Source organism: Streptomyces sp. NBC_00690, assembly GCF_036226685.1.
Classification (GTDB): Bacteria; Actinomycetota; Actinomycetes; order Streptomycetales; family Streptomycetaceae; genus Streptomyces.
Genome location: NZ_CP109009.1, coordinates 634,387 through 865,072, shown reverse-complemented (window position 1 = coordinate 865,072; position 230,686 = coordinate 634,387). Strand labels below are relative to the sequence as shown.

Here is a 230,686-nt window from a genome sequence, read left to right as displayed (position 1 = left end):
GTCCAGCCGCTCGGAGAGTGGTGCGTCCCGCTGTTCCTCCGCCATCGGCGCCCCTCATCAATCCATCGGATCCTACGGTCAGGTGAGCAGATTGGCTCCAGCTCGTCTACTGGTTGACTGATGCGCAGGCCAACTGTAACTATTTCCAGGGGAATTCACATAGACGTAGTACAGCCTCATATCTTCGGCCAGCTTTGGCTGAATCCGCATCTGCCGGCGACGGTCGGCGCACGCGATCCCAACGCCGGGCTCCCGGCGGGGTGTCCGCAACGGGGGCATGAGCGTTCCATCCTTTTGATCACAAAGGGAGACCTCATGGAGATCAAGATCTTGGGTCCCATATCGCTCACCTGTGAAAAGGAGACCATCAGGATAAGATCGTTCAAACAACGAACCATCCTTGCGCTCCTGGCATGTAGCAATGGCGCGGTGGTTTCGGTGGACCGACTCATGGACGCGTTGTGGCAAGGCGCCTCGCCGCCCAGTGCGGGGAAGAACCTACAGGTCTACATCTGGCACTTACGGAGGCTTCTTGAAAGCCACGGCGCCTTGGACCGAATCCGCTACGCGCCTCCGGGGTACCAGCTCATGCTGCGACCGGGCGAACTGGATCTCGTGCTGTTTCAGCAGCACGCCCAGGAGGCCCGGAGAGCAGGTGATCGCGGAGATCACCAGCAGGCCGCCGAGTACTTCCGCAAGGCCCTTTCCATCTGGCAGGGCGAGGCACTTGCCGACGTCCTGTCCATCCCCGCCCTCTATGCGGAATCCGTTCACTTGGATGAACTCCGGCTGACGGTGCTGGAGGAGTACCTTGCGGCCGAGCTGGCTCTGGGGGAGTACGCACGAGTGATCAGCGAGGTCACCGCCCCCATTCGCGCGCACCCATTCCGCGAGCAACTGCGGATGAAACAGATGCTTGCCCTCTATCTCTCGGGCCGGCAGAGCGACGCGCTCGCTGCCTACAACACCCTTCACCGCGAGCTCGGACAGGAACTCGGCCTAGAACCCTCCGCGCCCCTTCAAGAGCTCCAGCGGCTCGTCCTTCACCGGTCCCCGCTACTGAACTCTGCCCTCCTGTCGCATCTGCGGTGAGCGTTGTCAGGATCAACAGGCCGAGAGTGTGGCCCCGTTGCCCGACATCGCCCTGATGGGGGACTTCGATGTCGAGAGCGCGCCGAAGCGGCCGGGTGCGGGCATCGTCCAGTACGGCTGCAGCGGCGACCCCAACCAGGGAGGTTCGGCCTCCGCGAGAACTATGGGGCCGTCTTCGAAGATCACCTGGGCAGATCACGGTGGCGTGGTACGTCGATATGAACTCACCGATAGCGAGTGAGACGTACTCGCTCCGCTGATACCCCGGGCTGCAACGGCGGCCTTGCGCAGAGGCCGCGGGCTGCAGGCCGAGCGCATCGAAACCACCTTGGATGGAGATCACGTTGCAGTGGGTCCAGGGGCCGGTCGTCGACGACCATGGCGGTCGCTGACGTCGAACGGAGCTTCCCCCCCGCGATGGCTGTGAAGCCGAGGCCGGGGATGACGGTGGTGGCGCGGCCCTACCGCTCCGTGTTGAGATGGTCGGCGGCGCAGGGGCAGGCCCGTTCTGGGAGCAGCGGCCGAAGCGCAGCAGTGCGTGTGACTGGCCACGCTGCCCTTCTTGGCTGGTGGGTCAGTGGCCCGTGGTTGTACGGGTCGGCGTCCCTATCCCTGCGGTGTGGTCACCAGCCTCAATTCGTACGCCGTGATGACCAGTTGCACTCTGTCCCGGGCGTCCAGCTTCGTCAGCAGCCTGCTCACATGGGCCTTGGCCGTGGCCATGCTGATGTGTAGTTGCGAGGCGATCTCTGCGTTGGACAGTCCCCGGCCGACCAGGGTGAGCACCTCCCGCTCTCGGGGGGTGATGCCCTCCACCGGTCGCGGTGGCGGAGCAACTGCCGGGCGGGCTGCGAACTCCGCGATCAGGCGGCGTGTCACGCTCGGCGCGATGAGGGCGTCGCCCGCGGCGACGATCTCGATCGCGGTGAGGATCTGGTCCATGTCCATGTCTTTGACGAGGAAGCCGCTCGCCCCGGCTCGGAGCGCGCCATAGACGTACTCGTCGTCGTCGAACGTGGTGAGGATGAGGACCTTCGGTGGTGTGCCGGGGCTCGCGGTGATCCGCCGCGTGGCCTCGACACCGTCCATGCAGGGCATCCGAATGTCCATCATCACCACATCCGGCGCCAGCTGGTCCGCAAGCCGTACCGCCTCCTCGCCGTTCGCCGCCTCGCCCACCACCTCCAGCCCGAGGCGGTCGGCGATCAGCACCCGCAGCCCGTGCCGGACCAGCGGCTGGTCGTCGGTGAGCAGCACCCGGGTCATGTGACCGCCGCTGGCACCGGGAGCCGTGCTGCCACGCGGAAGCCGCCTTCGGGGCGCGGCCCGGCCGTGAAGTCGCCCTGCAGCAGCGCCGCTCGCTCCCGCATACCGGTCTGCCCGTAGCCTGCGGCGCCGGGCAGACCGGACAGGCCACAGCCCTCGTCGGTGATCTCGATGGACAGGTCGTCCTCCCGGCAGTCGACGGTCACCCGGCAGGCGTCGGCGCCCGAGTGGCGGACCACGTTGGTGATCGCCTCTTGGATGATGCGGTACGCGGACAGTTCGATCTCCGGCGGCAGCGGGCGCCGTTCGCCTCGCCAGTCGATGTCCACCCGCACGCCCGCGTCCTGGGTTCGCTGCACCAACGCACCGAGATCGGCGAGCGCCGGTACCGGGCCGAGCGGAGCGCCGTCTCCCGGGTCCGCCTCCCGCAACGCGCCGAGCATCCGACGCAGGCCCGCCAGGGTGTCGCGGCTGGTGTCCTCAATGGCAGCGAGGGCGTTGCGGGCCTCCGACGGCTGGGTGTCGATGACGCGCCGTCCCATCCCGGCCTGGATGGCGATGACACCGATGCTGTGCGCCACCATGTCGTGCAGCTCCCGAGCGATCCGCAGCCGCTCCGCGGTGACGGCCTGTTCGGCGACCCGGGCCCGCAGCGTAGCCGTGTGCTGGCGGCGTTCGCGGGCCGAGTAGCCGACCGTCCAGGCGGTGACCATCATCAGCGCCAGGAAGGCCGAGGCGGTGAGGAATGACGAGGTGCCCTCCCGGTGGTAGCTGGCGCCCCCGATCTGCATGCCGAGCGCCGCCAGTGCGGCGACCGTCGCCGTTAGCCGCGACCTGGTGGCGGCGATCCATCCGACGATGAGATCGGTGAGCACCGCCTGGAGATAGGCGATCTGCCATGCCTGCGTGTGCGCGGGCGGCACGATGCCCATGGCTCCCTGCCCTGCGGCCATGGCCGAGTCCGCCGACACGGTCGCGGCGAAGGAGGCGGTGAGCAGCAGCACCAGGGCGGGCAGCGGCCGACGCAGCACCAGAGGCAGCAGCAGTACGGAGGGCGACAGGGCCAGCAGCAGGCGCATTCCGGTCAGTTCGCGGCCGGTGTTCAGCACGACGACGTACAGCAAGACGACGTAGGCTATGCCTGAGCACCAGGTCAGGATCTCGACGAGGAGCGACCGCAGAGTATCCAGCGGGGCTTTCATGCGCCGATCATAGGCACCCCGTCCGCACCCCGGAATTGGCCCATGGGCGTACGCCTGGAGGCTACTTGGATGTTCCGATTGTGGTCGACGGTCCGACGCCCGAGCCGAATCCGCTCCGGCAGCGTGGAGACCATGATCGAAGCAACCGAACTCACCAAGCGATATGGCAAGACCACCGCCGTCGACCGCCTGTCGTTCACCGTGCGCCCGGGCGTGGTCACCGGGTTCCTCGGCCCGAACGGTGCCGGCAAGACCACCACGCTGCGGATGGTTCTCGGGCTGAACCAGCCCACTGACGGCACCGTCACCGTCGACGGGCAGCCGTTCGGCGACCATCCCCGTGGCCTGCGGCATGTCGGCGCTCTCCTCGACGCCCATGACGTCCACGGTGGTTCCACCGCCCGCGCCCATCTGACTGCACTGGCGGCCGGCAACGGGCTGTCACGCCGACGGGTCGCGGAGGTGCTGGCGGAGGTGGGCATGGCCGACGCGGCAGGCCGCAGGATCGGCGGCTTCTCATTGGGGATGAAACAGCGGCTCGGTATCGCCGCCGCTCTGCTCGGCGATCCACCCGTACTGCTCTTCGACGAGCCGCTCAACGGCCTCGACCCGGAAGGGGTGCGCTGGGTGCGGAACCTCTTCAGGCAATTGGCGGACGAAGGGCGCACCGTGCTCGTCTCCAGCCATCTGATGGGGGAGATGGAGCAGACCGCCGAGGACCTGATCGTCATCGGCCGCGGCAGGCTGATCGCAGCGGAGAGCCTGCGGGACTTCGCTGCCCGCAGTACGCAGCTCGGGGTGAGCGTCCGTACGCCCGACGCGGAGATCCTGTCCGGTGTGTTGGCTGACGCGGGGGCGATGGTACGGGTGGAGCTCGACGGGGTGTACACGGTGACCGGTCTGCCCGCTGAGCGCATCGGCGAGCTCGCTTTCGCGCATGGGGTACGGCTGCACGAGCTCAGCCCGCACTCGGCCTCTTTGGAGGAGGCGTTCATGGAACTCACCGCGGAGAGCGTCGAATACTCCGCAGGAGCTGCCCGATGACCCCCGTGCTCGGCGAGGCGCCTGCCCGTCTCCCGGTCCGGGGGGTACCCGCCCGGTTCCGTCATCTCCTCGCCGCAGAGTGGATCAAAATCTGGTCGCTGCACTCCACTTACTGGGTGCTCGGCGTCGGTGCGCTGGCCGTGGTCGGCATCAATGTGAACTCCGCCGCGTCCAACGCGGACCGGCTGGCCCACCAGACACTGCGGCCACCGGAGCGGCCTGGGTTTTCGGACCGTCTGTTCTTGTTCGATCCACTCGCCACGGCGTTCGTCGATCCCGCCTGGCAGCTGTTCATGATCATCGCTGCCACGGTGGGGGCGATCGCGGTCTTCGGTGAGTACTCCAGCGGGCTGATCCGTACGACCTTCGCCGCCGTCCCCGACCGGCAGGCGGTGATCGCCGCCAAGGTGACCGTGGTGTCGATGGTCATGTTGGCGCTCGGTGTGATCGTCGCCGGCACCTCCTTCGGCGTCACCCAGATGCTGCTGCGTGATCATGGCGGACTGTCACTGGGCGACCCGGGCGCACTGCGCGCCGTGGCCGCAGCCGCGCTGCTCGCACCGCTGTGTGCGCTGGTCGGTATGGCGGTGGGTGCGGCCGTCCGGCACGCCGCGGGCTCCGTCGTCACTGTCATTGCCCTGTTGCTGCTGGTACCGGCGCTCTTCCGGGGCGAGCGCTTCCGCTGGGTGAAGGAGATCGGGAACGCCATGCCACTCAGCGCCTGGGAGCGGCTGGTGATGAACCCGGCGAGGGTGCACGACTTGGGCAAGTATCCGCTGACCGTCACCGAGGCGTGGATCGTGTACGGCGCGTGGGTCACCGCGGCGATAGCCACCGCGGTACTCGTGGTACGACGCCGGGACGTGTGAGCGCGGGCCGTGCGTCCCCTGTGGGCCTACCTGTCGACCCCTCATCAGCCCCGATGCCGCCGTTCTGTCGCAGGGGTCGTGAGGGTGTTGGACGTGATGTGTCTACGACCCGCGGTGGCATCGCCGGTGCGTGTGCTGGCTAGCCAAGATCGATCTGAGCGGCGCTTTCTATGCCGCTACGACGGAGACCCCTGCCAGGTGGCGGTGTGGGGGTCGATGCGGTGGGTACGGGCGCTGGCGTCGATGATTTGACGGAGCCATGTGGCGAGGCCGGCGCGGATGCTGTCGTAGTGGGCGGCGAATCCCGGGTCGGCCTCATACATGCGGCCGAGACAGACCTGCATCTGTCGGGTGAGGGGAAAGTACGAAGCAAAGACTTCGCGGTGCCGCTCGACCAGTTGATTCGCTTCTGGGCTGCCAGGTGTGACGCCTGCATCCATCGCATCCCCGAGGGCGCGGTCGAGGCCGGCGATGTCGTCGGCTATGGCCTGCCATTCCTCTGGAGTGCGAGAGGCCGAGCGTTCGGCGTACTGCCGCCATTGCGTTGTGTCTCCGTAGCGCTGACGGGCTTGGGCCGGCCCGTTCGGGTTCCAGTGGGGGCCGAAGACCGCGGCCTGCTGCTCGACGCTCAGCAGCGGGCCGCGCTCGTGGGCGTCGATCATCCGGTCCAGTCCGGAGCTGAGTTGCTGGAGGCGGTCGATCCGTTCAGCGACCTGGGTGCGTTGCGCGCGCAATGCGCCGGGCACGTCTGTGGTCGAGTCGTCGAGGACGGCCCGGATCCTGTCCAGGCCGAGACCGAGCTCACGGTAGACGACGATGCGGTGCAGGCGTTCCAGATCACCAGGGGTGTAGAGCCGGTATCCGGCGGTTGTGCGCAGCGATGGTCGCGCCAGACCGATCTCGTCCCAGTGGTGCAGCGCGCGGACCGTCACGTCCAGACATGTCGAGACCTGACCGACGGTCAGGCCATCGGCGTCCATGGTGTCAGGCATGCTCCTCATGGTCGCCGTGACTGTCGACGGGTGGGGTGATCCCGATGGCTTCAAGGTTCCGCGCCTCCTGGCTGGTCGGATCGAAGGGCTTCGCCGCGGTGAAGACGACCCGTGCGTTCTCGGGGGTGATCACCTCCACATCGCGGGTGTTCCACGGAGTGTCCCGCGGGCCGTCGACCGAGTTCGGGCGCAACCGACGACATGCCTCGGCAAGGGGGTCGACCTGGCTGAGTACGCCCGAGAAGCTGAAGCTCATCGCCGGTGGCTGCTCGGGCATGCTCGCCGCCGAGACGAGCAGTACGTCCTGGAACGCCCACCGGCGCAGATGCACCATTGTGTCGGGGATGCTGAACAGCTCGAAGAACCCGAGCCCACGAATCCAGAAGTCCACCGATGCCGCCAGATCGCTCGTGGGGATCGTCACGAACGCGGGCATCCCGTAGATGCCGCGGAACGGCTCCGGCGGAACCGCATCCGGGCCGGGAGCAGGTACGGGACTCATCTCGAATGCGTTGTAGTAGTCACTCATGCACCCCACCCTCAAGCCTCACCCAACGTGAGGGTCAAGTCGGGACCGTGAATCTTGACCCATCCCAACGATCCGACCGGCGTTGTGACTGCGTACAGCTGAGCGGTAAGGCAGCTTCCGAAAACCGCTGTCCCGTCCAACCCCGCCCGCGACCAAGCCCATTTCAACTCGGCTGTCGAGCACGGTCCGTCCCTTGAGCCGACAAACGGATTTCCGTGGGAGGCTGGTTGGCATGGGCGGGGCGTCGGACGATGAGTTCTCCGGGGAGTTTCTGGCCGCGTTGCAGGTCGGTGAAGTCTGCAGCGGGACCGTGGCAGAGGTATCTCGACGAGGTATGGCGGTGACCCTGGACGCTTTCATCGCACGTCCGCTGGGGTTCGTGGGGTCGCTGGATCTGTCCTGGGTCCGGTTCTCGGCAGCGGCGGTGGAGGTCGGCGACCGGATCACCGCCGAGGTGACTGCCGTCGACCTGGAGCAAGGTCGAGCTTTGATGTCCACGGCCGCTACGGAGAACCCCGAGCTCTGGGCATTCCTGAAATCTCTCCGCGCTGGCGAAATACTGTCGGGCCGGATCGGGTCGATCGAACGGTTCGGAGTGTTCGTGGCGCTGGACGACGGCCCGGACCATCCGGTCTTCCCCGGCGTCGGATTCATCACGATCCCCGAGCTGTCCTGGCGACGCTTCGAGACAGCTTCGGACGTTGTTCAGGTGGGACAGCGCGTTTCGTGCGAGTTCCTCCAGTTCGACACCACGAACGGAGAGGCCAGGCTGTCCCTGCGAGCGACGCAGCCTGACCCGTTCCAGACCTTCGCCGAGATCACCACGGTGGGGGAGACACTGCAGGGACGGGTCACCAAGCTGGTCCCGTTCGGAGTGTTCGTGCAAGTCACCAAGGACATCGAGGGACTGGTCCATCTACAAGAGCTCAGCTGGACGCCTGTAGAGGCTCCCGGGTGGTGGTTCAAGTCGGCGACGAGATCACGGTCGTCGTCATAGAGATCGACCGAGAGCAACGCCGGCTGGTTCTCTCCCGACGACAGGCTTCTCCGGCTCTCTAGTGAGCTCCCTAGGTCTCGCCGCAACTTGAAGCAGGCGGCGTGTGTACCGGGTCTGCTGGCAGTTCAATTCCCCAGAACCCTCCGCCCGGCCAGAGTCGGATGCCGGTCCTGGCAGCTCCGACGGTCTCGACGGTGGCGGCGACGGCTTCCACGGCGAACCGGATCCGGTTGGCGACCGTGCCTCCGTAGCGGTCCGTGCGCAGGCTCGTCGGCGGGGGCGATCGGGAGGCCGCCGCGTAGGCGCTCGACCAGGTCAGGGTTGGCGCTGAAAGCGCGGCCGAAGCTGACGAGGTCGGCACCCAGGCCGAGCCAGTGGTCCTTTTTGTGGCGCGGAAGCTGACGGAGGGGAAGCGCACCGGACCAGCCCGCTCGCCTCAGACGAAGCGGCGGAGCCAACCCCCGGCCGCGCCCCATCTTCCTGCCGGACTGCCCGGCGCCCGGCTGCGCCACCCTGCGATCCACACCGACAGGGTCCCTCCACTGAAACTTAGGCTACCCTCACTCAAATGAGACAGCCTGTCTGTAAAGAGGTGGCGGCATGGCCATGACCGAAACAACGGCCCCCGATCGGGAGAGCGGTGCTCCCCAAGAGGCCCCGGTATCCCGCCCCGTGTCCGGCTCCGACGACCGGGCGCACACCGTCTTGAAGGATCTGCTCGCCCCGGTCCGCGCCCCGACCTTGATCGGGATGGGACTCCAGGTGATCGGCTCCGCCGCCGCCGTTGTTCCCTTCATCGCCATCGCCGAATTGGCCCGGGCCCTGCTGGCCGCCGGTCCCACCGACGAGAACGCGGTGCGCCGGGCCGTAGTGATCGCCCTGCTCGGTCTGACCGTCCGCGGAGTCTTCGGCCTCGCGGCCCTGGTCGTCACCCACTTCGCGGACGTCCGGCTCCAGGCGTCACTGCGGCGCCGGATCGTGGACCGGCTGGGCCGGGTCCCCCTCGGCTGGTTCGACGCCAACTCCTCGGCCGCAGTGCGCAAGGCGGCCCAGAACGACGTGCACGACCTCCACCATCTCGTCGCCCACAGCGCAGTCGAATCCGTGGGCGCGATCACCGTCCCGATCGCCGGATTCGGCTATCTCCTCTGGCTGGACTGGCGCCTCGCCCTGCTCGCCGTCATCACCCTGCCCGTGTACCTCGGCGTGTACGCGTACATGATGCGGGACTTCGCCCCACAGATGGCCGCTATGGACGCGGGTGTGGCAGCGGTCAACCGCAGCATCGTCGAATTCGTCCAGGGCATCGCCGTGGTCAAGACCTTCGGCCGTACCGGGCAGGCCCACGCCAGCTACCGGGAGGCAGCCACCCGCTTCGGCCGCAACTACAGCGACTGGGTGCGCCCGATGCTCAAACTGGAGGCCGTGGCCTCGATGGCGATCTCACCACCGGTCGTCCTGTTGGTCACCCTCGGCGGCGGCATCTGGTTCGTCTCCCTCGGCTGGGTGACACCCGTCGACGCGGTGACCACCTCCCTGGTCGCCATGATCCTGCCCAGCGCGCTGCTCACCCTCGGATTCAGCGCCCAGGCCAAACGTGAGGCGACCGCCGCCGCGCTGCGGATCGACGCCGTCCTCACCGTCCCCGTCCTGCCCGAGCCGGAGAATCCCCAACCCCTCCAGGGCCACGAAGTCGCCCTGGAGACCGTGTCGTTCAGCTACGACGGCACCCGGCAGGTCCTGGACGGAGTGAGCTTGCGGCTCGCTCCCGGCACCCTGACCGCGCTCGTCGGCCCATCCGGTGCCGGAAAATCCACCCTCGCCGCCCTGGTCACCCGCTTCCACGAAGTGACGGGCGGCCGTGTGACCGTGGGCGGGGTGGACGTCCGCGAACTGAGCACCAGGGACCTCTACCGCACCGTCGGCTTCGTCCTCCAGGACGTCCGGCTGGTACGCGGCACAATCCGCGACAACATCCGGCTGGGAAAGCCCGAGGCCGGCGACGCGGAGGTTCGGGCGGCGGCGGAGGCAGCCCGGGTGCACCAGCGCATCCTCGCCCTCCCGGACGGCTACGACACGGTCGTCGGCGAGGGACTGGCCCTCTCCGGCGGCGAGGCACAGCGCGTCTCCATCGCCCGCGCGCTCCTCGCGGACACCCCCGTCCTCGTCCTCGACGAGGCCACCGCCTTCGCAGACCCCTCGTCGGAGGCCGAGATCCAAGACGCCCTCGCCCCGCTGATCGCCGGACGGACCGTCCTGGTGATCGCGCACCGGCTCTCCACCGTCACGACCGCCGACACCATCGCCGTACTGGACGGCGGACGCCTAGTGGAGCGCGGCACCCACGCCGAACTGCTGGCCGCCGACGGCCGCTACGCCCGGCTGTGGGCGACCCACGAAGGGACCAACTCATGATCCGCGACCTGGCGACCGTCCTCGGCCCCGACCACCGCCCCGCCCTTGTCCGCTACCTGGGAACCCTCGCCCTCACCGGCGTCTCCCAGGGCGCCGCAGTCGCCTTCGTCGTCCCCGTACTGGGGCGGCTGCTGGCGGGGGACACGGACGGCGCCGCGCAGTGGCTCCCCTGGATGGGCGGGGCGGCGGCCCTCTCGCTCCTTGCCCACTACGCCCAAGCCATGCTGGGCTTCCGGCTCGCCCTGGTGATCCTGACCACGCTCCATCACCGACTGGGCGACCACGCGGTGACCCTGCCACTCGGCTGGTTCGACGGGACCACGGTCGGACGGCTCAGCCGGATCGGCACCAAATCCGTCTTCTCCATCGCAGGAAGCTGCGCCCATCTGCTCCAGCCACTGGTCACCGGCGTCCTCGCCCCGGCAACCGTGGTCGTGGTGATGCTCTGGCACGACTGGCGGCTCGGCCTCGCCGTCCTGGTCTGCTCACCACTGATCCTGCTCGCCGCCCGGCTCTCCATACGCCTGATGACACGATCGGACGAGGAGAACGACCGGGCCGGGGTGGAGGCGGCCAACCGAGTGCTGGAGTTCGCCCGCGATCAGACCGTTCTGCGGGCCTTCGGGCGCACCACCGAGGGCTACCGACCGCTGGAAGACGCCCTGGAAGAACAGCGGATCGCAGCACGCCGACAGGTCGTGCTCTCCATTCCCGGCATGCTGCTCAGCGGTTTTGCCGTACAGCTCTGCTTCTCCGCCCTGATCGGCTTGGGCGCCCTGCTCGCGTTGCGGGACAGCGTCGACCCGGTCGAACTCGTCGCCCTGCTCGCCCTGGTGGCGCGTTTCACCGGGCCGCTCGCGGAAGTGGGGGAACTGGCCGGGGTGCTACGGATGGCCGGAAGCGATCTACGCCGGGTGCGCGAGGTCCTGGACGAATCGCCACTGCCTGCACCCGAGCGCTCCACCCCGGTCCGCACCCCTGGTGAGATCGAGCTGACCGGGGTGCGCTTCGGGTACGCAGAGGGCCCGGACGTGCTCGACGGTGTCGGCTTCACCGTGCCGCCCCGGACCATGACCGCCCTGGTCGGTGCATCCGGGTCCGGGAAGACCACCGTGACCCGGCTGATCGCCCGCTTTTCCGACGTCCGCGGGGGCACCGTCCGGGTCGGTGGAACGGACGTTCGGGAACAGCGCACCGAGGACCTGATGGCCCAGTTGGCACTGGTCTTCCAGGACGTGCACCTCTTCGACGACACCCTGATCGGCAACATCCGCATCGGACGTCCGGACGCGACCGACGACGAGGTCCACCGCGCGGCCCGCCTCGCCGGGGTGGACGAGATCGTCGACCGGCTGCCGGACGGCTGGTCGGCCCGGGTCGGCGAGGGCGGTCGGGCCCTCTCCGGCGGTGAACGCCAGCGGGTCTCGGTCGCTCGCGCTCTGCTGAAGAACGCGCCAGTGGTCCTGCTGGACGAGGCCACTGCAGCGCTCGACCCGGAGAACGAGGCGGCGGTACAGCGCGCCCTGGAGGAACTGCGCGCGAACAGCACTCTCCTGGTCATCACCCATAGGCTGAGCACCGTGATGACAGCGGACCAGATCGTGGTACTCCACGAAGGACGGGTCGCCGAACGCGGCACCCACGCGGACCTCCTCGCCCTCGGTGGGCACTATGCGCGGTTCTGGCACGAGCGGAGCCGGGCGGCCGGGTGGCGGATCACCACGGCCCGCTCATGACGAACGCCGCCGACGGGGCCGACGGCGCTGGCACAGAGGAGCCGAGACCGGGTTCCACCGGTCCCCGGCGATCCGGAACGGACAGCAGGGGCGCCGGCCGGGTGACTTCGCCCGGCCGGCGCCCCGGCCCCTCCCGCTCGCTGACCACCAGGGCCGTCGCCGAGGCCGCCCTCGCCGAGGGCCTGGCGGACTTCAGCATGCCCAGCGTCGCTGCCCGTCTCGGGGTCAGCCACTCCACGCTCTACCGCTATGTACACGATCGCGACGACCTGGTCCGAACCGCGATCGGCCTGGCCGTGGAACGCTCCCGGTGGCCGGAGAGTGAGCTGCCCTGGCGCGAGCTGCTGAGGGAGTTCGCCGACCGGATCTGGGAGCTGTGCGACGCCCACCCGGGGTTCGCCCAGGCCGTGCTCACCACGCCGGGTACCCCCCCGGCCATCATCGAACGGCTGGTCCGGTACGCCCGCAGTCTGGTCGCGGCCGGCCTGACCGACCGCGAGGCCGTCGTCTCGGTGGACTTCGTCGCCGAACTCGTCCTCACCACCTGGGTCGCCATGCGCCATCTCGACCGCGAGATCAGCGCGGGGAACGGCCGGACGGTACGAGAGGAGTACCGCGACACCTGGTCGGAGACCATCCCGTTCGCAGCCGAGTTCACCGCCGACGCCACCTGGCACGGCCGCGGCTGGTTCACCGACAAACTCGACATCTATCTGGACGGCCTCGCCCTCCGCATCGGCGCCCGCTCCACCACCGCAGACCACTCGGACGGCAACGCGACCCAACCCTACGAATGACCTGATCAACCCGATGAAGACGTTAGAGCCGACTGACCCCAGGGGGATGCCTGGGCGGGGAGTGGGATCAGGGCTACTTGCGGGGACCGGGGGCGAATCCATAGCGGGCGAGGGGGCCGAGTAGCTCGCGTTCCTCGTAGGCGAAGTGGGAGAGGACGGCGTCGGTGAGGAGGTTGATCGCTTGGGTGACGGGGGCGTGGTCGCCGGGGTTGCGGGCGAGGTGGACCAGGGCCCGGTCCACATCCTTGAGGAGGGTGTGGATGGTGCGGTGTTCCTTGTCGAGCCGGTCGAGGACCGGTTGGAGGCTGCGCTCGCTGCGGCGCAGGTGGGGGAAGACGGTACGGTCCTCCAGCCGGTGGTGCTCGGCCAAGGAGCGGCAGGAGGCGCGGCAGATCTCGCTGAATCCGCCGTCGGCAGTGGCGAGGGCGAGGGTGTTGATCCGGCCGCGGGCCCGTTCAATGGAGGCACTGCCCTTCCTGACCTGACGCAGGATCTCCCGCACCTGTGTGAGTTCGCGGCGGTAGTGGTTGTGCACCTCGACCAGGCGGCGGGCCTCACCTCGGCCCTGACGGCTGCTACCGCTGTCCCGGGCGGTCTTCGCGGCGGCAGGTCGGCCAGCCTTGTGGGCCGCCTTTTTGGTGCCGTGACGTCTTTTCGGCGCGGTGGCCGGTACGGCTCCGCTTCGGCCACTCTCGGTGCGGTTCCCGCGCCGACGGTCGCCGGTCCTCCTGTTGCTCATTCTGGCTCCTTGGGGCTGGGATCGCGTAGCCGTTGCCGGACAGCCAGTCGTCACCGAGACGGTCGGTGGTCCGCAACGCCCTCGGCCCGTACGAGCAGACCGTCAGTGGGGCGGGCTGCTGCGGGGTGGAGCACACAGCCTCAGGTATTTAGTTGCGCAACGAACTATATAATGGTTCTGGAATCCGGTCAAACGGGATGGGTCGAATCAGGCGGGGAGGTCACTCCGGGCGGCTACCGGCACTTTGGCCACCGGCAGGCCGTCGAAGTGCCTCGTATCCAGGTGGCTACTGACTACTGACTACTGGCTTCGGCCGCGGGCGTCGCCGCGGCGCGAGCTTCCGGCCCTCGGTTCGTCGCCTGGCCGTGCATCAGGATTCGCATGGCGCGCCCCGAGGGGCCACGGTGGACGGAGGTGGCTACTCCGTCCTGATGGCCGTGAGTGTGTTGAACCGGGCGGCGCTGTGCGCGGGCCACATGGCGGCCAGGACACCCATCAGTGCGGCCAATGGGCGTGGCGAGCCGGCTGGTGGGGCCTCATACCGGGAGTGGCGTGCCGATTAGCATGGGGCGTCGCGGGAGCATCAAGCCCCCTGACCACCAAGCTACTTGGACGTACGGGATCGGTGGGAGCGTCTTCTCACTCGTCCCACCCGGGTCTGAACAAACCAGAGGAATCGGAAGAGATGAAGTCTAGGTTTTCCGTCATCGGTGCCATGGTGGCGGTAGTCACGTTGTTGTTATCCGCCCACCCCGCGGTAGCGGTCGGGCGGCCTCTGGAGGGCAACGGTTGGAAGCTTCTGTCCAAGGACCGTGTGACCAGCATCGAGCCCGGCACTGTCTTCACCGTCACGTTCACGTCAACGGCGCTCAAGACCAAGTACACGCCGTATCTCACTCGGTCGATCGCGCAGCTTCAGGCCGAAGGCGTGAACATATCCATCGGTGGCGTCACCAACGTCGATCCCGCAGTGTGCCCTCCCACCAAGGGAACGATCCAGTTCGCCGAGGTCTACCGGCCTCTGAACGGGCAGCCGGGCATGTCCCGCGCCCTGCCCTGCTGGACCGGCGACAACGCAGCATGGGGCGGACACGTCCAGATGAACTCGGAGTACTGGACCGGGTGGTATCTGCCCACATACATGCTGAACAACGTCTTCCCCCACGAGATGCTTCACGTCATCGGCCTGGACCACCCGAACAAGGACCTCAACGGCGACGGCACCGTGGCGGCGGGCGAGTGCGTAGCGACCTCGTCCGGTATCAAGCCCATCATGTGCAGCCCTAATGGCGGCTACAGCACGACCGCCGACCAGGGCAAGTTGGTCGGCTTCGATACGGCGGGCGTGAGACAGCTCATCGCCAACGGCACGATCCCGTCCATCTCCGCCAAGCGAGGGAATGGCCCCGCACGCGGGGAGATGGGTTCACCGATCGGCTGAGTCGGTGACCGGCTGAGCAGGGTGCCGCCGCTCATTACCTCGGTGGCGCCGCCCTGTTCCCCGGGCGGGCCAGCCCTTCCGTCCGGACCACCCGTCCGCGTAGTAGACGCCGAGCTCAGACTGTGGGCCGGAAGGGCGCGGTGGAGTACGGCGCGGGGGCGATGATGTGGTGGTGGCCGTCCTGGACCTGGTAGACGAGGTGGGCCTGCGCGATGGACGGGTCGGTCGTCTGATCCGGGTAGACCAGATTGGTCTGGTCGACGGAGCCGAGATGATAGGAGCCGTTGACTCCGCGGTGGATGATGCGGCGCAGGACACGGTTGACCTCTTCGGTGTCGTGCGGCGAATCACATTGCGACCATGCGGCGGCCAGCAGGTGGATCATGTCGTAGCGAATTCCCGCGCTGGACATTCCGGATGTGCTCCCGAAGCGCTGAAGGAACCGTCGCTCGAATTGATGACCGAAGTCGTCGCCGTACAGTCCGCTGACGGTCGCCCAGAGCATTCCCTCGGCGCGGCCGTCGACTTGGTCCAGAAATTGGGGAACCGAGGGCGAGTACAGGGCGTACAGCAGGGCATCGGACGGCTCTCGCCGGAATGTGCGTACGAAGGCGGCCAGTTGAGCGGCGGTGAAGTGGGCGACCATGACGGCGGCGGGGTCCAGCTCGCGGATTCGCTGAATGACGTTGGTCCAGTCCGGCGAGAAGGAACTGATGTGCTCGACGGTTGGCTGCCATCCGGCTCGCTCGGCCGCTTCCATCGCGGATGGGGTGAACGTCGTCATATCGGTGTCGTCGGTGTCGAAGACCTGAAGTCTGTTCGAGGTCGGGCGCCACGCGCCTGAGTCGCGCAGTGTGGTGAGCGTACGGACGAAGCCGATTCCGTACACGCTCTCTGGACCGCACACCTGGAAGACATTGCTGAACGTGTCGGACTCGTCGGCGATGAGATCGGCGGCGCTCGCCGACGTCGAATGGTGCAGGAGGGGAGAGCCCGCCGAGGCCGCGGGCAGGAACTGCGCACTGAGCGAATCGCGGGACCGCTGGAGCGTGTATCCGGTGGTGATCGCGTCGACGTCCTCGCCGACGAGTCGTTCGATTGCGTGCTGTATCGCCCGGCCGTTCTGGATGTTGACCCGGAGCGGGATGTGCTCGATCCTGCGGCCGGCTACACCGCCGCGTTCGTTGATCTCGTCCACGGCGAGCCTGGCGCCCTGCTCCATCTGGAGGCCGTCACCGCGCCAGTCCCCGGCGGAGGGATAGACGGCGCCGATCATCAGCGGCCTCGGTCGGGTGACGCGCCGTCGTGGAGCGTCGGCGGTGGACGGGCTCCCGGGGTTGTCGCGTACAGCCGCCTCCAGCCTGAGCGGGCCGAGCGACGGGAGGCCCGCCAGGTCGCCCTGTACCGGGAGGGTGAACAGGTCTCGGTCCAGCGCGATCGCCGTCGCCGCGGCACGGCTGGTGACGCCCAGCTTGTGCAGAAGCCGCTCGACGTGGGTCGCAGCTGTACGCCGGGAAACCCTCAGGCGGGTGGCGATATCGGGGTTCGTCAGTCCGCAGGCGACCAGGGTCAGCACCTGGAGTTCACGCCCGGTGAGTCCGGAACGTTCCTCCGGCGTGAACGGCCGGACCTCGACGTGACAGCCCCCGGACGTACGCCCGGCGGGTGCGACACGGACGCGCAGGATCTGGGGACGGCCCGGGTCGGGCTCGTCGGGGAGTGTGACCGATTCGGGGCTGGTGTCCCAGGCGAAACACACGGGGGCGGGCAGCTCGATGCGGGCCGCCGTGCGCAGATAGCGGGACAGGCCGGCGTGCACGGTGATTTCGCCGCGATGGCGTTCCCGGATCTCGCCCGTGCGGGACACCACGGCGATCATCTCGGACGAACGCGGCGGATACGTGCTCACCGGGGCATCGTAACCGCAGGTCGTGCTCTCTGCCTGTCGGTCATTTGACCGACGAATTCGGATTATTTCGCTGACAGCATGCGGGCATCGCCCGGACTCAAGGGAGAGCCCTGATGCCCAGAATCGCCAGCTGTACTTCAGCGTTCCGTGAAGTCGCGGATTTCGAGGAATTCGCCGCACATATTCGAGATCTGCTCGACCAGTCGGCCGGCGCCGACCTCGTCGTACTGCCCGAGCTGATCACCTTCGAACTCATGACGGCCGTACCCGGCTGGCGCGACGCCGTGGATCTGGAGCCTGCGGTCGAGACCGTACAGTTCACCGACCGCTACCGCGAGCTCATGGCCCGCGAGGCCGCGGAGCGCGGTCAGCACATCCTCGCCGGTTCGCATCTGGTCCGCACCGGGGACGGCAGCCTGCTCAACGTCGCTCCTCTTTTCGGGCCGGACGGAGCGCTGCTGCACGAGCACGCCAAGACCCATCTCTTCCCGCTCGAATCGTCCCTCGATATCGGCGAGGGAGACGATATGGAGGTCGTGGAACTTCCCTTTGGCGTCGTCGGCGTAAACATCTGCTACGAGGCCGAGATACCGGAATGCGCGGCGTCGCTCACCGAGCAGGGTGTACAGATCGTCCTCGTCCCCTCGCTCACCATCACCGAGGCCGGATTCTGGCGCGTCCGTCACTGCGCCGCCGCCCGCGCCATCGAGAACCAGATCTACACCGTGCACTCCGGCGTCGCCAGCCCTGCCCGCGGGCCCTGGCCAGGAGCCTGGGCGCGCAGCGCGGTCCTGGGCCCCTGCGACGCGGGCTGGCCCGACAACGGAGTCCTCGCCGAGACCGTCGCCAATGTCGACGCGGTCGCCGTGGCCGACGTGGATCTCCAGCGGCTCGCCGACAACCGGAAGACGGGCGCCGCGACGACCTTCGCGGACCGCCGCCGACGCGCGGAGCTCTACCGGGCCTGGCCCTCCCATTGAGTCCGAGTTCGGCCACCGACCATCCCGATCAAGGAGACAGCAGCCATGACCAAGCCGACCGTATGCCTGACCTTCGACTTCGACGCCATCTCCGTCTGGCTGGGCACCATGGGCCTGTCCACACCGACATATGTCTCGCGCGGCGAGTTCGCGGCGAACGTCGCGACCCCGCGCATCCTCGATCTGCTGGAGCGGGAAGGAGTCACGTCCACCTGGTACATCCCTGGCCTGGACGCCGACACCTACCCGGACGTGTGCAAGCGCATCCGCGACGCGGGCCATGAGATCGGCCACCACGGTTACGCACATGAGGGGCCTACCAGCCTGGACGAAGCCGCCGAGTCCGAGGTGCTGGAGCGTGGACTCGACGCTCTGGATCGGGTTCTCGGAGTCCGCCCAGCCGGATATCGGTCCCCTGCGTTTGATCTCTCCCCGAACTCCACACGGCTGTTGTCCGACTTCGGGTTCACCTATGACAGCAGCATGATGGGGCACGACTTCGAGCTGTACCGCTGCCGTACCGGTGACATCGTCCACAGCGACCGGGCCGTGGAGTTCGGGCGCGAGCTGGACCTAGTCGAGGTGCCCGTCTCCTGGACCCTCGACGACTTCCCCTTCATGGAATTCGCCCTCGCCCCGCCGATGCTGATGCCCGCCTCCACCGACGTCGAAGGGCTCGCCAACCGCTGGCTGGCGGATCTCGACTTTATGGTGGAGGAGGTTCCGCACGGGGTGTTCACCCAGACCTTCCACCCGCAGTCCATCGGCCGCGCCGGGCGCATCCGCATCCTGGAACGGATCATCCGCCGGGCCAAGGAGCACGGTGCACGGTTCTCCACCGTGCACCAGGCGGTCGGCGACTGGACCGCACAGTCCGGCACCGGCAGGGCCTGACACCACCGTGCCCGCCGGCCGTCCGTACCGATCACCCGGCGGCAAGTGTGTCCTCCCCTGAGGATTCTCAGGGGAGGACCACCTCACTTTCTGTGTTGTGTGGTTCGTTCGGTGTCGGACACCGAACGGATGAAGGCGATGGTGCGGGAGCGCATGCTTTCGCGGCGGGCGGCGATGATTTCGTCGACCGGGGGATCGAAGGCGTGGCGGATCGGTTTGGTGTGCATTTTCACCGCGCAGTCGAGATCGGTGCACAGGAGGAGGCCGACTGTGTTCAGACGTTCACGTTTGTCGCGTGATGGGCGTCGGGCGGTGAACAGTGAAACCTCGTTGAACCGCCGGGTGGACCGGCACAGGTCGCACATCACCGCGCGTGATCCGTGTACCGCGTGGTTCGGGGCCTGCCGTAGCAGCACTCCCAACGCCTGGCCGTCTGCCTCGGTGACGAGGTAGGCGCACTTCGCGGCGCGCAGATCCCGCCACCCGAGGTAGTCGATCCGGTGCCACGGGGTGTCGTCGAACCAGGCTGGCAGTCGAACTTTGCTCTCGGTCGGGTCCAGGTTCACGATCGCGCCGCGCACCTCTTCCCTGGTCATGGGGCGCATGACGGCTCCTATCGCCGGTGGCAGGCGAAAGTGCCGGTCAGGATGGTCTGTGGAGTGCGGGAGAGAGTCTTGTTGGGGTGGGACACCCGGGGTGCTCCTTGCTGGGAGGTGTGAGATGGCAGCAAGAGCAGGCCGAGCGGCCTCGACGAAGGCACCCACTCCAAGGGGCCGCGACATGTGCGCGGGTCAAGGCGTGGGCTGGTTCAGAGCACCGGAGAGTGGGTCACGTCCGGTCGCCGTCCGGCAAGGGACGGCGTCAAGAAGACGGACTACTGGCTAGACGGTGCCGCGAGGCGCGCGCGGCGCGAGCCGAAACATAGATCTCTCTCCTTGGGCACACAAGCCCCAGAGCGGGTCGAAGGAACTCCGCGACGGTAGCAACGGCTCCGGGATGAATGCCAACGAATTTGCGGGACCGACCCAACGCCGGGGGAGCCGAGCCACGGCCACAAGCGCCTCGGCGGATTGCAGGTGATCCCGGAGACCGAGAGGGCGGTGGTGAGAACGTGCCGCGGCTCATCAACGGTGATGGCGGCTCACAGTTCGTCGCCCACGCTGGCTGGTTCCGGAGGATGCGGCCCACCGCCGTCTTTGAGGTCCTGCTCGCAGGTTCGTCGGTCGTGGGACGACTGATCATTGGGGATCAGTAGCACTGCGGCAACCTGCTCAGGGTGCTCGACGGCGAGCCAGCCGTCGCCTAGGAGGTCACCCTCTCGCCCGAACGCCTCGGACCAGTAGACCGTCTTACACCCCAGCGCGACACGCTCCTTGTCGACCGCGCAGGCGTCCACCGCAGGGTCGGGTATCTGGTCGGCGCGGTCGAATCGGAAGTGGAAGTGGACCCGATCACCTTCGGATGGCACCTGTGGGTGGGGCTCAAGGCGCCAGTCAAAGACCTCGGCGGAGACGCCGAGAGGCCGCCCGTCCGTGTCCTCGACCTGCACCCTGACACCGGCCTCACCGCGTTCGGCCGTCGTGTCGGTGCAGCCCCAGGAAGAAGAGCAGCCGGATAGGGCGAGAAGCACCAGCGCCAACGGAGCACCCGCAAGTCGCCGTGCGGAGAACACTGAAATGACCTCCAGTCAGGACGGAGCGGAGCAATGTACCCCGGGGCCTGGTCCGCCCCCACCGGAGGCCATGAACCACCTTCCGCAGCTGACGCGGCAGCCCTCGCAGGGAGTGGCGGCCCGCTTGCTGTTCATGCGTCAAGTCCCTCTCTTCGTCGGACGGCTTCTGTGCTGGGCCACCTTGTGCTGTGAGATCACGGCTTGTTCCAAAACGCCTACGACGGTGACTCGGCCACCATCGCCCGGATCGGGATCGGGCACGATCGATTCCGGGTCGACGAGGTACACCTCGTGACCATCCAGCGTGAGCCGACGCACGGCCTCCAGCAGCATGCGCCGTGCCACGTCATTGATCGAATAGATCATTGTGAGGTCCAAAACCACCCTGACTTCTGCGGGGGCAGTGTTCAGAATTTCCCGGACAACTCTCTCGGCTCCGGCAAACCCGATCCCACCTTGCAGTTGGAGGACCCGGACCGCATGTGGTCCGTCGCCGAGGACGTGGTTGGACCGCACGATGGCACGCGCAGCGGCTGGGACCTCCATCACATGTAGACCCATATCGGAGGAAAACCGCTCGAATAGCGAAACTCCGCGAACGCTGTTCCCATGGGCGTCCAGCCGTGGTGAGAATGTGGCGATGCCGATCTGGCCGGGGAGCGCTCCGATCAGGCCCCCGGCCACGCCACTCTTCGCTGGAATGCCGACCTGGGTCGCCCAGTCACCGGCCGCGTCATACATTCCGCAGGTGGACATGACACTCAGCACCTGACGCACCACCGGTTCGCCTACCACTCGCTCACCTGAGAGAGGATTTACGCCGCGATTGGCCAACGTCGCGGCCATCATGGCCAGATCTCGCGCGGTGACGAGCACAGAGCACTGGCGGATGTAGCCCTCGACGATGGCCCTGGGGTCCTCGGTGAGGATGCCATAGCCGCGGAGCATGTACGCAATGGCGAGGTTGCGGTGCGCGTGCTCCATCTCCGACACGCACACCGCCTCATCAATCCTCAGCTCACGACCGGCAAACGCCGAAAGGCCGTGGACCACGCGCTCCACGCGCTCCGTCGGATTCATGCCCTCCGAACCGGCGAGCGAGTGGGCGGTGATCGCACCAGCATTGATCATGGGATTGAAAGGGCGCCCAGTATCACTTTCGAGGGAGATCTGGTTGAACGCCTCTCCCGATGGTTCGACACCGACTTTGGCGAGCACAGGGGCGAAGCTGCGATCAGCCAGTGCCAGCGCGTACATGAACGGCTTGGAGATCGACTGGATCGTAAACTCGGTATCGATGTCGCCGGCACCGTAGATCTCGCCGTCAACGGTGGCGAAGGCCGCACCGAGGCGCTTAGGGTCCGCTGCCGCAAGCTCGGGGATGTAGTCCGCCAGCTGTCCAGAAGTGTTCGACTCGACATCTCTGAGGACCTCGGCCAGATAGTCGGGAATGACCGACCGCATGCGTCCTCCTCCGTACCTTTCGGGCGATGAATGTGCTGTGGCGTCAGCGCTGAGGCCGCCGTGGTGCGTGTGCCTTCCTGACACTCGTCGGCGCCTCACCGAATCACCACGACGATGCGTGAACCGTAGCCGCAGTCCTCGTACTCGGCCCTTCTCCGTTCAGCCACGCGGCGTAGCTGCTTTGGATAGGACGAACCACGCCGAGCCGGTAGGCAAGGCTCGACGGGGGTTGAGTCGCGTAGCCCCTCGCGGGCATCGGGCATCGGATCGTCGGCTGCCAAGTCCGGCCGGGTGTCCGGTGTCCACGAGACCCCTGTCCAGGCACGCTGGACACTCAACACACCTTCACCAGCGCCGTGTTGAGTACTTCCCTACTTGACATGGACGGGCCCAGTGGGGGCACACGCCTCTTCACGGACCCCGCAGGACACGCCGGGGCCGCTCCCGCGAACACACCTCACCAGGAGAAGGTCATGACCACTTCCCCTTCCGGCGTATCCCGCCGCTCTCCTCGACAGGCACCGGCCAGCCTCTGCCCGAGCAAGCGCAAGGGGCCGGAGGCATGAGGGCGCGCTTCTCCCACCACACCCGCTTCACCCCCGGCCCGGAAGGCGAAACAGAGCGGGCGACCGTGCACCTCGCCGGAGAACTCAACCTCGAATCACATCGCGACGCCCAAGCAGTCCTTGAATTGTGTATCACCACCCGCCCCGCTCATATCGCCATCGACCTCACACGCCTGACCCTGCTCGACCGCACCGGAGTCACAGTCCTGAAGACCGCCCAACACCAGGCCAACGACGCGGGCGTCCCCCTCACCCTCACCGGACGACCACCCCTCATCGTCGCCCGCCTCCTCAACCTGACCGGCACACCCCGCCCACCACAGGGCGAAGCCAGGAACCGTACCGACCCTGCTCCGGGCTGCTCGCTGGAGGGCACGCCCGGTGTGGCCTCGCACCGGACCGCGGCCAACCGGATCGCCATGGTCACCCTCGCGGGCGTCACGGTCCTCGCCTCCCTTCTCACGGCCTTCGCCCAGACCCCCGGTTGAACAAGTTCGGTGCTCATCTGCACTTCACCCGGAAGAGTGATGCGGCCTGGTGTAAAGGCTTGGGCCGAGCGAAAGGCCGGTGCGCTGGGCAAGGTGGAGTCGACAGGATGCTCGGCGTGACTGAGATGCCGAGTAGCGCTGTCCCGCCACGTGCGGTCCTTGACGCCTTCGGTGTGAAGGGCCCTGCTGTCCCGCTTGTTGGCGGGCAGGGACGGAGCGTCGGGCCATCGATGTTGTGGTCAAGAGGCGGCGGCGCTTCAGGGTTAGCCACTGACTCTCGGATCGTGTTCTGAGCCCGAGGTAAGAACGACTCCGGCCGATCCCACTCCGCATGCGTCAGATCTCCATGGCCCGTACAGCCAGCCTGGCCCCCACGCACGTCAGGAGATCCAAAAACAGTGCCTAGATGAAGTTCTTGTTGATCAGGAGGTCCAGGATGTCGGTGCGGTAGTTGGGGAAGTCCATCGGCACGATGCCGAAGCGGGCTCGCTGATTCCTTCTGGGGTCCAGGTAGGTATAGACGCTCGGAAGGATCTTCTCGGCCCCGATGGAGGGATTGGGGATGGGGCCCTTGGCGGTGCTGGTGAAGTTGATGAACATCTTGGACGTGCTGTGGTCGTAAAAGGCTTTGTCGAAATGCGCGACGATCGCCCTCCTCTTCGCATCGTCCGAAACGTTGTACTGGTCCTGGATATCGCAGTTGTCGTGCCACCTGAGCGTCGCCCAATCGTGGGTGAAGTCGGTGAGGAGCACGACCTTTCCGCGGGCTTGTCCCAGGGTGGGCCATGAGGGGTTGGTCCAGAAGAGTGAGCGGAAGCCCATGGACGGGTCGTCCAGGTGCCAGTTGAAGCGGCGCTTGAATTCCTCCGCGTTGAGTTTGTTGCCGCCGCTCTGCTCGTTCTTGATTCGCATGACGACTACTTCGCCGGGGTTGCTGCGGAGGAAGCTTCTGCAGTCGCTGAGAACGTCCTGGTAGCGCTTGTACATGTAGACAGGGCCGTGGTAAAGGCCCATCTCGTGCGCAGTGCCCGCCAGGCCGTTGAGGCGGATGTCGAGGAATCGGATTCCGTTGCCGAGCTGCGTCGGCAGGTTCCAGTCCTGGCATTTGGGGATGGCTCCCCCAGTGATGGAACACGTGTTGTGGGTGCCGGGGATCGTCAGACTGGTGATGGGCAGGCTGCTGGACAGAGAGCTCATCCAGGACCGGTAGGCCCAACTTGCTGCAGTGGCTGCACTCGGAACGCCAAGCACCGCGGCGGTGGCGAGGCCGCCGGCACCGGCTCCCCACTTCAGAACGTCACGACGGGTAGGGGACATCTGCACACTCCAGTTCGACAAGGGAATTACCGCATTTACTGGGGCGTACTGTCGTCCGCCCCACCCGCGCGGGGGCATTGATCTCCTCCGCGAAAGGGGTTCTGCTCTACTCCGAAATTGGTCGGTGGCTGTCGCCGAAACGGATGAGGCGGCTGTACGCCCGGGTGAGAAGCTGCCTGTACGAGCACCGGGCCGGACTGAGCCCGGTCACACCAGCTCTCACTTCCACGCTTTGCCTCACCTCCCGGCATAGGTGATGCAGCCATCTGGCCACATCAGCACGGCCGTTGACCCGATGATCTTTCCAGCGAGAGAGAGGGACAACCGGCCCCGGAGGTTGCCTCAGTCCGTCATTTGGCTTGCCTGCCCAAGGAGACCGGCGGAAGCTGGGGCCGATACACCATCAGAGACCATGGACGGCTACCAGCAGGCTGGGTCCCCGGAGATTGAGCGACAGTTGACTATGCGCGCCAGTGGTCATCCACGCGAACTCGGAGGTACTCCCCGCTGCTTCTGCGCGCCGGGTACGTCCTTGGGCGCAATCGGCATTGTCCGACCCCGTACTGCTCGGCCTGCATGGCGGGCTTGAGTCAGTCGCCCGCCATCCCTTCGTTCCTGCTCAGCGTGTGGCCACCCGGAAGGTGCTGAGTAGGGCCTTGTGGTCGGTCGGCCAGGTCCAGGTGGGCTCCCAGAACCTGTCCCTGCCCGTCTCCTTCATCCGCTTGTTGCGCACGATGGTGCTCGACGGTCCGACGATGACGCTGTCGAGCAATCGGATCCGCCGGTCGGGATGGTAGAAGACGAAGTCGATCCGGTCCCGCTCGTCGGCTTTCGGTGCCCAGGTGAGCTGACCGACGTCGGCGCCCGGGTTGTCGCTCGGCCAGGTGAAGCCCGGCCTGTGGACGGGGTCCGGGTGGATCACCCGATAGCTGTCGCGGAAACCGGCGTCCTCGATCGCCTTCGTTGTCGACCAGTTGATGACGGTGCCGTTGTGGTCGAACAGGTTCCGGGTCCGGTGGGTCCAGTCCCGGTGGGAGGGCTCGTTGAAGTCACCGGCCAGCAGCGTCAGCCGGCCCTTGGCCCGCTCCTTCGCGGCGTCCGCGAGCACCGTCCGTGTCACCTTGGTGCGTCCCGAGGCTGCGTTGAGCCGCGTGATCAGCCTCGCATCGGTGATCGGACCGGTCGGGATCTCGCCCCAGCCGTACTCGGAGGTCTCCAGCGGTGACGGCGTGCCGCCGCCGTAGCCGCGCGGCAGATAGTTGACGTAGTAGCGGTATTCCAAATGCCCGGAGTACGCCGCGACCTCGGTGCCGTCCACCGAGACGACCGCTTTCGACCAGGAGGGGAATGACGCGTGTTCGATGATCGGGTAGCGCGAGATCACTGCAGGATCGACCGGGTTCTCGTTGTCGAAGTAGGTCAGCCCGCGCTCGGCGAGATCGGCCAGGAGATGGGCCACCCGCTCCGGGGTCGACTCGCTGAGCATCACCACATCCGGTTCGACAGCGGCGATGGTGTCCGCGATGCCCGCGCGCCCACCGGGCACCCGGCTGCCGCCGAGCCAGATATTGAACTGCAGGACCTTGAGCGTTCGGTGCGAAGGCTTGTGGTGCTTCTGCTCCTGCGGCGCGGCCTCAGACGTTCCCACGGCCAGTACTCCCGCTCCGAGGGACGCGCCGACCATCCCGAGCAGCTTGCGACGTCTGACCATGTGTGACCTCCATTGATTGCCTGCACCCATGGCCCGGTCGGTTCGAAGCGGGCCGTGACAAAGCGTCGAGGTCATTCGTGTATGAGACATGAACCTGGGTGCAACGCCAGATGTTCGGTGATCAACAACGTCGACCCGTCGTTCCCTGTCGTCCGGCACCATCTGGTCGGATATCGCCGCGGATCCCCGCGGCCCCGCGGACCGCACGCTTGAGCGGCTCGGGCGGGTGGATCGAGGGTCGTGCCATGACTCGGAACCCTGGGGGAATCGAGTCTCCGCTGCACCCGGGGTGGTTCGTGTCGCCGCACTCACTGCAGAGGCGTGTCTGATGTGAATCCCGGAGGCCCCGCGCCGTTCTCGTCGGGCCCCGCTCCAGGGGCCGATTCCGGCCGTCGGACAGCCGGGGTGACGGTTCGTCAATTCGCTGGCCCCGCAGATGTTCTCCCAGGAAGCGGCATGGGGCCCTGTCGAAATGACCATAAGGTGATCTCATGTCTCACACGCTGAGTTCCGCCAGATCCCGCGCCGCACTCCGTACATCGGCGCGGGTCTGCGGCGAACTGCTCGTGGTCCTGGTGATGGCCGCGGTGACCATATGGATACTTGGCCGGATGTGGTCGGTCATATGGCCGCTCATCATCGGCCTCCTGCTCACCACGCTGACCTGGCCCCCGACCCGCTTCTTGCGCCGTCACGGCTGGCCCTCCGCCTTGGCCGCCTCCACCGTGACCGTGCTGTTCCTCCTCTCCGCCGTGGGAGTTGTGGCGATGATCGCGGTTCCGGTGGCCTCACAGTCCGGGGAACTGACCACCGGAGTGGTCGAGGGAATCCACCAGGTGCGCGAATGGGCCGCCGGACCGCCGCTGAACATCGGTGATGATCAGATCACCGACGGCGTCGACGCCGCGGTCAGCCGTGTACAGGGCAGCGTCGACAGCATCCTCACCACCGTCTTCACCGGATTGAGCACGGTGGTGAACGGGGTGGTCACCACTGTTCTCGCGGTCTTCCTTATGTTCTTCTTCCTCAAGGACGGACCTCGTTTCCTGCCCTGGCTCACCCGTCAGCTTCCCGGCCGGCTCGCCACGGACGTTCCGACGCTGGCCGCGCGGGGGTGGGACACACTGGGCACCTTCGTCCGGTCCCAGGCACTCGTCGGTCTGCTCGACGCCGTCCTCATCGGCATCGGTCTGTGGGCGCTGGGGGTACCTCTGGTCCTCCCCCTGGTGGTCCTGACCTTCGTCTCGGCATTCGTACCGATCATTGGTGCCCTGTTCGCCGGCCTGGTCGCGGTACTCATCACGCTGGTGTCGAATGGTCCGGCAGACGCGATGATCGTGCTCGCGATCATCGTCGTGGTGCAGCAACTGGAGGGGAACGTCTTCCAGCCCATGATCCAGAGTCGTGGGCTTGGCCTGCATGCGGGCATGGTCCTGCTGGCGGTGACGCTCGGCGGCAGTCTGGCGGGGATCGTTGGCAGCCTGATCGCCGTACCCATCGCCGCGCTACTCGCTGTGACCTGGAACTATCTGCGTGAGCAGCTCAGCGATCCGCCGCAGGAGATCGACTCCCACCAGCCGCAGACCGCCGCTACTCCGCTCCCCTGAGGCGAGCGGAGTCGCGGCGAGACCGGGCGGCCGAGCGACAACACCGGATACCGCATGGTGGCTCCTCTCGGCTGGGCGTTTCCGTGAGGGCCCATCGGGGACGCCAGGGCGTGAACGGGTGTGTGTGCCACCCTCGGTATTCGGCCGCACGGTGGCAGTGGGGAGCACTCCACTGCACCCCAGCCCGAGGCGAGCGGCTGCGGCTCCTGCCACCTCAAGGCGCCAGGGTCCACCCGCGCACTTGCCCTCCGAGTCCAGGGGTAGCACAGGTCCCTGAGCTATCTGAGGGGTCAGGTCGCTGGGTTCTCCAGCAGGGTGACACGGTTGCCGTCGGGGTCTTCCAGGGCGGCGAACCGGGTGCGGGTACCACCGGCCTGCACCGGTCCCGCAGTCAGACCGCGTTCCTTGAGCTGTGCAAGAGCTTCGTCCAAGTCAGGAACCTCCAGATTGAGGAGCGCCGAACCACAACGCTCGGCGTCCTCGAAGACCGAGAGCCAGCCTCCTGTGGTGAGATGCCAGTCCGCCAGCGACGGCATCGGCCGGGTGTCCGCAGGGCGTCCCAGCAACTGTTCGTACCAGATCACCGCAGTCTCAACGTTCCCCACAGGCGCAACCATCAATACGCGAGCAATGTTCATGAATGCCACCTTTTCTCGAACCACAGTTTCGTGTCTCTTCTCCCCAGACTGCTTGAGCCGACAGAACTCACCGCCAAACAGGCAGGCAAGGCCAGGCAGGACCCGGTCGAATGTGCTCGCGGGCCAGTGCATCCAGGTTCTCTTCCGGCATTGCGCCAGATTCCCCGACGGCGTCCAGGAGTAGTCGAACCGCCCCCCGGCCAGGCCGGGTTCCCCTGATTACGTGGTTTGCCAGCCCTCAGGGCTGATGACGACCGATGCATCCAGGGAGGTACCCATGTCCCTCTCTCTGACGCTGCGCCTCGCCCGGGTGCACAGGTACGCGCTGCTGCTGCATATTGGCGGTCACACCAAGCCGGAATGGTGTGGGTGTCGGATGATAGGTGAACACCGCGCCTCCGAGGGGCAGCTTCCCCAAGCGCCGGATGCGCGTCCTGGCGAGCGACGGTTCCATTTGCCCCTCGTACCCAGCGTTTTCACTGTCGTGTGCGCACCCACCGCCGTTGCAATGGGGCGGATCAGCAGTTGACGGGGCTGGGGCTGTCACGGCTTGGAGACGATTTGGACTCTTTGCGGTGCCACGAGCGAGCTGAAGCGACGGAGAGGTGCACCTCACCACAGATATCGCCTGTCCGAAATGAACCCTCCGCTCTGACTTCTAGCGGCAACTGCCCCTGTCTGGGCGTTACTTCATCGAATCCACCGCAAGGGTGTCGGGAAGGTCTCCATGGCTCGGTAAGGGGCATTGGCTGAAATTGACAGTTAGGTAAGCCTCACCGTACTCCTATGTGGTCCCGCAGTAGTTCCCTTGTTCTGTCGGTGTGCCCTCGCATCCGACGCTGCTGCGGCCGTCCAGGAGGCTTCGATGTCACGCCCTTCCATCCGTCGCGGTACCGCGCTCGCACTTTCCGCGCTGCTCCTTCCCGTGCTCGCGGCCTGCGGCAGTACGGAAGACAAGAAGGATGAGAAGGGTGAGAAGGGTACGTCGGCAAAGAAGGTCTCCGATGAACTGGTCGTTTACTCGGGCCGCAACGAAGAACTGATCGCCCCGATCCTGGACAAGCTGGAGAAGGCCACCGGCACCAAGGTCGAGGTCCGCTACGGCGACAGCGCCGAACTCGCCGCCCAGATCCTGGAGGAGGGCGACCGCACCAAGGCCGGACTGTTCTTCTCCCAGGACGCCGGTGCCCTCGGCGCGCTCTCGCAGGCCAAGATGCTGGCCAAACTCCCCCAGAAGTCCCTGGACCAGGTGGATGCGGCCTTCCGCGGCGGTGAGGGCGACTGGGTCGGTGTCTCCGGACGTTCCCGTGTCATCGCGTACAACCCGAAGAGTGCGAAGAAGGCCCCGGACACCGTGCACGATCTGACGAAGCCCGAGTGGAAGGGCAAGGTCGGCTACGCGCCCACCAACGCCTCCTTCCAGGCATTCGTCACCGGAATGCGCGTCCTTGAAGGCGACGACGTCACTCTCAAGTGGCTCAAGGACTTCAAGGCCAACGGCGCCAAGCCGTACGCAAAGAACGGTGTGGTCCTGGACGCGGTGGACAAGGGCGAGGTCTCCCTCGGCCTGATCAACCACTACTACTGGTACGAGAAGGTCGCCGAGGTCGGCGCGGACAAGGTCAATGCCAAGATCCACTTCCTGCCGGGTGGTGACCCGGGTGCGCTGATCAACGCGGCCGGTGTTGGTGTTCTCAAGAACGGCGGGCAGAGCGCGGCGGCCGAGAAGGCCGTCGACTACCTGCTCTCCGCCGAGGCGCAGGACTACTTCGCCAAGGAGACCTCCGAGTACCCGCTGGCTTCCGGTGTCACCAGCACGGTCAAGGGCCTGCCCGCGCTCGCCTCGCTGGACGCGCCGAAGATCGACCTGGGCAAGCTGGAGTCCCTCCAGGAGACCCTGACCATGCTCAAGGAAGCCGGGATGGTCTGACCCGTCCCTATTCCGTCCGTATGAGCACTCATGGTTCACGGACCGCCCGCCGTCCGGCCAGCGCGTTTCTCGCGATGGCCGGACGGCGGCGTCCGCCCCTCGTCCTGCTGCTTCCGGCCACGGCTGCGGCGCTTCTCGCGCTGCTGCCGCTCGGCTATCTCGGTGTGCGCGCCCTGGAGCACGGCTGGGAGTACGCCTGGGACCTGGTCACCGAAGCGCGGACCCTGGAACTCCTCGGTCGCAGCCTCGCGCTGACCGCCATCGTCGTCACCGGCTGTCTGGTGCTGGGCGTCTCCCTGGCCTGGCTGGTCGTCCGCACCAGCCTTCCCGGGCGCTCGGCGTGGGCTGTTCTCGCCACCCTGCCGCTGGCCGTGCCCAGCTATGTGGCGGCCTTCACCTGGATCTCCGCGGCGCCCTCGCTCGCCGGGCTGCCCGGGGCGGCGATCACCCTGACCTGTGCCTGCTTCCCCTATGTGTTTCTGCCGGTGGCCGCCGCATTGCGCGGCATCGATCCCGCGCAGGAGGAGGCGGCGCACTCGCTGGGCAGTGGTTCACTGCGCACCTTCTGGCGCGTCACCGCGCCACAACTACGGCCCGCCGCAGCCGGTGGGTCGATTCTCGTCGCGCTCTATGTGCTCTCCGACTTCGGCTCGGTGTCCATCACTCGGTACGACACCTTCACCCGGGCGATCCACTCCTCGTACCAGGCCAGCTTCGACCGGACTCCGGCCGCCGTTCTCGGCTGTGTCCTGGTCGCCATGACCGTGCTGCTTGTGTTGGCCGAGAACCGCACCCGGGGACGCGCGGGCCATGCCCGCACCGGCCGAGGCAATGCCCGCCCACCCGCCCGGCTCCGGCTCGGGCGGTGGACGGTTCCCGCGCTGGCCTGGGTTGGCGCGGTGGCCGCCGCGACCGTGGCATTCCCCCTGGCGACCCTCGGCTACTGGCTCACCATCGGCAACTCCGCCGACTGGAACCCCGAACGGCTGTGGTCCGCGACGCTCTCGACAGTGACCGTCGCCGCCGCGGGGGCCGCCGTCACCACCCTGCTCGCCCTACCGGTGGGGGTGCTCTCCGCCCGTCACAAGGGTCGCGCCGCCCGGCTCCTCGAACAGTCCGTGTACGCCGGCCATGCCGTACCCGGGATCACCGTGGGTCTGGCCCTGGTGTTCTTCTCGGTCAGGTACGCCTATCCGCTCTACCAGGAGATGCCGCTGCTGATCGCCGCGTACGTGGTGCTGTTCCTGCCGGTCGCCGTAGCCTCCGCGCGAGCCGCTGTCCTACAGTCGCCACCCGTCCTGGAGGAGGTGGCCCGCTCCCTGGGCCGCTCCCCGCTGCGGGTGCTGCGTGAGATCACCGTGCCGCTCGCGGCCCCGGGGATCGGAGCCGGAGCCGCCCTCACCTTCGTTGTGATCATGAAAGAGCTGCCGGCGACCCTGCTGCTCCGTCCGACCGGTACCGACACCCTCGCCACCCGGCTGTGGACCGAGACCGGAGCAGGCGCGTTCGCTGGAGCCGCCCCCTACGCGGCGGCCATCGTCCTGCTCGCCGCGATCCCCTCCTACCTCCTCGGAAGGCGCTCATGACCGGACTGCGCGTGACCTCGGTGACGACTTCGTACGGGCGCGGTGTACGGGTGCTCGACGGGCTGGACCTGACCGTCCCGGAAGGTGAGCTGGCCGCCGTCCTCGGACCGTCCGGCTGCGGGAAAACGACCCTGCTGCGGGTTGTCGCCGGATTCCTCGCCCCCGACCAGGGAGAGGTCGCCGTCGGTGGGCGCACGGTCAGCGGAGCGGGTGTCCAAGTGCCGCCGGAACGGCGTGGCGTGGGGATCGTCGCCCAAGAAGGCGCACTCTTCCCGCATCTGAGCGTCGCCCGCAATGTGGCCTTCGGCCTGCGCTCTCAGAGCCGCGCCGAGCGCCGATCACGCACAGCCCAGCTACTGGAACTGGTGGACCTCGGGGAGTACGGCGAGCGGATGCCGCACGAACTGTCCGGCGGCCAGCAGCAGCGCGTCGCCCTGGCCCGTGCGCTGGCACCGCGTCCCGCGCTGGTGTTGCTCGACGAGCCGTTCAGCGCCCTCGACAGTGGTCTGCGCGCAGGTCTGCGCTCCGATGTCCGCAGCGTGTTGCGGGCGGCCGGAGCAACGGCACTCCTCGTCACCCACGACCAGGAGGAGGCGCTGTCAGTGGCCGATCGGGTCGCGGTCATCCGCCAGGGGAAAGTCGTTCAGTTCGGTACTCCGCAGGAGGTGTACGCCCACCCTGCCGACCCCTGGGTGGCCTCCTTCGTCGGCGACGCGGTCGTTCTGCCAGCCACCACCGACTCCGGCCACGCCGTGACCGCCCTCGGCCGGGTGCCCCTGTCTGGACCTCCAGTTACCGGCATCGCCCAGGGCACCGTGGCCCTGCGCCCCCAACAACTTCGCCTCTCCACCCCGGACGGGACCACTGTCGTCGGCCGGGTGAGCGAGATCCGCTACCACGGTCACGACGCCCTGATACTCCTCGACGTCCCGTCGGTGGACACCCCGGTCACCGTCCGCACCTCCGCCCTTCTCACTCTGACCCCCGGCGACGAATCCGGCATCCACATCACCGGCTCCACCCACTTCCACCCCACACCGAGCCCGCCCACTGCTTGAGACCCCACCCCCACTCAGGGAACACCCCCTGCACGAGCACACCCTCGAACTCGCCGGTGCTGCCCATGCTGCCGCGGGTCTCAGAGCGGCGGAGCTTCGACTACGTTCGACATGGCGCCTTCGATCCGTTCGCCCCCCTGAAAACGGCGGCGGGCAAGGTGGGACACGAACCTGTCCACGCAGCACCGGGGGTGCGGACTTCCGGGACTTCCTCGACGACATAGACCGCCAGACCGATCCTGGCCCAGCGGTCCACGGTGGTTCGCCGAGTTGGAGCGATGTTGCCTTGAACGCGGGGTGTTCTGCTCTCACTCGACGACCTCAAAGCCGCACTCGAAGACTGGATCAAGGTCGGGAACGACGGGGCCAGGCCCTTCACGTGGACCAAGACCCCCCGACCAGGCCCTCGACCGCATCTTGCCGCTACTGCTTACAGGATCTCCACACCACCGCACTATGAACCGCCCCGGGTTTGGTAGAGATCTCAGAGTTGGTTGTGGCCTGGGGTTTCGTGGATTCCATGGAGTGGTTGGCTTCGTGCTCGACGGGTGGGACGTGGTCTGTCTGACCGTGGAGTCTGCGGTGGTTGTACCAGTCGGTCCACTCGGCTGTGGCGAGCTCAAGGGCCGCTTCGGTCCGTCAGGGCGGCGAGCGGGGTGGTACGCCGATTTCAGTGGTCGCAGGGCGCCAGCAAGAGTGGTCGACGCGGCCTTCCGCTTGGGTCCTTGTTCCTGCCCGTGAAGTGCCTCTTTCGCAAGCTGAATGTGTTCCCGTCAGGTCAACTAGCTCACTTTCAGGATGCGTTGGCGCTGCGCGACGCCAGGAGAGCCGTTTGACATACAAGGTGGTCTAGTCCATTTTTGGGTGCACCCGTGCTGTAGGGGACCACCCAAAGAGACATCCGCGCTCTGTGTTCCGGAGCGCTCTGCGCCGGCCCTGTGCTCGCCCGAGCGCGTCGCCGCCAGCCACGAGCGTCGGCGAAAGCACCTCGCGCTGTCCACTCGTTCCCTGTGTCACGACTCCACCACTGAGTCTCGGAGCAACGCATGTTAACGGCTGATCCGTATCTCCACCGCGCCACCTCTGACCGCCCCTACTTCAGTGCGGACGGCGAGACCTATCTGGCGCAGACACCGCTGCGCGACATCAGGAAGAAGCGTCCGCTCCGCGTGCTGTCCGAAGAGGACTTCGCCTTCTGGCAGACCTACGGCTACGTCGTGGTGAAGCAGGCGATACCGGCGGATTCCGCCCGACGTCTGCTGGACTTCGCGTGGGACTTCCAGGGCCTGGATCCGGAACGTCCGGAGAGCTGGTATGACGAGCGGGAGTACCGCTCGGACCTCGATCAGGAACTACACATCTACGGATTCGTGGAGGCATACCACCACCAGCTTCTCTGGGAGAGCCGCCAGAGCCGCCGCGTCTACGAGGCATTCGTCGATGTGTGGGACTGCGAGGAACTCTGGGTCACGCTCGACCGGTTGAACCTCAATCCGCCCAACATCAAGAACCGTGACCGGTCTCTGATCGAATTCCGTGAGACCGGCTTCGACATCAACCTCCACTGGGACGTGGACTCCACACTGGGCGTCCCACCGCAGCGGGTCCAGGGCATTGTCGCCCTGAACGACACTGCTCCGGAACTCGGCGGCTTCCAGTGCTGCCCCGAACTCTTCCGCGACTTCGACCGGTGGAAAGCCCTCCAGCCGGCCGAGCGCGACCCGATCCGCCCCGCCATCGACAGGGCGGAACTGCCAGTGATCAGGCCCGAGTTAGGGGCCGGCGACCTGCTGATCTTCAATGGCTTCTTAGCCCACGGCGTGGCCCCCAACTACTCGCAGGACGCGGCACGCGCGGTGCAGTACCTCTCGATGATGCCCGCGCTGGACACCCATCACCTCCTGCGCCGTGAGCGGGTCGACTCCTGGCGCGACGTCTCCACGCCCACCTGGAACGGGACACTGCTGGGCGACGCGAAGCGCGCTGAGTCCCAGCGGTACGGCCGGGCCACGCTGAACGAACTCGGCAGCAAGCTCCTGGGCCTCAAGGGCTGGCGCGGAGAGCACCTCGACGAGTGCGACGGGGAGCAGATATGCACAGAATCTGCCTGACACTGCCGACCAACAGATCCTGCCCTGCGACCATCGAGGCCATCGGCGCGGAGGCGATCCACGCCGCCGACAACTTCGACGTCGAGGTGCATCTGCTGATCCTGGACTCCTGCGACACCTCCGTGTACGAGGAGCACGCCGCTGCCGTACGACGTCTTCCCGAGCACCCACGCGTTGTGCCCCACCATCTGAGCGAGGCCGACCAGAAGGACTTCCTGGAGCGGGCGATCGATCGGGCCGAGGCGCCGGAGCCCGAGTTGCTGCTCAGACTCATGCTGCCGGAGTCCCTCTCCTACGGTGCCTGCACCAACCGTGCCTTTCTGATCAGCTTCGCCCTCGGCTGCGAGTCGGTGCACCGCAGGGATTCCGACAGCCGATACCAAGTGGTCGAAGGCATCACCGTCTTCCCCATCCATCATGAACTCGCCTCGCTCGGTCGGCCGGCTGCGGATGCCGTCCGGTCCGCCTCGCTGACGAAGCTCGCCCCTGAGCTCGGAACCCGGCCGGTGAGCATGGTCGGTGGCTCGTTCATCGGCCCGCCGTCGGTGGACATCGCCGAGATCGAGGCGCTCGACCATGACGTCTACCACGACGTTGTCAGTCTGTGGGCCCCCCTCGACTGGTCACCCGCGCAGAAGCGGGAGCTGGTCGACGAGTCCTTCAAAGGGGCCGGCACCGCCACGTTCGACCGGGATCACACGACACTTTCCCTGGTCGATCCTATGCGGGTCGACATGTGCAATATCGCCTTCCACGGCGTGCACGGGCGCGTCCCCCTGCCGCCGGCCACTGACACCATCGGCAGCGACTACTTCCTGATCCACCTCGTACACGACGCCGGACTACCAGGCGTCCTACACAACCGCCACATCGTCAACTTCCACACTGCGGAGCGCCGGACCGAACTGGGCTTCCTCGCATACCAGACGCGCTTCGCCAAATTCCTCCTGTCGATGCTCTACTTCAACGTCGTCTATGACGCACTGGCCCGCGCCGGAGACACACTCCTCGATGACCAGGGGCAGGTGCGTACGGCCGCCGTCGTTGAACTGGTCCGGGGGAGTGTTGGGCTCGACCCGGCCGACAACCATGAACGCCTGCGCCGACTCGACACGGCCTACCGCAAGCTAGGCGGCCGGTACGCAGTCTTCGCCGACCACCTGTGTCCGCTTCGTGCTCGTCTCCTTGCCGAGGCGAAGCGCGACATGGAGGACTTTGCCCTCCTTACGGAGGAGTGGGAGCGGCTGGTGGGCGCGGCCCGGCGCACACCTGTGCACCGACCCGGTGGAGGAGGACCGGCGATGAGGGGGCTGTCGCCACGACTGGCGCAAGCGCTGGCGTCCGCCGACCACGATCGGATCGTGCTCGACTTGGACGGGATCGGACAGCAGTATGCGACGCTCCTCGACGAACTACCCAGCATCGACGTTCGTTTCGCCATGAAGGCATGCCCGGTGGACGAGGTCATCGCGCACCTGGCCGCCCAAGGCTGCGGAGTGGACGCGGCGAGCCTCCCGGAACTTGCCCAGGCACTACGGGCCGGAGTGCCGGTCGAGCGGGTGCACTACGGCAACACCATCAAGTCCGACCAGGACATCGCGGCGGCCCACCGCATGGGTATCACCGACTTTGCCACCGACAGCATCGCCGATGTGACAGCCGTCGCGGCTCATGCGCCCGGGGCACGGGTCTTCTGCCGGGTGGCGACGGCCGGCGGCGGAGCCCTGTGGGGGCTCAAGGATAAGTTCGGCTGCTCGCCCGAAGACGCCGTACGCCTGCTGGAGACCGCCCGGACGCTCGGCCTCACCCAGGCCGGCCTTTCGGCCCATGTCGGCTCACAACAGATGGACCCGGATGCCTGGCACTCCGCCATCGAGCGGATCGGCGATGTCTTGGGCGCCCTCGGCCGGCGCGGAATCGTGCTCGACTACGTCAATCTCGGTGGAGGGCTTCCCGCACTGGGCTACACCGACCGGCGCGGGGTACCGCTGGACCCTCCGATCGACAAGATCTTCACCGTACTGCGCGAGGGCATGGCCCAACTGCGGCGGACCCATGGCGAGCATCTGCGCTTCATCATGGAACCGGGGCGCTTCCTCGTCGCCGACCAGGGAGCCGTCCGCGGCCGGGTAGTCCGTCTGTCGGAGCGGGAGATGCCGTCTGGCGGCCGTTGGCACTGGCTCTTTCTGAGCTGCGGCAAGTTCAACGGGTTGTACGAGATGGACGCGCTCCAGTACCGCCTTGTCTTCCCCACCCATCGCGACGACGCACCCACCGTCCCCGTCGTGGTCGCCGGCCCCACCTGCGACAGCGACGATTCCTACGCGGCGGAGCACCGGCTGGTGCGGGTGCCCCGCGAACTGGCCTCCGGGGACCCGGTCTGGGTCCTGTCCACCGGGGCGTACGGGATCAGCTACATGACCAAGGGGTTCAACGGCGTTGCCCCACTGCCCTGCACGACGACGGGCGGCAGCCGACCGGAGAGGAGCGGAACCATGCGGATTCGACCCATCGCGGAGGACGACTGGGAGACCATCGTCGCCCTGGAGGCCGACGCCTATTCCGGACTCGGGCTCTGTGAGGGCCGCACCGCTCTGCGGTCACGGGCCGACGCCTCACCCGGAACCTGCTTCGTCCTGGAAGTGGATGGCGAACCGGCCGGCTACCTGCTCGCGCTCCCCTACCCGGCTGGTCGCTACCCTGACCTTGAGCAGCCGGAGGAGAGCAGCTTCAGCTCGCGCAACCTCCATCTGCACGACATCGTGATCGCTCCCGCGCACCGCCGACTGGGTCGGGCCAGCCACCTCGTGGCGCATCTGTACCGGACCGCCCGGTCCCATGGCTACGAGCAGATATCCCTTGTAGCGGTCGGCGGGAGCGAACCGTTCTGGTCGGCGCGCGGCTTCACCGTGGATCCCAGCACGGTGGCTTGCGGTACCTACCAGGCGGGCGCCGTCTATATGTCCCGGTCCATCCCGGCCGCCGAGACCCCAGCCTCCGAGCAGGCCGCCACCCCGGCACCTGCCGTTCCGTTCCCACTCCCCGAAGCGAGCTGAAGCCAAGGTGCTCCGAATCCACGATCCCTTCCTCCGCGGACAGTTGGCGACAGCCGCCCTCTTCTCCTCGCTGGGCTTCCAGTACGCCACCTGGGCCTCACGCATTCCTGCCTTGAAGTCCGACCTCGACCTGACGTCGGCGGAGGTCGGATTCCTGTTGATGGCGGCCGGCGTGGGCGCCGCCGCTTCGTTCCCCCTGGTGGCGGTCCTGATGCGCCGGCTGGGCTCCCGCCGACTGTCACTCCTGTCCACCCTCGGCCTCACCCTGATACTGCTGGCACTCGCGGTGGCGCCGAACTACGCGATCGCCCTCCTCGTGATGTGCGTGGACGGTGTTCTCGTGGGGTGTCTGAACACCGCCATGAACGCGCAGGGGGCTGCGCTGGAGACCACCTTCGAGCGCACCACCATGGCCAAGCTGCACGCCACGTTCAGCGGCGGGTCCCTGGCGGCGGCACTCCTCGCTTCCGGCATGAACGCAGCCAACTCATCGGTCATCGCACACTTCAGCGTCGCGGCACTCCTGCTCGTACTCCTCGCCGCGAGCGCGCGCACCGGACTGCTGCCCGACGAAGCCCCCGTCGAGACGGAGGGAAAGCAGGCTCGCACCGGCACCCGCTGGACACTGCCCACCGGTGTCACCCTCTGGATGTGCTGCGCGATGGCCTTCGGCACCGTGGCCGAGGGCGCCATGAACGACTGGTCCACGCTCTATATGGAGGATGTGGCACTGGCCTCGGAGCAGGTCGCGCCGTTGGGCATTGCGGTCGTCTCCGGAGCGATGGTGGTGGCCCGCCTCTTCGCCGACGGCTGGCGCAGCCGATGGGGCGACGGCAGAGTGGTTGTGTTGGGCAGTGTGGTCGCGGGCGCGGGCCTTGGCTTGGCCCTGCTGGCCGGCGGTGTGGTGCCGGCCCTGCTCGGATTCGGTGCCGTCGGCCTGGGCGTCGCCGCAGTGACCCCGTGCGTATACGTCGCTGCGGCGAAGCGCGGTTCGGACACCCTGACCCTGGTGGCCGCCATGGGCACTACGGGCCTGCTGGCCGGTCCACCGCTCATCGGCTTCGTGGCGAGCGCCAGCGATCTGGCGTGGGGCTTCGGCCTGGTCAGTGTCTGCGTCTTCGTCGTCGCGCTGTGCGGCACCCGGATCCCCTGGGAGGCTTCGGCTCCCAGGACCGCGCCGCAGAGAGCCGAGTAGGAAGCGGCCGGATGTCTTCGAGGCTGCTCTTCCAGGACATCCGGCCCACACGAGCATGGGGCCGAACCTCTGGCCCGGTGGTCATGTACGACACGTCGGCGGAGCCCTAAGAAGTGTGATCTTCGCGGGCCTTCGACCGCGAAGATCACTACCGAAACGTCAACCACTCCGCGTAGGTGATGACGACACAACGCCTTCTGGGCGCGGGTCGCACACCGAGTCGTGGGTTGTCAGCCCGCACGGCGGTCGGTGAGCAACCCGGGGCCTGATGGGTCATCACCTACGACTGACGGTCCGCCAGCCGTAGGGACGGTGTGTAGGGGGTGGGCATGGGCGGCCCGTCTCCAGGTCGGGGATGTGCTTGGCCCGCTCGCCAGGGTGCAGATGAGGGCGGGTGCCGGAGTTGCTCCCGGGGTGGGGGAGTTCTCGCGTCAGGTCGTCCGCAGCGAACCGGTGTGCCGGTGGGCGGCGTCCTGTGGGTGTGCTCCGGGGGTGCGTGGGTCGGCCCCTGGTCTTCTTCCGGACGGTTCTGCCCTGGTGCGGCGGTTTCGGCGCGTTCGCTGTTGCTCGGGACTTCCGTGCTGCGTGTGCCCGTGGTTGGTTCGACGCCGGACACTCCGCTGAGGACGGGCGTCAGATCCAGCCGTGTCGTACCGCCTCCGCACCGGTCTGGAAGCGGCTGCGGGCGGCCAGCCTCCCCGTCAGGTCGGCGTTCATTCGGCGTACCGTGCGCAGCGACACGCCGAGGCGACGCCCGACGGTGGCATCTGTGTGGCCCTTGGCGAGTAGGCGCAGGAGTTCTTTCTCCTGCGGGCTGAGGTCATGGTGGTCGCGAGGTGGGGTGGGGCCGATCGGGTTGGCCCGTCTCCAGTACTCCTCGAAGAGCAGTCGGGCGACAGTCACGGTGCCGAAGCTGCGTAACTCCAGGGCCCCGGCCCAGATGTCCCCGGGGTTGAGGGGGACTAGCGCCACCTCGCGGTCGAACAGCACCATCGGTGCCTCAAGCGATGGCAGGGTGCGGACTTCGCCACCGAGGTTGCCCAGCCAGTTGACGTAGCGCATCGTCTCAGGGGCGTTGCGGAAACTGTCCTGGTAGATGCTGCGGATTCGGACGCCACGTGCCAGTGCCCGCTGGTCGATCGCCCGGTGGGCGTCCATGTCGTCGGTGGCCTGGCCGCATCCGGGGAGCAGCGAGAGGCACTCGATGCGGGCGAGTTCGGCGAGTTCGGCGAGGCGCTCGCCCATTTCGTGGCGGCCCTCCAACCGCTTGACGACGTCGTAGCCGCGTGGCGCGTGGGCGGTGCGGTATGCGGTGAGGGTGGAGACGGCGGTCCTTGCCGCCTCTAACCCCCTTTGCTGCTTGGCCAGTTCGGCCTCCCTGCGGGAGAGGAGATAGGAGAGGCCGGCTCCAGGGTCGGTTGCTCGGAAGAGCAACTGTCCGGCCGCGTGGACCTCTGCCTGATCGAGCAGGGAGAGGTCGGCAAGGCGATCGAGGGCGTCCCGTACCTCCTGCTCGCTCAGGCCGACCCTGGCGACGATCTGGTCGAGCCTCAACTCGGGCTCGTCCAGAAAGAGCCGGTAAACCATCTCGGTCTTCGGGTCCAGCCCGAGTGCGTGAAACATCACTTGCCCAAACCTCCGGGTACGCACGTCATTTCGGTCAAGGGCGCAGGTGCGGGCGCGGGCGCAGGGTGTCGGCCGGGTCGGTCGGCCGGACCGAGCGGTTGCTGCCGGTGAACATCCTCAGGTTTGCCCATGGTATAGACCTAGAAAAGAGCGGTGGCCGGAATGGGCCGGGCAACTCGCTGCCACCCCGACGTCCGCCCAGCTCGGCGCCGACACACGTACCTGGACGACGGCGGCAGCCGAGTGCCGCGCCACTGCCTGCCACCCGTCGGGGCTAGTCGGACCCCGACGGGCCGGCCAGTATCGGCGCAAGGGCCGGTTCCGATCCGGGTCCACAGCCGAGGGGAGCAGCCACATGACGAGTTCACAGCGCGAACCGGCGGGTTGTCGGGTCCCGGTGAGAGGGCTCTCCGGGGGTGTGGGGAGCGTGCTGTTCGGGCCGTTCGCTGCGGCTTCGGGCGGGCCCCCAGTCGGGTTCTTCCGGGGCTGAGCCCCGAGCCCGCTGCCTCATGTACCTCGTAACTGCTCTGCTGACGCGTATCGGGAGCAGGGCCGAATGCTCCCCCGGGCCCTGCAAATTGGCCGAGATCATCCGATCGCACCGGCGGCCGGATGACGCCGGCCACACCGCGGCTCCCGCGCATCTGCACACCGTCGCGGGACTGGACCGCGTCCATGTTGCGCTCTTCATGGAGGCGGCCGATCCGGCCGACGCCGAAACCGCTGCTCTCGGCTTCCTCGCCGGCGTGCTCGCCGATCGTCGGAGCTCCGATGGATGGGTGCTGGCTGCGTTCGGCCGGGTGGAGTCGTCCGGTACCACCGAACCGAGAGGACAGGGAACGAAATGCCCAGGGGCCGTCCCACCGTTTCCGTGATCATCCCCAACTACAACTACGCAAAGACCCTGCCCACCGTGTTGGAGTCGGTCTACGCACAGACCCTCGCCCCGCTGGAGGTTGTGGTCGTTGACGACTGCAGTACCGACAACTCCCGTGACATCGTGCGGCAGTTCCCCTGCCTTCTGGTCGAGGCGCCGGTCAACCGGGGGGTCTCGGCGGCCAGGAACCTCGGTGTGCGGAGCAGCCGGGGCGAGATCCTGTTCTTCTTGGACTCCGACATCGCGCTTGCCCCCGATGCCCTCGCCAACGCCGTCGACCTGCTGCTGAGTGACTCGGCCACGGGTTGTGTGCACGGTATCCCCGACCCCGAACCGCTCTTCGACGACGGGCCGGTGGAGCGTTACCGCACGATGCACCAGCACTTCTGGCGGCGACGCAGTGTGGGTGTGGTCGGCACGGCGGTGTTCGAGCTGGCCGCGATGCCCCGCGCGGTGTTCGAGGAGGTCGGTCCCTTCGACGAGAACCTGCGCGACTCGGAGGATGTGGAGTACAGCGACCGGCTCGGTGCGTCGTACCAGATACGGCTGACCGAGACGGTGAGGGCCCGGCACGACGACGAGGACCGTCTGGTGTCGATGCTCTCCGAGCAGTTCCGGCGTTCACAACTGCTGGTGCCGGTGGCGGCGGTGGAGAGCAGGCGCGGCAGTGGGCTGAGAGCCAACCGGCCAACCGGGGTACTGGCCGCCGCCCTGGTGCCCGCCACACTGCCGCTCGGCTTGGCGGCGCCCTGGCTGCTCGCGGTGCCCGCGATCTTCCTGCTCCTGTTCGCGCTGTCCGACCCGCCGCTCGTCCGGTTCGTCGTCCGGCGTCGGGGTGCCGGATTCCTGCTGTGGTTTCTGCTGGCCCACTTCCTGGTGCATCTGGCGCTGGTGTCCGGTGCCCTGGTGGGGGCGGTGCGATGGTTGGTCGAACCGGGCTTCGGCCCCTCGGTCCGTCGACGTGCGGACCGTACGGGGGCCGGTGGGCCCACCGGTCGAGACCGTAGCGGCGGCGGAGACGAAAACCGGGCGGTGGCCGGCCGGTGAACGATCCCGCCCCGGCGCCGCCCCGCGCGAGCACCGACCCGGCCGGCCCGGGAGCGGGGCCCTCCGCAGCCTTACCCGCGGCCCTGCCCGACCCCGTCACCGAACAGCGCCCTTCGGTTCTCCAGCGGGTCCTCGGCTCCCGCATCCTGCGCCCGGTCGCCGTCCTGGTCCTGCTCACCGCGACAGGCTTCGCGGTCGGTGGTTCGCTCCAGGCGGCTGGCGCCGAGATCTCGGCCGCAGCGCGCCGCCCCGGAGGTGCCTTGCTCCTGCTCGCCGCCGTGTTGGCGAACACGGTGGGACTGGCGTTGTCGATGCTCTCCTGGCGGGTCCTGGTGGTGGATGGAAAGACCCAGTTGCCGATGCCAGCGGCCGCCCGGATCTTCTTCATCGGGATGATCAGCAAGTTCGTTCCCGGCCGCATCTGGGGAGTGCTGGCCCATCTCCATCTGGGCCGGGACGCCGGTGTGCCTCCCGAGCGGATGCTCTCCGGCTTCGGGCTCGGCCTGGTGATCGGTGTGGCCACCGGAGCCGGCGCCGGAATCCTGATGGCACCGGTCGTCCTCGGCGCGTACGCCTGGCTGTTCGCGCCGCTGGTGTTGCTGGCCGTCGCCGCGTTCGCCCGGCCCGGCTGGGTGAACCGGCTGGTGGCGGTGGTCCTGAGGCTGGCCAGGCGCCCGGCCGTCGAACCGGGATCACCGCAGGCCGTGCGCCGATCGATCCTGCTGGCGCTGGCCTCCTGGGCGGTGTCCGGTCTGCACCTGTGGGCTCTGGTGGTGCTGTTCGGCGCACCGGCCTGGGGCTCGCTGGCCCTGGCGGTCGGCGGGTTCTCGCTGGCCACCGTCGCGGGCAGCCTGGCGTTCGTGCTGCCCGACGGGGTCGGTGCTCGGGAGCTGGTTCTGCTGGCACCGCTGGCCGTGGTGATGCCACTGCCCGCCGCGACCGCGGCTGTGATCGCCAGCCGTCTGGTCTGTGTCTTCAGCGAGGTCGCCGCCACCGCCGCCGCTCTGCTCTGGGCCCGGCTCGCCCGTCCCGCTCCGAGCGCTTTGTCCCGTACCACCGTTCCGGAAGGGGTCCGATGACCGACGTTGCCGCATCGCTGATGAGCCTCGACGAAGCAGAGGAGTTGACCGTCCGTCAAGTCCATGAGCTGTACCGCTCCCACGTCAACCGAAGCCAGGTCGCGCTGATGACCTCTTTCGGCTTCGGCAGGGAGTTGGTCGACCATGCCGAGGGCGCCTGGATACACACCCGCGACGGCCGGCGCATCCTGGACTTCACCGGTGGTGTCGGCGTGTTGCACCACGGCCACAACCATCCGCGCATCCTGGCTGCCCGCCGCCGCTTCCAAGAGCGGCAGCGCATGGAGGTGCACAAGACCTACTTCTCGCCGTACATCGCCGCGCTGGGCCACAACCTCGCGCAACTGCTCCCCGGCGACCTCGGGATGTCCTTCTTCCCCAACTCCGGTGCGGAGGCGGTGGAAGGAGCGGTGAAACTCGCGTACAAGTACCACGCCGGGCGCCGCACCCAGATCCTGCACGCCGACATCAGCTTCCACGGCAAGCTGCTCGGCTCCGGAAGCCTGACGGGCAGCGCCCAGTCGGCCCCCTTCAAATTCCCCGGCATCCCCGGAGTCTCCACCTTCACCTACGGCGACCTGGACTCGGTGCGCGAAGCCGTAGCCCGCGCCCGCGGCGCCAAGGGCCGTTGCGATGTCTACGCGATCCTGATCGAACCCTTCTCGGCCTCCACCATGACCGAGTGCTCCGAGGCGTTCCTCCGCGGTCTGCGGGAGTTGTGCACCGCCGAGGACATCGTGTTGATCTTCGATGAGATCTACACCGGCTGGGGCAAGACCGGCAGCCTGTTCCACTTCATGCGCTACCCGGGCCTGGTGCCCGATGTGGTCACCACCTCCAAGGCGTTCGGCGGCGGAAAGTCCTCCATCTCCGCTTTCGTCGCCCGTGAGCCCGTCTTCAAACAGGCATACGACAACCTCGGCGACGCCCTGCTCCAATCCACCAGTACCACCTACTACGGCTTCGGAGAGGAGACCGCCACCGCCATCGAGGCCGTCAACATCGCGGTGGAGGACGACTATCCGGCCCGCGCCCGCGACATCGAACGGGTGCTCCTCCCGGGCCTGGAGCGGCTGCGCAAGCAGTTCCCCGACATCATCGCCGACACCCGGGGCGCCGGGGCACTGCACGGAGTGTTCCTCGACGGCGGTCCACGCATCCTCGACCTCGCCGCCAAACTCGCCCCCGGCGGACTCGCCCGCGACCCACTGCTGCGCACCAAGCTGATCACCTGCGCGGTCATCAACACGATGTACCAGGAACACGACGTGTTCCTCTACTACACACTCAACGGCCGCAGCCCGCTGGTCGTCGCCCCACCACTGGTCGCAGGACCGGCCGAGGTGGACATCTTCCTGGACGCCTTCGAACAGACCCTCGCCAAGGGCCTCACCCGACTGCTCACCTCCTTCGTCAAGGACAAGGCGGTGTCCAGATGGGCCTGAGGATCGCCGTCACCGGAGCCGCCGGCATGCTCGGCTCCCACCTGGTCGCCCGACTGGCCGCCGACGGGCACGAGGTGACCGGGCTCGATCTGCGCCCCGCCGAGAGCACACCGAAGGGCGCCCGCCACCTGCTCGCCGACATCCGCGACGGTGCCGCGCTGGCCCGCGCCTTCGACAGCGCCGACGCGTTAGTGCACTGCGCCGCCGCACTGCCCAGCTACCCCGTCGACCAGATCCGATCCATCACCGTGGACGGCACCCGTAGTGTCCTCACCGCCGCCGAACAGGCCCGGATCCCGCGCGTGGTGCACATCTCATCCACCGCCGTCTACGGGTTACCCAAGCGGGTACCCACGCCAGAGGAGCATCCGCGCGAGCCCGTCGACGCGTACAGCAGCGCCAAGGCCGAGGCCGAGACGGTCTGCGAGGAGTTCCGCGCCCGAGGGATGTGCCTGCCGGTGCTGCGGCCGAAGACCTTTGTCGGACCCGGCCGGATGGGCCTCTTCTCGATGCTCTTCGAATGGGCCGACGAGCGGCGGAACTTCCCCGTGCTCGGGCGCGGTGATGTCCGCATCCAGATGTTCGGCATGGCCGACCTGGTGGACGCGGTGGTGCTCGCACTGGAGGCACCACCCCACATCGCCAACGACGTATTCAACGTCGGCGCAGCCGAGTTCGGCACCATCCGCGAGGACTTCCAAGCTGTCCTGGACGCCGCAGGCCACGGCAAGCGGATCATCTCGCTGCCCGCAGGCCCGGCCCTCGCCGTACTGCGGGGCCTGGAGCGCACCCGGCTCTCACCGGTGTACGGCCGGCTGCTCTACAAACTGCTCGACGACAGCTACGTGGACATCAGCCGTGCCCGCGAGCGGCTCGGCTTCCAGCCGCAGCAGTCCAACCGCGACGCCATCTTGCGCACCTACGAGTGGTGGCGCACCCTGCCGCCCACCCGCGCCGCCACCGCTGCCAACGGCCGGACCAGCCGCGACCCCTGGCGACAGGGAGCGCTCGGACTGGCCAAGGTCTTCTTCTAAGCCCCCTGGAGCCCCAGCCGTGGAGAGACCTGCCGTGGACATCCCGCAGACCTCCGCCGCGCCCCTGCGCGTGGCGGCCCCACCCACCCTCGTCACCCCTCCCACGCCCCAGACAGCACCCGCCCGACCGCGCCGGCGACGGCTCGCAGACCTGCTGGCCCTGGTCCGCCCCGGACAGTGGGTGAAGAACCTGGCCGTCGTGCCCCTCGCACTGCTCGACCCCCGCCACTGGACGCTCGGTAGTGCCGGCCGGATTCTCTGGGCGCTCGCCGTCTTCACCCTCGCCTCCGCGATCGTCTACGTGGTCAATGACCTCGCCGACCGCGACCGCGACCGTCTGCACCCCACCAAACGGCACCGTCCGCTCGCGGCCGGCCGGATCGGTACCCGCGGAGCGCTCGCCCTGGCCGCCGTACTGGCCGGCGCTCTGGCCGCAGCCGTGTTGGTGCGCCCCTTCGCCGAATGGTGGCCGGTCGCCGTCTACCTGCTGATCAGCCTCGGCTACAGCCAGGGGCTCAAACACGTGCCCCTGCTGGACGCGTTCATCGTGGCCACCGGTTTCGTCCTACGTCTCGCCCAGGGCTGCGTCGCCCTCGGCAGGCCGGTGCCCGACTGGCTTGCCATCTGCGTCTTCTCGTTCTGCCTCCTGCTCTCGTTGGGCAAGCGGCGGCACGAACTCACCGCAGCCGGGCTGGGCCACCGCCCCGCGCTGCGCGGCTACACGGTCGCCTTCGTCGACCACCTGATCGTCCTGATCGCCGGGCTGACCGCCATCTCCTATCTGCTCTTCCTCCGCGAGGACCCGGTATTCGCCGGGGCATCCCACACCACGGCCCTGCTCTCCGCCCTCTGCGCGATCTTCGGTCTGGCCCGCTACCTCCAGGTCCTGCTGGTCGAGCAGGGCGGCGGCAACCCCGTCCGCATCCTGCTGCGCGATCGAGCCACCCTGCTCAACTCCGCGCTGTGGGCCGCACTCATCGGCACCGCGCTGCTCCTGGAGGCATCCCCGGCCTGAGTGCCGGCCGCCTGCCGTACGCCCATGCCCGCCCGCCCGAAAGGCACGGCCCGACATGACCCGCCCCACCACAAACCCCCTGGTCTCGGTCGTCATCCCAAACTACAACTACGGCCGTGCCCTGGAACTCTGTCTGCGCGCCGCCCAGGCCCAGACCTACCGGCCGCTGGAGATCCTCCTCGTGGACGACTGCAGTACCGACGACTCGGTGGCCGTCGCGCAGTCCCTCGGCGTACGGGTCGTCAGTACCGGGGTCAACAGCGGAGTCGCCGTAACCCGCAACACCGGCGCTGCCCACGCCGCCGGCGAGATCGTGGTTTTCGTCGACTCCGACGTCGCCATGGAACCGGACGCCGTTGCCAATGCCGTGGCCATGCTCCGGGCCAACCCGCGCATCGGTGCGGTCTGCGGGACCTACGACGCAGAACCACTGATCCGCGACAGCCTCATTGAGGAGTACCGCTGTCTGCACCAGTACTACTGGCTCGCCGAGCACGAAGGCAGGATCGGCACCCTGCACACCGCCATCTGCGCGATGCCAGCCGCAGTCTTCGCCGAGATCGGACCGTTCAACCCCAAGCTGCGCCACACCGAGGACGGCGACTACGCCGCCCGGATCTGCTGCCGCTACGAGGTACACAGCTCCACCACCGTGCGCGGACGCCACGACCACGACGACACCTGGCGGGTGGTGCTGCGCAAGGTCTTCCACCGCACTCGGCTGCACATCCCGCTCTACGTCCGCCGACGAGACCTACCCGGTGGCATCGCCACCGGACCGCGCGCCGGAGCCAGCGTCGCAGCGCTGCTGGCCCTGGCCACCGTGCCCATCGGACTCCTCGGCACCACCTGGCTCCTGCTGCCGGCCGGGCTGGCCCTGGGCTCGGCTCTCGCCGACAGCCATCTCTACGCCTTCGTACTGCGGCGCCGAGGCTACGGATTCACCGCCTACTTCGCCCTGGCGCACTTCATCGTCAACGCCGCCATCGCACTCGGCGCCGGCATTGGTGTGGTGCAGTGGCTCACCTCCGGGCGTTTTCGGCGACTGTACGAGCCGCCGCTACCGAAGGGTGCCGCGCGGCCTGCCGGGGCGCCGTCGTGAGTGCACCAGCCGATGTCGGCAGACCGGCGCCCGAACCCGGCCCGTTGTCCGCACCGGCCATCGCACCGCTCACCGCACACCCCGCCGCCCCGTCACGCCGGACCCGGGTCGCCACCACCCTCCTGTTCGCACTCGCCGCACTCTGGGCGCTGAACACCGTGCTGCGTACCGTGTTCAGCGGTCGGTGGTGGCTCTGGAACGGCATCGACCTCGCACCGCCGCTCGCCTACCTCGCCCTACCCCTCATCCTCCTGATACCCGCCGCCCTGCTCCGCAGGCGCCGCCGCCCTACCCTGCTGCTGCTCGTCCTCGCCTTGGTACTGGGCGCCGGACAGGCAGGCATCCACCCCGGCGCCCTCCTGCGCGACCGACCCCCGGTGCCCACCGACGCGCTGCGCGTGGTCAGTTGGAACACCTTCTTCTGGCACCAGGACAGCGACCCCGAACGCTTCTACACCTACCTCCGCGGATACGAAGCCGACGTCTACCTGCTCCAGGAGTACCAGAACGCGCGCGGCGACCGTCCCGTCCCGATCAACGACCTCGCCCGGATCAAGGCCGCCTTCCCCGGCTACCGGATCGCGACCGAGGGAGGGTTCATCACCCTCTCCCGCCATCCCGTCACACTGACCCGTGCGCTGCGCCCGGCCGGGCTGCCCGCCCCCGACACCGACTGGCCCGACTACTGGGACGTCCGAGCGCTGCGCACCGATGTCCGCATCGGCGGACGCACCCTGTCCCTCTACAACACCCATCTGCCCGACCTGCTCAACGTCGACCGCAACCCGCTGACCCCTGCCTACTACCACGCGGTCGGCGAGCACGCCCATCGCCGCCTGCTCCACCTGCGCGAACTCCGTGCTGATCTGGATGCCAACACTCACCCGGTGGTGCTCGGCGGCGATCTCAACGTGCTGCCGGGCAGCGAAGACCTGCGCTGGTTCCGGGGCCTGCGTGACACCGCCGAATCCGGCACCGACCCCTACCCGGCGACCTTCCCCGCCGGTCCCGCCGCCCTGTGGCGGCTCGACTGGACCTTCGCCTCCCCGGGCATCGATATCCACCGCCAATCGCTGGACGACCCGCCAGCGGGGCTCTCCACCCACCGTCTGATCCAGCTCCGACTCTCCCTGCCGCCACCGTCCGCCCAGGCGGACAACGGCCGCCCGGCACCGGAAGACCCGAAGGCCCAGCCATGATCACTGTTCGGACTTCGCGCCCCTACCGCTACGACCTGACCGTTGTCCTCACCTACTACCTGCCGTACACCAGCGGGCTGACCGAGGTCGCCCGGACGGTCGCGGATGGGCTGGCGGCACGTGGCCGGCGCGTCGCGGTCGTCGCATCCCAACACGACCCGTCCTCGCCCGTACGGGAGTGCGTCAACGGGGTGGACGTGTTCCGTGCTCCCGTCGCCGCCCGGATCGGGCGAGGGGTGCTCAGCCCCGGCTTCCTCCCTCTGGCCGCCCGGCTGGCCCGCGCCTCCCGGGTGGTCAACATCCACCTGCCGATGCTGGAGGCGGGCCCGCTGGCCCTCCTGACGGGGCGTACCCCGGTGGTCGCCACCCACCACGACGACGTCTGGTTGCCACCAGGTCGCTTCGCCGGACTCCAAGTCCCGGTCGTGGACGCCTCGGTGGCCACCGCGCTGCGTCGCTCCGCGGCCGTCGTGGTCAACAACGTCGACCACGCCGAGCACTCCCGCCACTGGCCGCTCATGCGCGATCGGCTCGCGGTGATCGCCCCGCCCTGCCGGGAGCGGGGGCCGGCCATCGCCTCCTTCCGGGAAGGGCCGGGCCCGCACTTCGGGTTCCTCGGACGGATCGCCCCCGAAAAGGGCCTGCACCACCTAGTCGACGCCTTCCGCACCATCGAGGACCCCGACGCCCGGCTGTTGATCGCGGGGGACTACTCCAAGGTCGCCGGCGGCAGCGTGGTCGGTGCGTTGCGCGCGCGCTCCGCGGACGATCCACGGATTCGCTTCACCGGATTTCTCGCCGAGCACCGCATAGCCGAGTTCTACGCATCGTTGGACGTCTTCGCGCTGCCGTCGGTGGCCGAGGAGTCCTTCGGCATCTCGCAGACCGAGGCGATGATGATGGGCGTCCCCTCGGTCGCCAGCGACGCTCCCGGCATGCGGGTACCGATCACCAGCACCGGCTTCGGTCGGCTCTTCCCGCCCGGTGACCCCGGCGCCCTCGCCGCAGCCCTGCTGGAGGCCGCCGCCCTGTCACCGCAGCAGCGGACCGAGGGCGGTCGGGCCACCCGGGCCCGGTACGGCACCGACGGCTGCCTGGACAGCTACGACGCGCTCCTGAGGAAGCTTGGTGTCACCGGCCGGGTGACTGCATGACGATCGGCCCGCTCGCCCTCGGGGCAGCCGCCCTGTGGACCGGCTACCTCCTGGCCGACCAGCTGCTCAGCGGGCGGTGGTGGGGCTGGCTACTGCCCTCGCTGGCCCCGCCGCCACTCTTCGTGGCCGTGCCCGTCCTCCTCGGCGCGCTCGGCCTCGGAGCCGGTGGGCCAGCGGGCCTGGCCGCCGCCGCACTGGCCGCCGGAGCCCTGATCACGGGTGCGGGCCGCAGCGGGCTACAACGGCCCCGGCTGCGGCGAGGGCCCGCCCCGCCCGAGGGCGCGCTGAGACTGGTCTCCTGGAACACCCAGCACTGGTGCCAGCGAACCGACCCGGAGCTGTTCTACCCCTACCTGCGGCAACTCGACGCCGATGTCTATCTGTTGCAGGAGTACCACCACGACCAATTCGACGGCACCTACACGCTCATCGACGAGGAGGACCTGCTCCGCGCCACCTTCCCCGAGTACGGGATCGTCACCGCCCGGGGGCTGGTCACCATGTCCCGGCTGCCGGTGGTCGACGTCGTGGAGACCGCCGCCCGACGCACCCTACGAGTCGACCTGCGGCTGCCGGACGGGGGAGTGTTCACCACCTTCAACGTGCACATCCCCGTTCAGTTGTGGCTGATCAGCCCGCTGCGGGTCGAGTTCTACCGGGCGGTGCGCACCCGGGCCGCCGACCGTGAGCGCGAGTACCGGGGACTGACAACGGATGTCGCCGACTGTCCGCACCCGGCCCTGATCGCCGGCGACTTCAACACGACTCCGGCCATGGGGGAAGCCCGCAAGATCGCTCAACTCGGCCGGGACACCGTGCATATGACAGGCCAGCTGTATCCTGCATCGTGGCGGCTGCGCCCCGGCGTGCAGTGGTGGCGGCTGGACTGGGTACTGACCACACCTGGTGCGCGGGTACACACCTACCGGTTCCGCGACCCTGGGGACCTGTCCGACCACCGTGTGCAGGAGGTGACCGTCACCCTGGACGGTGCATTCCGGCCGTCTCGCTGATCCGGCCCCGTCCGCGAGGGCCTTTGGGTGCCGCCGACCAGCATTGCACCGCAGCAACGAACTACCGAGAGGACTGACGATGCGTCACCGCTTCCTGGGATCGACCGGCCTGGCGGTCAGCGAACTCTGCCTGGGCACCATGACGTTCGGGCGCGAGAGCGCCGAACCGGAGTCCCACGCCATCCTGGACCGCTTCACCGAGGCGGGCGGCAACTTCATCGACACCGCCGACATCTACTCGGCAGGCGCCTCTGAGGAGATCCTCGGCCGGTGGCTCAAGCAGCGCCGCCGTGATGACCTGGTGATAGCCACCAAGGTCCGGTACGGCACCGGAGACAGCCCCAACGATCGGGGCCTGGGCCGCAACCACCTGATCGCCGGGGTGGAGGCCAGCCTCCGCAGGCTCGGCACCGACCACATCGACCTGTACCAGGTGCACGCGTGGGACCCCGCCACTCCGTTGGAGGAGACGCTCTCCACCCTGGACACCCTGGTGAAGTCCGGCAAGGTCCGCTACCTGGGGGCCAGCAACTTCACCGGTTGGCAACTCCAGAAGGCCCTGGACCTCAGCCGCCAGCACGGCTGGGAGCGATTCGTCGCCCTCCAGCCGCTGTACAACCTGCTGGACCGTTCCACCGAGTGGGAACTGATCGAGGTCGCCCGCCACGAAGGTCTCGGAGTCATCCCGTGGAGCCCGCTGCGGGGCGGCTGGCTCAGCGGCTCGATCCGGCGCGGCGCCACCGCCCCGCCCGTCGGCAGCCGAGTGGAGACCGCCGAACGGCTCGGCTGGGGTGAGTCCTGGAGCGCCTACCAGGACGAGCGCACCTGGCGCGTCCTGGATGCCCTGTTCGATGTGTCCGACCGCGTCGGGCTGACCCCCGCACAGGTCGCCGTCGCCTGGCTCGGCGGCCGCCCCACCGTCACCGCCCCCATCGTCGGAGCCCGCACCCTCGACCAACTCGACAACCTGCTCGGGGCAGCAGGTGTCGACCTCGACCCGGCCGATGCTGCCCTCCTCACCGAGGCCGGCGACCAGACCCTCCCGTACCCGTACAGCGTCATTGCCACCAACCCGGCCGAGCGCTGACGGGGCCCGCTTCTCTGACGGTCGGCAGGTACCGTGCCCACACCCGGGACGGCGCCACGATCAAGGGCCTTCATCTACGCCCGTTCGCCCAGTACGGCGCGGTTGTGCGCGGTCTCGCCGCCATCGAGCGCGAGACCGCAGCCTGGAGCGCGGGCCGGGTCGGCCACCGTCACCTCGGCGAGCGGCAAGTGGGGACTCATCGAACGATGCAGATGCCTGGCAGCGGTGACGCCTCTTCGCCTTCCGCGGTGAGGGCTTCTCGCGCCGACTGCCGGGCGCGTCCCCACCCGGCGTCGGTGCACAATGCCTCCCTCGTCCACCGATCCACGTCGGTGTCCTGGGACATCTCGCTGAAGACCTCGTCGATCATCTGCAGCATGGGCAGCACATGACGACTGAGCTGCTCCTCATCGACCAGTCGCCCAACGAGGCGGAAGGCATCATCGAAACCCAAGGCGATCTCGTCCGGCGGCACGTCGTACTTGTCCAGCCAAGCCAACTGATCCGAAGCAGGCGCCGCGACCACGAGAACCGCTTCGATCAGCATGCGACGACGCGCTGAAAGACCGGGACTCTCCACAAAGGCATCGTTCCACGACTCCGGTCGAGCCGAGCGACCAGCCTGATGCGCCGTGGACCTCCCGTGCGCTGCCAGAAGATGGCACACGGCAGCTTGATCTCGTGCTGCTGCACCACTCGCTCCCGTTCGCACCCTCACGCTGGAAGGAAATACGAGGATGGCTCGGCCCAGGGCGTCCGCAGACTGTGACGCTGCCCGGCCCAGGACACACCGACGAAGCCATGATTGATCACGAGTCACGGCACTACCAGGAGAACCGGGATCTTTTCCACGAGCAACTCCACGCCGAGACCCTGTCCATGACCGGCAGCGCCGCGGTTCGCAATGGCTGAGGCATTCGGGACAGTTCCAATACCCGACTCCACCATTGCACCGCCCCGACGGGGCCCAGGCCAAGTTCCTTCTGCGGCGGGTGCCCGTGGCGCGGACGAGACGTTGCCGCGCTTGGGGTCGGTGTCGACGATGCGGTGGGCCTGTGTTGCGCATCCGATGGCCTGACCTGCCGGTAGGGGCCTTGGAAGGCCCCTACGCGACGTCCCAGTGGTCGTTCGTGCCCCATCGCCAGGAGACCCACACCGCGGCACCGAGGCAGATGGCTTCGAACAGGACGGGGACTGCTCTTGGGTTCACGCTTGCTGCTGGGCGCGAGTGGTTTCACGGCCCGGGCTGGTCGCCATGGTCGCCGACGGGGTGGTGCTGGGCCAGGTCCAGGCGTACCGCAGGATGAGGGCGAGAACGACCACTTCCAGCGCGACGCCAAGGCCGTAGAAGTACGTCCAGGACTCGCCCACCGCGTTGAATGCCGCGAAGGGGATCTGTATCGAGGCCACGATGAGGTTCGTGATGCGGTTCGCCCGGGCGGGCAGCGTCATCGACAGGACGACCATGAGGATCGGGATCGCCATGAGCGCGAGGAAGGTGGTCAACAACGTCTGGCTGATGTCGAACTCCCAGACGACGCCGACCAGGATGTCATCGATGACGCCGGGCTTGAACAAGGCGAGAATGTCCACGTAGACGTACAGGAACATGAAGCTTGTCCACGCTGCGGCGAGCTTGGCTCTCACCGAGATCCGCTGGTCGTCCAGTGTGGTGGGTTGATGTGTCCTCATGATGGGCTCCGTTGTTGTAGTGAGGGTCGGTAGGTCCACGATCGCTGGGCCCCGCGGGCGGGCACATCGGCGTCGAGGCCGGACCCGGCTCGGCCGTTGGGAGGAGCGGCATCTCGTTCTTTCGGTCGGTCCCCGACGCCTCGGCGGTCCCTAAGCTAGGTGTGTGACTACCAACGCACTGTGGGCCGAGCCCCGCGCCACGGACGCTCCCGAACGGGTGGCGCGCGACTGGGTGCTGGTCGGGGTGCTGATGGTGACGGCGCTGCTTGAGGGAGTCCTCCGGGACGACGTCGCCTGGCGGCCGTTCGCGACGATCGTGGCGGTCGGACTTGCGCCGGTGCTGCTGTGGCGGCGTACCCACCCGTTGGTCTGCGTTGTGGTGGGCTTCGGCACCGGCATGGCGTTGGGACTGGCGAGCCTGCTGGGCGGGATCCCGGGCGTGGGCCTGAACACGATGATCTACCTCCTGGTGCTCGTCTACGCGCTGGTCCGCTGGGGCTCAGGGCGCGAGATCGTGATCGGGCTGGCGGTGGTCGCGGTCGCTGCGGTGTTCAGCAGTGCGACCGACTACACCGGGCCGGCCGAGCTCTTCGGCGGGTTCGCCGTCTTGGCGGCGGCGGCAGCAGGCGGAGCGGCGTTCCGCTACCGCGCCGAGAGTTGGCGCCGGGCGTTGGACCAGATCCGCAGCCAGGAGCGGATCGGCCTCGCGCGCGAGCTGCACGACATGGTCGCCCACCACATCTCGGCGATCGCTGTGCAGGCGCAGGCGGGCCGGGCGATGGCCGGGCAGCGACCTGAAGCGGCGCTCGATGCGCTGGCGGTCATCGAAGGGGAAGCGTCGCGGACGCTCGCGGAGATGCGGGCGATGGTCCGGGTGCTGCGCGCCGGCGCGCCGGCGGAGTACGCCCCCCAGCCCGGCGTTGCCGACCTGGTGTCCCTCGCTCGCCGCGACCCGGTCCCGGTCGTCGATGTAGAGTTGCCAGATGACCTGGGCGAGCTTCCGCTCCAGGTCGACACGGCGGTCTACCGGCTGGCGCAAGAGGCGCTGACCAACGCCCTGCGGCACGCCCGCAACGCCTCGCGTGTGGAGATCCGGGTCGTAGAGGGCGCGGGAAGGTTGCGACTACGCGTGACCGACGACGGACAGATCGACCCGGCACGGTCGGTGAACCACGGCTTCGGGCTGCTGGGGATGACCGAACGCGTGCAACTGCTCGGCGGCACACTGCGGGCCGGGCCTGCGCCTGAAGGCGGGTGGACGGTCGACGCCGAACTGCCGACGAAGGTGCGCCGATGACGGTGCGCGTTCTGGTGGCCGACGACCAAGATCTGGTGCGCACCGGCCTGTCGATGATCCTTGACGCGCAGCCCGACATCGAGGTCGTCGGCCAGGCCGCCGACGGCCACGCCACCGTCGAGCTGGCGCATCGGCTCCGCCCCGACGTGTGCCTGGTCGACATCCAGATGCCCGGGCTCAACGGCATCGAGGTGACCGAGCTCCTCGCAGGGCGGGGCGTCCCAGACCCGATCGCGGTAGTGGTGATCACGACATTCGACCTCGACGAGTACGTCCACGGCGCGCTCCGGGCCGGCGCCCGAGGCTTTCTGCTGAAGGACGCCGGGCCACAGCTGCTCGTCCAGGCCGTCCATGCCGCCGCCGTCGGCGATGCCCTGATCGCGCCGAACATCACCCGGCGGCTGCTAGCCACCCTCGCCGCCAGGGAACCGTCGAGCCGACGGACCCAACCGATCGAGCCGCTCACCGAACGCGAGGAGGAGGTACTGACGCTGGTCGCCCGTGGCCGCACGAACGCCGAGATCGCCGCCGAGCTCTTCATCGGCTTGACGACCGCCAAAACCCACGTCGCCAGCCTGCTGACCAAAATCGGCGCCCGAAACAGGGTCGAGATCGCGATGTGGGCGTACGACACCGGCCGAGTGGGGGACTGAACCGAACCTGACGTGCATGCTAGCCCGTTCGGGTGAACGGCGCGTCGCCCCGAAACGCCACCCATCTCAACAACGCCCGCACGCTCGACCCCCACGCCGTGAGCCACCGCGACGCCCACGACCTCATCCGCCAACTCGCCAATGGAGCCGCTCGGCAGTTCGAGCCCCGACCTCCTGCCGCGCCCGACCCGTCACCACGCCAGGGCACACCCGCCCACCCCTCGCCCGCTCCCCTCTGCCGCTGATCCGATACGTCACGCCGGCCTCGCCGCGTACCCGTCCGACAACGAGTGGACCGAGGTTCGTGCTGGCCTTTGCGGACCTTAGCCTGAGCCGGTGGCGTTCCAGGCGGCAGTGACACAACCTTCCTCCCAGTGCCACCATCCCTGGCCCTCGCTGTGTTCCAGAAGCTTTCGGATCCGACGGTGTTTTCTGAGCTGGTGAGACGGTCCAGCCGTCTCAGAACTGCACGATCCGGCTGATCGTGCTGAAGGACGAAGGCTCAGCCGCCGCCCGGCAAAGCAGCTGAACGTCGTGTCCTGGAGCAGCGCCGGACATCTCCGCGATCGCAGCGGGGGCGGCAGTGCCTGGACGACGGGTGGGAAGCGACCGAGTATCTCCATCAGCTTCGGCAGCCCGTCCGGTCGAGGAAGCCGGACGTGGATGAACACCTGCTGCCTCACGCTCGCCGTCCCGCTCCTGCGACCATCCCTGCCAGCGCCGATAGGCGCGGCGATGGTTCTGCTCCTGCTGGTCTACCAGACCATGGCGGGTCAGGATCCGCTGAACGGTCGAGCGGCTGGGCGCAGGCCCAGCCCGCGCTGTCCGAGCTCGTGGGCGATGCGACGGGCGCCCCATCGCGGATACGAACGGCGCAGTTCGCAGACCAGGGCTTCGGCCTCGGTGGGTACCTAGTGCGGTGAGACATGAGGCCACCGGGGTCTGTCCACAAGCGCGTCCAGCCCGCCGCCGTGATACCGATCGACCCGGGAGTACATGGACTGCCGAGAGGTACCGGCCTGGCGGGCCAGCTGCGCGACCGGTGCCCCATCCAGCACCTGGAGCACCGCGCGATACCGGTGCTTGGGCATCCATCGCCGGTCGTCCACCGGCCCTTCCTCGTGCTCGTCAGCCACACCGAATTCAATGAGCAGCGACCGTCCAGGTGTGCCGGAACCGTCAAGCATCAACCGGGACAGAACTGTCCAACAACCCGTGGGACTTCACGTGGTCAGTTCGGGACAGGCGATCGCTTCCTTTCGTTGTCTGCCACTGGCCGGGAGGTTGGCTTTGTGCACAGGAGCGCTCGACGCGTGCGGTCAGGACGTACGGCCCGGGCTCGCCGAGTAGGGGCGCGAACCTCTACCTGGCCGCCCGGCCCGTACGTACAACGCACGCACGGGTCTTGGGACAACGGCGACTCCCGCCGCGGTCCGCAAGGCCCGTCTGTGCTCGCAGAGTGAGGACGTGCCGGTCGCCGTCGTTCTCACAGGTAGTGGGCACTGCGCCGACGTTCTGGTTTCGCAGCTCGGCGGTTTGGTCACCGAGGGAACGGTGATCCTCGAAGCTCTGTCGTAGCACGGTCTCTCATGGCCTGGATCCGACGCTCGTCTCCCCTCTACTGGGAGGAGATCTGTTCGCGGAGTATTGACGGTGAAGATTCCTTGTACGTGAGACCTCCGGTGTGGTGATGCTGTCCGGGGACGCAGGTCGCCCGGCTCACCGGGCAGCCGGGGCTGCGGGGGAGCGGGTGCTCTGTTTCGGTTGCGACACGCGTGCTACCAAGAACAGGGAGAGCCCACAGGCGGCGACCAGGATCCAGCCTGGGCGGGCTGCGTCCGGCAGGCCATCGGGGCCAGTACCGGCGACCAGGCCGCCGGCGATGGCGATACCGAGCGCTGAGCCGAACTGGCGGGCAGTGGAGGTGACCGCCCCGGCCACACCTGCCCGATCGGGAGGCAGCCCGCCCACAGCAGTGTTCGTCAGCGGTGTGTTCGCGAAGCCGAAGCCGATACCGATCAGCAGATAGGCCGCCGCGAGCCAGAACATGCTCGTGGTCTCGTCGACACCGACCAGAAAGAGTCCACCAGCCGTGGTGAAGCCACCTGCCCACAGCAGCGGTGGCTGCGGGCCGAGCCGTCCGGTCAGACGGCCCGACCATGGCGCGCAGACGGTTGCCCCGAAAGCCATCGGAAGGGTCGCCACACCGGCGTGAAGGGGATCGAACCCGCGCGTCTGCTGAAGGTAGAAGGTACTGAGCAGCAACGTGGTGTTCAGGGCGGTGAAGACCGCCGCGGCGCCCAGGACGGCGCCACTGAAGGCGGGGCGCCGGAAGAGGGCTAGGTCGATGAGCGGCTCGCTCCGGCGGGATTCGACCCAGACGAAGCCAGCCGCAGACGCGGCGACGAGTGCGTAGGCGACCAGTACAGGGGGCGAGGCCCAGCCCCTGTGTGGTCCTTCGATGAGAACACCGACCGAGACCCCGATGACCACAGTCAACAGAGCTTGTCCCGGTAGGTCGAGCCGCCGTGCCCGTGGCGCCCTCGACTCCGGTACGAACACGGCGGTGAGCACCAGGGCGGCCACGATGATCGGTCCGTTGATCCAGAACACCGACCGCCACCCCCATCCGGCGATCAGCGCACCACCCACGACAGGTCCCACTGCCATGCTCAACCCGAAAACAGATGCCCAGACACCGATCGCCCGCGCCCGCTCCCGCGGGTCGGGCATCGCGTTGACCACGATCGCCAGCGCTACGGGACTGAGCATCGACGCGCCGATCCCCTGCATCGCACGGGCCGCGACCAGCACGCCCACGGACGGCGCGATCGCGCAGAGCAGCGACGCCGCACCGAAGACGGCCAACCCGACTCGGAACACCCGGCGACGGCCGAACCGATCCGCCAACGCACCCGACGTGATCAGAAGACTTGCCAACACAAGCGTGTAGGCGTCCACGGTCCATTCGAGGCCACGCGTCCCGACGTCCAGCCCGCTCCCAATAGCCGGCAGGCTCACGTTGACAATGGTGGTGTCCAGGCCCACCAGGAACATGCTCATGCAGCAGACCGCCAGCACCATCCAACGTCTGCCCACACTCAAGACGGAACCAACAGACTGCGTTGATGCGATCACGGCGTACCTTCCCCCTAGGAGTTCACCAGCCCGGCAAGACTCAGTCCTCACCGCAGGTGCACGCCAATCGCGTTGCGAACTCAGCAACAACCGGCACTGAGGGTGAAGCCGGGGACGCGGCGCGACTCCTGAACGCCCTATGGCCAACGAAGTCGAGAGGACGATCAACGCCTTGAGAACTTCCGGCCTGTGGCCACGAGGTTCGATAAGCGCGCCTACGTCTTCCACGGAGCCGATCCGCCGCCGGCTGAATGCCCCGACGCGCACGCGGTTGATCGGCCCGTTCTACGACCCCCTGGATGATGCGGCCCACCACATGTCGGGCGGGTCACTCGCGAGCTGGTTCGACGTCGTCGTCCACATGCAAGAGGTGACACCGTCCCGGCCCTTGCTCTGAAGGCTGCCCGGTGAAGCATTCCGCAGACGCCGGCTCCGCCACGCAGATATGCACTGATCCGCCGGACAGCGACTGAAGGGCATCACTTCTCGGGTATTCCCGGCGGTGGGTGGGCGTGGTTGAGTTGCTCCTGGACTTGAGCGTTCACCGAGGGGTGCGCGTCATCGCTGTCCACGCCCAGGCTCGCGAGCAGGCGCAGCCCGTCCTCGGCGGGGCTGCCGGGGGCCGCGGACAGTACCACCAGCTCCATGCTTGATTCGTCCGGTAGTGCGAAGTTCTCCTGGTGCAGTTCCAGCAGTCCCACCAGCGGGTGCCGGTACGCCTTGCGTCCATGGGTGCGGGCGCGCACGTCCGCGCGGGCCCAGAGATGGCGAAAGCGTTCACTGGCCATCGCCAGCTCGCCGATGAGCGAGGCCAGGCGGGGGTCCTCGGGGTATTTGCCGGCGGCCAGGCGCAGGTGCCCGACCACGTCGAGAGTGCATTTCCCCCAGTCCGCGTAGAGGCCACGCTCGGCCTCCTCAAGGAAGATGTGCCGGGCGGTGTTCAGGCCCGGCATCGGCCGGCCGAAGAGGAGCCCGGCTAGGCGGTTCCCGGCGAGTACGTCCAGGCGGTGGTCCATGATCAGCGCAGGTGCGTCGGCGATCAGGTCGAGAATGCGCAACAGCTCCGGCCGGACCCGCCCGCCCGGCGCCTTCGCGCGGCGGCGGCGCTGCCGCGCGAGCCGGTAGAGGTGCCCGCGTTCGGTCTCGTCGAGACCGAGGACGCGGGCAAGCGCGTCGAGGATCTGCTCGGAAGGCTGGGTCGCGCGGCCCTGCTCCAGGCGTATGTAGTAGTCGACGCTGACTCCGGACAGGTGCGCGACCTCCTCGCGGCGCAGCCCTTCGACCCGGCGGCGGCTGTCGGTAGGGATGCCGATAGCCGCCGGGTCGACTCGGGAACGCCGCGTTCGCAGGAAGCTCGCAAGATCGTCCATGCGCCCAGTATGAGCGCGTTGAGGCACTTGAGGGTGGTCCTGCCGATACCAGGAAGTCCCGTCCGATGGAAGAGGCGCCCCTGTACGACGCGGCCTCGGGGGCCGAACATCCATGGCACCACACCTCGTTGAAGGGAACACCCATGAAGACGCTCATCGTCTACGCCCACCCCGAGCCACGTTCGCTGAACGGCTCACTGAAGGACCTCGCCGTGTCCACTCTCCAAGCAGCCGGGCACGAGGTGCGGGTCAGCGACCTGTACGCCATGAACTGGAAGGCCGTGGTGGACGCGGCGGACTTCGGCGACCACGCCACCAGCCCACTGCGGGTGATACCGAGTTCGGCCGGGGCGTACGACGCAGTCGCGCTCACGCCCGACGTGGTGGCCGAGCAGGAGAAGCTGCTGTGGGCCGACACGGTGGTCTTCCAGTTTCCGATGTGGTGGTACACGATGCCGGCGATCCTCAAAGGCTGGGTGGACCGGGTGTTCTCCTTCCACTTCGCGTACGGCGTCGGAGTACACGACGAGACCCGGTACGGCGAGCGATTCGGTGAGGGGACGCTGCAGGGGCGGCGGGCAATTCTGTCGGTGACCGTCGGGGGCCCGGAGTCCCACTACACCGATCGCGGAATCAACGGCCCGATCGAGGACCTGCTGTTCCCGATCCACCACGGAATCCTGTACTACCCGGGGGTCGAGGTGCTGCCACCGTTCGTGCTGTACGGCACCGACCGGATGACCGACGCGGACTACCCGGACGTCGCCAAGGCGTGGGAGCAGCGCCTGCTCACCTTGGAGTCGACCGAGCCGATCGCGTTCCGACGTCAGAACTTCGGTGACTACGAGATCCCGTCGTTGCGGTTGAAAGAGGGCCTGGAAGCGCCGGGTCGCAAGGGTTTCGGCCTGCACGTGCGCGGCTAGCGGGTGTCCATGAACGTTCGCCGGGTTCGGGGGACCGGGTGGTCGGTGTTCGCAGTGTTGGTTCTGTCAGCCTCACTCTCGATGGCAACGTGATCGCTGTTGAGGGTGAGGGTGTGGATGGCAGAGCCGGTCAGGGCACGGCGGTTGACCGATGAAGAGGGGCAGAAGCTGCAGCGGTCGTCCGGCGCGGCGGGCACGAGTCGGTGCCCGCCCACCTGCCGGGCCGGACGCTAGTGGAGGCGACAGCGATGACGCAGATGATCCACGCGCCCACCGCCCCGTCGTGGCCGCTTCGGCTTGCCGCCATCACCGCCCTTGCAATCGCGCTCACGGTCCGAGTCCTGCCCGGCCCGGGTCGAGGGGGTGCGTGTCACCGACGTCCGCGTGCTGGGGCGTGGTGGTGGGGGGAACACCGGATCGTGCGGGTCTGGTAGTTGCCGAGGCCGCCGGGGGTGATGCTGCGGACGGTCTGGCCGAAGCCGTCCATGAGGGGTCAGTCCCCTGAAGTTGCCCTGGCCGGCGCGGACGGGCAGAAACTGGGGGGCGCTGGCGATCGGTACTACCAACTCCACGGGGGTCCAGGTCCAGTCCGTAGAAATGGGCCTGGGGTTCGGCCTGGAGTTCGAAGGATATGAGGGCATGAACCTCACCGAGAGCGGTGTCTGGTTCACCGGCCGCTGACCTGACCAGTGCAGCACAAGGAGTGTCATTCGTGATTCCAGTCGCGATCGGTACTGTCGCAGCAACCGTAGGATTTCTCCTTCTCGCCGACCTCAAAGGCGCAGCGACGAAGGTGTACACGTTCTACGCCGACTTCATGCCCGTCGGAAGGTCCACGGTCAACTCCATCCCCTGCTGCAGGCGAATGAGCTAAAACTTAGAACGATCTATTACCTCGGCAAGTGGGAGTTACTTGAACCCACATCGCCATTCGGAAGGTTCTTTATGTGGACCGCTATGCTCGCTGTTGAGGGCGGGGGTGCATCTTTCGGACGCCAACCCCTATTCGATTGTCTTCTCTCTTCTCTTCGGTGGCATCGGGTTTTTCCTTGCGTTCAACATTAGAGGGTTGTGGTCGCTGTCGGTGGTGATCCAGTGCTCGTACAGCGCGTGGTCCGGCCGGAGGTTCGCGGCGACGATTTCCCACATCATTTCGTCGCTGCCGCCGCCGAGGCGGGTGACTTTGGTGTCGCGCCAGAGTCGTTCTATCGGTGAGTGGTCTGCGGTGTATCCGCGGCCTCCGAAGATGTGGGCGCATTCGCTGGTGGTGTGTTCCGCGAGGCGGCTCGCTGTGGCTTTGAGTGCGGCGATGTCGGCTGCTGACAGTGGGCCTCCGGCGGAGATCTCGCTGACAGTCGCGTACAGGGCTCGTTGGGTGAGGTGTACCTGGGAGTGGAGTTCCGCGATGCGGAGGCGCAGTGCCTGGTGCCGGTAGAGGGAGGTGCCGAACTGCTTGCGTCGTTTCATGTGGGTGAGGGTGAGTCGTATGGCGAGTTCTGCGGTTCCGAGGGCTTGGGCTGCGAGGGCGAGTCTTTCGTAGCGGAGGCCCTGAGCGATTGCGCCAAGTCCGTGGCCTGGGCGAACCAAGACGGCTTCGTCAGGGATGAGGGCGTCGACGGTGAGCTGGACGGTTTCCAGGCTTCGCATTCCGGAGGTTTTCCAGCGTGTGCGAAGGGTGAGGTCCTGGTGGGGGACGATGGCGATGGCTGGGCCTTGTTCTGCGCGGCATAGGACGAGGGCGTAGTCCGCGCTGGCTCCGGGGGAGACGATCCATTTGGTGCCGTGTACGCGCCATCGGTTGCCTTCGGCGGTGAGTTCAGTGGTGACTGCGGCCAGGTTTGATCCGACCAGTTCCTCTGAGGTGGCGACACAGAAGAGGCTTGTTCCCTCCAGTGCTTGGGTGAGGACGTTCTTGGTGTAGGCGGTGGTGCTGTGTTTGCGGAGGAGGGAGGTGGCTGCTTCGAGATGGAGGCCGATGCCGACGCCGATGCCTCCGAGTCCGGCTCGCCCCATTTCCTCGGACAGGGGAACGGAGCGTCCCAGGTCGCCGTGGGGGCCGCCGGCCCAGCGTTCGTTGGAGATCCCTTCGCTGCCGAGTGAGGTGATGGCTGGGCGGGGGAAGCGCCGGTTGGATTCGCTGGCGGGGAGGAGGGGGGCGACTTGGCGGTCGAGGAGGGTGCGGACGCGCTGGCGGAACGCGGCGATGTTCGGGGTTTGTGGTGCTGAATGCCATGTGGGCGCCGAGGTCGGTGGGTGGGGGGTTCGCTGGGTTGCGGGACATGGCGATCGCGGTCGCTCTCGGTTGGCGGGGTAGCGGTCGGCGCTGGGGCTTGTTGGGCTGTGGGCGGGGTGTGGTCATGTGCCAAGGGTGGGCGCGTTGTCGGCCAACGTCAGGAGTTGGGCCAACGTCAACTCTGGCGGTGTGTCGATGTCTTCGAGGTCGATGCCCCAGTCGTCTTGGAGGGCCATGGTTAGTTCGACGATCGCCAGGGAGTCCAGTTCGAGGTCGGCCAGGGTCGCGTCGGGTGGATGGTGGCGGGTGCGACGCTGAGCTTCTGAGAGGAGCTAACACAATGCCTGGACTCGTCTGTAGGTGATCACGCAGCAGGCGAGTTTCAGGAACGCTTCGTGGATGTCGTCGCGGATGTCCCAGCGGATCCGTAGCCGTCGGAAGCCATGAATCCAAGCGTTCGTGCGCTCGACGACCCACCGAACAGTGCCTAGGCCGGAGCCGTGGGGCACGCCCCGGCGAGCGATGACTGGTTTGATGCCGCGCTTCCACAGCAGTCGGCGGTACTTGTCGTAGTCGTAGCCTCGGTCGGCGAACAGCTGCCGGGGACGGTGGCGTGGCCGGCCGGTGGTCCCGCGGATGCGGGGGATCGCGTCGAGTAGGGGCAGTAGCTGGGTGACGTCGTGGCGGTTTCCGCCGGTCAGGGTGATGGCAAGCGGTGTGCCGACGGCATCGGTGATGATGTGGTGCTTCGAGCCGGGCCGGGCGCGGTCGACCGGGCTCGGCCCGGTTTTGGGCCGCCCCGACGGGCTTGGCGGTGCGAGCCGTCGATCACCGCCCGGGACCAGTCCAGCTTCCCCGCGCGATGCAGTTCGGTGAGAAGCAGCTGGTGCAGCCGGTCCCAGACACCGGCCTCGTGCCAGTCCCGCAGCCTCCGCCAGCACGTCATTCCGGAGCCGAACCCGAGCTCCTGCGGCAGCCACTCCCACTGGATCCCGGTGTGCAGCACGAACAAGATGCCCTGCAGGCAACCGCGGTCATCAAGCGGCAGCCGCCCCGGGTTGCACGACCGGCGCTGCCTGACCGGCAGCAGCGGCTCGACCCGCATCCACAGGTCGTCCGACACCACCCACGGCGGACCATTCCCCTTCCCCATACCCCGCCCAACGATCCGCCAGGGGAAGAGGACATGGCTTCCACCACAGCTTTCTGTTAGCTCCTCTGAGTGAGCAGGGTTGTCAGGTGTGTGTAGCGGGCGGTCACGGGGTGTCCTCGTGGTGGGTGCGGGGTGGTTGGGAGTGTGGTCGGGCGTCGGGGAAGAGCATGGTGTGGGCGCCCCACGCGAGGCCGGCGCCGAAGCCGGTGAGCAGTGTGCGCGCTCCGGGTTTGACGGATCGGGTATCGGCGGCGTCGGCGATGGCCAGGGGGATGGAGGCTGCGGCGGTGTTGCCCAGTTGGCGTAGGTTGCCGTGGCGTCTGGGTTGGGGAATCTGGAGGCGGTCGGCGACGGCGTTGATGATGCGTTGGTTGGCCTGGTGGCTGATGTATGCCTCGACGTCGTTGGTGGTCCAGCCGGTTTGGGCGAGGGTGTGGAGGGCTGAGGCGGTCATGCGTCGGACGGCCTGGGTGAAGACCGCGCTGCCGTTCATGCGCAGGTAGTGGTCCCGTGGAGCGGCTGTTGGGGCGGGGAAGGGGAGGCGTGAGCCTCCTGCGGGCACGTGGGCGAATTCCGCGCGTGCGCCGTCGCTGCCCAGGGTGGAGGTGAGAAGTGCGCCTGGTTCGTCGTCTGTTCCGGGGCGCAGGAGGGCGGCTGCAGCGCCGTCGCCGAAGAGGATGGCGGTGTCGCGGTCGTGTGGGTCGATGAGGGTGGTGGTGTAGGTTTCGGCGCCGATGATCAGGGGGTGGGTGTAGATGCCTGCGGTGATCAGTGCTTTTGCGCAGGTCAGTGCGTAGACGAATCCGGCGCAGGCGGCGGAGAGGTCGAGGGCCGGTACGCCGCCGAGGCCGATGCGGTGGGCGACTGCGGGTGCGGTGGCGGGGCAGCGGTGGTCCGGGGTGGTGGTGGCGAGGAGGACGATGTCGGGGGTGATCGTGGGGCCTGCTTGTTCCGCGGCGGAGTGGAGGGCCGCTGTTCCGGCCGCGCTCGCCAGGTCGCCGGTGCTGGTGTGTGTGTCGGCCATGCGTCGGGCTTGGATTCCGGTGCGTTCGAGTATCCATCGCGGGTCGGAGTCCAGGTTGTTGTCGTGGATGAGTTGGTCGTTCGTGACGCTTCGGTCGGGAAGGCTGGTGCCTAGCCCGCACAGGACGGCGGTCGGTGTGGGCATGGGTGTTCTCCTCCAGGGACGGGAGTGTGGTGGGGGAGGGGTGGCCAGGTGAGTGTGGTGGCGGCCCAGGTGAGTCCTGCGCCGAATGCGGTGAGAAGGGCGCGGTCGCCGGGTTTGATGAGCCCGTGAGCCGCGTCTTGTGCCAGCAGGATGGGGATGGAAGCGGCGGAGGTGTTACCGATGTGCCGGAGGTTGGTCGCCATGCGGTAGGGCGGGACGCCGAGTTTGCGTGTGACGGCGGTGAGGATGTGTGCGTTGGCTTGGTGGGCGAAGACGCGGTCCACATCGCCGAGTTGCCATCCGGCCGCGGTGAGCGCTTGGTGGGTCACGGCGGCCATGTGTTTGACCGCCTGTCTGAATACCTCGGGACCGGATACCGACAGGAAGCGTGATCCGGGCCCGCTTCCGGGCGTCGTGGCCGAGGGTTGTCGAGATCCTCCCGCGGCCACGGCGATCAGGTCCCCGCCGGTGCCGTCGCTCCCGAGGATGACCGGGCCGATCGCGCCGAGTTCGTCGGCAGTGCCTGCCCTGAGGACCATCGCCCCTGCGCCGTCGGCGAAGATCGCCGAGGTCGCTCTGTCCTGAGGATCCAGGATGGAGGTCAGTGTCTCGGCACCGATGACCAGGACCTTTCCGGCTTGGCCGATGGCGATCAGGCCCTGAGCTATGGCAAGGGAGTAGAGGAATCCGCTGCATGCTGCACCGACGTCGAATGCGGCGATCTGCGCCTGGTCGAGGCGGGTGGCGACCTCGGGTGCGGTGGCCGGGCAGATACGGTTGGGGGTGGCGGTGGCGACGATGACGGCGTCGACACGACGGGTGCCGGCTGACATGAGGGCTTTGCGCCCTGCTTCGACCGCGAGGTCGGCGGTGGCCATGCCTGGCGGCGTCACATGTCGTTCGATGATCCCGGTGCGGCTGTGCAGCCACTCGGCGGTGGCGCCGACTCGGTGGCCGAGTTCCTCGTTGGTGAGAACCGGGGGCGGCAGCCAGTATCCCGCTCCCGCGATCACCGCGGCCCGCGCCGCCTGTGGTGTCATCGGTCCCCCGGTTGGCGGGAGTAGTGCCAGTAGTCGCTGGCGGAGGGGTCCCATCTGCGGTGCAGCGGGTCGGTGACCATGCGTACCAGCAGGCTGAACGGTGTGAACAGCAGGAAGTAGACGGGCCGTAGGACCAGACCCCACATGTGCTGGACCTCGTTGTGTCTGTGACAGCAGGCGCTCTTGGTGGGTGGGTCCGGTCAGTCCAGTGGGATCTCCTCGCGCCAGTCCCGCGATTCCCGCCACTTCGGTTGACGGTCCTTGCGTAGGAGGTACGGACCGAGCGCGAGTAGGTCGATGTCGGTGCGCATGAAGCAGGCGTAGGCGTCTTGCGGGGAAAGGACGATCGGCTCCCCACGCACGTTGAAGGAGGTGTTGACCAGCACCGGACATCCCGTGAGCCGCTTGAAGGCAGTTAGCAGGCGGTGGAAGTCCGGATGGATGTGCTCGTCGACGGTCTGCACCCGGGCCGACAGGTCCACGTGGGTGACTGCGGGAATGGTTGACCGGGGCACCTGGAGCAGATCCAGCCCCTTCGCCTCGGTGACGGCGCCCCCGGCCAACTGCTGGGCCTGTGCGACGTCGGCGACCATGAGCATGTACGGGCTCTGCTGGTCGAGGTCGAAGTAGTCCCCGGCGTCCTCGGCCAGCACCGCCGGCGCGAACGGTCGGAACGACTCCCGGAATTTGATCTTGAGGGCCACCCCCATCGCCCCCTGGCGCGGTCACCGGAGCCGAACTCACCCTGCCGCGCCTCCCCTACGCCCTCGACAGCCGCGTCGCCCGTCTGCTTGAGCGCCCATTGAGCAGCATCCTGAACCACTGGCTGGTCCGCGACGGCAAACGCGATCTGCCGGTCTTCCACCACAAACAGCACGTACGCCACCCAAAGCTCAACAGCGCGGACGGCGGCATAGGCGCGTTCCGCCGATGGGCCCAGTAGTTCTACCCAACCCCCGCCACACCCACCGACCCCGCCGATAGCGAGAGCGAGGTGCACAACTACCAGCGATGAGCCGCAGCTCAGTCAGGTCAGGGGTGGCTGGCCTGGGGCAGCTTTCGGTGTCACCTACCCGACAGGTGGAAGTACGTTCTCCGCCATGGCCCTCCGGCGCACACCACGGCTCGTCAGCCGGGACGGCACCGTCCTGCACCATGCAGTCGACGGCCACCCGCATGAGGGCCGCTGTCTCCACCGGCACGTCCCGCACCCCGAACACCGCCTCCAGCGGCGCCATGCCCGCCCGCTTCGCCTCGCCTCGCCCAGGGACGCGACATCCACCCTCTCCAGCAGGGCCAAAGCCTTGTCGCCCAGCCCCGTGTACTGCCACCACACCACCGACCCCAACTCCTCGTCCAACTCCTTGAGGATCGCCGGGTCGTCCTGCCCCGCCCTGGCGTTGTGCGAGAGCTGAAGTGCGATCTGCCACTGCCGGGGCAACGGCCCGTCCAACTGCATCCACCACATGAGGGAGTGCGCGTCCAGTAGCGGGTCGCGTTGACGGGGGTAGGAGGGCGGTGGTGTGGGGCGAGGTGCCGTCGATGAGGCTCAGGAGGAATGCGGCCATGCCTGCGTCGAGTGGACCCCGGCCGGGCGGCCCTCATGCTGCATGTGTTCAAGGTGGCCGAGACCTTCCCGCCCGTGATCTTGCCCTTCGGGTGACTGCTGCTCACGTGGCTGGTGACCTGTGCCGGTGACGGGGCACCCGCCTCTGGAGTATGTGAGGGCCACGCCGCCGCCGGTCAGATCGAACCGGATACTACGGTCGATCGCGCTCTTCAACTCCTCGACGGAGTCGGTGATCTCGCGGAATAGTTCGTCGATCTCGCTTGGGGGTTGGCGCGGAACCCCCTTCGCCCGGCTAGGGCACCCGGAGAGGAAGAGAGCCCGAGAGCCTCGGGCAGGCCCCTCACCACCCACCTGTAGAGCAACTACCACCCAGGAGGTTGGTCAGTCGGTGGAGAGGGCTTCGAGGAGTTCGCCGACTTGTGGGTCGGGGAGGGCGCGGGCGACGTCGGCTTGGGCGACCATGCCGACGAGGCGGCGGCCGTCGATGACCGGCAGCCTGCGCACCTTGTGGGAGATCATGGTGCGCAGGATCTCGTCCGCGTCGTCGGCGGCGCTGATGGTTCCCGTTTCACCCTGCGCCAGCTCACCTGCGGTGGCCTGGGCGGGGTCTTTGCCCTGGGCGAGGATCTTGGTGACGATGTCCCGATCGGTCAGAACCCCTTTCAGGCGGTCTCTTTGTTGGCGCAAGCCTCTGCCTCTGCCAGGTACCGCGCCACCGGTCCCAGGGTCAGCATCCCGCTCGCACCGCCCGCGTGTTCGGTGCGGGCGGCGCGCAGGGCCGTTGCCGCGCGGGCAGCGACCGGGCGCTCGTCGAGGCGGGCGGCGGCGTGGGCGGTCAGGCACCAGAGTGCCTCCTGCATGTGGTCAAGGGGCGGGTCTGGCGTCATGGTCAGGGCGTTACGGGCCTCTTCGTCCTGATGGCGGGCGAGCAGCACCAGGGGGCGCGTCCAGGGGAGATACGGGCCCCAGTCGAGGGCGGGATCGGTGGGCGCGGGGCGGTCGTGCAGGAGGCGTAGGCCCATGAGGGCGAGCGCGAACAGGCCGCGGTGCAGTCCGGGCATGCCCGCTGTCTCGGCGAGGGCGTGCTCGGCGGCGCGATACTGCACCGCGGCCGTGGCGGCGGTCGGCCCGCCCGGTTCGGTGCTGCGGGCGGCGGTGACACGGGCTCGAAACCAGCCGGTGAGCACGGGGACGAGAGGTGCCTCGGCGCTGATGGCGAGTTGCTCGGCGGCCTCGGCGTGTGCGGCCGCGGTGTCGAGGTCGCCGAGAGCTGAGGCGGACTGCAAGCGGATGAGACGGCCGAGCACGCTGAAGTCCGGCAGCTCATGGAGGGCGGCTAGGTCGAGGACCTCGGCTCCGATCATGTCCCGTTGCGCCGCGAGCCCGGGTCGGGTGAAGGACTGGAGGAACACGCCGTTGAGGGCGAACACCAGGAGGGCTGGATCGCCTAGCTCCCGGGCCAGGGCCTCGGCCTCGCGCGCTGCTTGCCCGGCGCGCCTTTGCTCGATTGTGGACAGATCGGCGCTGCGGCTCTCAACCGCGACGGTGGCCAGCAGGCGGGCGCGCAGTTCGGCGGGGCCGTCGGCACCCAGCGCGGTGAGTGTACGTTCGGCCGCCGCGACGACGGCGCGGGACTGCTCGGGGTCGTCGGCCCGGCTCCAAAGGGCGGGCACGTCGTAGGCGCCGATGACGCGGGCGGTCAGGTTGATGTCTCCGGAGCGCTCCGCCGCCCGGACGGCGGCGAGGCGGTCGCGCCGCGAGTGGATGAGGGCGTCACCACCCGCCAGGGCCAGAGTGCGGGCCAGTTCGACGGTGGTGCGCGGGCCGAGTCGTACGCCTGCGGTCCACACGGTGTGTGAGGGCTGGAGGGTCGCAGCTCCGCGGAGAATGTCCGTCTCCAGGTGCCGGAGGTCGGCACCTGGGTCGAGCCCGAGTTGGTCCGCGAGCATTGTGCGGGCGCGGCGGAGGGTGGCCAGTGCGTCCGCCTGACGGCCCGCCCGGTGCAGTGCGCGGGCCAGCAGTCCCCAGGCCGGCTCACGCCAGGGGTGTTCGGTGACGTGGGCGCCCAGTTCGGCGACCAGGGCGGCTCCTGAACCGGAGTCGAGGAGGAGGCGGGCGCGCAGTTCCACCCCCTCCAGCCTCAGCTCCTCCAGCCGGGCCCGTTCGCGCTGCACCCACGCGGAGCCGGTCACGTCGGCGTAGGCGGGGCCGCGCCAGGCCGCGAGGGCCGCGTCGAGGCCGGTCAGCGCACCGGGAGTATGCCGGGCGCGGGCCAGGGCGTCCTCGAACCGGTGGACGTCTACGGTGTCGCGCGGCAGGCGCAGAGCGTAGCCGGGTCCTTCCGTGACGAGGACGCGCGGCGTGGTGCGGGGCGGCCGGCCGGGTTCGATGGCGCGGCGCAGCGCGGCGACGAACGTATGCAACGCACCCAGGGCGCGCGCCGGTGGTTCGGCCCACAGGTCGTCCACGAGGGTGTTGGTGGGGACCATCCGTCCCTCGGCGGCGACAAGCCGGGCGAGTACCTCGCGGTGGCGGGGTCCGCCCAGGTCGACCGGGGTTCCGTCGTCGTGGAGGGCACGCACGGCACCGAGTACGTCGATTCGCATGCCCTCCATCTTGCGTGCCGCAGGTCTGCGGCGTCGCAGCGTACTGATCGGCTGCTGATCGCCGTCACCCACGCTGATTCCGTCACCCCTCGGACCACAGCGTTCGCCGGTCCCTCGACCCCAGAAAGGGGCCCTTCATGACTCTCACCATCCCCGGTTTCGACCACGTCCGTCTGCCCGGCGCTGACGGAGTGGAGCTGGCCGCAGCTGTCGGCGGCCATGGCAGCCCGGTCGTGCTGCTGCACGGCTTTCCCCAGACCCACCTGATGTGGCGGCACGTCGCCGAGCGGCTCGCCGGCGAGCACACGGTGGTCTGTCCCGACCTGCGCGGCTATGGCGCCAGTGACAAGCCGGTGGCCACCGGCCCTGATGTCTACTCCAAGCGCACCATGGCCGCCGATGTCGTCGCCTTGGCGGCGGCGCTCGGCCATGAGCGCTTCGCCATGGTCGGCCACGACCGAGGCGCTCTGGTTGCCTTCCGGGCGGGGCTGGACCATCCCGAGGTCCTCTCGCACCTGGGCATCCTCGACGTCGTACCGACCCTGGACATGTGGAACGTCTTGCACGGTCTCCCAGCGGCGGTCGGCTACCACCTGTTCCTCATGGCGCAGCCACCGGGCCTGCCGGAGACGATGATCGCCAACAGCGCCGATGCCTTCTTCGGCTCCTTCCTCGACGCCTGGGCCAGTAACCCGGCGGCCATGCGGGAACCGGTCCGGTCCGCGTACCTGCGGGCGAGCGCCGCGGCCGTGCCGTCGATCGTCGCGGACTTCCGGGCCTCGGCGGGCATCGACGTCACACACGACCAGGCGGACCAGGACGCCGGTTCCCAGCTGGCCATGCCCGTGACGGTCGTCCAGCAGGACTGGGGCGTGCGACTGGGCTACGACGCCGCCGCGGTCTGGCACGCGTGGGCACCGGACCTCGACCACCGGCTGACCGGCGCGGGGCACTTCATGGCCGAGGAAGCACCCGACGAGATCACCGAGGCGATCCGCGACCTGCTGCTCCGCTGAGCCCTTCATCCGGGCCACGGGAGCGGCGGGCGAGCCCCAGGTTCCGGGTGGCCGGTGAACCGGCCGCCCGTCTGCCTGCGGTCGTGGGCGCTGCCCGGGAAAACGCGGCGCCGTTCACCCCACCGGACACCGAAGCCCCGCGGTTGGACCCGTCGGTCCACCGAGGGTTCCCTGGATCGGTGGGGTTAGGCACTGTTTCTCGGATCTCCTGACGTGCGTCGGGTGTTGGGGTCAGGCTGTTTGTATGGGCCGTGGTGATCTGACGAATGCGGAGTGGGACCAGTTGGAGTCGTTCTTGCCTCCTGGTGGTGCCCGCGGGGGCCGGTGGAGTGACCACCGTCGGGGTGATCAACGGGGTCCTCTACCGGGTCCGGACGGGCGTGCAGTGGAGGGATCTGCCGGAGCGGTTCGGGCCGTGGGAGACCGTCTATAAACGTCATCGCCGCTGGTCAGCGGACGGAACGTGGACGATGCTTTTGTCTCGGATCCAGGCGGCCGAGGACGCCGCGGGCCAGATCGACTGGGATGTGTCCGTCGACTCGACAGCCGTGCGGGCCCACCAGCATGCCGCCGGCGCGAGGAAGACACCGGCGGCCGCAGATCCTCAAAGGGGGAACGTTCGGGGGACGAACCAGGTCGATCCGGTGTTGAGGAAACTGGCGGTCCGGCTCCAGGAGGTGGTCAGATCGGCGAGTGTCTGGGACGTTCCCGCGGCGGATTCACCACCAAAATCCACCTTGCCGCCGACGGGCGATGCCGGCCCCTCGCCCTCGTCCTGACACCCGGACACTACGGTGACGGCCCCCAGTTCGAGCGAGTGCTGGAGCAGGTCTCCGTGCCCCGTCTCGGAGTCGGCAGGCCCCGGAGCCGGCCCGGCCATGTTCTGGCGGACAATGCCTACACCTCTCGGAAGAACCGGCGCTACCTGCGACGACGCGGAATCCGGCACACCATCCCCGAGCGCCTCGACCAGCAGAGACACCGCAAGAGTCGCGGTTCCCGAGGCGGCCGTCCCACCGGCTTCGACCGCGAGCGCTACAAGAAACGCAACACCGTCGAACGAGCCATCAACCGCCTCAAGAGCTTCCGCGCCGTCTCCACACGCTACGAGAAACGCGCCTACATCTACCTCGGCACCATCACCCTCGCAGCCCTCATCATCTGGCTCCGCACATGATCCGAGAAACAGTCCCTAGCGGTCTGCGGCCGGCGCGATGTCACTGGGGCAGGTGGTGGGCACAGGGCTTTGGGATGGCTGGTGAACGTGGAACGCGCACGCAACCAGGCCGGTGCAGATGGTGCCCCGCACCTGTGCGGGGCACCGTGTTGTAGCTGGTCAGGCAGGGGTGATGTTCTCCGCCTGGGGGCCCTTCTGCCCCTGGGTGATGTCGAACTTCACCTTCTGTCCCTCGCTGAGCTCGCGGAAGCCGGAGCTGGCGATGTTCGAGTAGTGAGCGAAGACATCCGGGCCCCCGCCGTCCTGCTCGATGAAGCCGAAGCCCTTTTCCGCGTTGAACCACTTCACAGTGCCGGTAGCCATATGTCCTCCAGGGGACTCGAAGATCGGGACCCGCGTGCTACGGATCCCGGAGGTGATCGCCCTGGCCCTCAGAGACACTGAACAGCAAACACCCCGCGAACTCGCGTACACGGGGACGGTACTTCGGAACCATGACAGCTCCCCCAAACGCTACACGGACAGTCCCCTACCCACCAGCAACCCACACCCCACAACCTCCCGCGAAGGAAGCCCCACCACAGCGCTCCCCTGGCGGTCGCGAAACCCGCCGCAAGCCCACCACACACCCCGGCACACAGCGCCCTTCACAGCGTCGCCCCCGCACCGGGCATCAGCCCGGATCGCGCTGGGTGGGGAAGGCAACAGTGAGGGCGCAGTGCGGTTTCGCGAATGCGGGGCGGCGTTGCTCCCACTGCCGCCACCGCTGATTCTTCGCTTCCCCGCCGCCCGCGTGAGAAGACGGGTTGGTGCCGTGGGTGGGTATCAGCGGATGGGGAATCCGGGCGCCTGGTCACGGGCGTTGTGGCGGGTCGGTTTGGCTGTCCATTTTCTGGCCTGTCGACTAGATGCGATAGGCCCCAGTCCTCGGTTTGCCGTGCTCCCGTGCGTAGGGGGTGAGGGCAATCGTCCCCGTGCCGCGGACCTGGGTATGCGGGCCCAGGTTGAAAGGGCTCACCCCCAGCGCCTGGGCCAACTCAGGAGCCAGGTACGCGGCCCAGTCCTCCCATTGTTCAGCAGGGTCGTCGTCGGCCGACTCCACGCCCGGAGATGAGGCCAGCCCCATCTCCGTTCGCCATGCGGTCTCCTGGAGCAGGGGGTCCCCCAGGGCGAAGCGGGCCTCGTCATCTCCCCAGCAGGCGAAGAAACGGCGCACCACCTGCCCGGCTTCTGCGACAAGCCAACCCGAACCGCCGCCCTGCTCGCCGAAGTAGTACGCCTGCGCTTGGCCATAGCGCCTGCTCAGCTCCACCACCAAGCGCAGGACGTCCCCGGCACGCTCAGAGTCGACGGGGCTGCACCACGGACCGAGCACCAGCGTCCAGCCGTCCACCTGGGGTGTCACGTACACCCGCCCATAGGCAGGGACATCGACGCTGTCGTGGGCGACGACGCTATGCCCCAGCGCGAAGGTGCACTGCCGCTGATCCCAAAGGCTCAGCACCTCCATGATCCCCATCCGATCACCGCCGGGCACGGCTACCCAGGAGAGGGAACAGGTATCCAAGGGGATCGCCTGCTCTCCCAGCACCTTGATCCGGATGAGCCGTTCCACGGCAGCCAGGTCATGCCCGGACAGGGCCTGCTCACCGCCTACCGAAGCCAGCACGGTGAGCGCCCTCGCCCGCAGTACGCCCGGCCCGTCGCGGCGGATCCTCCGCAACGGCTCGATGACGCCCGGCCCGAGCATCGTCAAGACCCACTCCACCCGTTGGGCCACCTCTGGGTGCGGATCAGCCAGGACGGGAATCAGCGCCTCGATCACGGAGTCGAGGTCCTGCCCGGGCTGAGGGGAGCGGCCAAGCGGGACAGCGCGGGCGAACTGGATCCCCACAGCGGCGTAGTTGCGCACATGAGCCGAGGGGTGAGACAGGGCTTCGACGTAGCGTTCGACCGCCCCGAACCCGGTGAACACCCCGCCTATCCGACGTCGTGACTCCTGGTCCATCGCCTGGGCGAGCGCAGTCAGCACCTCGTTGTATGCCGCCAGCCCGATCTTCGTGGTCACAACGAACTCGATCTCCCACGGGCGCACCGGCGACGACTCGCGGAGCAGCTCCCGCAGGAGAGGCTGAACGGCGGCCTGCCCCATAGCTGCCAGGACGTCTCGCGCTGCTTCCCGCATCCCTCGATCCGCAAGATCCTCAATCGCCTTCACATCATCCACCCCTGCGCGGAACAGCAGTTTGGTGATCAAGTCTGAGATTGTCCATCCGACAACGATCCGGCTGCACAGCATCTCTCGGACGCGCCTCCTACCACCGTGCCTACGCTGCGCCCCGGGTCGGCACGAAGCTGCGCTGGGACCTGGCCGCCGACGAGCTGAGCAGCAGGGGCCCTTCAGCGGGGGTGTCCGGCGCGTGGTCTTTCGCTAGGTGCGCTCGGGAATCCGTGAACGTGCGCCGCTTGCCAGGACGGCGGGTTTGGCGAGGGTGGGTCCGAAGCGGGCGCGCACGCGGTCTACGGCGGCTTCGAGGTGCAGTGCGCGGTCGTCGGCTGGGTCGAGGGACAGTTGCAGGGGTGTTGTGGTGGGGAGGGTGAGGGTGCGGACGCGGGCGCGTTGCAGGCCGAGGGTGGCGAGGAGGCCCAGGCCGTTGGTGATCAGCGTCGGGCCGTGGTGGGAGGGCTGGGGCAGGGTTCGGGAGCGGGTGGTGGTGTTCTGGTCGGCGTAGCGGGCGGTGATCGTCAGGGTGCTGGCCGTCTCGTCGTTTCTGCGGAGGCGGTGGGTGATCTGGTCGGCGAGTGCGGTGAGCGCGCGGTGGTATGCGCGCGGGTCGAGTTCGTCGGTGGGGAAGCGGTGGCCGGCCCTCAGGCGAGGAGGGCGGTGAGGGCTGCGGTCATGGCGGCGGCGAGGGTGAGGACGCCGGCGAAGGCGACACCGGCACGGGTGAGGGCGGCGGGGTAGGTGGCGCCGTCCATGCGGGCGAGCTTGCCCGCGCCGGCGGCGGCCAGGACCGCGACGACGGTCACGATGGCGATGGTGAGAAGGACGACGGCGACGGTCACGGCTGACTCCCGGCAGCGGTAGGGGTACTGATGTGGTCGAAGCTCGCGGAAGGGGTGCCGCCGGGGTTCGCCGGGCCGAAGATGGACACCGGCGAACACACGGCACCCGGGGGCGGAAACAGATGTACGACGAGCCAGGCGGCGGCGAGGCGCACACCGAACTGCGGAGGAGGCTCAACGGCGGGCTGGCCCGTATGCGTCTGAACAAGACCGAGTTGGCCCGGCGGGCGGGCTGGGGCGTACCACGGTCTCGGAAGCGTTCCGAGATGGCGGGCTCGTGCCCTCTGCAAAGACGGTGCAGGCCCTTGCCACGGCCCTTCGGCTGCCCGCCGACGAACTGCTGGAGCTGCGGTGGACTGCGGACGCGGCCAGGACTGAAGAGGGGCCGGGGCGCCCGGTCAAGGAGTGGGAGCCGCACGATCTGGAGGTCCACCCCGCCGGGTACAGCACGCTGGCCCCCGACTCCACCGGGGCCGGTATGCGGGTCCTGCCCGGTTATGTGCGGCGGGCGCACGGCCAAGTGCTGGAGAGCGCCGCACGGGACGCCGCAGCCGGCCGCAGCGGGATCGTGGTCCTGGTGGGGAGTTCGTCGACGGGGGAGACGAGGGCGTGCTGGGAGGCCGTGCAGCCCCTCGCGGGGCACGGGTGGCAGCTTTGGCACCCCTTCGACCCGACCCGGCCGAGGCCGCCTTGGACGAACTGCACCGGGTCCGGCCGCGAACGGTCGTGTGGCTGAACGAAGCCCAGCCCGACCCACAGGTGGGAGAGCGGATCGCAGCCGCCGTCCACAGCATCCTGACCACGGCAGAGCGGAGTCCGGTACTGATACTGGGCACCCTGTGGCCGGAGTACGCCACCCGGTACACCGCCCTGCCCTTACCAGGTCAGGCAGATTCCCACAGCCGGGTCCGGGAACTCCTCGCCGGCCGCATCCTGGCTGTCCCCGAAGCCTTCGACCCTGCGGCCCTCGCCGCCGCCGAATCCCTCGCGCACAAGGGCGACGGACTGCTGGCCGAAGCCCTGTAACGGGGCCGGGCCGACGGGCGGGTCGCCCAAGACCTCGCCGGAGCACCCGAACTCCTCAACCGCTACCACCACGGCACCCCGCCAACCCGCGCCCTGCTCGAAGCCGCAATGGACGCCCGCCGCCTCGGAGCCGGTCTCCACCTCCCGCAGACCTTCCTCACCGACGCGGCCACCGACTACCTCACTGACACCGACTGAAGCCGAATCACGGAGGACTGGGCGGAACGGGCCTTCGCCGAACTCGCTGAACCGGTCCACGGCAAGGAAGCCCCCTTGCACCGGGCGAACTTGTGCCCCCAGCGATGCCCACCCGGCGCGCCGAAACCCCCCGCCACCACGCCTCCACAGCATGGGGGCCAGTGTTCCGCCTCGCCGACTACCTCGAACAACACGGCCGCGCCACCCGCGGTCGCCTATGCCTCACCCGCCTCCTTCTGGCACGCTGCCCACACCCACATCACCCACCCCGACGACCTCGAACGTCTCGCCGAAGCGGCCGAGCACCGACACCGCCTCCAATGGGCCCACCACCTCAACCAATACGCCGCCAAACAGGGCAGCGCCCAAGCACTCACCCATGTGGCCTGGAAGCGGGGGAGGGCTGGGGATCGGGAAGGAGCCGAAGCGCTGGCTCGACAGGCAGCGGAGCTAGGCGACATCGAGGCATTGGTCAGCCTCGCTTGGATGCGGGAGGAGGCTGGTGATCGGGAGGGGGCTGAGGCGCTCTATCGGCAGGCCGTGGAGCAAGGCGACACCAATGCCTTCATCAGACTGGCTCGGATGCGGAAGGAGGTTGGGGATCAGGCATGGGCCGAGGCGTATTTGCGAGAGGCCGTCGATCTAGGCGACGTCGAGCGGCACTTTCCAGGGGCGGCCAGGCCGGGTCACCAGGGCCGGGGCACGGGACTAGCGTTGTGCTACGACGGTCCCGTGCCTCCCTTCCGACAAGGTCAACCGACCGACCGGTCCGGCCCGGCACACCGCGCGAGGCATGATGGGGATGAATGACGGAACGCGAGGTCAGGAGCTTCCATGGCGAACCGGGTTCACCGACCCCGTGAGGACGCGGAGTTCAATTTCATCCTTGGGATGAGCGGATTTCCGGTCCTTGCATACTTCACCGGGACATGGGCCAAGGCGATCGAGCCCTGCCGGGTGATGGACCTCGTCGTGGGTGCCATCGCCGACGAGTACACGGGCCGCCTGACGGCCGTCCGCGTCGACATCACGCGTTGTCCGGCCGCAACCGAGCGATACGGAATCACCGGAGCCCCGTCCTGCGTCCTGCTGAAGGAGGGAGAAGCGGTGTCGCACGGCACGGGGCCCATGACCATCACCGAGGTACGGATGTTCCTGGACGGCCACCTCTGAGCGGCCGCTGCGGCTACAGGAGCTGCGCCTCCTGAGACACCTTGGGGGTAGTTCTCCAGCAGGAGCGGTGTGGAAGCGGACATCCGCCGGGCGATCAAGGCGAACAAGCACGTGAACCTCACGATCCCCCGAGCAGAGCGCCTCCGGCCTCCTGGCCCGTGCACCCTCCGCCCGCGCCGAGGTACTGCTGGGCCGTCAGAGGGCGGTTCGTGGGCACTGGACCGTGTCTTGTCTTGAAGGGCGCTCATCAGCGGATACTTCGAAAGGCGCTGTTCGGTGGGGCCACAGGCGATACTCGTCTTGTGGACTGGTCGGAGCGAGCTCGGGCGGCGGAAGCGCTTCAAGATTGGGACGAGGCGATCGCGCTGGTAAGGGCCCACGCCGAATGCTTCTCCGACGATCCAGACATGCACGACAACCATCTGTGGCACATGGATCTGCTGGCCCGAGCGGAACGGATTTCGGAACTTACGGAGCGCGCCCTCACGGATAGCCACGCACGACGAAGACTCAACAGATCGCTTCGAGAGCGGGGTATGGAGGCGGCGCTGTGTGACCGCGCCGAAGACGGCGACCGTGGCGCCCTCTACATCCTTGTTCGACTGATGTGCGAGACGGGTCGGGTGCGAGAAGCGCAGAAGGTAGTTGCGGACATCGCCCCGGAGGACCAGTACGCACGCCAGATTGTGGCCAGCGATTGCTGGACATAGGTGTCCGGCTACGGCTTTCTCGCGAAGTTTCCGGTGCCGGCCTCGGTGAGGATGCCGAGTTTGACCAGGCGTTTCATCTTGGCGCGGGTGCCTTCTACGTTCTTCGGCAACAGTTCGTGGCCAAGGGCTTCGCAGACGTCCTTGGCCCGTAGCGGCCCGGTCGCGTGGTTGAAGGCGTCGAGGATGCGGGGGTAGTCCGGGTGCTCTGGCAGGTCCGGCGCGACAGCCGGAAGCCGGTCGGCGAGGCCGGTGACGGTCTTGCGGGTGATCGCGAGGTGCTCCAGGTGGGTCTCGGCCTCCCGCAACCGGCTCTGCACGTCGTCGATCTGTGCACGGAGGCCGTCGGCCACGGCCCGGGCGGCGTCTTCCTGAAGGTCCAGAGCGTCGAGCAAGGGCTGGATGTTCACGCTGTTACCGCCCGTTCTTCGCGCCAGGTGGGGGTGTTCGTGCCGGTGAGGCGTCGGATCATAACGTGGGTCATCGCCCAGTAGACGCGGGAGGCGGAGGAAGAGGGGCGGTGCTCGTAGTCGCGGACCTGGCGCCGGTGCAGTGTCAGGATCCCGTAGGCCTGCTCGACCCTCCACCGCATCGGCTGCGGCACGAACCCCTTGATCTGCGGGTCGCGTGCGACGATCTCGACATCGACCCCCAGGCCGGCACCGTGCATGACGACCTGGTTCTTGAAGCCTGGTCAACCAGGGCTTTGTGGACGGTGTCGCCGGCGTGCTCGACGACCCGGTCCAGCAGGACGATGCCCGCGGCGTTGTCGTGGGTGTTCGCGGCGAGGACGACGACCGCAATGACCAGGCCGAGGGACATCCACGGCCAAGCCGCGCTTGCGGCCGGACACCCCGCTTGGCCGGATCATGGCCGGTCGTGGAAGCGGGGACCCCAGCGGCCACATGAACACTCTGGGTGTCCAGGACCACCAGGGTCGGGTCCTCTAATGCCGCTGCGAGTTGTCCGTTCCCTCCAGGTTGCAGGCGATCCAGTGGAGCCCTTTCGTCATTCGCTCAGGGCAGACGGATAAAGCTCCGGAAGGGCTTGAAGATCTCTCCCGGGCAAGTCGACCTTTGACACCCCGAAGAACACCTGGTGGCAGCAGACTTGCGTGTTCCCGACCCTGTCACTGAAGGATGAAGAGTTCATGATGAACCGGTCCGATCCTCCCTGTCAGATCCCTTCGCGATGCGTAGATTGGCGCCTTTTTACGTAGGGACTCTGGCCGTTGGCCGGATTCTCTGGCCAGTTGCACGATGGGGCGAGAATGAGCAGGGCGAGTGGGACCGCATCACCCACGGCGCGACACCTGACGCATGAGTCGGGTTTTGGTCCGTGACTGGTCCGGAACAGCTGGTCAGAGGTGGGACGGGTGCGGGAGGAACTGGGAGCTACGACGTAAAACGGGCTCATCCGTGGGAGGGTGGAACGAAAGGCGCCTGACGAGGGAAAGCCCAGGTCAGGCGCCTTCTCGTAGGCTCCTAGAAGAAGCCCAACTTCCTGGGTGAGTACGACACGAGAAGATTTTTCGTCTGCTGGTGGTACAGGATGTTCACCTGGCTGACCAGCAGGAATGCTGGTTCCGTCCGTCATCGACCGGAACTTGGCCCGCGTATGGTCCGGATCTTGGTTCTGTGGCGAAGCGACGGTTGGGCGGAGGCGTCGCCTCGGTCGATTGGGCGCGTGACAGGACCACGCGCTCCACGTGATGCGTCATCGAGGAGACGTCGGCTTGGGTCTGGTTGAAGGTAAGTGCAGGTCAGAGGCCGTCTGACGGGCGCGATTGCGGCGATTTCCGGGGCCCGAGCGTCATATGGGCATCAAGAGAAGGAGGGCTCGGGCGAGCGTCAGGGTTCGGTGTTGGTCGTCGGCCGAGCAGGGGCCTCCACTCCGCGTGAAGGGTGGATGTAGCCGTCATCCGGCAGGGCTGCATGTGTAGCGCCGCCCCTTCTTAAGGCGATGGGGCGACAATGAGTGATGCACCGAGCCTGGTGGTTCCGATCAGATGTCCCGGAAGAGACCAGGCGGCCCCGTGACCTGCTGTGTTTGCTGGTGCCGAGCTGCTGACCTGTGTAAATACTCTTTCGATTGTTTTGGTCATGCTCGTTGATGCAGCCGGAAGTCTCAGAAAAGTCCCAGAGTTCCCGCGGCATCGCGAGGGTCTCGCGAAGGTAGGCGGTGGTGGCCTCGTACTGCTCGCTGAGCAGGCGCTGCTCGCCCAGGTTCCCGACCATGTGGGCTTCGCCCGCGCGGTTGCCGACCGAGCCAGCAGCGCCCGGGCCGTGGGCAGTTCGCCTAGGGCGGGTTCGTACCGGCCCTGCACGCTCAGGGTGGTGGCCAGATTGTTGCGGGTGTGGCCCTCGCCGCTGCGGTCGCCGGTCCGGCGTGCCGTCGCGACCGCCGACCGGTCCGCCTCCACTCGGTCCGCAGGGTACGGGTCAGCCTGGAAGTGGCTCCAGGGCACCACGGGCAGCTGCCCGGCGTGGCCGTCGAGGCCGTGCTCGGCGGCGTACCGGACGATCTCCAGCAGGTGGGAGTGCTCGATCTCGCACCACCGCCGCGCCTCGGCCGGGGTGGTGAAATTCGCCGGCTCGTACCAGGGGCCCACGGCGGTGAGCGGCAGGCGCTGGCACTGCGGGGTGAGCAGGCGTGCCGCCGCCTCCGCGTGGTGCAGGTACCAGGAACAGAGGCGTTCCCGGGCGGCGGCGCGTTCGGCGGGGCCGGTTTCGGCGGTGGCGCGTTCGGCGGCGTAGCAGCGCAGCAGGTCGTGCAGGCGGTAGCGGTCCGGTCCGGCGGGGTTGACCAGGTGGGCGGCGGCGAGATGTTCGAGTACCGGCCTGGTCCCGGCGGTGGCCGAGCCGGAGAGCGCGGCGGCCGCGGCCGTGCTGATGCAGCTGTCGGGGGCCAGGCCGAGTAGTCGGAAGAGCCGTTGGGGGGCGGGTTGCAGGGCGCGGTAGGAGAGGTCGAAGGCCACCCGGAGGGCGGAGGTGGCGTCGCCGTCGATCTGAAGAGCCGTCAGGCGACTTTCTGAGTTGTGCAGTTCGGCTGCGTGTTCCGCCAGGGTGCGGTGGGGTCGTTCCGCGAGGCGGCCCGCGGCGATGCCGAGGGCGAGCGGCAGGTGGCCGCAGGCGGCGGCGAGTTCGGCGGCGGCGCGGGGTTCGGCGCGGGTGCGGTCGGCTCCGGTGATCCGGGCGAGCAGTTCGACGGCCTCGGGCTGGGGGAGTACATCGAGCACCAGCCGCCGGGCGCCGTCGCAGGCGGTGAGCCCGGCCAGCCCGTTCCGACTGGTCACCAGGGCCAGCGAGCCCGCGGAGCCGGGCAGTAGCGGCCGGACCTGCTCGGCGTTGTGGGCATTGTCGAGCAGTACCAGAACCCTGCGGTCGGCGAGCAGCGACCGGTACAGTGCGGCGCTCTCGTCGATGGTGCCAGGTATCCGCTCGGGGTCGGTGTTGAGGGCCCGCAGGAAGCGGGCCAGCGCCTCGTACGGGGCCAGCGGCGGGCCGAAGGCGTACCCGCGCAGGTTGACGTAGAGCTGGCCGTCAGGGAAGTGCTCGCGGACCTGGTGGGCCCAGTGAACGGCGAGGACGGTCTTGCCCGTCCCGGCGCCGCCGGTCACCACGTCGATGCCGGCGGCGACGGCCGGGCCGGCGAGGCCGCCGTCCAGGGCGCCGAGTTCCGCTCTCCGTCCGACGAAGGTGGCCAGTGCGGGCGGCAGTTGGGCGGGCCTGGGGGCCTGCTGCCGGGGGCGGGTCGAGGGGGCGGCCGGGACGGGGCCGCCCTTCAGTAACTCCCTTTGCAGGAGCTGGAGTTCAGGGCCGGGGTCGAGGCCCAGTTCGTCGGCCAGCCGTCGGGCGAACCGGCCGTAGGCGGCGAGCCCGTCGGCCTGTCGGCCCGCCCGGTGCAGGGCCCGGACGAGCTGTGACACGAAGCGGTCCCGGAGCGGGTGTTCGGCGACCAGTGCGGTCAGTTCCGGGACGATCTGGCGGTGCCGGCCCAGTTCGGCCTCCAGGTCGAGGCAGTTCTCCCAAGCGGTGAGTCGAAGCTCGTTCAGTGCCACCGAACCGGCGGCCAGCAGGCTGCCGGACAGCCCGTCCAGCACCGGGCCGCGCCACAGGCCCAGCGCAGAGCGGAACTCCTTTACGGCGGCGACGGGTTCACCGTGCTCGGCCAGTTGGCGCGCCACCGACACCCGGTGGGCGAAGGTCCGGGCGTCCACCTGGTGACCGTCCGGTGCGATCCGGTAGCCGGGTCCGTCGGTGAGCAGCGCCGGCGGCCCGTCCTGGGCGGTGGCGAGCTTGCGCCGCAGCAGCCCTGCCAGGTTCCGCACCTGGCGGTGCGCCGTGGCCGGCGGTTCGTCGTCCCAGACCGCGTCGACCAGTCGGGCCACCGGGACGACGGCGCCGGCGTTCAGCAGCAGGACGGCGAGCATCCGCTCCTGCTTGGCCCCTTCCGTCCGGGCCCGCCTTCCGTCGTCGGTCCACACTTCCAGTGGCCCCAGAATCCTGAACTCCATGTGTCCCTCTCGTAGTTGGCCGACATCGAGCCGACTCGGTGCTTTCGAACCCCGTGACCACTCGGTGACGGAATCGTGTCAACTTCGTGCAGCTGCTTGGGAGTCTTCTTCCACTGGCCCCGCAAGGGCCGGCTCCCTCACACTCAAGGAGCAGTCGTATGAAGCGTATGAAGCGGGCCGCAGCCCTGGCCGTCGCCCTCGGCCTGGCCCTGGTTCCCCTCTCGGTGAGCACCGCGCAGGCCGCCGGGCCGGCGACCCACAAGGGGATGACCTGGCAGACGCTGGGCACAGGCCCCGACGGGACCGTCCGGGTCGGCGGTCCGGCGCACCTGACGCCGAGCGACCCGTACAACGGCGACACCCTTCCGTCCGTCTCGCTGCCGGTCCTCTGCATCAACGTGGACGGCAGCCCGGCGCCGGAGGGCATCAGCCTGGGCTTCTACAACGGTTGGGCCGGCGGCACCGTCGCGCTCAGCCCGTCGGTGAAGGGCTCCCGGCTGAACAGCCAGGCCGCGGCCAACAGCGTCTGCTCGGCGGCCTTCGGCATCGGCTGGCGCCAGGCCGAGTTCCACGACGGCCGCTACGGTGCGGACCTGGAGAACGTCGGCGGGTGGAGCTTCTGGGCATACGGCAACATTGCCCCCAACGCCCGCTTCTGGACCGCCATCAACGACCAGCAGGCCAACCCCTGGAACTGACGGCGGCACAGTAGCGTGACCGGCCGGGCGGGCAGTGAGTAGTCCGCATGGCCGTACCGCCTTCGATTCTGGTTTCGGTCCGGAGCCCTTGGGGCACGGCGCGAGGGCTCCCGTACGAGTGGCCCGGTCACCCTCGGGTGGCCGGGCCCCGTCGGCGGTGCGGCAGGACGGGCGGGGGTCTGGCCGGTCGGCGGGGACTCCGGGGTGAGGGGCACGTGGCATGGGGCGGGAACTCCTCTGCCGGGGAGGTGTCATGGGTGCGGGGCGGCGGACCCCGTTGCAGGGGTGGTGGCACCGGGACAGACTTTCCCATTCGGCGGCGACCGGTGACATCCCAGGTTTGCGGGGGGTGCCCCTATCTGTTTCGTCAACCCCGGTGGGGTGGATTCGTCGGGGTTCCCGGCGGGTCGGGTGCGGTGCGCTGGAGCAGGCAGGGTGGGCGGGTTGTCAGGCCGCGAGGGCGAGGGTGCGGGGTTCGTAGTAACTGCCGGTGCGGATCATCGCGTGGATGACGTTGACCCGTTGCCGGGCGAGGCGGAGCACGGCCTGGGTGTGGGTCTTGCCGCGGGCGCGCTGGTGGTCGTAGTAGATCCGGGAAGACGGGTCGCTCTTGCAGCCGATCGCGGCGAACGCGGCTTGGAACAGGGCCCGTTTGATGAGCCGGTTGCCCCGGTGGGGTGCGTGCTCACCGCGGATCGAGGTGCCCGAGGACTTGGTGGCCGGAGCCAGCCCGGAGTAGGAGGCCAGGTGTCCGGCGGTGGGGAAGGTGGTGCCGTCTCCGATCGCCACGATCACGGCGGCGGAAGTCCTGACGCCCATGCCGGGCGGCGACGTCAGGAGGCGGAAGAGAGGGAGGGTCTCTCCAGCAGGGCGGCGATCTCCTGCTCGGCCTGCCGGCGCTGGGCATGGGCGGCGCCGAGCTGGGCGGCCAGCCCCGGAATGATCAGCGCGGAGGTTTCGGTGGCCGGGACGACGAGGGTCTGCTCGTCCAGCGCCTCGAAGATCTCGCTGGTGAGGTGATGGGCCTTGCGCGAGCCGTGCGCCTTGAGTAGGGCCTCGCCCTGGCCCGCCCCAGCTTCCTGATCTTCGCGGGAGAGCCGTGCCGGGTCAGGAGTGCCTGGATGTAGGGGTAGGCCAGGCGCTTGCCCAGAACACGTTCCAGGGAGGGGTGGATCTGGGAGAGCAGGCCGCGCAGCCGGTCGGCGGTGCGGTTGACCTCCCCTGTGAGGTCGTTGTCGTAGCCGGTGGGCATGGTCAGCGCGGCCAGTATCTCCTCGTCCCGGTCGATGCATGCAAGGTGTGCGGCATCGTGCGGGCCGTCTCGGCGATCACGAAGGCGTCGCGGGCATCGGTCTCGGCCTCGCCAGGGTAGAGGTCGGCGGCCCGCCGCATCGACAGTCCGGGCAGACAGGCGACCCGGCAGCCCGCCGCACGGGCCACCGTCAGTGGCAGAGCGCCGATGTTGGCGACCTGGTCCACGACCACCAGCAGGGTGCCGAACTTCTCCACCGGCCTGTTGAACAGTTCCAGCAGTTTCCGCTCGGTGTTCGGTAGCCGTTTGTCGTGCACGGTTCTGCCGTCCCCGGTGCGGCCATGGGCGTGGTGGAACTCCTTGCCCAGGTCCAGGCCGAGGAAGAGATCTATCGCGGTGGTGTCGACCATGTGCGCGTGCCTCTCGCCTCTCGCTCTGCTCAACTCCTGGCCGTCCCCGCGGCACCACACGCCGGCAACCACGTTACGCGGACATCCCCACCCGTTGAACAGATCCGGCGTTGTGCCGGGCCAGGTGGTCGTCAGGCCCCTCATCAGCGGTCAAGCGGTGCCTCGAAGCCCGGCGGCAACACCCCCGAGGTCATCCACTTCGACAGGGGGCACACAGCCATACCGGGTTCGGAGGCCAGGCGCCCCATTGCAGGGCCACGAAAAAGGTAACGGGGGAGGGATCGACGACCTCTTCCCTGCTGTACGGAGACAACCTGTTGTAGACCGTTCCTCGGCACAGCCCCAGTTCAACGGCCCGGGGCTTTCGTGCTGTCCGGGCTCGTGCCGGGTTTCGGGGTGAGGTGGGTAGAGCTGGGGCGGGGATGGTCGGGCGGGGCGTCAGGCCGGGGGGCGGCCGAGTCCGGCGTTGTACGGGGCCGCGAGGAGTGCGACGAGTTCGCGGCGGCTGCGTACGCCGGTCTTGGTGAAGGCCGACTTCAGGTGGTCCTGGACGGTGGCCGGGCTCAGGAAGAGCCGCTGGGCTATGTCCCTGGTGCTCAAACCCCGTACTGCCTGAAGGACCACATCCTGCTCGCGGGGGGAGAACCGGTGGGCCAGCAGGGACAGCGGGATGACCTCGACCGGGCTCGCGGGCTGGGCGACCAGGGCGACGCTGCCCCGCGGGCACTCGTCGAGCAGCGAGGCATGGACGGAGAGCCACTGACCGTTGGGGCGGCGCAGCCGGGTCCAGGCGTGGGAACCCGCCTTCCCGGAGGTCGCGTGGGTGCGGGCTCGCTCGGAGAGGTAGACCAGTGCGGTCGGTACTCCGGCGGGGCGGTACTGCGTCTCGGAGAGCTCCTCGAACAGTTGCCGGGCCCCGGAGTCCGCGGAGGTGAGCCGACCGGTGGGGCCGATGACGGCGACCCCGATCCAGTACGGTCCGTGCTGCGGGTCCGCTCGGAGGTCCTGCCCGTCAGGGATGCCCGCGGTGGGCCGCGCATAGTCGCGCAGGGCGGCGGCCACAGCCCGGGCGGCCCGTTCGGCCAGTCTCTGCTCGCTCGCGCCGAAGGGCGCCGATCCGGCCTCGCGCATCATTGCGGCGGCTCCCCATAACCCGCCGCCGACATCGAAGTTCATCCGCAGCTCGTCGCCGTGCCCGTATTCGGCGAGCAACTCCCGGTAGCGCACGCTGCGTTCAGGGCGGCCACCGGTGGCGCGGTGGACGGTCTCCACGATGCGGCCGGCGGCCCGGATGTCGACGAACCGAGTGGTGTCTTCGGACCACATCTCCAACCAGATGGCGTGCTCGAAGGCGGTCGGCTGCAGGCCCTCGGCAACGGTGGAGGTCAGGAAGCCGGTGACCGGATCGGCCCCGTGCAGGCAGCCCGCTTCACACCCGAGAGCGGGCCTGAGGACGGTGAGGAGCTGCCGGAAGAACTGTTCCAGAGGGAACTTCGCTGCCGCCAGATCGTCGATCTCTCCCAGCATGCGGCGGCCCCTGTCACGGAATGAGGTCATCTCCTAACCATAGAACTGAGGTTGGCGTGCCCTCCCCCCGTAATCCTGGGATGTCGCCGGTCGCCACCGGCTGAGAAGGTCGGTCCTGACGCTGGCTGGCAAACAAATTGCTTGATCGGTCATCACCCTTGGCTACGACCAGCGGAGTTGCTGAACATCGGGTAGCCGGGCATCCGCAAACGGGGTCTCGGTCGGTCGCCAGCGCGGCCACTCCGACCGAAGCGCTCGCGGGCGAGCCGCGACCGCTACCCTCCCCGATCACATTGACCGCGCTTGACCACATTGACCACCGGCTGACCCACGGCTCGACCGGGAACGGCTGCAACTGCACCCCACGGCGGCTGCAGCACTCCCGGGGCCGCAGCCGCGCCGGCGGAGGGCTGGGACTCGGGGGTGCGGCGAGGGTGGTCAGAATGTCGTCGACGACTCCGTGGTCCATCAGTCGGCCCACCAGCGCGTGGCCGTTGAGGGCGGGGCTGTCCGGCCGGTCGGCGGGGTCGGGTTGGAAGGCGGCGAAGGATGCGGCGTGGTCGGGTCCCGCTGAAACCCCATGCGCCTTCGGTACACGCCCTCCACCGCATCAAGCCCCATCAACGCCCAATTCCCCAGCATGAACACCGCACAACCCGCGCCTTCCACACCAGCGCGCGCCCGCCACAGCGCCCTCAACCCAGCAGACACACAAACGCCGATGGCATCTTCCAACGCGGCAGTCTTCTCCTCAGACGCTCCGGCCCTCAGCGAAGCGAAAGAAGCCGGAGCGTGCTCGGCCAGCCACGACTCGATCCGTCGCCACGCATCAGCCACCTGCCGCGCCTCGATCTGTCCCCAATCCGCTTGCCGTCTCGGCCGGACATGCTTCCAGGCCGGTCGCGACGACGAGCACGCCACGCCCGCCCGCCAGGTGTGGGAGGCGGCGGACGGCGATGGCGAGGCCGTGTCATCCAGCAGCTACCCGCTGCTGGATGGACAGAACTCCTGGGATGTGCGCTCCATGCTGGAGTTGGAATTGCCCGGGATTAACCACCGCATGGGACAAGGCGACGGTGGCGGGTGGACGATGCGGATGGCGCACCCAGACGGCTCCTGGGCCCGGGCCGAGGCGGCCACACGCCGCGAACCGCCGACCGTCCACCAGGACGGACCCCGGCGCCTGTGGGATGCGCTGGAGGACACCCGAGACCGCCTCAACACGTGGGGCGAACTGCCCGTCTACGGCTCCCAGGTCACCATCACCCCCGACGGCAAGACCACCCTGTCCCGCGGCAGATGGTGCAAAACCACCCTGCAGCCTCCCGGGCCGAGGACTCCGAGACCACGAGGACCGTCACCGCCAACGCTGCCCGTCCAGCGTGACTCTCGACGGCAGCCGCTTCCAAGACCCCCGGGGCGAAGCCTCGTCATCCGAGAAATCCAGCCTCCTCTCGCACACCTGAGGAGGGGGCAGCTCACTATGAGCCCGGCCAGTGCCCCGTGAGCTCATACCACCGATGGCGTGCCTCCTCCAAATCACTCTGGGCATCCGCCAACTCTGGGTCGTGCCTGTTGGCTTTGGCCACCTCGTCGACCTGCCGCTCAGCCTCGTCCACCGCCGCGGTGTCCGCGCGAGTTTGTACCAGGTCGGCCCAGACCCGCGTGCTTCGTTCGTGCCGGCCCGCGAGGTCCTGGGCATGGGTCGCACCGGCCGTGGTCACCCGCTCGGCGAACGCCCGTACCGCGCCCTCCGCGTACTCATCCCGGGAAAAGGAGATGTGCCGAGTCCCACCGCCCCGTGGCATCACACAGATGCGGTATCTGCCCGTCGGCGACCACTCGTAATCGGCACGGAGACCCTCCAGCGGGAACTCCTCGTTCCCGATCAGGAGAGCCCTCTCACACAGGGCCATCTCACCGAGCTCCTCCACCAGCCCGCCTCGCACCGGTGACAAGAGGTCCCGCAGGCGCTCTTCGCCGAATGCGAGGCGCTGCTCGTGCGCGCTCCGGGCGAGGAAGGCACCTTCCTGCGCTTCCTGTAGACGCGACTCCCGATCTTGTTTCAGTTTGCGGAACCGGTCACGGGCCTGGGCCAGGACCCGCCGCTCTGGTCCGTACTGCGGGCTGAAGGCATAGTCCCAGCCTCCCGGGTAGCGAAACCGCTGTACGGCCACCGAGCCCGCACCTACCAACGCGATCGACACCACCGCGCGCACACCTTCGGAACGCATCGCCCTGCCCTTCCTGGGATCGGCTCCCACTTCTAGCACCTGAGCACCGTCCCCGTCAGGAGACCAAGGACGAGTACACCTGGAACGGGACACTACTGCTCGAACCGCGCTGTGGCCGCGACTGCATTCGCCGCTCCCGTGAAAGGTCCCTGCGGTGATGTGGCGTGATCGCGAAACCTGGGAGGTCGACCGAGTTGGAGGGCGCCGCTGCAGTTGCCGAGCGGTATGGAGTGCCCCTTCCTGCCCGGTGTCCGCTCGGTCGGTTCGAAGCCGCACCCCGCGGGAGCCGCGTGCAGCGTTGTGCGAGACAAACCGGTGAGCCGTCCGACTTCACGCCCGTTCTCGGTGCCGACCCGCCACAGCTCGGCCGCCTGCTTCTTCCGCTCCGAAGTGACCGGGGAGCCCGCCCGCCGCACGGCCTGAAAGTCTTGGTACGCCGGGCCGGGGGAAGCGTCAACGGTTCCGGGTCTGCCCAAGATGTGAAGGCAAAACAGCTAAGGGACTTTCAAACGGTTCGGAGGACGGCGACAACCTTGCCGAGGATCGTCGCGTTCTCGCCGGGGATTGGTTCATAGGCTGGGGTGTGGGGTGTGAGCCACACTCGGCACTCGGCCGTTGTCGCGGCGTAGGCGCTTGAGGGTGGCTTCGCCATCCACGAGCGCCGCGACGATATCCCCGTGGTCAGCACTGTGTTGACGCCTCACGGCGACAGTGTCCCCTCACAGATCGCGGCATCGATCATGCTGTCGCCAACAGCTTTGAGCGGGAACACATCACCTAGGCCGACAAGGCTGCGTGGCAGGGGGAGGATGTCCTCGATGTGTTCCTCAGCGAGGATGGGTGCACCCGCGGTGATCCGGCCAACCAGGGGGACGAGGGCCAACTCCGGAGTGCTGGCTGTCGGCGCCTCAGGGAAGTCGTCGGCCCATCCGTGACGCACACGGTAGGCACGGGGCCGGTGCCGGTCACGGTAGAGAACACCCTTGCGCTCCAAAGCCAGCAGCTGATGCGCCACCGATGACGTGCTCTTGAGATCAACCCCCAAGCCAATCTCCCGCATGGACGGCGGATAACCCTGCCGGGCTGCCTCCCGCTCGATGAACTCGACGATCGACACCTGGCGCGCACTGAGTTCATGGGAATCAGCGCTCACACCCGGCGGCCGCCCCGGCCGGCACCAGTATCAACGGCACTCATACGCTGCTCCCCCTCTGGCAGGGTTCTACCTGAGGTGGACGGTATCCCGCCAACTATGACAAAGGGAACATCCGTACCGTACTGGCCATAAGAGGCGCATCCTGTGGTTGAGGACCGTTGCCCCGGCATCGACCGGCGCTGTCCGGTCCACCACCACGCCGGCCTGGCCGCCGTGGACAGGACAGCGGTCGGGCCTCACTTGTCGCGGATGCGCTCGTTGCCGTTCCCCAGGAGGCGCTGGACCTGCCCCTTCTCCGCACCGCGCTGAGCCGGACGGTGCACCGGCGGACGGCAGCAGTTGACCGTACCGCGCCTACGATTCCCTCGGGCCAAGGCTCCGCTTCCCCACCAGGAGGGCGAGGTCTCCTACGTGAAGGGTGACCTGCACGGTTCCCGAACGTCGGCCGTGGAAGCCGAAGCCATGAGTGCGATCGTCCAGGCATGTAAGGAGATCCGGCCCGAGGTCACCGTTGTGGCGGCAGGCTACGCCGACTACGCGCGCTTCGGCGGTCTCTCCCCCCTCCCGCCGCGGACCTGGCCACCGCGGTGGCCATCCGCCCCACGGGGGTGCGGACCGGTGTGCGGATCACCACGTCGTCGAAGAGGGTCGTCAGAGTGCACCTGTCAGGAGTTGCTTGAGGTCGGCGCGGCCGACCGGGCGGGGGTTGGAGTATGGGTTGGCCAGGACTGCCTCCACGATCGGGGGTAGATCGGTCGCGGTCACGCCGAGCTGTGAGAGCTGGCGCGGTGCGCCTACGGCGTCCGCGAGGGCTGCGAGCGCGCCTGCCGGGTCGTCGGTGTCCAGGGCCCGGGACAGCGCCGCCTCCGCCTGCGGCGCGGCTGGCAGGTTGAAGGCGGCCACGTGCGGCAGCACAACGGCGTGGGTCTGGGCGTGGGGCAGGTTCAAGGTGCCGCCCAGTGCGTGGCAGAGCTTGTGGTGCAGGCCCATCGTGGTGGCCCCCAGGCAGGCCCCGCACAGCCAGGCGCCCTGGAGCGCGGCGGCGCGGGCGCCCCGGTCCCGGGGGTCGGCGACGAGCTTCGGCAGCGCGGCCGCCAGGTCGCGCACGCCCTGCTCGGCCATCGCCGCGATGACCGGCGACCCGTCCGGTGCGTAGAGCGCCTCGACGGCGTGCGCGAGGGCGTTCAGCCCACTGGTGGCCGAGACCGCCGGCGGGAGCGTCAGGGTGAGATCGGGGTCGTAGACGACGCTGCGCGGCAGCACTGCTGGGTCCCGACCGGTCCGCTTCTGCGCGTTCTCGGTCAGGCCCCAGATCGGCGTCATCTCCGAGCCCGCGTACGTGGTGGGGACCGCGACCACGGGAGCCCCGGACTCCAGCGCCAGCGCCTTGCCCAGGCCGATCGTGGATCCGCCGCCGACAGCGAGATAGCCGTCCGCGTCGAGACGCCCGGCCTCGGCTGCGGCGGCGGCCACCGTCTCGACGGGCACGTGCATTCGGGCCTGCGCGAAGGTGCCCGCCGCCCGCTCGCCGACGAGTTCGGCCACTTGTCCGGCGAGGTCCTGCTGCTCGGGTGTGCACAGGACCAGCACCCGGCGCAGGCCGAGGCGGTCGATCTCCTCAGGCAGCCTGCTGAGGCTGCCGTTGCCGAAGACGACGCGCATCGGCAGGGCGTCGTACACGAAGGCGGGGAGGGACACGGGGACGGCTCCGTTCACGAGGTGGGGTTCTCCGGACAGAGCCGGATGTCGAAGTGGGCGTGGTGGAACGGGACCTCGACGCCGTGGCGCGCGGCGAGGGCTGCGTCGGTGGATGGTGCGAAGTCGGCCACGAGGCTCGCCTTGACCGCGAAGACGGCGTCGCTGTCCAGGTAGGGGCTGTCCGCGACGAACATGTGCGTGACCAGCTCTTCGTGCTCGGGGGCCGAGGCCAGCACGTGCACGTGGGCCGGCCGGTACGGATGTCGGCGCGTCGCGGTCAGCAGTGCGCCGACCGGTCCGTCGGTGGGGATCGGGTAGTGGCTCGGCACCACGGTGCGGAACCAGAACCGGCCCTCGTCGTCCGTCCGGAACAGGCCGCGACCGTTGCCGGCCGGCTGCGTGTCGGGCTGCTGGACGTCGTAGAAGCCGTTCTCGTCGCACTGCCACACGTCGATGGCTGCGCCGGGCAGCGCGGCGCCGTCGGCGCCGCTCACCGTGCCGGTGATGACACAGGGGGTCCCGGTGCCGACCAGGTCGATGGAGTCACCGAGTTCCCGCGCGGGCGACTCGGTCATGTGGAAGGGGCCGAGGACCGTGCTCTCGGTGCACTCAACTCCTCCGTTGATCGTCTCCACGAGCATGGAGACTCCGAAGACGTCGGAGAGCAGCACGAACTCCTGCCGTGTGTCGTCGCACTTCTGGCCGACGGCGGTGAGGAAGCCGATCGCCCGCTCCCACTCCTCTTGGGTCAGCGCGAGCTCTCGGACGGCATCGTGCACGTGCCGTGTGACGGTGCCCAGGATCTCCTTGAGTCGCGGATCCGGGGTGTCGGCGAAGCTGTCGACCACGGCCTGGGTGGCGGTGGCGGCGTTGAAGTCCATCATTCTCAGCTCCACTGCTCGCAGAACCAGTCCGCGACGACGGCGTTGCGTTCCTCGGCGTGGTTGGTGATCACGTGCTCGCCGTCGTCCCAGACCCGTAGGGTCGCGCGGCCGGGATCGGCGGCGTCGAGGAAGGGCTGCTGGTCTGCCAGGGAGACGATCGGGTCGGCGCCTCCGTGCAGGACCAGCAGCGATGCCTTGATCCGCTCACCTGGCCGCAGTGCGATCCGGTCGAAGTTGCGCTGCACCGCGTCCGGGTCGTTGGTGCCGAGCATCGCGGCGGCCTGCTCGTCGAAGGTCCGCATGCCGAGCAGCCGCGGCCGCGCCGGGGCGCCGTTGATGCACACCGCCGTCACGCGCTGGTCCGAGGCGGCGGTGGTCCCCGCGTAGAGACCTCCCATGCTGTTGCCCCACATCCCGACCGGACCGGCCAGGTCCGGCTGCGCCAGCACGTGGTCGACGAACGCCGAGTAGGCACTGCGGACGTCCCCGTCGAGCATGAGCCCGCTCGCCATCCGCGGCTCGCCCTGCCCGGGCCCCTCCACCAGGAAGGTGGCCAGGCCGCGGGCGGTCAGCGCGTCGGCGAATCGCAGGTACGCCGCGCCCCAGCCGCTCTGACCGCCGAAGACGATCACGGTGCCTCGGACCGGGCCGGTCGGGCGGACGATCCAGCCGGCCAGGTAGCCGTTCTCGAAGGGCAGCTGGACCCGCTCCCAGCCCGCCAGCGCACCGGCGCGGGCGACCGTCGCGCTGAACCGGGCATACAGCTCGCGCTTGCGCCCGGAGTCGAAGTTGAACGCCATCTGCGCGAAGAGCAGGTCGGCGGCGGCCGCGCGCAGGGCCTCGAGGGTGGTGACCCGGTATCCGCGTTCGCCGGCCTTGGCTGCGCGGGCGAGCTGCGCGTCAGCAAGGGTCTCGCACGCGTCGTCCCAGCGCGCCCCGCCGGCCGTGTGCGCCTGAAGTGCGGTCACGTCACTAGGCACCACTCCGCAGTCGAGGAGCCGGGATGGGCCCATCGCCCGCCACAGCACCTCGGCGGGGGCGACCGTAGAGTCGGCTGGCACGGTCATGCCGGGGGCTGCCGCGGACGTCGGAGCGGCAGCCCAGGCAAGCCGCGCCCGAAGCTCGTCGACCACGGCAGGGAGCTCCTTGACCTGGCCGGCCCAGAACAGGTGGTAGTCGGGACGGCTGATGAACGCCTGCACGCCCTTGGTCTTCCAGAATTCGGTGTAGGTGCCGTCGACGTCCTCGACGGAGTCGTTGGCGCCCGCGGCCACGGTCGCCGTGGTGGCACCGAGGTCGGCCAGGAAGGCCAGTTGGGCGGCGTCGAGGACGGAGCGGACGTCCTGGCTGCTGACCAGCGCGAAGCCGCGGCCCACCACATCGTCGAACAACCCTTCGCCACCGTCCTTGCGCACCACGCCCTGGGGGGCGAGCGTGCCGGCGAGGGGCGCGCCCCGGCCGTCGACGTTGTGGTGGACAACGCCCGCCACGATCGTGGGGAACGCGGGTGGGGGCGGGACGTTCCCGGTGCGGAATGCCTCGTCACGGGCGGCCGCCTCCACGGGGTCGTGGGTGTTGGCGACCTTGCCGAGCGCCGTGGAGATGTCGGTGATCGCGGTGGCGTGCGGGCGGCGTTCCGCCTCGTAGGTGTCGAGCAGGGAGTTGTCCGCCTTGCCGCTGAGCACCAGATCGAGCTTCCAGCCCAGGGTGATGCCGTCCCGCATGCCGGAGCAGGCGCCCTGACCGATGTACGGGGGCGTGGTGTGGGCCGCGTCCCCGACGAGGAACACCCGGCCCTCGCGCCACTGCTCGGCGATGCGGCCCTGGAAGGTGTAGACCACCTGGCGCAGGATCTTCACGTCCTCGGGGCCGAGGCCGTGCGTCTCGTCGAGCCACTTCCAGGCGAAGGCCTCCGCCTCGTACGGGGTCTGGTCCTCCCCCTTGAGCACGGCAAGCTCGAACCGTTGCCTGCTGCGGCCGATCGGCATGTACATGTGACCACGGCGCGGATCGCAGAACTGGGTCACCTTCATGAACTGCTCAGGCAGCTCCCGCAGTCGCTCGGTGTCGATGTTGAGCCAGCGGTCGTCTACGCCGTTGTCGCTGCGCTCGATGCCGAGTGTCGCCCGGACGAAGCTTCCAGCGCCGTCCGCACCGACCAGGTACTTCGCCGTGACCGTGCGCTCCTCGTCGGCGTGGGACCACTGCCCGGTGCGGTCCTTGGACCACGGGCGGGCGGTCACCTGCACGCCGTTCTCGTCCTGGCGGATGCTGACTGCGGCCCAGCCCTGGTTCACCTCGACGTTGCCGGTCGCCCGCACGTGCTTGTCCACGGCGTCCTCGATGTCGGGCTGGAACATGGAGATGTGCGCGGGGTGGCCGCTGGACCTGCCGCGCCAGTCCAGCTCGATGAGCAACTCGTTGTCGCCGTTGAGGTAGCGGTAGTTCGGGATCGGGTAGGCGTCTCGCAGCGCGTGCTCGATGTCGCCGGCGCCCTGGATGATCCGTGCCGTCTCGCCGTCGATGTGCGTCAGCCGCGGCAGGCCGTACAGCCCGGGCCAGCGCTCGAACACGACGACTTTGTGGCCGGCCTTGCCCAGGGTGGCGGCGAGGATCAGACCTGAGGGGCCGTACCCGACGATCGCGACGTCGTAGTCGTGGTTCATGCGTATCTCCCATCGGACCAGAGCGCCTCGGCTCGGTGATGGCGATGACGCTAGGTACGACGAAGCGCTTCGCCGATCCGCTTCGCGACGTCAGGATCCGTCGCGCGACAGCGATGTGCCAGCGGTCACAACGCGTTCAGTGTGACCGACGGCAGCTCGCCGTACCGCCGGCGGTACGCCGCGGCGAAGCGGGGCATGTGGCTGAAGCCCCAGCGCAGGGCCACGTCCGCCACGGTGACCGTTCCGGGGCGCACGATCCGCAGGTTGTCGTGGGCCCTGGCCAGCCGGACCTGGAGCACGTACTCGCGGGGGGCGACGCCGACGTACTCGCGGAACTGTCGCTGCAGCGAGCGCGGGCTCGTGCCGGCAGCGAGGGCGAGCCGCTCCACCGAGAGGTCCCCCTCGGGCGCCTCCTCGATGAGGTCCATCGCCCGCCGCAGCCCGCCGGGACGCGGTGCCGCGCGACGCTGGGTGAGTTGCTCGGTGTAGTTGTGCGGCTGGCTGAGCAGTAGCCCCGTCATCAGGAACGATGTCCACGGGGTCTCGCCCGCTGGCTGCGCCGCGAGCCCGTCGGGGGTCTCGAGGTCGTCGACGAGAAGGCGGACCGAGCGCGCCCACGTGGCCGCCGCCGGGGCCCGCAGATCCATCGTCTGGTGGAACCTGATCGGGGCCACGACCGGACGGCCGAGCAGCTCCTCGAGATGGCGCTCCAGAGCGTAGCGCTCGATCCGCACGTGCAGCTGACGGTAGGAGTCGCTGAGCCGCATGGTCACCTGCATTCGCGGGGAGATGATCCCGGCGGTCTCCGAGTCCACGATGACCTCGTCGGCACCGCAGGTGATCCTGTTGTGACCCTCCCAGGACAGGTTCACGTCGTAGTAGTCCACCTGCTCGGTGAGGGCGACATCGAGCTCGGTGCCGCTGTGTGAGCCGTAGACCAGCGACAGCGGGCCCAATGGGGCGACGGCGACGTGGCCCCGCAGGTGGGCACCCTCGTGCCCCGTGGGCACGAGCCGGTGGGGGGTCAGGAAACGGGCCACCGTGGCACGGAACTCCTCGAGCCCGGCCGACTCGAGCACGTCGTACCGCTGCAGCACGTCCTCGCTGGTCATTGGGCGAACTCCAGGGTCCCGGGGTGGCCGGTGGCCGACCCAGCCGTTCGGCGCGCCGCCGCTGTGGCGCTCGTCATCATCGTACGGCTCACCGGCCCGATGAGGCCGGGGTAGGGCATGGCCATGCAAGCGCGTGCAACCCTGCACGTACTCGGGGAGGTGGTTCTCGACGTCGGCGATGATGCCGGCACGGGATCACGAGGGCAAAGGCGAAGGTTCAGCGAAGGAGGCGTGACACCGACCAAGGGGGCAGGGTTGAGGACGTCAACGAGGTCCGTCTCCGCATCGAGCGAGCCGGTGCGCATCCGGGCACGGCGCGCGGCATCCCTGCCGGCCACCTCACCGACGCCGGGCCTGGCCGATGCCCCCGGTAGTAGCGACGAGGAGAACCACTAACCGAGCCGCTCATTGGTCGTGATCTGTCAGCGCTCGGCGATCGACGCCGAGGCCGGGCACGGCTCGGCGGGGGCGCCTCCACCCGCAGCTCTTCCACCCTCGACGGCTTCCGCGACAAGCTCGTCCCCCTACCGCGACACCCCGCCCGCGACTTCCGCGCCTCCCTCGCCCACACCCTGCTGGTGTCCGCACCCGTTCGTACGCCTCGTCGTCCTCCAACTCTCAGGCCGCGGCCGGCGCTTCCGCCGCCGCCTCGAACTCGACGTCCAGGTGCGGGTCGAACGCGTCCGGACGCGCGGTCAGCTCCGTGGTGGCGTGGGTGCCGAACCGCATGGTGTGGTCGGTCCGGTAGGGGCTAGTGGCGGCCAGATCCTCCCCGGTGATCTGCCACCCCTCCGCCTGAAGCTCCCGCACGATGTTCATCAGGCAGGGTCGTATCAAAGATCACGCAGTTGGTGAGTAGAGAGGTCAGCTTCACGGCCTCCTCCTGCTGGGCCGGGTCGTTCTCGGCGATCACCCCGCCGTTGCAGAACGCCGGCCAGTCGGTGAAGTTGTTGAAGGACTCGACCTTGTCGGTGGCCGCCGTCACCCGCCGCCGCAGCGGCGGGTCTGAGATGAACCGCAGCAGTTGCACGGTGGCGACCGCCCGGCCTACCGGGATGGTCACGGCGGCGTCCGTCACCGACCGCGACGCGGGACAGACACCGCTGGCCCGACTGCGCGAGCGACACTGGCGCGTCACGCTGGTCTGGGCCGACGGCGGCTACACCGGCCAACTCTTCTTGCCGCCGTCGAAACCCCGGGTCGCGGTCGGCACCGATGCGGCGCCTTTCACCGACCGGGCGTCGATGACGCCCGCCGTCGGCTCCGGGTCGCGGCCGGCCGCTTCACGGATCCGGTCGCGCAGCCGGCCGTGGAACTCGGCCGTCCAGCCCTTGTCCCGCCAACGTCGGAAGAAGGCGTAGACACGGTCCCACGCGGGGAAGTCCGCAGGCATCGACCGCCACGTGATGCCGCCCGCGACCAGGTAGCGGACCGCGTCCGCCATCTGACGGTGGCAGCTCTCCGGCTGCCCACCCCGGCCCTCCAGCCAGCCCGGCACCGGCAGCGCGGCACGGACCCCGGCCCATTCCGCGTCCGTCATATCCGACGGATACCTGGGCTCCCGGCCCGGGCGATCGCTCGCGTTCCCCGCACACGTGGGCGAGGCAGTCACACGACCGGGAAGGGGAGTTGGACGACGGGATGGACAGCACGGAAGACTGCGGCACCAGTGCCCTGACGCTCGGATGGATTCGACACCCAGGAGCTGTTCAGGAGGCCCTGCCTTCATGCCCCGACCACCAGAAGATCACCCGGCTGGGCAACCACACTCGAACTCACACCCAACCTGCCCGATAGAGCAGGCGACTTACGAAACCGGCGTACCGGGTCTGGGCGAGAGGGCATCGCTATCTGCGGTGCGGTGGTATGGCTTTGGCTTCTCTGCTCGCTGATCTGGGTTGGTGGGGGTCGGTCTTGCGCTTGTCGGCTCCGGGATGTCTTGGTCGGGGGAGCAGGCGAGCCTTGCCCCCCACCGCGACCGGGCACCGGTCCAAGCGCTCCTCCACCAAGCCGCCCAGCGGATCGCGACCCCGACAAACTGACCGCGGCCCCGGCAATCGTCACCCGCACCCCCGGAACCGGGAGATTCACCCCAGGCCGAAGCGGTGGACGCTGGAGCGGACGCACGCGTGGCCGGTGCTCCACCGCCTCCTACGTCGACTACGAGACGGTGCCCAGTGAGTGGTGTGAGTCCCCGCCCCAGCCGGCACCGTCATCTTCTACAGCCCCCACCTCATCCAGCAACTCCCCGGCCAACACCACAACCCGGATGGCTTCAACCCCGACCGCTGGACCCAAAGCCCCTCCGCACACGGCGCTCCCCGGCCCACGGACGCCTGGCAGCCCTTCGGCATGGGCGCCCGAAGCTGCAACGGCGGCACCTTCGCCATGACCCTGGCCACCCTCACCACCGCCTTCATCACCTCCCGCTGGCACCTCGAACCCGCACCCGGCACCGACACCCACCCCTCGATCAAGTTCATCGCCCTCCCGGGCGGACCTTGTGGCATGCCGGAGTCGGTCTGTGCCCGGACATGCTGGTGGGTGACTCTGTGGTCGGCGCTGAGGGGCCGACATCCAGTGACCTGATATCGCTGGATGTACGCATTGGTGAGGTGAAGTGGCGGCGGCGGGGATCGATACTGGCCCCGTCGAGCGCAATCGCGGTGGTCGGCGGTGTGCTGTGGTTCGGCGCCCCGATCGGCAATCGGCTGGTCGGGTTCCATGCGGATACCGGACGTTCAGTTGGCACGGTCTTGCTGCCTCGCGAGTCACGGCTGACGGGCACCCTTTGACCAGGCTGGGCACCTCCATATCGGCGACGAGCACGGTTGGCTCATCGTGGACTTGGCCCAGACCCGAGTGCGGGTCGATGTGCGATTCGAGGCGTCGGATATGGGAGGAGTGTGCGCAATCCGGACCCGACGCAGCTGTGATGGCCGGCTGGTACTCGCCGACGACCGGGGACAAGTTTTCGTGGTGCGCCCCGATCATCCGCGCAGGCCCGTTGTGTGGCGACGTTTCCGTCGATCAAGGGAGTAGGGATCGCGGCGGGCCAGCTGATCGTCCTGTCCCACGACGGCACACTGAGCGGCCTTGGCGGGCGCTCAACAGGACACCATGCCGGCGTGCCCGTTCTTGGTGCGCCGGGCGGTCGACCTACCGACATGGACAACGAGTTTCGACCGCAGCTGGACACAGCCACTTGCAGGTTCCGGCCTCCCCGCGAGGTAGCGGTGGCACTGGCCCACGGTTCGGCCGTGCTGACGCTCTACACCAGCCCCTTGGGCGCGTCTCCACCACTGGGAGTTCCCGAACGACGCAGAGCGGAGAGGGGGGAGCCCCACGGCTAGAGCGAGCGGGAGCGCCTGACCGTTACCCTCAGCGCGGGAAGTATCCCTGGAACTCGCCCGGAGAGAAGCAGACGGGCCGCAGGCATTGCGTGGCGCCGGATGCGGACAGCCCATCGTGGGGCTGGGGCCGTACTGGCCTGGCATGTCGCCTGAGACGCCCTGGGTGCAGCACTCTTGGCTGGGGATCTCATGTCAAACACCATGGAGAGCGAGTGACGAATGCCCAATCAATCGGATGACAGCGCTGTCGATGTGAGAGAGCGGTACGCGGTCCAGATCAGGGCCGATCTGGACCAGAACCGGGCTGAACAGGGCCGGATCCGTGATGAGATGGCAGAGCTGACCGAGCGCCTGAACCTGCTGCAGGGGGAAGAGTCCCTGCTCGCGGACCTGAGCGATCGGGTGTCGCCATCGCCTGCTTCCGCGGAAGAGCAGAAGACGTCCGAGGAGCCAGGAGCTTCTGAGGCAACCGGCGCTGACGCGGACACTATTTCCGAGCCGTCGTCCGACACCGCGGTCCCCCGGCCCCGCAAGAAGCGCTCGTCCAAGAGCGGCGCGGTCCGTGCCGGGACGGAAGCGAAGTTCAGTGCGGACTCCGCGAGCGGCGCGCCCGCGGGTGGCGAGGCGGTGGCAGATGGTCAGGCCGACAAGCCCAACCTGCGAACAGCGGTGCTTCATCTGCTGCGTGAGCATCGCGAGCCTCGGACGGTGAAGGAAGTGGGGGAGGAGGTGACGCGGGCCTACTCGCACCTCACTCCGACCGGTGGTGTCGTCCGGGACGCACTGGGCGCGCTGGTGGCCAAGGGCGCGGTGGAGCGGGACAAGAGGCAGGGAGCCGTCTGGTACTCAATCGTCGAGCCCGCTCCCGTAACCGACAACGGTGTCAGCACGGAAACGGCCACAGCCGACGCCTGAGCAGGGGACTCGAAGCCACACCGATCGCCTCGGCCCTGCGAACCCCCGACGGGGATGTGATGTGGGCCGGGCCGGGCCCGGCCCGGTCCGGAGCGGCAACCCGCTGGCGGTCGGGAGCATTCCCCCGCGCCCGACCCGAACGACGCCACACTGGCACTCTCGCTCGAACTGTCAGGCAAGCCCGCGGCGGTTCCTCTTCACGGTCCGGACAGATCCTGCACCGTCATATCCCCGCGAAGCCGCAGGTAGCACGCCGGGTGCCGGTACCGCCCGCGATCCAATGCGGTGTTGGCCGCGAACTCAGCCACCAACTCAGGCACCACAACCTGAAGGTCGAGAGGCTCGCGACTGCCCCACGCCGCAGCGAATCGGCGTTGGGACCAGGGGTGCTCAGCTCCCGCCGGACGCAACACGGCACCCAACTCGACCACCGCAGACGACGAAAGCGGCGTCGAGCGGGCGATCAGACGCAGACCACCGCCGGCATCGAAGCGTCCCAGCAAGACCGTACGCGCATCGCCCACCCCGCCGGTCACCCCACCAACGACACCCTCCGCACTCATCCGAGCACACTGGTGAAGTGTCGGTATTCCAAGGTTGCGGAGTTGGCCCGCAGGGCGAGCTGGTGCGGTGCCGAGACGATGGTGGTGCGTCGGTCACCAAGTGTGCCTGAGCACGGTAGTTGACGGCCATGGACATCTACCGTGCTCAGTCTCCGCTCAGGGGGCCAGTTGGCGCTTTTTGCCAGGGGGCACGGCCAGGCACGTCTGGTCCCCGATTCGCATGTGGCTAACACGCGCCCCCCGAGCGCTGGCACCGTTTCGACGCAGCGGCGGGGGCAGATCCGGACTTCGCCCCCCGTTTGAATGAATCCGCAGGAGGGAGGAGATCTCGAAGGAGCAGGTACTTCTGTGGGCCGACACGAGCCCACCTTCTCGGCCCGCCTCGGTCGCATGCCCATGCTGCATTGTTCTCGGGGTCACCGGGTCCTGAAGCGGCGGTGGAGATTGCGGGCGACGTGTACGCCCGGGCCGCCGAAGCCGACGATGTCGACGCGTCCGTCGCCGGTGATGTCGGTGAGGAACCGGGGGTGGCGGTAGACCCGCCAGGCGCCTGCGTTGTCGTTGTATCCGAACCCGCGGCATACGAGCTCGGCCTGCGCGAAGGTGCCGTCGCCGTTGTTGTGCGATACCCAGACGCCCTCGTTGCCGAAGCCGACGATGTCCGGGGTCCCGTCGCCGGTGACGTCGGCCAGGAGCCGGGGGTGCTTCACGCCTGTCCATCCCTGGGCCTGCCCGTAGTCGTTCAGGACGAGTTGGGAAGGCTCGAACGTGCCATCGCCGCGTCCGCGTGCGACGACCACGCCCTGCGGGCCGAAGCCGACGATGTCCGGTACCCCGTCGCTGGTGGTTGCGGCCACGAACCGGGGGTGCTCCCTGACCGAGCTCCATCCCTGGTCGACCCCGAAGTCGTCGAGGACGTACAGAGGTTCGGCGAACGCCCCTTCCTCGTCCTGGAGCGATACCCAGAGGCCGTCGTCGTGGCAACCGACAATGTCGAGCTTGCCGTCGCCGGTGGTGTCGGCGAGGAAGCGCGGATGCTTGTCGACCAGCCAGCCACCGGCCTGCTTGCCATGGCCGAACGCCTTGAGGACGGGTTCGTCGGCGAGCGGTGCGAACTTTCCTTCTTCGTCCTGGAGGGAGACCCGCAGACCGTCGTCGTGGCAGCCGATGATGTCGAGCTTGCCGTCGCCGGTGGTGTCGGCGAGGAAGCGCGGATGCTTGTCGACCAGCCAACCGCCGGCCTGCTTGCCATGGCCGAACGCCTTGAGGACCAGTTCGCCGCCTTCGGGTGTGAACGCCCCGTCCTCGTCCTGTGCTGACACCCGGACTCCGCCGGCACACAGGGCGACCACGTCGGGCTTGCCGTCGCCCGTCAGATCCACGACGGACCACAGATCCGCCGAGTTCGGAGTGGCCACCCCCTGGTGCAGCGGGCGCTCGTCATCGAACGTCCCGTCGCCTCGGCTGGACGAGGTCACGGCTCCCTTCGTGGCCCTGATCCCCACGATGTCGGCCCGCCCTGTTCCCTCCGTGTCGGCGAGGAACCGCGCACCGACCCCGGCCCAGCGGCTCGGTTCCCCGCTGGGAGAAGGGGTGAGCGCATCGTTCTTCCACCCGGCGGTGTCTTGGTCGCTCCCGAACTTCTCCAGAACCAGCAGTACGTTGCTGAAGGAGGGCGTCGCGTCGGGTGCCGGTCGCAGCGAGGGCTTGTTGTGGGTCAGCCTCCAGGACTGGCGGCTGTTCCAGTGGCTCAGCGGTGCCCAATCCAGTACGAGGTCGCTGGTGCGTTCCGGCTCGGCCGGGACGAATCGCCACCGCTGGCTCTCCGCGAGGTCGTCGTACTCGCGAAGGATGATGCGGGTGTCGTCCTTCCCGGGTTCGTCGAGGTCGAGCACTGTGCCGTCGGCCGCGCCCTCGATGAGGTAGAGGCCCGCTTCGCCCGCGACGGGGACGAGGTGCCACTGCTGGCCCTTCTTGCCCGAGGCATCCGACTGGCGGATGCCCTGGCCCACGGCGGCTGGGGTGTCGAGCACTTTGCTGCCGGCCGTGTTGCGGATGACGTACGCCGGGTCGTCCTGCGAGCCCGGTACGGGGAGGAACTGCCACAGGTCCGGGCGTGGGCCGTCCTCGGGATGGTCGCGGACGACGAGGCCCCCGCCCGCGGCCGCCGAGGCTTTGGCGCCGAGGGGCTGGCCTGTGGCGGCGTTGACGATCTCCAGCTTCAGTTCTTGCGTGGGCACGGGCATCGTGGTGCCTCTTCCAGGCGGTTGGTGCGACTACTTGGGACGGGTGCGGGGCGAAGGTGACCGCGGCTCAGGTGAAGACGTGGTGGTAGGGAACGTCCCACTCGTTGGGCAGCCGCGGGTAGAAGGTGTTGATGACCGTCCCGGTGAAGTCCCCGCCCCAGTTGTAGGTGAGCCGCGCCTCGCTGTCCTTCGCCACCGCGTGGTCCTTGAACCCGAGGATGGCGTCGGGGTGGGTAATCGGCACGAAGGTGATCCCGCCCCACGGCGTCACCGTGACTACCCACAGCTGGGTGTCCTCCGTCGCACCGTTCTTCCCGCGCCACTTGTCGGCCACCTTGCCGGGCAGGCCCACCTGCAGGGTGTCGGCCGTGCTCTGCGGGGCATCCTGGTGAACGGTGACGCGTCGGCGCTGCGGCTTCGGAGCTCCGTCGTCGCCGCGACCGGCATCCGCGTCGGCCGTGCCGGCGGCGGGGGGCGTCACCTGGCCCGCGGCGCTCTCGATGAAGTACAGCGGACGCTGGCCGAAGAAGCCGCCGGGGGTGATGTGCCAGAGGTGGCCCTGCGCGTCCTTGGTGGCCGGGTCGAGCGCGGTGGCCAGCTTCACGCCCTTGTCGTGGCTGCTCGCCGCCAGTTCGGCGGGTCGCAGGTAGCCGCCGTTGAAGGCGTGGACGAGCATGACGGGGCGGTTCTCGACGAGTGCGGCCACGATGGCGTTGTCGTAGCTGTTCACCGCCACCGGGCCGCCGACCACCAAATTCGCCATTGCCGTGCGTTCTTGGGTGTACATCGCGGAAACCTCACCTGTTCTTGATGTGGAGAACAACGCCTCAGGCGCTCAGTGAAGTGGTTTATCACGTGCCATTACCGGACGGTCAATCACTCGCGATCGATTCGACTTCATAAGCGAATGTACGATCGGAGTAAATGCACCCGAAGTGGCAACTTTCGAGGTCAGGACGCTAAGGGGAGATGCCGGAAAATCCTCGATCGGGTGATCAAAGCTGCCGCAGATTCTTGATCACCCGTTTGAGTGCGATATCCGCAGGCGCCTCCTCGGGTTGCTGGGGCCTTGCTAGTTTCGCTTGCCGGAGCGTGTGCAGATTCTCTTTTGCCATTTCACCGATTGCGGTTTCGGCCAGATCAGTCGAGGACAGAAATTGCCTTCCAACGCGTACAACCTGGAACGGGCCAAGCGTCAGCCGCTGACGAAGAAGAACCTGCGGGAACTCAACATCGAGCAGACCTGGCAGTCCATCCTGGATCACCCCAACCTGGCCTACGTCGACGACTACGGGGTGCGGCACAAACCCGTCGGGTTCTCCGTGAACAAGTCGAGCTTCGGCGCCTTCTCCGGCACCGCGTACCAGCTGGGCTGGCTCGCTTACATGAACCTCGGGGAGCCGCTGATCGAGGAGCGGCGCAACATCACCCAGCCCCCGCCCGACACGTTCTCCTCGCGCACCTACGTCAACCGCAGCGGCTCCGATATGAACTTCACCGACTCGGTCGACTTCACCGTGTCGAACGGCGCCACCTGGTCGCTCTCGGGAGACACCAAGCTCACCTTCGGCGGCAACGTCAGCGCCCAGCTCCAGCTGCAACTGCAGAACAAGCTCGGCCTGAACCTCCAGGGGCAGCTGGGGACGCAGCTGAAGAACGAGATGTCCAACAAGAACGCCAATACGATGACCAACAAGAACAGCAAGGACAGCGTGGGCGTGGACAACGCCAACACCGTCGACACGTCGGTGAGTAACGGGATGACAAATTCCGCATCGGCCTCGATGACCGGCTCGGTGGATTTCACCACCACGGGCAGCGCCTCCGGCACAGCGGGCCTCAACGCCGCCCTGGCCCAGGGCATCGCGGCCTCCGTCGGCGGTTCCCTGTCCACCGGCTGGGCCTCGAAATCGCAAATCTCCGGCACAGTCCCGCCGAACTCCCGCGTGGAGACGATCGTCACGCAGCGCCGCGCCCTCAAGCAGTACACCTACGAGATTCCGGTGACCTTCTCCGGGCTCCTCGCGGTGAAGTACGACGTACCGGTGGCCGTCCTGTCTCCCCCGCAACCGGACGACTACCCCCGGCTCAACCAGCTGGTAGCCCGCGACATCAGCGACCTCGACCTGGCCGGCGGCGGCTTCCGCATGAAGGGGCTGGCCGAGGTCGTATCCGCTCTGGAGGTCCACCACACGATGTTCGACGGGGAGAGCCTCACGGACAGCGAACGAGACCTGTACAAGCAGCCGTGACCGGCGGGCGGCGCCGCCCCAACGACCAGAGGTGACGACCATGGTGTTCAAGAACGTTTTCGACTCCGCCGGAACGGGCGCGGGGCTTTTCTCGGTGATCACCGACCGCGACAAGTCGCGACCGGGAGCGGGTGTCGATTTCGAGGACGCGGATGACGACACGTACGATGACACGACCACGAGCCTGTTCGCGAGCGGGATCCACGGTGCTTCCCACCGGGCGAAGATCGTGCAGGAACAGGCGCCAGAGGCCCGGGTCATTCTGGGCTTCCTCGCCTCCTTCATCCAGACCACCCAGGCATCCGCCGGCGCCCAGGCCGCCTACGCCCAGGACCCCGGTTCGGTGTCGACGGCCGCGGCAGCCGGCATGGACAAGTCCAGCGAGACGGTGACGCAGCGCGGCGACCTGCAGAAGGACGAGGGCCTGCAAGCACCGAAGAGGGATGACTTCAAGGCACCCGACGCACCTGCGTCGCCCTCGGCCGAGGAGCCCCCCAAGGCGCCCAAGGCCACCGCCGACAAGCCGTCCGACCCCAAATAGGGTTCACAGGCAGGTCCGAGTGGTCAGGGGCGTCGCCGCCCCTGACCACTCGTGCGTTCACGCCGGGAGCAACTGCCACTGCCGGTCGCGGTGGTCGCCCTGCGCCCCGTACTGCTTGATCACCGCGGGGGCGTTGGTGTCGACGCGCAGCAGCAGACCGCTGTTGCGGTTCGCGATCTCGTACACCCGCGGGGTGTCGGTCACCGACCCCACCGGGATCAGCCGCCACTGCTGGTGCTCGGCGTCACTTCCCTCGTAGGCGCGCTGCGCGACCACCGCCCCGTCTGCGGTGCCTCCTCCGACGACCTCCAGGACCTTGCCGCTGCGCAGGTTCTCGATCCGGTACAGAACCTCGCCGGCGTCCTGACCGGACGCGATCAGCCGCCACCGCTGGTGCGTCCGGGGGGAGGCGAGGGACTGGTGGATCTCGGCCCCGTCCCTGGTGGACTCACGCAGGACACCCATCCGCAGCCTGCTGCGCACGTTGGCCCAGGACGCCACCGTGCCCGACTCGGGCAGCCCGGCCATCCTCTCCGACGCGATCTTCCGAACCCGGTGGTTCAAGTGATCGGCGATGTAGAGGGTGTCGACGCAGTCCACAGCGAGCCCGAACGGCTGGTTCAGCTTGGCGGCAGTCGCCGGACCGTCGTCACCGCCGAAGCCTGCGACTCCGGTTCCCGCGACTGTGCTGATCGTCCCATCGGACACGACCTTCCGGACCCGGCTGTTGTTGTAATCCGAGATGAAGAGAGCGCCCGTGCTGTCCACCACCACACCCAAAGGGAAGTTCAGCTTGGCGGCAGTCGCCGGACCGTCGTCACCGCCGAAGCCTGCGACTCCGGTTCCCGCGACTGTGCTGATCGTCCCATCGGCTGCGACCTTCCGGACCCGGTGGTTGGCGGTATCAGTGATGTAGAGGTTGCCCGCACCGTCCACGGCCACCGCGTACGCCCGGTCCAGCTTGGCGGCAGTCGCCGGACCGTCGTCACCGCCGAAGCCTGCGACTCCGGTTCCCACGACCGTGCTGATCGTCCCGTCAGCGGTGACCTTCCGGACCCGGCTGTTCTTGTGGTCGGAAATGTAGAGGGTGCCGGTGTTGTCCACCGTCACCCCCAACGGGTAGTTCAACTTCGCGGCGGTGGCGGGTCCGTCGTCACCGCTGAACCCCGCCGTACCGGTGCCGGCAACCGTGCTGATCGTCCCGTCAGCGGTGATCTTCCGGACCCGGTGGTTGTTGGCATCGGTGATGTACACGGTGCCCGCGCTGTCCACCGCGACCTCGCGCGGACCGTTCAGCAGTGCCGAGGCGGCAGGGCCGTTGTCGCCCCGGTAGCCTGCCGTGGCTCCGGCGGCCGTGCTGATCTTCCCGTCGGTCGTGATCTTCCGGATCCGGTGGTTGTTGAAGTCGGCAATGTAGAGGGTCCCGTTGCCGTCCACCGCGCTTCCGAAGGGACGGTTCAACTCAGCCGAAACAGCCGCTTCGTTGTCCCCTTTGAACCCCGCAACTCCGGTCCCCGCGACCGTGCTGATCCGAGGTGCCGACTCCTCGCTGCCGATGGCTTCCGCCTGTGGAGTGCTCACTGTCATCCTTTCACCGATTGCCGACCGCCCACTACAGCCGGTTGTAGATCGATTCCAACAAGACATGCGGGCATCCGGGCGAAGAAGTCACTGATGGGTGACTCCTCGTATGCCCTTGACGCCGCCTACCCGGCTCGGCGATCGTCCCCCGGGAGGAGGCGAACGGGCGCGGCGAGCCATGCGGTCGGCCATCTGCGGCGGACAATCGGCCCGTGCCTGAGATGCTGCGTATCTGGATGAGAGACGAATCCCGGCAGGTCGAACGGCGTGCCGCTCTCGTGCCCGAGGATGCCCGCAAGCTGATCGCGAGAGGGGTGCGCCTGACGGTCGAGGAATCGTCGCAGCGCGTCTTTCCCGCCCGTGCGTACGCCGATGCCGGTTGCGTGATCGCGCCGCCGGGCAGCTGGACGAGTCAATGCCCCGAGACGGACGTCGTCCTGGGCCTCAAGGAACTCCCCGACGAACCTGCGGACCTGATTCATCGGCACGTTTTCTTCGGTCACGCCTACAAGGGGCAGCCGGAGGGGCCGCGGGTGCTGCGGCGCTTCGAGGCCGGCGGCGGCACCCTGCTCGACCTCGAACATCTCCTCGACGCCGAAGGCTGCCGGATCGCGGCCTTCGGTTACTGGGCGGGTTACGCGGGCGCCTCACTCGCCGTTCTCCAGCACTGGGGCGAGCTGACGGTGCCGCTCGCTCCCTCATCCAGTGAGAAACTGCGCAGACGGCTGAGCGTCGGCCGACGTGGAGGTGGCGTCACCGCCGTGGTGATCGGAGCGGACGGGCGCTCGGGGCGCGGGGCCTGTGATGCACTGCGGACGGCCGGCATCCAGCCGACCCGTTGGGGATCCGACGACACCCGGGACCTGGACCGGGACGCGCTGCTCGCGCACGACATCCTCGTGAACGCCGTCGGATGCGATCGGCCCGTACCTCCGTTCCTGACGAAGGCCGACCTCGACGACGAGCGGCGGCTTTCGGTGATTGCCGACGTGACCTGCGACGTGGGATCTCAACTGAACGCCCTCCCCGTCTACGATCACGTCACCGACTGGGACACCCCCGTGGAGCGGCTGCGCGAAGGCCCCAGGCCACTGGACGTCATCGCCATCGACAACCTTCCATCCCTCGTTCCGGCCGAGGCCAGCCGGGCCTTCTCCGCCGACCTGTGGCCCCTTCTGCTGTCGCTGCGGGAAGGCTCGGAAGTCTGGGACCGCTGCCTGGCGGCATTTCGTCACGCCACGGCCTCACTCGGCGGGCGGGGCTGAACGGCCCAGAGCCCGTTCTGGATCGACGCCGGGAAGCTCGGCGAGCCACAGCGCGTGGAGGACGGCCTCCTCCTCGGCGTCACCCATCGCAGTGCCGGCAGGGCCCTCTGCCGTCAATACACCCGTCAGGACGTCCTTCGCCCCGGCACCGGGGCCGAACTGGAGTTTCCCGCGCCGCAGGATCTCGTCCGGCAGCCAGCCGGCGAAGGCGTCCCGTAGGAGCTGCTTCTCCTCGATGCCGGGACCGGTCATCTTGGGCTCCGGCGGAATCGACAGGGCCAGCTCGATGACGTCCCGGTCCAGGAAAGAGGCGGTAGGCCGGTGCGGGTACGGCTGGCAAAGTGGGGCGTGACCCTGACTGACCCATCAGCGCCCTGCGAGACTCGACCGCTGTCCATGAGATGCCAACCCCGATGGCTGGGTCTCCAGGCACCACACGGCCGACTCGGCTGGACCCGCTCTCTCGCGCTCGGCCCCGGCCCGTCCCTCAAAGAACCACTCTCGTTCGCCACATGGCGTAGCCGACTCGACGGTGCGGCCGAGGTTCCGAGGTGCGGCGGCGGATGGACGATGCCGCATACACCCGGTAGGGGCCGTCGGCTCGCGCCGTAGGCCCCGTATCCTCTCCCACTGGAGCACGCGGGTGGGCTGTCGCTGCCGTCAGGCAAGTGCCGCTGGTCCGATGACGTGTGATCCGAACCTGGCCCGGGGTCGGTCTGCGGCGGCTTCGACACGTCGCCTCGCCTCGTCAGCGGGGTCGAAGGTGAGCTGGTGGACCATGTCGGAGGCTGCTAGCAGGTCTTGGGCACGCATGGCGATGCCTCGTACTCGTGCTCTTTGGAGTGCTAGTGATTCGTACAGTTCGTATCCGGCCTGGGTCAGAGCGGTGCTGTGGCTGGTGGGCTCGGCGAGGGTACGGCTCTTCGTCGTGTTCGTGCGGTCGGCGTAGTGGACCGTGAGGGTCAGTCGTCGGGTGATCTGGGCCTCTGTCCGCAACCGCCACCCGAGCCGTTCGGTGAGGGAGAGCACCGCGCGTCGGTGCCGGTCTGGGGCAAGCTCGTCCAGAGGACCCGGGCGGTGGCCGGTTCTCTGAACTAGCTCCTTGAACGTTGGAGGTCGGTCGTTTGGCTTCTGGAGTGCTGCATCGCGGGGCCCCGGGCATCGGGACGAGGACCCTCACTGGTGAGAATCACTCAACCCGATTACCTGGCTGTGCCGCTCCGGTAGGAGTGCTGTTGGCCGGACCGTCTCCGTCCGTCGGTGGTGGCGATCGAGACTGTCGTTCCCCGCGCGGGCCAGCGGGCCCAGGTGTCCGGCCTGGCGTGCGGGCCGGACACCGGGGCGCTGTTCTTGCTCTGGTCGGCTAGTCGTTCACGCCGTAGTAGTCGGCGAGGAATTGGGCGATGGTGGCGGCGTGGGGGAGGAGTTGGGGGAGGTGGGTGGCGAGGGCGGTGCGGGTGGCGTCGGCGAGTTCGGCGCGGGAGGCGGTGGCGGTGGAGACGTAGGGGTCGAGGCGGCGGATGAGTTCGTAGTTGCTGGCGATGTCGACGGAGCGCAGGGCTCCTTCGACGGGGGGTGCTCCGGTGGGTGGGACGGGGGGCAGGATGCGGGAGATGAAGGTGACGCGGTGCAGGACGCGCCAGCAGGGGGGTTTGCGGGTGCTGTGGCGGGCCTGGCGCAGGGCGGTGGCGCCGGGGTCGTTGCTGTCGGTGAGCCAGGCGGGGTCGGCGACCTTGTTGTAGAAGTCGTCGAAGTGGTTGGTGTCCTGGCCGAGGTAGAAGGTCATGAAGCGGTAGGCGTCGACCTTGCCGGGGACCTTGACGGGTTTGCCGGCGGTGTCGTACTTGGGCTGGCCGTTCTCGTATTTCTGGAGGTCGCGGGTGGGGTTGCAGGTCACGTCGAGGCTGTGGGAGCGGGTGGCTTCCTTGCCGCGTTGGCGGGTGACGGTCATCCCGCCGCCGACGGAGGCGTCGAACTGGAAGGCCGCGCCGACGCCGAAGACCCCGAAGGCGAATTCCAGTGAGCCGGTGACCGAGCCGGAGACGCTGTAGGAGCCTCCGGTGGTCTGGGTGACCACGTCGGTGGTGCCGGTGGTTTCGGCGAAGAATCCGCCGTCGGCGGTCCAGACGTAGGTGTTGGCGATGTTGCGGTTGGCGAACGCCGCCGTGGACTGGGTGGGCGGGTTCTTCTCCGGCGCGCTCGGCGGGGTGCCGACGAAGGACTCCAGGACCTTGGCGGCACGGCCCGCGGTGGGGTCGGGGTCGTGGGTCTCGGTGGAGACGGTGTTGTAGTAGTTCTCCAGTTCCTGGCGTTCGCGCAGGATGCGGCGCTTGATGGCGTACGCCTCGCGGGGTTTGAAGTAGCTGTACTCGCCGCGCCCGCTCGCGTTGGGATAGGAGGGGTCGAGGACCTTGCCCTGGTCGTTGAACCCGACCGCCCCGTCGAGAGTGCCCTGCTTGGTGTAGCGGGGGTTGATGGGGAAGGTGATGATGTTCCAGTCCTTGGGGATGTCCGGGTTGGGCATCATCCGGTAGGCGACCAGCGCCCCGGAGTGGGCCAGGCGCAGGGCGTAGACGTCGGCTGTTTCGGACTGGACCAGGGCGTAGCCGTTGTTGACGGGGAGGTAGCGCCGGCCCACGGAGCTGTTGAGGATCCGGGCGGGGTCCTCCCAGGTGCCGGTGAGGGTGGCGGTGGTGTCGCGGTCGGTGCTGGTGCCCTGGGAGACGGAGGTCTCGTCGGTCCAGCCGTTGGAGTATTCGAGGCTGCCGCCGACCCGGGCGCTGAGGGTGATGTCCCCTGCGGGGAAGGCGGTGCCGAAGCCGAGAGGGGCGAGGATCGTGAGGATCTCCTCGTCCACCTCCACTCCTGCGGACATGCTGAAGGCCATGTCGACGCTGCGTTCGCGGGCGGCGGCGAGGGTGGAGGTGACCTCGTCGGCCTGTTTGAAGGTCACCTCCGAGCAGCCGGTGGGGTCGGCGCCGCCGGTCAGGTTTTCCGAGGGGACGGGGGGTGCGCCCTCGATGAATCCGATGAGCTGGGGGTCGAACTGGACCTGGCTCACCCATTCGCTGATCAGGTCGCCGACTTTGTAGCCGGTGGTCAGGTGCCAGGATCCGTTGTCGATGTGGGCGTAGGCCCGCTTGAGAACCCCGTATGCCTCGCCGCTGCGCGTGTACTGGAGATCGGCGTACTCGGTCGCCGCGGGCGGTGCGGAGATCAGGCTGTGGAAGGGGGTGAGGACTCCGGCGACGGCCGAGCGGACGGCGGCGGTGTCGGTGGAGACCGGGGCGGTGGAGAGGACGACCCGGGGCCGGGTGGCGTCCGCGCCCAGCGCGAGGTGGTTGCCGCGCAGGGAGTGGTCCCGGACCGATTCGGCGGTGGCGGTGGTCGACTCGCCGTCGAACGGCCAGTACGCGACCAAGTCCTGCTTGTCGCCCTTGAGGCGGGTGAACAGGCTGTCGAGGAGCTGCTCGGGGGTGCGGGCGGTACGCCACAGGCGCACCTCTTCGAGGGTGCCGTCGAGGAACTCGGCGAAGGTTCCGGACCGGCTGACCGCGCCGAGGGTGAGCTGGTCGTCCCCCCAGTACGCCGGCGGGTTGGCCGCCGGGACATCGCAGGCCACGGGGTGTCCGTTGCGGTGGACGAGGAACTCGCTCGCCAGCGGGTCGGGGTCGGCTGCCCAGCGGGCCCTGCGCAGCTTGAGGTGGTTGCCGCCGACGGGGTCGGCGGTGGTGTTGCCGTCGTTCTCCTCGAACGTCCACCGGGCGAGCAGACCCTCGTCCCTCGGCTGGAGCGCCGTGCCCAGCTTCGCACTCTCGCGCGCCCTGCCCCAGATCCGCACCTCGCCGACCGTGCCCTTCAGCCCGTGGACGGCCGCCCCTTCACGGGCGCGGCCGATCTCCAGCAGCCCGTCGTTGCCCCGGGGCCCGGGACCGGTGTAGCGGCTGGTCCCGGCGCTGGTGCCGTCCACGGTGAAGGAGATGTCCTGCCACTCCTCCACATCGACCCGCTCCACCACATCCACACTCCGGTTCGTGGTGGCGCCGGAGGCGTCGGTGACGGGGAAGTTGCGGGTGCCCTTCACATCCGTGGTCGTGCGCCCGGCTTTGCGGACGACGGCGAGGCGGTGGAAGCCCGCGGCGACTGCGGTGGAGGACACGAACCGCTTGATGACCGGGCCGGGCTCCTCGAAGACGAACTCCAGTTTCCCGTCCGCCCGGACCGCGAACTGATACGGCACGCTGCCGCCCGCCCCGTCGCCGAGCGCGCCTTTGGAGACCAGGCCCTGCCGGGCGCCGATGGCGTCGATGTGGGCGAACACCTCGATCGTCAGGTCTCCGGAAACATCGAGCTGGTCGGCGTCGGGTGCCTCCGCCCACGCCGTGCCGTCGAACCGCAGGGCCCAGGACTGCTCGTACACGGCCGCCAAGTGCGCCCACTGGCTGTAGGGGAAGCTGTCGCGGCTCTGGCGCACCTTGTTCCCCGCCGCCGCCACGATCCGGTACTCGGACAGGGCGGAGTCGCAGGCGGTCGGGCTCTCCCAGGCCGTGCCGTGCAGGCCGAGCCCGCTGACGTCCTGGAGCCTGCGCTCGGCCGGCTGGGAGGCGTCCCAGATCCAGGAGCCCACGAGTCCCGGCTCGGCGGTGGTGATCCGGCGGTTCCGGTCGGCGCCGATCTCCGCGGCAGTCCGGGCCGTGGTCCAGCCCCGCAGCTCCGCCATGCTCCCCGAGAAGAACCTGTACCCCGTGTCCGCGTCGCGGCCCACGACCACGTTGACCCTTTGACGCGGCAGAGAGGCCGCTGTCCGGCGGGCTACCTCCACCCCGTCCCGCACGATGGTCTGCACCCGCGTCGTGCGGTTGAAGCTGATGGCCCAGTGGTGCCACTCACTGTCCGTATAGCTGCTGGCCGTGGTGAGGACATCCGCAGCGCCGACCTCCGGTTTCAGGGTGAACTCGAACTTGCCGTCGGCGGTGAAACCCATCACCAGCACGTTGTACTCGATGGCGACGATCGGGTCGGCGACGGTGCGCCCGGGGGTGCGCTTGAGCCAGCACTCGATGGTGAAGTCCCCCGAGAGAGGGTTCCAGGGATTGATCAACAGTGCGTGACTGGTGCCGTTGAACGTGACACCGCCGCCGAGCACTTTGCGGGACAGGGCCAGCGCCGCCTTGGTGCCGCCGCGGTTGACATGCAGGATCCGCGAGCCCGCGGCGGGCACCGAAAGAGGTTTGACCCATGCCTCGGCCGTCAGGTCCCCGGCGGGCACCGTGACCTGGTCGAGCTGGGCTGTGGGCAGGGACAGGCGGTGGGAGGCGGTGCTGTCGAAGGTGAAAGCGCGGCCGGGGGAGTCGCCCCGCCAGCGGCTGCCGTGCCCGGTGACCCGAAGAGTCGCCGTGCCGTCGGGCACGGTGCGCTCCGCTTGGTCCGCACTGACCGTGATCCATCGCGACCCCAGGCCCAGGAACGCGCCCGGGCTGGAGGAGGCGGCCTGGTCGCTGTCGTAGCGGACCAGCGACACCTTCGTACCGGCCGTCAGCCCCGCCCCCGGCGCCGGGACGACACGCAGGGTGGTGGAGCCGACCGGGGTGTCGGTGTTCACCAGATAGGAGTCCGTGCCGATCTGCACATAGGACGGTGCGGGCACGGCGAGGGTACTGGCCGCTGTCAGCCGCACTTGGTCCCCCGAGACACTGGCGACCGTGCCGATCTGGACCGGCTCATCGGAAACACCGTTGACGGCCGCCGCCAGATCCCGGACCTTACGGGGCAGCCGAGTGAAGGTCTCCGTCTCCGTCCCCCGGGTGATCGTCAGATCGCACAGCCCCGCCACCACCGTCCCGTTGACGGTGCACGGGGCGACCCTGATCTGCGTACCGCTGAGGTCGACCCCGGGATCCCGGGCGGTGAACAAAGTGGTCAGCCCGCCCCCGGCAAGCTGCTGCACCCCCGCACCGCCGCCGTGTCGAGATAGGCGGCGAAGAACTGACCGTTCGCACCACGGAAGTAGAGCACCAGCCGGCCCGCCGCACTGTCCATCAGGTATGGCGTCGACGCCGTCCTCGCGAAGCCCAGCAGAGCGCCCGCACTGCTCAGCCCGGCCGTGTCGATCGCCAGATGCGGCATCGGGAGCACCAGATCCGCCGCGCCCAGCAGACCGTTGGTGAGCCGCGCCAGCTCGTCCCGGGCCAGCACGATCTGGGCCTGCTTCGCCGTGAGATCCAGGGTGCGCTGCTCGATGAGACCGGGGAGAGCGGCGAGCCGGGCGATCTTGGTCAGGTCGATGGCCAGCCCGGCCTTCACCAGGGCGGAGGTCTCAGCCCGGTCCTCGGTCCGATTTGTATGAAGGCCGTCGAACCAGAGGTCGTTGCTCACGTTCTGCAAAGAGAACTTCCCGGTCAGACTGCCCTTGACGTACCACTTGGCCGAGGCAGGCAGATTGTTCAGGTTGTGCGGCCAGAGATAGACGACTGTGGGCCAGACGTCCGGGTGCCCGGTGTCGAGAACCTCGTAGTTCGAGTCGAGGTCGACAAACGCCACCATTGGATTGCCGTGACGGCTGGCAGCTCCGGGAATCCGCCACAGAGCGAGACGGACATCGGTGCCGTTCCCGATGGTGAACCAGTATGCGCGCTCGCTGGCGGAGGGGTCGAGGAGTGACTGGCGAAAATAGCCAGAGGCATGGTCGCCCTGTATCCAGAACGCCCACCGGTACGGGTCGGTGGAGTCACCGGCCCGCACGCTTCCGGTGGCGACCTCCGTCGTCAGGGACGCCTTCTCCTGGTTGAGGGCGGCGATCTCCTGGACGATCGTCGTCGCCTCCTGCTCCAGCGCGGTGACCCTGCGTTCCTGGGCGGTGACCTGGTCGACGTTCTGCTCCACCGGACGGCCGATCTCCGTGAGCGCCAGCACGTCCGGGACGGCGGCCAGCCGCCCGTCGACACCCACCCCGAAATCGACGGTCGCGATCTGCGCCTCGGCCGCCGTATTGCCGCTCGGCCGGGTCGCGCACGCCAGCAGCACCCGCGCCTGCCGCTTCGCCGGCTTCGCCACCTCCTGATAGCCGGCGGTGGCCTCTTCCTGCTGGTAGTAGAGGGAGGCGGCCAGCCCGGAGACCACCTCGCGCCCGTCCAGGGTGAAGCTGTCCCGCCGCACCCCGGGGTGATCGCTCACCGAAGCCTGCGAGGTCACCCAGCTCGCCCCGGTCCCGCTCAGCGTGCCGTGCACAGCACTGTCGCTCTGGTCGTACACGCGGGTGCCCGAGCCCTCGTCCAGCCGGTAGTAGGCGATCAGCCCGGGCTCGTTCCCGACCAGCCGGTATCCCCGCTCTTCGGCGAGCTCCTTCTGGGTACGGGCCCGGTTCCAGATCCGCACCTCGTCGATGACCCCGTTGAAGACGCTGCCGCCGCTCTGCGCCGAACCGATCCGTAGCGAGGCCGTGCCGTCCGCCGTGTAGCCGAGCGCGGCGCTGATACTGAGAATGCCGTTGATGTGAAGGGTGGCGACCGAGCCGTTGAACGAGGCGGCGATATGAGCGTACGTGCCTGCCGGTATGGCCTGGACCGAGGTCAGAGCGGTGCCGGTGCTGTGCTCCAGGATGACCCTGCCGGCATTGCTGATCTTCAACTGGAAGCCGCCCTGCCCGCTCCCGGCCCAGCGGGAGACCACGGTGCCGCCCGCCGCGGCGGGCTTCACCCATGCCTCCACTGTGTACGCGCGGCCCTGGAACTTCAGCTTCTCCGCCACTCCGAGATCGACAAAGCCGGCGGTGCCGTTGAACTGCAGCGCGGTCTCGGCCAGCGGGTTCTCCGGCGCGGCCGGCACCAGATCCTTGCCGGTGAACGGGCACGTCCCCGGCTCCCGTTCGAACACCGAACCCCGGTAGACCGGGTCCGGGCTCGTCCAGTACCGCGTGCCCTGGGTGTTGAAGAGGCCGTCCTCGCCCTGCTCGACATTGAACGAGTCGACACGCTTGGTGACCCCGTTGTAAGCGAACACCTGCCACCGCTGCCGGCCCTCCACGGAGGTCGGCGTCAGCACGGCGGTGAACCGGCCCTCGGTCAGATTCCGGACGAACGCCAGCTCCCGCGTGGGCTCGTGGAACGGCTTGCCGTCCATGTCGCTCGCGCCCAGACTGTCCTTCGCCGACTCCGGCTCCGTCCGATGCCGGCTGCGCCGGAAACGGACTTCCGTCACCGGCTTCAGTAACCCGCCCACCAGCAGGAACCGGTCGCACAGCAGCGTGTCCGCGGCCACCGGCACCCGCACCCCCGCCAAGTCCACGGTGAGGTCGCCCCGGGAGGTGTCACCGGAAGAGCCCCCGCCGGAGAGGGAGAACACCGCGTCCGGATGCGCCGCGCCGATGGCCTGCCGCAGCACCACCAGATGGGTGCCGTCCGAGAGCACCTGGAACGGAGCGGCGGCACTCAGCCGGGCCGTCGTGGAGAGGAAACGGTCCTCCTCCGCCGTCCCCAGTTCCTCCTCCGCCCCTGCCTCGACCCGTCCGCCCTTCTTGACCCGGGGCATCGCCGTCGCCGGTGCCACGGCATAGCCGACCTTCACGATCTCGTCGGGAAACGCAAGCTCAGCGGGGTTCTCCGACCAGTACGCCGCGTCCAGCTCCCCCCGCTTCTCGTCGTACGAGGAAAGATCCAGGACCGCATACACGATCCGCCGCTGGTCATCCATCGCGAACGCCAGCGCCGTGCCCTGATGGCGCACCATCGTCGTATGGACATACGTCCGGCCGCTGTAGATCTTCAGCACACTCTGGTCAGCTGTCATGAACCATCCGTTCGATCGAACCCCAAAGCGGGGGCGGAGACTGACGGGGGCTTGCGCAAGGCATGACAAGGACGGCTGTCACACGACAGCCCGGACATTGAGGAACAGGACGGCAAACAGTCCAACATGCCGCCCTAGGCACCGCATATCGAACACAACGTCAATGGCGCGTATGCACACGCCAAGCAGCACACTCCACGCGATCCACGGGGCGAGACCCCGCCCGCCAGAACGGTGAACAGGCGCAAAAGGGAGGTGGCGTTCGACTGCGGGCCCGACGGGGCCCGGGCCCCCGCGTCGGCCCCTCAGCGGACTGACCATGCTGGCCACCGGCCGCATCGACCACCGCCCGATCGAGATGCCCGGCCCGGACGGCACGCTCCACACGGCCATCGTCCGAGCCGACATCGCCGACGATCCCCACTAACTCGAAGTCATCCGCGCGAAACTCCACACCTGGTGGACACAACGCGCCGCCGAGGACGCCGTACTCGACGGCGTCGCCCGCGCCAGCGGCCTGACATCCCATGACCGGGCAACACTCATCACAACACCGTGGCGCGCATCGGACCAACGTGCAGGAGAGTCGCTACCGTCGGATCGTCGCGGTGCTGAGGCCCGGGGACGACAGGCGCATCGCCTGGTTCTTCACGGACAGCCAGCACGTGCTACGACCTGAGGGTCGACGAGGCAGTGGGCGGCTCCAGGACGGTCCAAGATGCCGGACCTTTCAACCGCGGTATCAACGCGGCATCCCCGCACACTGCCGAAACGCGCCTCGTCGAGCTGGCGACACGGGAATCCGGCCGGTTCCGCCCGGCGGAAGGGCAACCACCCGGTCGGCGTCGGGGTCGAATCCACGCCTTCGTCGGCGATGCAGGCTCAGTAGCCTCACGCCATGAACGGTTACGCAATCCAGCTGATGTGGGGAGTCGTCACTCTCATCGGCGGCGGGCTCCTGGCGGCCAACGTCCGTGGGGCGGCCGATTGGTTCCAGGCGATGTCCTACGCCTACCGATCATGGCCCACCAGTGCCATCACCTGCAGAGTCATGGGCGGCGTCCTCGCCCTTATCGGGGCGGGAACGCTTCTTTCCGCCGGACGGTGAACCGGTCCGCGACCTGGCTGCGTCTTCGTCTCTGGCCCTACCTCCTGAGCGTTCACCACCGAGCTGGATGCTGCGCGGTTGCACCGGGACGGTGAGGAGTCCTGTCGACACCGGCGTTCCGTTCGACGTCGTGATGTCCCGCTCGCCCCGACGCACTGCACACGTACCTCCCACCTGGTGTCTGTGCGCGGGCGGACTTCGTGGACTGGTGCTTGGGACGTAGCCGCACGGCGCGTCGGCCAGTGCTGGGTGATCGAGCGGGCCGTACTCCGGACGGCCGTCGAATTCTGCCGCCTCGGTTGTGCGCACATCTGAACGGCCTTGCGGTCGGCGGTGTGGACGCCGGACTCGGCTGGTGTGTCAGGTCGCTGACGGCTATCGCAGTTCGGGCAGGGCCGTTGCGATCCAGAAGAGACCTACGAGGATCGCGATTCCTCCAATGAGGCGAAGCATTCCCGGTGTCGTGCTTCCGGTCGGGAGGGTGGGGGAGTCGAAGATTCGGTCCGCGAGGTTCCACATGTTCGTGGCGAGGCAGACCCCGAAGCCCGCGGCGAGGACGCCCACGGCGACAGCGAGCATCGACACTCTCCTTGCTCGTGTGTTCAAGGTGCGAGGACTCTATCTTCGTTCCCTCTTCTGCCGATCCGCCCCGGCCGGTGAATCGCGATCGGAGAATGCGAACTGTCCAGGGTGCCTCCGTGCCTCGGGTGGGATCCTCTGCGACGGCCGTCCGTTGGTGTCGGGCCGTGCGTGCCCTCTACCGGTCCCGTGGCCGAGGAAGGCATGGAGCCGCAGGTGCCTGCGCATCAAGGCCGACGAACCACGTTCCGCGTGCGGCGGTTCGGACCACCGGCCGTGCCGGCAAAGGCAGTCATCGGGCGCGCCCCTATTGCCGCCGTGGCGTTCACCGTGATGCTTCGTACGCCTCGCGGATGGAGGCGGGAATGCGCCCGTGGTTGTTGACGAGGCAGCCGTTGGTCTGAGCCCAGACGCGTATCGCCTCATCCTCGGGACGGCGATCCCGTACATGATTTGCGGCAGTCTCTCTCGCGTTGCCCGAGGAGGCGCCTTCCAGGTGGTCCGCTACTTCCTGAAGGAAGGCGAACAGCGAGCTGTGCTTTCCCTCTTCAGGGGCGGAGCCCTCGGTCCACGACCCGATGCTTCCCGTGTGCGTGTTCACGAACCAACCGGAGAAGCCGTCCCTCTCCGCGGCGATTGGCACCCACTTGCGGCGCCAGGACGGATAGTCCGGGTCTGTGGAGGGTTCCCTCTGCTCCATGCCCACTTTGTGGAGGTGGACACGCGCGATGTCCGTGAGCCCCAGAAGGAGGCCACCGCTGGGGATCACTCCCGCACACCCCAGTGCCACCAGGCACGAGTCGACGGCAGGTTGCCGTCCGGCATCGATGTCGTTCGTCAAAAGCCACCGCCGCATCTGGCTCGGCAACGTCAAGCCCATGCGCTCTTCAGCATCGCTGATGGCAATCGGGCTGCCGGGACTGCCAAGACCAGCGAAGACCCCGGGATCGTTCTGTTCGAGCCAACGGCGGACCCGGCCCCACGGTTGGTCGACGTCCTCCGCCTCGCGCACCGCTACGTCGCTCATGCGCGATCACCACCAGAAAGAGCACGTCCGCTCGCGAGACATGCCTCCGGAAACCGGGGAGCGGGCTCCAAGCCTTTGACGTCGTCCATAGGCAGACTGTACGTAGGCGCACTGACATTGAACCGATCGGAGCCGGTTGTCGGGGCGCGGTTCCCGCTCGCTCTCCTCGGCGAGCGTCGCGACTGCTTCTGACCGCCTCGAAGGGAACGCTGCTCCGGTGGCGTGATAAGTGGAATCAAGCCGAAACCGCGCACGCCCAAAGGGCGCGGTGGCAACGCCCCACCCGCGACCGTGCCAACTAGACCATCACCACCGAGGGCGCCCAGAGACGGCTCGACACAAAAGACCACCCCATCGCCTCGGCCACGCCACGACCCTCACTGCGCCTTCCGCGCGCAAGGAGTCAGGGTCTCGCGCTCAAGCGTCCTCTTCGGCCGATGGGAAGATGGCGGGGGAGCGGCTGGCCCGCCGCCACTGCGTGTGAAAAGGCCGCGCGGCCCCCTTTCACGGCCCGGCTACCGGCTTGTGGACCTCTGATCGTCAGATGACTGCAGCAAAGAAGGCCAGGAGTGTGACCGGGGGCGCGGCCATGCTCACCAGGTGGCTCAGGACAGCACGGGGCAGCCGGCACGAGGCGAACAACAGCAGTCCGCCCACCAGCCAGCCGACGTATATGCGCTTGACCAGCTCACTGGTGGCTGCCGCTTCTGCTTCCTGGGTTGAACCCGGCGGTCCGAAGTTGATCCCCGAGGTGATCATCATCAGGAGAAGCGCCCCGCACAGGAGGGTGTTTCCCGCCGCGACGAGTCCCGCCACCGGCGTATCGACGCGGCTCACACGTTCGTACCAGGTCGCACCGTCTGACATCGTGTCCGTCTCGCCCATGGGTTGCACTCTGCCTCACCCGTGACGGCCAGTCATGAGTACGGGTACCCATCGCCGACATCACCGCATGGACCGGCCGAGTCATCACCCCTTGTAGGCCGCGGGCAGGGCGCTGCGAACGCGACGTACCACTTGGTGCAACTCCATGTGCCGACCCGACCGGCAAGAGGAGACCGGCGTGGGAGGGCTCCATCGACGATCTGATGCAGGAAGAGAAGCACTGCATCAGATCGTCGTATTCCCGCTTGGCAGAGGGAACACATCATGCCGGGCCCGGAGGCCAGCTTGCTAGGCCACGGAAGCAACGAGGGAACGTTCGCCCGTGCGTTGAGCGCCATCTGCGGCCTCGCGCGTCTTGGTAGGCGGCTCAGCTGCGCGGGAAGCGCCGGGAGCCGTGCCCGTTCTCGTGAGAGAAGGGCACGACGTCCGTCCGATGCCGGGTGGTCGAGGCGTGTGCTGCCCGGGGGCTCAGGTGGTCGCGGGGATGCGGGGGCGTGCGGTGCAGGCATTGCGTGACGGCAAGGGGGCGGAACTCCGAGCGTTGGAGGATGTGGGTTGGGTGGCTGCTGTGGTCAGGGCGTGGATGCGGTCGGTGAAGTCCGGGTCCGGTAGGGGCAGGTCGAGATCGTCGTCGATGAAGCGGACGGCGGCTGGAACGTAGTGGAGGACTGCGGTGACCGGCTCCGGCACTGTCGGGGTGCCGGTTTTCGGCGCGCGCAGGATCCGCAGGGCGGTGGTGGGCTCGATCTCCTCGAACTCGGTATCACCGGCCGTGGGAGCGAGGACCGCACCGGTCTGCGCCTGCCACCAGTCCGCTTCGCCGCTCTCGCCCAACGCCCGGTGGTGGAGCGCGAGACAGTAGGCGGCGGGATCGCCCGCACCGGCCGCGTACTGCCACAGGAATCGAGCGGAGTCCTCCCGCCCGGACAGCTCCAGCATGCAACCCAGGACCCGCGCCCCCGTCGGATCGGGTACCCGGGCGAAGAACCCGTCCAGGTCGGCAAGGGCCGCCGCGTGACCGATGACCGCCTCACACAGGACGGTCAGATCCCGCCCGGCCGAGATGTTCCCCGCATCGCTGGCAGACCGGCCGAATGCCGCCCGCGGCTCGGCGGACGAGAGCACCATGCCCTCGTCGGACAAGGGCACACGGCCCGCGATCCGGGCGGCGGCGGCGTCGATCTCCTCCTGCCCACAAGGCCGGTGCTCCACCCGAGCGCGGGTGAGCAGGTCGTCAATGGACGACATCATCTGAGGGTCCCTCCTGGTGATCGGGCAGGCCCAGCGTCTCGCGCAGCCGACGCTTGGCATGACGGGCGTTCGAACGGACCCCGGCCGGTGTGATGCCCAACTCGGCTGCCACCTGCTCGACACTCAGGTCGTGCACGTGGAGAAGAACAACAACATCCATCTGACGCGGAGGAAGCTGCCGATCGCGTGGAAGAGCCCCAGACTCTCCTCCAGCTGACCGATCGGATCCACCGCATCCCGCAACGCGGTCGTCTCGAACGCCACAGCATCGAGTAAGGCGTGCCGCCGACCGCGCGAGCCTGGGCGATATCGATCGTCCGCGACCGCAACACCGTCCACGCGAACCCCGCAGGGCTCTCCTTCGACAGCGCAGCGGGCCACATGGTCAGCAACTGCTCGAAAGCAGCGTAAACCGCCTCCTCAGCATCCGCGCGATGACTGAAATACGTCTCGGCCCACCGGAGATAGGCCGGACGACGAGCCTGATGAAAGGCACTGAAATCGACCGGAAGCTTCTTCTTCGTCATCGGCTCGATGCCCGAGACAGGCGGGAAATCCTGCGTCACTCCCCTCCCTCCCCACGCCACGAATGGCCCTCACGACCCAACTCGCTCATCCCCGCCCGCACCCCAGCAACAACCAACCGCCGCACCACCCAGACCACATCAGGCCCCACCCCCCTCGCGACAAGAACTGCCATGACCACATCACTCACATGATCGATCGTCACAAGACCTCGGATCCCTCCCTCATGGCCAGGACCAAACCCTCTCCCCAAGGCGGCCCCGGAAATGCGCCGTGGTGCGCCCTTCGCAATCAATGACGGCCCTCACGACCCGAACGTGCAACGCCGAACCCCACAATTCTCACGCAACGCACAGGAGTAACTACGCACAGGCGTTCTTGTGTGGATGGTGCCCCCGTCGCGCGCCCCTGCGTCCGCACTCCTGAGCTGGGCGGTCGAAGTCCAGTTCAGCGCTCAACCAGTGGCGCGCGCCCCTCCCGCAGCCCCCTGGAGTGACGCACATCACAGCATTGTCCCGGTCGCCCGCCTCCGGCAAAGACACAACTCGGCGCTCGCGTCGACAGCGACATCAAGCAACTCGCCGAAGCCCAGGCCAAGGACCGCGGCCTGAGCTTCGGCGACTACATCGCAGTCCTCGTGCAAGAAGACACCGAAGGACTACGGCAACGAGGCATGGGCGCCGCAGAGCGGTTCCTCACCGAGCACCAGGACATCTTCGACGAAGCCGAAGACACCGACCGCCGTACCCCCGGAGCGCACGCCGCCCAATACACCTGCGCATCGACGTCCCCTGGATCCTCCAGGTCGCCGAGCTCGCGGGCGCGGGAGATCCCGCACCCGACGACTACGGCGTACCGGTAGCCGCAGTAGCCGCCCACCGCGCAGGCCCACCTCGCCCAGCCGGGGGGTGGCGGTGTTCACGAGCACCGCTGACCAGGCTTGAAGCCGAGGCTTGGAGATCGTTCCCGACCCTGGCCACGGCTGTGGAAGATGATGCCGTGACGGATATCAGGGACGACCATGTGAAGGTCCATTTTCGGCTGGAGGTGGACGAGGCCGGCTGGCCGCCGGCGAGTGTGGAGAGCCTGTGGGCGGTGGATCTCGGCGGCGGGACCGTGCGTGTGGACAACACCCCCTGGTTCGTGCGGGGGGTTGCCAGTGACGACATCATCCGTATCGACGTCGACGAGGACGGGGTGCGATGGGCTGGTGAAACGGTGCGGGCGTCGGAGAACTGCACCATCCGTCTGATCGTCCTGAGGGACGGTGGCTCGGCCGCCGCCCGGCGAACCGTGCTGGAGACCTTCCATCGGCTCGGCACGACCGGCGAGGGGATCGAGCAGTTTCGGATGGTCGCTCTCGACGTTCCCCCGGATGCGGACCTGCCTCGGATACGGAAGCTCTTGGAGCACGGAGAGGCCAAGGGGTGGTGGCACTGGGAGGAAGGGTGTGTCACTGCCGCCTGGAAGTCCATTGCCTCGGGAGAAACGTTCCCCAGGGGGCGTTGCCCGGGCAGGTGATCCTCATAGGGGCTCACCTGGCTCGCAAGGGCCGGATACGGGCTGATGAGGTTCCCGGGTGGCCCCGCCCCCTTGGGCACAGGTCTCAGCGTCCGCAGCGCCGAGGCCCAGCATCCTTGAGGGCCCTGGGCCTCCTGACATCCAGACCCTCATCTGCCTCGACGTCGTCCTGGGCACCCTGCTCTGATCCCACACCCTCGGGGGCCATCGCAGGGGTGATCGGGCTGACCCGTGCCCTGGGCGGTCGCGGCAGTCCATCGGTCGCACCCACCTCCGAAAGCCCCTCGCCGTTGCCAGCGTGCGCGCCGGTACCCGCCTGGTGTGTCAGGTCGTGGATGGCTGCAGCGCTTCGGACAGGGCGGTTCCAATCCAGAAGAGCCCGACGATGATCACGATGCCGCCCACGAGGCGAATGGTTCTCGGTGTAGCACTTCCCGTCGGGACGGTGGGGGAGTCGAAGATCCGATCCGCAAGATTCCACCCGTTCGTGGCGAGGCACATTCCGAAGCCCGCGACGAGCGCGCCGATGGCGACAGCAAGCATCAACTGCTCCTTTCTCTGCACGTGCGTCCCACGGACGAGTGCATCAAGGACATCTTCGTTCCTGTTGCCCCCGAGCGGTAGCGGCCGGTGCCTCGGACAAGAACCTGGGCGATGGCCGTTCGTCGGTGTCCGCCCGTGCAAGCCCTCTTACCGGTCCCGTGCCCGACGAGGGCATAGAGCCCCAGGTAGCCCGCGCATCAACGCCGACAAACCTCCGTTCCGCGTGCCCGTGCGCAATCGATCGGACCACGGGCCCTGCCACAGAACGGAAGCCCACCGTGGGGCGAAAACACGCAGGCAAGGCCGACGCCCGACGCCGCACCCGTGCCGGCGAAGGCAGCCACCGACCCACCGTCTGCTCCCCCTGCCGGCTCCTTACCAGTGGGACGGCGCCTGTTCGGGGCTCCACACCGAGGGGACCGCGGGGGCTGGGCAGAACGCTCCCGCCCCAAGACGGACGCGGTCGGTGATCCCCAGCGAACCCCAGGTGCGGACTGCCGTGGTTGGATGTCGAGCCATCACGGTCCGAACGCTCTGGGGATCGTGTGGCTGGCGCCCCCGAGGCCGGCTGCTTGGCACCCGTGGGCGCTGCCGGGCCCTGGATCAGGGCAAGTTCGGCCCCGCCCGACCTCCTTCCTTCAGCCGCCGGACTGGCCGTCCCCGAGGTGGTGGCCAGAGATCCGCACACCCGGCAGGCCCGCAGCTCGGTCGCGACGCCTCGTCCCACCGGGCTCTGTACACAGCCCGAATCCGCAGGAATCTGGTGCATAACCCTGGACTTGCGGAGGAAGCGGATCGACACTCGCCAGATGAACGAGGAGAACGGAAGTAAGCGCTCCGCCTTCGTCGGCCTCTACCTGGAAACCCTCCGCGCCCGCATGGCGCCCGACCAATACACGGCGCTCACCGAAGCGGTACACCGGTTCTGCCGCCTGATCGCCGACGGAGGCCAAGGATCCTTCGAAATCGACGAAACCGCCTTCACCCCGGCCCTGCACCGAGAACTCGTCACCATCATGACCATGCTGGCCACCGGCCGCACCGACCACCGCCTCGTCGACATCCCAAGCCCAGACGGAACCCCCGGCTACGCCATGGCCGAAGCCCACATCGCCGAGGATTCCACTCAACTGGCGGCCGTCCGGACGAAACTCAACGCCTGGTGGGCGCAGCGGGAAGCGGAGGACGCCGTGCTCGATGGCATCGCCCGCGCGAGCGGACTGGAGACCCCCTGACCGGTCACCCTCTACGCAGCTCGTCGAAGCCGGCGGCTGTCCACGTCGGCACTCGACCGTGATCAGCGTAGAGAGGGATCGGCCACCGATGGACAGTTCCGTACAGCCAGAGTGTCAGGCCGGGGTCGGCTGGGTTCTCCTGTCGTGTGCGGTTAGCCGGTGAACGGTTGCCAGTGTTCTTCCTGTTGGGTGTCGAGCATGCTGCCCCAGACGAGGGTGTCGCCGATCAGGCCGGGCTTGTCCCGCACGGCCAGGTCCGGGGCTTCGAGCATGTCCGCGACCTCCTCCAGGTAGGTGACGAGCGTGTCGAGTTCGTCGTCGGGCGCCTCGCGGTAGCGGGACCAGCGGCCCAGGTAGCCGGTCGCGGTGTCCAGGTAGAGACCGGAGCTACGGTCGTCTGGGCCGAGGGACACCACCGGAATCCAGGTCGCCTTCCACAGAGTGAACCGGTCGTGTTCGGGACGGCGGGCGTTGAGGATGTCTTTGTTGGCCTGGGCATCCATCTTGAACCGGTAGACGGCAGATACCTCCTCCAGGGTCATCAGGGCTTGGTTTCCTGGCAGGCATCCCCGGCCGGAAACTCCGTTGTCTCCCGAGGTCAGAAGCCACAGCGCGCGGAGCGCGGGGGGTATCGGGACGTCCAGGTTCTGTTCAAGAGCGTCGATGGCCTTCTGCCTGGCACCGCTTCGTAGTGCGGCGTGGGAAGCGGGCGCGTTGTCGTGCAGCCAGCGGGCGATGCGCCCCCAGGCGTCGACGATCTCCCGTTCGGTGACAGAGTTGGTCGAAGGGATGGCGAGCTCCTCCTGCTCCTGTTCTTCCTCTGGTTGTTGGGTGTCTGCGGAGGGCTTGGTAGAAGGGGCCGGGGTCACGTACCGGATCTCGATGCGCTCGGGCTCGCGGATGTAGCCGACGGCCAGATCGGGGCAGTCCTCGAACGCGCCACCGTCGACCATGACCGTGAGGATGCCCGGTAAGCCCGAAGGGTCGCCCATATCTGGATCCTTTGTCAGCTGGCTGGCCAGAACTTTCAGGGCGCAGAGGACGCCGGACCCTAACCGGGGTGCTGTTTCGTGCATGTGCGCCGGAACCTCGACATCCACGGTCTGAATACTCCTCACGGGTGGGATGCACAGTGCTCTCGTACAGGGGGACGCCCCACATTCACCGGCGGTTGGGCAGCCGCATTCTCAGCGACACCGATTGCCGGGGCGTCCTGCCTACGAAGGACCCGGGGGCGGACTCCGCCTCACGGCATTCCCACAGTTCCAAGTTCAACCTGGTCTGTTTCTAGCGCGGTCGAGTTGTGGGCCGTGAGCAGCCACTGCGGGCGGTGCGGTGGCCGGGCCGACCCCGTGAGGGTGGCCACCGGGCGCGGACGCAGGAACCCGAGGGCGTCCTCGGGACCCAACAGTCCCCTTTGCGATCGTCCGGCGGCTTTGAACCGTTGTAGCCCCCGGTACGGCTGGGGGCCGCGGCAACCCCGATTCGAAGATCTGATGGTGGTCGCCGGTCCCGATCCCTACGGCCCGGGGTCCTGTTCGGCGTGGACCGCGGTACTCGTGTGGGGGACGGTGGCCGCCGACGCCACCCTGGTCCTCCAGGATGGTGCCGTCCTCTGGGCGTGCACGGCACCAGCCGGCCAGGGCTGATGCGGTCTGCCTTCACAGCGGGGTACGCAGGGAGGGCCCTGAGCTGTGGTGCATTCTCTATGCGGTTTCGTTGAGGAAGTTCTTCACGACTGGAATGGTGCGGTGCCGTTTGAGTTCGGAGCGTAGGCGCGTGAGGATTTCGGTGCCGCGTGCGGAGCTGACACCGCCCATCAAGTGGACGGACCGTTCCGCGGTTTCGACGGCTCCGTCGAGGTCGTCGAGGGCGAGGTGTGCTCTGGCCTGTCGGGCGAGGTAGATCGCTGTGCCGCGGGGTTCCTTCTGGGGGTCGTAGGGATCTTGGTGGGTCGCGGCCGCGGAGAAGTACGTCAGGGCCCGCTGCGGGTCGCCCAGGCTGAGCGCGGCCGATCCGGCGGCCTGGAACACCTCGCCCGCGTTGACCCAGTACATCGACTGCAGGTCATCGCCTGGGGGTATGCCCCGGTCGTACGCGGCGAGCGCGTCGTCGATCGCCCGGTAGGCGGCGGTGGGTTCTTGGGCGATCGAGTGGGCGCGGGCTTGGCGGATGTGGAGCATCGTCAGGACGCGGGGCGAGGCGATGTTCGCGCGGTGCGTCAAGGCTCCGTCGATGAGACCGAGGGCTCCGCGGGGGTCGGGTCGTTGGTATCGGACGTTGGCCCAGAAGGCGAGTGCGGTCGCTCCGGCGGTGCGGTCGCCGGACCCGGCGGCGGCTCGCAGGGAGGTCACGAAGTGCTTCTCCGCGGCGGCGCTCTGGCCGCTGTCGAATGCGCACCATCCGGCCAGTCGGCTGGCTTCGGCCGCGCAGGCGTGGAGGCGTCGGCCGGTCTCCTCGCTGTAGGTGTTGTCGCGCAGCAGTCGGGTGATGAGACGGCTTTCGGCGCGGGCGGCGTCGTAAACGTGGTCACTGCCGAGATCGTCATCGAGATGGCGGAGCTCGCCCAGTCGGTTGTCGAACCGATCGGCGACGGCTGCTCCGATCTGGCGGCTGCCCCTCGCGAGTGCGGGGGCGGGCGCAGCGGTGGCCCACTGGGCAAGGACCGCTGCGAGCGTGCACGAAGCCCCCTGGAATTCGCCGTGGCCGAGGGGCTGTGGCGGGGTGTTCGTGTGGAGGGCGTCGGTGGCGTTGGTTGGTCAGTGGTGTCGATGGTTGGTGTGGTCGGGCGCAGTATTCGCACGGCCGGGGTTAGGTCTCGTAGCGGGCGTTCATGATGTCCGCCCCGCTTCTGCCTGGTGATCGGGTCGGCGGTGTTGCAGGGGTCGCAGTGAGGGACGGTGTCAGTCTGTGTCGGGTAGTGCGACTGGGCTGACTGGACTGTGTTGGTGATCAGCAGTGTGAGGGGGCTCCGGCACAGCGGGCAGAGGTCTCCGTGGAGCAGTGGCTTGTTGCTCGGCGTGGATGAGGGCGGCGATCGACGGAGACAGGCCCGGGATCGTCGCCGGTTCCCACGCGGACCACCCCCGTGGCTCCTTCTGGGACAGTGGGGTTCCGAGCCAGGGGCCGTGTCACCGGGCCGGACTGCGGAAGTCCCGGCCCGCTGGTTCGCTCACCGCCGGGTGTCCAATCCGCTGGCGAGGGCGATGCCGTTGAGCGTCGCGTTCTCGGCTTCCCGCTGCGCCGGTCGCGGCGGTGTTCGGTCCGTTAGCCTTCCCCGGGAAGTCCGTCGCGATCACCCCCGGGGAGTGCCATGTTCCGTACGACGCTGGGCAGTTCAGGCCGCGCTCTGCTGGTGGCCGCGATGGCGGTGGCGCTGGTCGGTTGCGGCGGGGACGGCAAGGAGTCCGCGAAACCGAAGCCGAAGCCGACACCGAAGGCTGAACGTACCAACGGGCCCGGCAGCTATCAGCCGCCCAACCGTCTCTGTGATGTCATCGACTTCAGTGAGCTGGCGACCGCCGTCGGTCCCCTCCGTGGCAAGGCGGCATCCCGTGAGACCGGTGCCGATCCGGCGAAGGGCAGCGGCTCCGAGTGCAAGCAGTTCCTCGGCAATGGCACGGATCGGTACGCCCGTGCCGTCGTCCACTGCACCGCCTTGGCTCAGGTTGGCGAGGCCATCAGGATGCACGAATACGCCAAGGAGTCGGCGGTCGCCGACAAGAACGGTACCGTCGCCGTACCCGGGGTCGGACGCCAGGCGTTCCGTTTTGTCTCCGCTGAGAAGGGTGTCTGGAAGGACGACCTCCGGATGATCGTCCGGGACAGCAATCTCGACTGTGAGATCCATGTCCAGAGCGGACACCCCAGGGACGAGCGGACCATGGACGCCCGGGATATGGACATCGCCTTCGCCGCCATGGGTGACACTCTCAAGGATCTGCTGCCGAAGCTGGCCTAGCTAGGCACTGGCACATTGATCGATCCCGCAGGTGTGAGGTGCACCGTAGCGGAACTGGCAGAGGCCACTGGACTGGTGTGTGGAGGCGCTGTCGAAGGGCGGCCGGGTCGTGGCGCACTCGACCAACGGAGGCAAGCTCGTCCACCTCTTCCACCGCTTCGAGGACAGTGAGCTCCGTACGGCGTTCGAGGGGCCTTGGCGCGCTACGGCAGCACCCCTGATGTGGTTCCCCTGCTGCGGGAAGTCGGCTTCCCCTGACCTCTGAGGAAGAGCACGACGAGAGCGCCCCGGAGGTCGACCGGAAGGCGGCGGTCCTCGCTCTGGCCGAAAGACTCACCGGCATACGCGACACCGAATCCATCCTCCAGGACGCCCCGTACGAGCTGGGACTCGTCCCTGAACAGTCCGCCGAGGAGTGGACCAGCGTGGCCATCGACATCACCGATGCCCACGGGGAGCGCCTGTACAGGGAGTGGACGTACGAGGATCGCGACGGCGTCGGACCGCCTACGGGCGGAGGTAATCGCTCCCGGTCTTGATCACCTACAACGAGTCCACGACCACGGGTCGTTCGGAACACAACACAGGTAAGTAGCGAGCGCGCACGTCAGTGTGGCGCGTAGCTCACCTCAGCGATCGCCCTGCTGCAAGGGACGTACCCAACCCACATCGTTCCTCTCGAAACGATTGCTGAGAGCATCCTGGGGCGTGGTCGCGGGGCGTCTCGACTCCGCAACTGCCCCGGGAAACGGCAGCGATGGCGCCTACGGGCGGGGCCGGGCGATCAACCAGGTCGTGGCGATGAGGCAGATTGACCAGAAGGGCCAGAGTACCCACAGCGTGGCCGAGCCCAGTGTGTGCTCCGGGCGTACGGTCACCGCCGTCAACACGATCGCGTTGCCCACCAAGCCGAGCACTCCGATAGCCAAGTCCCAATTACTGCGCCTCTGCCTACTCTTCTTCATGGGCGGATCATTCCCACCCGGACCATGGCAGCGGACAAACTTGAGCAAGCTCAGAGGCAAGGGCCGTCACACAGCGACGTCATCGACGCAGGCTTTGCACCCAGCACCGGTTGGCCGAGACCAGGAGGGTCACTGCCACGCGGGGGCCCTCCAACGTCACAACCTCCCTTGTTCGCCACTGCTTCCCTCAATGGGAGGGCGCCCGGTGGTCGAGTGCCCCATCGAGCCGTGCGTCAGGGCCTTGAACATGTGGATGTCCTCGGCGCCACCTGGGATGCCCAAGGTCCGGCCGGTCTCGACATAGCCGTGACGCTGGTAGAACCCGGGGGCCTGAAAGGTGAAAGACGATACGCAGGCGCGATCGCAGCCGCGCCGACGCGCCTCCTCCTCCGCAGCGATGAGGATCTTCGTTCCCCATCCGTCCTTACGGCTCTTCTCACGGATCCAGAGCATTTCGATGCCGAGTAGCCCACCCCAAGTCCAAGCGGCCAGACCCCCGATGAGCCTGCCGGCATCGTCGAGAACCTTCACGGACAGCGAACTCTGATCGGCAGCAGTGGTTCCAGTGGCTGGGAAGTTGACCTCGTCCAAGCCCTGGGACAGGCGCTCGCTGAGTTCCGAGTCACGTTGACCGACACTCAACGTCCCATTGATGTGATCAGGTGTCATGCCACAGAGTGTGACACGCACGTCACTGTCGCTACTTCCACTGGACACTTGGTCCTCGGCCCCTGTTCAGTGCAGGGCACGGAGCGCGAGCGGTCGAGCAGGCAGGACTCGCGCGGTCTCGATCGGCGTCGCGAAGGCTGAGCGGAAGAGGCGCCTGGCCCCTCTGCTCCCCATGCGAAACTCTCCCCCCGATCTCTCCGCGCCCCCGGACGCCCCGGGAAGCGGCACCCCTTGCAGTGAGCTGACCGCTCCCCAGCTGGTATCCCGGTTGGGGAGCGTGCCGGCCTGCGGCCCTCCGGTCGACCGCTACAGCGGTTGGGGCCAGCTGACGTTCTACGCCAGGGGTCCTCGGGCCGCGTCCTGCGCCCGCTCCCTACTCGGCCACGTCTCCCGTCGAATCGCCGGGATGCCGACGCACGCGCATGGTCCGGCCACACTCAACTCAAGGACGGCAGGGCAAGGGGCCGCTTTGATGGTGCGCAGCTATTCGTTGTACTTATCACGCGTATCACGGTGGGCTGTTGAGCTCCTCGTGGCGAATCGGCATGATGGGTGGCTTGACCTGGGGGGAGGCGCCTCATGTGGTGCGAGAGCAAACGACCGCGAGCGATCGCACGACAGGGCGGGACCGCATCCCTCGCCGCAGATTCCCGCCAAAGGAGAAGGAACCCCATGAAGTTGAGATTCGCTGCCGCAGCCGTCGCAAGCTGCGCCGCCTTCGCCATGACGATATCTCCCGCACAGGCTGACAACGTTGCCTCCAGTCCCCGTGCGTCGGTCATCTACTGTCAGTGGCTGGATGACAACGGCGGGCCCGCGGTCGGCATGGGCTGCTTCGATCATGTCGGGGACGTGATCACTGCCGAGGACAGACGGAGTGATGGCCTGCGGGTGGTCGTGGAGACCAAGTACAACTACAACCGCGCCAATGACGAGTGCCACGCGGCCGGCGGCTCCGGAACAACCAAGGTCTGCAACTACAACATGAAGGAATCCGGCAAGGTCAGCTTCCGCGTCCTCACCCGAAACGGCGCCAACGGAGCGAACGTGCACACAGGCGCCTGGGGCCCGTGGAACAACATCTCCGGATGACATTCCCCCATTCCCCCGCCTGAAGTATGAAACTCGGCGACACCATGGCCTTGTCGCTTCACACGGGCGGGCAGGCTTCTCAGGTACTCGGTGCCCGCCGGGCGAGTTGGTCGCGTAGGTCCAGGGCGGCGTAGCTCTCGACGGCTGGCGTGGTGGGGCCCGCTGACCAGTTGGGCGTGGTCCGGCCCGGCAAGGAACTCAGGATTGGTCGCCGCGGTCTACCGGTCACGCAGCGACTACTTCTCCTCACTGACACGTGGGCCTGTAGCGGGCAAGGAGCCCGGCGTGGGCAGCCGTCCCTGGGTGCGCGAGCCCCCGGGGGCGGCCCCGGCTACCAGCGGCGTTCGAACCTCTGCAGTGGATCGCGCGTGGACCCCTCGGATGGCCTGCCCCGCCGCTCCCACGGTGGCCAGGCGCGCGCTGCTGGACCTACACGACGTCTGAGCGCATGCCGGGAACCGGCTGGGACCTGCACGGGTACCGCCGTTCCACACTCACCGATCTTGGGGAGCAAGGTGTCCCCTGTTGCTATTGGTGGCGAGGTCCCAGCAGAAGGCACCGGGGAACGTCCGCCGCTACTTCAAGCCCCCGGGGCGACCGGAACTGGCCGGCCTGCTCGCCTCCGGCGGTAGCGGGTGCTGAACCTACTTTCTGGCGAGACGCCGTAGCGAAATGGCTTCTGCGGCGCGGGCAGCGTGGAGAGGGTCACTGGTGTCTCTTGCTCGAGGAGCGGTCCGAGGCTGGATGCCGACCGAGTTCGCCCGCCGATTACAGGCGTTAGGCGCCCGGCGAGGGATTCCGGTGGGCACCGGGAAAGACGGAATCCACCGCTGGGAGAAGCGGAATCGACGGCCCGACCCCCCCACCCAGCGCCTCATCGCCGAACTGCTGGGCATCCCCCCGGACGTCGTGACCCAGTACCACTGGCCGCACTGGCTCGCCCTGGACCCCCTCCAGCAACCCACCCTCCACACATGGGACGCGTCCGGCGCCATCCAGGCGCTCGACGAGGTTTCCGCAAGGGAGATCATGACCATGGACAGAAGGCACTTCGCCCTGCTGACCGGCGGCACCCTGACCGCCTCGCTGTGGGCGTGGCTGACCGCCGACCCAGCCGCCGCCGGCCAGATCACCGACGCACGACGCCTCGGCGAGAGCGCCGTCGCCCGCATCGAAGAACGCGTACGCCAACTGCGATACGCCGACGACATCGACGGCGGCGGACAACTACTCACCGAAAGCTCCAGCAGCCTGAAACTCGTCGTACGACTCCTCAAAGACCGCAGCTACACCCAGAAACACGGCGCGAGACTCCACGCCGCCGCAGCCGACCTCGCCCGCATGCACGCCTGGTCCCTCTTCGACGTCCACCACCACGAGTGCCCCCAGGGCCATCGCGCCGGTCACCGATATCCATCGATTCACGAGAGTTGTCATGCTGCCCCTTTGGGCCGTTCGTACGAGACAGGCAGAGGCTAGCCGCGGCAACGGCGGACGGATCGGCCAGGGGGCCGAAGTCCCTGAGTGGGACTCGGCACGTCACATCGGCCTCCGGCGTGTGCCCACTCCCAGAGAACGGTCCGCCTGCCACATCACCGGAAAGCAAGCCGCAGCAAGCGCCGTGCAGGGCAGGTCCGTCAGCCCCATCCGGCTCTGGGTAACTGCGAAGGACCCTAACGAGTTGGTGCGTGATAGCGGGTGAGGCGTCGTTGCTGGTAGGTGGCATGATCCGGCTGTGGCGATCATGGTCAATCGGGCGGTCCTGGCGCATCGGCTGTTCACGGGAATCTCGCGGCGTCATCTGGTGCCCTGATCGAGGAGTTGGCCGTGCCGTGGCAAGCCGGTGTCGAAGGCCGCCGCCATGCTGCGCGAGGCGGGGCCAGGAAGCGGGCCGAGGGAGCCGGCGCCCGCCATCAACTGGTATTCGTTGACCGGTTGGTGGCCACGCTGATCCATCTGCGGCACGACCTCCCGCACTCGGTGCTGGGACTGCTGTTCGGAGTCGACCGCTCCACTGTCACGCGGGCCGTCCAAGAGGTACGCACCCTGCTGGCCGAACGGGGGTGCGCGGTCCCCGACCGCCCAGATCTGCGTCTTCGGACCCTGGCGGATGTGTTCGCCTACGCTCAGGCTGACGGCATCGAGCTGCGTCTGGACGCCACCGAGATCCAGGTCCGCAGGCCACCGGCCAGCCGCGGCGGACGGCGCTCGTTCGTCTCTGGCAAGAAGAAGCAGAACACGATGAAGGCCACCGTGATCGCCGACTACAAGGGCCGCACGCTATGGACCGATGCACTGCGGCCTGGACGCATGCATGACGCCACCGCCGCCCGCAACGAAGGCATCGCCGTCTGCTTCCAGCACTTCCCCGAGGTGGAGGTCCTCCTGGACGACGGCTACCTCGGGCTGAGGCGTGATCATCCAGCCCAGGCGATCACCCCGCCAAGAAAACCTCGGCCCGGAGCGCTGTCCGGCAGAGTCGAACAGTGGGAACGCGACCGCCATGGCCACTCGTCCGACCGCATCACGGTCGAACACGCCCTCACCGACCACAAACGCTGGAAGCAACTGACCCGCTGGACCCACCGCCGCGACCGCCTGCCCGACACCTACCGAGCCATCGCCGGCCTCCTCTCCGACCGCACCACCAACAACTGAAAACAGCCCCGAGCAGGCCAAACACGCCTCACCCGCTATCACGCACCAACTCGTAAGGTGAGTAGGCGGGCTATCTGTGGGTGGTGGTCTTCGGTTGGTCAGATGCCGAGGAGTCCGGCGAGCACGGTGGCGTCGGACATGTCGTCCAGCCCGTCCTGCCCATGGGCGACGCTCCACAGAGCAGACTGGACGGTACGGGCGAGGGCCCAGGCGATCAGCCGCTCGGCCGGCTCCTCCACTATGTCGGCGACGAGCGTGTACCGCTGTCGCAGCGCCGCCGCCGGATTCGACCGGGCGAAGGGATTGTCCACCTGGGCCACCAAGGGCTCGGGATCGATGCCCGGGTCCCCGACAGCTGGCTTGGCGTCGATGGCGAGCCACGGCTCACGGTTCGCCCGGACGATGTTGCCGGGGTTGAAATCTCCATGCACCACCACGTTCCGGGTGGTACTGAGGGGCAGCGATCGCAGCAGGCCCAGACCCTTGCCGACCAAGGCGCGGTCGAACGACGGCCGGAACTCCCGGTACCGCTCCTCGGCTTCCAGACACCACTTCTCGGCGACATCGGTGATGCTCTCCAGGCCGACATCCCCGTGAGGGACCGCGCTCCACAGCCGACGAAGCACCTGGGCGCCCTCCGCCAGGGCCTCTTCCGGGCGCAGCCCTGCGGTGGAGAGCGCGGTACCGGGTGAACAACGCTCCAAGAGCAGCGCGAAGTGTTCGGCGTCCGACGCGTACAGTTCGGCAGCGCCCCGGCCTGCCCAGTGGCGCAGGCCAGCTGCCTCGCCGGCGGCCTCGGGATGCGGCCATACGATCTTCAGAACGGCTTCGCGGCCGTCCTGGGTTACGCCCGGCGCCACCCAGGCGGAAGTCCCGGAGCGAAAAGGTTCCGACGTAGTGATGCCCCACCGCCGCTCGAACTTCGCGACAAGGCGGGGCAGGTCACGGAGCCAGGCCCGCTGACTCTTGGTCCGCACCATATGCGTGAAAACGGGGACGTGAGCGCTGAATGCCTCACTGTGGACCATGGTTCCTCCAGCAGGTCTGCCTGCCTTGTACCGGGACAACGGTTGCTTGGGTGACTGCTCCACGACCCTCTCGCGGGCTCCTATCGCATGGCGCTGAGATCCAGTGGGGGGCGGGTGAGTGTTGCGGTGATGCCTGCTGCGAGTGTGCCGAGCGCCAGTGTCAGCGCGGGAACGGAGTCTCCTGGGTGCAGGAGCCATGCCCATGGCTCTGGGTGCCCACCGGGCCCCCAGCCGACGGCTGCGCAGAGCAGGGGTACGACGGCGAGGGCGGCTCCTGCCGCTCGATGGCCGAGGAACGGGAGCAGTACGAGGGCGATGCCGATGTAGCCGGCGATGTTTCGACCGAGGACGACGGTGATGTCGGTTGGCCAGATGGCGCGGAAGAGGGTCGCTGTGAGGAGGCTTGCGGCGGCTGTTGTTACTGCGAGGCTGAGGTCCCAGCGCACTATGGGCCGGGCGCTGACGCTTTCTGCTGTGAGGTCGCCGCGCCCGGTGCCGAAGAGGATCAGGATCGCGGGTGCCAGTGTGATGAGGTGGCCGGCGAGGAATTGGCCTGCTTGGCCTGTCATGGCTGGGACGGGCAGTTGGGCGTTTCCGATGAGGAGGCCGAGTGCGATGGTTGTGGCGGTGCCTGCCACTAGGGTTGGCACTGCCCTGATCTTGAGCCACCAGGTCACCTGGCGCCTCCTGCGATGGTGAGCTGTGGTGGTGCCCCGCAGGAGCTCATGGCCTTCATGTTGCGCTGGTACCAGTCCAGTTGGACGGAGGAGGGTTGCTTTCTGATGTTCTGGGCGAGTGCTGCCTCCTGTTCGCCGAACCTGCCTGCGGTGACATCGGATCGTTCTCCTGCGGTGGCGTAGAGCCAGGCGGCCACGGGGGCTGCAGCGTTCCCTGCCGGGTACGGCTTGCCTTCGAGTGCGCAAGTGGGGATTTGTGGCAGTAGGCCGGACGCGACGCCTGCCGGGAGGTCCTCGGCGCGGGGATTGGTCGGAATGCCCAATACGTAGGTCTCTGGTCCCACTGCGTGCTGGGCCATGGTCAGGGTTTTGGGTACGCGGATTCCGGCGCTTTCCAGTCGGGCCACAGCTTCGCGGGCGTGGCGTTGCACCATGGCCTTGTCGTTCACCTCAGGCCACAGGCAGATCGTGGGCCGGCTGCCGTCGCAGACCAGGGCGTTGGTTGGGCGGGCTTGCACCGGCTCCGACGTGAGGTCGCGTGCGATGTAGGCCGCGGTTCCGAATCCGGTTGCTGACAGGACGACAGCGGTGATCAAGGCGGCCGCGCCGCCTCTGCGATGGATCAGAACGGCGCAGGCGAGGCTGAGAGCGGTGGTGGAGACGAGGGCGCTGAGCACCGCTGCCCTGTCCACGGTCACGTCGGCTGAGCAGCAGCTGTCGAGTCCGCCTCCTACGAGGTGGCGTAGCCAGTAGATGCTCCACGAGGAGGGGTAGGCGTTGCAGAAGAAGCTGGCGATGAGTGCGACGGGTGCGGCGAGGAGGCCGGACATGACGCGTCCGACGAGGTGTCCGGCGAGTGTGTTTGTCATCAGTACACCGGCTACCACGGCGATGATTCCCCAGTCGGGGAGTCCGGTGCCGACGTCGGCGGCGTCGACGGAGATGTAGAGCGCGGTCGCCATGGCGAGTAGCCCCATCAGGGCGACCGGGAGCAGCAGGGGGAGGGCGATCGCCCAGGACCCGCGTACGGGGGCTTGTTCGAAGACCCGGCCCCGTTTCAGGCGGGCGCCTTCCCATGCTGCTACGGCGGCGCAGGCCGCGCTGACGAAGGGGAGTGCGAATGTCGAGTTGCCTGTGGCCGACGGCCAGTAGTGGGGTGTGACCCAGGAGCTCAGGTCGTCGCCGAGGGCTGCGAAGACGAAGAGGATGAGGAAGGGCAGGGCGAGGGTTGCCGATGATGAGCGGATCACGGTGCGGATCAGCATGGTCAGGCCTCCCGGCTGACCAGGCGCGTGTACGCGGCTTCGGCCTGTTCTCGCGGTGAGACGACCGAGTCGGCGAGGGAGTGGAACTCTTCGGTGGTTCCTTGGAAGCGGATGATCCCGCGGTCGAGGACCACGACGTCTCTGTAGAGGTCGGCCAGGTCTTCGGTCTGATGGGTGGAGACGATGACCTGCACCGAGTCGCAGAGTTCCTCGATGAGGGAGCGGAACACCGCCCGCTGTTGCGGATCGAGTCCTGCCGTCGGTTCATCCATGAGGATGAGTTCGCTGCGATGAGTGAGCGCTCCGGCGATGCCCATGCGGCGTAGCTGCCCGCCGGAGACCTGGTGGCTCTTGCGCTGCGCGAGATCCGCGAGCCCGACCCTGCTGACGGCTTGACCGGATGCCTCCCAGGCCGCGGAGCGCGACATACCTTTCAGCCAGCCGGAGTAGGCAACCTGCTCTCGCACGTTCAAGCCCGGAATGGGCGTGATGTGCTGCGGAATCCAGGCAACCGCTTTCCGGTACCTCCTGCGGTCACGACGGCCCGTAGGGCTCAGATCGCGCCAGGAGACCGACCCCTGAGATGGAAACAGTTGAGAAGCCGCAAGGGCCATCAGTGTTGACTTGCCCGCCCCGTTGGGACCGAGTAAGACGGTGGACCCGCTGTCGACTCGAAGACCTAGACCACTGAAAACTTGTGTCTTCCGACCGTAGCGGAAGTCGAGATCCTTGAAAGCCAGAACCATGAGACGCGCGCAATCTGCTGCTCTCCCGTTGAAAACAGCCTGTCGTGGGTCAACGAGTTGAACGGGATGCCCCGGCAACACCAGGGCCGCAACAACACCACACTCCTCGGCTCCTCGTTCAACGCGGCACCGCGCAGGACCGAGCACTGGATACCGCCCCTACAGACGAAAGACGCCTCGCGCCCCGCAATGGTTCGCTATCAAAGCCCGTCCTGGGGCCGACGACGTCATCCGTCGGTGTCGGGCTGCTTGCGGCGGGAGGCGATGCCGAGGTCGACGGCCAGCAGTCCTGCTTTGGTGGCCTTCTCGGTGCCGGTGAAGAAGCGCAGGTCCACCGGCGCCATCATCGGCAGCCTGCTCCCGCTCGGCGTCATCGGAGCCGCACTCGCGACGACGACACCACCGAAACGAGCCAGAAGGAGGCCACCCCGACCGCAGAAGCACCCACGGAGCCGACGAAGAAGGCACCAGCGGCCGAGCCAGCGAAGGAAGCCGAGACAAAGAAGGCGGAGCCAGAGGTGAAGGTCACCGCAGTCAAGGCGCCCTTCGCACCCAGCATCTTGAACGACGACGGCGCTTTCACCAGCGCGAAGGCGACCATCACAAACAACAGCAGCAAAGATCAGCGTCAACCCGTTGTACTTCACGATCACCGACACCAACGGCACCAAGCACGAAGCCGAACTCGGCGAAGACGAAAACCAGATCGACACCATGGACCTCGCACCAGCGAAATCACCAGCGGCATCATCACCGGAGGGTGCGGCGGGTTCACGACCGCCGCCGACCAGCGCGCGGCCTACGAAAACGTCATAACTGGAGCGGGACGGATCGACTGGAAGTCGGTGTGGATGACGGACATAACGGAGATCGTGACCACCCGCTGGCTGATCCAATAGACGGTCACGGTTCCGGCGACCTCGGCGCGGCGCTTGTCGTTGATCCGGTCGACCGGATTGCCGTAGGCATACGGGTGCTCCGCGATCTCCTCCATCCGCTGCTGGAAGGCGCGAAGCCGAGCCGGGTTCGACTTCTCCAACGCCCGCAGTGTCTAACGGGGTTCGTTGCGGCGGATCGACTCACTCGGCCTAGACGAGAACGGTGCGCCGCCGGTGATCGTCGAGTACAAGCGGGCGACCGACGCTGACCTGTTGACTGAACTACAGGCGGAGTTTTCGCAGGTCAGTGACCTTGTGGCGGAGGCGTCGTTGAGTCGGCCATGGAGGCATCTCGAGACCTGGCGAACCTGTCCATCCCCTTGGTCGGGGAGCTGGTGGCCATGGATGATCCGTGGGAGCCCTACCGGCTCATCGACCTGGCAGAGAACCGGTCGAGGGAGTTCGCTCCTTTCTACGGGACCTGCAGGGAGCTGGCCGTTCGGCGGCGACGGCCCGTTCCTACGGGATGGACATGCTGCGCTGGTTCCGCTTCCTTTGGGCTGTCGAGGTGCCGTGGGACCGGGCGAGCCGGATCGAGGCGAGGGACTTCTCCCGCTGGCTTCAGGTCGCCGGGCAGCCGAGGCGTCCGCACTGGCGACGCCCGAGCGAAGCGGGCCGGTGGGCCGCAGGGGGCAAGCCGTACGCACCGTCGGGGCGCACAGCGAGACAGTGCTGCGGAGTTTTTACGACTTCCACCGCGACATCGGCACCGGGCCGGTCCTCAACCCGTTCCCGCTGGACCGAGCACGTCGCGGCCGGCGGGCTCACGCCCATCGCAACCCGATGGACCCGGCCCGTAAAGAACGCGCCTGGCTCTACCGGCCGAGAGTGCCCAACAGGGTGCCCCGCAGCGTCCCTGACGAGGAGTTCAACGAGATCTTCGCCCGGCTTCCCTCACACCGGGACCGAGCCCTGGTTGCCTTCTACGTCTCCACCGGTGCACGGGCCAGCGAACTACTCAGCACATGGCAGGCCGGAGTTGATCCGGGGCGCCAGCTGATCTCGGTGGTCCGCAAGGGCACCAGAGAGGTCCAGGAACTTCCCTCCTCGACCGATGGGTTCGTCTGGCTGCGGCTCTTCAGATGCTCGCTCCTCCGGCCTGATCCAGCCCAACGGTCACGGCTAACTGACATCCGTGACAACCTGATCGCCCGGATCGCTGAGGCAGAGCGGGAAGGATGGCTGGGCGAAGTCGAGGGCCTCCAGGTCAGCCTCACCGGCGCGCAAGGCAAGCTGGACCAGCTCGATGCCGAAGCAGCCCGCCGACCCTCCACAGTCGATCTCGGCATGCCGACCTTCGCCGACGTCGCCATCCGCACCACCACTACGTCGACGGACCAGCACCGTCCCTGAAATCCATGGTCGCCACGAAGCTGAACTGCCTACGCTCCAACCCATGCGAACTGTCTTCGTGTTTCCCGCAGGTGAGCGAGCTGCGACCGTCGCCTCGCTCAATCGGCGTCTGCCCGAGCAGCGCAATCCCTGGACTCTGGACGGCAACCTCTACATCGACATCGACGATGAGCAGACCGGCTACCTCTTCTCTGATTGGGATCCCGAGGATGTGGCGATCCTCGAAGCGGCCGTCGGACATCACCCCACTTGGGCGGTGCAGATCGACATCTCCGGACGGATCGACGGCACCGCAGAGGTTCACCGAATGATCGCTCTGCTGCTTGAGCATGGAGGCGTGGCAACGGACGACTACACCCCCCACCCTTGGACCCTGCCGGAAATCCTGTCTGGAGCGGTGATCGACGGCCTGCGGTTCTTCGACTTCCGCGGCTACCACGAGCTCAACCGCGAGCACGGGCGCTCTTGACTCTGTCCGCTGCTCCCTCCTGCGCCCCGACCCCGCTCAGCGCGGCCGCCTGGTGGAGATCCGCGACAACCTCCTCGACCGGATCGCCGAAGCCGAGAAAGAGGGCTGGCTCGGCGAAATCGAGGGCCTGCGCGTCAGCCTCGCCGGCGCCGAATCCAGAATCGACCAGATCGACTCCGCGCCCGGCAGCGTGGCGATCAACCTCGGCATGTCGCGCAAGGCCCCGGCTCACCCCGCCCAGAAGGAGGGAGCGGGGTCGCTGAGACAATCGCGGGATGATCAGCAATGAGATCCGGTTCGATTGCCAGCACTGTGGCGACAGGGGTCTGCTCGTGGTCGTCCCTCACATCGACGGAGCACCACTCACCGAGCTGATCGATGAGTACGAGATCGCGGCCGGAATGCAGCCTGCAGGTGATGCCTACGGTGGTCTGATTCCGGAGTTCTTCCGGTTCGGCCCGATGCAGGACCACTTCCTCGGACTTTCCACTAGCGCGATGGGGCCGAAGACCCCCGTCCTCGGTTGTGAATGCGGTGAGTGGGGGTGCTGGCCGCTCATGGCCCGCATCACCGCGACAGCGGATCTCGTAACCTGGGACGCCTTCGAGCAACCCCACCGCAAGACCCGCGACTACGTGGCATTCGGTCCGTTCCAGTTCGACCGCCACCAATACGATGACGCCTTGCAGGCCCTGAGCGCGGTGATCGACTCCACCGCCGACGACACGAGCGCATGAACACTGCCGTCAGTCCGTCTTGCCGCACATGGAGTCCAGGGGCGGAGGCCAGCGGCGGGGGACTCGTCCTCACCCGTCGGCGACGGGCAGGTTGTGCCACCAGTGACCGCATCCGCCGGAGCAGAAGCGTTCGCGGCGCCGTTCGTCTGCGACCGCGAGGACCTCGACCAGTAGCCGGAACGCCTTGCGTCGTTCGTCGACAGGGGTGAGGCCGGCGATCTTCCCCAGTTGCTGGTCGATCGGGCAGCAGGTGATCAAGACCGCCGGGGTGTGCGTCGGGCGCAGCCCGGCACGTCGGATGCTCTCCGGTCCGTCTTCGGTGAGGGCGCGCGCCTGCACGCAGTGGTGGCGCAGGAACAGGAGTATCTCGGCCTGCTCCTCCGGGCTGTGGGTGTCGAACCACTCGATGCCCTGTGACATCGGGCGCAGTCCTTGGGCAAGTTCGTTGAGGATGATGTCCCGCTCGGTCATGATCAGCTCCCGCAGGCCAGCGAGGCGAAGACCTCAGCGGTCTCGTCGACGAAAGCGCACAGTTGCTGCACGGCCTGCCGACAGTCATGCGGGTCGAGAGCCGCCACGGCCCGGACTTCGAGCCATCGGTCCCAGGGGCCGGCCGGGGCAAGGAACCGTGTCGTGTACTCGGAGCCGAGAATCTCATCGAGGTACAGAAGCGTCCCAAGGACGACTGCCTGGTCGTAGTCGAGGTCGGGACGCGACAAGTAGTGATCAAGGTATGCGCTGAGCAGTTCGGCATCCGCTGCAGTACCGAACTTCGCAAGGGCGACGCAGTATGCCGCGCCCGCATACGGCCCCTCGCTGGCCAGCAGGAGCCGACCTATGAGCTCGCGGAACTCGGACCTGTGGGCCACAGCAACCAGCCAGGCGGCAGTCTTGCGCTCGCGCCATCCACCCTCGAAGAGGACGCCGAGCTCCACCGGAGTGATTTCGTACGCAGCCTGAGCCAGATCCCGCACAAACGCGGAGCGCTCGACCGGGCTCAACCGGAAAACGCTCCCGCCCAACCGAAGGTATCGCCGACCAGGCGTGACGAACCGCCGAACCAGATCCTGCAACTCGGGATCGCTCTGGACATCACGCATAGCCGCATCCTGGCCCGGGACGGTACTCATGTGCCACAGGTTTGCCGACTGCCTCAACGGACCGTAGTTGCTGGTTCAGAGAAGCCTGTGTTCGCTGCCCGATGCTCTGGCCCGACCCCGCCCAGCGTGACCGGCTCGTCGAGATCCGCGACAACCTCCTCGCCCGCATCGCCGAGGCCGAACGCGAGGGATGGCTCGGCGAAGTGGAAGGGCTGCAGATGAGCCTTGCTGGAGCGGAGGAGAAGCTCACCCAAATCGACCGGCGCTCATCCGTCGTCGTCGATCTTGGCGTTCCCGTCAGGAGGACACCATCCTCATGATGACCGCCCGAGGCTCCAGCTCTTGGCGGCGCTATGCGGCAAGATGCACGCGAGGACATAGAGGGGGGTCTCATGGACGGCAAGATCTGCGATGGCTGGGTTCACTCGCTCAGCGGTCAGACGCTCTGTTTCACGGGCAAAGTGCTCATCGACGGCGAGTGGACGGTCCGAAAGGACTGCAGGGAGATAGCCGAGCAGCTTGGCGCAAGTTGGAAGCCGGACTTCTCCCGCAAGATCACAGTCTTCGTCCATGGCGATCTCGCCAGCCAGGTTGTGACGGACACGCACCGGGAGTACAGCCAGAAGTTGGTGAGCGCGGCGGAGTGGCGAGATCGCGGACACCACGTATGTGTCGTGGACGGGGACGGCTTCGCAGACCTGATCGGCGGACACGCCGCGCGCTGCCGAGAGCTGCAACGGGCACACAGCAGCGACGATCACGTCCTCGTCCTGCCACAGGCCGGAGACGGGATTCTGGGCGGTCCGCTTCAGCAACACAGAGTCGGCCGCCACGAGTCGGGTGCACTGGCGCTCGACCTTGCCCACCTCGACAAGGGCACGAAGGCACATGAGTCGATTATCGCGGCACTCATCGAACACCTGGCACGCCAGCGCATCGAACTCCGCAGACACGCTCGTAACGCTCCCCGCTTCGACGCAGGCTGGTCACGCGGCGAGGACGTTTTCATCGCCGAGGTCAAGAGTTTGACCGGTGCGAGCGAAGACCAGCAGATTCGACTGGGGATCGGGCAGGTCCTCGACTATGCCCATCAGCTCCGACTGGCGAGGACGTGCGGTCGAATGCGTCCTGTCTTGGTGCTGGAGAAACAGCCGACTGATCCCAGGTGGACCTCACTCGCGGAGGCCAGCGGGATCCTCCTCACATGGGCCCCCGACTTTGCTGGGTGCTGAAGTTCCGCGCGACAAACCTGTCCAAGGTCACCTGCACTGCCAAATCAGCTGCAACAGCAGGAGATCTGCAGCACGTGGACATGGATCGTTCTCCTACTGCATGAACGCCGCAAGCGGTACGTTCTATGCGCCAGATGCACATCACCGGGTATATCTGTGAGTGTTCACGTTTTTCCCTATCTCGGGTGGTTTGAGCGTCATGTAATTCCTCATCCCGACTTCTCCTAATTGGCCATGGGTACGACGGAGTTCGGGATCGAGGGACCTGGTCATCGCGGAGGCGTGTGGGCGGCCCTGGGCCTGTGGTTCGGAAGGCCGATGGTCAGCCCGGATGGCAAGGAGAACGTTCGTCGTGGTCGACATCACCGAGATCTACGTCCACTGGTACGCGGGCCGCTCGAAGAGCGAGCTGGCCGCGTCGCTGGGGGTGGATCGCAAGACGATCAGGAAGTACCTGGAGCCGGCGGAGGCGTCCGGGATCGCTCCGGGCGGGCCGCCGATGCGGGAGGCCGACTGGGCCAAGCTGATCAAGGGATGGTTTCCCGAGCTCGTTGACCGGCGGCTGCGGCAGATCACGTGGCCTGAGATCGACCAGCACCGCGGCTACATCAAGAATCTGCTGGGGACGGTGACCGTCTCCACGATCCACCAGCGGTTGCGGGACGAGCACAAGCTGGACGTGTCGATCTTCTCGTTCCGCCGGTGGGTGCACGCCACGCTGCCCGATGAGACGACAAGGTGGCAGGTCACGGTCTTGCGCGATGACGTCGAGCCGGGCTCGGAGGCCCAGATCGACTACGGCCACCTCGGCCAGTGGACCAATCCGAAGACCGGCAAGCGCCACCGGATCTGGGCCTTCGTGATGGTGCTGCCGTGCTCGCGGCACATGTTCGTCCGCCCGGTCCTCTACCTGCACCAGCACGCCTGGACCGAGGCCCACGTCGCCGCCTTCCGCTACTTCGGGGGCGTCCCGCGGCGGCTGGTGCCGGACAACCTGCGGACCGGGGTCGACAAGCCCGATCTCTACGATCCGAAGATCAACAAGGCGTATGCCGAGCTCGCCACCCACTACGGGGCATTGGTCGATCCGGCTCGCGCTGCCCGGCCCAAGGACAAGCCGCGGGTCGAGCGGCCGATGCCCTACATCCGGGACTCGTTCTGGCGCGGGCGGGAGTTCACCTCGATCGAGCACATGCAGGCCGAGGCTGTGACCTGGAGTCAGAAGGTGGCCGGCCGACGGCAGTGCCGACCGTTGCAGGGAGCCGCCCCGATGGCAGTGTTCGAGGCCATCGAAGCCGAGACCCTGCTGCCGCTGCCGCCCACTCCGTTCGTGCTGGCCCGCTGGTCAACCGCGGTGGTCGGGCCGGACATCCACGTCAAGGTCGGCCACACCCTCTACTCGGTGCCCTGGAAACTGATCGGCCGCCGGGTCGACGTCCGCTCGACCGCCACGATGGTGCAGGTCTTCCTCGACGGCGACCTGGTCAAGACTCACGTGGCACTTGAGCAGGGAAAACGCACCGACAGGAGCGACTACCCGCCGGAGAAGATCGCCTTCCAGATGCGCACGCCGATCTGGTGCCGGACCCAGGCATCCGAGGTCGGGGATGCCTGCCGGACCGTCGTCGACCAGCTGCTGGAGGTCAACGCGCTCTACCGGCTCCGCGCCGCCCAGGGCATCCTCGGGCTGAAGAAGAAGTACGGCGACGCGAGGCTGGAGGCCGCCTGCGCGAGGGCCATCACGATCGGAGACCCGTCCTACCGCACCATCAAGGGCATCCTGATCGCCGGCACCGAGACCGATCCGGAGCCCGAATCGAGCGGGGACGCGGGAGCCGCGGCCTTCCTCCACGGGCCCAAGCGGCTGTTCGCCTCCGTCGCCCCGTCCGAGACGGCGGATGAGATCCACGACGACCAGGTCCACGGCGAAGTTGAGGGAAGCATCTGATGAGCGTGATGGATTCTGCCCTGCGTGAGTCGCTGAAGTCGCTGCGGCTCTCGGGGATGCTGGAAACCCTCGATGCCCGTCTGGCCCAGGCCCACGGCGGCGAGCTCGGGCACCTGGACTTCCTGCAGGTCCTCTGCCAGGACGAGATCACCCGGCGCGAGACCGTCGCCTTCCAACGGCGCCTGACTCGGGCGAAGTTCGAGCAGCAGGTCACCCTGGAGGAGTTCGACTTCACCGCCTCCTCGAAGCTCCCGGCCGCCCAGATCCGCGATCTCGGGGCCCTGCACTGGCTCCATTCGGGCGAGTCGGTCATCCTCTTCGGCCCGGTCGGGGTCGGTAAGACACACGTCGCCCAGGCCCTCGGTCACCTCGCCGTCCGCCAGGTCGCGAACGTCCGCTTCGCCAAGACCAGCCGGATCCTCGCGGACCTCGCCGGCCGCCACGCGGACCGCACCTGGGACAAGCGGATCCGTGAACTGGTACGGCCCGACGTGCTCATCCTCGACGACTTCGCCATGCGCCAGCTCGGAGCGGCCCAGGCCGCTGACCTCTACGAACTGGTCAGCGAACGGCAGGGCAGGTCCCTGATCATCACCAGCAACCGGGCGCCCAGCGACTGGTATCCGCTCTTCCCCAACCCTGTCGTCGCCGAGTCGCTGCTGGACCGGCTGATCAACACCAGCCACCAGGTCATCATGAACGGCCCCAGCTACCGCCCGAACAAGCGACCCAAGAACCCCACCGACAGGCCGGCCAAGCCCACGATCACCTAGGACCGCGTCCCGGACCGCTGGCCGACGACGATGTCGGTCCGGGATGAGATCGTTTCCCGCATGGCCGACACAGACGAAGCAGAAACCGACGTTGAGCACGCCGTCATCGCCCGCTACCAACTGGCCGATGACGGCCTCGGCGAACCCAGCCAACGGGAGGCCGTCCGCCAGGCCCAGACCCTGCTGACCGAGGCGATCGAGCAAGCCGAGGTCGGCGAGTTCGACGGAAACGAATACGGAGGCGGCGAGGTGGTCCTCTACGCCTACGGACCGGACGCCGATGCACTCTTCGCGGCAATGGCCCCCATCCTGCACGACCTCCCGTTCCGCCCGGCCCACGTCATCTTGCGCTACGGATCGGTCGATGATCCATCGGCTGCCGAGCACCGCGTCGACCTCTGACAAGAAGAGTCACCAGCCCGGCCAGGCGGGCACCTGGGGAATTACGTGAACTTACCCCTGGCGAACTACGCGAACGTCCACAATATCTCGTCACATGCGGAGGTAGAGCACAGATCATGAGACTGATGGACGATCTCACCCTGGAGCGCGGCACATCCCTGGATGAGAAGCCGGGTACGACTTGCGCTGGGGCCTCGGCGACGGGCTCGGCCGTTGAGTGGGAACTACGCCTTCCCGGCAGCCCGTTGTTGACCGTGCACGACACCCGCTGGGACAACGGTGAACGTGATCTCGTGCTCTACAAGCCCACGGTCGTCCCCGAAATCCCCGCAGCGCTATCCAACCTGCACAACCGGCTGCGCGTCGGCATCGCGTGCGCGCCGGGAAACACAACCACCCTGCGCATCATGGCCTTCCCTGCCTGGGTGGACGGGGAACGCCCCCAGAATCAAGAAGTCCCTCACTACGGCGCAACTGGCAGGCAAGTATGGTCTCCAGCAGCTGCGTGACCTGACCGCGCGTCCGGGCGTTGCTCTGCACTCGGCCGGCGGCCGTGTCGAGGTTCCCGGGTGCGACGTGGATGATCCGCAGGACGATGTATGTCTGCAGCACGCCTTGCCCTTCCCGGTTGAGGACGATGAGACACCCGTGATCGCCTTCACCCACCTACGCGTGGTGCCCGTTCTCCGCCACGTTGGCTGGCTTTCCATGGTCGCCGTGTAATACACGGCGCTGGATGTCAGACGCGTACGTCGCCTGCCTGCGTAGCGACGATGAGACGCACAGCGCATGAAATTGAGGGTTTACCCGTGAGCGATCACCGACCGAGCCAGCGCGGCAGTCTGGAGAAGACGATCCGCGCGCTTCGCGGCCTATGGGACACTCAGCGCGCGCTTACCGCATTGCGCGACGCCGGTCATGAGCCAGAGGAAAAGCACACACGACGGATCCCCCGCGATCTCGCGGGCATCGGCCTGCTGGTCAAGGTGCAGGACCGGCCGGTCCTATACCGCACAGACCCCATGAACGAGTGAGGCAGGCCCTCACGCGGCACTGGGCCCGAAGGGCATGAGGTTGGTGAACTGGACCATCCTCCCCAGTTCAGAGAAGGTGGGATCCACCAGGGCCTGTTCTACCTGTCCTGGCTAATGGACCACCGGACGGAGCTCCAGCACCTGGTGCGCGACCGCCTGGGAGCCGAGGCCGCCGGGCGGATCCTGTGGAGCGACCCAAGGGTGATCCGCAGCCGCTGGTAGGCGCGGTACTGCTCGCGGTGCGCCGTGACCACATTGTCCTCCAGACCGAGCAGGACCTCGTTCACCGCCTCGGCCAGCTCCCGCAGCACACCCGCCGGTAGAGCTCCGGACCCCCGAACGGCACCCTGCCGCCGACGGGGCGCCGTGGCACGCCCAGCCACCGACGCAACCGTCTCATGTTCCTGTACTCATACGCGCCCGACACCCCGTGAGTTGGTGGTCCCCGCGCATGCGGGGTTTCTCGCCGGGGCGGTCACCGGGGAGTTGGTCTCGATATCGTCCTGTGCTGCTCGCTGTTCTGATGAGGACGTGGTGCGCCTTCCTCGGCCGTCGTTCAACCGTCCGCAGCTATCACTGCGTGGTCGGTCAACGTAATCAGGACGAGTTTCTCGCAACGACGGATTCTCTCTAGCTACGGAGACTGTCCGTGTGGAGAACACCCGGGGCGGGCGAAGTCCCGAGGTCCCGTGCTGGCCGGTACCGGGCTCACCGATTGTCGGTCGATGCCTGGTGACAGGGGGCAGATGAGGGCACCTTGGCGACTCAGCAGGAGCTTCGATGGCACATGCAGGTTTCTGCAGGTCAAGTGTGAACTAGGCGTTCGCGAAACACCGAGTGGCGTTGCAGGGCGCGAGCCGTGTTCCCCTGCCATTTCGGAGTTCTTCGTCGGAGAGAAATTGACGGCCCGTTGGGTGCAGATGATGCTGATACATATTGAAATCTCGTATGGGACTTGCTGTTGGGAATTTTAGGGGATATCGCCCTCTAGAAGGGCACAAAATAGCGCACCAGCGCCGCGGTGCTGCCTGCCGGGCTGAATCCTCGTGGGCAAGATCACGACTAGGCGCGCGGCCAGGGGTAATGAGCGCCCCTGGCCAGATCTTTTCCTTGCTCATCGGCGGTCGCCGTAGAAGCGTTCTCGATGCAATCAATCGGTCTACCGGCCTGCCTTGCGACCTGGGCGGGCGGAGGGGGAAGTTCTGTTTTGCCTGATTCTTCCAGAATAAAGCGGACATTGTCCATTGCTTTAGGTACGGTGCTGCTGACGACCGGCGGCACAGCCATAGCCGTTGTCCCACCGATGGAGACCATTCCGTCGGCGCCTGGCAAGACGGTTTCCAAGGCCCCACAGCCGAGTGCCGCGGACATCGCCAGGGCGGATCTCGCGTGGGCGGCCAAGCACAGTAAGGGCGGTATCCCCTGGGCCCTCGCGAAGGCGAAGAGGGCGGGGAAGAGGGTTCTCGTCCCCAACGAGACCACAGCCACCACTCTCACCCATGCCAACCCGGACGGGTCGCTCACCTCAGATGTGAACTCGGGCCCGATGCGGATGCAGCGCGGCGGTAAATGGGTGAACGTCGACGCCACGCTCACCACGAACGCGGACGGTCAGGTGGTCTCCCGGGCCCACCCAGCTGGTCTTAGGCTCGCACCCGGCGGCGGCACGCCCGCCCCGTCGCTGAAAGCGGCCAGGGCTGCGGCCGGCCAGGATCTGGTGACCCTGGGCAGCGGCGAGGAGCAGGTCACGCTGCAGTGGAAGGGCGGCCTGCCGAAACCACAACTTGAAGGCACCCGAGCGACATACCGGAACGCCGTGCCTGGGGCAGACGTGGTGGTGCAGGCGACCCGGACCGGGTTCGAGCAGTTTGTGAACATCAACCAGCGGCCCGCCGCCGGCGGCTACAGCTACACGCTGCCGCTGAGGACCGAGGGCCTGAAAGCCGAGCCCCAGAAAGACGGGTCAGTGACCTTCACCGACCCGAAGACCGGGGCGAAGCGGGCGGTGATGCCCGCGCCGGTGATGTGGGACGCCACGGTCGACAAGGTCTCCGGGAAGCACACCAACCGGCACCGGGTGGACATGAAGGTCGTGGACCAGGGTGGCGGTGCGTTCGACCTCGTCATCACGCCGGACGCTGGATTCCTGGCCGACCCGGACACGAAGTACCCGGTGACCGTCGACCCCTCGACGTCGAACCTGTCGAACGCCTTCGACACCTATGTCCAGCAGGGCGAGACCGTCGACCTGTCCACGGACGTCGAGCTGGACTTCGGGAACCCCGGCACCACTAACCCCGACGGGACGCTACGGAGCGCCAGGTCGTTCATCACCTGGAACACCGCACCGTTCAAGGACGCCCTGATCACGAACGCGGACCTCAGCCTGTGGAACTTCCACTCCGGCAACACCGACTGCACCCCGCAGCAGTGGACCGTCTGGGACACCACCGCTTCCTCCACCGCCTCGCGGTGGACGAATCAGCCGACATGGCAGCAGCAGTACCACTCCTCCACCCAGACCAAGGGGAATCCTTCCTGCACCACCGCCCCGGACGGGTGGATCAGCGCAGACGTCACCACCCTCGTGCAGAGCTGGTCTTCCGCCCTGGACGGCAGGGGCTACATGGGCCTGCGCGCGCTCACGGACGACGTCAAAGCGTGGAAACGCGTCAACTCCGCGAACGCCACGGCGAACCCGCCGAAGTTGACCGTCACCTGGAACTACCGGCCCGGTGACGGAACCGCGCAGCAGGCCGGCGCCCCGTTCAAGTCTTACGCGGGTGTCTGGGCGGTGAACACCACCACGCCGACACTGCGGGACAAGTTCACCGACGCCGACGGTGACACGGTCAATGGCACCTTCCAGGTTTACGACGCGGCCACGAACACGCCCATCACCACCCCTGCCGGCGACGGCGTGATCGTCTCCGGCTTCGTCACCCCCGGCTCCTGGGCCTCCGTGAAGGTACCCGCCGGGCAGCTGGTCAATGGCAAGACGTACAAGTTCCGCACCAACGCCTACGACGGCACCCACTACAACCTCAACTGGTCCCCCTGGCGCGAATTCGTCGTCGACACCACCGCCCCCGGAGAACCGAAGACCATCACATCAGCGACCTACCCGGAGAACTGGGGCGGCGGCGGAGCAGGCGTCTCCGGCACCTTCAACGTCAACACCGGCGTCTCCGACGCCCGTGAGGTGCAGTACCGGCTCGACCCGTACGAGGACGACGCGCCCGACGCCAACTGGACAGGCGTCGCCGCGACGGCCCCAGTGGCACGCGCCGTGGAGAACACCGCGTCCTACGCCCTCGCACCGGCCGCCGACGGCAACCACCTAGTACAGACCCGTAGCGTCGACCGCGCCGACAACGTCGGCCCGATCCGAGACTACGGCTTCACCGCAGGAAACCGGAACTACAACCGCCCGCCCAAGCTCGACATCACTCTTCCGCAACCGGACACGACCTCCCCCATTCCGGTCCAGACGGATGAGCCACAGCGGCATCCGCTGTACAAGCAGGGCTCGCAGTCCCGCGTCGTCCGCAACGGCACCAGCACGGTGACGATCACGCCGAGGGCCGAGCAGTCCGCCCTGGCGGCCTCCATGGCCGCCAAGGCTGTGCGGGCACCCACCCGCCCGGACCCCATTGTGAACAAACCCTGGTGCCAGCCGAGTCTGTTCGGCGAAGCCCAGAAGTCACTCTTCACTCGTACCGAAGCATGCCTGTTCATGGACCTGCGCTACGAGGCCCGGAGCAAGACCCTTCCCGGTGTCCCCGACATCGTGTACACGGCCGACTTCGAGACCCACTTCCAGGTCAAGACCGACCCGCACACCAGTGAGATCAAGACCTGGCTCCAGTTGGTCCCGATCCGCAACACCTTCCCCGCTGTGGATAAAGCGGTGATCTTCGGCTCCGACGCGCCGGGCGCATACATCGACATCATGTGCAACAGCGACGGCTGCAACAACGGGGCCGGAGGCAAACCCATCGACTTCCACGGCTCGCTGAACTGGAACGGGGGCATGAACGGCAACCAGCCCAATGACACCCACATCAGCACCGGCACGTCCAACCACACTTGGAATGGCAAGGTCAACGACGCCACCCTCGGGCGAGACACCCATGTGTCCAAGAACCTGCCGATGTACTTGATCACCCAGCCCATGCCCGGCGTGGATCCGCCGCCTGCTCCGGACGGTAGGAAGCGCGAGTGGGGAAACCACGTCCCCGCGATAGCACCCGAGCTCACGGTCCGCTGCGACAAGGTCGCGTCCTACGGCGCACCGGGCTGCATATTGTCGCAGTACATCCCGACGTTCAAGTTCAACACAGCCAAATATCCGGCCGCGGCGGCGCACGCCTGGGTGGTGCAGAACCGGTCCGCGTCGAAGGGACTGGGCGTCATCCTCACGAAGCCGCTGCTCTACCATCCTCCCCCCGCCCGGGCGGCCAGCGGCTGGGACACCGACACATCCCGTGACGTGATGTGCGCCAAGTACGGGGGCAAGCGTGTCGGCGGGTACGTACCGAAAAAGACCTTCGTCAAACACCCGTGGACGTTCCTGCACCCTGAGCTGACCAGCAACGGCAAGGACGAGGTGAACTGTGACGAGTTCCCGTTCGCTGCCACCTACCAGTCGGCCGGTCTGCCCTCCTCCCACGGTGGCTTGATGCCCGCAGGAAGAGACGGCGGCGGTGAGTGCCTTCAGACGGTCGCGGCCAAAGTCGACAACGGCAGCGAGCACCTTCTGGACGACACCCGGTACGACCCGCCGACCTGGAACGAGAAATGCGGCAGGTCGTCCATGTCGGGCGAAGTCAACCAGGGCTCAATGCGCCGGTTCGGCAGCGATTTCTCGTCGAAGTTCCGGCTGATCGACAAGGACGCGTATCTGCTCGACCCGGGCAACGCCTGGTTCAGGACGTGCAATACCACCACGGCTGACCTCGTCTGTGTGATGACCAAGCCCTGACCGACCGGGACACGGGCCCTTTCTCCCTCCTGCCCGAAGGAGGGAGAAAGGGCCCTCGGCTTCCGTGCCCGCTATCGGTGGTGGGAGTGGACCAGTTCCCACGGGGCATAGGACAGGCGCGGACGATCTGGGAGGAGCCAGACCAAGCAGCCCAGGCTGATCGCTGGCCTGTCCTGTTTGCCGTCGGGCAGAGAGCCGGTGCCCGAGATCAGAACCCCGGCGACCGCCTCAAGGTAGTCGGCGACAGACGGGTAGGATGGCGCCTCGAGTTCATAGCCCGTCAAGGTGGAAAACCGGCCCAGCGAGCCGCGGGCCGGACCGTATGAGGTGTCGACATACAGTCCCGCCGTCGGCCGGGGCCACTCAGTGGTGACACACGGCACGCTGTACGCCGGATGCCGGTGCCGCTCCGGCTTCCAGTTCCCCTCATCACCGACGCCCTGAAGGCCGACGCGGGCTTCAGCAGCGATCACGGGCGGCAGGAACATGCCGTGCGGCAGGACCAGCCCCGGCCACAGCTCCCCCTCCTCATCGCCAGGAATCTCCTCCTCGGGCTCCGCAGGCCCCCCGCACAGCCGCCACAGCGCCCGCAACTCCTCCGGAAACGTCGGTGGTTCACCGCCCTCCGGGAACCAGGCCCATGTAGCCAGCGTGGCCTCGGCCTCGCGTATTCCGGCGTCGGTGGCAGGTGGCAACAGCTGCGCATACGAGCGGGGAGCGCGCTCGGCAAGCCACTCAACTATTCGGCTCCAGGCGGCTTCGACCCGTGCGACTCCGCCGTCGGCTTCCGCGCGCCGACTGTTCTCATGATCCGACATGTGCGGCAGCCTACTGGGCTTCCGGGGCCCTGTTGTGGCCGCCCTCGGCACGCGGAGAACAGTCAAGTGAGCTGACAAAGCTGTGAGTTGGGGCCGGCTGACCCCGCCGATCCGGTGGCGGACTATGGTTGTTGCCTGGTCCGGGACGGCCCCGAACCGGCCGGGCAGAGGGGGTTACCGTGGGAACAGGCGGCGGCACCAGGAGGACGAGCGGGGCGGACTCGGCGGCCGTCGGCGCCGTGAACGGTTCGGTCGGGTGGTGAACGTCCGTGCCGGGATCGTCGTGCTGTGGGCGGTTGCTTGCCTCGGTGGGCTCGCCGCCACCGCCGCTGTCACCTCGTCAGGGGCCGGAGAACCATCCGGCACTGAGGAGTCCGGGCGGCGCGAGCCGATCACCGCCACGGTGCCGGCGGTGGACTGCGAGCGGATCGCTGAAGAGATCCGGCGGGCGAATGCCAGGGCCGGTGGTCCGACCCCCAGGCCCGGCCTGATGGTCGCCCGGGATTGGGCCGTGCCCGAGCAGTGCGTGGACGAGCTCCACGCACAAGGGCCGGGGTAGGCATACACCGCACCCGATCCGGGACGGGCCGACCGGCACGCCGACTCGGCCTGTGATGGGGCGGCCTGGAGGCTGCCGACTGTGGCCCGGCCAGCCAGCTCACCCCCGCCCGTGCAGGAGTCGTTCTCCGTGACGGGCGCCAGCCAAAGTGCCTGCCGAGTGTCGTCCCCGCCCGCGCGGGGTCGGCTCGGACTCCCAGCCGTGGCGAAGAACGTGTGCTCCGCCCCGACCGCGTCCGCCATCAGCTCCTGAGCCCGCTCCAGAACACGGTGGCTGCTCTTGCGGTCATCCAACCCCCGAGGACGCGAGCACGTCCGCGGCGTACACCGCCTCGCCCAGCACCTCCAGAACCCGCGGATCCGTGCCCCGGCCCTGCCGATGCCCCGGAGGGGTGAACGGCACCTGCCCAGTCGCATGGTACGCGGCCAGCGCCTTCAGCACCGGCGCCTGCGAATGATCCATATCCATCCCCACTTCCTCCCGACAGGATTCGTCCACCAGCACCCGTCGGTCGACAACGGGCGCGTCTACCTGCGCGAGATGGTCTTCGGCGACCCCACTGAACCCCACCACCACGAGGCCCTCACCATCACCGGGCAGACCGAGCAGGCCGTGGCCGCCGTGCTGCGCCGGGACGCACGGGTCGGCGAGGCGGACGCAGCGACAACGGCGCGCGTGGTGTCCGCCGTGATGTTCCTCGCGATGGCGGCCAGCGTGAACGTCGCCGCGAGCGCCGACGAGATCCTGCGCGACATCCGGGCGCAGATCGCAGTCCTGCTGACACGTTGACGTCGGCCGGGCAACCGACACCTCACGGACATGCGGCCCGGAGCCGACTCGCGCACGGTGGGGTCGGTGCGCCAGGCGCCGGCGGCCTTCCCCCAACGCCTCCGCCGACCGGGGACGCCTCGTCGCCCAGTGCCATCGTTGTGCACCCGCACCGTGTCCTTGGTTAGCCTTCTACGGTCAAGGCTGCGTGCGCGGCGGCGAGGATCTCTTCAGAGAGCGGGGAGCCGTTGGTGGCCCGGGACAGGACCAGCGCTCCGAACAGGGTGCAGAGGCGGACGATGCCGTCCTGGTCATCGGTGGCCAGGAAGCCGGCGAAGTCGGACACTCCCTCGGTGTAGACGCGACGGGCCTCACGCTCCCCGCCCTCGCGCGCGATGTCAGAGGCGAGCCCGGCGACCGGGCAGCCGCCAGCTGGGCCGTCACGGTGCTCGACGGAGAGGTAGGCGTCGATCAGCAACTGCTGGGCGGCTTCGCGCCGCCCCTCATACCGCTCAAGTCCCTCGGTGTAGCGCCGGGCGAGTTCGGCGAAGGCGTGGGCGGTGGCCTCGTCGACGAGTGCCTCCTTGGAGGCGAACTGCTTGTAGAACGCGCCGTGGGTCAGACCGGCCGCCTTCATCAGGTCGGCGACGCTGACCTGCGTGCCCTGCTCCCGGAACAGCCGGGATGCGGTGTCCACCACCCGCCTGCGATTTTCCTGCGCCTGCGCCTGCGATACGCGGCCCATGGCTACCTCCCGTTTGGATGTCGACTGGCATCTATCGTAACTCCATGTTTAGATTGAATACGTAATCTAATTTGTGTGGGTCGCCGTCGGCGCCCGCCAGGACAGGAGCAGGCATGGAACTCAAGAACGCGGTCGCGGTCGTTACCGGTGCCAATCGTGGGCTCGGGCGGCATCTCGCAGCCCAGCTCGTCGAACGCGGCGCGAAGGTGTACGGCGCTGCCCGGCGTCCCGAGACGGTCGACCTGCCGGGCGTCACCGCGCTGCGGCTGGACGTGACGGACGAGGCGTCGATACGGGAGGCCGCCCGCATCGCCTCCGACGCGACGTTGCTGATCAACAACGCGGGCATCTCCACCGGCGCGACGCTGGTCGGAGGCGACCTGGACGAGGTACGTCGCGAGATGGAGACCAACTTCTTCGGCCCGCTCGCCGCCACACGGGCCTTCGCCCCCGTCATCGAGGGAAACGGCGGCGGCGCCGTACTCAACGTCCTGTCCGCCCTGTCCTGGTTCCACCCGGCCGGCCTCGACTCCTACGCGGCTTCCAAGGCTGCCGCCTGGGCGCTGAGCGACGCGACGCGTGAGGAGCTGGCACCGCGCGGGATCACCGTATCGGCGCTGCACGTCGGCTACATGGACACCGACATGGCCGCCGGCGTGCCCGCCGACCAGAAGACCGCCGCCGACGTCGCGGCCCAGGCCCTGCACGGCATCGAGACCGGCCTGCCCGAGATCCTCGCCGACGAGACCAGCCGGTACGTCAAGCAGAGCCTCTCCGCGGCACCCCAGCCGAGCGCGGGCTGACGCTCGCCCCTCCCCCTCGGCGCGACCGCCTTCCCACCTCTCAGACAGGAACGTCTCATGCGTTACGCGACCTTCGGACAACGGACCGGGCTGCGCGTGTCCGAGTACGCGCTCGGCACCGCGAACTTCGGCACCGGCTGGGGCGCAGGCGCCGAGCCGGACGAGGCACTAGGGCGAGGAAGGTGCCGCCGGCCTCGGCGAACCGGTCGAAGATCCGGGACAGCGCGGACGGCTACCAGTTCGGCGAGTCGGAGGAACTGACCGGAAAGCTGATCTCGGCCGACCGCGACCACTTCGTCCTGGCCACGAAGTTCACCCTCGGCGCCGCTCCGCAGCCGGACATCTCCAAGACCGGCAACAGCCGCAAGAACATGGTCGCTTCGGTGGAAGCCAGCCTGAAGCGCCTGGGCACCGATTACATCGACCTGCTGTGGGTGCACTTCCCCGACGAGCTCACGCCGATGGAGGAGATCCTGCGCGGGCTCGACGACCTGGTGAGCGCCGGCAAGATCCACCACGCCGCACTGTCGAACTTCCCCGCCTGGCGCGTCTCGCGCGCGGTAACCCTCGCATACCTGAGGAACCAGGCGCCGATCGTGGGAATCCAGCACGAGTACAGCCTCGTCGAACGCACCGCCGACCGTGAGCTGCTGCCCATGGCCGAGAGCCTCGGGCTCGGCGCCGCCCTGTGGTCCCCGCTCGGCGGCGGGCTGCTCACCGGCAAGTACCGCAGCTCCGCCGAGGGGCGCCTGAGCGACCTGGGCATGGTCATCCACACCGAGAGCACCGGCCAGAAGACCGCCGTCGTCGACACCGTCCTGGCCATCGCCCAGGAGACGGGCCTGGCACCTGCCCAGGTGGCGGTGGCCTGGGTGCGTGAGCGCGCCGCCCGCTCGACGGCCACGTTCGTGCCGATCATCGGCCCGCGCAACCTCTCCCAGCTCGACATCTACCTCGGCGCCCTCGACATTCAGCTGACCGACGAGCAGTACACCCGCCTCACCGAGGTCAGCGCGGTGCCGCTCGGCGCACCCCACGAGGGGATCGCCGCTTCCCTGGACCGCCTGCAGGGAGGCGCCGCCGACCGCGTCACTGCCCCGGTCGTGCCGGCGGCCTGATGGTGAACGCGGCTCAGGACACAATGCGCCCGCGCCGCAGCCGGTAAACGACACAAACTGGTTCGAGAAGTACGGCGGCCATCCGGGATGCCCCGCCGCCGAGGTACCCGATCCCTCAGAACACTTTGCTAGGAGTGCCCCGTGAAAGCTTTCGTCGTCGAGAAGTACGGCTCCCCCTTGCGGGAGGTCGAGATGCCCGTACCGGTCCCCGCCCCCCCCATGAGGTGCTTGTGCGCATGGTCGCGTCGGGCGTCAACCACGCCGACGAGCGGGTCCGCTCCGGCGAGTTCAAGGCGATCTTCCCGTTCCGGCTGCCCAAGGTCATGGGCGGTGAGCTCTCCGGCGAGGTCGTCGAGGTTGGCTCCGCGGTACGCGACGTCGCCGTGGGCGACCACGTGTACGGCTATGTCGACTTGGCGGCCACCGGCACCTTGTCCGAGTTCGTCGCGGTCGACGCCGCCACGATGACACCCGCGCCCCGGTCGGTGAGCCTGGTCGAGGCCGCGGGGCTCCCCGTCGTCGCGCTCACGGCCTGGCAGGCCCTCGTCGAGATGGGCAAGGTGAAGAAGGGCCAGACCGTCCTCATCCACGGCGGGACCGGTGGCGTGGGATCGGTCGCGATCCAGCTCGCCAAGCACCTGGGCTGCACCGTCGCCACCACCGTCTCGACGGCGAACATCGCAGCCGCCCGAGAGCTCGGTGCCGACATCGTCATCGACTACCGCCACGACGACCTCGCGCAGAGCCTCGCCGGCACGCCCGTCGACCTCGTCCTCGACACCCAGGGCGGCGCCACGCTGCAGGCTTCCCTCGGTGTGCTGCGCCGCGGCGGCCACGTCATCGGCATCACCGGCCCGCCCGACCCGGCCTTCGCACGGCGCGTCGGCGTCAACCCGATCGTCCGGCTCGCCATCCGGGCCCTGAGTGCCCGCACCCGCCGCCGGGCACGCGCACTCGGGGTCACCTACCGCTTCCTGTTCATCACCCCCGACAGCGCCGCACTGCGCCAGGTCGCCGGGCTGGTCGACGACGGGGTGCTGCGGCCGGTCATCGACCGGGTGCTCCCCTTCGACCAGACCCCGCGGGCCCTGGACGAGGCGCTCGGCGGCGGCACACGCGGCAAGGTCCTGGTCACCACCGACCCGAAGGCGGTGACCAACCATGGCTGAGTCCAACGCCCTTCCCCGGCCGGCCACGTGGGTCACGGCGCCCAACCGCCGCATCGTCGTAGGTTCGGACACGCTCGTCTACCGCGACCTCGGCCCCGAGAACGGCGTCCCGCTGGTCCTGCTCACTCACCTGGGCGCCACACTCGACGAGTGGGATCCCCGATTCGTCGACGCGCTCGCCCGCGACCGCCGCATCGTCACGCTCGACCTCCCTGGGGTCGGCGGATCCACCGGTCGTACCCCGGGCACCATCGCCGCGATGGCGCGTGCGGCAGAGGGGTTCGTGGCCGCTCTCGGCCTGACCCAGATGGACCTGCTCGGATTCTCGCTCGGCGGCTTCGTCGCCCAGCAGGTGGCCCTCGACGCGCCGGGACTCGTACGCCGCCTCGTCCTGGCCGGAACCGGCCCCGCCGGGGGCACCGGCATCGACCGTCCGACAGGCGGAGCCTACGTCTACTGGGACATGGCCCGTGCCGCGATCGCCCGCACCGATGCCAAGGAGTTCCTGTTCTTTCCCCGCACCGCAGCGGGCAAGGCGGCAGCCAATGCCTACCTCGCGCGTCATGGACCGTGACACCCCCATCACACTGTCGTCCTTCCACCGCCAGATCACCACCATCCGGGGCTGGGGCCAGGCTGAGCCGCAGGACCTCTCCCGCATCAGTGCCCCGACGCTCATCGCCAACGGCGACCACGACCGCATGGTCCCCAGCGAGCTGTCCCACGACATGCACGCCCGCATTCCCGGCAGCACGCTGATCATCTACCCAGGGGCCGGGCACGGCGGCGTCTTCCAACACGGCGACGAGTTCGTCGACGCCGTGCGAACCCACCTCGACACCGACAGCTGACAAGCTGAGAGTCACGCTCGTCCCCCACCACACACCAGGACCCGGCCATGAGCACATCGTCCAGCTCCCCCACCCCACCCCGATCTCGTACAAGAACGCGCCGACCCGCTCCGTGTCCGTGCAGGGCGTCCACTTCGCCTACCGGCAGCTCGGCCCGGACAACGGCGTACCGCTGATCCTCCTCAACCACCTGTCCGCGGTCCTGGACAACTGGGATCCACGGGTCGTCGACGGACTGGCCGCCCAATGCCGCGTGATCACCTACGACCAACCGCGGCGTCGGCTTCATCCGTGCCCTCGGGTTCGACCGGGTCGACCTGCTCGGCCTGTCGATGGGCGGCTTCATCGCCCAGGTCATCGCGGCAGAGGAACCCGACCTCGTACGGAAACTCATCCTCGCGGGCACCGGCCCCGCCGGCGGACCCGGCATCGACAAGGTCACGTCCGTCACCATCCAGGACATGCTGAAGGCGACGTGCGGCTGAAGGAGCGCACAGACGACCGCGACAAGGCGATCTCGGTGCCGTCGTTCCATGCCCAGCTGAAGGCCATCAAACGCTGGGGCCGCACGGCACCGCAGGACCTGTCGCGCATCCAGCAGCCGGTCCTGGTGGCCAACGGCGAGAGCGACCGGATGGTCCCGAGCGTCAACACCATCGACCTGGCGGCCCGGCTGCCCCGAGGCGAACTCGCCCCTCTCTACCCCGACGCCGGACACGGCGGCATCTTTCAGCACCACGACAGATTCGTCCCGCGGGCCCTCGCATTCCTGGAACCGTAGCCATCAGTCAGTCAGTCAGTCAGACAGACAGGCCCAAGGCCCCTGCCTGGACTGAGCGCGACCGGCACCAGGAAACCCGTCCTCGCGCATCGCCACCATGAAGAGCGACCTCACCTTCGGTCAGCTGCGTTCGCCCCTGAACTACTGGGCAGAGCACGAACATTCGACGGCGTGGCCAAGACGTCGCGAAGCCGCTCGATCTCCATCCTTCGGGTGGCGATCTGTGACAGAGCCCGCTCCCTGAAGTCAGCGAGCCCATTGATCTGCGTCACGCGCGGCGAGGCGTTCCTTCAGTCTGGATACCTGTTCCTTGAGGGCCGGCAGCACTCGATGCGGTTCCTCTGCTGGTGGCTGGTATTCATGAAGCTGGGTGGCGCCGCGCGCTGCTTCGTCAGCGGATCGGGGGCAGTGCCTTGTCGGGGTGGGCGGTGTGGACGTAGCGGACAGCGGTTCCGGGATGGATGCCGAACAGGTGCACCAGGTGTACTGGGTCGGCGGTCTGCCGGGCCTCGTCCAGTACGCGGTCGCTCCACATCTGGCGCGGGGTGATTCCGGTGCGGTCGAACGCGCGGCGCAGTGCACAGTAGCTGACGGGCGGAAGGGCAGGGTGGTGCGCCGAGTGCGTCGTCACCAGCAGGTACGGGTTGGGGGATGCGGGCCACTGGTCGTGCCGTCGCAGGAGCCAGTCGTCCACAGGCAGCGGGTCAGCGAGTCGAGGTAGACCGTGTGCGGCTGGCCGCGCAGGTGGACTTTGAGGGTCCCGCGAGCAAGGTTGAGGGCGGTCAGGGGTAATTGAGCGACGTCGGTGACCTTGATGGCGTGGACGGCGACCAAGCCGACGGCCAGGCGCCCCATTGCACTGTCGACCAGGTCCAGCAGGCCGCGCAGCCGGTCGCTGGGCAGTGGTTCGGGGAGCCGTACGGGGGTGGTGAGGGAGAGCCCTGCGAGCGGGTTGGTGAAGACGGTGCGTTCCTGCCTGAGGGCGCGGAAGACGCTGAGCAGAACGTGGTGGACGCCGCGGGCCTGGTGTCCCTGACGGTCACCGAGGGCGGAGGTCACGTGCGCGGTGGTGATCTCCCGCAGGTCCAGTCCCTCCTTGCTCCAGAGACTCAGGACGGGGAGAACGACGTGCAGGTCGCGTCGGATGCGTGTGTAGTCGGCGGGCGGGTGGCGGCGACGGCCCTCTCCGCGGCGGACAGCGACCCAGGTCCGCACCTGATCAGCCATGGAGTCGGAAAGCTGGCGGAGCTTGGCCTCGACGGCCTGGCAGTGCCAGGCGTCTGTGCGGGCGGTGTCCAGGCGGGCCAGTGACGGGCTGGTGGGCGTGGTGCGGTCGTGGTCGGGGGTGAGCAGGCCGCGCTCGTGCAGGAAGAACACGATCCGGTGCAGGGAAACGTTCGGCTCCAGCACCGCGAGCGCGCGCACGTCCCGCTCGGAGACGGGATCCTCCACGCCGGTGTAGGCCAGGAGGCGGCGCAGCAACCGGATGGAGTGGGCGTGGTTCGCCTGCCCGCCGGCTGTTGCGGGAAGGCAGAGGGCGAACTGTTCCAGCAGTGCCCTTGCTTCGGTGCTGAGCGGGGGCAGCAGGTGGTCTGGCACAGAGTGAACGGCCGGCCAGTCACGCGGAACTGAAAGCAGAGCGGTCTGCCCCGGGACAGCCGGATCACAGGCAGCCAGTGGGACGGCGGTGTCGTGCTCCTGGGAAGGCACTGCGCGCGGCTGTTTCCCTTCGCCCACCACCCGGTGGGCCAGCACCCCGGCAAAAGTGAGCTGAGTGAACTCATCGGATGGCTGGTCCACGTTCCGCACGAACGTCAGACACCCCCGGCACAGGCCCGTCCTCGCCTGCAGGGGAAGACCGTCGCGTACGCAGCGGGTGCAGCGACCCGCAGGAAGGTTCTTCCGGTAGTGCCAGTTTTCCGTTGTGCGCCCAAACCGATCTCTCCTGCATCGGCATGCCCGCTGAAGGGGTATCGCCGAGATACGGGTCAAAGGGGCAATGAGTTAATCTTGAAGCCCATGATGGGCGGGCTCACTCTGCGACGTCGGCGTCCTCGGCGAGGATGCGGTAGACCGTGGCGACCGAAGGGCGCTGCCCCTTGTTCTTGCCCGAGGTGATGATGAGCTTGCGGGCGATCTCGGGTACGGGCACGCCGTTGGCCCGCAGGCTGCGGGCATAGTCGGCCATGTCGTCGTCGACGACCTTGGGGCGCCCGCCGTGACGGCCGCGCTCGCGGGCGGACGCCTGGCCCTCCAGGGACTTCTCCCGGATGTACTCGCGCTCGGACTCGGCCATGCCGGCGAAGAAACGCGAAGAGGGCGGCGCCGTGCCCGGACGGGTCGTAGACCCCTTGGAGGGGGCCGGTGAGGAGTTCGAGCTGGATGTCGTGGTGGCGCAACTCCTCGGCGATGGCCAGGAGCTCGGCTGCACCGCGGCCCAGGCGCTTCATCTCGTGCACCGTGAAGATCACCCGTTGGTGGGGGACGGCCTTCTTGATGGTGCGGGCGAAGTCCATCGCCTTGACGAACTCGGGCCGGACCTTGACGCGGGTGCTGATCTTCTCGGAGAAGACCGGGTCGCACCCGGCTTCCTGGAGGGCGTCGAGCTGGCTCTGGAGCTCTTGCTGGGCGGTACTGCAACGGGCATAGCCCACCCTCGTGGGCTTCGTCGTGGCCTCGTGCACGGCGGCGTCGACGGCCGGGCCCATCTCCCACGCGCGGCCGGGACCGCGGTCGGCGGGGGTGCGGACTTCGAGCTCGGCACGGAGCTGGGGGACGAGCATGAAGCGGGGGGTGTGGTACTTCGGGGCGACTTTGCCGCCGCGGGTGCGGCAGGTGCTTCCGGCGGGCACCTCACATGTGGGGCAGTCGAACTGTTCGACGGCGGCGGCCGGTTCGGCGAGCTCTGGCATGTCGCAGAACCTATCGCGAGGGGCTTTGTGCGAAAGCTGTTCTGCGAGAGGTTATGAGAACGAAGATCAAGGGCAAACCGGACACGGTTCGGCGGGAGTCCGTGATCTCTCAGAACTACTCATTTCTGCGAGCACGAAGTGCGACAATCGCCACCCACGTCTACCCGTCGGGGAATTGGCTTGCGAGGCTGCTCATCTCACTGTGGCCTTCCGCCCACCCCAGCGGTGTCGTTTCCTGGCTTGGGGAGGGTAATGGCTACCAACAGGGCCGAGCAGGCTGGACTCTCCGATCGTGAGAGGCAACTGCTCGACATTGCCGAAGCCTCTTCGAAACAGGCATACGTCACCGGCAGTGAGGTCGCTTGGTCCCAGGCCATCCGGGCGGCGGAGCTCATGCTGTTGGTCCCAGAATTCGACCAAGCGAACCGGGAGGTCCTGCGCCGTGCGGTGACGCGCGTGGTTTTTGGGCGCTATCGAGGCTGTGGACAGCAGCCTGTGCATCTGTCCGCTGCGATCGACGCGCTGAGGAAAGTGGTTGAGTCGAGTCGTGTCTGGGTGGATGTCTCCCATCATGCGTTCGTCCTCGCCACACTACTCAACGCCCGCTACGACCTCGCGCCGCAGGAGGACGGCGGCGATGATCCAGATGAACTGGACGAGGCAATCGCACTTCCGCTGTCGGAGGGGACGCAAGTTGCTCGGACGCTTCACGCCCGCCTTCTGCGTATCCGGTTCGAGCGGACAGGCAGCATGCTTGATCTCGACCAAGCCGTCCTCACCTTGCGAGCGGCCCGTGAGGCGCCACCCGAGGACCCGGAGCGGCGGGAGGCGGACCGGTTGTGGTTCTCCTCCCTGCTCGCCGACGCACTGCGGGCACGCGCGGATTTCACCGGTTCCATCGAGGACATCAACGAAGCCGTATACCTGTTCGATGCAGTGGCGCGGGCCGAACGAGAGGGCCAGCACGCCAGCGACCAGGCTGCTTTGGGAATCGCGTTGCTTGCCCGTGCCCAGTCGGATGGTGCACGGGATGCGGACGCGGAACGCGCTGTGCGGGAGTTGCGCGCGGCGATCGGCATGGGAGAGGAATCCCTCAGCCACCCTTGGTGGCTGTCGAACTGTGCGGACGCGCTGCGGACCTGGTGCCTTGCCCTTCCGCCCGGTGACCCCACCAAGGCGGACCGCCTTCGCGAGGCCATCGCCCTGCACGACAGGGTCCTCGACATGGTCGGCGAGGCAGCCCGGGAGCGCCCGATGTATCTGGCGGCGCGGGCCGGCACGCTCAGCGAACTGGCCCGTGGCACCGGTGAGCCAGGGCCGCGGAGTGCGGCAATTGAGGCGTGGCGTCGTGCCTGCGACGCGGCGCCGTCCGGTGACCCCGCGCGCCCTGGCTATCTTGGGAGTCTGTCCCTGGAGTTGTGGCGCAGGAACGATCCAGTTCTGGGTGATGCCGAGGCCGCCATCGAGAACTGGAAGGCCGTCGTCGACGACGTGGCGGCACCGGCTGGCTGGCGGGTGCTCGCCGCGCGTTACTGCGCGGACGCCCTGACCGCTGCTGGCAACGAGATCGGTGCGCTCGGCTCGATGACCAAAGCGGTCGAGCTACTGCCGCTGGTGGCGACTCCATCCCTCCAGCGCGGCGAGCAGGAGGAACTACTCACGCCGTGGCAGCGGGTACCGCAGGATGCCATGGGGTTGGCGCTGTCTCTGGGGTGTGAGCGACAAGCCGTCGAGTTGCTCGACGCGGGCCGAGGCGTGCTGTGGTCGCACCATTACGGCGTTGAGGCGGCGCTCGCCGACCTGGGCAGGGTGGACCGGGACCAAGCCGACCACCTCACTGCCCTGCGCACTGACATGTCCCGGGCGGTGCGCGGCCACTCCGGCCTGCGGCGGGCGGGCGCGGTCCGCCGATGGGCGGAGGCGACCGAGCGGGTGCGCGCTGAGGTACCTGGCTTCTCACGTTTCTTGCTGCCTGCGGAGTATGACGAGTTGCGCGCCGCCGCAAGTGACGGGCCGGTCGTCGTCATGGCGGCAGGCGCAGTCGGCGGTGTCGCCTTGGTGGTCACGGCGGACCGCCCGCAGCCGCAGAAGATCGAGTTGCCCAAGCTGACAACGGAGGCAGTCGACCGGCACACCGAGCGCCTGGTTGAGGCATGGGACGAAATCGCCCGGGACCCCTCAGGCCCAGTCGGCGCGATGGGCATAGCTGCTCTTGCCGACTGCCTGGATGACACGCTGCCGTGGCTGTGGGCATCGGCAGCGAAGCCGGTGCTCGACAAGCTTTCACTCCCGGCCTGCGCGGACGGTGTGCTGCCGAGGCTGTGGTGGTCTCCGGTCGGTCGCTTGGCCTTGCTGCCGTTGCACGCGGCCGGGATACCGGTCGTAGGGGAGTCGGTACTCGACCGTGTCGTGCCCTCCTACACGCCGAATCTCATCAGCCTGCTGCGCCTGCAGCGCCGCCGTGCTGCTTGGCGGGACACCGGCCCCGAGCCGATGCTGCTACCGGTTGCCGTGCCCGGGAATCCTCCACTGGTCCAAGCCGTTACCGAGGCCCGCGCGGTGGCGGAGCATCTGGGCCAGCACGCGGCGCCGGTGCTGCTCGGGAAGGAGGCGACAGCGGATGCCGTACTGCGGCAGCTCGCCGCGTACGACTGGGTCCACTTCGCCTGCCACGGAGTTCGCCCTGTGGGTTATCCGTCTTCCGGAGACGCCGGAGGGCTGGGACTGCATGACCGGATGCTGCGGGTACTGGAGCTGGCCGGCGCGCGGGAGCGGCGGGGCGGGCTGGCCTTTCTGTCGGTGTGCTGGGGCGCTGGGGGTAGCAGCAAGCTGCCGGGTGAGGCCATCCATCCGGCAGCCGCGCTCCAAGTGGCAGGGTACGAGCACGTCATCTCGGCGATGTGGACGCTCCAGGACGGTTCCGCGGTCAACGCGGTCAAGGCGTTCTACAACACCCTTGTCCCGGAGGGCGCCAACGGGCTTTCGGCCCAGGGCGCGGCTCGCGCCCTGCACAGCACCGTACGGGCGCTGCGGCGAAGTCACCCGGGCTCGCCCCACATCTGGGCGCCCTACGTGCACTTCGGACTGTGAACTCCCCGCACCATCACGGCGTGGATCCGCCCGGAGGCGGCGGACCGCCCGGCCAGGCAAGTGGGACCGTCGGGTGCTCGTAGCGCATCTGCCGGGCTCGTCCGACGGGCTGCCGCAGAAGTGTGCTCAGCGTCCGGTTCTGTGCGTACTCGGCATCCCGGTCGGCGGGCAACGGCAGGTGCAACGCGATGAGCAGGTCGAAGCGATGCAGGTCGAACGCGGCAGCGACGCACTCGCCATAGGCGACAGCGGCCTGGACAGCGGCGGAGTAGGCCAGCCATGCCACCAGCACAGGAGCCAGACAGAGCAACCGCCACCATTCGGATTGCCACAGCAGGACCAGCGCTGCTGGCGTCACCAGCAGACTGGTGGCGCTCAGCCGGGCCGAGGCGTCCAGCCACATCCTCCGGTCAGCGACGGCGGCCCGTACCGGCTCGGCCAGCAGTGGTTCGAGTCGCGGCCAGACGACTACTGCGTCCAGTCCATACTGCCGACCGGCCCGTCGCTCCGCCGCGGCCAAAGCATTGCCGAACGCCGTCGGACGCAACAGATAGTCCTGGTCCGGATAGCGGCTACGCTGCCAGGCCAGTCGCACCCAAGCCTCCTGACGTTCCGGCCGGCCAGCGGGAGCCGTCACATTAACCAACCCTCGGCGCCGCTTCTGGAACGCGATCCCCACCCGGGCCACCGGACGCACGGCCCAGCGGGCGAACCACCGTGGTCGGGTCGGCCAGTAGCCTTCCAGCAGACGTAGCAGCGGCAGTTGCAGCGGCATGGAGATTGTCCCAGCGAGGGCAGTCGCCAATACGAGGAGCACGACTTCTCCGATGCCCAGCTTCGCCGCTGTCTCCCACGCCCTGGAGAAGCGGACCGCATCCGGCGCGCCTGCCCAGATCAGCACCAGCAGAAACAGGCTAACGGCGGCCGTCGGAACCGTGGCCACCACGAAGAAACGCGGCCCGTAGGCTCTGTCGAGTGGCTTGGCCAGCGCATCCAGTTTCACGCGGTTCCCCCGCTGTCAGTTCGATTCCAGTTCCAAAGGACCATGCGCCGGATCCACCGCACACAGTGGCGGGTTCTCATCGTCGAACTCGAACAGATACTGCACATAGCGGCACCCAGAATCCCGGCAGCGGGCGGTCAACTGCTCCGGATACGTCGAGTAGCCGGGAAGGCCGAGCATGCCCGCTCCCGGATCGCTGCGCAGCCCTTCCGCGCCCTCGGCACGCTCGCGAGGGACGGTGCCCACCAGGGTGTGGCCAGCCTTGAGCCGCACTGCGGCAAGCCCAGGCTCGGCGGCGAAACGCTCACGCAGCACGCCCAAGAGTTCCTTGCGCGGCGGTCCGTCGGACACATCCACCGTCGGAAGGGCCACATCCTCGCCAGCGCCAGCATCCAGGAACATCTCATACTTCTTCCGCAAGTCGTCCGCGCCCACCGCACCCCCACATGTCAGGCAGTCTCGCCCGTGACCCTAATGATGCCCGGCTCAGGCGGCCCGGCTGAAGCCCCCGGCCGTCAGGTCCTGCTCACGCAGCGGCGTGAAGCCGACGTGGAGTACTCGCCGAACTGGTTGATGTTCCCGGTCAGGTAGGGCGAGATGTGGGCCAGGTCCCCGGGGCCGATCTCTCAACCCCCTTCCAGTAGCTGACGGACGATCTCGGAGCTGCCCAGAGCGTTTCATCACCTTCTCCTGCTCGACTGGGTCGTTGTCGGCGATGACGCCGCGGTTGCCGAAGCCGATCCACTGCGAGAAGCCGTTGAATGCTTCGGTCTTGATCGTCGCTGCCGTCACCCGCCGGCGAAGCGCTGGATCGGAGAGGTAGCGCAGCAGCTGGACGGTGCGGATCACGCGGCCGACCTCGCGGAACGCGGCGTAGGTGGCGTTCTTCTTTGAGCCCGAGCGCAGCCGCTTGAGTAGCGTGGACGAGGAGATCGCCCCCTCCCGTACGGAGAGGGCGACCTTCATCAGGTGCCGGAACTGGGACTCGATCAGGTCCCAGTCGATGACGTTCTTCCCGGCCTCACCGAACAGGGCGTCGATGTGCACGTACTCGGTGGTCTTGCTGGGCCGGTAGAAGGTCAGGCCCTTCCAGTTCCTGATCCTGGGCATGAGATCGAAGCCCAGTAGGTGCGCGAGCGCGAACACCGGCTGGGACTGGCCCTGGGTGTCCGCGTGCACGGTGGTGGGCTTGACCTCGGAGGAGTTCTTGAGCAGGCCCTCGATGATGTAGACGGCCTCCCACACGCCGCACGGGATGAAGTGCGTGAACAGCGCTACGTACGTGTCGGAGATGTGGTGGTAGGCGATGCCGCCCGGCTTGCCGTACCGCACGGAGGTCTCGGCGAGCAGGTTGTCGAGGTAGGTGTCCATGTGGGTGCCGTCGGCGGCGACCGTGGTGCCGTCGCCCCACGCCTGGGAGATGTCCAGGCGGGCGTGCGCGTTGACCAGGTCGGCGATCGCCTCGTTCAGCAGCACGATGGAGAAGTGCCGGTTCGCCACGTAGGCCAGCTCGTGCCCGCTCACGCCGGGGATGTGCCGGGCGGCTTCGTACGGGCCCATGTTGGTGCCCTTGACGAAGGTCGTGATGACGTAGCGGCCGAAGGGATCGTCCAGCTGCCGGCGAAAGGAGACCGCGTCGAATCCGTCGGTCTCGCCCTCCTCGCACAGGCCGACCTCGACCAGGTAGGTGCCCAGCTTCTCCTGCACGACCTCCCAGTCCAGCAGCTGCTTGGACCAGTCCGCGTACTCCTCCGAGCCGACCACCGCGACGTCGCCGGTGCGCAGTTCCTCGGCGAGCGCGGTGAAGACCATCGCCTCGAAGTGCTTGCGCACGAACTGCCCTGTGCGGGTCTTGTCGAGTACGGCCTTGCGCCAGTTCTGCGTGGCGAAGGAGATGTCCACCTTCTTGCCCTCCTCGTCGAAGGCGGTGATGTACTCGCCGCGGGCGCCCTGGTGCCGCATCGCGTGCGCGAGCGCGTCCGAGACCCGCCGGTCCTCGGAGGTCTCGGTGAACTCCAGCTTCTCGGCCAGGTCGAACATCACCGCGCGGTCCCGGCCGATCTGCCCGTACAGCAGCACCTCCCAGAAGTTGCCGTGATGGGCGGAGACCTTCTCGATTTGCTCGTACTGCTGGTCGAACCCGCCGAGCTCCTCCACCGCCTTCGTCACGGCGCCGAGCGCGCCGGCCTGTACCAGCAGGGCCTTGGCCATCGCCAGGACCGCCGGGGAGACCTTGCCGCCCAGGCGCTGGGCGACCTCGTCCACCGGCGCCTCGTCGTCCAAGCCCTCCAGAGCCTCACGGACCTAGGCGGTCATGGCCGTGGCCTTCTGAACCGCCTGATGGGCGGGGCCACCGTCGTCGATGTTCTTGAGCACGGTGCGGTAGTTCCCGATCAGCGCCTCAACGATCTCCCGCTCGGCGAGCCGGATCTCCTCCAGCTCCTCCTTGGCTTTCTTGATCTTCGTCGCGACCCGCTTGCAGAACATCGTCGCCAGGTCGTCGCGGACCCGCATCCTCGCCTTGTGCGTCAGGCACGCGATCAGCGCGATCTGCTTGATGGGGGCGTAGTCCCGCAGCTCCGAGGCGTCCGTCGCGTCCGCTTCCCCGGCGAAGTCGGTGATCTTCCCCGTGGCCACCGAATCCATCCACACCGACGTATCGCCGAGCTCGTCCAGCCACTCCCGGCGCTTGGCCAGGTTCTTGAAATGCGACCAGGTCGGCCCCTTGGCAGGCTTCTTCAACCGGTTGAACAGCGTCGTGCCGTCCGCGTCGCGCTCCTCCAGCAGCCGCAGCAGCCCGGCCCGCTGAACGGGACTCATCCGGTCGTGGATGCCCTCGCGGATCGAGGCGTTCACCTCGGTGCGGATCTTCGAGGCCATCTTGTCGAAGGTAGAGAACCCGGGCAGTTCCAGCCCGGCCTCCACGACCTTCTCCAGCGCGATGTTGATGAGATCCCCGGGCCGGTTCTTCGCCGCGGCCTCCCTGCGGATCGACCGCTCGACAATCCGTCGGGCCTCGCCCTGGTCGTACTTCACGCCGACCTTCTTTCGGACCAGGCCCCGGTGGTGCTTGGCGGTCCGCTCCGCCCGGTACACCGGCAGCGTGCCCTCCGGCAGCTCCACCTGACGCCGTACGAACTCCACCACCTGCGCCGGCACGTCCTCCAGCGCGGGGAAGCAGCCCATGCGTTGGTACGACTTCAGCACCAGCAGCAGGGCCAGCAGATGCTCGTCACCATCCGTGGCATCGGCCGCCCACTGAAGCTCATCGCGCGTCGGCGAGAAGAACAGATGCAGCTCATGCGCGGTGATCAGCCGCTTGAACCGCGGGTACGCGGTCCGCTCGATCGAGGTCACAATCCCGCCCCGGGCCCAGACGACAACAACATCAACACCAACGACACTGAGCCGAACGGGTGACGGGCCGAGAGGCGCTCAGGGCTCCAAGATCAACTCATTGCCCCTTTGACCCGTATCTCGGCGATACCCCGGCAGCGGCTGCACCCGCTGCCGCGCGAGCCGTTCACCGCGACCTTCGGCTCCACCCGCCGGGTCACCTGGGAATCGACGATCTCGGTCGAAGCGGTCCGCTACTCGGTCCCGAACGAGCTGATCGACACCCGTGTCTGGGCCCGTTTCCACGGCGACGAACTGATCGTGACCGCCGTCGACGAGGACGGCTCCGCCGACGAGGTCGCCCGCCACCTGCGCGGCGAGCCCGGCTCGCCGGTCCTGGCCGATGACCACTACCCGCCGCGCGAGGACAAGGAAGGCGACCGGACCCCGAAGGCGGCCACACCGCACGACGAGCCCGGGCGAGGGAGGGGAGCTACGCGGTGATTCTGTCCCTGGCAGCGGTGTCGTCGTCGAAGGTCATCTCCGGCGCGGGCCGGCGGAGGCCCTTGGTCAGGACGGCCAGGTAGACGACGCCGATCGCCAGCCAGACGCCGCCGATCTGGAGCGCGACGTCACCGAGCTTCGTGAGCAGGTAGAGGGACGCGCCAGCGCCGATGGCCGGCATCACCAGGTACGAGAAGAGGTTGGGGGTGCGGCCGTGTCTGCGCTCTCGGACCAGGTGGGCGATCACGCAGACGTTCACCACGGCGAAGCCGAGGAAAGCGCCGAAGTTGATGAAGGAGGTGGCTGTGGTCAGGTCGAGTTTCATGGCGATGACACCGGCGGCCGCGGTCAGCAGCAGGTTCGGCACAGGCATGCCGGTCTTCTTCGACAGGTTGCCGAAGACGGCCTTAGGCAGTGCGCCGTCGCGTCCCATGACGTACATGAGGCGGGCAGCGGAGGCTTGCAGGGCTATACAGGAGGCGATGGATCCGGCGATGGTGACGAAGTTGATGATCTCCGCGTACGTCTCGCCGCCGACTTGGACCTTCAGGTGGTAGGCGGCCGCGTCGACGTCGGCGAACTTCGCGCCGGGATGGACCAGTTGCATCACGAAGGACAGCACGATGAAGATCGCACCGGCGGCGATGACGCAGCCGATAATGCCTCGGCCGATCGTTTTCGCCCCGCCCCTGGCCTCCTCGCCGAGGGTGGAGACAGCGTCGAAGCCGAGGAAGGAGTAGGCGGCGATGGCGGCGGCAGCGGTGATGGCGCCGATCGAAGTGCCGGAGTTCCAGAGGGAGTCGGTGACCGGGGCGGAGGAGCCTTGCTTGCCGAGGAAGACGACGCACAGGGTGGCGAAGAGGACCAGCGAGCCCAACGCGACAAACATCAGGACCTTGTTGACGCGGTCCGCGAGCTTCATGCCGAAGGCGTTGATGCCGGTGGTGATGCCCACCGAGACGATCAGCCAGGCCCACTTGGGCACGTCGGGGAACTGGGCGTTGAAGTAGATCGCGGTAATGAGCCAGCCGACCATCGGGATGAAGAAGTAGTCGAGCAGCATCGTCCAGCCGGACAGGAAGCCGATGCGGCTGTCGAGCATTCTGCGGGCGTAGGTGTACACGGAGCCAGAGCCCGGTACGGCGCGTGCCATCTTCGCGTAACTCAGCCCCGTGAGCAGCATCGCGAGGGTGGCGACGGCGAACGCGGTCGGGGCTACGCCGCCGCTGGTGGCGGCGACCACGCCGAAGATGGTGACGACGATGCCGGGGGAGATGTAGGCCAGGCCGAAGAGGACGACGGAGACGAGGCTCAGGTCGCCCTTCAGTCTCATGGTGTTCCCAGTTGTCTCGCTCTTCATTGTGGTGGCTCCTCGGTGGTGTGGGCGGGGTTCCAGGTGGCGGGGTCGATGCGGCCCCCGTACAGCGGGAGCTCGAGGGCTGGGTCGCCGGGGCGGAATTGGTCCCAGATCCGGTTGAGACCGGCGGTGCCGTAGCGGCGGACGTTGCTGACCTCGTCGAGGTCGATCACGTCGGTGAGGGTGGAGTCGCCGGCGTCGACGGCTTCGGCGCGCACCGTGCCCTGTGGATCGATGACGAGGCTGCGGCCAATCCCGGATGGGGCGGCGGAGTTGACGCTGGCGACGAAGACCTGATTGGAGATGGCGTTGGCGCGGCTGAGGACGACTTCCTGCGCGCGGTCGCTCGTCGGCGTGCGGACCACGTTGACGATCAGCTCTGCGCCCATCCAGGCCAGATGGCGGGAGATCTCTGGGAACCAGGTGTCGTAGCAGATGGACAGTCCGATGCGGCCGACCCCGGCGAGGTCGACGACCTCGAACCGGTTGCCGGGTGTGGTCGTCTCGTAGGGGCGCCACGGGCAGATCTTGCGGTACGCGGCGAGGCGCTCGCCCTGCGGCGAGTAGACGGGCGCCGTGTTGTGGATGCGGTCGTCGGTGCCTCGCTCGTAGACGCTGCCGGGTACCAGCCAGATGCCCAGGTCCCCCGCGAGCTTGGCGAAGGCCGCATCGCGTTTGCCGTCGAGCGGCTCGGCGGCATCCTCTGGGGCGGCGAGGTCGCCGGGGGCGCTCTCGCCGAGGTGCAGTTCGGGGTAGACGACGAGGGCGCCGGGTGGGCGCATATTGACGCGCCGCTCCACGTCGGCGGCAAAGCCTGCGAGGTCGTCGGCCGGGCGGCCGGGCGCCTGGGCGAGGATCAGGGGCAGGGGGCGGGCCATGCGGGAACACCAGCCAATCGAAGGGAGGGTTGAGAAGAAGTCGACGGAGATTCGGGCGCCGGTAGCCAAAGATTCCGGTGCGGTAAGAATGCGACCAGTCAGCCATAGCCTCAAATACTTGTGAGGGTTGATAATCATGCCTTTGAGGCATGAAGACGTCATGCCACCTCCGTCTCCCGAGGGACCACCGCTATGGAAATCCGAGTGCTGCGCTACTTCCTGACCATCGTGGAGACCGGTTCCGTCACCAAGGCTGCCGAAGTGGTCCGCGTCGCCCAGCCCTCGCTGTCGCGCCAACTGCGCAGTCTGGAAGGGACCGTGGGGATGACGCTCTTCGACCGCGGCGGCAACCGGCTGGTCCTGACGGCGGCCGGCCGGCGCTTCCTTCCCCTGGCCCGCGACCTGGTCGCCCGCGCGGACGCCGCCGCGGCCGCGGTCGGTGCGCTGGCTGCCGGTCGTACCATGCGGATCACTGTGGCGGCGCCGCCCACCACCATCACCGACGTGATCGCGCCGTTCCTGGCCACCTGGGGGCCGGAGGATCCGCTCGTCACCGTGCAGGCGGAGAGTCCCGCACTTGCGTACCAGGCCCTTGCGAGGGGCGCTGATGTAGCCATTTCCTCGGCATCTCTGCGGCGCCGTTTCGCCGGAATCCCGGTTGCCCGCCTGCCGCTGTGGGCCTACGTCCGTGCCGACCATGCCTGGGCGGACCGGGACCGCGTCACTATTGGGGAACTCGCCGCGGAGCCCCTCATCGTCCTCACCCCGGTGCACGGCACCCGACGCATCCTGGACCATGCCGTGCAGTGCGCGGACGCCTCGTACGACATCGTGCTCGAATGCGACACCCCGCACGTCGCACAGGCCATGGCGGCTTCGGGCCATGGTGTCGCGGTGGTCTCCGACGATCCCCGCTTCGACCTGCACCCGCTGCTGATCCTCGACAGCACGGGCGAACCGCTTCAGATCCACCTGCACGCGGCGTGGGACGCCAGCCACTACGCGCTGCACAGCATCGAGGCATTCGCGGTCGGGTTGTCACGCTACTGCGTCGAGCGGTACGGGCCACAAGTCGCCGCCCGACTGTGAACTGCAGCGACGACTCCAGACCAGGGCCCTCACCACGACGCCAAGCGCGACCGCACGCAGACCCGACGGCCGACAGGGCCAAGGAGAGCTGGAGGTATGCCTGGCAAGCAGCCTGGCCAGACCGGGCAGGCATTGGACGACGGCCCCGGCGCGCCCCACCATTCGGCGATATCCCGCACCAGCCGCCAGCCCGAGAGGACCTCGGACCATGCCAAGACCGTTCCACACTCGACGGCTACGCCGTGCCGTCGCCACTGCCGCCGTGCTCGCGGGGCTGTTCGCCGTCCCGCTGCCGACGATGGCGGCGCCCGCCGCAACCGCACCCGTACCGGGTGATCCGCTGACCGGAAGCGGTGCGGTGAACCGGACCGAACTCACCGCCGGCCAACTCACCGGGGGCAGCGCCGAGGACACCGTGCCCGACAGCGCCTTCGCCCTGCCCGCGCAAGCGGCACCACCCACCCACAGCTTCGAAGGCACCCTCACCCTCGCAGGCCTCTCCACCGCCGGCGGTTTCCGCGCGCTGAAGGACCCGCACGGATATGGAGACACGGCGGCAACCCGGCACCTGCCACCGGTCGACATCGCACTCGTGCAGAACGGCAGCCACCTCGTCCCGGCGAAGCGCGGGTTGCAGTACACGGGGAACCAGGCGTGGAACCTGGCGGTGGGACCCGGCCGCGCGTGGAGCGAGGACGGCGACGGCGAACGCACCCGTGCCTCCCTGCCGTTCGCGCTCGTCGAGCGCAACGCCAACTGCGTGCACAACGGCGCCCTGATGTTCCTCTTCGACGCCACATCGATCTCCGAAGTCCGCTACCAGATCACCACGGAGACCTGCGAGTACTTCCAGTTCGACATGTGGGGCCAGGTACCGGCCGACTACCGGCCCGGCCCCGTCGACAGCGCCGGGAACCTGCGCGACGCGTACGCCTCCGAGGCCAAGGACCGGCTCCCGGCCAAGCCCCTCTCGGCGCTGGCCACCGACTACCCGGACAGTGGGGTGGACGTGGCGAAGTTCGGCTCCGGCATCACGCCGTCCGCGCTGAGCACCTTCGGCGTCTACTTCGGCGGAGTCCACTATGTGGGCAACTGCCGGACCCGGCGCGGGGAGTACCCGTTCTGCGGCCAGATGCTGCTGCCTTCGTACTCGACGGCGAAGTCGGCGTTTGCGGGAACCGCCATGCTGCGTCTGGCGCAGCGATACGGCCCGGCCGTGGCCAAGCAGAAGCTCTCCGACCGAATCCCCGAGACCACCTGCAACACTGCCTGGAGGGGCGTCACCCTCGACCACACCCTCGACATGGCCACCGGGAACTACACTTCGCGCGGCTACGAGGCCGACGAATCGGGCCGCACCATGGCGGACTTCTTCGCAGCCGAGTCCTACGCCGACAGGATGCGTCTCGCCCTGTCCTTCCCGCGTAAGGCCAACCCCGGCAGCAAGTGGGTCTATCACACCTCGGACACCTTCCTCGCCGCCCGCGCGATGGACAACTACCTCCAGGACAAGACCGATTCGGACGCCGACATCTTCGACATGCTCCGTGACGACGTGCTCGAACCCATCGGAGTCGGGCCCGACTCCCTCGTCTCCTCCCGCACCGACAACAGCCCCAGCGGGGCACCCTTCGGCGGCTACGGCATGTTCTGGACGCAGGACTCCGTCGCCCGGTTCGCGAAATTCCTCAACAACGACCACGGCACCGTCAACGGCACGCAGATACTCGACCCGAAACTGCTCGCGGCCACCATGCAACGCACACCGCAGGACCGGGGCATGACCACCACCGGCACCAAGCCCATGAAGTACCAGAACGGCTTCTGGGGAAAGAAGTTCACCTCCGCCGACAATCCCGCCTACACCAGCCCCTTCTACGTACCGTTCATGTCGGGATACGGCGGCATCACCGTCGCGATGATGCCGAACGGCGCCACCTACTACTACTTCAGCGACAACAACGAGTTCAGTTGGAGCGCCGTCGTCGCCGAAGCCCACAAGCTAGCGCCCATGCCCAGCAAGGCAGTTACTGCGAGGTAGCCCCCGTCGAGCGCTCCCTTTCGGGTGGGGGCTCGCGTCTCGAGCAGTCGCCGGTTCTTCAGGAGGATGCGGTGCATGGGGGTGCGGCTGGTGCCGAAAAGTACCGCGAGAGGTTCTGAGGCCAGGGCAGCCCGTAGGTGGAGCACAGTGGCCAGAACCTGATCGGGGAAGGCCAGCCGGGGCGGGCGGCCTCGGTCTCGAGCGCGACAGCAGGTGCGACTTGCCGGTTCCCGAGTCGCCGATCAGGCAGAGCGGCAGGCCCTTCCTGACCCCTTCGCAGGTGGCGAGGGAGTGGATGACGGCGGGGTCGATGTGGGGGTTGGCCTCGAAATCGAAGGCTCGCAGTTACTTCTCCCTCGGGAAGCCGCGGCCTTGATCCGTCGCTCGGAGCGTCGGCGGGCCCGGTCGTCGCATTCGACCATCAGCAGTTCGGCGAGGAACCCGCGGTAGGACATCTGGTCGCGGGCGGCTGCCTCGGCAAGCGCGGGGAACTGGGCCCGGATGGTGGGCAGCCTGAGCATCCGGCAGGCTTGGTCCACGGCGGCGTCGGCTGCCTGTTCGGTCAGGCCGCGGTGGCGTGTGAACGTCACGGCATCTCTCCCTGGGTGGCGGTGCGGTTCGGCCGGCTGCCTCTGTCGTAGCAGCTGGTCGTAGGCCGCAACCGAGGGCAGCGGCCGGGTGTCGGGCGGCAGTTGGGTCAGCCGCCGTTCGGTCGGGAAGGTCACATTGGCCCGTTCCGGCTCCGCCGGAGCGAGAGGGGCAACGACCTCGTCGGCTTCAGCCGCTTTCCGCGCTTCCAGGGCGACCGCGTCCGCGGTCAGGGCGCCGGCTCGTAAGGCTGCGGCGAGCCCGGCGACCAGATGCTCGTGGGCGATGTGGCGGCCAAGCAGGAGTACTTCGATCAGGGCCCGCGTGCCGTCCCGGTCTCCGTGAGCCTTGCAGGCCGCCGCCCACCACGCGTCGTGGACAGGGGTGAACTTTCCTGCCGACCGGGCCTGTTCGAGCGCCGTCGCTCCGGGAAACGCGCCGGGCTTTCTGGCCAGGGCTTCCAGGTAGCGGTCCAGATTCAGTCGGACCTGGCCTTTGGCAATCAGCCGTTCGTGGCGGGCGGCTTCCTTCTGGCCGTGGTAGACCACCAGCTCGGATGCGTGCAGCTCCGAGGTGGCCGTCATCAGCCACAGCCCGGCCGGTTCCTGGCCGGGAGGCCGAGGTTCAGAGAACGGCGCGGTGGGTTACGAGGCGGCTGCTTCCTCAATCGTCTGTCGCATCTCCAAGAAGCGGTCGACGCCAGTGATCTCGCAGAGGCGTCGTACCTGCGCGGAGGGTGCGACCACCCGCAGCGTTCCCATCTGGTGGGTGAGGATCAGCAGGTTCAGGAACGTCGAGTCGGCGAAAGTGACAGCGGAGGCGTCGAGGACGACCTTCGGATAGCGCCTCGCCGCGGTGTGCAGCGCCTGGCGCAGCGGTGCGATCGAGTCCAAGTCGTAGTCGCCGGCGGCGGCGATCACCCAGGCCCCGCGGTACTCGTACTGCCGCACCACGGGTGGGTGCGAGGCGTGCACAGTGATCTCCTCCAGGGTTAGCGTCCCGCTGGTGCTGCTCGTGCACGTCGACAAGGCGGCCTCGTTCCAGGACACCTCAAGCTCCTTTTGTGACTCTCCCCTGCGGGAGCACGCCGTCGATTACCGGAAAAGTATGTCATGCAACCTGCGTCGCCTAGAGTGCTGGCTATGGCCGCAGTACCTGACTCCCACACCGGATGGACGTTCATCACCAGCCACGCACGCGTGCTGGCAGCCATCGCCGACAATCCCAACATCCGTATCCGTGACATCGCCGCCCACTGCCGACTCACCGAGCGTGCCGTATCACGGATCATCTCCGACCTGGAGCAGAACGGGTACCTCTCACACACCCGCGAAGGACGCCAGAACACCTACCGCATCGATCCCGCCAAGGTGCTGCGCCATCCCGCCGAAGCCGGCTTGCCCGTGGCCTCACTGCTCTCCCTCCTCGTACAGGACGAAACCGAACGCACCCGCCCACCAGCCGCACACACGCAACCTCCGACCGACGCCACCGCCGCGAAGTAGACAAACCACCCCGGGCTCGTTCTGGCTTTTTCCGTCAGCTATGGAGTGGCCGGGGCAGGTCCGATGAGGCAGTCCAGCCGGGTGTAGAGGACGCGGGCGAGGTGGGCACGGTTCTGAACGCAGTGAGCGGTGCCCTTGAGCGGGACGGGCAGGCGGCTGTTGGCTTCGCGGAAGACGATGTCGGCGAGGACGCCGCGGCCGTCGTCCCAGGGCAGGGCAGCGGCCTGGCGCCGGACGTCGGCGGCGAGCGCGGGCGTGGCCGGTCAGTTGGAGGCCGCTCTGCTCGTAGTCGCGTGTCGCGAGCATATCCTTGCCGGTCCAGGCCAGGACGGCGCTGACGAGACGCTCGTACGGTTCGCGGTCGAGTGGAAGCCCTGCTTCGATCAATCCGGTGGGGTCGTACAGGACGCTGTGGCCGCTGGTGTGCATGGCGAGCCTCGATGCTGGGAGCGGTGCGGGCCACTGTCAGCGCCAAATTGTCCTTGCTACGCCCCCATTCGTCCTGCCACTCGCCGTGCTGACGAGGAAACGAGCCACGACCGGTCCGCGCGGGCCAGCAGCACCGGGGGAACACGTAGGCGGCCGGACCGGGGCCCAACCATGGTGCCGGCCCGGCAGCCCGGAGCCGCGGGCGCCCGCGGCTCCTTGGGGGTGCGGTGCGGGGGTGGTGGGGGCCGTCCCCGCACCGCGCGGTCAGCGTGAGGGCCAGGAACGCCCACTCCTCATCCGCCTGGCCGGGAACGGCCCGTCCGTCGATCTCCCATCGTGCGGCAAGCTCGGTGAAGATCGGCTCCGAGGCGCGGAAGGGGGCCGTTTCACTACCGCTTCGCTGCAGGCCGCTGACCGGCGTGAGCTGCATCGTCGTGGTCCCACCGGGTTCAACGCCGCCTTGGCCGTCCGGGTCACCCACGGGCCCGCACCACTTCGCGGAGGGCATCGCGGGCCTGGTCGGCGTTGAGGAGCAGAGCGAACTCTTCGAACGCCACCGCCATCACCGCGTCGGCCCTCACCGCCTGCCGCCGCATCATCAAACCCGACGGCACCCTCATGCTCGTCGAACCCAACGCCGAAGCCGACCCCACCACCAACACCCACCCCGTCGGACGACTCTTCATGGCCCTGTCCACCGTCCTGTGCCTGCCCGCCGCCGCAGCCCAGAACGGCCCCTCGCCCTCGGCAACCACCCAGGCGAAACAACCCTGCGCCACCTCGCCGAAGAAGCCGGATTCACCCACTGGCAACGCGTCGCCGAAACCCCCGCCGCGCCGTCTACGCCCTCAAACCCTGACCCCCAGAAACACCAACCCCATGCCCGCCCCACCCACACCCGCCATGGAGCACAGGACGGCCCGCGCATCCCTCAACGGACTGGAACGCCGCACGCTGGAACGCCGCCTCTACCAACTCCGCCCACACTCCCGAACCGCCGTCAGCCCGGAGCGCACCGCACTCGCCCGAGCCCTCGTCCACCTCCGCATCCGGCTCGGCGAAGACTTCAGGTCAGCTTTGACGCTGCGATGGCTAACGAGCTGGTGCGTGATTGCGCGTGAGGTGTTCTTGCTGGTGGGTGGCATGATCCGGATGTGGCGATCATGGTCAGTCGGACGGTTCTCGCGCATCAGGTGTTCACAGGGGTCTCTCGGGGGCATCTCGCTTACCTGATTGAGGAGTTGGCCGACCCTTGGCAGGCGGTGGTCGAGGGGCGTCGTCACAGAGCCCGCGGCGGGGCCAGGCGACGTGAAGCAGGAGCCGGTGTCCGGCATCGGCTGGTGTTCGTCGACCGGCTCGTGGCCACGCTGATTCATCTGCGGCACGATTTGCCGCATGCGGCGTTGGGGCTGCTGTTCGGCGTCGATCGCTCCACCATCACCCGTGCGATCGGCGAGATGCGAGGGCTGCTGGCCGAGCGGGGATGTGCGGTCCCGGACCGGCCCGGCCTGCGGCTGCGGACCTTGGCGGATGTGTTCGCATACGCCCAGGCCGAAGGCATCGAGCTGCGGCTGGACGCCACCGAAGTCCAGGTCCGTCGGCCCCGGCCGGCCGCGGCGGACGCCGTGCCTTCGTCTCGGGGAAGAAGAAGCAGAACACGATGAAGGCCACCGTCGTCGCCGACCATGAGGGCCGCACGCTCTGGACCGACGCCCTGCGACCAGGGCGGATGCATGACGCGACCGCTGCACGCAACGAGGGCATCGGTACCTGTTTCCAGCGCTTCTCCGACGTTGAAGTCCTTCTGGACGACGGCTACCTCGGACTCCGCCGCGACCATCCCGGCCAAGCGGTGACGCCGCCGAGGAAGGGAAACAAGATCAGCCCTCCCGAGGTCCTCGAAGCCCGCCTACGAGCCCGGCACCGGCACTCCTCGAAGCGCATCACCGTCGAACACGCCCTCGCCGATCACAAACGCTGGAAGCAATTGGTCCGCTGGACCCACCGCCGGGAGAATCTGCCCGCCACCTACCGGGCCATCGCCGGCCTCGTCTCCGACCGCAACACCACCGACTGACAAAAACCCCCCGGTCAGGCATCCACGTCTCAAACGCAATCACGCACCAGCTCGTAAGCTCAACAGCCTCAAGAACACCTCCACCGAAGGACGCCCTCAACAGGTCGAACTCGGCATGCCCGTCTTCACTGACAACGCACCACCGCCTCAAACTGATGCGAGAGAACAGAGGCCGTAGGGCTGACACCCCGAAGCGGGCCAGCAGCGGCCCGCCCATGAGCTTGGGGCCGTCTCCGCCGCTTGCGTGGTCGCCTTGGGCCTCACCGTCCCCGTTCGTTGTGGTGGGACTGGGCAGCGATGCGAGCGTCCAGCCGGAGCAGGCGCCACTGCAGGAAGAATGCGGTGGGGAAGCTGAGGAAAAGAAACCCGAAGGGCAGCCCAATCACGAGGAAGTTCACGAGGTTGGAAGGTCCCGTCAGGTCTTCAATGGCATTTTCCACCCAGTGGGCGAAGAACACGAAGGCGAAGGTGGCCACGAAGATGTAGCAGCACCGGTTCCGCCACCGTTCGAGGGCGTGTCTGCGCCGTAGGATCGCGGTGTCGCCGCCGGTCGCGGTCATCGTGAGCCCAAGGTCCCGCCGCCGGATCGCATCCAGGCGCCGGTTCAGGAAGAAGTGGCAAGACCCCAGTACGGCGGCGATCCCTACCGAGACGAGGAAGAAGATCAGAAGCGGCGGACTCACCTCCCCGTCTTCTCCTACGCGGAACTCCTGGTAGCCCTTCACGAAATTGATCAAGGCGATGGCCCCGTAGACCGGCCCTTCGAAATGGCTCAGCCGGCGCTTCGCGTGCCACAGTCCAGTCGCACGGGCAGCCAGGGCGGGATCTTCAGGCAGGGGCACCGCGTCGTCCTCGCCGGGTGGCGGCCCGAGACCGGGTACTACCACGGGACCCCCCGCCCCGCCGGCGCCCCACGTGGTCCGGACCAGGGAGAGCGTGATGCGACGCACCATGCGTTCGGGAACCCGGGCTCGGCGGATGAAGAACAGCGTGAGCGCCCAGACGATCCCTCCTACCAGCGTCAGCAGGTAGGCGCCATTCCCCTGTGAATCCCACGCCCAACGGCCGACCAGATACTCCGGTCCGAACCAGGCCAGCAGCAGCCCCCAGAAGCAACCCACGGGGATCAGGACCACGCACATGAGAGTGATCGCGATGCGGCGCACAGCAGGGCGGGGCGGTCGCCCGACGGGCATTGCCGCAGGTCCGCCACCACTACGCGGGGACACCGGAACAGTCATCCGTTCGGTCACCTCTGAGCGCCCTGATGATTGAGTCTCCCTCCAGGATCCCGCAATTCGTCTCACAGCGCCTGCCCGAACGATTCCGGCGGTGCCGATCCCGACGAGCAGATGGGACTTGCCGACGCGGCATCGCCGTTCAGTACCAGCGGTCGGTCCTCGCGGAGCCAAGGGACGAGTGAGACGAGATCGGGCGGACGCTTGCCTGTTCCGACCAGCTGAGACCGCGGGGCGGATCTATGTCCTCTAGGCACTGTTTCTCGGATCATGTTCTGAGCCAGATGACGAGGGTTGCGAGGGTGATGGTGCCGAGGTAGATGTAGGCGCGCTTCTCGTAGCGGGTGGCGACGGCGCGGAAGCCTTTCAGGCGGTTGATTGCGCGTTCGACGGTGTTGCGCTTCTTGTATCGCTCGCTGTCGAAGCCGGTGGGACGGCCGCCTCGGGAACCGCGACTCTTGCGGTGTCTCTGCTGGTCGAGGCGTTCGGGGATGGTGTGCCGGATGCCGCGTCGTCGCAGGTAACGACGGTTCTTCCGAGAGGTGTAGGCCTGGTCCGCCAGGACATGGTCGGGCCGGCTCCGGGGCCTGCCGACTCCGATGCGGGGCACGGAGACCTGCTCCAGCACTCGCTCGAACTGGGGGCCGTCACCGTAGTGTCCGGGTGTCAGGACGAGGGCGAGGGGCCGGCATCGCCCGTCGGCGGCAAGGTGGATTTTGGTGGTGAATCCGCCGCGGGAACGTCCCAGACACTCGCCGATCTGACCACTTCCTCCAGCCGGACCGTCAGTTTCCGCAACACCGGATCGACCTGGTTCGTCCCCCCAGCGATCCCCTTTTGAGGATCTGCGGCCGCCGGTGTCTTCCTCGCGCCGGCGGCGTGCTGGTGGGCCCGCACAGCTGTCGAGTCCACCGAGACGTCCCAGTCGATCTGGCCCGCAGCGTCCTCGGCCGCCTGGATCCGCGACAGCAGCATCGTCCATGTTCCATCCGCTGACCAGCGGCGATGGCGTTTGTAGACGGTCTCCCACGGCCCGAATCGCTCCGGCAGATCCCTCCACTGCACGCCCGTCCGGACCCGGTAGAGGACCCCGTTGATCACCCGACGGTGGTCACTCCATCGGCCCCCGCGGGCCCCACCAGGAGGCAAGAACGACTCCAACTGGTCCCACTCCGCATTCGTCAGATCACCACGGCCCATACAAACAGCCTGACCCCAACACCCCACGCACGTCAGGAGATCCGAGAAACAGTGCCTAGTGCCGCATCAGGCAACGTTTGCCCTGGTGACGACTTCGCGTAGTTGGTGGTCGCCGGCGTTTTTGTTCCGCCAGATGATGTAGCGGCGGATCATGCTGCCCTGGGCCTTGTGGCTGGGGTGGTCGGTGCCGTCGAGGGCGAAGTAGCGCAAGGCTGTGAACTGGGCCTCGATGCGGTTGAGCCAGGAGCTGTTGGTGGGTATGTAAGCGATCTCGACGTTGTTCGCCGCTGCCCACGTCCCGACTCGCTGGCACCGTTTCGTCGTCAGGTGCGGGGAGTAGTTGTCACAGACGATTGCAATGCGCACGTCCGCCGGGTGCAGGGAGCGTAGGTAGCGGCAGAACTCCAGGAACTTCGATCGGTTCTTGGTGTTCTTGATGTGGCCGTAGAGCTGGTCCTTTGGCGAGGTCGTAGGCGGCGAACAGGTGCCGCACCCCGTGCGGGCGGGTGTAGGTCGCCCGTCGGCGGGGCCGGGGATCCCGGTCGGGATCCTTGTGTCGGCCCCCGCGCTCCGCCCACTGCCTCCCGGGGTGGGGCTGGAGGTTGAGCGGCCCGAACTCGTCCATGCAGAAGACGACTTCGGGTTCGCCTTCCTCGGGTATGACCGCGCCGTCGGCGATCGTATAGAGGTGCTCGACACGTGCCTTCTTGGCCGCATAGTCGGGGTCGCGGGAGGTCTTCCAGGTCTTCACGCGTGGAAACGAGACGCCTTCCTCGCGGAGCAGGACCCGAAGTCCCTCGTGGCTGATGTCGTCGACCACCCCCTCGGCGACCAGGAAGTCGGCCAGCTTGGCCAGGCTCCAGGTCGAGAACGGCAGGCCGTGCTCGGCCGGCTTGGACTTGGCGACCTTCTTGATCTCCCGGCGTTCGGGCAGTGCGACAGTCCTGGGCCGGCCGCCTTTGTACTTGGGGTAGAGCGAGTCGAAGCCGTCGGAGTTGAAGTTGTGGATCACGTCCCGAACCCGGTCCGCGCTGGTGAACGTCACTTCCGCGATCTTCGCCACGGGCATGCTCTGCGCCGATAACAGCACCATCTGGGCCCGCCGCCAGGTCACCACCGACCCAGTTCCTCTGCGGACAATCTGCAGCAACCGTCTGCCCTCGTCATCGTCAATATCCCGGACCCGCACATGCTCAGCCACGTGATCATTCTGACCGTCCAGTGCCCTCCAGCGCCTTCGCGCACCATTTCGCTGAAAACTCGTCAGTTGCGCTGATCAATCTGCATGTGCGGACGAACGGGTTTGGTGGGAAAGTTAGGGAATGGGACTACCTCGTCGGTCGATCGGAGCGAAGGCCTCGAACTGTGCCCCATTGGCGAAGCTGAGTCGAAGCCATGTGAAATTGCTCGTTAAGGCGGGTATAGCGGATGACGGATGAACATTTGCTGACTGGGTCAGCCGTAGGTGAGCAGATCAGGGCACTGTTGGACGAGAGTGTTTTGCCCGGCGCAAACGTTCTCGATGTCGGTCGCCAACTCCAAGGGCTGTCGCGTCGCCTATCCATTGGTGGACCTGCCGAACTTGCTGTTGAAGCACAGCGCGCAGCAGTGACTGTCCTAACCCGTGGGCAGCCGGAAGACGCCGAGCACGCCGCGGAGGCTGCGGGAGCGGTGCACACGTTGGCTGCACGGCTGGACGCGAATGGTCAACGAGAAGAGGCCATCGTCCAGGCGCAAGCTGCGATCCCGGCCTGGAAGAGTGCAGGGGCGTATAGAGGGGCCGATGTGGCAGCGGTCGCTATTCAGTTGACGACATTGAGTAAACTCCTTGGTCACTTCGGGCAGCTGCCTGACTATGTGGCGGCGCAGAAGTTGGCCGTCGAGGTGCTGGTGAACCACGATCCCCCTGACGCACTGCAGGCCGAAGTGGAAGCCCTCAAAGGAGACATGATCATAACTCTGGCGGCCCACCTGCGTGAGTTGTCGCTCCCCGAGCCCGAGGTGCAGCGCCAGGTACAGGAAGTACTTGGTCGCCGTGGGGCTGAAGCAGCCATCAACGCGTTTTACCGTGAGCAGATCGGTGCTCTCGTGGTCGGCGACTCTCAAGGGCTAGCTGCGCTGGGTAGCGATGGAAACTGGCGTAAACCGTTTACCTTCGGAAGTATCATCAAGCCGCTCAGCGGCGACCCGAAGATAGATACCCGATATGTCGTGACGATTGATACTGCGGCCATCAAGTGCTTCGGGACAGAAGATCCTAGTGGCGAGGATGAGCCGTACATTGTGGTGATCGTCTATGCCGTCGACCCCCTGCAAAGAGAGAGGGCGGTGATCAGTAAGCGCATCGATTTCGCCGAGGTCCAAGAGGGGGAGGTTTTCGGTGTCGGGCACCAGCTTGCCGAGGGGTTCTTCATTCCCGGTGACGGAAGGATACGCATTAGAATCGCACTGTACGATCGCGAGGCGGGCGCCTCTGACCATTTGGAGAAGAAGTGGAGCGATAACGCCAAAGCGGGAATAATAGGCGGCCTCGCTGCGTTCAACCCCGCCCTCGGTGCTGCCGCTTACGGCATCGAGGAAGCCACCGGTTTGGTTAGCGACATATCAAGTTTGCTCGGAGATGCCATGGCGGAAATCTTTGGTGACGACAAGATTGACGATTGCGAGTTTGATCTGCACCCGGACTTTCTCCAGCGGCTGATCGCCAATGGCTCCGGATTGCCGCGCCACAGCGATTCCATTCCAGGCATCGCCTACAACTTCCCGGAGCTGTCCGAAGGTGGGGACATCGGGGGAAGCTGGCTGTTCTCCGGTGGAGGGGGTAGCTACCGAATCTTCATGTCAGTAAGGACTGCCCCGATCACCCTGACGCCCTCGCCGTGATAGCGACAGGGCGAACGTTGCCTGATGCGGCACTAGCTAGTCCACCAAAGAAGTTGGACCAGAACCCGAGTTGTGAAGTCACGGGGGTACTTGCCAGGGCACCGTCATCGGGACCGGCACCGACTCTCCTACCGGCTTCCAGCACCCGAGCCGAAGAACCAGCGGGCCGTCCGACCCCTCTCCTGCAACCCGCCATCTTCACGGGTAGCGGGCCGCCGACCAGACGGTAGTCACTGGCCGAGGGCGCCGTTCTGCTCCAGGCCGTCCATGAACTCCTTGTGCACCCTCAGCTCACGCCCTCTGCCTGGAGTCGTCAAAACGATGGTCTTTGCCTCCCCGAGCGACGTGGGACCCGCCCCCAGCAGTTCACGCGTAATCACCACCGCATCAAGCACTTCGACTCGGCGCTCACTCAGCAGCCGCTGCACGGCGGCCATCCCGTTGTCCCCAAGCAACAGCGGCCGGCACTTGTCGACGAGTTCCTCAAGGCGAGCCGCCCTCTCCGGACTCAACCCTCTGATCGCCATCGCGCTGTTCCTTCCCCCGCGGGTCTGAACTCCTCTCCGAATCATCCCGGAAACCGGCGGCGCTCAGCCATCTGGATGAGTCCGCAGCGGCTCGGAGACCGGACTGCCGTCATTTCTCGGTTCTGGCGCAGATCTTGGGGAGTCATCGCGGAGCGTTACCTCGGTGTTCGATTGAGTGGGGTTCCAACCCCGGTTTCTCGACGTGAACGCTCACCTCGTACCCTCCGCGCATGACTCCAGACGCACTGTCTGCAGCCGTAGCGTCCAGGGTGTCGGTCGGCACGGGCTCGCATTGCCCCATGCCGCCCTTCGGGGCTGGCTCAAGATTAGCGTGCCCCTGCCGACCGGCACCCGCGCGGTGTGGCTCGACAGAGGCATGAATGGGTGACACCGCTACTTCAAGTCAGGGTGCCCACCGCACACTTCTGCCGCTTCGAGCACCAGGTCAGGATGCGCGTGATCACCATCGGAATCGACCCTCACAAGTCCTCTCACACCGCCGTCGCGATCGACGCCGCAGGCCACAAGATCGGCCAGCGTCGGTTCGTCGTCAACGTCGGAACCTTCCGGCAGCTCATGCGCTGGAGTGAGCAGTGGCCCGAACGTCGATTCGCTGTCGAAGGCGCCGGCGGCCTCGGCCGCACACCTGCCCAACAGCTGGCCGCGGCGGGCTAGAGCACATCCCACTCGTCGGACAAGGGCACACGACCGGCGATCCGGGCAGCGGCGGCGTCGATCTCCTCCTGCCCACAAGGCCGGTGCTCCACGCGAGCGCGGGCGAGCAGGTCGTCAATGGACGACATCATCAGGTTGATATCGCATTCGCCTACGGCAGACAGGAAGGACCTGGAAGGGACTTGAAGATCTCTCCTGGGCAAGTCAACCTGTGACACCCGGAGCACCCCCGGTGGTGGCAGCCTGTTTGGCCCCGGTCCCCGTTGCTGAAGGAGTAGCAGCTCGTCAGAATCTCGTTCGAGCTTCCCTTCCACAGTTCCTTGAACCGTTTCGTAGAGTGCTGTTCCCTCATGCGGGAGTTCTGTCTGGCACCCGGATTCTCTGGCTGGCCGCACGATGCGTCAACGATGAAGCAGAGCACTGTATAGCCGACGAACACCGGTTCGCCAAACCGGGGGTCCTGCGGACTATTGGTGGAGTTCGCGCGGGCTGTACTGGGTGGTGGAGCCCGCGCGGGCGTATGTCCCCTTGCGTGAGTGCTGCATCAGCGTGTCCGGCGCATTCTGCACGCCTCTTGGTGAGGCACTGCGGAACTCCGTCGAGGGCCGACATGCCGCGCGCACGGCCTATATCCCTGGAAGGTACCCCGTGGCCCGTCCCCCTGCACTCAAACTTGCCGACGTCCTCGCGGAGATCCGTATGAGCCCGTCAGCCTTCTATCGCCTCCGAGCTCGGGGAAATGCTCCCCGAATGATCAAACTTCCGAACGGTGAACTGCGCTGCCGCCGTGCCGATCTCGACGCGTGGTGGGCGGCTTGCGAAAGGGAAACGCCTGAATGGCGATGAGCTACAAGGTCCGATTCTGGGAAATAAGCGAGCGAACCGGCCGGCAAAAGGGATTCGAGGTCCGCTGGACCGTCAGCGGCCGCGAGAAATCCGAATCCTTCAAGACCAAAGGGCTCGCGGAAAGCCGCCGCGCCAAACTGATGACCGCAGCCCGGGACGGCGAACCGTTCGCCCCCCGAACCGGCCTGCCCGCCTCCGAACTCCGAGCCCTGAAACAGCGCACCACCTGGTACACCCTCGCACGGGAATACACCGAACAGCGCTGGGACCGGACACCCGGCAACACCCGCCGCACCCTCGCCGACGCCTTCGCCACGATCACCCCCGCCCTCGTGGAGCCAGGAGCCACCTACCGCAACCCGCGCATACTGCGGCGAGCCCTGTACTCATGGGCCTTCAACAAGAACGCCTGGAAAGCCGCGCCCGGGGAGGAGTGGCAGGAGGCCCTGGCCTGGCTGGAACGGAACTCACTGCCCGTGAGCGAGCTGGAGGACCCCGAAACCCTTCGCCGCGGACTGGACGCCCTGTGCCGCAAACTCGACGGGACCGCTGCCGCCGCCAAGACCGTCAAACGGAAGAAGGCAGCGGTCAACGAGGTGTTCGGGGTCGCCGTAGAACGCGGATACTTCACCCACAACCCGCTCAACCGGCTCCGATGGACGGCACCGGAAGTGGCGGACGAAGTCGACCCGGACTGTGTCCCCAACCCCGCCCAAGTCACCCGGCTACTCGAAGCCGTCAGGGAACTCCCGGGCCGGGGACCCCAGCTGTACGGCTTCTTCGCCTGCATGTACTACGCCGCCATGCGCCCCGCCGAAATCATCCATCTCCGCAAGGCCCAGTGCCGCCTCCCCGCCACCGGATGGGGCCTGCTCAACCTCAAAGGCGGCGTCATCACAGCAGGAAAGGAATGGACCGACGACGGATCCGTCCACGAAATCCACTCCCTGAAACGACGCGCAGCCAAAGCCACCCGCCCCGTACCCATCCCACCCGTACTCGTCCGCATCCTGCGCGACCACATCGAACAGTTCGGCGTCACACCGGACGGCCGCATCTTCCGCAACGCCCAAGGCAACTACATCGACCACTCCGCCTACGGCATCACCTGGAACCGGGCCCGCGAAGCCGCCCTCACCCTGGACGAGCACACCCTCGAACTCGCCAAGCGACCCTACGACCTCCGCCACGCCGGCATCTCCTTCTGGCTCGCCTCCGGCGTCGACCCAGCCGAATGCGCACGCCGCGCCGGACAGAGCATCCAGGTCCTCTTCCGGCACTACGCTAAGTTCCTGACCGAGACACGCGACCACGCCAACCATCTCATCGAGGACTCCATGCGGCGCTGGGACGGTTCCGCCGAGGCCGATGGCGTTGTGTTAGCCAGCCACTGGCCCGGAAATACCCCGGAACAACTGGTCAGAGGTGGGAAACAGGCGGGATGAATCGGGAGTAACCGCGAATTTCGACTCGCCACATAGAATCGCTTCGCGAAGGGCGCCTGGCAGGGAAACCCCTGCTCAGGCGCCCCTTTTCGGCCCCTAGAAGAAGCCCAGCTTCTTCGGCGAATATGACACAAGCAAGTTCTTCGTCTGTTGATAGTGCGCCAGCATCATGCGATGGGTCTCGCGCCCGATTCCCGACTGCTTGTAGCCGCCGAAGGCCGCGTGCGCGGGGTAGACGTGGTAGCAGTTAGTCCAGACCCTGCCCGCTTGGATGGCGCGACCGGCGCGGTACGCGGTGGTGATGTCACGGGTCCAGACGCCCGCGCCCAATCCGTACAGCGTGTCGTTGGCTGTGCGGATGGCGTCCTCGAAGTCCGTGAAGGATGTGACGGCGACGACGGGACCGAAGATCTCTTCCTGGAAGACGCGCATCTTGTTGTTTCCCTCGAAGATCGTTGGCTGTACGTAGTAGCCGCCGGCCATGTCCCCGTCATAGGTGATGCGTTCACCACCGGTCAGTACCTTGGCGCCTTCCTGCTGGCCGATGTCCAGATAGGAGAGGATCTTCTGCAACTGGTCGTGGGACGCCTGCGCTCCGATCATCGTTTCCGTGTCCAGGGGGTGGCCGGGCACGATGAGTTCGGTGCGGGCGACCGCCGCCGAAAGGAATTCGGGGTAGTGGCCGCGTTGGATGAGTGCGCGGGACGGACATGTGCACACCTCGCCCTGGTTGAGGGCGAACATGGTGAACCCTTCAAGTGCCTTGTCGCGCAGGTCGTCGTCGGCGTTCCAGATGTCGTCGAAGAAGATGTTCGGTGACTTTCCGCCCAACTCCAGTGTGACGGGTTTGATGTTCTCGGAGGCGTACTGCATGATCAGCCGGCCGGTCGTCGTCTCGCCCGTGAAGGCCACCTTGGCCACGCGGGGACTGGAAGCCAGCGGCTTGCCGGCCTCTACCCCGAAGCCGTTGACGACGTTGAGCACGCCGTCGGGCAGGAGATCACAGACCAACTCCAGCCAGTAGTGAATCGAGGCCGGAGTTTGCTCTGCCGGCTTGAGCACCACCGCATTGCCCGCGGCCAGTGCGGGTGCGATCTTCCATGTCGCCATCAGGATCGGGAAGTTCCACGGGATGATCTGGGCCACGACCCCCAGCGGTTCATGGAAGTGGTACGCGACGGTGTCGTCGTCGATCTCGCTCAGCGAGCCCTCTTGGGCGCGCAGGGCGCCGGCGAAGTAGCGGAAGTGATCAATGGCGAGGGGAATGTCGGCGGCGAGCGTCTCTCGGATCGGCTTGCCGTTGTCCCACGTCTCCGCGACCGCCAACTGCTCCAGATGAGCCTCCATCCGGTCGGCGATCCTCAAGAGGACCAGGGCTCGGTCACCTGCGGAGGTGCGCCCCCAGCCGGGCGCCGCGGCATGGGCCGCATCGAGGGCGCGTTCGACGTCTTCGGCGGTTCCGCGGGCGATCTCGGTGAAGGGGCGACCGTCGACCGGGCTCGGATTCTCGAAGTAGCCGCCACGAGCCGGAGGCACGTAGGCGCCGCCGATCCAGTGGTCATAGCGTGGACGGTAGGAGACGAGTGAGCCTTCGCTGCCAGGCGCTGCGTAGCGGGTCATGGCCAGGACCTCCCGGTGAAGACGCCGCCCGCCGTTGGGCGGTGCTCGTGTCAAGCCTAGGAGCAACGGGGTTGCAGGCAGGTTGCGTCGGGCCTGTCCGCCAGCGCCTCCGGAACGGGACGGGTGCACTGCGCCGGCGCTGCGACGGTGGACGTCAGGCTCCCTGCCAGCCGTCCAGCTCGCGGATGCGGGCGAGTGCGGCCGGTCGCTGCGCCCCGGGGAGGGCGCCCGCAAGGGCCCGCCACACCGGAAGGTCGTCCTCTCCCCACGGGCTGTAGGCCCAGTCCGCGAGGAGACCGGGATCCCCTCGTGAGATCAATGCGGCGCGTAGCTGGTCGGTGAGCCGTCGTCGCAGTCGCACCACGGCGGGTGCCATCGAGGCGGGGAGCAGGGGACCGGCGTAGGCGCTCAGTGCTCCCGTGACCGTTCCGGAGGCGAGCCGTCGGGTCACCGCACCGAAGTCGGTGTCCACCAGGGCCGCGAGGCGGTAGGGCCGTGATCTGAGGAGGTCCCTGCCCAGGAGGTGCCGCAGTCTCGACAGTTCCGCCCGCAGGGTGACGGGGGTGACGGACTCGTCCTCGTACAGTTCCATCAGCAACTCGTCGCCGCCCACTCCCTCGGGGCGGTGCGCCAGCAGGACCAGGATCTCACTGTGGCGACGGCTCAGGCGTAAAGTGCGTCCCTCGCTGAGCAGGAGTGCTTCATTGCGGCCCAGTGCGGTCAACCGGACGCTGCCGGTGGTGGGCGTCGGGGCGAGCAGGGCGAGTTGTGATTCTGCGGCTCTCGCGACCGCCGCGATGAAGGCGAGGCTGTGTGGGTGGGCGAGTCGGTTCCCGCCCGTGATGTCGACCGCGCCGAGCAGGCGGCCCGTGGCGGGATCGTGGATCGGTGCCGCCGCACAGGTCCACGGGTGTACCGGGCGCCTGAAGTGCTCGGCGGCGAAGACCTGAACGGGTCGGTCCACGGCTATCGCGGTGCCTGGTGCGTTGGTGCCCGCCGCCGTTTCCGACCAGCGGGCGCCGGGGACGAAGTTCATCCCTTCGGCCCGTCGCCGGGTGGTGGGCGGTCCCTCCACCCACAGCAGCCGTCCATGGGTGTCGCAGACCGCCACCAGATGGTCGCCGTCCATGGCGTAGGCGCTGGTGAGTTCGCGTATGAGGGGCATCACCCGGGCCAGTGGGTGGCTCTCCCGGTAGGTGGTGAGCGCGTCGTCGTCCAACTCGATGTCCGCGATGCCGTCCGGACTGACCAGGGCCCGGGCGCAGCGGCGCCAGGAGTCGGCCACGACGGGTCGAACCGGCGCCTCGACCCGGCCAGCGGTCACGTACGCGTCATACGCCCTGCGCAGGTCCACGACCCGTTTAGCCGGATCCGCACCCGGTTCCAGAGCCACCCATGCATCGGTCAAATCGGCCTCCCTGGAACCATCGTGACCTAGCCCGCCGAGCCGGACAAGCACGTCAAGTGACAAGTAGTCAGCAGGCTATCGCTTCGGTATTTTGTCCTCCTACCGTCGGCTGTCGTGCACCGGGGTCAGGCGAAGTTCACCAGGCGGATGTAGCGCTGCCAGTCCCAGAACGGTCCGGGGTCGGTGTGATCGGCTCCCGGCACCTCGTGATGGCCGATGATGTGTGCCCGGTCCTTGGGGATGCCGTACCGATCGCAGATCGACGCGGTGAGCGCGGCCGAACTCTCGTAGAGGGCATGGGTGAAGTAGGCGGGCTGATCCACCCACCCCTCGTGTTCGATTCCGATACTGCGGGTGTTGTAGTCCCAGTTGCCGGCGTGCCAACCGACGTTGTGTTCCCTGACACACTGCGCCACCGAGCCGTCCGACGACGCCACGACATAGTGCGCGGAGACCTGCCTTGCCGGGTTCTGGAAGATCTCGACGGTGTCGGCGAAGGTCTCCTGGGTGACGTGGATGACGATGAAGTCGATCGGGTACGAGGTCGGACGGCTGGAAGCCGTGTAGTTCTCCGAAGCCGCGGGTCGCCACTGCGCGGACGGATGATCCACTTCGCTGCGCTGGTGGGCGCTGTGGAACGAGGGGTCGCGCGATCCACGGGGTGCGGTGGCGTCGCCGTCCGGTCGGCGGGCGCGGTCTGCGGCATGAGCGGGGGTGATCAGGGGCAGCGCACCGGTGGCCGCCGCGGCGGCGCCCCAGAGGAGTCTTCTACGGTCCATCGGGCCTCTCCTGGTGGAATGTCAGAAGCGGGGCTTCGGGCCCGTCCGCCGGGTGGCGGTCGAGACCGCTCTGAGGATCTCGCGGCAGCCCCCGCCGCCCGGGGATGTCGTACGGGCGGATGTCGTGTCGCGGCGGTATCACGAGGGGAGGCTGAGCGCGCCGCGAGACTTCCCGCGAAGGGGCGCCCCGCGTGGTGGCCGGCCGTTCCCGGCCCGGTCCCGACCATGACCTTCCGGACATGCGGCAGGGCAGCGACCCGGACCTCATCCGGATCACTGCCCTCCGCCGGGTACGGCCGGAGCTCAGCCGCGCAGCGGGCGCGGCAGCTTCACATGGGTCACTCTGGTGTCGACGCCGCTGTCGACCAGCCTGCCCTGCTCGTCGAACGCCTGGGCCCCGTCCGACATGCCGAAGTCGTTGTCGTTGATCAGTGCCAGGGTGTTGCGGCCCACCAGGGCGATGCCCTCGATCTTGCCGGGAACTCCGGGGACCTTGCCGAAGTCGACGACCAGTTCCTTGGCGAGAACGGGCACGTCGGCTGCCGCGAGGTCCTCGACCTGCTCATAGCTCGGGGAGGTCGCCGGATCGTCCCACCGGCTGCCGAGGATGCCTTCGCCGCTGGGCAGGGTCACTCGGTGCAGTCGTGACGACTTGTCGGTGCGCTCCTGCACCAGGACGGTGTCGTCGTCGACCGGTACGAGGGACGAGAGCTTCAGTTCCGAGGTGTCGGTCTCCGACGGATCGACGACGTGGACCGGGTCGAACTGGTAGGAGTACTCCGCAGTCACCTCCCCTTCCTCGGGGGAGAAGCGCAGCAGTCGCACATTGCGGGACGACTCGCCCGCGGTCGCGTCCGGCACGAGCAGCGGGCTCTGCACCGCCAGGACGAGGTCGCCGCCCGGCAGCACGGTCAGTGCTTCGAACCCACGGTTCAGCTTGCGCTTCAGGAGGATGCCGGGCAGCGCTTCCACGACGGGGTAGTCAGCGCCCTGGAGCTTGAGCCCCTCGGGCACATAGCGGGTCAGCACCTTGCCGCGTGCGGAGACATGGATGAGGGAGGGCCCGTACTCGTCGACGAGCCAGAATGAGCCGTCCGCCGCCCGCGCCATGCCCTCGGTGTCCAAACCGCTGGGGTTGAAGGCCAGGGGGGTCGTCGCGTTGAAGTTGTACGGGGCCTCGTCGCGCGCGGCCTGGTTCGGCAGCCCCGTGACCGGCTTGCCGGAGGCGGTGGTGATGGGGATCGCCCGGAGTACGGACACCCGTTCGCCCGCGACGCGCACGCGTACGATCGCCGGGTTGAACTCCGGTACGGCGAAGGTGCGGCGCTTGACGCCGTCGACCTTGATCTGACCGTTGGGACCGCGGTCCGTCAACGCCCAGAACTCGCCCTTGCGATCGGCCGGGAACATGTCGCTGCCGATGCCGAGGTGTACCCCGCGGTCATTGGCGACGGAGTTCGGGATGAGGGAGTTGCTGAACTTCGCCAACGGGATCTCATCGAGGACCGCGGTTCCCACCACTTCAGGCGCCGCGGCTCGGGGCTTGCTGGGAGCGGGGCTGGTGCCGCTCGCCGTCGCGGCCACGGCGATGGCGGTGACCAGAGCGATCGGTACGCCGAATACGAGTGAGCGGCGCAGCGGCCGGGGCAGTTGTGCGTAGGGCGACATGGGCAGCCTCCTGGTGGGGGTCAGGCGGGTCTCGGGCCGGATGCGCTGGAGTCCTCTCATGGCCCGACGACGACATGTCCCCGGCATGAGCGGCGCCGGTTCGATGATGCACCGGGACGGCAGCCCCGGTGCATCACTGACCGGATGATCCATGCATCTGAAGGAACCCTGCCCTACGCGCGTAGGGCGTGGGGGGAGTTCGGAAGGGTTGGGTCGATCTCCCTCCCTGGTGCAGGTGGGACGGGTGTTGCTTTGAGGGGCTTCAGTCCAGTTCGCCCGCTACCCCCGGTAGCACCTCGGACAGCACCGCGTCGGGGGCAAGGCCCCCGGCCCCTGACAACACCCAGCGGCCCTTCTCCTTGTGGAACGGCCACCACCGGCCGTCCGCACCGATCCGAAGCTGCCTCTCCGCACCCACGACCGTCCACCGGCCGGCAGCGGCGAACCGCAACCGCGGGCGGTCCATGTCCTCCCACGCGCCGTCCAGGACCGCCGTCGCCCGCGCGAGCAACTCCGCGTCCGGAGTCCACGCATCGTCCAGTACCGCCAAGGCCGCCGGACCCCCCGCCTGCCACGCGCGCACCGCCAACTCCAACTCGACCCGCTGGCGACCGGTACCTGCCGCGAGACGTCCGGTGATCACCGGCCCCGGTTCCGAAGCGGCCAGCCGAACCGCATCGACGTCCAGATCCGTCCGTGCGGACCACGGTTGTCGGGCATGACCGGGCGAGAGCGCCTGAGCGAGGAGGTGGTGGGCCCGGGCTGCGGCATCGGCCGCGAGGAACTCCAACGCCGCCGGGTCGATACCGCTTCCCGGGTCGATCTCGCTGTCCAGGACGGGCGCCAGCCCGGTCTTGTCAGGCAGTGGAGGCGGATCGGGCAGGCGCGGCAGCGCGTCCTGCGCCGCAAACACCTCGTCGGCCCGTACGCCTTCGTGCGGCTGCTCCCGCTGTCCGTCCCGCGGGGCGCCCGCACTCGCCCGGGCCACGCTGCGGGCCTGCAAGTCGTTCAACAACACGCCTTCGCCGCGTCCCCGCAACAGCAACAGGACGAAGGGGTCTTGGTCGAGCAGACGCGCCACCTGATAGCAGAGCGCGGCCGTATGGGGGCACAAGTCCCAGGCCCCACAACCGCATTCGGGTTCCAGATCGCCGATGCCGGGGAGGAGCTCCACCCCCGCCGTCGCAGCGTCCTCGACCAGATGGGTGGGCATCTCCCGATCGAGGAGGGCTGCGATATGGCCGGCGCGATCCACCGCCATGTCGAGGAACCGGTCCCATGCGGCGTCCGTCAGCTCTTGCAACAGGACATCGCAACGGTGACCGGTGCCGTCGCGGTCGCGCACCACCGCGGTGATGCGGCCGGGACGCACGGAGACCGCTCCCACCGCTCCCGCCCGGGCGTTCTTGCGGCCCTTGGTGAGCTGACCGGAGTCCAGCGCGGTCTCCTCCAACGCCTTGACCCAGGTTCGCCCCCACCATGTCTGGGCGAAGCCCCGCCCGGGCGGGGGTGGCAGCGGGGCGAAGGTCCGCTCGCTCGTGTCGGGGCCGCCCTGCCCGGTCCCGTGCGGATCGTGTCGCCCGTCCATGTCCGTGCTCGCTCCTCTGTTGTCCGTACGATCGGTACCGTCCTTGCCGTGCGGGGCGTCGTCCGAGAACGACCGGTGGTCGTCGTAGCGCTCGCCGTGGCGGTTCATCCCGACGTCCCCCCGTCCCGACGAAGCCCCACCAACTCCGCCAACTCGGCATTGGTGAGCTCCGTCAGGGCCGCGTCACCGGAGCCCAGGACCGCATCCGCGAGCTCCTGTTTGCGCGCCAGCATGTCGGCGATCCGATCCTCGATGGTGCCTTCGGAGATCAGCCGATGGACCTGTACGGGCTGCGTCTGGCCGATCCGGTACGCGCGATCCGTGGCCTGGGCCTCGACGGCGGGGTTCCACCAACGGTCCACGTGGATGACATGGCCGGCGCGGGTGAGGTTCAGACCGGTGCCGGCGGCCTTGAGCGACAGCAGGAAGACCGGCACCTCCCCGTTCTGGAAGCGTTCCACCATCGCTTCGCGCTCCATGACGGGCGTACCGCCGTGCAGGAACAACGTCCGCAACCCACGTGCCGACAGATGCCGCTCCATCAGCCGCCCCATCTGCACGTACTGGGTGAAGACCAGGACGCTGCCGTCCTCGGCGACGATCGTGTCCACGAGTTCGTCGAGCAGCTCCACCTTGCCCGAGCGCCCGGTGATCCGCGGTTGTTCCTCCTTGAGGTACTGCGCGGGGTGGTTGCAGATCTGCTTCAGCGAGGTGAGCAGTTTCACGACCAGGCCGTGGCGCTCCATGCCGTCGGCCTCGGCGATCGCCGCCATCGTCTCGCGCACCACCGCCTCGTACAGACCCGCCTGCTCAGTGGTGAGCGTCACGGCACGGTCCGTTTCGGTCTTGGGCGGCAGTTCCGGGGCGATCCCGGGGTCGGACTTGCGGCGGCGCAGGAGGAAAGGTCGCACCAGAGCGGTCAGTTGCTCCGCCACCGCCAGATCGCCCCCCTCCACGGCGCGCGCATACCGATTGCGGAAGGTGCCCAGCTTTCCCAGGAGCCCCGGAGTGGTCCAGTCGAGGATCGCCCACAGCTCCGACAGATTGTTCTCCACGGGGGTGCCGGTCAGGGCGATTCGTGCCTTCGCGCCGATCGTGCGCAGTTGACGCGCGGTCGCGGAGTACGGGTTCTTCACATGCTGCGCCTCATCGGTCACGACCATGCCCCAGGCGGTGCCGCCCAGCCGCGCCGCATCGAGACGCATCGTTCCGTAGGTGGTGAGGACGAACTCACCGTCGCGCAGGTCCTCCAGGGTTCGGGTGGGGCCGTGGAACCGACGTACGGGCGTGCCAGGAGCGAACTTCTCGATCTCGCGCTGCCAGTTGCCCAACAGGGACGCGGGGCAGACCACCAGCGTCGGTCCCGTTGTCGACTCATCGATCTGTCGGTGTAGATGCAGCGCGATCAGGGTGATGGTTTTGCCGAGACCCATGTCGTCGGCGAGGCAGCCACCGAGACCGAGCGAGGTCATGCGGTGCAGCCAGTTCAACCCTCGCAGTTGGTAGTCGCGCAAGGAGGCTGCCAGCGATGGCGGTTGACCGATCTCCTGACTGCCGCCTTCCGGGTCGGCGAGCCGATCGCGCAGCTTCGCCACCCAGCCGACCGCCTGGACCTCGACCCTTCGGCCTTCGACCTCCGTGGTGCCGGTGAGTACGGCACTGAGCGCATCGACGGCAGCCAGGGTGTGGTCCTGGTGCTCGCGGGCGCGGCGGACCTCATCAGGGTCGACGAGAACCCACTGGTCACGCAATCGCACCAGCGGACGGTTCGCCTCCGCCAGTTGGTCCAACTCCTCGGCGGTGAGCTGTTGATCACCCAGCGCGAACCACCAGTTGAAGCTGAGCAGCGCATCGGTGGAGAGCACCGAGGGGAGTCCCGAGCGTTCGGTGGCACGCGCCTCCGGAGTGCCGTCCGCCGGTCCGATCACGGCCCGGGCGACGAGCCGGTGCGCCAGTTCCTTGGGCCAGTGCACCTCCACCCCGCAACTGGCGAGGACCCGCGTCGCATCCCCGAGTAGTTCGCAGACCTCCTCCTCCGCGAGGGGGAGCACATCGGGTACGGCAGCGTGCAGCAGCGGGGCCAGCGGCGGCCACGCCCGGGCGGCTCGGCGCAGCGCGAGCAACAGGTCCATCCGGGCCCGTGGGCCGAACGCCCCATCGAGACGATCACCGCTGGTCCAGACGTCCGCGACGTCCGCGACGATGGCCGGGTCGCTGGCACTGTGCAACTGGAGTACGGCGTGCAGGGACGGTGAAGCGGCTTCGTCCTGCCCATCCTGCGGGTCTGCCGGGTCGAGGGCCGACGGCGAGGAGCCCTCGGTCAACTCGATCCGCAGGGACAGGCGCACGCCCGCATCATGCCCGGCGCCGATGTCCGCGGCCCAGGCCCGGGCGCCCGGCAGGACCTGAGGAGCATCGGCGGCGAACGCCGGTGCCCCCGCGGCGATTTCCGCCGCGGGGGTACGGGGCAGGGCGTCCGCGACCGCGTCCAGGAACGATCGCAGCAGTCGCTCCGGTTCGGGCAGCAGTACGGGCGTGGATGTGCCCGGTGCCGTTGGATCGAGCGGCACGGAATGGGCGGTCACGGGCATCGCCGCCGCCAGTGTGCGGATGCGCTCCGTGTCCTCGGTGGTCAGCGGGCCCACCCGCCATGCGTCATGATCAGTCGGCGTCAGTCCGGGGAGCAGCAGTCCCCGGGCGATGAGCTGGAGGGCGAGGACGGCGGCTGAGCCCCAGAACCGGGCGCTCGGCGAGGCCATGTCGTCGCCCCGCGCCCTGGTGAGAACCGCCAGTGCCGCATGTACCGGGAGGGTCAGGGCGGAAACGGTCTGTGGCACGATGCCATCGGAGATCACAGTGAGATGGTCGACGGTCCCCGGCGGGATGGAGGCAGGGAGTTTGAGTCCCCCGTCGGACCAGAAGGCAAGACGACCAGCGCGGGGCGGATCTGCCGGCAGGAACACCACCGAGCGGGAGACGAGCGCACCGAGGGAGCTCGCGTCAGGGCTTTCCGAGAGGGGCAGGGCTGGGCTGACGGGTGGTTCAGCGGTCGGCGAGGGCGTTGCCGCAGAGGGCCTGTGCACAGCGATGACGCGTTCCTCAAATTTGACTAGCTTCGACTGGGAGTCGCCGAGGGTACTCCACGACGGCCGTTCACGGTCGCCACGACGCTGTGATCCAACTCACTGATATCAGTTCGGCGCTCATGGGTGCACTCACCACCACCTCCGCGGGGGAGGGCCCGCCCCCGCAACGTACGGGGGATGGCGTCATGGTCACGACCGGCCCGCCTTGTCTACGTTTTCTCAGGTCAGCACAGTCCCATCCAGGCCACCGCGCCCGCAACAACCGGAGACGCCATGCCCCAGGCAAGCCCACGCGTGGACAGGGAACCCCTGCCCACCGCACCGCCGACAGGGGGCGGCGAGGCCGGGGAGACCGCGTCGCCACGTCACGCCGCGCCGGCGCCCGAAAGCCGCCAACCCGCCCGCGATCGATCCGGCCCACTGCGCACCACGACCGGGTCCGCGTCGCCCGGTGCGACCGTCCCGTCAGCTCGCGGCGCCAGCGAGTTCACGCCCCTTTTGCGCACGGTGAAGGGGCAGGGACTCCTGGAGCACCGCCCCGGCTGGTACGCGGGGAGCATCCTCGTCAACCTGCTCGGTCTGGCCGCGACGGTCGTCGGCGTGGCGATCCTCGGAAGCTCCTGGTGGGTACTCCTGCTCGCCCCGCCGCTGGCTCTGCTCTCGGCCAGAACCGGCTTCCTCGCGCACGACGCCGGCCATGCGCAGATATCCCGCGACCGCCGCACCAACAGGCTCATCCAACTGTTCCACGGCAATGTCCTGCTGGGCATGAGCCAGCAGTGGTGGAACGACAAGCACCAGCGCCACCACGCCCACCCCAACGACATCGACAAGGATCCCGATGTCGCCGCGGACATCCTGGTCTTCACCCAGCGACAGGCCGGCGGCCGATCAGGGTTCCACGGCTGGCTCACCCGCCACCAAGCATGGCTGTTCTTCCCGCTGACCACCCTGGAAGGGATCGCGCTCAAGGTCTACGGGCTGCGAGCGGTCTTCGCCCCGAACCGCCCCAACGGTGCACCGCGCTCCCGTACTGATCGGGCCACGGAGGGGCTGCTCCTCGTCGCACACCTCATGGGTTATGCGGCCCTGCTCCTCGCCACCATGCCGATCGGCCGCGCACTCCTCTTCGCCCTGATCCACCAACTGCTCCTCGGGCTCCATCTGGGCATGGCCTTCGCACCGAACCACAAGGGGATGCCCATGCCCGACGAGCGGGAAGGCCGCAGTTGGGGGCACCTTCGTCGACAGGTGCTCACCTCGCGCAACGTCCGCGGTGGCGCGGTCACCGACTGGATGCTGGGCGGACTCAACTACCAGATAGAGCACCATCTGTTCCCGAGCATGTCGCGACCGCACCTGAAGCTGGCCCAACCCCTCGTGCGCGCCCACTGCCGCTCGCTCGGCATCCCGTACGCGGAGAGCGGACTCATCGATTCCTACCGGCAGGCGCTCACTCATATGCACGAGGTCGGCGAGCCCCTGCGGAATGCCAGGAACGGAGAGAAGTAGGGATGGCGTCCAAGAGTCGAAAGAAGCTCAAGAAGCCCAGAGGGAAGGAGTGCGGTCCTCGACGCGACGAGCTTCGTCCCGAGGGTCTCTCCCCGGCTGTGGGCGAACGATCGTCCGCTCCTCGCGGGGGCTCGCCCCACCACAGATGACGGCGGAGGGTCGGTACGCGGACGGCCGCCGGGTAGGTCGTGGGCGCCAGCCCGTCCGGACCCGGGATCGAGTGAGCTCAGGAGAGCTCACCGGACCTGGGATCGAGTGAGCTCAGTGGGCCCGAGCCTGTACGGAACCACCGGGGGAGCCCGTACGTTGTTCCTTTCAGATGTCGGGGCAAGGCCATGCAAGGAGGCATTGACGTGTCAACGCGGACAAAGGTCGTCATCGCAGGAGTGGCCGTGGCTCTGCTGCTGAGCCCGCTGCTTGGCTGGTACTCGCTCCTGGTCGTGCTCGGGGTGCCGGCTCTGGCATATCTGATGCTCGACCCCAGCCAGCGCCGCAGGCTGCGAAGGGTCAGCCGCAAGGAGCTCGGCCGCTGACCTGATCCGCCCCGCGGGGCGGTCGTGGGGGTGCGGGCGGGCCATCTCGCATCCTCGCGATGAGGCGTGTGCGATGCCGCCGCTGCGCTGTCGGTTGTCGGCTGAGCAACGCGCGGTGTCAGCCGCCGGGCCTCACTGCCATCTCGGCGAGGGCCGTGAGGAGCTCGGGGAGCTCATCGCCCCGCCTCACGGGGAAGACCTCGTGAGGCTCCTCGTCCAGGAGGAAGAACGCCATGTCGTCGGTCCTGGCGACCATGGACCAACCCGGACCGTCCGCGCGCAGTGTCCGAGCACCGCCGGGGGCGAAGGTGGATCGCACCCGTCCCACCGGCGGTGGGAACTCCAGATAGCTCCGTGCCTGGTCCATGGCTTGACGCAGTCCGGGGTGCGCACGTCGCGACTGTGCTGCGCTTGTTTCCGGCGACGGCAGGGCCTGCTCATCCTCGATCTGTTGGCGCCACTGGGACCATTGGAGCGCGATCTCATCCGCACCCAGCCGCCGCTGGGCCGGCCCCCATTCCTCCGAGCTGGGCGGTGCCAACGGCGGGACACTCCCTTCCTCGGGTTCCGGATCATGAGGTTCCGGCACCCCGGGGGCTGCGACCGCGACGGACAGCGGCCAGCCGGGCAGGGCGGTCACCACGGTGCGATCATGCGGAGAGAGGTCGTACTCCATCCCGCAGTCCCATGACGCGATGGCCACGGCGACGAGCGGTACGTCGTCCACCACGACGGTCCAGCGCGCGCCTTCGTAGTCCTGACCGATCACCAGGCCGTAGCCGTCTGCGTACGGTTGTACGCCCAGTGCGGCGCACGCGGCAGGGAAATCGTCGCCGAGCACGCTGGGGAACTGGGCCGGGGTCAGGAGCACCGCGGTCAGTACGTACAGCGCGTCATCATCGACGGAGACTTCCGTCTCGGCCATGATGCCTCCTCGCCCGGTCATTCCTGCCCGATGGTTCGTCGGCGCACCCTAACCAGTGGGTAACCCAGCCGTCGAGTGTCTCGCGACGACCGGAAACATCCTTGCAGCCGTTGAAAGTGCTGCCCCGCCACCCCTCGGGGTCAGCCGCCTAGCCGGGCGGGGAGGCCCAGGAGACTCCGCGCCACCGTTTGGGGAGACTCGTCCCGTTCCCGCGCAAGGGCTATGACAGCCCGACAGGCCAACTCGTTGATGCCGAACGAGAGTGCCTCGGGGGAGACCCACGTCACCGCTTCGTCCATCTGTACCTGGTCGTCCTCTGCGCACCCGGACACATAGGAGGCCGCGGCCTCGAAGAGGTTGTGTTGCGGTGAGCGGACGGGCGCTGCCGGAGTCTTCTGCTGCCTTTGGACGAAGAGCCTGCGGAGTCTGCTGAACACCCGGACCACCTTCCCCAGCGGCGACGGGGCGTCGCCGATCCCTGTACTGTGCATGCCCGTCCGGCGCTGCCTTTAGAGCTCGTACGGCAAGCCCTGTGATCTGGGAAGATCCGGGCGCCAGGAGCGGAGATGCCGCTTCGGTGCTCAGCGGTTGCCGGGACCGCCCGTCCGCTTGCCCTTCCGCACGGCCAGGACGAGGAAGCGAGTGTCCTGGTCCTCGTACGACGTCATCGTCCATCCCGATGCGGCCAGCAGGGCATCGAGTGGGGGCGCGGCACGCAGGTCGTCGTCACGAAGTTGCCTCCCTTGACGGTTGGCGAGCGCTGCACGGCCCACGGGGTGGAACAGGGCTAGTCGCCCACCGCTGCGCACGACCCTCGCCAACTCGGCCAGCCCGACGGCCGGATGGGGCAGATGGCTGATGAGCCCGGCGGCGAACACCGCATCGAGGCAGTCGTCGACCAGTGGCAGTCGACTGACATCGGTCAGGAGGAGAGAGCCGTACTCGGCACGTCCCGCGTCCGCGGCTTCCCCGAGCATGGCAGGTGTGAGGTCCGCGCCCAGCACGGTGCCTCGTGGCCCGACGGCCGACCGCAGGGCAGGGAGTGCCCGTCCGGTACCGCATCCCGCGTCGAGGACGGCACCACCTGACGGCAGGTCCAGTGCGGCCACTGCCGCAGCGTAGGCGGGTCCGTCGTCCGGGAAGCGGGTGTCCCAACCGGCTGCACGGGGGCTGAAGAACTCCCTCACGGATCGTTGGTCGTTCCTCGGGTCGACTGACATGGGCGGCGGAATTCCTTTCGGCAGTTCGGTCACGCTGGGCGACACTCTTGGTCTGGTCCAGGTGAAGCGATCATGCCCGAAGAGGCGATCCGAGCGACCTCGTCGGTCTGCCGTGCGGGGTATCCATCGAGGACCTCTCGTGTCACGCCGCATTTGCGCGAGGAGGTCAGGCCGGAGTGGCACTTGGCCATGGTGCCCGATCCCTGGCCCGCATGAGGACATTCGAGCGGAACCGTTTGATGGATTCGGCCCGCCGCGAGTATTTTCGTCAAAGCGTGCGAGAGAAGTGCAATCGTTCAGATTTCTCATGCCTGTTGGCGCATCTGCCACTGGCTCCTCGTCAATTCGTAGTGGACATCGCCAGACTCTGCCCCTTCGATATAGTCGGGCCATTCGTCGAAGGTGGTGCGTACAAGCGTGAGACCTGATTTCTCCATCACTCGGCGCGAGCCGTGATTGACCGCCATGGTGGTCGCGATAACTGTCTGGACTCCCCAATCGTTGAATCCTTTACGGATCAATACCCGTGCGCATTCGGTGGCGTATCCCTTTCCCCAGGCGGATCTGGTGAGCCGATAGCCCAGCTCCACCACTTCGCCGCTGGTGTCGACGATGGGTCGGAACTCCATCCATCCGAAGAACTTTCCACTTTCCGGCTCGCAAACGGCCCAGTAGCCCGGCCGATCCGTAGCGGGGTGGCGTCGGATGAACCGCGGTAGAGCGTGCTTCCGCAGGTAGTCCCGGGTGGGGGGTGGCCCGCCGCCGATGAAGCGCATGACGTCGGGATCGGAGTCGAGGCCGAGGAGATGGTCTAGGTCCGACTCGATGATGGGACGGAGGGTCAGGCGTTCGGTGGCGATGAGAAACGTCATGGTTCATTCTCTGCATCTCCCGGCGCGGCTTCCCAAGGGTTTTTCCCGCGAGGTCCTGGGTGGATGTCTAGACCTTTGGTTCAGGGGAGGGCTGGGTGACAACTTCATTCTCGCGACCCAGTCATGTCGCCCATCGTTGAATGCAAGGCCGGAGGTGCGGATCTGCTCGTATTTCGATGTGCTGCTGCCCGCGTTTCAGATCTTCCTCACCTGCTCCGTTCCAGCAGAAGCCGTACCCGATCGAGAGCCGTCCATGGACAAGCCGGAGCTCGTCGAGAGAGAGGAAGGGTTCACTCGGTGTGGGTGCCCGAGGCATGCCTTCCAGGAGGGTCCGCCGTACGCCCCCGGGGGTTACTGAAGAGTCAGATACCGTCGAGTGGTCAACGGGCCAGAGCGAGTGGTGAGTTCAGTCGAGCCATTCCGCACGACTGACTCCTGGAGGAACGGGGGTGGGCTATCTCGTGGATTGACTGATCCGCGCGTCGTGAAGGTGATGTGGGCGAAATCGTACCGACGGTTGCGTGAGGAGTACCCGCTACCGATTCTTCGGCTTCACTTCTTGGTATTAACGGAGAGATATATGGATAGAAGTTGAAGATGGCAAGCGATACGATTCACTCTCTCAAGTCTTCTGCCCCATGGGCCACATCTCTTTCTCATCATGACGGTTCATTTCCGGCACGCCCGTTGTGTGGAGGCATCCTCCAGGCCCTGCCTCAGACTTGAGGGTGCAGCCGAACGCTCGGGCCGCAGCGTGAACCGGTCGGGATTCGGCTGCGGATCCATCCGGTGCGGCTGTCTGAATATGCCTGCCGAATGTACACAGTGGTGCTCCGCGATTCGATGCGCTAGTTACACCTTGCCCTGTCGTCCGGTGTACGAAAGGCTTACGCGCACACGGGGAACATATGAGCGGGGAGGGACCACCATGCCGCTGGACAAGGGACTTGACTGGCTGCTCGACGATCTGACCAAGCGGATCGAGCACATCAGGCATGCACTGGTGCTATCCAACGATGGCCTGGTGACCGGGGCGAGTACGGAGTTGGCGCGCGAGGACGCCGAGCATCTGGCGGCAGTCTCTTCGGGGCTGCACTCCCTGGCTCGTGGCTCGGGACGCCATTTTCGCGCGGGCAGAGCTCGTCAGACGATGGTCGAGTTCGACGAAGCGCTGCTCTTCGTGACGGCTGCCGGGGAAGGCAGTTGTCTCTGCGTGCTGAGCGAGGCGGAAGCCGACGTCGGGCAGATAGCGTACGAGATGACCCTGCTGGTCAACCGGGTGGGTGAGCATCTGAGCGTCGAGGCGAGGCAACCGGGAGTGCGCAGCTCCTGACCTGCGGGTACATCTGGCTTCAGCCAAGGGCTGATCTCCCGCTCAACAGGCACCGACGAGGTTATCCACAGGCTGGAACGGGCGGCGCGCATCCTGGCTATGGTCGAAACCGAGGGTTTGAACAACTCACGGGGGAGATCAGTATGGAGCGTTGTGCATCACCGGTTCAGCCGGCCGTCACCGTCCCGTCGAAGCGCAGTTCGATGGGACCACCCGGCAGGGATCGCCGCTTCGGCGACGTAGTGGGGTTCGACAAGGCCGCTGCCCTGTTGGAGCTGAAGCGCCATGAGCTTGAGTTGGCCGTTCAGCTCGGATACGTCCGCGCGACAAATGAATCGGTTGGCGGTCGTCGGGGCTTCGCGCCCCAAGAGATCGAGCGGTTGCGCGATGGTGCTGGGCTCCCGGCCCTGCGGGAGCGGGTGCGGACCGTCGGCATGATCGAGGGCGCCCGGATGCTCTCCATCAGCCCCGCGCGCTTCGCTCGGCTTGCTCGCACCGGACACGTCGTCCCGGTTCGGTTCTCCCTCAATCGATACCGCATGGTCGTCTGGCTGTACCTCGCCGAGGAGTTGAAGGACTTCGCGCAGGACCACCCGGCGCTGCTCAGTGGAAGAACACCACGGGAGCTGCGGTCCATGCTGGAGTCGGGCGAGGACCGACGCCCTCGCAACTGGCGGGGACGACGACTCGGGCTGTTGCTCAGGAGCACCGACGACCCATGGCGGCGAGCTGCGGCCGTCAGTTCGGCACTCGACGAGAGCGTTCTGACGGAGATGGTGCCCGACCCGGCCGAGCGGGCTCGCCTGCACCGTCTGCGGCCCGGTCCGATCGCTGGCCGTTCCAGGAGTACGGCGGCCCAGGGGCTGGTCGAGGGGCTTGCGCTCGCCGTCCATCGGGACGAGATCCAGTGGTACCGCACCCACCTGGCCCAGGCGCTACGAGAAGCCCGTGCCACGGGCGAGGGAGGGCTTCCCGATCGGCAGTCGGTACCTGGTGCCGAGACCGGGTGTGGTGGCAACGTGGGCGACGAGCTCACTGACCTGCCGGTATTCCTGGGCGAGCAGCAAGAAGACGCGCCCACGGCGATGTTGTCCGCCAACGGCGGTCGAGGGGGTTGCCCAGGCGGGCCGTTCGCACCGGAAACCCGGCTCGTTCGCGAGCCGGGATGCGAACTGACGGACTGGGGGTCGAGGTACAAGGGTCGCCATACAGTCCGCCGGAGAATTCGATGCCAGAGTCTTCGATCGCTGGCCCTTTCCAGGGTCTGCGAACCTCCCGTCGGGGATGGGGAAGCGCGGTGAGCGGCGGCCTTCAGCTTCACCGGAAGGCGGGGCCAACGTGAGGGGGCGCGCACTCGTCGATCGACTGGCAGGGACTGCCGGGTCAGCGAGGTGAGCCCTGTGCCCACCCTGCGCGCGGAGGAGAGACGGTGCCGCCCGTTGCGCTCGACTGCGAGCGTGCGGCAGCGCCCGTTGCCGCAAACAGCGAGGTGTCGGTGCGAAGGTTCGTGGTCGTCGAGCACACCAAGGATCGGGGCAGGGCACGCGAGCGTCGTTCGTGGTCAGTACAGCTAGACCGTGTGGTGGGGGATGGGCGGTACCGAGGCGCCGCCCCCGGTCGCGACCGCCTGCACCACCGCTTGATGGAGCGCGCGGCTGTCCTCCTCGGACTCACACGGCAGGGGGCTGCCGGCCATGGTGAACCAGTCGGATGCCCCGCTGTACTGCACGGCCACGCGGGCTTCATCGCCTGCCCAGGTCGTATGCACGGTCAGGTCGCCGGTCAGAATGCCCACCTCCTGGGTGAGCACGCCACCACGCCCGGAATACACCCCCGTGGTCGTCCACGATGCCCAGCTCATCCTCCCAGGCTCGCACTGCGGGGCCGGATACGCGACCGATGTGCGGCACAAATCGAAAATCCCTCCCCGTAGCCGGTCACAGGACGAGGAGTGCTTCTTGGGCCCGCCGTATCGCACGTAGTTCAGTCGTAACCCATGGATGAAGAGTTGTCGCCGTACGTCACCTTTCCTTCCTGTGGAGTGTCGGGCCCAGGTGTGCCGGGCCCTGCGCTTCGGCGGCGCCGACGGGTCAGCCGGCAGACCACCGCATTCCGGGCTCGGAGGAGGGCGTACCGGCGTGCTCGGATCCCCGCGCGGTCCGTGTCCGCACGCTGACGTGTGAAGCTCCGCTGTTGCCCTGCTTAGAAGACATCTCATTTGGTGAGTCTGCGGTAGCAGATGAGGGTGCAGGCGATGCTGGTGAAGGCGAGGAAGTGGTCGGCTTTGCGTTCGTAGCGGCGGTGGAGGCGACGGCAGCCGGCGAGCCAGGCCATGGTGCGTTCGATGGTCCAGCGGTGGCGGCCCAGTCGCTGCGAGGACTCGATGCCCCTACGGGCTATGCGGTGCTTGATACCACGTCCGCGTAACCATCTCCGCAGGTGGGCATAGTCGTAGCCCTTGTCCGCGTGGAGCTTGCCGGGCCTACGCCGTCGGCGGCCGCGGCGCGACCGGATGGGCGGAATCCCGCGGACGAGGGGCTCAAGAGCCTGGCTGTCGTGCAGGTTCGCCCCCGAGATTCCGACAGAAAGGGGCAGACCGGTCCGCTCCGTGATCAAGTGAATCTTCGACCCGAACTTGCCCCGGTCAACAGGATTCGGACCCGTCAGGTCCCCCTTTTCAGGGCCCGCATGTTTACCGAGTCGATCGCACAGCGGGACCAGTCCAGTTCACCGCGAGCGCCGAGCTCGTCAAGGACCAGGCGGTGGAGCCTGGCCCACACCCGCGCCTTGCTCCACTCGGTGAACCGTCGGTGAGCTGTCGCCCCCGACGGCCCGAACGACGCCGTCGGCAACTGTTGCCAGGTGCAGCCCGACGTGGCCACGAACACGATCGCGGCGAGCACTTCCCGGTCACCGTGCCGGCGCCGACCACCACCCTGAGGCCGCGACGGCGCTTCCGGCACCACCCGTTGGAACAGTACCCACAACTCATCCGGCACCAGCCGCTCAACAATGCCCGCCACGACCGACAGCCTACCCAACGCACCAAATGAGATGGCGCCTTAAGAAATCCTCGCTGGACTCCCTCTGCTGACCTGGGCAGATTGGGTCCCGGTCACCAGGAAGCGAGTCTGGCGTTCGGGCGGCCCAGCGGACTTTCCTCTGCACCACATTCCTGCCGTATCGGTACCACCCTCTGGAGCCGCAGTCATGAAGGCACTCGTCAAGCACCATGCGGAGCCGGGACTGTGGCTCATGGACGTCCCGGAGCCGGAGACAGGGCCTGGCGACGTTCTGATCAGAGTGCTGCGGACCGGGATCTGTGGAACCGACCTGCACATTCGTTCCTGGGACTCGTGGGCCCGACAGGCGGTCAGCACTCCGAGGGTGTTGGGCCACGAGTTCGTGGGAGAGGTCGCAGCCATCGGCCCCGACGTCCGGGACATCGCGGTCGGTGACACGGTGAGCGGCGAAGGACACCTCGTCTGCGGCAGGTGCCGCAACTGTCTGGCCGGCCGACGTCATCTCTGCCGAAGCACCGTGGGGCTCGGCGTGGGGCGCGACGGTGCGTTCGCCGAGTACGTGGCCCTGCCTGCCTCCAATGTCTGGGTGCACCGTACCGAGGTCGACCTGGACATCGCCGCGATCTTCGATCCCTTCGGCAACGCCGTGCATACGGCCCTGAGTTTCCCCCTCGTTGGCGAAGACGTGCTGATCACCGGTGCGGGACCGATCGGGATCATGGCGGCAGCGGTCGCTCGACATGCCGGAGCTCGCAATGTGGTGATCACCGATGTCAGCGAGTCCCGTTTGGAGCTCGCCCGCAAGGCCGGTGCGACCCTCGCTCTGAACGTCTCGGATCACGACATCGCTGAGGCACAGCGCCTGCTCGGGCTGAAGGAGGGCTTCGACATCGGCCTGGAGATGTCCGGCCGCCCCGCCGCAATGCGCGACATGGTGGACAACATGACACACGGCGGCCGAATAGCCATGCTCGGGCTTCCGGCGGACGAGTTCGCCGTCGACTGGTCGAAGATCGTCACTTCGATGATCACGGTCAAGGGCATCTACGGACGTGAGATGTACGAGACGTGGTACGCGATGACGGTCCTGCTCGAAGCCGGACTCGACCTCAGCCCCGTGATCACCGGTAGCTATGACTTCCGGGACCACGAGGCCGCCTTCGACGAGGCGGCCACCGCCCGCAGCGGGAAGATCATCCTCAACTGGGCGGCGTAGCCGGACCGATCCGCCGGCCCCACTCCACCGGCCCCACTCCACCGTGGTCCCGCCTGTGAGACCGTCCGATCGCCCTGCCGGTGACCCTCCCGTGAGTGTCCCGACACCAGGGCTGGCCCGCCCGTTCACACCTCAGACACTTCTCACCACCTCCGCCACCCCCGACAGGGAGCCTTGCGATGTACGAGTCCGTCCGCGACCAACTCCGCGCCACCCTGGAGGAAATCCGCGATGCGGGCCTCCACAAGCCTGAACGAGTCATCGGCACGCCCCAGGGCGCCACGGTCTCCGTCGCCTCCGGTGAGGTGCTCAACTTCTGTGCCAACAACTACCTCGGCCTCGCCGACCATCCGGAAGTCATCACCGCCGCCCAGGAGGCCCTGGACCGCTGGGGCTACGGCATGGCATCCGTACGGTTCATCTGTGGCACCCAGGACGTCCACAAGGAACTGGAGGCCAGACTGTCGACGTTCCTCGGGCAGGAGGACACGATCCTCTACTCGTCCTGCTTCGATGCCAACGGAGGCGTCTTCGAGACGCTGCTCGGCCCTGAGGACGCAGTGATCTCCGACGCGCTCAACCACGCGTCCATCATCGATGGCATCCGACTGTCGAAGGCACGCCGCCACCGTTACGCCAACCGCGATCTCCACGATCTGGAGCAGCAGCTCAAGGACACCCAGGACGCCCGCCGTCGACTCATCGTCACCGACGGGGTCTTCTCGATGGACGGCTATGTCGCACCCTTGCGCGAGATCTGCGACCTCGCCGACCGCTATGACGCGATGGTGATGGTCGACGACTCCCACGCCGTGGGCTTCGTCGGCCCCACGGGTCGGGGCACACCGGAGCTGGCCGGAGTGATGGACCGGATCGACATCATCACGGGAACCCTCGGCAAGGCCCTCGGTGGGGCGTCCGGGGGATACGTCGCCGCGCGCACGGAGATCGTGGCCCTCCTGCGCCAGCGCTCGCGCCCGTATCTGTTCTCCAACTCCCTTGCTCCTGTGATCGCCGCCGCCTCCCTCAAGGTGCTCGATCTCCTGGAATCGGCCGGCGATCTACGGGCGGACCTGAACCGGAACACCATCCTGTTCCGGACGGCGATGACCGACGCGGGGTTCGACGTGCTCCCCGGGGACCATCCCATCGCACCCGTCATGATCGGGGACGCCGCCGAGGCCGGTCGGATGGCCGAGTTGCTCCTTCAGCGTGGTGTCTATGTCGTCGGGTTCTCCTACCCGGTCGTTCCGTTGGGCCAGGCCAGGATCCGGGTCCAGCTCTCGGCCGCGCATTCCACCGAGGACGTGCAGCGCGTCGTCGCCGCCTTCATCGACGCCCGACGGGTGTTGAAGGAGCGGCAGGGAGAGTTCGGCGCTTGAGAGCAGTAGCAGGTGAGGCCCTTCACGGCACCGGGCCGGGGCCGGGCGGGGTGCGATTTGTTCCGGCTGGCAGGATGGCCGAGTGATCGATCCCCGGCGGCTGCGCATACTCCGGGCCGTCGCGGACCACCGTACGGTGACCGCAGCGGCCTCCGCGCTCTATCTGACCCCGTCCGCCGTCTCCCAGCAGCTCAACGCCCTGGAGCAGGAGACCGGCCACTCCTTGGTGATGCGCAGTGGCAAAGGGGCTCGCCTGACGGCGGCCGGGGAGATCCTCCTGAACCACACCCATGCCGTTCTCGCCCAATTGGAGCGGGCCGAAGCGGAGCTCGCCGCGTACGCGGGCGGGGCCGCTGGCGAGGTGACGATGGCTGCGTTCGCGACGGGAATAGCGGAGGTGGTGGCGCCCGCCCTCGGATTGCTCAGCTCTGGTCACGGCGACATCAGGGTGCGCGTCCGGGATGCCGAAGGCGATGAGAGCTTGCCGCTGGTCCTCGATGGCGAGGCGGACATCGCCGTCGCGGTGGAGTACCGAGGGGCGCCCGGCGCTGACGATCCACGGCTGTGGCGGGTCCCGCTCTACGCGGAGCCGTTCGACGCGGTGCTCCATGCCGTCCACCCCCTCGCCCTGGAGCAACGCATCGCTCTTGCCGATCTGTCCGAGGACGACTGGATCGGCCCCTACCCGGGCAACCCCTGCCATGACATGGTGCTGCTCGCCTGCGAACTGGCGGGATTCCCGCCCCGACTGCTGCACTCCTCCGACGACTTCCGTGCCGTGGTGGCGCTTGCCGGGGCAGGCGCGGGGGTCGCCTTGGTGCCACGCTCGGCGCTACGGGGGATGGAGCTCAAGGACGTCGTCGTACGCCCCGTCTCGGGCCCTTCCGCCAGACGGCGGGTGTTTGCCGCCGTGCGGCGCGGGGCCGAGTCGCACCCGCTCATCCGTCCGGTACTGGAAGCCCTGGTGGCCTCTGCGGCAGGACTGTCCGCAGACTGACCCCCCTCGGCTGCCGATAGTGGCGCGTCCAGGACGCGTTCACCACGGCCGCTCTCGTACAGCGAGTGCGAGGGGCGAGCACTGCAGATCGCTCGGCATTGGCATTGGCATAGGCATAGGCGTCGGTTCCGGTATCGGCATAGGTATCGGTTTCGGATGTGGAGGAGGCTCGCCCCCTTCCTCAACGGTGATCCGGTCCAGGGCCGCCGGGAAGAGGGACCAGCGCCTCCTTCAGCCCGGTGGCCAAATCCATGTTCGCGCCCCGCTGGAAGGCTGCCGCATAGGCCGAATCGCCCGCGTGGGCCCGTGCCGTCTGCTCGCACTCGTCGCGTACGGCGCGGAGTTCGGGGGTGCCCCGTTGGGGGTGTCCGACCGTACTCCAGAACGCCTGGCCCGTGCCGTACACCAGCCCGGCGCGCTCCCCGTCACCTCCCGCGGCCAGAGCCGCCGCCAACAGGTCAAGCCCCAGGGCGATACCGAAGCTGTCGCCGATGCCCTGCTTCCCTTCCAACATCGCCCGCGCGTGTTCCGCCGCACCCGGTGGATCGCCGGAGAACAGGGCGATCAAGCTGAGTTGGTAGTCGAGATAGGCACGCGTCCATGACTCGCCGCGGTCGACGCACCCCCGCCGTAGTGTCAGGGCCCTCTCGCGGGCCTGAGCCAGCTCACCGAGCCCGGTGAGGGCGAAGACCTGAGCCAGATGACAGCGCAGGCTGTTCGGCGAGTCGAAGGGCTCGCCCCCCGCCGCGTCCAATGCGTGCCCCGCCAGTACGTCGGCCGCGAGTGGTCGTCCTGTCAGCAGGGCGATCAACCCCCCGAGGTACGCGGCGGCGAGCGTCCCTTCGGTGCCGTACCCCCGTGCCCGGTCCAGCCGGGCGGCGAGCATGCACTCATCGCCCACGCGCTGGGCCGTCGCGTAGTCGCCCTGGAGGGTTGCGGCGAATCCCAAGGCCCATAAGCCCTGCGTCCGGTCGGGCCCGTCGGTCCCATGCGCGGCCAACGCCTGTTCGAGATAGTCACGCGCTTCGTGCAAGTGGCCGCAGCAGCTCCAGAAGAAGCCCACCCGTCCGGCCAGACGTACCGCGCGAGCCGGTGAGACGGTCAGGAAGTGGTCGACGGCGGTGCACAGGTCCGTGTGGACCTCGCCGATCGTGCGGTACCAGTGGGCCTGTTCGGGCCCGAGCCATCGGTCGTGGGCTTCACACACGACCTCCAGGAAGTGCTCGGCGTGACGCTCTGCCATGGCGGCATCCTCACCGAGCGCGCGGAGCCAGGAGGCGCCGTACTCCCGGATAGTGTCCAGCATGCGGTAGCGCAGTCCACTGCCCAGCGGTCCCCGGACCACCGTGACCACGGAGGCGGCCACTAACCCGTCGAGCAGCGGATCGACCTCCTCGACGCTGACGGGCCCACCTGTGCACACCGCTCGAACGGCCTCCGCGTCGAAGTCACCGCGAAAGACGGTCAGCCGGGCCCAGAGCAGCCGCTCGCGGGGCGAGCACAGCTCATGGCTCCATCCGATCGTGGTTCGCATGGTGCGGTGGCGCTCCGGCCGCACTCGCTCTCTCTCCCCGGCCTTCAGCACATCGAAGCGGGAGGTGAGGCGACCAGCGATCTCCTCGACGCTGGTGCGCGCGGCTTGCGCCGCTGCCAGTTCCAGGGCGAGCGGGATGCCTTCGAGGCGACGACAGATCTGGGCGACCGTGAACCCACGGGGGACCGGCGCGGGCCACTGGATACCGGCCCGCTGGACATCGGCGCGGGGTCCGGTCGCCGGGTCATCGTCCCGCCCGCCCTTGTCATCCGAATGGGCGGGCGCCTGCCCGAAAGCGGAGTGCCTGCCCGACTCCGAGGCCGCCGCGGTGGCCATGCGCTGGGTGAACAGTTCGAGGGCGTCGGGCCCCTCGGGCGACAGGGGAACGACCTCGATCACATGCTCGTTCGCCAGGTCCAGTGGATGCCTGCTCGTAGTCAGCACCGTCAGACCGGGGGCCGCCGTCAGGAGGTCTCCCAGGAGCGCCCGGCAGGAGGCGAGGAGGTGCTCACAGGAGTCGAGCACCAGGAGCAGCCGCTTGTCGCCCAACCATTCACAGAGTGCGTCGACGGGCATCCGAGGGGTGTGGTCGGAGAGGTCGCAGGCGTCCGACACGGTCGCCAGGAGCAGCCTGTCCCCGGCCAGGGGAGACAATTCGGCCCAGGCCACGCCGTGGGGGAACAACTCGACTGCTTGTCGAGCGGCGCGCAGAGCGAGCCGGGACTTGCCCACGCCACCGCTCCCGACGAGCGTGGTGAGACGGTGGCGCGCAAGAGCCCGTTTCAGTCGGGACAACTCCCGGTTCCGTCCGACGAAACTGGTGGATTCTTCGGGAAGGGTTCCCAACACCTGCCCAGTCTGGCGTACTCGACGGACCTCTGAGGACCATCGCCTTGCTCAGGACGCGGCCGGGGCGGACTCCACTGCCTTCTTCAGACGGTCGAGCGTCCGACGGATGTTCCCCCGCTGGAACTCCGCGAAGGTGTGCCCCTTGGTGGCCAACTTGTCGAAGGCGTTGGCGAAGGCGTCCGGCCAGGTCCGACGGTCGTCCCGCCAGGTCTCCGTCACCCGGGTGCCTCCGTCGACGGCTTCGAACCGGTACTCCCAGGTCGCTATCCGCCCCCGGAGCAGAGGCCGGCGCCGACCGATGGCGTGTACCCGGAAGGCGAACCGCTCTCCACGATCGGCCGCCACGACTGTGCAACGGGTCGTCCAGCGAAACGGACCCCGCTTGTTGTGCCCCACGAACTGCATGCCCACGAATGCGTTTCCGCTGCCGTGGTGCACGGTTGCCCCGAGGTTCTCCGGACTCCACTGCCCCATGAGGGTCGGATCGCTGACCTGGTCGTAGATGACTGAGGGGGCGGCCTGGATGACGATGCTGTCCGAGACCGCCAGGGTGCGTGGCATGGTGTGCGACTCCGATCGGAGAAAGTGTCAGTCTGTGCCGGGCCCTTGCCCGTAGTTGTCACGATCATGCCGATGACGAGGGGCTCTGCCAACGGTCGAGCCGCCATTCACAGGTCACGGACGGGGTGTGCGATCAGCCCGGGCGCGTTGTCGAGACCCCATGACGACGGGATGTTCACCAGTACATCTCCCGTCGCTCCTCCTTGTCCGCGCATCGGCGTGGGAACGTATGTGCGGATTTTGTGGAGGTCTGCGGTTGTGTCGATGGTACGGGTCGGGTGCACGGCGCATGGGTCCGGGCGGGCTTCGGTGGGCGGGGTGAAGCTGTCGGCGCATGGTTCGCCACGGGTATCCGTCGCTCCGCTTTGCGGGCGGCATCCGACCGCTCGGCGAGTAGCGGAATCTGATACTCCGGATAGCTACCGATAAGGAAAAGATAAGAGCAGAATGAAAGAGAGTGCTGCTCCGGCATGCACACGCGGTCAGACGTTCAGCGCACTGAAGGAGGCGAGTCGTATGGCCGGCGTCTCACACAGGGAAGACCTCGCGGGGCACCCTGACATCACGGAAATGCGGGACCGTTACGCCCAGGTACTCGGAGGGCGCGACGTCGCCCTGGTGGATGGCCCGGTGTTCCTGGTCGGTTTGGCGTGCGCGATCTCCCCATGGGTCGTTCACTTCTCGGCCAATCAGCCAGCCCTCGCAACGCACAACTTGATCATGGGCATCGCGATCGCCGTGCTCGCGCTCGGGTTCACTGTCACCCCTCAGCGGATGTATGGCTTGAGCGGAGCCATGTGTGCGATGGGTGTGTGGCTGGTTATCGCACCCTGGATCGTGGGTAGCAGCCCGGACGCAGGGGTCATCTGGACCAACGTCATCCTCGGAGCGCTCACGTTCGTTCTGGGGCTGGTGTGCATGGCCGCGACGATGAGGAGTGGCCGGGCCAGTCGTTCGCCAGCCTGAGCGGGCGATGCGCCGACAGGGTGAGTACGCAACAGGGGACGCCCCCTCTGCTCCACCCTGGTGATTGAAGTAGGGGCCGGTCCGTCATATGGCGGACCGGCCCTACGTCATTCAACTAAGCCGTCTTGTCCCGAGTCTGGCGTTGTGCCTGATTCATCATGGTCATTCGCTTGATCGTCAAACCCCCGACTCTTCTTTGACGTTTCGCAGATGCGAACGATGGGTCATCGGGTTTGAACGCCTATGGCGCCTCGACGGCGGCCTTGATCCGACGCCCGAAGGCGTCACTGTCCTTGCGTGCTGCACTCAAAGCCAGGCGGACCAGCGCCTTGCCGACGCCGTGCCCTTCGAGTTGGTTGAAGATGCGCACCCGAGTGCCGCCCGAACCTGTGGTTTCCAGGTCATAGCCGCCCTCCTTGGCGGTCACGAGGTTCTTGGAGGTCTCCGCCCACCGGATGCGCGTTGGAGCGTCGAACGCGGTGATGCGGAACTGGCGCTCCGTCGTGAGTCCCGCGTCCTTGACCGTGCTCGTGTAGACGGTCCCCACCCCGGTCGGACCCTCAGTCGTCTTCGCGATCCTGATCACTCGCGGACTGAACTTCGTGTCGTTCTCGCCGTTCGCGAGGAAGGCGAAGACCTCCTCGATGGGGCGCTGAATCTCTACGATCGCCTCGAACTGGCCGGACATGGCTCCTCCACTGACTGGCGTCGATGCGTGCACGGACACTGACAGGGAAATCGGTGGTTCTTTCTCTGACCAGGGCATTGCGGGCAGCCCTTCGGCCCAGCAGGATTCTCCCACCGGTGTGCCGACCGTCGCCGCTACCGCGGCTGCCCGTCCGCTAGTGGGGTGAACACTCCACCGGGCCTGCCCGTATAAGACGGCAAGCCGCCGGGTTGACAAGGAGGTCTACCGAAAATGATCGTCCCACGCACCGCTGCCGCCGTCGTGCTGCGATTCGTCGCTGTCGGTGCCGTACCGGTGCTGCTCGTCACTGCGGCCCAAGGGACCGCACAGGCCCACGGGGCACCCACTGACCCTGCGAGCCGGGTGGCTGCCTGCGGGCCGGATGGTCCGCACAACAAGACGGAGGCTTGCCGAGCCGCCGTCGCCGCGAACGGGGGCGTGGCGTTCGACGCCTGGGACAACATACGTGTGGCCGACGTCAAGGGCCGTGACCGTGAGGTCATCCCTGACGGAAAGTTGTGCAGCGCTGGGCTGGACGAGTTCAAGGGGTTGGACATCGCACGCGATGACTGGCCGACCACCACTCTGACGACCGGAAGCGACCTCACCGTCACCTACCGGTCGACGATCCAGCACAAGGGGACCTTCGAACTCTTCCTCACCAAGGAGGGGTACAAGCCGAGTGAGAAGCTGCGTTGGGCGGATCTGGAAGAGCAGCCCTTCGCCACGGTGGCGCACCCCGAGTTCCAGAGCGGCGCCTACCGCATCCAGGCCAAGCTCCCGGACGGGCTCTCGGGCCAGCACGTCATGTACACGGTTTGGCGGAACAGCGACTCCACCGACACGTACTACCACTGCTCGGACGTCGTGCTCGCGGCGGAAATCCCGGGTGAATCCCGTCGCTTGGGCGTCCTGGGCAGACCGAGCACCCCCAAGGTGTCGGACGCACCCCTGACCGGTGTCAACAGCTCACCGGACGCGAACCAGTCGGCCTCCGGCGCCGGTGATAACTCGATGAAGATCGTGGGCGGCGGCATCGCGGCCCTCGCACTGCTTGCCCTGGGGACCTTGGTGACGCTGCGGCCCCCGCGTCTCGACAACAGTCGGCATCGTCGTGACTGATTCGACCAGTTGGTTGAACCGTCCGGCCAGCACTCCCATCCGCGGGTTCGCCGTCAACCCGCGGGCGGGGGAGTGGCGCCGGGCATGAGCCCCGAGTAGGCCGTCAAGCGCTCCATAGCCGGTGCCGGCGGGTCTTTGGCCTCGATCTGCTCGCCCCAGTTTGTGGGCCCGGGGCCGCGCCCTCCAGAAGCGGTCTAGGAGTCGCTCAGCAGCCAGTTCCGCGATGTGCGGTGGCGCGCCATGTTGAGCAGGGAATGGATGCGCACGCCCGCCTGGTCGACCTCCTTGACCGGTGCCGGGAACGGTAGGCGGGCGTCCGCGTACGTGTCCGCGTACTCCAGTCGCAGGGTGATCCCGTAGCGATCGATGGCTACGGGAAGCGCACGGCGGGCGCCGAGCGTCAGTCGGGGCTTCACAAGGCGCAGGAGCAGTTCGACGACGTCCCCGTGGTCGTCGAGGAGATGGGTGAGCATGCTGGCCTCGCACGTGGCCAGGGGGTCGGTGTCCGCTTCCATGAGTTCGTCGAGGTTGACCGTGACCCGCTCACCGTCTCGTTCCAGCACGGCGTGGGCGAACTCCATGCAGCGGCTTCCGTTGGGAGCCGAGTGCTCGGCGGAGTCCAGCATCCAGCCCGCGAGCAGGACTCGGGCACGTACGCGATCGCGGACCGGTGTGGGGGCGATGTCGGTGAACTCCAAGCTGGCGCGCACGGGTCCGTCCGAGGTGGAGTCCGTGTCCCCCTCCCACTGGCGGGAGAGTGCCGGATGGAGGTGGATGTGTTCGGCGACGCCTGATCCGTTCAGTCGGGAGACCTCGGTACGGCCTTCGTCGGTGACCACCGTCATCGAGTCCGCGGCTGTCAGGATCGACCGGATTCGTTCCGCGCTCGTCGGCTGCGCGAGCGGGGCGTTGAACAGGCGGCGCATCCAGAACTCCACACATCGAGGGAACTTAGGTTTGCCTAACCTAAGCCCTATCGTGTGTTGTCGCCAAGCCCGCGAAGCGTGTCGCGTTCGCCGGCACTCGTGCCACGCATCCGGCGCACCGCCCCGGACCTGCGGCGTAGCGGTATCTGGTGACCTCGTCCCCGCTCCGCGGTCAAGGCTCCGGAGTACACATCACCCGTCCGTGGGGGAGTCACACTTGCAGGTGCCGACCACACGTGCCAGACGACAGGCGGACCGCAAGGGTGGCAACCGGTGGTACTCGGCGGTACTCGACGGTTGGGAGCTCGCTTCCTCATGGCCGCGACACCAGTTGAACCTCGGTCCAGTTCAGTGACCACGCCGAAGCGGCGGTCCCCACCGCCCGGCGTGGGACCACCGCTCACTGTGCGTTCCTGCTCTGTCCGCCCTCGGCGCGCCACGATCCCAGCGCAGCCATCAGGTGCGTCACACTCCCAGTGGCCGAATCGACACCGGCATCCCGGGGGCCTGATGACCCCCGCTCGCCAACATCCGCACCTCACCCTGGTCGCTGATCTCGGCGCGCACGATGCCGGTGTCGTCCTCGTAGATGGGAAATCCCCCGGCACCGGCCCTCTCGGTGCGTCGGACGATCACCACATCGTCCTCAGCGGCCGATGCCTGGAACATCAGCTCGTAGCTCTCCGCGTACTCCATTGGGGCCTCCAGGCAGGCGCAGGGGTTTTCGCCCCTTTTCCATCGTGCCCCAGGAGGAGTGGCGCCGCCCGATGGACTGACGCGCAGGGGGCCGAACGGGACGCAGAGTGAGCCCCGCAGGAGCTCCACTCGACGAGGCGCTACACAGCCCGTTCGGAGCTCACCCGCCCGCGGGGAACGATTCCTGAACCAGGGCGGCCAGCGCCTCCGCGGTCGAGAAGTCCTGGGTCAGACGGTTCTTGGTGAAGGCGAACGAGACGCCGGTTGCCGTGTCCCCGTACGCGAAGGTCCCGCCGGCGCCTCCCATCGCAAACACGCTCGGGCTGCTCGCAGCACCTTGCGGCAGGCCGATCGAGTAGCCGAGGCCCCAGGCGGAATCCATGCCGAACACCTGGTCGGGCCCGCTGTAGGCGGTGGCGGTGACTTCTCGCAGTCGTTCCGGGGACAACAGCCGTACGCCCGACACCTCGTCGAGCAGGGCCGCGTACATACGGGCCATGGCGCGCGCCGACGTCTTGCCTCCGGCCGGGATGTCAGCGGCGAGCACATCGGTGCGATTGCCCAGATCGGCCGTCGGGAAGAGGGAGAGAGGGCCGGCCTTCAGCATCGGCAGGTCCGGCGGAAGCGAGGCCATCATCTCGGATGCGCCCGGCATGTCCTCCAAGGGGGCGAGCCGCCTGTGTTCACTCACCGGCATCCCGAAGTAGAGCTCGTCCGCCACGCCGAGCGGCTCGGTGATCTCCTCACGCAGTACCTGGGAGATCGGCTTGCCGGTCACCCGGCGGACGATCTCCCCGATCAGATAGCCGAAGGTGTAGGCGTGGTAGCCCATCGCCGTGCCGGGCTCCCACCACAGGCGGGAGTCCGCGACGGTCGCACAGATCGCGTCCCAATCGCAGATGTCCTCGAAGGTGGTGTCCAGCGGCAGCCCGGGCACCCCGGCCGTATGGGTCAGTACGTGCCGCACCGTCACGGCGCCCTTGCCGTGCGCCGCGAACTCGGGCCAGAGCTCGGCGACGGGCGTGTCATAGGTGAACAGACCGCGCTCCACGAGCATGTGCGCCACCGTCGCCGTGGCCGCCTTGCCCATGGAATAGGTGTAGAGCACGGTCCCAGGCTCCATCATCCGCCCGGTCTTCGGATCGGCGATGCCCGCGACGACGTCGGCCATCTGCTCACCGTGTCGATACACGGCGATCTGCAGGCCCCGTTCGGTGCCGGAGTCCACGAGGCGGTCGGCAGCTTCTTGCAGTCTCTTCTGGATGTCGCTCACGGATGTCTCCTCATGGCGCGGGGTGGTGCCAAGGTCGTCGAATATCGTTTCGAAGGGGTTGACGGCCGGGTCGGGGAAAACTCATCGGACATGGCCGCTCCTTCTCCCACGGTTGGTTCGCACGGCCGGGGCTTCGCTCAGGACCAACCGGGTGACGGGTCGACAACTTCCCAACTCAGCTGCTCCTCACCAACTTTCGGTACCCGGGGCCCGCCGTGCCGAGGCCGACGCCTTGCCCTCCCGCGCGCGCAGTCGTAGGGCGAGCAGGGGAAAGGCCAGGACGGACACCATGGCGGCGCCGACCAGAGCCGCCGCCTCGCCTGAATCGATGGCCTTCTCGTCGATCCCGATCGTGGTGATGGCCACGACCAGGGGCAGACAGGTGGACGCGTACAACACCAGCGCCCTGCGGTCGGTCCGGGACAGGTCGTGTGGTGCTAGGGCCCACACCGGCAGACCGCGCACGATCAGGAAGAGCGCCAGGAACACCGGGAGCAGCACCAGTGCACGGCCACCGGCGAGCAGGGCGTCGAGATCGAACTCGATGCCGGTGACCACGAAGAAGACCGGTACGAGGAAGCCGAAGGCGAGGGCTTCGATCCGACCGAGAACCTCCGGGCTGCTGTCGGGAGCGGCGCCGCCAAGGACCAGCCGGATGAGCATCCCCGCTGCGAAGGCCCCGAGCAGGATGTCCAGTCCGAACACCACGGACAGCGCCAGCATCGACACCAGCACCAGCATGACCAGGCGCACCGCGAACTGGCCGCTGCTGTGCAACGTGGTGGCGATCACCCGGGAGAACCAGGGCGGACGGGGGCGTCGCGCCCACAGGAAGGCCGCGGCTGTGACTGCCGTGAATCCCGCGAGCAGGGCAAGTGACTCCGCGGGCCGCCTTCCGCTGAGCAGGAGCGCCATGGCGAGGATCGGACCGAACTCGCCCACGGAACCGAAGGCGAGCACCACCGATCCGAACCTGCCCCGCAGATCGCCGCTGTCACGCAGGATCGGCAGCACGGTGCCGAGAGCGGTGCTGGTGAGCGCGGTGCCGATGACCAGACCGCGATCGAGTTCGCCGCCCGACAGCGCCAGGCCGATGCCCAGTCCGGCGACGAGCGAGATCGCCCAGGCCCCGACGGAACGGCGCAATGTGTCGCCCCGAACGGCGCCGAAGTCGATCTCGTAGCCGGCCAGGAAGATCAGCATGGCCAGCCCGAGGTCCGCAAGGGTGTCGATGACCTGATCGGTCTGTGCCCACCCCAGCAGATCGGGACCGACGACGATGCCCAGCAGGATCTCGAAGATCACCAGGGGGATGCGGAGCCAGCGGGCGAAACCATCGGCGAGCAGTGGGGCGAGCACGGCGATGCCCATGATGAGGAGGAGCGTTCCCGGGTGAGACATGGGGCCTATGTACCAAAGGCGGCCCCGTATGCCCGGGTCATCGTGGCGGTGTCTACGTGGTGGCCCCTACGCGTGTCCACGAGGCGGTACCGCGACGGGCTACGAGGTGGTCTCTTCCAGCCGTCGCAACCGCTCCGCGTCACTGGTCCGTGGGCAGGTGGCACACGCTTCGGCGGGTCGGATCGTGTAGTAGAGGCAACAGCCCATGCGGGTACGGGTGGGATGTGACTGCCCGTCACTGCCCTGGAGCCGTCGGAATCCGGCACCGCCGAGGAACGGCCCGACGGGCCCCGGCAGCACTTCGCCGGCCTCGCGCACGCCGCGCTCCTCGTCGCCCAGCATCCGTCCGAGGTACCAGATCCCCGAGACGAGGTCGTCACCGACCATGCCCCATAGGCTTCGGGGCCCGCGCCGCAAGCGCGGAGCGATGGCCGACAACAGCGGCCGGACATGGTCGGCCACCGACGCGCGCAACTCATCGCGCAGGGCCGCCTCGGTCGCTACCACCTTGACCCCGGGCAATCCCGAGGCCGGGTCGTCCGGCAGACAGCAGAAACTGCCCGGCACCACCGCGAGCGCATCACTCGTTCGACTGACGCGCACTGCGTCGGGCCGCAGTCGTGGCACTCGGCGCTCCAAGTACCAGGGGCCGCTGATCAGCAGGCAGGCAGACCACAGATAACTGTGCAGCGCACGGGACGCCACCACATCGGGCCGGGCCAGGTGGTCGTACCGCTCGTGGATGCGGCAGGCTTCGGCATCGAGGAAGGCATCGAGCAGGTCGGTGCGGCAGGCCAACTCGGCGCCGTCGATCCAGCCCTGAGCGGCTGGCGTGTGGGGCGGAGTGATCTCCACGTGCAGCGCCTCGCACAGGGCTGTCAGCCGTGCATAGGAGGATGCCAGCAGAGTGGAGCAGCTGAGGGCAGCTCCGGCAGGCGCTAGCGCCGGGGCCAAAGTCACGGGTACTCCTCAAGGAGCGGGAACGAGCGAGAGGAAGGTAAGGCTCACCTTAGCCTCATCACTCGTATGCGTTTGCCAACGGGTGCCGCAACACAGGGAATTGGCATTCTTAGGGATGCCTAACCTAAGCTCACCTCTGGTGATCCGGCCCGGTCAGGCCGCTGCGACCAGGGAGTTCTTCCATGGTCGGGGTGTCCGCCGACGGAATCGCTCCGGTGGTTTCCTGCCTGTTTACGGTCTGTCCCATGCCCAGCGAATGTGCGCGCGGAAGTATTTCACCCATGCAGATGTATGTGCTCGCCCTCAATCCCACCGATTCGGTCTCCGAGGGCTTCCTCCCCGCCGCACAACGGCTCGGCCTCAGTATCACCGTGCTGACGGACCAGCCCCGGGCGCACCGCGAGCGTCACCCCGAGACGGAGGTCCTGGAATGCGACGTCCGTGACCACCACGCGGTCATCACCAGGATCTCCACCCATCGCACCCCCGATGCGGTCTTCAGCAACAGCGACCACCTCCAGACCCAGACGGCCCTGGCCGCCGAGTTCTTCGGACTGCCCGGCAAGAGTTGGCAGACCGCACTGCGCACCAAGGACAAGGCCCAGATGCGGCGTCGTCTCGCCGCCGCGGGCGTCTGCACCGTCCGCTCCGTCGAACTGCCTCCCGGCCAGGACCTCACGGACCCGGCTCCCCTCGGCATCCCGTACCCCTGTGTGCTCAAACCGCGCGAAGGAGTGGCCAGCGAGGACGTGGTCCGAGTCGACGACCACGACGGCTTCGTCCATCACGCGGGAGCCATCCGCACCCGCCGCCCCGGTGCCACCCTCGTGGCGGAGGAGTACCTCCCCGGTGAGCTCTACACCCTGGAGACCCTCGGCGACGGCGAGCGCCTGCACGTCCTCGGCGGGTTCCACACCAAGCTCTCCCCGCTCCCCTACTTCATAGAGGAGCGCCTGACGTTCGTCCGCGCCCATGCGCAGCCGATCACCGAACAGGTGCTCGCTCAGCTCGCCACCCTGGGAGTCGGCTTCGGCGCCTGCCACACCGAGTTCGTCGTCCACGAGGGACGGGTGCGCCTGATCGAAGTCAACTACCGTGCCATCGGCGACCAATGCGACCTACTGCTCGCCGACCTCCTCGGCATACCGTACTTCGACCATGTGCTGCGCACCCATCTCGGCCAAAACCTGCCCCCCGACCTCGGGGCCCGGGCCGACGGCGAGGCCACCCTCGCCTATCCGTACGCCGACCGGGCCGGCACCCTGACCGCGGCGCCCGGCCCGACCGACTTCACCGCCGACGGCGTCCGACTGACCTACCGCCCGACCCGCCGACCCGGCGAGCACCACGCACTCCACCACACCAACCGAGACATCCTCGGCATCGTCCGTGCCATCGGTACGGACCGGACAGCCGTCGACCGGGCCGTGGACGACTTCCTCGCCCGGCAGAGCTGGGAGATCACCCCGTGACCGTGACCCGCACGGACATCGACGAAGACCTGATGCTCCAAGTCCTCAACTCCCTGCTGCGCGAAGACGTGGCAGGGCTGCGGAGCCGCACCACCACCGTGAGCGGACCGGACGGCAGCTGGCTACGGCTCGCCACCACCGACCAGGGCGCCCTCCTGCTGCCCGTCCAGCACAGCGCACCCGGCTACCAGAGCCGCACCGAGGCCAGACTGCCCTTGCTCCGGCGCGAGGACGACGGCCGGGAACTGACCCGTGCCGACGACATACTCGCCGCCCTCGCCGCACATGCGGACCCCCGGGACCGCGCGGGCTTCACCGCGTTCGCCACCGAAGTTCGACAGGCCGAGCGCGCCAAGAGACTCCACACGGCTTCCCGCCAGGAGGTCACCGCCGCGCTGGTCGCCCGCTACGGGCCAAGGCCGGCCACTCAGTGGAGGGGACCCACAGCAGCCCTCGCCTTCGACACGCTCGCCGCCCGTCTCGACCACCCCGTCTACCCGACCGGGCGGGGCCGCGCCCATCTGACCGAAACCGATCTGCGCCGGTACGCCCCCGAGTTCCACCCCCGCTTCCCGCTGCGCTGGCTCGCCCTGCCCCGGGAGGCCGTCACCACACACGGCACGCTCCCCGAAGTCTTTCCCGCGCCCTCAGCTGTCGGGTTGCCCGAAGCCAGCGACCGTACCCACATCTGTCTCCCCCTCCACCCGCTCACCGTCGGCGAACAACTGCGCGGAGCCCTGCGCGCCATGGGCGTGGAAGGACAGGCGGCCCTCGCCCCCCTGGCACGGTTGGAGGCCGTACCCACGCTCTCCATGCGGACCGTCGCGCTGACCGCCACCCCCGACATCCACCTCAAACTGCCGCTCGCGACCGCCACCCTCGGCCGTCTCAACCGCCGCACCATCAAGCCGGGCACCCTCATCGACGGAGTAGCAGGCCAACGCCTCCTGGAGAGCGTGATCGAGAGGGAGCCACGCTTCAGCCACACCATCCTGCACACCGATGAGACACAGTTCGCCCACGCCGGCCATGAACTCCTCGCCGTCCTCGTGAGGCGGTTGCCCGCCCGACTCGACGACACCGCCGTTGTGCCCCTCGCCGCGTTCCTCGCCCCAGCCCCCGACGGAGGGCTCGTCATCGGGGACCTCGCCGACCACTTCTACCAAGGTGACACGCTCGCCCTCCTCGACGCCCTCCTCACCCTGCTCTTCGACTGGCAGACCACCCTCATCGGATACGGCATCGCCCTGGAGTCCCACCAGCAGAACGTCTCCCTCCTCCTAGACGCGCCGCACGGA

General features: G+C 67.8%; 200 protein-coding genes and 25 pseudogenes (2 of these 225 running past the window's edge). 106 read left to right on the top strand and 119 right to left on the bottom strand.

The genetic code is table 11. The annotated features are described in order from the left end of the window. Positions 1-45: the start of a helix-turn-helix domain-containing protein gene (locus OID54_RS03835; protein ID WP_329013863.1), read on the bottom strand. Its footprint begins 384 nt before the window's first position; the window shows 45 of its 429 coding nt (coding positions 1-45); it begins with the start codon at positions 43-45; its stop codon lies off the left edge, out of view. Positions 46-315: 270 nt separating this feature from the next. Between OID54_RS03835 and OID54_RS03830 the strand changes: the two genes are divergently transcribed. Further along, a complete protein-coding gene (locus OID54_RS03830) occupies positions 316-1,092 on the top strand; it encodes an AfsR/SARP family transcriptional regulator (protein ID WP_329013860.1) in 777 nt (258 codons plus the stop codon). A gap of 606 nt (positions 1,093-1,698) precedes the next feature. On the opposite strand, the gene OID54_RS03825 is transcribed toward OID54_RS03830, so the two are convergent. Both OID54_RS03825 and OID54_RS03820 read right to left on the bottom strand, forming a co-directional pair. Continuing rightward, positions 1,699-2,358: a response regulator transcription factor gene (locus OID54_RS03825; protein WP_329013858.1), complete on the bottom strand. Its 660-nt coding sequence runs from the start codon at positions 2,356-2,358 to the stop codon at positions 1,699-1,701. Beyond that, on the bottom strand, positions 2,355-3,560 hold the full coding sequence (locus tag OID54_RS03820) for a sensor histidine kinase (protein ID WP_329013855.1): 1,206 nt from the start codon (positions 3,558-3,560) through the stop codon (positions 2,355-2,357). The genes OID54_RS03825 and OID54_RS03820 overlap by 4 nt, the downstream gene beginning before the upstream one ends. Positions 3,561-3,692: 132 nt before the next feature. Here OID54_RS03820 and OID54_RS03815 point away from each other — a divergent pair, with 132 nt between their 5' ends. Continuing rightward, a complete protein-coding gene (locus OID54_RS03815) occupies positions 3,693-4,604 on the top strand; it encodes an ABC transporter ATP-binding protein (RefSeq protein WP_329013854.1) in 912 nt (303 codons plus the stop codon). Continuing rightward, a complete protein-coding gene (locus OID54_RS03810) occupies positions 4,601-5,473 on the top strand; it encodes an ABC transporter permease (protein ID WP_329013851.1) in 873 nt (290 codons plus the stop codon). Before OID54_RS03815 ends, OID54_RS03810 begins: the two co-directional genes overlap by 4 nt. A 176-nt stretch (positions 5,474-5,649) precedes the next feature. On the opposite strand, the gene OID54_RS03805 is transcribed toward OID54_RS03810, so the two are convergent. Continuing rightward, positions 5,650-6,465 (bottom strand): MerR family transcriptional regulator, encoded by an 816-nt coding sequence (locus OID54_RS03805; RefSeq protein ID WP_329013848.1) that lies wholly within the window; start codon positions 6,463-6,465, stop codon positions 5,650-5,652. Continuing rightward, positions 6,458-6,994 (bottom strand): VOC family protein, encoded by a 537-nt coding sequence (locus OID54_RS03800; protein ID WP_329013845.1) that lies wholly within the window; start codon positions 6,992-6,994, stop codon positions 6,458-6,460. The genes OID54_RS03805 and OID54_RS03800 overlap by 8 nt, the downstream gene beginning before the upstream one ends. Positions 6,995-7,334: 340 nt before the next feature. Here OID54_RS03800 and OID54_RS03795 point away from each other — a divergent pair, with 340 nt between their 5' ends. Then, positions 7,335-7,991 (top strand): S1 RNA-binding domain-containing protein, encoded by a 657-nt coding sequence (locus OID54_RS03795; RefSeq protein WP_329013842.1) that lies wholly within the window; start codon positions 7,335-7,337, stop codon positions 7,989-7,991. Then, complete coding sequence (locus OID54_RS39145; protein WP_443055519.1) at positions 7,949-8,053, top strand: S1 RNA-binding domain-containing protein; 105 nt, start codon at positions 7,949-7,951, stop codon at positions 8,051-8,053. Before OID54_RS03795 ends, OID54_RS39145 begins: the two co-directional genes overlap by 43 nt. Positions 8,054-8,115: 62 nt before the next feature. Here the strand turns inward: OID54_RS39145 and OID54_RS03790 are convergent. After that, positions 8,116-8,259 (bottom strand): annotated as a pseudogene (locus OID54_RS03790) (oxidoreductase); the annotation flags it as partial. Between the two features lie 338 nt (positions 8,260-8,597). Between OID54_RS03790 and OID54_RS03780 the strand changes: the two are divergent. The 3 genes from OID54_RS03780 to OID54_RS03770 all read left to right on the top strand — a co-directional run bounded on the left by OID54_RS03780 (position 8,598) and on the right by OID54_RS03770 (position 12,939). Continuing rightward, on the top strand, positions 8,598-10,406 hold the full coding sequence (locus tag OID54_RS03780; protein WP_329013840.1) for an ABC transporter ATP-binding protein: 1,809 nt from the start codon (positions 8,598-8,600) through the stop codon (positions 10,404-10,406). Beyond that, a complete protein-coding gene (locus tag OID54_RS03775) occupies positions 10,403-12,142 on the top strand; it encodes an ABC transporter ATP-binding protein (RefSeq protein ID WP_329013837.1) in 1,740 nt (579 codons plus the stop codon). Before OID54_RS03780 ends, OID54_RS03775 begins: the two co-directional genes overlap by 4 nt. A gap of 101 nt (positions 12,143-12,243) precedes the next feature. After that, positions 12,244-12,939 carry a TetR/AcrR family transcriptional regulator gene (locus tag OID54_RS03770; RefSeq protein ID WP_329013832.1) on the top strand — a complete coding sequence of 232 codons (696 nt, stop codon included), beginning with the start codon at positions 12,244-12,246 and terminating at the stop codon, positions 12,937-12,939. A gap of 73 nt (positions 12,940-13,012) precedes the next feature. Here the strand turns inward: OID54_RS03770 and OID54_RS03765 are convergent, their stop codons facing one another. Beyond that, entirely contained in the window at positions 13,013-13,678 is a 666-nt protein-coding gene (locus OID54_RS03765) for a hemerythrin domain-containing protein (protein WP_329013829.1), read from the bottom strand. Between the two features lie 685 nt (positions 13,679-14,363). On the opposite strand from OID54_RS03765, the gene OID54_RS03760 reads away from it, so the two are divergent. Then, on the top strand, positions 14,364-15,119 hold the full coding sequence (locus OID54_RS03760; RefSeq protein WP_329013826.1) for a hypothetical protein: 756 nt from the start codon (positions 14,364-14,366) through the stop codon (positions 15,117-15,119). A gap of 115 nt (positions 15,120-15,234) precedes the next feature. On the opposite strand, the gene OID54_RS03755 is transcribed toward OID54_RS03760, so the two are convergent. Next, positions 15,235-17,028: an ABC transporter substrate-binding protein gene (locus tag OID54_RS03755; protein ID WP_329013824.1), complete on the bottom strand. Its 1,794-nt coding sequence runs from the start codon at positions 17,026-17,028 to the stop codon at positions 15,235-15,237. A gap of 113 nt (positions 17,029-17,141) precedes the next feature. Between OID54_RS03755 and OID54_RS03750 the strand changes: the two genes are divergently transcribed. Next, positions 17,142-18,008: a nitrilase-related carbon-nitrogen hydrolase gene (locus tag OID54_RS03750; RefSeq protein WP_329013822.1), complete on the top strand. Its 867-nt coding sequence runs from the start codon at positions 17,142-17,144 to the stop codon at positions 18,006-18,008. A 45-nt stretch (positions 18,009-18,053) separates the two neighbouring features. Then, complete coding sequence (locus OID54_RS03745; RefSeq protein ID WP_329013818.1) at positions 18,054-18,902, top strand: polysaccharide deacetylase family protein; 849 nt, start codon at positions 18,054-18,056, stop codon at positions 18,900-18,902. Positions 18,903-18,985: 83 nt separating this feature from the next. Here OID54_RS03745 and OID54_RS03740 read toward each other — a convergent pair whose 3' ends face one another. From OID54_RS03740 to OID54_RS03730, 3 genes are all read right to left on the bottom strand, one after another. Continuing rightward, the gene (locus tag OID54_RS03740) at positions 18,986-19,507 is read right to left on the bottom strand and encodes an FBP domain-containing protein (RefSeq protein WP_329013815.1); all 522 of its coding nucleotides are present in this window, start codon (positions 19,505-19,507) and stop codon (positions 18,986-18,988) included. A 536-nt stretch (positions 19,508-20,043) separates the two neighbouring features. After that, positions 20,044-20,574 carry a hypothetical protein gene (locus tag OID54_RS03735; RefSeq protein WP_329013812.1) on the bottom strand — a complete coding sequence of 177 codons (531 nt, stop codon included), beginning with the start codon at positions 20,572-20,574 and terminating at the stop codon, positions 20,044-20,046. 138 nt (positions 20,575-20,712) lie between these two features. Next, on the bottom strand, positions 20,713-22,038 hold the full coding sequence (locus OID54_RS03730; protein WP_329013809.1) for a glutaminase: 1,326 nt from the start codon (positions 22,036-22,038) through the stop codon (positions 20,713-20,715). A 562-nt stretch (positions 22,039-22,600) separates the two neighbouring features. Between OID54_RS03730 and OID54_RS03725 the strand changes: the two genes are divergently transcribed. Further along, positions 22,601-23,092: an STAS domain-containing protein gene (locus OID54_RS03725; RefSeq protein ID WP_329013806.1), complete on the top strand. Its 492-nt coding sequence runs from the start codon at positions 22,601-22,603 to the stop codon at positions 23,090-23,092. A gap of 402 nt (positions 23,093-23,494) precedes the next feature. Here OID54_RS03725 and OID54_RS03720 read toward each other — a convergent pair whose 3' ends face one another. Both OID54_RS03720 and OID54_RS03715 read right to left on the bottom strand, forming a co-directional pair. After that, complete coding sequence (locus OID54_RS03720) at positions 23,495-24,289, bottom strand: phosphatidylinositol-specific phospholipase C (protein ID WP_329013804.1); 795 nt, start codon at positions 24,287-24,289, stop codon at positions 23,495-23,497. A 739-nt stretch (positions 24,290-25,028) separates the two neighbouring features. After that, entirely contained in the window at positions 25,029-26,120 is a 1,092-nt protein-coding gene (locus OID54_RS03715; RefSeq protein WP_329013802.1) for an endonuclease/exonuclease/phosphatase family protein, read from the bottom strand. Between the two features lie 491 nt (positions 26,121-26,611). On the opposite strand from OID54_RS03715, the gene OID54_RS03710 reads away from it, so the two are divergent. Then, positions 26,612-27,727, top strand: a complete 1,116-nt coding sequence (locus tag OID54_RS03710; RefSeq protein ID WP_329013799.1) for an AI-2E family transporter — start codon at positions 26,612-26,614, stop codon at positions 27,725-27,727. A gap of 290 nt (positions 27,728-28,017) precedes the next feature. Here the strand turns inward: OID54_RS03710 and OID54_RS03705 are convergent, their stop codons facing one another. Next, a complete protein-coding gene (locus tag OID54_RS03705) occupies positions 28,018-28,365 on the bottom strand; it encodes a VOC family protein (RefSeq protein ID WP_329013796.1) in 348 nt (115 codons plus the stop codon). A gap of 865 nt (positions 28,366-29,230) precedes the next feature. Between OID54_RS03705 and OID54_RS03700 the strand changes: the two genes are divergently transcribed. From OID54_RS03700 to OID54_RS03665, 8 genes and pseudogenes are all read left to right on the top strand, one after another. Further along, positions 29,231-30,295, top strand: a complete 1,065-nt coding sequence (locus tag OID54_RS03700; protein ID WP_329013793.1) for an iron ABC transporter substrate-binding protein — start codon at positions 29,231-29,233, stop codon at positions 30,293-30,295. Positions 30,296-30,315: 20 nt separating this feature from the next. Then, positions 30,316-31,881: an ABC transporter permease gene (locus tag OID54_RS03695; RefSeq protein ID WP_329013790.1), complete on the top strand. Its 1,566-nt coding sequence runs from the start codon at positions 30,316-30,318 to the stop codon at positions 31,879-31,881. Further along, positions 31,878-32,939, top strand: a complete 1,062-nt coding sequence (locus OID54_RS03690; RefSeq protein WP_329013787.1) for an ABC transporter ATP-binding protein — start codon at positions 31,878-31,880, stop codon at positions 32,937-32,939. The genes OID54_RS03695 and OID54_RS03690 overlap by 4 nt, the downstream gene beginning before the upstream one ends. A gap of 1,046 nt (positions 32,940-33,985) precedes the next feature. Further along, the gene (locus OID54_RS03685; RefSeq protein ID WP_329013784.1) at positions 33,986-35,050 is read left to right on the top strand and encodes a phytanoyl-CoA dioxygenase family protein; all 1,065 of its coding nucleotides are present in this window, start codon (positions 33,986-33,988) and stop codon (positions 35,048-35,050) included. After that, positions 35,032-36,333: pseudogene (locus tag OID54_RS03680) on the top strand (DUF6271 family protein); the annotation flags it as partial. The gene OID54_RS03685 and the pseudogene OID54_RS03680, both read left to right, overlap by 19 nt. Before the next feature lie 18 nt (positions 36,334-36,351). Further along, positions 36,352-37,521: pseudogene (locus OID54_RS03675) on the top strand (type III PLP-dependent enzyme); the annotation flags it as partial. A gap of 24 nt (positions 37,522-37,545) precedes the next feature. Further along, a complete protein-coding gene (locus OID54_RS03670; RefSeq protein WP_329027252.1) occupies positions 37,546-38,106 on the top strand; it encodes a GNAT family N-acetyltransferase in 561 nt (186 codons plus the stop codon). A 7-nt stretch (positions 38,107-38,113) separates the two neighbouring features. Continuing rightward, entirely contained in the window at positions 38,114-39,301 is a 1,188-nt protein-coding gene (locus OID54_RS03665) for an MFS transporter (protein ID WP_329013781.1), read from the top strand. A 633-nt stretch (positions 39,302-39,934) separates the two neighbouring features. Here OID54_RS03665 and OID54_RS03660 read toward each other — a convergent pair. Beyond that, the gene (locus tag OID54_RS03660) at positions 39,935-40,924 is read right to left on the bottom strand and encodes a helix-turn-helix transcriptional regulator (protein ID WP_329013778.1); all 990 of its coding nucleotides are present in this window, start codon (positions 40,922-40,924) and stop codon (positions 39,935-39,937) included. A gap of 847 nt (positions 40,925-41,771) precedes the next feature. Here OID54_RS03660 and OID54_RS03655 point away from each other — a divergent pair. The 10 genes from OID54_RS03655 (at position 41,772) to OID54_RS03610 (ending at position 52,979) form a co-directional block, all read left to right on the top strand. After that, the gene (locus tag OID54_RS03655) at positions 41,772-42,851 is read left to right on the top strand and encodes a glycosyltransferase family 2 protein (RefSeq protein ID WP_329013775.1); all 1,080 of its coding nucleotides are present in this window, start codon (positions 41,772-41,774) and stop codon (positions 42,849-42,851) included. Further along, positions 42,848-43,930, top strand: a complete 1,083-nt coding sequence (locus OID54_RS03650) for a lysylphosphatidylglycerol synthase domain-containing protein (protein ID WP_329013772.1) — start codon at positions 42,848-42,850, stop codon at positions 43,928-43,930. Before OID54_RS03655 ends, OID54_RS03650 begins: the two co-directional genes overlap by 4 nt. Beyond that, a complete protein-coding gene (locus OID54_RS03645) occupies positions 43,927-45,375 on the top strand; it encodes an aspartate aminotransferase family protein (RefSeq protein ID WP_329013769.1) in 1,449 nt (482 codons plus the stop codon). The genes OID54_RS03650 and OID54_RS03645 overlap by 4 nt, the downstream gene beginning before the upstream one ends. Further along, the gene (locus OID54_RS03640) at positions 45,366-46,409 is read left to right on the top strand and encodes an NAD-dependent epimerase/dehydratase family protein (protein ID WP_329013765.1); all 1,044 of its coding nucleotides are present in this window, start codon (positions 45,366-45,368) and stop codon (positions 46,407-46,409) included. The genes OID54_RS03645 and OID54_RS03640 overlap by 10 nt, the downstream gene beginning before the upstream one ends. A gap of 19 nt (positions 46,410-46,428) precedes the next feature. Then, the gene (locus OID54_RS03635; RefSeq protein WP_329013762.1) at positions 46,429-47,424 is read left to right on the top strand and encodes a UbiA prenyltransferase family protein; all 996 of its coding nucleotides are present in this window, start codon (positions 46,429-46,431) and stop codon (positions 47,422-47,424) included. 55 nt (positions 47,425-47,479) lie between these two features. Further along, positions 47,480-48,526: a glycosyltransferase family 2 protein gene (locus tag OID54_RS03630; RefSeq protein WP_329013758.1), complete on the top strand. Its 1,047-nt coding sequence runs from the start codon at positions 47,480-47,482 to the stop codon at positions 48,524-48,526. After that, complete coding sequence (locus tag OID54_RS03625; RefSeq protein ID WP_329013755.1) at positions 48,523-49,725, top strand: endonuclease/exonuclease/phosphatase family protein; 1,203 nt, start codon at positions 48,523-48,525, stop codon at positions 49,723-49,725. The genes OID54_RS03630 and OID54_RS03625 overlap by 4 nt, the downstream gene beginning before the upstream one ends. Further along, entirely contained in the window at positions 49,722-50,879 is a 1,158-nt protein-coding gene (locus tag OID54_RS03620; protein ID WP_329013752.1) for a glycosyltransferase family 4 protein, read from the top strand. The genes OID54_RS03625 and OID54_RS03620 overlap by 4 nt, the downstream gene beginning before the upstream one ends. Next, on the top strand, positions 50,876-51,892 hold the full coding sequence (locus tag OID54_RS03615) for an endonuclease/exonuclease/phosphatase family protein (RefSeq protein WP_329013749.1): 1,017 nt from the start codon (positions 50,876-50,878) through the stop codon (positions 51,890-51,892). The genes OID54_RS03620 and OID54_RS03615 overlap by 4 nt, the downstream gene beginning before the upstream one ends. 79 nt (positions 51,893-51,971) lie before the next feature. Next, positions 51,972-52,979 (top strand): aldo/keto reductase, encoded by a 1,008-nt coding sequence (locus OID54_RS03610; RefSeq protein ID WP_329013746.1) that lies wholly within the window; start codon positions 51,972-51,974, stop codon positions 52,977-52,979. 74 nt (positions 52,980-53,053) lie between these two features. On the opposite strand, the gene OID54_RS03605 is transcribed toward OID54_RS03610, so the two are convergent. From OID54_RS03605 to OID54_RS03595, 3 genes are all read right to left on the bottom strand, one after another. Further along, positions 53,054-53,179 carry a hypothetical protein gene (locus tag OID54_RS03605; RefSeq protein WP_329013743.1) on the bottom strand — a complete coding sequence of 42 codons (126 nt, stop codon included), beginning with the start codon at positions 53,177-53,179 and terminating at the stop codon, positions 53,054-53,056. Continuing rightward, complete coding sequence (locus OID54_RS03600) at positions 53,176-53,526, bottom strand: hypothetical protein (protein ID WP_329013739.1); 351 nt, start codon at positions 53,524-53,526, stop codon at positions 53,176-53,178. Before OID54_RS03600 ends, OID54_RS03605 begins: the two co-directional genes overlap by 4 nt. Before the next feature lie 659 nt (positions 53,527-54,185). Next, positions 54,186-54,671 (bottom strand): DUF6326 family protein, encoded by a 486-nt coding sequence (locus OID54_RS03595; protein ID WP_329013736.1) that lies wholly within the window; start codon positions 54,669-54,671, stop codon positions 54,186-54,188. 163 nt (positions 54,672-54,834) lie between these two features. Between OID54_RS03595 and OID54_RS03590 the strand changes: the two genes are divergently transcribed. From OID54_RS03590 to OID54_RS03580, 3 genes are read left to right on the top strand one after another with little or no spacing between them, the layout of a single operon-like run. Next, a complete protein-coding gene (locus tag OID54_RS03590; protein ID WP_329013733.1) occupies positions 54,835-55,968 on the top strand; it encodes a sensor histidine kinase in 1,134 nt (377 codons plus the stop codon). Beyond that, positions 55,965-56,621, top strand: a complete 657-nt coding sequence (locus tag OID54_RS03585) for a response regulator transcription factor (protein WP_329013729.1) — start codon at positions 55,965-55,967, stop codon at positions 56,619-56,621. The genes OID54_RS03590 and OID54_RS03585 overlap by 4 nt, the downstream gene beginning before the upstream one ends. A gap of 32 nt (positions 56,622-56,653) precedes the next feature. Further along, positions 56,654-56,866 (top strand): hypothetical protein, encoded by a 213-nt coding sequence (locus tag OID54_RS03580; protein ID WP_329013726.1) that lies wholly within the window; start codon positions 56,654-56,656, stop codon positions 56,864-56,866. Positions 56,867-57,532: 666 nt separating this feature from the next. Here the strand turns inward: OID54_RS03580 and OID54_RS39140 are convergent. The 3 genes from OID54_RS39140 to OID54_RS03570 all read right to left on the bottom strand — a co-directional run bounded on the left by OID54_RS39140 (position 57,533) and on the right by OID54_RS03570 (position 61,129). After that, entirely contained in the window at positions 57,533-57,712 is a 180-nt protein-coding gene (locus OID54_RS39140) for a helix-turn-helix domain-containing protein (RefSeq protein ID WP_443055751.1), read from the bottom strand. 628 nt (positions 57,713-58,340) lie between these two features. After that, on the bottom strand, positions 58,341-59,684 hold the full coding sequence (locus OID54_RS03575; RefSeq protein ID WP_443055516.1) for an MFS transporter: 1,344 nt from the start codon (positions 59,682-59,684) through the stop codon (positions 58,341-58,343). Positions 59,685-60,238: 554 nt separating this feature from the next. Continuing rightward, complete coding sequence (locus OID54_RS03570) at positions 60,239-61,129, bottom strand: helix-turn-helix transcriptional regulator (protein WP_329013719.1); 891 nt, start codon at positions 61,127-61,129, stop codon at positions 60,239-60,241. Positions 61,130-61,272: 143 nt separating this feature from the next. On the opposite strand from OID54_RS03570, the gene OID54_RS03565 reads away from it, so the two are divergent. After that, the gene (locus tag OID54_RS03565) at positions 61,273-62,052 is read left to right on the top strand and encodes an NAD(P)H-dependent oxidoreductase (protein ID WP_329027251.1); all 780 of its coding nucleotides are present in this window, start codon (positions 61,273-61,275) and stop codon (positions 62,050-62,052) included. A gap of 1,002 nt (positions 62,053-63,054) precedes the next feature. On the opposite strand, the gene OID54_RS03560 is transcribed toward OID54_RS03565, so the two are convergent. The 7 genes and pseudogenes from OID54_RS03560 to OID54_RS03530 form a co-directional block, all read right to left on the bottom strand. Beyond that, on the bottom strand, positions 63,055-64,257 hold the full coding sequence (locus OID54_RS03560; protein WP_329027249.1) for an acyl-CoA dehydrogenase family protein: 1,203 nt from the start codon (positions 64,255-64,257) through the stop codon (positions 63,055-63,057). 150 nt (positions 64,258-64,407) lie between these two features. Next, on the bottom strand, positions 64,408-64,566 hold the full coding sequence (locus tag OID54_RS03555) for a hypothetical protein (RefSeq protein WP_329027248.1): 159 nt from the start codon (positions 64,564-64,566) through the stop codon (positions 64,408-64,410). Between the two features lie 51 nt (positions 64,567-64,617). After that, a protein-coding gene (locus OID54_RS03550) for an IS5 family transposase (RefSeq protein ID WP_329013717.1) occupies positions 64,618-65,438 on the bottom strand; the annotation gives its coding sequence in 2 pieces (ribosomal slippage) (positions 64,618-65,078 and positions 65,078-65,438; 822 coding nt in all). A gap of 103 nt (positions 65,439-65,541) precedes the next feature. After that, positions 65,542-66,606 carry a beta-ketoacyl-ACP synthase 3 gene (locus tag OID54_RS03545; RefSeq protein WP_329013711.1) on the bottom strand — a complete coding sequence of 355 codons (1,065 nt, stop codon included), beginning with the start codon at positions 66,604-66,606 and terminating at the stop codon, positions 65,542-65,544. Beyond that, entirely contained in the window at positions 66,573-67,646 is a 1,074-nt protein-coding gene (locus OID54_RS03540; protein WP_329013708.1) for a beta-ketoacyl-ACP synthase III, read from the bottom strand. The genes OID54_RS03545 and OID54_RS03540 overlap by 34 nt, the downstream gene beginning before the upstream one ends. Beyond that, positions 67,643-67,792 (bottom strand): hypothetical protein, encoded by a 150-nt coding sequence (locus OID54_RS03535; RefSeq protein ID WP_329013705.1) that lies wholly within the window; start codon positions 67,790-67,792, stop codon positions 67,643-67,645. The genes OID54_RS03540 and OID54_RS03535 overlap by 4 nt, the downstream gene beginning before the upstream one ends. Before the next feature lie 54 nt (positions 67,793-67,846). Beyond that, a pseudogene (locus OID54_RS03530) lies at positions 67,847-68,365 on the bottom strand (carbamoyltransferase C-terminal domain-containing protein); the annotation flags it as partial. A gap of 83 nt (positions 68,366-68,448) precedes the next feature. Between OID54_RS03530 and OID54_RS03525 the strand changes: the two are divergent. Both OID54_RS03525 and OID54_RS03520 read left to right on the top strand, forming a co-directional pair. Then, entirely contained in the window at positions 68,449-68,589 is a 141-nt protein-coding gene (locus tag OID54_RS03525; protein ID WP_329013701.1) for a hypothetical protein, read from the top strand. Between the two features lie 157 nt (positions 68,590-68,746). Further along, complete coding sequence (locus OID54_RS03520; RefSeq protein ID WP_329013698.1) at positions 68,747-69,061, top strand: hypothetical protein; 315 nt, start codon at positions 68,747-68,749, stop codon at positions 69,059-69,061. Between the two features lie 536 nt (positions 69,062-69,597). Here the strand turns inward: OID54_RS03520 and OID54_RS03515 are convergent. Further along, a pseudogene (locus OID54_RS03515) lies at positions 69,598-69,888 on the bottom strand (CBS domain-containing protein); the annotation flags it as partial. Continuing rightward, positions 69,879-71,822, bottom strand: coding sequence for an AfsR/SARP family transcriptional regulator (locus OID54_RS03510; RefSeq protein WP_329013695.1), 1,944 nt, complete (start codon positions 71,820-71,822; stop codon positions 69,879-69,881). The pseudogene OID54_RS03515 and the gene OID54_RS03510, both read right to left, overlap by 10 nt. 137 nt (positions 71,823-71,959) lie before the next feature. Here OID54_RS03510 and OID54_RS03505 point away from each other — a divergent pair, with 137 nt between their 5' ends. Both OID54_RS03505 and OID54_RS03500 read left to right on the top strand, forming a co-directional pair. Next, on the top strand, positions 71,960-72,838 hold the full coding sequence (locus tag OID54_RS03505) for an alpha/beta fold hydrolase (RefSeq protein WP_329013692.1): 879 nt from the start codon (positions 71,960-71,962) through the stop codon (positions 72,836-72,838). A gap of 244 nt (positions 72,839-73,082) precedes the next feature. Beyond that, a pseudogene (locus tag OID54_RS03500) lies at positions 73,083-74,012 on the top strand (IS5 family transposase); the annotation flags it as partial. Positions 74,013-74,174: 162 nt separating this feature from the next. On the opposite strand, the gene OID54_RS03495 reads toward OID54_RS03500, so the two are convergent. From OID54_RS03495 to OID54_RS03485, 4 genes are all read right to left on the bottom strand, one after another. Beyond that, a complete protein-coding gene (locus tag OID54_RS03495) occupies positions 74,175-74,378 on the bottom strand; it encodes a cold-shock protein (RefSeq protein WP_329013690.1) in 204 nt (67 codons plus the stop codon). A gap of 541 nt (positions 74,379-74,919) precedes the next feature. After that, a complete protein-coding gene (locus tag OID54_RS03490; protein WP_329013687.1) occupies positions 74,920-76,272 on the bottom strand; it encodes a HEAT repeat domain-containing protein in 1,353 nt (450 codons plus the stop codon). Positions 76,273-76,446: 174 nt separating this feature from the next. Next, positions 76,447-76,887 carry a DinB/UmuC family translesion DNA polymerase gene (locus OID54_RS39135; RefSeq protein ID WP_443055750.1) on the bottom strand — a complete coding sequence of 147 codons (441 nt, stop codon included), beginning with the start codon at positions 76,885-76,887 and terminating at the stop codon, positions 76,447-76,449. Further along, the gene (locus tag OID54_RS03485; protein WP_329013684.1) at positions 76,884-77,081 is read right to left on the bottom strand and encodes a hypothetical protein; all 198 of its coding nucleotides are present in this window, start codon (positions 77,079-77,081) and stop codon (positions 76,884-76,886) included. The genes OID54_RS39135 and OID54_RS03485 overlap by 4 nt, the downstream gene beginning before the upstream one ends. 277 nt (positions 77,082-77,358) lie before the next feature. On the opposite strand from OID54_RS03485, the gene OID54_RS03480 reads away from it, so the two are divergent. Together OID54_RS03480 and OID54_RS03475 are read left to right on the top strand one after the other, a co-directional pair. Further along, complete coding sequence (locus OID54_RS03480) at positions 77,359-77,817, top strand: hypothetical protein (RefSeq protein WP_329013682.1); 459 nt, start codon at positions 77,359-77,361, stop codon at positions 77,815-77,817. Next, positions 77,808-78,107 carry a hypothetical protein gene (locus OID54_RS03475; protein ID WP_329013680.1) on the top strand — a complete coding sequence of 100 codons (300 nt, stop codon included), beginning with the start codon at positions 77,808-77,810 and terminating at the stop codon, positions 78,105-78,107. The genes OID54_RS03480 and OID54_RS03475 overlap by 10 nt, the downstream gene beginning before the upstream one ends. A 420-nt stretch (positions 78,108-78,527) precedes the next feature. Here the strand turns inward: OID54_RS03475 and OID54_RS03470 are convergent, their stop codons facing one another. Next, entirely contained in the window at positions 78,528-78,674 is a 147-nt protein-coding gene (locus OID54_RS03470) for a hypothetical protein (protein WP_329013678.1), read from the bottom strand. Positions 78,675-79,139: 465 nt separating this feature from the next. On the opposite strand from OID54_RS03470, the gene OID54_RS03465 reads away from it, so the two are divergent. Together OID54_RS03465 and OID54_RS03460 are read left to right on the top strand one after the other, a co-directional pair. Further along, on the top strand, positions 79,140-79,478 hold the full coding sequence (locus tag OID54_RS03465; RefSeq protein WP_329013676.1) for a thioredoxin family protein: 339 nt from the start codon (positions 79,140-79,142) through the stop codon (positions 79,476-79,478). 302 nt (positions 79,479-79,780) lie between these two features. Next, entirely contained in the window at positions 79,781-80,188 is a 408-nt protein-coding gene (locus OID54_RS03460; RefSeq protein WP_329013674.1) for a hypothetical protein, read from the top strand. An 8-nt stretch (positions 80,189-80,196) separates the two neighbouring features. Here OID54_RS03460 and OID54_RS03455 read toward each other — a convergent pair whose 3' ends face one another. The 3 genes and pseudogenes from OID54_RS03455 to OID54_RS03445 form a co-directional block, all read right to left on the bottom strand. Then, positions 80,197-80,595, bottom strand: coding sequence for a hypothetical protein (locus tag OID54_RS03455; RefSeq protein ID WP_329013670.1), 399 nt, complete (start codon positions 80,593-80,595; stop codon positions 80,197-80,199). Continuing rightward, positions 80,592-81,135 (bottom strand): annotated as a pseudogene (locus tag OID54_RS03450) (transposase); the annotation flags it as partial. The gene OID54_RS03455 and the pseudogene OID54_RS03450, both read right to left, overlap by 4 nt. Positions 81,136-82,139: 1,004 nt before the next feature. After that, the gene (locus OID54_RS03445; RefSeq protein WP_329013668.1) at positions 82,140-84,701 is read right to left on the bottom strand and encodes an AfsR/SARP family transcriptional regulator; all 2,562 of its coding nucleotides are present in this window, start codon (positions 84,699-84,701) and stop codon (positions 82,140-82,142) included. A gap of 158 nt (positions 84,702-84,859) precedes the next feature. On the opposite strand from OID54_RS03445, the gene OID54_RS03440 reads away from it, so the two are divergent. Beyond that, a complete protein-coding gene (locus OID54_RS03440) occupies positions 84,860-85,399 on the top strand; it encodes a hypothetical protein (protein ID WP_329013665.1) in 540 nt (179 codons plus the stop codon). Positions 85,400-85,846: 447 nt separating this feature from the next. Here OID54_RS03440 and OID54_RS03435 read toward each other — a convergent pair. The 4 genes and pseudogenes from OID54_RS03435 to lexA form a co-directional block, all read right to left on the bottom strand. Beyond that, positions 85,847-87,061 (bottom strand): annotated as a pseudogene (locus OID54_RS03435) (IS110 family transposase). A 438-nt stretch (positions 87,062-87,499) separates the two neighbouring features. Then, positions 87,500-88,618 (bottom strand): helix-turn-helix transcriptional regulator, encoded by a 1,119-nt coding sequence (locus OID54_RS03430; RefSeq protein WP_329013663.1) that lies wholly within the window; start codon positions 88,616-88,618, stop codon positions 87,500-87,502. A gap of 1,451 nt (positions 88,619-90,069) precedes the next feature. After that, positions 90,070-90,822, bottom strand: coding sequence for a hypothetical protein (locus OID54_RS03425; protein WP_329013660.1), 753 nt, complete (start codon positions 90,820-90,822; stop codon positions 90,070-90,072). A 505-nt stretch (positions 90,823-91,327) separates the two neighbouring features. Next, positions 91,328-91,975: pseudogene (gene lexA, locus OID54_RS03420) on the bottom strand (transcriptional repressor LexA). 342 nt (positions 91,976-92,317) lie between these two features. On the opposite strand from lexA, the gene OID54_RS39130 reads away from it, so the two are divergent. Next, positions 92,318-92,728, top strand: a complete 411-nt coding sequence (locus OID54_RS39130) for a (5-formylfuran-3-yl)methyl phosphate synthase (RefSeq protein WP_443055515.1) — start codon at positions 92,318-92,320, stop codon at positions 92,726-92,728. Here the strand turns inward: OID54_RS39130 and OID54_RS03415 are convergent. The 6 genes from OID54_RS03415 to OID54_RS03390 form a co-directional block, all read right to left on the bottom strand. Then, entirely contained in the window at positions 92,630-93,640 is a 1,011-nt protein-coding gene (locus tag OID54_RS03415) for a maleylacetate reductase (RefSeq protein WP_329027246.1), read from the bottom strand. The genes OID54_RS39130 and OID54_RS03415 overlap by 99 nt on opposite strands. 50 nt (positions 93,641-93,690) lie before the next feature. Next, entirely contained in the window at positions 93,691-94,557 is an 867-nt protein-coding gene (locus tag OID54_RS03410) for a dioxygenase family protein (protein WP_329027244.1), read from the bottom strand. Between the two features lie 5 nt (positions 94,558-94,562). Continuing rightward, positions 94,563-97,226 (bottom strand): bifunctional 3-(3-hydroxy-phenyl)propionate/3-hydroxycinnamic acid hydroxylase, encoded by a 2,664-nt coding sequence (locus OID54_RS03405; protein WP_329013657.1) that lies wholly within the window; start codon positions 97,224-97,226, stop codon positions 94,563-94,565. A gap of 125 nt (positions 97,227-97,351) precedes the next feature. Next, complete coding sequence (locus OID54_RS03400; protein ID WP_329013654.1) at positions 97,352-98,338, bottom strand: AraC family transcriptional regulator; 987 nt, start codon at positions 98,336-98,338, stop codon at positions 97,352-97,354. A 751-nt stretch (positions 98,339-99,089) separates the two neighbouring features. Then, complete coding sequence (locus OID54_RS03395; protein WP_329013651.1) at positions 99,090-99,401, bottom strand: Tn3 family transposase; 312 nt, start codon at positions 99,399-99,401, stop codon at positions 99,090-99,092. Positions 99,402-99,497: 96 nt separating this feature from the next. After that, on the bottom strand, positions 99,498-99,878 hold the full coding sequence (locus tag OID54_RS03390; protein ID WP_329013649.1) for a transposase: 381 nt from the start codon (positions 99,876-99,878) through the stop codon (positions 99,498-99,500). 671 nt (positions 99,879-100,549) lie between these two features. Here OID54_RS03390 and OID54_RS03385 point away from each other — a divergent pair. Together OID54_RS03385 and OID54_RS03380 are read left to right on the top strand one after the other, a co-directional pair. Next, positions 100,550-100,927, top strand: a pseudogene (locus OID54_RS03385) (cytochrome P450); the annotation flags it as partial. 983 nt (positions 100,928-101,910) lie between these two features. Beyond that, on the top strand, positions 101,911-102,606 hold the full coding sequence (locus OID54_RS03380) for a hypothetical protein (RefSeq protein ID WP_329013647.1): 696 nt from the start codon (positions 101,911-101,913) through the stop codon (positions 102,604-102,606). Between the two features lie 197 nt (positions 102,607-102,803). Here the strand turns inward: OID54_RS03380 and OID54_RS03375 are convergent, their stop codons facing one another. From OID54_RS03375 to OID54_RS03365, 3 genes are all read right to left on the bottom strand, one after another. Next, positions 102,804-103,169 (bottom strand): hypothetical protein, encoded by a 366-nt coding sequence (locus tag OID54_RS03375; protein ID WP_329013645.1) that lies wholly within the window; start codon positions 103,167-103,169, stop codon positions 102,804-102,806. 416 nt (positions 103,170-103,585) lie between these two features. Then, complete coding sequence (locus OID54_RS03370) at positions 103,586-105,415, bottom strand: FG-GAP-like repeat-containing protein (protein ID WP_329013643.1); 1,830 nt, start codon at positions 105,413-105,415, stop codon at positions 103,586-103,588. 67 nt (positions 105,416-105,482) lie between these two features. Next, positions 105,483-106,202 (bottom strand): hypothetical protein, encoded by a 720-nt coding sequence (locus OID54_RS03365; RefSeq protein ID WP_329013640.1) that lies wholly within the window; start codon positions 106,200-106,202, stop codon positions 105,483-105,485. A 370-nt stretch (positions 106,203-106,572) separates the two neighbouring features. Between OID54_RS03365 and OID54_RS03360 the strand changes: the two genes are divergently transcribed. Together OID54_RS03360 and OID54_RS03355 are read left to right on the top strand one after the other, a co-directional pair. After that, complete coding sequence (locus OID54_RS03360; RefSeq protein WP_329013637.1) at positions 106,573-107,667, top strand: hypothetical protein; 1,095 nt, start codon at positions 106,573-106,575, stop codon at positions 107,665-107,667. Between the two features lie 40 nt (positions 107,668-107,707). Further along, on the top strand, positions 107,708-108,208 hold the full coding sequence (locus OID54_RS03355) for a hypothetical protein (protein WP_329013634.1): 501 nt from the start codon (positions 107,708-107,710) through the stop codon (positions 108,206-108,208). Between the two features lie 57 nt (positions 108,209-108,265). Here OID54_RS03355 and OID54_RS03350 read toward each other — a convergent pair whose 3' ends face one another. Continuing rightward, positions 108,266-109,795 (bottom strand): NHL domain-containing protein, encoded by a 1,530-nt coding sequence (locus OID54_RS03350; RefSeq protein ID WP_329013631.1) that lies wholly within the window; start codon positions 109,793-109,795, stop codon positions 108,266-108,268. A 215-nt stretch (positions 109,796-110,010) separates the two neighbouring features. On the opposite strand from OID54_RS03350, the gene OID54_RS03345 reads away from it, so the two are divergent. After that, positions 110,011-111,054, top strand: a complete 1,044-nt coding sequence (locus OID54_RS03345) for a saccharopine dehydrogenase (RefSeq protein ID WP_329027242.1) — start codon at positions 110,011-110,013, stop codon at positions 111,052-111,054. On the opposite strand, the gene OID54_RS03340 is transcribed toward OID54_RS03345, so the two are convergent. From OID54_RS03340 to OID54_RS03325, 4 genes are all read right to left on the bottom strand, one after another. After that, on the bottom strand, positions 111,034-111,357 hold the full coding sequence (locus OID54_RS03340) for an asparagine synthase-related protein (protein WP_329027240.1): 324 nt from the start codon (positions 111,355-111,357) through the stop codon (positions 111,034-111,036). The genes OID54_RS03345 and OID54_RS03340 overlap by 21 nt on opposite strands. A gap of 357 nt (positions 111,358-111,714) precedes the next feature. Beyond that, a complete protein-coding gene (locus tag OID54_RS03335) occupies positions 111,715-112,119 on the bottom strand; it encodes a DinB/UmuC family translesion DNA polymerase (RefSeq protein WP_443055749.1) in 405 nt (134 codons plus the stop codon). 298 nt (positions 112,120-112,417) lie between these two features. Then, the gene (locus OID54_RS03330) at positions 112,418-117,001 is read right to left on the bottom strand and encodes a LamG domain-containing protein (RefSeq protein ID WP_329013628.1); all 4,584 of its coding nucleotides are present in this window, start codon (positions 116,999-117,001) and stop codon (positions 112,418-112,420) included. After that, positions 116,974-119,838 carry a LamG domain-containing protein gene (locus tag OID54_RS03325; protein WP_329013626.1) on the bottom strand — a complete coding sequence of 955 codons (2,865 nt, stop codon included), beginning with the start codon at positions 119,836-119,838 and terminating at the stop codon, positions 116,974-116,976. Before OID54_RS03325 ends, OID54_RS03330 begins: the two co-directional genes overlap by 28 nt. A gap of 898 nt (positions 119,839-120,736) precedes the next feature. Here OID54_RS03325 and OID54_RS03320 point away from each other — a divergent pair. Then, entirely contained in the window at positions 120,737-120,946 is a 210-nt protein-coding gene (locus OID54_RS03320) for a hypothetical protein (protein ID WP_329013623.1), read from the top strand. A 375-nt stretch (positions 120,947-121,321) separates the two neighbouring features. Here OID54_RS03320 and OID54_RS03315 read toward each other — a convergent pair whose 3' ends face one another. The 6 genes from OID54_RS03315 to OID54_RS03285 form a co-directional block, all read right to left on the bottom strand. Beyond that, on the bottom strand, positions 121,322-121,525 hold the full coding sequence (locus tag OID54_RS03315; RefSeq protein ID WP_329013618.1) for a hypothetical protein: 204 nt from the start codon (positions 121,523-121,525) through the stop codon (positions 121,322-121,324). A gap of 325 nt (positions 121,526-121,850) precedes the next feature. Further along, positions 121,851-122,552, bottom strand: a complete 702-nt coding sequence (locus OID54_RS03305) for an Lsr2 family DNA-binding protein (RefSeq protein ID WP_443055514.1) — start codon at positions 122,550-122,552, stop codon at positions 121,851-121,853. 540 nt (positions 122,553-123,092) lie between these two features. Further along, a complete protein-coding gene (locus OID54_RS03300) occupies positions 123,093-123,437 on the bottom strand; it encodes a hypothetical protein (RefSeq protein ID WP_329013615.1) in 345 nt (114 codons plus the stop codon). Positions 123,438-123,905: 468 nt separating this feature from the next. Next, on the bottom strand, positions 123,906-124,685 hold the full coding sequence (locus OID54_RS03295) for a hypothetical protein (protein WP_329013613.1): 780 nt from the start codon (positions 124,683-124,685) through the stop codon (positions 123,906-123,908). After that, entirely contained in the window at positions 124,672-124,824 is a 153-nt protein-coding gene (locus OID54_RS03290) for a hypothetical protein (RefSeq protein WP_329013610.1), read from the bottom strand. Before OID54_RS03290 ends, OID54_RS03295 begins: the two co-directional genes overlap by 14 nt. Next, complete coding sequence (locus tag OID54_RS03285) at positions 124,812-124,952, bottom strand: hypothetical protein (RefSeq protein WP_329013607.1); 141 nt, start codon at positions 124,950-124,952, stop codon at positions 124,812-124,814. Before OID54_RS03285 ends, OID54_RS03290 begins: the two co-directional genes overlap by 13 nt. Positions 124,953-125,981: 1,029 nt before the next feature. Between OID54_RS03285 and OID54_RS03280 the strand changes: the two are divergent. Further along, positions 125,982-126,098: pseudogene (locus tag OID54_RS03280) on the top strand (fic family toxin-antitoxin system, toxin component); the annotation flags it as partial. 114 nt (positions 126,099-126,212) lie between these two features. Beyond that, the gene (locus OID54_RS03275; protein ID WP_329027236.1) at positions 126,213-126,734 is read left to right on the top strand and encodes a DUF4265 domain-containing protein; all 522 of its coding nucleotides are present in this window, start codon (positions 126,213-126,215) and stop codon (positions 126,732-126,734) included. Between the two features lie 324 nt (positions 126,735-127,058). Here OID54_RS03275 and OID54_RS03270 read toward each other — a convergent pair whose 3' ends face one another. After that, on the bottom strand, positions 127,059-127,277 hold the full coding sequence (locus tag OID54_RS03270; protein ID WP_329013604.1) for a hypothetical protein: 219 nt from the start codon (positions 127,275-127,277) through the stop codon (positions 127,059-127,061). 809 nt (positions 127,278-128,086) lie between these two features. Between OID54_RS03270 and OID54_RS03265 the strand changes: the two genes are divergently transcribed. Then, positions 128,087-128,512, top strand: coding sequence for a hypothetical protein (locus tag OID54_RS03265; RefSeq protein WP_329013601.1), 426 nt, complete (start codon positions 128,087-128,089; stop codon positions 128,510-128,512). A 152-nt stretch (positions 128,513-128,664) separates the two neighbouring features. Here OID54_RS03265 and OID54_RS03260 read toward each other — a convergent pair whose 3' ends face one another. Both OID54_RS03260 and OID54_RS03255 read right to left on the bottom strand, forming a co-directional pair. Further along, positions 128,665-129,504: an SMI1/KNR4 family protein gene (locus tag OID54_RS03260; protein ID WP_329013598.1), complete on the bottom strand. Its 840-nt coding sequence runs from the start codon at positions 129,502-129,504 to the stop codon at positions 128,665-128,667. 714 nt (positions 129,505-130,218) lie between these two features. Continuing rightward, on the bottom strand, positions 130,219-130,866 hold the full coding sequence (locus OID54_RS03255) for a hypothetical protein (RefSeq protein WP_329013595.1): 648 nt from the start codon (positions 130,864-130,866) through the stop codon (positions 130,219-130,221). Between the two features lie 3 nt (positions 130,867-130,869). On the opposite strand from OID54_RS03255, the gene OID54_RS03250 reads away from it, so the two are divergent. The 4 genes from OID54_RS03250 (at position 130,870) to OID54_RS03235 (ending at position 133,012) form a co-directional block, all read left to right on the top strand. Continuing rightward, positions 130,870-131,349, top strand: a complete 480-nt coding sequence (locus OID54_RS03250; protein WP_329013592.1) for a hypothetical protein — start codon at positions 130,870-130,872, stop codon at positions 131,347-131,349. Between the two features lie 476 nt (positions 131,350-131,825). Next, entirely contained in the window at positions 131,826-132,473 is a 648-nt protein-coding gene (locus tag OID54_RS03245; protein WP_329013590.1) for a hypothetical protein, read from the top strand. Between the two features lie 79 nt (positions 132,474-132,552). Continuing rightward, complete coding sequence (locus OID54_RS03240) at positions 132,553-132,738, top strand: DUF6461 domain-containing protein (protein WP_329013588.1); 186 nt, start codon at positions 132,553-132,555, stop codon at positions 132,736-132,738. Further along, positions 132,728-133,012, top strand: a complete 285-nt coding sequence (locus OID54_RS03235; RefSeq protein ID WP_329027235.1) for a DUF6461 domain-containing protein — start codon at positions 132,728-132,730, stop codon at positions 133,010-133,012. Before OID54_RS03240 ends, OID54_RS03235 begins: the two co-directional genes overlap by 11 nt. 225 nt (positions 133,013-133,237) lie before the next feature. On the opposite strand, the gene OID54_RS03230 is transcribed toward OID54_RS03235, so the two are convergent. Both OID54_RS03230 and OID54_RS03225 read right to left on the bottom strand, forming a co-directional pair. After that, a complete protein-coding gene (locus tag OID54_RS03230; protein ID WP_329013586.1) occupies positions 133,238-133,438 on the bottom strand; it encodes a hypothetical protein in 201 nt (66 codons plus the stop codon). Between the two features lie 156 nt (positions 133,439-133,594). Further along, positions 133,595-134,107, bottom strand: coding sequence for a GNAT family N-acetyltransferase (locus OID54_RS03225; protein WP_329013584.1), 513 nt, complete (start codon positions 134,105-134,107; stop codon positions 133,595-133,597). A gap of 672 nt (positions 134,108-134,779) precedes the next feature. Here OID54_RS03225 and OID54_RS03220 point away from each other — a divergent pair. The 3 genes and pseudogenes from OID54_RS03220 (at position 134,780) to OID54_RS03210 (ending at position 137,857) form a co-directional block, all read left to right on the top strand. Continuing rightward, on the top strand, positions 134,780-135,199 hold the full coding sequence (locus OID54_RS03220; RefSeq protein WP_329013582.1) for a hypothetical protein: 420 nt from the start codon (positions 134,780-134,782) through the stop codon (positions 135,197-135,199). 801 nt (positions 135,200-136,000) lie between these two features. Beyond that, positions 136,001-136,678, top strand: a complete 678-nt coding sequence (locus OID54_RS03215) for a hypothetical protein (protein WP_329013579.1) — start codon at positions 136,001-136,003, stop codon at positions 136,676-136,678. A 265-nt stretch (positions 136,679-136,943) separates the two neighbouring features. Continuing rightward, positions 136,944-137,857: pseudogene (locus OID54_RS03210) on the top strand (transposase family protein). Positions 137,858-137,955: 98 nt separating this feature from the next. On the opposite strand, the gene OID54_RS03205 reads toward OID54_RS03210, so the two are convergent. From OID54_RS03205 to OID54_RS03175, 7 genes are all read right to left on the bottom strand, one after another. Beyond that, on the bottom strand, positions 137,956-138,837 hold the full coding sequence (locus tag OID54_RS03205; protein WP_329027233.1) for an aminoglycoside phosphotransferase family protein: 882 nt from the start codon (positions 138,835-138,837) through the stop codon (positions 137,956-137,958). A gap of 128 nt (positions 138,838-138,965) precedes the next feature. Further along, complete coding sequence (locus OID54_RS03200) at positions 138,966-139,535, bottom strand: hypothetical protein (RefSeq protein WP_329013577.1); 570 nt, start codon at positions 139,533-139,535, stop codon at positions 138,966-138,968. Positions 139,536-139,558: 23 nt separating this feature from the next. Further along, complete coding sequence (locus tag OID54_RS03195) at positions 139,559-140,827, bottom strand: DUF7224 domain-containing protein (protein WP_329013574.1); 1,269 nt, start codon at positions 140,825-140,827, stop codon at positions 139,559-139,561. A 2-nt stretch (positions 140,828-140,829) separates the two neighbouring features. Continuing rightward, positions 140,830-141,573 carry an ATP-binding cassette domain-containing protein gene (locus OID54_RS03190; protein WP_329027231.1) on the bottom strand — a complete coding sequence of 248 codons (744 nt, stop codon included), beginning with the start codon at positions 141,571-141,573 and terminating at the stop codon, positions 140,830-140,832. A gap of 227 nt (positions 141,574-141,800) precedes the next feature. Next, positions 141,801-141,947, bottom strand: coding sequence for a hypothetical protein (locus OID54_RS03185; protein WP_329013571.1), 147 nt, complete (start codon positions 141,945-141,947; stop codon positions 141,801-141,803). Beyond that, complete coding sequence (locus tag OID54_RS03180; RefSeq protein WP_329013568.1) at positions 141,944-142,174, bottom strand: hypothetical protein; 231 nt, start codon at positions 142,172-142,174, stop codon at positions 141,944-141,946. Before OID54_RS03180 ends, OID54_RS03185 begins: the two co-directional genes overlap by 4 nt. A gap of 198 nt (positions 142,175-142,372) precedes the next feature. After that, complete coding sequence (locus OID54_RS03175) at positions 142,373-142,612, bottom strand: hypothetical protein (RefSeq protein WP_329013565.1); 240 nt, start codon at positions 142,610-142,612, stop codon at positions 142,373-142,375. 25 nt (positions 142,613-142,637) lie between these two features. Between OID54_RS03175 and OID54_RS39125 the strand changes: the two are divergent. The 6 genes and pseudogenes from OID54_RS39125 to OID54_RS03155 form a co-directional block, all read left to right on the top strand. Further along, positions 142,638-142,733 (top strand): annotated as a pseudogene (locus OID54_RS39125) (transporter); the annotation flags it as partial. Positions 142,734-142,863: 130 nt separating this feature from the next. Next, a pseudogene (locus OID54_RS39120) lies at positions 142,864-143,034 on the top strand (hypothetical protein); the annotation flags it as partial. After that, positions 143,025-143,864, top strand: coding sequence for a hypothetical protein (locus tag OID54_RS03170; protein WP_329013562.1), 840 nt, complete (start codon positions 143,025-143,027; stop codon positions 143,862-143,864). The pseudogene OID54_RS39120 and the gene OID54_RS03170, both read left to right, overlap by 10 nt. Before the next feature lie 43 nt (positions 143,865-143,907). Further along, the gene (locus OID54_RS03165) at positions 143,908-144,333 is read left to right on the top strand and encodes a hypothetical protein (protein ID WP_329013560.1); all 426 of its coding nucleotides are present in this window, start codon (positions 143,908-143,910) and stop codon (positions 144,331-144,333) included. A gap of 52 nt (positions 144,334-144,385) precedes the next feature. Next, the gene (locus tag OID54_RS03160) at positions 144,386-144,622 is read left to right on the top strand and encodes a hypothetical protein (RefSeq protein ID WP_256923795.1); all 237 of its coding nucleotides are present in this window, start codon (positions 144,386-144,388) and stop codon (positions 144,620-144,622) included. Continuing rightward, positions 144,609-145,070: a hypothetical protein gene (locus tag OID54_RS03155; protein WP_329013557.1), complete on the top strand. Its 462-nt coding sequence runs from the start codon at positions 144,609-144,611 to the stop codon at positions 145,068-145,070. The genes OID54_RS03160 and OID54_RS03155 overlap by 14 nt, the downstream gene beginning before the upstream one ends. A gap of 69 nt (positions 145,071-145,139) precedes the next feature. On the opposite strand, the gene OID54_RS03150 is transcribed toward OID54_RS03155, so the two are convergent. Both OID54_RS03150 and OID54_RS03145 read right to left on the bottom strand, forming a co-directional pair. Continuing rightward, positions 145,140-145,541 (bottom strand): DUF5958 family protein, encoded by a 402-nt coding sequence (locus OID54_RS03150; protein WP_329013555.1) that lies wholly within the window; start codon positions 145,539-145,541, stop codon positions 145,140-145,142. Positions 145,542-145,543: 2 nt separating this feature from the next. Further along, entirely contained in the window at positions 145,544-146,200 is a 657-nt protein-coding gene (locus tag OID54_RS03145) for a DUF6000 family protein (protein WP_329013553.1), read from the bottom strand. A gap of 71 nt (positions 146,201-146,271) precedes the next feature. On the opposite strand from OID54_RS03145, the gene OID54_RS03140 reads away from it, so the two are divergent. The 10 genes and pseudogenes from OID54_RS03140 (at position 146,272) to OID54_RS03095 (ending at position 156,543) form a co-directional block, all read left to right on the top strand. Further along, entirely contained in the window at positions 146,272-146,490 is a 219-nt protein-coding gene (locus OID54_RS03140; protein WP_329013551.1) for a hypothetical protein, read from the top strand. A 72-nt stretch (positions 146,491-146,562) separates the two neighbouring features. Then, positions 146,563-147,402, top strand: a complete 840-nt coding sequence (locus OID54_RS03135) for a hypothetical protein (protein WP_329013549.1) — start codon at positions 146,563-146,565, stop codon at positions 147,400-147,402. Between the two features lie 352 nt (positions 147,403-147,754). Continuing rightward, complete coding sequence (istA, locus tag OID54_RS03130; protein ID WP_329027230.1) at positions 147,755-149,350, top strand: IS21 family transposase; 1,596 nt, start codon at positions 147,755-147,757, stop codon at positions 149,348-149,350. Next, entirely contained in the window at positions 149,350-150,123 is a 774-nt protein-coding gene (istB, locus tag OID54_RS03125) for an IS21-like element helper ATPase IstB (protein ID WP_329013546.1), read from the top strand. Before istA ends, istB begins: the two co-directional genes overlap by 1 nt. Positions 150,124-150,183: 60 nt before the next feature. After that, the gene (locus OID54_RS03120; RefSeq protein ID WP_329013544.1) at positions 150,184-150,525 is read left to right on the top strand and encodes a hypothetical protein; all 342 of its coding nucleotides are present in this window, start codon (positions 150,184-150,186) and stop codon (positions 150,523-150,525) included. Positions 150,526-150,650: 125 nt separating this feature from the next. After that, complete coding sequence (locus tag OID54_RS03115; protein ID WP_329013541.1) at positions 150,651-151,034, top strand: hypothetical protein; 384 nt, start codon at positions 150,651-150,653, stop codon at positions 151,032-151,034. A gap of 300 nt (positions 151,035-151,334) precedes the next feature. Next, positions 151,335-151,559: a hypothetical protein gene (locus tag OID54_RS03110; RefSeq protein ID WP_329013538.1), complete on the top strand. Its 225-nt coding sequence runs from the start codon at positions 151,335-151,337 to the stop codon at positions 151,557-151,559. 75 nt (positions 151,560-151,634) lie between these two features. Further along, positions 151,635-151,766 (top strand): annotated as a pseudogene (locus tag OID54_RS03105) (transporter); the annotation flags it as partial. Continuing rightward, positions 151,745-151,882: a hypothetical protein gene (locus OID54_RS03100; RefSeq protein WP_329013536.1), complete on the top strand. Its 138-nt coding sequence runs from the start codon at positions 151,745-151,747 to the stop codon at positions 151,880-151,882. The pseudogene OID54_RS03105 and the gene OID54_RS03100, both read left to right, overlap by 22 nt. 884 nt (positions 151,883-152,766) lie before the next feature. Beyond that, positions 152,767-156,543, top strand: a complete 3,777-nt coding sequence (locus tag OID54_RS03095; RefSeq protein ID WP_329013534.1) for a DNRLRE domain-containing protein — start codon at positions 152,767-152,769, stop codon at positions 156,541-156,543. A gap of 71 nt (positions 156,544-156,614) precedes the next feature. On the opposite strand, the gene OID54_RS03090 is transcribed toward OID54_RS03095, so the two are convergent. Next, positions 156,615-157,361 carry a hypothetical protein gene (locus OID54_RS03090; protein WP_329013531.1) on the bottom strand — a complete coding sequence of 249 codons (747 nt, stop codon included), beginning with the start codon at positions 157,359-157,361 and terminating at the stop codon, positions 156,615-156,617. Between the two features lie 259 nt (positions 157,362-157,620). Here OID54_RS03090 and OID54_RS03085 point away from each other — a divergent pair, with 259 nt between their 5' ends. After that, positions 157,621-157,920: a hypothetical protein gene (locus OID54_RS03085; protein ID WP_329028031.1), complete on the top strand. Its 300-nt coding sequence runs from the start codon at positions 157,621-157,623 to the stop codon at positions 157,918-157,920. A 191-nt stretch (positions 157,921-158,111) separates the two neighbouring features. Here OID54_RS03085 and OID54_RS03080 read toward each other — a convergent pair. Beyond that, positions 158,112-158,382: pseudogene (locus OID54_RS03080) on the bottom strand (ornithine decarboxylase); the annotation flags it as partial. Between OID54_RS03080 and OID54_RS03075 the strand changes: the two are divergent. After that, the gene (locus OID54_RS03075; protein ID WP_329013529.1) at positions 158,374-158,709 is read left to right on the top strand and encodes a hypothetical protein; all 336 of its coding nucleotides are present in this window, start codon (positions 158,374-158,376) and stop codon (positions 158,707-158,709) included. The pseudogene OID54_RS03080 and the gene OID54_RS03075 sit on opposite strands and share 9 nt — an antisense overlap. 163 nt (positions 158,710-158,872) lie before the next feature. Here the strand turns inward: OID54_RS03075 and OID54_RS03070 are convergent, their stop codons facing one another. Further along, complete coding sequence (locus OID54_RS03070) at positions 158,873-159,433, bottom strand: TetR/AcrR family transcriptional regulator (RefSeq protein WP_329013526.1); 561 nt, start codon at positions 159,431-159,433, stop codon at positions 158,873-158,875. Between the two features lie 113 nt (positions 159,434-159,546). Between OID54_RS03070 and OID54_RS03065 the strand changes: the two genes are divergently transcribed. From OID54_RS03065 to OID54_RS03035, 6 genes and pseudogenes are all read left to right on the top strand, one after another. Next, positions 159,547-160,236 carry an SDR family oxidoreductase gene (locus OID54_RS03065; RefSeq protein ID WP_329013523.1) on the top strand — a complete coding sequence of 230 codons (690 nt, stop codon included), beginning with the start codon at positions 159,547-159,549 and terminating at the stop codon, positions 160,234-160,236. Between the two features lie 182 nt (positions 160,237-160,418). After that, on the top strand, positions 160,419-161,354 hold the full coding sequence (locus OID54_RS03060) for an aldo/keto reductase (protein WP_329013520.1): 936 nt from the start codon (positions 160,419-160,421) through the stop codon (positions 161,352-161,354). 236 nt (positions 161,355-161,590) lie between these two features. Then, positions 161,591-162,523 (top strand): NADP-dependent oxidoreductase, encoded by a 933-nt coding sequence (locus tag OID54_RS03055; RefSeq protein WP_329013517.1) that lies wholly within the window; start codon positions 161,591-161,593, stop codon positions 162,521-162,523. Then, positions 162,516-163,302: pseudogene (locus tag OID54_RS39115) on the top strand (alpha/beta fold hydrolase); the annotation flags it as partial. The gene OID54_RS03055 and the pseudogene OID54_RS39115, both read left to right, overlap by 8 nt. 404 nt (positions 163,303-163,706) lie before the next feature. After that, positions 163,707-163,859: an alpha/beta fold hydrolase gene (locus OID54_RS03040; RefSeq protein WP_329013514.1), complete on the top strand. Its 153-nt coding sequence runs from the start codon at positions 163,707-163,709 to the stop codon at positions 163,857-163,859. Further along, entirely contained in the window at positions 163,850-164,155 is a 306-nt protein-coding gene (locus tag OID54_RS03035; RefSeq protein ID WP_329013510.1) for an alpha/beta fold hydrolase, read from the top strand. The genes OID54_RS03040 and OID54_RS03035 overlap by 10 nt, the downstream gene beginning before the upstream one ends. 391 nt (positions 164,156-164,546) lie before the next feature. Here the strand turns inward: OID54_RS03035 and OID54_RS03030 are convergent, their stop codons facing one another. From OID54_RS03030 to OID54_RS39110, 4 genes and pseudogenes are all read right to left on the bottom strand, one after another. Continuing rightward, positions 164,547-164,786, bottom strand: a complete 240-nt coding sequence (locus tag OID54_RS03030) for a hypothetical protein (protein WP_329013508.1) — start codon at positions 164,784-164,786, stop codon at positions 164,547-164,549. Then, positions 164,783-165,754, bottom strand: coding sequence for a hypothetical protein (locus tag OID54_RS03025; protein ID WP_329013504.1), 972 nt, complete (start codon positions 165,752-165,754; stop codon positions 164,783-164,785). The genes OID54_RS03030 and OID54_RS03025 overlap by 4 nt, the downstream gene beginning before the upstream one ends. A 433-nt stretch (positions 165,755-166,187) precedes the next feature. Next, positions 166,188-166,451 carry a hypothetical protein gene (locus tag OID54_RS03020; protein ID WP_329028029.1) on the bottom strand — a complete coding sequence of 88 codons (264 nt, stop codon included), beginning with the start codon at positions 166,449-166,451 and terminating at the stop codon, positions 166,188-166,190. 115 nt (positions 166,452-166,566) lie between these two features. Next, positions 166,567-167,067, bottom strand: a pseudogene (locus tag OID54_RS39110) (recombinase family protein); the annotation flags it as partial. Between the two features lie 252 nt (positions 167,068-167,319). Between OID54_RS39110 and OID54_RS03010 the strand changes: the two are divergent. Further along, positions 167,320-170,157 (top strand): CHAT domain-containing protein, encoded by a 2,838-nt coding sequence (locus OID54_RS03010; protein WP_329013499.1) that lies wholly within the window; start codon positions 167,320-167,322, stop codon positions 170,155-170,157. Positions 170,158-170,170: 13 nt separating this feature from the next. Here OID54_RS03010 and OID54_RS03005 read toward each other — a convergent pair whose 3' ends face one another. From OID54_RS03005 to OID54_RS02990, 4 genes are read right to left on the bottom strand one after another with little or no spacing between them, the layout of a single operon-like run. After that, entirely contained in the window at positions 170,171-171,160 is a 990-nt protein-coding gene (locus tag OID54_RS03005; protein WP_329013496.1) for a hypothetical protein, read from the bottom strand. Between the two features lie 15 nt (positions 171,161-171,175). Continuing rightward, positions 171,176-171,595, bottom strand: coding sequence for a hypothetical protein (locus tag OID54_RS03000; protein ID WP_329013493.1), 420 nt, complete (start codon positions 171,593-171,595; stop codon positions 171,176-171,178). Positions 171,596-171,646: 51 nt separating this feature from the next. Beyond that, positions 171,647-173,443 carry a transposase gene (locus OID54_RS02995; protein WP_329013490.1) on the bottom strand — a complete coding sequence of 599 codons (1,797 nt, stop codon included), beginning with the start codon at positions 173,441-173,443 and terminating at the stop codon, positions 171,647-171,649. 21 nt (positions 173,444-173,464) lie between these two features. Further along, on the bottom strand, positions 173,465-174,517 hold the full coding sequence (locus OID54_RS02990; protein ID WP_329013486.1) for a DUF4158 domain-containing protein: 1,053 nt from the start codon (positions 174,515-174,517) through the stop codon (positions 173,465-173,467). A 135-nt stretch (positions 174,518-174,652) separates the two neighbouring features. Between OID54_RS02990 and OID54_RS02985 the strand changes: the two are divergent. Continuing rightward, positions 174,653-174,958: pseudogene (locus OID54_RS02985) on the top strand (Mu transposase domain-containing protein); the annotation flags it as partial. Positions 174,959-174,989: 31 nt separating this feature from the next. Here the strand turns inward: OID54_RS02985 and OID54_RS02980 are convergent. Together OID54_RS02980 and OID54_RS02975 are read right to left on the bottom strand one after the other, a co-directional pair. Next, a complete protein-coding gene (locus OID54_RS02980) occupies positions 174,990-176,360 on the bottom strand; it encodes an APC family permease (protein ID WP_329013483.1) in 1,371 nt (456 codons plus the stop codon). After that, on the bottom strand, positions 176,357-177,235 hold the full coding sequence (locus tag OID54_RS02975; RefSeq protein ID WP_329013480.1) for a carbon-nitrogen hydrolase family protein: 879 nt from the start codon (positions 177,233-177,235) through the stop codon (positions 176,357-176,359). The genes OID54_RS02980 and OID54_RS02975 overlap by 4 nt, the downstream gene beginning before the upstream one ends. 192 nt (positions 177,236-177,427) lie before the next feature. Here OID54_RS02975 and OID54_RS02970 point away from each other — a divergent pair, with 192 nt between their 5' ends. Both OID54_RS02970 and OID54_RS02965 read left to right on the top strand, forming a co-directional pair. After that, positions 177,428-178,324, top strand: a complete 897-nt coding sequence (locus tag OID54_RS02970) for a LysR family transcriptional regulator (RefSeq protein ID WP_329013477.1) — start codon at positions 177,428-177,430, stop codon at positions 178,322-178,324. Positions 178,325-178,532: 208 nt separating this feature from the next. After that, on the top strand, positions 178,533-180,365 hold the full coding sequence (locus OID54_RS02965) for a hypothetical protein (protein ID WP_329013475.1): 1,833 nt from the start codon (positions 178,533-178,535) through the stop codon (positions 180,363-180,365). Between the two features lie 23 nt (positions 180,366-180,388). On the opposite strand, the pseudogene OID54_RS39105 reads toward OID54_RS02965, so the two are convergent. The 3 genes and pseudogenes from OID54_RS39105 to OID54_RS02955 all read right to left on the bottom strand — a co-directional run. After that, positions 180,389-180,559: pseudogene (locus tag OID54_RS39105) on the bottom strand (transposase family protein); the annotation flags it as partial. Next, positions 180,538-180,955, bottom strand: a pseudogene (locus OID54_RS02960) (ATP-binding protein); the annotation flags it as partial. The pseudogenes OID54_RS39105 and OID54_RS02960, both read right to left, overlap by 22 nt. Positions 180,956-181,597: 642 nt before the next feature. Next, positions 181,598-182,002 (bottom strand): STAS domain-containing protein, encoded by a 405-nt coding sequence (locus OID54_RS02955; RefSeq protein ID WP_329013472.1) that lies wholly within the window; start codon positions 182,000-182,002, stop codon positions 181,598-181,600. Positions 182,003-182,095: 93 nt separating this feature from the next. On the opposite strand from OID54_RS02955, the gene OID54_RS02950 reads away from it, so the two are divergent. Beyond that, complete coding sequence (locus OID54_RS02950; protein ID WP_329013470.1) at positions 182,096-182,458, top strand: helix-turn-helix transcriptional regulator; 363 nt, start codon at positions 182,096-182,098, stop codon at positions 182,456-182,458. 38 nt (positions 182,459-182,496) lie between these two features. Here the strand turns inward: OID54_RS02950 and OID54_RS02945 are convergent. Together OID54_RS02945 and OID54_RS02940 are read right to left on the bottom strand one after the other, a co-directional pair. Beyond that, a pseudogene (locus OID54_RS02945) lies at positions 182,497-182,887 on the bottom strand (restriction endonuclease). A 473-nt stretch (positions 182,888-183,360) separates the two neighbouring features. Beyond that, positions 183,361-183,573, bottom strand: coding sequence for a hypothetical protein (locus tag OID54_RS02940; protein WP_329013468.1), 213 nt, complete (start codon positions 183,571-183,573; stop codon positions 183,361-183,363). A gap of 477 nt (positions 183,574-184,050) precedes the next feature. Here OID54_RS02940 and OID54_RS02935 point away from each other — a divergent pair. Next, positions 184,051-184,964 (top strand): annotated as a pseudogene (locus tag OID54_RS02935) (transposase family protein). A 260-nt stretch (positions 184,965-185,224) separates the two neighbouring features. Here OID54_RS02935 and OID54_RS02930 read toward each other — a convergent pair. From OID54_RS02930 to OID54_RS02920, 3 genes and pseudogenes are all read right to left on the bottom strand, one after another. Further along, positions 185,225-185,806, bottom strand: a complete 582-nt coding sequence (locus OID54_RS02930; RefSeq protein WP_329013466.1) for a hypothetical protein — start codon at positions 185,804-185,806, stop codon at positions 185,225-185,227. Between the two features lie 664 nt (positions 185,807-186,470). Continuing rightward, positions 186,471-187,402 (bottom strand): annotated as a pseudogene (locus OID54_RS02925) (IS5 family transposase). A gap of 66 nt (positions 187,403-187,468) precedes the next feature. Next, positions 187,469-188,603, bottom strand: a pseudogene (locus OID54_RS02920) (IS630 family transposase). A gap of 227 nt (positions 188,604-188,830) precedes the next feature. Here OID54_RS02920 and OID54_RS02915 point away from each other — a divergent pair. Continuing rightward, positions 188,831-190,285 carry a hypothetical protein gene (locus OID54_RS02915; RefSeq protein WP_329013465.1) on the top strand — a complete coding sequence of 485 codons (1,455 nt, stop codon included), beginning with the start codon at positions 188,831-188,833 and terminating at the stop codon, positions 190,283-190,285. A gap of 230 nt (positions 190,286-190,515) precedes the next feature. Here OID54_RS02915 and OID54_RS02910 read toward each other — a convergent pair whose 3' ends face one another. Next, the gene (locus OID54_RS02910) at positions 190,516-190,812 is read right to left on the bottom strand and encodes a hypothetical protein (protein ID WP_329013462.1); all 297 of its coding nucleotides are present in this window, start codon (positions 190,810-190,812) and stop codon (positions 190,516-190,518) included. A 408-nt stretch (positions 190,813-191,220) separates the two neighbouring features. Between OID54_RS02910 and OID54_RS02905 the strand changes: the two genes are divergently transcribed. Then, the gene (locus OID54_RS02905; RefSeq protein ID WP_329013459.1) at positions 191,221-191,487 is read left to right on the top strand and encodes an IS110 family transposase; all 267 of its coding nucleotides are present in this window, start codon (positions 191,221-191,223) and stop codon (positions 191,485-191,487) included. Here OID54_RS02905 and OID54_RS02900 read toward each other — a convergent pair. Beyond that, a complete protein-coding gene (locus OID54_RS02900; RefSeq protein ID WP_329013456.1) occupies positions 191,484-191,615 on the bottom strand; it encodes a hypothetical protein in 132 nt (43 codons plus the stop codon). The genes OID54_RS02905 and OID54_RS02900 overlap by 4 nt on opposite strands. A gap of 520 nt (positions 191,616-192,135) precedes the next feature. On the opposite strand from OID54_RS02900, the gene OID54_RS02895 reads away from it, so the two are divergent. Both OID54_RS02895 and OID54_RS02890 read left to right on the top strand, forming a co-directional pair. Then, the gene (locus OID54_RS02895; RefSeq protein WP_329013453.1) at positions 192,136-192,333 is read left to right on the top strand and encodes a helix-turn-helix transcriptional regulator; all 198 of its coding nucleotides are present in this window, start codon (positions 192,136-192,138) and stop codon (positions 192,331-192,333) included. After that, entirely contained in the window at positions 192,324-193,778 is a 1,455-nt protein-coding gene (locus OID54_RS02890) for a tyrosine-type recombinase/integrase (protein ID WP_329013451.1), read from the top strand. Before OID54_RS02895 ends, OID54_RS02890 begins: the two co-directional genes overlap by 10 nt. Positions 193,779-193,874: 96 nt before the next feature. Here OID54_RS02890 and exaC read toward each other — a convergent pair whose 3' ends face one another. The 6 genes from exaC to OID54_RS02860 all read right to left on the bottom strand — a co-directional run bounded on the left by exaC (position 193,875) and on the right by OID54_RS02860 (position 203,864). Next, entirely contained in the window at positions 193,875-195,398 is a 1,524-nt protein-coding gene (gene exaC, locus OID54_RS02885; protein WP_329013447.1) for an acetaldehyde dehydrogenase ExaC, read from the bottom strand. 154 nt (positions 195,399-195,552) lie between these two features. Further along, complete coding sequence (locus OID54_RS02880) at positions 195,553-196,806, bottom strand: GAF domain-containing protein (RefSeq protein WP_329013443.1); 1,254 nt, start codon at positions 196,804-196,806, stop codon at positions 195,553-195,555. Between the two features lie 125 nt (positions 196,807-196,931). Continuing rightward, on the bottom strand, positions 196,932-197,585 hold the full coding sequence (locus OID54_RS02875) for an N-acetylmuramoyl-L-alanine amidase (RefSeq protein WP_329013439.1): 654 nt from the start codon (positions 197,583-197,585) through the stop codon (positions 196,932-196,934). 303 nt (positions 197,586-197,888) lie between these two features. After that, entirely contained in the window at positions 197,889-199,253 is a 1,365-nt protein-coding gene (locus OID54_RS02870; RefSeq protein ID WP_329013436.1) for an esterase-like activity of phytase family protein, read from the bottom strand. A 262-nt stretch (positions 199,254-199,515) separates the two neighbouring features. Then, complete coding sequence (locus OID54_RS02865) at positions 199,516-200,949, bottom strand: SWIM zinc finger family protein (protein ID WP_443055512.1); 1,434 nt, start codon at positions 200,947-200,949, stop codon at positions 199,516-199,518. Then, positions 200,946-203,864 carry a DEAD/DEAH box helicase gene (locus OID54_RS02860; protein ID WP_443055748.1) on the bottom strand — a complete coding sequence of 973 codons (2,919 nt, stop codon included), beginning with the start codon at positions 203,862-203,864 and terminating at the stop codon, positions 200,946-200,948. Before OID54_RS02860 ends, OID54_RS02865 begins: the two co-directional genes overlap by 4 nt. A 336-nt stretch (positions 203,865-204,200) precedes the next feature. Between OID54_RS02860 and OID54_RS02855 the strand changes: the two genes are divergently transcribed. Both OID54_RS02855 and OID54_RS02850 read left to right on the top strand, forming a co-directional pair. Next, complete coding sequence (locus OID54_RS02855) at positions 204,201-205,439, top strand: fatty acid desaturase (RefSeq protein ID WP_329013429.1); 1,239 nt, start codon at positions 204,201-204,203, stop codon at positions 205,437-205,439. Positions 205,440-205,792: 353 nt separating this feature from the next. Then, the gene (locus tag OID54_RS02850) at positions 205,793-205,972 is read left to right on the top strand and encodes a hypothetical protein (protein WP_329013426.1); all 180 of its coding nucleotides are present in this window, start codon (positions 205,793-205,795) and stop codon (positions 205,970-205,972) included. A gap of 118 nt (positions 205,973-206,090) precedes the next feature. Here the strand turns inward: OID54_RS02850 and OID54_RS02845 are convergent, their stop codons facing one another. The 4 genes from OID54_RS02845 to OID54_RS02830 form a co-directional block, all read right to left on the bottom strand. Then, the gene (locus tag OID54_RS02845; RefSeq protein WP_329013423.1) at positions 206,091-206,897 is read right to left on the bottom strand and encodes a hypothetical protein; all 807 of its coding nucleotides are present in this window, start codon (positions 206,895-206,897) and stop codon (positions 206,091-206,093) included. Between the two features lie 140 nt (positions 206,898-207,037). After that, positions 207,038-207,334, bottom strand: a complete 297-nt coding sequence (locus OID54_RS02840; protein WP_383537731.1) for a hypothetical protein — start codon at positions 207,332-207,334, stop codon at positions 207,038-207,040. 144 nt (positions 207,335-207,478) lie between these two features. After that, a complete protein-coding gene (locus tag OID54_RS02835; protein WP_329013420.1) occupies positions 207,479-208,117 on the bottom strand; it encodes a class I SAM-dependent methyltransferase in 639 nt (212 codons plus the stop codon). 305 nt (positions 208,118-208,422) lie between these two features. Continuing rightward, the gene (locus OID54_RS02830) at positions 208,423-208,989 is read right to left on the bottom strand and encodes a GNAT family N-acetyltransferase (RefSeq protein ID WP_329013417.1); all 567 of its coding nucleotides are present in this window, start codon (positions 208,987-208,989) and stop codon (positions 208,423-208,425) included. A 928-nt stretch (positions 208,990-209,917) separates the two neighbouring features. Here OID54_RS02830 and OID54_RS02825 point away from each other — a divergent pair. Next, positions 209,918-210,322, top strand: a complete 405-nt coding sequence (locus OID54_RS02825) for a roadblock/LC7 domain-containing protein (RefSeq protein ID WP_329013414.1) — start codon at positions 209,918-209,920, stop codon at positions 210,320-210,322. A 143-nt stretch (positions 210,323-210,465) separates the two neighbouring features. Continuing rightward, complete coding sequence (locus OID54_RS02820) at positions 210,466-211,623, top strand: DUF6397 family protein (RefSeq protein WP_329013412.1); 1,158 nt, start codon at positions 210,466-210,468, stop codon at positions 211,621-211,623. Between the two features lie 269 nt (positions 211,624-211,892). Here OID54_RS02820 and OID54_RS02815 read toward each other — a convergent pair whose 3' ends face one another. Next, on the bottom strand, positions 211,893-212,183 hold the full coding sequence (locus tag OID54_RS02815) for a hypothetical protein (RefSeq protein ID WP_329013409.1): 291 nt from the start codon (positions 212,181-212,183) through the stop codon (positions 211,893-211,895). A 353-nt stretch (positions 212,184-212,536) separates the two neighbouring features. After that, positions 212,537-213,336, bottom strand: a protein-coding gene (locus OID54_RS02810) for an IS5 family transposase (protein WP_443055747.1) whose coding sequence is annotated in 2 segments (ribosomal slippage) — positions 212,537-212,988 and positions 212,988-213,336 — 801 coding nt in all. Because the reading frame shifts where the segments join, the coding sequence is not laid out codon by codon here. A 196-nt stretch (positions 213,337-213,532) separates the two neighbouring features. Here OID54_RS02810 and tdh point away from each other — a divergent pair. The 3 genes from tdh to OID54_RS02795 all read left to right on the top strand — a co-directional run bounded on the left by tdh (position 213,533) and on the right by OID54_RS02795 (position 216,940). After that, positions 213,533-214,561, top strand: a complete 1,029-nt coding sequence (tdh, locus tag OID54_RS02805) for an L-threonine 3-dehydrogenase (protein WP_329013407.1) — start codon at positions 213,533-213,535, stop codon at positions 214,559-214,561. 179 nt (positions 214,562-214,740) lie between these two features. Continuing rightward, on the top strand, positions 214,741-215,943 hold the full coding sequence (locus OID54_RS02800) for a glycine C-acetyltransferase (protein WP_329013404.1): 1,203 nt from the start codon (positions 214,741-214,743) through the stop codon (positions 215,941-215,943). Between the two features lie 82 nt (positions 215,944-216,025). Further along, positions 216,026-216,940 carry a LysR family transcriptional regulator gene (locus OID54_RS02795; protein WP_329013401.1) on the top strand — a complete coding sequence of 305 codons (915 nt, stop codon included), beginning with the start codon at positions 216,026-216,028 and terminating at the stop codon, positions 216,938-216,940. 181 nt (positions 216,941-217,121) lie between these two features. On the opposite strand, the gene OID54_RS02790 is transcribed toward OID54_RS02795, so the two are convergent. Continuing rightward, on the bottom strand, positions 217,122-219,323 hold the full coding sequence (locus tag OID54_RS02790) for an ATP-binding protein (RefSeq protein WP_329013398.1): 2,202 nt from the start codon (positions 219,321-219,323) through the stop codon (positions 217,122-217,124). 48 nt (positions 219,324-219,371) lie between these two features. Beyond that, positions 219,372-219,884, bottom strand: a complete 513-nt coding sequence (locus OID54_RS02785) for an SRPBCC family protein (RefSeq protein ID WP_329013396.1) — start codon at positions 219,882-219,884, stop codon at positions 219,372-219,374. Between the two features lie 516 nt (positions 219,885-220,400). Between OID54_RS02785 and OID54_RS02780 the strand changes: the two genes are divergently transcribed. Continuing rightward, positions 220,401-220,850 (top strand): SPW repeat protein, encoded by a 450-nt coding sequence (locus tag OID54_RS02780; protein ID WP_329013393.1) that lies wholly within the window; start codon positions 220,401-220,403, stop codon positions 220,848-220,850. A 241-nt stretch (positions 220,851-221,091) separates the two neighbouring features. Here OID54_RS02780 and OID54_RS02775 read toward each other — a convergent pair whose 3' ends face one another. Then, a complete protein-coding gene (locus OID54_RS02775; RefSeq protein ID WP_329013390.1) occupies positions 221,092-221,538 on the bottom strand; it encodes an SRPBCC family protein in 447 nt (148 codons plus the stop codon). Between the two features lie 231 nt (positions 221,539-221,769). On the opposite strand from OID54_RS02775, the gene OID54_RS02770 reads away from it, so the two are divergent. Next, entirely contained in the window at positions 221,770-222,660 is an 891-nt protein-coding gene (locus tag OID54_RS02770) for a lytic polysaccharide monooxygenase auxiliary activity family 9 protein (protein ID WP_329013386.1), read from the top strand. 194 nt (positions 222,661-222,854) lie between these two features. Here the strand turns inward: OID54_RS02770 and OID54_RS02765 are convergent, their stop codons facing one another. From OID54_RS02765 to OID54_RS02745, 5 genes are all read right to left on the bottom strand, one after another. Then, entirely contained in the window at positions 222,855-223,586 is a 732-nt protein-coding gene (locus OID54_RS02765) for a DUF2470 domain-containing protein (RefSeq protein WP_329013384.1), read from the bottom strand. A gap of 465 nt (positions 223,587-224,051) precedes the next feature. Then, the gene (locus OID54_RS02760) at positions 224,052-224,282 is read right to left on the bottom strand and encodes a DUF6296 family protein (RefSeq protein ID WP_329013381.1); all 231 of its coding nucleotides are present in this window, start codon (positions 224,280-224,282) and stop codon (positions 224,052-224,054) included. Between the two features lie 160 nt (positions 224,283-224,442). Continuing rightward, positions 224,443-225,555 (bottom strand): serine hydrolase domain-containing protein, encoded by a 1,113-nt coding sequence (locus OID54_RS02755; RefSeq protein WP_329013378.1) that lies wholly within the window; start codon positions 225,553-225,555, stop codon positions 224,443-224,445. Between the two features lie 186 nt (positions 225,556-225,741). After that, positions 225,742-226,956, bottom strand: coding sequence for a cation:proton antiporter (locus OID54_RS02750; protein ID WP_329013375.1), 1,215 nt, complete (start codon positions 226,954-226,956; stop codon positions 225,742-225,744). Between the two features lie 99 nt (positions 226,957-227,055). Further along, positions 227,056-227,916 (bottom strand): (2Fe-2S)-binding protein, encoded by an 861-nt coding sequence (locus OID54_RS02745; RefSeq protein ID WP_329013373.1) that lies wholly within the window; start codon positions 227,914-227,916, stop codon positions 227,056-227,058. A gap of 281 nt (positions 227,917-228,197) precedes the next feature. Here OID54_RS02745 and OID54_RS02740 point away from each other — a divergent pair, with 281 nt between their 5' ends. Then, complete coding sequence (locus OID54_RS02740; protein ID WP_329013370.1) at positions 228,198-229,388, top strand: ATP-grasp domain-containing protein; 1,191 nt, start codon at positions 228,198-228,200, stop codon at positions 229,386-229,388. Between the two features lie 32 nt (positions 229,389-229,420). Next, positions 229,421-230,686, top strand: partial view of an IucA/IucC family siderophore biosynthesis protein gene (locus tag OID54_RS02735; RefSeq protein WP_329027225.1) — the 5' portion only. Its footprint extends 459 nt past the window's final position; the window shows 1,266 of its 1,725 coding nt (coding positions 1-1,266); the start codon lies at positions 229,421-229,423; its stop codon lies off the right edge, out of view.

Coding starts and splice junctions, on each gene's coding strand:
- OID54_RS03830 (WP_329013860.1), top strand. CDS start 316: ATGGAGATCAAGATCTTGGGTCCCATATCGCTCACCTGTGAAAAGGAG.
- OID54_RS03825 (WP_329013858.1), bottom strand. CDS start 2,358: ATGACCCGGGTGCTGCTCACCGACGACCAGCCGCTGGTCCGGCACGGG.
- OID54_RS03820 (WP_329013855.1), bottom strand. CDS start 3,560: ATGAAAGCCCCGCTGGATACTCTGCGGTCGCTCCTCGTCGAGATCCTG.
- OID54_RS03815 (WP_329013854.1), top strand. CDS start 3,693: ATGATCGAAGCAACCGAACTCACCAAGCGATATGGCAAGACCACCGCC.
- OID54_RS03810 (WP_329013851.1), top strand. CDS start 4,601: ATGACCCCCGTGCTCGGCGAGGCGCCTGCCCGTCTCCCGGTCCGGGGG.
- OID54_RS03805 (WP_329013848.1), bottom strand. CDS start 6,465: ATGCCTGACACCATGGACGCCGATGGCCTGACCGTCGGTCAGGTCTCG.
- OID54_RS03800 (WP_329013845.1), bottom strand. CDS start 6,994: ATGAGTGACTACTACAACGCATTCGAGATGAGTCCCGTACCTGCTCCC.
- OID54_RS03780 (WP_329013840.1), top strand. CDS start 8,598: ATGACCGAAACAACGGCCCCCGATCGGGAGAGCGGTGCTCCCCAAGAG.
- OID54_RS03775 (WP_329013837.1), top strand. CDS start 10,403: ATGATCCGCGACCTGGCGACCGTCCTCGGCCCCGACCACCGCCCCGCC.
- OID54_RS03765 (WP_329013829.1), bottom strand. CDS start 13,678: ATGAGCAACAGGAGGACCGGCGACCGTCGGCGCGGGAACCGCACCGAG.
- OID54_RS03760 (WP_329013826.1), top strand. CDS start 14,364: ATGAAGTCTAGGTTTTCCGTCATCGGTGCCATGGTGGCGGTAGTCACG.
- OID54_RS03750 (WP_329013822.1), top strand. CDS start 17,142: ATGCCCAGAATCGCCAGCTGTACTTCAGCGTTCCGTGAAGTCGCGGAT.
- OID54_RS03745 (WP_329013818.1), top strand. CDS start 18,054: ATGACCAAGCCGACCGTATGCCTGACCTTCGACTTCGACGCCATCTCC.
- OID54_RS03740 (WP_329013815.1), bottom strand. CDS start 19,507: ATGCGCCCCATGACCAGGGAAGAGGTGCGCGGCGCGATCGTGAACCTG.
- OID54_RS03730 (WP_329013809.1), bottom strand. CDS start 22,038: ATGCGGTCGGTCATTCCCGACTATCTGGCCGAGGTCCTCAGAGATGTC.
- OID54_RS03725 (WP_329013806.1), top strand. CDS start 22,601: ATGAGGGCGCGCTTCTCCCACCACACCCGCTTCACCCCCGGCCCGGAA.
- OID54_RS03720 (WP_329013804.1), bottom strand. CDS start 24,289: ATGAGCTCTCTGTCCAGCAGCCTGCCCATCACCAGTCTGACGATCCCC.
- OID54_RS03715 (WP_329013802.1), bottom strand. CDS start 26,120: ATGGTCAGACGTCGCAAGCTGCTCGGGATGGTCGGCGCGTCCCTCGGA.
- OID54_RS03710 (WP_329013799.1), top strand. CDS start 26,612: ATGTCTCACACGCTGAGTTCCGCCAGATCCCGCGCCGCACTCCGTACA.
- OID54_RS03705 (WP_329013796.1), bottom strand. CDS start 28,365: ATGAACATTGCTCGCGTATTGATGGTTGCGCCTGTGGGGAACGTTGAG.
- OID54_RS03700 (WP_329013793.1), top strand. CDS start 29,231: ATGTCACGCCCTTCCATCCGTCGCGGTACCGCGCTCGCACTTTCCGCG.
- OID54_RS03695 (WP_329013790.1), top strand. CDS start 30,316: ATGAGCACTCATGGTTCACGGACCGCCCGCCGTCCGGCCAGCGCGTTT.
- OID54_RS03690 (WP_329013787.1), top strand. CDS start 31,878: ATGACCGGACTGCGCGTGACCTCGGTGACGACTTCGTACGGGCGCGGT.
- OID54_RS03685 (WP_329013784.1), top strand. CDS start 33,986: ATGTTAACGGCTGATCCGTATCTCCACCGCGCCACCTCTGACCGCCCC.
- OID54_RS03670 (WP_329027252.1), top strand. CDS start 37,546: ATGCGGATTCGACCCATCGCGGAGGACGACTGGGAGACCATCGTCGCC.
- OID54_RS03660 (WP_329013778.1), bottom strand. CDS start 40,924: ATGTTTCACGCACTCGGGCTGGACCCGAAGACCGAGATGGTTTACCGG.
- OID54_RS03655 (WP_329013775.1), top strand. CDS start 41,772: ATGCCCAGGGGCCGTCCCACCGTTTCCGTGATCATCCCCAACTACAAC.
- OID54_RS03645 (WP_329013769.1), top strand. CDS start 43,927: ATGACCGACGTTGCCGCATCGCTGATGAGCCTCGACGAAGCAGAGGAG.
- OID54_RS03640 (WP_329013765.1), top strand. CDS start 45,366: ATGGGCCTGAGGATCGCCGTCACCGGAGCCGCCGGCATGCTCGGCTCC.
- OID54_RS03630 (WP_329013758.1), top strand. CDS start 47,480: ATGACCCGCCCCACCACAAACCCCCTGGTCTCGGTCGTCATCCCAAAC.
- OID54_RS03620 (WP_329013752.1), top strand. CDS start 49,722: ATGATCACTGTTCGGACTTCGCGCCCCTACCGCTACGACCTGACCGTT.
- OID54_RS03615 (WP_329013749.1), top strand. CDS start 50,876: ATGACGATCGGCCCGCTCGCCCTCGGGGCAGCCGCCCTGTGGACCGGC.
- OID54_RS03610 (WP_329013746.1), top strand. CDS start 51,972: ATGCGTCACCGCTTCCTGGGATCGACCGGCCTGGCGGTCAGCGAACTC.
- OID54_RS03605 (WP_329013743.1), bottom strand. CDS start 53,179: ATGAGTCCCCACTTGCCGCTCGCCGAGGTGACGGTGGCCGACCCGGCC.
- OID54_RS03600 (WP_329013739.1), bottom strand. CDS start 53,526: ATGCTGATCGAAGCGGTTCTCGTGGTCGCGGCGCCTGCTTCGGATCAG.
- OID54_RS03595 (WP_329013736.1), bottom strand. CDS start 54,671: ATGAGGACACATCAACCCACCACACTGGACGACCAGCGGATCTCGGTG.
- OID54_RS03585 (WP_329013729.1), top strand. CDS start 55,965: ATGACGGTGCGCGTTCTGGTGGCCGACGACCAAGATCTGGTGCGCACC.
- OID54_RS39140 (WP_443055751.1), bottom strand. CDS start 57,712: ATGCCCAAGCACCGGTATCGCGCGGTGCTCCAGGTGCTGGATGGGGCA.
- OID54_RS03575 (WP_443055516.1), bottom strand. CDS start 59,684: ATGAGCATGTTCCTGGTGGGCCTGGACACCACCATTGTCAACGTGAGC.
- OID54_RS03570 (WP_329013719.1), bottom strand. CDS start 61,129: ATGGACGATCTTGCGAGCTTCCTGCGAACGCGGCGTTCCCGAGTCGAC.
- OID54_RS03565 (WP_329027251.1), top strand. CDS start 61,273: ATGAAGACGCTCATCGTCTACGCCCACCCCGAGCCACGTTCGCTGAAC.
- OID54_RS03545 (WP_329013711.1), bottom strand. CDS start 66,606: ATGCCCACACCGACCGCCGTCCTGTGCGGGCTAGGCACCAGCCTTCCC.
- OID54_RS03540 (WP_329013708.1), bottom strand. CDS start 67,646: ATGACACCACAGGCGGCGCGGGCCGCGGTGATCGCGGGAGCGGGATAC.
- OID54_RS03535 (WP_329013705.1), bottom strand. CDS start 67,792: ATGTGGGGTCTGGTCCTACGGCCCGTCTACTTCCTGCTGTTCACACCG.
- OID54_RS03520 (WP_329013698.1), top strand. CDS start 68,747: ATGGCCCTCCGGCGCACACCACGGCTCGTCAGCCGGGACGGCACCGTC.
- OID54_RS03510 (WP_329013695.1), bottom strand. CDS start 71,822: ATGCGAATCGACGTACTCGGTGCCGTGCGTGCCCTCCACGACGACGGA.
- OID54_RS03505 (WP_329013692.1), top strand. CDS start 71,960: ATGACTCTCACCATCCCCGGTTTCGACCACGTCCGTCTGCCCGGCGCT.
- OID54_RS03495 (WP_329013690.1), bottom strand. CDS start 74,378: ATGGCTACCGGCACTGTGAAGTGGTTCAACGCGGAAAAGGGCTTCGGC.
- OID54_RS03465 (WP_329013676.1), top strand. CDS start 79,140: ATGGCGAACCGGGTTCACCGACCCCGTGAGGACGCGGAGTTCAATTTC.
- OID54_RS03445 (WP_329013668.1), bottom strand. CDS start 84,701: ATGGAGTTCAGGATTCTGGGGCCACTGGAAGTGTGGACCGACGACGGA.
- OID54_RS03440 (WP_329013665.1), top strand. CDS start 84,860: ATGAAGCGTATGAAGCGGGCCGCAGCCCTGGCCGTCGCCCTCGGCCTG.
- OID54_RS03430 (WP_329013663.1), bottom strand. CDS start 88,618: ATGACCTCATTCCGTGACAGGGGCCGCCGCATGCTGGGAGAGATCGAC.
- OID54_RS03425 (WP_329013660.1), bottom strand. CDS start 90,822: ATGCGTTCCGAAGGTGTGCGCGCGGTGGTGTCGATCGCGTTGGTAGGT.
- OID54_RS03415 (WP_329027246.1), bottom strand. CDS start 93,640: ATGCGCGTCGTCTTCGGCAACGGCAGCCTCAGCAGGCTGCCTGAGGAG.
- OID54_RS03410 (WP_329027244.1), bottom strand. CDS start 94,557: ATGGACTTCAACGCCGCCACCGCCACCCAGGCCGTGGTCGACAGCTTC.
- OID54_RS03405 (WP_329013657.1), bottom strand. CDS start 97,226: ATGAACCACGACTACGACGTCGCGATCGTCGGGTACGGCCCCTCAGGT.
- OID54_RS03400 (WP_329013654.1), bottom strand. CDS start 98,338: ATGACCAGCGAGGACGTGCTGCAGCGGTACGACGTGCTCGAGTCGGCC.
- OID54_RS03390 (WP_329013649.1), bottom strand. CDS start 99,878: ATGACGGACGCGGAATGGGCCGGGGTCCGTGCCGCGCTGCCGGTGCCG.
- OID54_RS03380 (WP_329013647.1), top strand. CDS start 101,911: ATGCCCAATCAATCGGATGACAGCGCTGTCGATGTGAGAGAGCGGTAC.
- OID54_RS03375 (WP_329013645.1), bottom strand. CDS start 103,169: ATGAGTGCGGAGGGTGTCGTTGGTGGGGTGACCGGCGGGGTGGGCGAT.
- OID54_RS03370 (WP_329013643.1), bottom strand. CDS start 105,415: ATGCCCGTGCCCACGCAAGAACTGAAGCTGGAGATCGTCAACGCCGCC.
- OID54_RS03365 (WP_329013640.1), bottom strand. CDS start 106,202: ATGTACACCCAAGAACGCACGGCAATGGCGAATTTGGTGGTCGGCGGC.
- OID54_RS03355 (WP_329013634.1), top strand. CDS start 107,708: ATGGTGTTCAAGAACGTTTTCGACTCCGCCGGAACGGGCGCGGGGCTT.
- OID54_RS03350 (WP_329013631.1), bottom strand. CDS start 109,795: ATGACAGTGAGCACTCCACAGGCGGAAGCCATCGGCAGCGAGGAGTCG.
- OID54_RS03345 (WP_329027242.1), top strand. CDS start 110,011: ATGCTGCGTATCTGGATGAGAGACGAATCCCGGCAGGTCGAACGGCGT.
- OID54_RS03325 (WP_329013626.1), bottom strand. CDS start 119,838: ATGACAGCTGACCAGAGTGTGCTGAAGATCTACAGCGGCCGGACGTAT.
- OID54_RS03320 (WP_329013623.1), top strand. CDS start 120,737: ATGAACGGTTACGCAATCCAGCTGATGTGGGGAGTCGTCACTCTCATC.
- OID54_RS03315 (WP_329013618.1), bottom strand. CDS start 121,525: ATGCTCGCTGTCGCCGTGGGCGTCCTCGCCGCGGGCTTCGGGGTCTGC.
- OID54_RS03305 (WP_443055514.1), bottom strand. CDS start 122,552: ATGAGCGACGTAGCGGTGCGCGAGGCGGAGGACGTCGACCAACCGTGG.
- OID54_RS03300 (WP_329013615.1), bottom strand. CDS start 123,437: ATGGGCGAGACGGACACGATGTCAGACGGTGCGACCTGGTACGAACGT.
- OID54_RS03295 (WP_329013613.1), bottom strand. CDS start 124,685: ATGTCGTCCATTGACGACCTGCTCACCCGCGCTCGGGTGGAGCACCGG.
- OID54_RS03270 (WP_329013604.1), bottom strand. CDS start 127,277: ATGCTTGCTGTCGCCATCGGCGCGCTCGTCGCGGGCTTCGGAATGTGC.
- OID54_RS03265 (WP_329013601.1), top strand. CDS start 128,087: ATGAACGAGGAGAACGGAAGTAAGCGCTCCGCCTTCGTCGGCCTCTAC.
- OID54_RS03260 (WP_329013598.1), bottom strand. CDS start 129,504: ATGGGCGACCCTTCGGGCTTACCGGGCATCCTCACGGTCATGGTCGAC.
- OID54_RS03245 (WP_329013590.1), top strand. CDS start 131,826: ATGTTCCGTACGACGCTGGGCAGTTCAGGCCGCGCTCTGCTGGTGGCC.
- OID54_RS03230 (WP_329013586.1), bottom strand. CDS start 133,438: ATGAAGAAGAGTAGGCAGAGGCGCAGTAATTGGGACTTGGCTATCGGA.
- OID54_RS03225 (WP_329013584.1), bottom strand. CDS start 134,107: ATGACACCTGATCACATCAATGGGACGTTGAGTGTCGGTCAACGTGAC.
- OID54_RS03220 (WP_329013582.1), top strand. CDS start 134,780: ATGAAGTTGAGATTCGCTGCCGCAGCCGTCGCAAGCTGCGCCGCCTTC.
- OID54_RS03205 (WP_329027233.1), bottom strand. CDS start 138,837: ATGGTGCGGACCAAGAGTCAGCGGGCCTGGCTCCGTGACCTGCCCCGC.
- OID54_RS03195 (WP_329013574.1), bottom strand. CDS start 140,827: ATGCTGATCCGCACCGTGATCCGCTCATCATCGGCAACCCTCGCCCTG.
- OID54_RS03190 (WP_329027231.1), bottom strand. CDS start 141,573: ATGGTTCTGGCTTTCAAGGATCTCGACTTCCGCTACGGTCGGAAGACA.
- OID54_RS03185 (WP_329013571.1), bottom strand. CDS start 141,947: ATGACGCCGAGCGGGAGCAGGCTGCCGATGATGGCGCCGGTGGACCTG.
- OID54_RS03180 (WP_329013568.1), bottom strand. CDS start 142,174: ATGGTCGCCTTCGCGCTGGTGAAAGCGCCGTCGTCGTTCAAGATGCTG.
- OID54_RS03165 (WP_329013560.1), top strand. CDS start 143,908: ATGCGAACTGTCTTCGTGTTTCCCGCAGGTGAGCGAGCTGCGACCGTC.
- OID54_RS03155 (WP_329013557.1), top strand. CDS start 144,609: ATGATCAGCAATGAGATCCGGTTCGATTGCCAGCACTGTGGCGACAGG.
- OID54_RS03150 (WP_329013555.1), bottom strand. CDS start 145,541: ATGACCGAGCGGGACATCATCCTCAACGAACTTGCCCAAGGACTGCGC.
- OID54_RS03145 (WP_329013553.1), bottom strand. CDS start 146,200: ATGAGTACCGTCCCGGGCCAGGATGCGGCTATGCGTGATGTCCAGAGC.
- OID54_RS03140 (WP_329013551.1), top strand. CDS start 146,272: ATGCTCTGGCCCGACCCCGCCCAGCGTGACCGGCTCGTCGAGATCCGC.
- OID54_RS03135 (WP_329013549.1), top strand. CDS start 146,563: ATGGACGGCAAGATCTGCGATGGCTGGGTTCACTCGCTCAGCGGTCAG.
- istB (WP_329013546.1), top strand. CDS start 149,350: ATGAGCGTGATGGATTCTGCCCTGCGTGAGTCGCTGAAGTCGCTGCGG.
- OID54_RS03120 (WP_329013544.1), top strand. CDS start 150,184: ATGGCCGACACAGACGAAGCAGAAACCGACGTTGAGCACGCCGTCATC.
- OID54_RS03115 (WP_329013541.1), top strand. CDS start 150,651: ATGGACGATCTCACCCTGGAGCGCGGCACATCCCTGGATGAGAAGCCG.
- OID54_RS03090 (WP_329013531.1), bottom strand. CDS start 157,361: ATGTCGGATCATGAGAACAGTCGGCGCGCGGAAGCCGACGGCGGAGTC.
- OID54_RS03075 (WP_329013529.1), top strand. CDS start 158,374: ATGATCCATATCCATCCCCACTTCCTCCCGACAGGATTCGTCCACCAG.
- OID54_RS03070 (WP_329013526.1), bottom strand. CDS start 159,433: ATGGGCCGCGTATCGCAGGCGCAGGCGCAGGAAAATCGCAGGCGGGTG.
- OID54_RS03065 (WP_329013523.1), top strand. CDS start 159,547: ATGGAACTCAAGAACGCGGTCGCGGTCGTTACCGGTGCCAATCGTGGG.
- OID54_RS03055 (WP_329013517.1), top strand. CDS start 161,591: ATGGTCGCGTCGGGCGTCAACCACGCCGACGAGCGGGTCCGCTCCGGC.
- OID54_RS03040 (WP_329013514.1), top strand. CDS start 163,707: ATGGGCGGCTTCATCGCCCAGGTCATCGCGGCAGAGGAACCCGACCTC.
- OID54_RS03020 (WP_329028029.1), bottom strand. CDS start 166,451: ATGGCCGAGTCCGAGCGCGAGTACATCCGGGAGAAGTCCCTGGAGGGC.
- OID54_RS03010 (WP_329013499.1), top strand. CDS start 167,320: ATGGCTACCAACAGGGCCGAGCAGGCTGGACTCTCCGATCGTGAGAGG.
- OID54_RS02980 (WP_329013483.1), bottom strand. CDS start 176,360: ATGAAGAGCGAGACAACTGGGAACACCATGAGACTGAAGGGCGACCTG.
- OID54_RS02975 (WP_329013480.1), bottom strand. CDS start 177,235: ATGGCCCGCCCCCTGCCCCTGATCCTCGCCCAGGCGCCCGGCCGCCCG.
- OID54_RS02970 (WP_329013477.1), top strand. CDS start 177,428: ATGGAAATCCGAGTGCTGCGCTACTTCCTGACCATCGTGGAGACCGGT.
- OID54_RS02965 (WP_329013475.1), top strand. CDS start 178,533: ATGCCAAGACCGTTCCACACTCGACGGCTACGCCGTGCCGTCGCCACT.
- OID54_RS02950 (WP_329013470.1), top strand. CDS start 182,096: ATGGCCGCAGTACCTGACTCCCACACCGGATGGACGTTCATCACCAGC.
- OID54_RS02940 (WP_329013468.1), bottom strand. CDS start 183,573: ATGAAGAGTCGTCCGACGGGGTGGGTGTTGGTGGTGGGGTCGGCTTCG.
- OID54_RS02915 (WP_329013465.1), top strand. CDS start 188,831: ATGACGGATGAACATTTGCTGACTGGGTCAGCCGTAGGTGAGCAGATC.
- OID54_RS02910 (WP_329013462.1), bottom strand. CDS start 190,812: ATGGCGATCAGAGGGTTGAGTCCGGAGAGGGCGGCTCGCCTTGAGGAA.
- OID54_RS02900 (WP_329013456.1), bottom strand. CDS start 191,615: ATGTCGTCCATTGACGACCTGCTCGCCCGCGCTCGCGTGGAGCACCGG.
- OID54_RS02890 (WP_329013451.1), top strand. CDS start 192,324: ATGGCGATGAGCTACAAGGTCCGATTCTGGGAAATAAGCGAGCGAACC.
- exaC (WP_329013447.1), bottom strand. CDS start 195,398: ATGACCCGCTACGCAGCGCCTGGCAGCGAAGGCTCACTCGTCTCCTAC.
- OID54_RS02875 (WP_329013439.1), bottom strand. CDS start 197,585: ATGGACCGTAGAAGACTCCTCTGGGGCGCCGCCGCGGCGGCCACCGGT.
- OID54_RS02870 (WP_329013436.1), bottom strand. CDS start 199,253: ATGTCGCCCTACGCACAACTGCCCCGGCCGCTGCGCCGCTCACTCGTA.
- OID54_RS02865 (WP_443055512.1), bottom strand. CDS start 200,949: ATGAACCGCCACGGCGAGCGCTACGACGACCACCGGTCGTTCTCGGAC.
- OID54_RS02855 (WP_329013429.1), top strand. CDS start 204,201: ATGCCCCAGGCAAGCCCACGCGTGGACAGGGAACCCCTGCCCACCGCA.
- OID54_RS02845 (WP_329013423.1), bottom strand. CDS start 206,897: ATGGCCGAGACGGAAGTCTCCGTCGATGATGACGCGCTGTACGTACTG.
- OID54_RS02835 (WP_329013420.1), bottom strand. CDS start 208,117: ATGTCAGTCGACCCGAGGAACGACCAACGATCCGTGAGGGAGTTCTTC.
- OID54_RS02830 (WP_329013417.1), bottom strand. CDS start 208,989: ATGACGTTTCTCATCGCCACCGAACGCCTGACCCTCCGTCCCATCATC.
- OID54_RS02825 (WP_329013414.1), top strand. CDS start 209,918: ATGCCGCTGGACAAGGGACTTGACTGGCTGCTCGACGATCTGACCAAG.
- OID54_RS02820 (WP_329013412.1), top strand. CDS start 210,466: ATGGAGCGTTGTGCATCACCGGTTCAGCCGGCCGTCACCGTCCCGTCG.
- OID54_RS02815 (WP_329013409.1), bottom strand. CDS start 212,183: ATGAGCTGGGCATCGTGGACGACCACGGGGGTGTATTCCGGGCGTGGT.
- tdh (WP_329013407.1), top strand. CDS start 213,533: ATGAAGGCACTCGTCAAGCACCATGCGGAGCCGGGACTGTGGCTCATG.
- OID54_RS02800 (WP_329013404.1), top strand. CDS start 214,741: ATGTACGAGTCCGTCCGCGACCAACTCCGCGCCACCCTGGAGGAAATC.
- OID54_RS02785 (WP_329013396.1), bottom strand. CDS start 219,884: ATGCCACGCACCCTGGCGGTCTCGGACAGCATCGTCATCCAGGCCGCC.
- OID54_RS02780 (WP_329013393.1), top strand. CDS start 220,401: ATGGCCGGCGTCTCACACAGGGAAGACCTCGCGGGGCACCCTGACATC.
- OID54_RS02775 (WP_329013390.1), bottom strand. CDS start 221,538: ATGTCCGGCCAGTTCGAGGCGATCGTAGAGATTCAGCGCCCCATCGAG.
- OID54_RS02770 (WP_329013386.1), top strand. CDS start 221,770: ATGATCGTCCCACGCACCGCTGCCGCCGTCGTGCTGCGATTCGTCGCT.
- OID54_RS02765 (WP_329013384.1), bottom strand. CDS start 223,586: ATGCGCCGCCTGTTCAACGCCCCGCTCGCGCAGCCGACGAGCGCGGAA.
- OID54_RS02760 (WP_329013381.1), bottom strand. CDS start 224,282: ATGGAGTACGCGGAGAGCTACGAGCTGATGTTCCAGGCATCGGCCGCT.
- OID54_RS02750 (WP_329013375.1), bottom strand. CDS start 226,956: ATGTCTCACCCGGGAACGCTCCTCCTCATCATGGGCATCGCCGTGCTC.
- OID54_RS02740 (WP_329013370.1), top strand. CDS start 228,198: ATGCAGATGTATGTGCTCGCCCTCAATCCCACCGATTCGGTCTCCGAG.